Origin of the sequence: Halopseudomonas nanhaiensis (genome assembly GCF_020025155.1) — a bacterium.
Lineage (GTDB): Bacteria > Pseudomonadota > Gammaproteobacteria > Pseudomonadales > Pseudomonadaceae > Halopseudomonas > Halopseudomonas nanhaiensis.
The window spans coordinates 1,324,381-1,555,066 of sequence record NZ_CP073751.1 but is presented as its reverse complement, the minus strand read 5'-3'; the positions used below and the strand labels follow the sequence as shown (position 1 = coordinate 1,555,066).

The window sequence follows — 230,686 nt, the reverse complement described above, 5'->3', positions numbered from 1 at the left end:
AACATCGCCAAATGGACCATCGGCCGCATCAAGAGCTGGCCGGACAGCAACAACGGTTTCGCACTGCTCAGCGGCGCTGCCGAACGTGACGAGTTCATGGGTTATCAGCCATTCAGCGCCAACCCGAAGGAGATCAATCCGCGCAGCGGGCAGATTTGGAGCGCGAACAATCCTCCTGGCACCAGTAATCCGCGGAGGGTGTTGCCTGGCTACTACGCCCCTGCCGATCGCGCCGATCGCATTGCCGAGCTGCTGGATGTAGACCGGCCTTTGAATCTGCTGGATTTCAAGGCCATGCAAATGGACAACCGGCGGCCCAGGGCTCAGGCCATGGTTGCCGATGTCCTGCCGCTGCTGCGCCCGGAGCTGGTAGATGGGGCGCTTCGCCAGCCGGCTGCACGGGCTGCGGAGCTGCTGGCACAGTGGGACGGCTCATTTGACCGCAACAGCGTGGGCGCCACGATCTTCCAGCGCTGGGAGGAAAATCTGATGCGGGCGCTGTTCGCAGATGAACTCGGAGCGCAGTACGAGTTCTTCCGCAATACCAACATGGCGCAGAAGAGCCTGGCCCAGCTGTTCTGGACGCCGGCCTCGCCCTGGTGGGACAACCGCGAGCAACCTACCCGCGACGGACGCCAGGCGACCGTGGAATACGCCTGGGCTCAAACCATCGAGTCGTTGGCCGGCGAGCTGGGTAGCGAGCCCGACGACTGGCGCTGGTCCCGGGTCGCGTCGCTGCAGCACACGCATCCGCTGGACGGCAGGCTACCCTTCGCCGGCCGCTTGAGCACCGAACCGGTCGCGATAGATGGTGGTCGGGAGACGCTCAACAACATGCGCTTCCCACTGGGCGAAGGGTCCTATCAGGTAGAGACCGGCCCGTCGACTCGTCGCCTGATCGATCTGGCGGACGTCGAGGCCGGGCTGGGCATCAACCCTCTCGGACAGTCGGGCAACCCGCTGGACAGACATTACGCCGATCAGGCCGAGGCCTTCAACGAAGGACGTTATCGCGCTGAATTGTTCGATTGGCAGGCGATCGAGGCGTTACCGGATCGCCTGGAGCTGAAGCCGAGCGGGCGGCGACCGCGCTGAGCGGTCAGAGCCGCTCGATGCGCAGACCGGACTCCCCGGTTTCGCCGATTTCAACGCGTTGTCCGCGCAGGCCCAGATCACGCAGCGACTGTGCGACGGCCCCGGCGTCCTTCCCGTGCAGCACGACCCGCAGCCGCGTATCGGACCGTAGAGTGCGATTGAGCAGCTCCAGCCAGGTCCGTGACTGGGCGCTGTCCGCGTCGCTGAGGTCCAGTTCGGGAAGTAGCAGCTCTCCGTCAGTACGTAACAGCTTTATGAGTGTTGATGGCGTTGGATACAGCGGCGTCAGAACCGGCTCGGACGGCGTGAACTGATCGAGATGCAGATAGACGTGGCGATTGCCCCGGGTAATCGAATAGAGGCTGACAAATCGCTGCGGCTCGCCATCAAGCCGGATGGCCACATAGGCCTGATTGTCTTCCGGGCCGTACAACCGCGAGAAGCCGAACACCTGATTCGCCCAGAGGCTGCTACTGCCACATTCGCGCGCCTCACAGAAAAACAGCATGGTATGCGGCTGATCAAGCAATTGCTGCTTGGCATGGAGGAAGGCTTCCGATGCACTATGGCCGTCGGGAATACGCCAGGTCAGGCGCAGCAGATCACCCACGGCACGGACTTCCCGTTCAGCACGCAGCTGGTTGTTGATGCGACGGATGTTGCCGAGAACCACGCCGTGGTCGGCATCATCGAGCTTGCGTTCCTGAACCAGCTCGGCCCGCGGGAATGGCTCGATCACGGCGTCGCTGCGCTCTTCGGCGGACACGGCGGCAAGGCTTGTCAGCAGTATGCTCAGACCTGCGGCAAGTCCGGCTACTCGACTTCGGGATGGCATTGACTCTCCTTGGGGCGGACGCCGGCTTGCGGCGCCTACGCTTTATCCGACAGCCTTGCCCAGCAACCGCATCGGGTCAAGCAAGGCTTCGGTAAAAATTGTCAAGAATGGTTGCGACGTCCGCCGCCTGCTCCTCGAGATGAAGATGATGCCCACCCTCGATGTGATGTCGCTGGATGTGCTCGAAGCGCTCGATACGGTCGAGCACCTGCGGGTGCTTGTGCATCACACCCTGAGTGGCCAGGATCACGCACGCCGGGCTGCGGATAGCCTCGATGAAGGCTTCGGCATGACGGTTGGTGAAACGCAACGGTGAAGGAAGCATCAGCTGCGGGTCCGTGCGCCAGGTCCAGCCACCGTCGTGCGGCATCAGCCCACGTTCCACCAGACAACTGGCTGCCTGGTGAGACAACGAGGTATTGCCGCCCAGCATGCGCGCCCGGATCGCTTTCTCCACGTTGCTGTAGACCGGCTTGCGCTTGTTGCCGACGGAGAGGCTGGCCTCGAAGAAGCGTGCCATTTGCCGCGGCGCATCGTCCGGTTCGGAGGTGAACGGCAACAGCCCATCGATCATCGCAGCGCCGATGATCCTGTCCGGCAGGCTGCCGGTCAGAATGCCGCTGATGATCGCGCCCATCGAGTGGCCGAGTAATGCAAACCTTTTCCAGCCCAGATCTTCGGCAACCTGCAGAACGGTTGCCGCCTGCTGCCAGAGACTGTAGCCGCCTGCGGGCAGATGTCCCGAGAGCCCGTGACCGGCCAGATCCAGCGCGACCAGGTGCACCCCCTGCAGATGCGGCGCGACAAGATCAAAGGTGGCGGCGTTATCCAGCCAGCCGTGCAGGCCAATGACAGGCAGGCCATCGGGATCGCCCCAGACCTTCGCCGCCACCTCGATGGAAGGTAGCGAAAAGCGTACTTCGTGACTGTTAGAGTCCATCGTTCTCCACCTGAATCGGGCTAGTCTGCGGGGAATCTAAGGCCCGGCGGCGGAACCGACAAGCAACGAAGCGCGGCGTGAATGCACAGGCATAAGCAGCCGTCGATCATTGCACCACGATCGTTCGGCCGCTGACCGACCAGAACTCCAGCTGGTCCTGATAAGTCGCTTCGACCACGTGCCGCTTCAGTTTCAGGGTGGGCGTGAGGAATCCATCCTCGACTGTCCACGCATCGGCAATGACGACAAGGCAGGCCAGTTGCTCCTGCCGATTGAGTTCGGCGTTGAGCTTCAGGAGCGCTGCTGACAACGTCTCCTCCACCCGCACGGGATTGATCCCGGCGGTGGTCTGCTCTTCCAGTCTGACAAGCGCGATGGGTTGCGGCAGGTGCGTTCCCACCACACACGCCTGCTCGATATACGGATGGGCGAGCAGACGCTTTTCGATCGGACCCGGGGCAACATAACGGCCCTTGCTGGTCTTGAAAATGTCCTTGCGGCGCCCGGTGATACGCAGAAACCCTTCGTTGTCGATTTCACCGCAGTCACCGGTGTGGAGAAACCCGTCCTCGTCGAGCGCTTCGGCAGTCCGCGCCGGGTCCTTGTAGTAACCGAGCATGTTCGCCGGACTGCGTACCAGCAACTCGCCGTCTGCTGACAGGCGACACTCCACGCCCGGATTGGGCAGCCCGATCCAGCCACTCTTGAAGCGTTTGGGTCGGCCAAGATGGGAATAGCCGGCGTTTTCCGTCATGCCGTAGATTTCCACCAGGCTCAGACCGAGGCTGTGATACCAGAGCAGCAGCTGATCATCGATCGGTGCGGCACCGCTCACCGCATAGCGGATCTGGTCGAAGCCGAGCCTCTCCAGCACCTGCCGGGCCAGTGCGGTGCCGACCAGAGGGATGCCGACCGCCGCCTTGAGCAGCGCGCCCGGGACCCGCTGCAAGACACTCTGCTGCAGTTTCAGCCAGATCCTCGGTACGCCAAAAAATACCGTAGGTCGAGCGCGCCGATTGTCCTCGACGAACGTCTGCGCGCTATGGACGAAATAGATGGTCTGACCGGACAGCAGCGAAGCAATTTCGACAAACTGGCGTTCAGCAACATTGCTCAGCGGCAGGTAGGACAGCAGTCGGTCGTCTTCGGTGATGGTAAACAGTCGCAGTCCATTGTTGGCGGCGTAGTACATGCTGGCGAAGCTGAGCATGACACCCTTCGGGACCCCCGACGTACCGGAGGTGTAGATGATCGTTGCCACACTCTGCGGGTCCACCGCATGGTCGTCGGCCGACGGCTCGCTGGCATCGACCAGACTCTGCCAGGGCAGCAGGTGCGGGTCCTCCGGGGCCAGTGGCAGGGCGACCCATGGCAGCGCTTCGGGCAATCCCGCTCGCAGCGTCTGCCAGTTATCCAGCTTGCCCACGAATATGACACGGCAATCTGCGTGCTCCAGAACCTGACGCACTGAATCGGCAGTCAGCGTCGGATCGACCGGTACCGAAACATGCCCGGCCATCCAGATTGCCAGATCTGCGATGATCCAGTGCGCGCAGTTGCGCGACAACAGACCGATGTGGCTTCCGACAGGAAGATCGAGACTGCGCAGGTAGGCGGACATCCGTCGCGCCTGATCGCCGACGGCGGCCCAGGTGTACGACACCGCAGACCCATCAGCAAGCGGTTGGACCAGATAGACTTTCTCGGGGTGCGCACGTTCGCGCTGATAAAACGCCTCGAGCGCCGACGACACCGTCGGCCTGGCCTTCTCTGCCATGCATAACCTCTTTGATCTTATTGTTGTTAGTCAGGCCGAGCGAAAGCTCACCTGTTTGGGTGATGCGCTATCGTACCTGCAGTCCGCGCGTCCAGCCACAGGCGAAGGCGCTCAGCGGCCGACCTCGGCCGGATTGCTCATACACCGCAGGTGACTCAGACCCGCCGCGATGAAATCCGTGTCCAGACAAACAAGGCCAGCCGTAGGCATTGGATAGTGACCCCGTCGATGCCCCTCGACCAGTAGGCTTACCAGCTGGCTGACGAGCGGTTGATGACTTACCAGCAAAAGGTTGCCCTCGGTCCGCTCGGCAAGAAATCCAAGACACTGCGATGGCTCGTCGTCGGGCGTCAGCCAGGGCACCGTGGCGATTCCTCGGGCGAAGCCGATATGCGCGCAGACGATTTCAGCGGTCTGCTGCGCACGGCGGTAGGGACTGGCGAGCACGGCGTCGAGAGGCTGCTCGCGCAACAGGCTGGCCATGCGCGCCACTTCGTCCCGGCCAGTGTCGGTGAGGGAACGCTCGGCATCGGTGGTCGCGCTAGGCTCCGCCTGCCCGTGGCGCAATATCCAGATTCTCATGGCTGAGGCGGTCCGTCGGCACGGCCGGGCTCGGCTGCGGGCTTATCGGCCTGAGCCGCGACTGAGGTTGCTTCAGCTGCCGGCCATTCAATAAACGGCCACGGCTTCTGGTCGGTAATCTGGCTGACGTAGCGACCGATCTGCCGGGCGTACTGCGACAGGCTGCTGCCGAATCCGCACAGCCGCGGGTGCGCCGCTCCAGTAAACAGAAGAAATCCGAGCTGTAGCAGGGCGATTGCCAGAAGCAGCAGCTCGGTGACCTGCCAGGCGAGACCGAACAGCGCGGTGTACACCAGCCGCAGCCAGAAGTCCGGAGATGTCACGTTCCTCGCGAACGCGCTCACTGGCTCACCTCCCGGCGGCCGAGCTGCGAGAAGGCGGCGAACTCGACGTCATCTCTCTGCTCACCCGACATCAGCCGGCCGATGACCTCCTCCAGCGTGCGCTGCTCGAAAATGATCGCGTGCAGACCCGTGACCAGCGGCATGTATACGCCCTCTTCCTCTGATTTCTGCTTGAGGACCCGCAGCGTGTTGACGCCCTCGGCGACCTGCCCCAGCTGAGCCACGCTTTCCTCGAGCGTCTGCCCTTTACCCAGCGCATGGCCGACCTGATAGTTGCGTGACATCGGCGACATGCAGGTCACGATCAGATCACCGACGCCGGCCAGCCCCAGGAAAGTCATCGGGTTGGCGCCCATGTGCACCGCAAAGCGGGTCATTTCCGCCAGGGCGCGGGTGATCAGCATGCTTTTCGTGTTCTCGCCGACCCCCATGGCAGCAGCCATACCGGAAATGATCGCGTAGACGTTCTTCAGAGCGCCCCCCAGTTCCACACCGTATCGATCCTGGCTGGCATACACCCGCAGTGTCCTGCTGCCCAGTACCGCCTGCACTTCGCGACAGAGCGGTTCGTCGGCACTGGCCACTACGGTAGCCGTCAGCGCGCCCGCCGCCATTTCCTTCGCCAGATTCGGACCCGACAGAACGGCTACCCGAGCCTGGGGCGCCTCCTGCTCGACAATCTCGCTCATCATCAGGAAGGCAGGCTGCTCGATACCCTTTGTGGTGCTGACTACTGCCTTGCCGGATAAAGAGGAACCGATCTGCTGCAACACGGTGCGAAACGCTCCGCTGGGTATTGCCAGAAAGATGATCTCCGCCGAGCCCAGCGCAGCCTGCATGTCCGTGGTGATCTGCAGGCGTGGGTCGAGCTTGAAACCGGGCAGATAACGACGATTCTCCCGCTCCTCATCCATCTGCCTGGCGACCGTTTCGTCCCGCAACCACAGCGTCACCGGGATACCGTTCGTCGCCATCAAATGCGCCAGTGTCGTGCCGAAGCTGCCGCCTCCCAACACGCAGACAGCTTGCTTTTGCTCGCTCATGCACAGTTCCTTGGTCGTTCCAGATGCGGCCAGTATAAGCATCCCTCAGCTTCGCTGCGACACAAGCACTGGCAAAACGGATAGCGCTGGGTAATATGGCCGCATAATGCCAGTGCTAGGTTGCAAACTAAAAATGTACAAGCTTCAACGCGGTTTTGTTATTTCTTTTGTTTTCATGGGGATAGGTGTACCGGCGGCAGCCATGGACGAGCCGGAACTGACAGGCATGGAGCTGCCGACCGTTCTCAGCGCGACGCGCCTCAAACAGGCTCCGGCCGAGGTACCGGGGAGCATGACCGTGCTCGATCGCGATCTCATTCGTGCCAGCGGCGCGCGGGATGTGCCAGAGCTCATGCGCCTCGTGCCCGGCATGATGATTGGCTACAATTCCGGGCACCGCAGCAACGTCAACTACCACGGTCTCAATACCACTGAAGCCCGCCGCCTGCAGGTGCTGGTCGACGGCAGATCGGTGTACCGGCCCGGACTCGCCACGGTCGACTGGACCGATATCCCCCTGGCGATCGAAGACATCGAGCGCATAGAAGTGTTTCGTGGGCCAAACACTGCCGCTTACGGCGCCAATGCCCTGATGGGGGTGATCAACATCATTTCGACGCGCCCGGAATTGCGTCAGGGAACCCGACTCAAGATCACCGACGGGAATCGCGGCGTACGCGATCTGTACGCAAGCCATGGCGGCGCAGTGGGCAACACCCATGCCCGCCTGAGCCTGTTCGCCAAGGAAGACACCGGGTTCGACTTCGACGATGACGGTGAAGACTTCCGTGACAGCCGGCGGCTCAACGCGGTCAATCTGTTCGGGACTACCCAGCTCGACGCCACACAAAGCCTGCACTGGCAGGTGGGCGCCAAGGAGGGCAGCAATCAGGTCGACAACGACTACACCGTTCTGGCCCGCCCGACCGACGACGACTTTCTTTATGATCGATTGGTGGACGCTCACGATGACGTCTCCGATGTCACCGCGCGCGACTACTTCGCCCAGCTGCGCTGGAAGAACGAGCTCTCCCCTACACACAGCATCGAGCTGAAGACCTACGCGCAACACGTCGAGCGGCTCAGCGAATGGCGCGCCTGCGATTCGCCGGTGGTGTTCTCGCCGGAGCTGCGAGCCCTGTACGAAGCGGGCAACGTGTACCCCCGGCGGATCAACTACATCCTGCGCGACCGGGGCCTGTGGGGCGACCCCGAGTTCTACCGCGCTTATCTGGTAAACGAAGACGGACTGCCGCCAGAGCTGCTGCCACTGGTTGAAAGCGTCGTCGCCCAGCACGCCGCGGCGCGCAGTGGCCCGCCATCGTGCTGGGATATAAACGAAAACCTGCGTGAAACCCGCTACGAGGCAGAACTGCAGAACACCTGGCAGATGGCCGACAACCTGCGCGGCGTCGTCGGCGGCAATCTACGGTACGACCAGGCCAAATCCCAGACGTTGTTCGGCGGCAAGGTGGAAAATCACATAGGCCAGCTGTTCGGGCATCTGGAGTACCGCCCGTTCGAGCGATGGATGCTGCATTTCGGCGCCATGGCCGAGCAGGACCGGCTGAGCGGCTCGTCATTCTCGCCGCGCCTGGCTGCGCAGTACTTCATCCGCCCGACCCACGCTTTGCGCCTGGTCTACTCCGAAGCGGTGCGCTCGCCGGACATGTACGAGAACAATGCCCGCTGGACGTACACGCCGAACAACCTGAGTGGTCCCGCCGTCACGGATACCGAGTACTACGCCATCGCCGAAGCACCGGGCGGGCTTGATCAGGAACGCATCCGCTCCAGCGAAGTGGGCTATAACGGTCACTTTCACAGACTCGGGCTGTCGATCGATGTCCGCGGATTCTACGAAGACATCGACAACCTGATCAGCGAGCCGCTGCAGATCGTCAACTTCCAGCCGACCAACGAGTCTTCGGCGCGCTTCTCGGGCGCGGAGACGCAGATCGACTGGAGCGCGACCCGGCAGGACCGCCTGCGCCTGACGTACGCCTATGTCGACTTCACCGCCAGCAACCGACTCGACCAGCGGCTCACGGCGAGGAACAGCGGCTCGGTTGCCTGGCTGCGTCAGTGGCCGGCGGCAATCAACAGCAGCCTCATCTATTATGGAGCTGACCGGCTCAACGAGCGCCGCTTCGAGCGGCTCGACGGGCGACTGGCCAAGCGTTTCGCCATCGGAACCTCCAGCAGCCTGGAGCTGGCTGCGACGATGCAGTATCGCCTCGACGACGAAGGATTGACCTGGCCGGAAAATCTCTACGAAAGCCGTGACCAGTACTACCTCAGCGCGGAGCTGAGCTTCTAACGTAACCCGGCCGCAAGGACAAGGATGTCACATGCATTATCGGTTTGGATCAGGTCAGTGGCCGTGCCCGCCCTTCGTCTGATCGCGGCGGCCCTGCTGTGCCTGGCGAGCAGCAGCGGCCTGGCTGCGGACATCGCTGTGGTGCTGCCCGGCGAAACGGCGCTAACTCGAGAGTTTGTAGAGGCCTTGCGGCAGCGCCGTCCTGACGATCGCGTTGTGGTGTCGCTGCTGCAGCCGGACCAGGTCACGGCCCCTTCGGCGGATTTCCTCGTGACCATGGGCCAGCGCAGCCTGGCCTGGCGTGTGGCTCTTCCAGCGGGTGCCCCAACGGTCGCCACTTACGTCACGCCCAGCTCCCTCTCGGCGATCGAGCAACCGCTTCCGGATAGCGTTCAGGCACTGCTCGCCTCCCCCAAACCCGAGCGACAGCTCGCCCTGGCGCGTCTGCTGCTGCCGCGGCTGGGTAAGGTCGGGCTGCTGTACAGCCCGCAAGCTGCGCCGAGGATGGACGGCTGGAGCAAGGCGGCCGACGCGCAGAACCTCGAGGTGGTCTCCGGCGAGGTAGCTGACGCGGGGGATCTGGCCAAACGCGTTGCGTATGTCCTCGACGCCAGTGACGTACTGGTTGCGCCCGACGATCCGGCGATCTACAACGCCGACAACCTCAAGACCATCCTGCTGACCAGCTACGCGCGCAACAAGGTACTGATAGGGCCTTCGGCCCCGTTCATTGCCGCAGGCAGCCTGAGCACCACGTTCAGCAGCCCTGCGCAGATGGCCGATGCGGTGGATCGCTTGATCGATCAGCAATGGCAGCCCGCAGCCGTTAGCTACCCGCGGGACTTCTCAGTGTTGAGCAATCAGCAGGTGGCCAGGTCGCTGGGTCTGCCGATAGCCGAGGACGAGCAATTGGCGGAGCAGATCAGAGCGCAGGAGACCCAGCCATGAACCTTCTGCAACGGGGCACGATCAAGGGGCGGTTGATTGTCATTGCCGTGGTGCCGGCGCTTCTGTTCGCACTGCTCGCGGTGGTCTGGTTCACGGTCACGCGGATGGAAGATGTCGACCGTGAGCTACGCGACACCGGCGAACTGATTGCCAGCCAGCTTGCGCCCGCTGCCGAATACAGTGTGATCAGCGGCAATACGGCGAATCTTGGCGCGCTGCTGCAGGCGGCTCTGGAGCTGCCCCATGTGCAACGGGCGGAAGTATACGACGCACGTGGCACGCGGCTGGCCAGCCTCAGCCGACCGGAACCGATCAAGGCGCAGGAACTGCACGTGTTCACCGCCGATATCAACCGTCAGCGGGTCGCGCTGGATAACGAGCTGTACCTGCTCGACATGCCTGACAGTGACTTGCCCGCGCTGCAGCCGCGCTACCTCGGTCAGGTTCAGGTACACCTCAGCAAGCGCGCGTTCCTGGCCCGCCAGGCGGACATCCTGGTGGATACCCTGCTGCTGGCTCTCATCGTTTTACTAGCCTCTCTGGCCCTGGCAATACGCCTTGCACGGGCGCTGGCCCGGCCGATGGAGCAGATGAGCAAGGCCGTAAAGGCGCTGCAGGGCGGACAACTGGATACACGGCTCCCTGTTCAGGACCGTTACGAGATCGGCCAGCTAATGGGCAACATCAACGCTCTGGCGCAAAACCTCGAACAGGCCCGGACCAACCAGCAGCGCAGCATCGCGCAACTGGTCTCGGCGCGCGAAGACGCCGAGCAGGCCAACCGGGCGAAGTCCGAGTTTCTCGCCATGATGAGCCATGAGCTGCGTACGCCGATGAACGGGGTCATGGGCATGTTGCAGCTGCTGGAGACCACCGAGCTCAACGGCGAGCAGACAGAATACGTGCAGATCGCCGGTGACTCGACGCACCATCTGCTCAAGGTCATCAACGACATCCTCGATTTCTCGCGGATTGAAAACGGCGCTGTCGAACTCGAAGAGCTGACATTCGACCTGCCGGATCTCATCCGCCAGACTGTCGCTGCATTCGAGCACCCGGCCACGCAAAAGCAGCTGAAACTGCATACCGACCTTCACGGGCCGACCGAGCTGAGCCGCGTGGTCGGAGACCCGACACGCATCCGTCAGATACTGGTCAACCTGCTTGGCAACGCGCTGAAATTCACCGAGACCGGGGAGATCGGCGTGCGGGCGAACTGGGATGAGGACGGCCCCGGCCGCGTATGGCTGCATTGCCAGGTGTACGACACCGGGATCGGCATAGCCAGCGATCACCTGGAAACCATGTTCGAGGCGTTCCGCCAGGGCGACAGCAGCACGTCTCGCCGATTCGGCGGGACCGGACTGGGGCTGTCCATCGCACGAACCTTTGCCCGGAGAATGGGCGGTGACCTGCACGCAACCAGTCTGGAAGGCAAAGGCTCCTGCTTCACGCTGAGTATTCCGCTGCAGATCTCCGAGCAGGTGGAGGAACCGCCGATCCCGGTACAGAAAGCACCGACTGGGTCCCGTGACCCGGTGCTGCTGGTAGAGGACAACCCGGTCAACCGCATGGTCATCGAAGGCATGCTGCGGAGCCTGTCACACGAAGTCATCGTCGCCGAGACAGGCGATGAAGCTCTGGAGCATCTGGCGTCTTCGCAGCCCTTTGCCGCCATCCTCATGGACCTGCAGTTGCCGGATTGCGACGGCTTGAGCGTGTACACCACCTATCGCCGATTCGCTCAGGAACACAACCAGCCGCTGATTCCATGCATCGCACTGAGCGCGAGCGCCACCGAGGGCGATCGCAGTCGCTGCCTGGATGCCGGAATGCAGGCGTTTCTGGGCAAGCCGTTGGCGCGCCAGTCATTGCAACAGACGCTGAACAGGTGGGTAGGTGACGCAGCGGTCGATCATTGACCAGACTGATCAGGCACTATTCTGCGCCTCGTCGGCGGCAGTCCGGCATGGATTCCGCCGCAGCAAATGGCGACACTAGCGGCCATTCCCATCCGTACAGGGCCAACAACAATGAACGCCAGCGTCACCCCCGCGATCACCCTCGACACACCGTTTACCACCTTGCCGTCACTGATCGGTCTGCACGCCCGAGAGCGTGCTGATCACCCTGCTCTCGTCCAGGACGGACGCGTCATCAACTACCGCGAGCTCGACAGGCTGGTCGATCAGGTCGCCGCAGCGCTTCAGCGTGACGGTGTGCAGCCCGGCGAGTCGGTGGCCATCTGCTCGGCCAACTCCATTCCCTATGCGGTGCTGTTCCTGGGCGCACTGCGCGCAGGGGTAATCGTCGCGCCACTGGCCCCCTCCTCGACCCCGGAAAGCCTGCTCACCATGCTCAAGGATTCGGCGGCGAAGCTGTTCTTCGTCGACCAGGCGAGCGATCAGGCTCTGGAGGGTGTCAAGGAGCGCATCGCCATTGAGCTGTATTCGCTGGATGAGAGCAACGCCGAGCGCGGATTCAACCAATGGCTGGGCGAAGGATCGCCGACGCCAGTGGATATTCAGCCTGAGCAGTCCTTCAACGTGATCTACTCCTCGGGCACCACCGGCGAACCGAAGGGTATCGTTCAATCGCATGGCATGCGCTGGTCGCACATTCAGCGCGGCATCGTGTTCGGCTACGGTCCGGACTGCGTCACGCTTATTTCCACGCCCCTGTATTCCAACACGACGCTGGTGTCCTTCCTGCCCACGCTGGGCCTCGGCGGAACAGTAGTGCTGATGGCCAAGTTCGATGCAGCGAAGTATCTGAAGCTGGCCGCCGAGCACCGCGTCACGCATACCATGCTGGTGCCGGTGCAGTACCAGCGCATCATGTCCCGGGAGGACTTCGGAAACTACGACCTGTCCAGTTTCGTGATGAAGTTCAGCACCAGTGCGCCCTTCCATGCCGAGCTCAAGGCGGACATTCTGGCCCGCTGGCCGGGCGGGCTGATCGAATTCTACGGCATGACCGAGGGCGGCGGTTCCTGCATGCTCGCGGCGCATCAGTTTCCGGACAAGCTGGGCACCGTCGGCAAACCGCTGGAAAATCATGATATGCGGGTAATCGACGAAGACGGCAACGAACTGGCGCATGGCGAAATCGGCGAAGTCGTCGGCCATTCCCCGGCGATGATGACCGGCTACCTGAACAAGCCCGAGAAGACCCGCGAAGCGGAGTGGTACGACAGCGAAGGCAAGCGCTTCATCCGCACGGGCGATGTTGGCCGATTCGACGAGGACGGCTTTCTCACGCTGATGGACCGTCGCAAGGACATGATCATCAGCGGCGGCTTCAATATTTACCCCAGTGACCTGGAGGCCGAGTTACGCAAGCACCCGGATCTTCTGGAAGTAACCGTGATCGGCGTTCAGTCGCGCAGTTGGGGCGAAACGCCAGTGGGCTATGCTGTATTGAAACCGGGCGTCACCATCGCTGCCGGGGACATACTCGACTGGTTCAACCAGCGCGTTGGCAAGACGCAGAGGCTGAACAGACTGATCATTGCCGATGAGCTTCCGCGCAGTGCCATCGGCAAGGTGCTCAAGCGCGAGCTGCGCGACCAGTTCCAGGCGGAGTTCGGCGAGCTGGATTGACCTGCATCAGCGCCCCGCCGGCCTGGTTCGAAGACACTTTGTTCTGGGCTGGCTTGCGGGTATCCTCTTCGCCTGGTTTGACCGGGTGTGACTTTCACCGATGCCAGGCAGTCTGAGCTTACGCCGGCGGGTGAATCAATACCGTCCCAGCAGAACAACAGCATCCCGCCCAGTCGGGGTTCAGCAGGAGCTTTTAATGTCTAGACAGAACGCGTACAACCGGGAAGAGCTGCTCAAGTGCAGCCGCGGCGAGTTGTTCGGTCCCGGTAACGCGCAGTTGCCCGCCCCCAACATGCTGATGATCGATCGCATCACGCATATCAGCGACACCGGCGGGCGCTTCGGCAAGGGCGAGATTGTCGCCGAACTGGATATCCATCCTGACCTCTGGTTTTTTGCCTGTCATTTCGAAGGCGATCCGGTCATGCCGGGCTGCCTCGGTCTGGATGCCATGTGGCAGCTGGTGGGTTTCCACCTTGGCTGGCTCGGCTATGAAGGGCGTGGTCGCGCACTCGGATCAGGAGAGGTCAAGTTCTTCGGCCAGGTGCTCCCGACTGCTAAAAAGGTCACCTACACCATCCATATCAAGCGCACCATCAATCGCTCGCTGACCCTCGGCATTGCCGATGGCAGCATGGCCGTGGACGGCCGCGAGATCTACACCGCTGAAGGGCTGCGGGTAGGTCTGTTCACTTCAACAGACAGCTTCTGAGGACACTATTATGCGTCGCGTCGTGATTACCGGCATGGGCATCGTTTCCTGCCTCGGCCAGGATCTGGACAGCGTGGCAGCCAGCCTCAAGGCAGGCAAGCCGGGCATAACCTTCAACCCCGAATACGCCGAGATGGGCCTGCGCAGCCAGGTATCCGGCAGTGTGAAGATCGACCTTGATGCCGCGATCGACCGCAAGCTCAAGCGCTTCATGGGTGATGCCGCCGCCTTCGCTTACCTGTCCATGCAGCAGGCCGTAGCCGATGCCGGCCTCAGCCCGGAGCAGATCAGTCACGTGCGCACCGGCCTGGTCGCCGGCAGCGGCGGCGCCTCGACCCTGAACCAGATGGAGTCGGTGGATATCCTGCGCGAGAAAGGCGTGAAGAAAATCGGGCCGTATCGCGTTCCCCGCACCATGGGCAGTACGGTGTCTGCCTGCCTGGCGACCCCCTTCAAGATCAAGGGCGTGAACTATTCGATCTCTTCGGCCTGCGCCACCAGCGCACACTGCATCGGTCATGCCGCTGAGCTGATCCAGCTCGGCAAGCAGGACATCGTCTTTGCCGGCGGCGGCGAAGAAGAACACTGGTCGCAGTCGATGCTGTTCGATGCCATGGGTGCGTTGTCCACCAGCTATAACGAAACGCCCGAGAAGGCGTCGCGTGCCTACGACGCCAAGCGCGACGGTTTCGTCATTGCCGGCGGCGGCGGGATGGTCGTGGTCGAGGAACTCGAGCATGCCCTGGCGCGTGGTGCGAAGATCTACGCAGAAGTCATCGGCTACGGCGCAACGTCGGACGGTCACGACATGGTCGCTCCCAGCGGCGAAGGCGCCGTCCGCTGCATGCAGCAGGCCTTGGCAACGGTTGACGACGCTATCGAGTACCTCAACACCCACGGCACTTCCACGCCGGTCGGCGATGTCGCGGAGCTCAAGGCGATCCGGGAAGTGTTCGGCGACAAGGCACCGAAGATCAGCTCGACCAAGAGCCTCTCCGGTCACTCGCTCGGCGCAGCTGGTGTCCAGGAAGCGATCTACTGCCTGCTCATGATGCGTGACAACTTCCTCGCCGCTTCGGCCAACATCGAGGAGCTGGACGAAAACGCCGGTGACCTGCCGATCCTCCGAGAGCGGCTGGACCAGGCAGTCGATGTGGTCATGTCCAATAGCTTCGGCTTTGGCGGCACCAATGCCACGTTGATCATGAAGCGCTGGACCGGCGCCTGACGGCCAGGTGAGCGGCCTGGCGGCCGCTCACCTTCGTTTCTTACCATCCCCGTATCATTCTCGCGCACCTGACCGGCTTTCGCCCCGTTGCAGGGCATCATGCCCCGCGCAATGCCAGCAGTCCCGCAGCATCCTGATGGCACCATCCTTGCTTAGAGGTTCCTGACGTTCCCATCGCGCAAGGACACCTCATGGGCTTTTTCAACCTTTTACGCCTTTCAACGACCGACGCGGCTGCCTGCCAGCGGCTATTTACCAATCTCGACCTCAGCGTAGCGATTCCCGCGCAGCAAGGCGCGTTGACCTCGCTGCCCGAGTTTGTGGACACGCTCCACAGTCGCATCGCCAGCAGCCTGGAGGCGGCTGTCGGTATAGCCGCTCACGCCCCCCAGCTGGCTTCAATCGCCGGTGAGACGGAGCGCAACGGCGAGCAGCTGTCACAGTCATCGGAGATGATCGCCAGCGCCATCGAAGAAGTCAGCACCACCCTCGAATCCGAACTGGTGCCTGGCGCTTCTGCCATTGCACTGCTGACCGGTGAAGTCACTCACAAGCTGAAGCAGTGCGAGGCGGATAGTCGCCTGGTGCTCTGCCAGGTCGAAACCATTCAGGGCGCGGAAGGCTCTCTCGCCACGGAAATTCAACGGCTCGGCAAGCAGATCGAAGAAGTCACTCAAGTCATCGGCATGATTGCGACCATTTCACAGCAGACCAATCTGCTCGCATTGAACGCTGCCATCGAGGCCGCTCGTGCAGGTGAGCAGGGCCGTGGATTCGCCGTGGTAGCAGAGGAAGTGCGGCGATTGGCCGGGAACACAACCGAGGCGACAGACCGGGTCAGCGCCATCATCGAGGGCTTTCGGGGCGGCATGCAGCGGCTGAACGAGGCTGGCGAGAGCATGCATCGCTCCATAGCCGAGGGGCGTGACGGCATCCTGCGGGTCGATCAGCGTCTGGCCGATGCGGTGCAGGGCATGGAACAGCTCGATCAGCGCATGTCGAGTATGGCCAGCGGCACCGAACAGATTGGCGCAGCGGTTCGCTCGGTGAGTGAAGATGTGCAGAACGTCTCCGGCGTAGCCCACCAGCTACTGCGCAAGGCCGTTCAGGTCAGTCAGCACAGCGCAGCCGTGCGCAGCGAAGGCGATCACCTGCTCGATGGCCTTGGCCATTTTCAGCTCACGGTGCATCAGCAGATTCGCGACCGCGTCGAGCAATTCGCAGCAGAACCCGCTCTGCTTGAAGGCATCGCCCAGGCCGAACAGGCTATGCAGCGGTACATGGGCCGCGATCATCGCCTCGAGCTGATGTATCTGGTCGCAGCCGATGGGACTCAGGTCAGTGACAATATCTTTGCCGATGACCTGGCAGGCGTGCCAAGAGAGAGCGTGCGCGGAAGAAACTGGGCCACGCGGCCCTGGTTCAGGAGCGTGCGGGACAGCCTCAAGCCGTTCATCAGTCCGGTCTACCGCTCGACGGCCACGGACACCTTCTGCTTCACGCTATCCGCGCCGGTGTTCGGTCAGGACGGACGCCTGCGCTATGTGCTGGGCGCCGACGTGCGCCTGTCTGCCCTGTTGAACCAGTCAGGCCTGACCCGCGCCCCGGTAGCGCGTCAATCCGGCCAGCATCAGCCGGGGTTATCCGCGGCGTGGTAACGGTGTCTCGATTTGCGACAAAAGGCGGCACACATCAGCCCGACTGATAGTACTTGCCTACCGTACGTAACCTGCTAAAAACAAGGGATGACAAACAATCACGCATTGCCCACGCTTCCCGACGGCCTGATCGTCATCGTCAAACGCGCCTGTCCGACGTGCGCCCTGATCGAGCCGGTGCTGTCCGAGCTATCCGCAGCCGGAGTTCCGGTAACGGTGGTGGCCCAGGACATCGCCGATTTCAACGCCGGCGACGCCACTCAGATCGACGATCATGATCTGGCGTGGTCCTGGCAACTGGACTGCGAAATAGTCCCTACGCTCATTCGCCGGGACAACGGCAGCGAGACCGAGCGTACCTACGGCTGGTTTCGCGAAGACTGGGAGCGCATCAGCGGCTGCCAGAATCTGGGCGCAGCGTTACCGGCTTCGCGCCCCGGTTGCGGGTCGAAAACCCAGGACCCGGGGGTAGCTGATCGGCTGGCAATTCGTTTCGGTGCAGTGCGGTTCGCCTCGCGCGAAGTCGAAATCGGCGACAGCGAGGATCCCATCGAGGCGTGTTTCGATCGCGGCTGGAGTGACGGGCTGCCGGTCGTCCCGCCCACTCCCGAACGCGTCTACCGCATGCTCCAGGGCACCACACGCAAGCCTGATGACGTCCTCGGACTGATGCCGCCGGACCTGGTGCCCTGTACCGTGGAGAAGGTCGCGATAAACGCCGTCATGGCCGGCTGCAAACCGGAATACATGCCCGTCGTGCTGGCTGCAGTGGAGGCCGCACTGATCGATGAGTTCGGCATGCACGGCCTGCTCTGCACCACCATGTTCGCGGGGCCGCTGGTCCTGGTGAACGGCCCTGCCGCGCGCCAGATCGGCATGAACTCAGGCGTCAATGCCCTCGGCCAGGGCAACCGGGCCAATGCGAGTATCGGTCGCGCGCTGCAGTTGGTGGTGCGTAACGTCGGCGGTGGTCGGCCGGGCGAAATCGATCGCGCCACCCTGGGCACGCCAGGCAAATACACCTTCTGCTTTGCCGAGTCCGAAGACAGTGAGTGGGATTCCCTGGCAGTGGAGCGTGGCTTCACCAGCGAGCAATCGGTGGTAACCCTGTTCGCTGCCGAAGGGGTTCAGGGCATTCTCGATCAAAAGTCACGCACCCCGGAATCGCTCGCCAGGAGCTTTGCCCTCTCACTACGCGCGGTTGACCATTACAAACTGGCCATGCACGGCGATGCGATGCTGGTGGTCTCGCCGGAACACGCCAGAGTGTTCATCGAAGCGGGCTGGAGCAAGGCGCGGCTGCGCCAGGAACTGGACAAGCTGATGGTCATGCCCGGCAAGGATCTGATCGTTGGCGCAGGCGGCATTGCCGAAGGCATGCCGGCGAATTTCGCCGATGCCGCAATTCCCAAGTTTCGACCCGGCGGGTTGCTGATCGTACGGGCCGGTGGCCCGGCCGGTCTGTTCTCCGCCGTCATCGCTGGCTGGGCCGCTTCCGGTCCGACCGGCTCCACCCCGGTAAGCAAGGAGGTAACGGCATGAATTCGCCGACCACACTGCTCGACCCAACCGCCGAATCGTCCCCGGCTGGCCGCAGCCTGAGTGCCAGGCCGGCCAGCCTGGATGGATTGACCGTTGGATTGCTGGACATCTCCAAGTCTCGCGGCGATGTGTTTCTCAATCGCCTGGACGCCCTGCTCGCAGAGCGCGGCATCGAAGTGAAGCGTTATCGCAAGCCGACGTTCGCCCGGATCGCTCCGACCGAACTCAAGCAACGCATAGCCAGTGAATGTGACGTTCTGGTAGAAGGATTGGCTGACTGAGGTTCCTGTACGTCGTGCTGTATGCATGATATAGGCGACCTCGAAGGCCGTAGCATCCCGGGCGTCGGCATTGCTTCGAGCGAGTTTGTCGAGGCAGCGGCGCTGCAGAGCAAGGCACTGGGCATGAGTCCGGACATGGTATTCGTACCGCATCCGATTCAGGACCGTACCGACGACGAGTTGCGCGCGCTGGCTGATCAGGCGTTTGCCGACATTGTGGAGGCGCTGACCAGACAACCCACGTGACTGGCAATCTGCTGTATCCGCGCGTGTCCGCTCGACCAGGAGCAGAGCGGACACGCACGAGTACATCCGTGTAGCTCACCGATGCCATCCCTTGCATCGGACGGTCCGCCCTGCCCCTGCCCGACCGCACATCCCAGGCCATGCGTTTCATCAAATAGCTAAAGCGACGATCAGACGCATATGGAACACATAACCGACCCCCGCCGAACCCTACCCTCGGTCGATCAGCTGCTGCGCTGGCCGGTCATCAGCGCGTTCTCCGTTCAGCACGGGAAGACGCTGCTCAAGGAGATCGTCGCCGAACAGCTGTCGCACCTGCGTGCCGAAGCAGTGGCTTTCGACGCTGACGCATTCTGCGAGTCGGTACAGGCGCGCCTGACGGCTGTTTTATCTCCCTCGCTGCGCCAGGTCTTCAACCTGACCGGCACCGTGCTGCACACCAATCTCGGTCGCGCGCCGCTGCCGGAAGAGGCCATCGAGGCCATGGCGGCCGTTGCCCGCGGCGCGAGCAATCTGGAGTTTGATCTGCATACCGGCCGGCGAGGCGATAGGGATGCGCATCTGGAGAGCTGGTTGTGCAGGCTCACCGGCGCCGAAGCAGCCACCGTGGTCAACAACAACGCAGCCGCCGTGCTGTTGATGTTGAACACCCTGGCCAAGGGCAAGGAAGTACCCGTTTCCCGCGGTGAGCTGGTGGAAATCGGCGGCGCCTTCCGCATGCCGGACGTCATGCAGCGAGCCCAGTGCAGGTTGCGTGAGGTAGGTACCACCAACCGCACCCACCTGGCCGATTATGCCGATGCGATAGGACAGCGCACAGGCATACTGATGACCGTCCACACCAGCAACTACAAGGTCGTCGGTTTCACCGCCAGTGTGCCGGAACAGCGACTTGCGCACCTGGCACAGGAGCACGGCATACCCTATGCGGTCGATCTGGGGAGCGGCAGCCTGGTGGATCTGAGTCGCTGGGGCCTCCCGGCGGAACCGACGCCGATGGCCAGCCTCGGCAACGGCGTCGACCTGGTTTCGTTCAGCGGCGACAAGCTGTTGGGCGGGCCCCAGTGCGGCATCATCATTGGACGCCGCGACCTCATCGATCGACTAAAGAAGAACCCGCTCAAGCGAGCGCTGCGTTGTGACAAGTTGACGATTGCCGCGCTCGAAGCTGTGTTGCGCCTGTATGCCGATCCGGATCGCCTCGCTGAGCGGCTGCCCAGCCTGCGGGCATTGAGCCGCTCGCAGACCGATGTCGCCGCGCAATGCGCACGTCTGCTCGATATCGTCGCCACCTGGGCCGGCAGCGACTATAGCGTCTCCAGCGAGCCAGTCATGGGGCAGATCGGCAGCGGCGCGTTGCCCATCGAGCATCTGCATAGTCAGGCGCTGATCGTACGCCCTGTGGGCCCGAGCAAGGGCTCGGGCAGTCGGCTCACCGCACTGGCTGCACGGTTACGCGCGCTCCCGGTGCCGGTCATCGGACGGGTGCAGGACGCGTCGGTGATTCTCGACTGCCGTTGTCTGGAGGACGAAGCCACCTTCTGCAAGCAACTGCGGGCCGAACGGTGATCGTCGCCACGGCCGGCCACGTCGACCACGGTAAAACGTCGCTGGTCCGCGCGCTGACCGGGCAGGACACCGATCGCACCGAAGAGGAACGCCGGCGTGGCCTGAGCATCGAGCTGGGCTTCGCCTGGCTGCAAACCGCTGACGGCACCGAAGTCGATATCGTCGACGTGCCGGGACATGAGCGTTTCATGCGCACCATGATGGCCGGCGTGGGTGCCGTGGACGCGGTGATGCTCGTCGTCGCGGCCGACGAAGGCGCGATGCCGCAGACGCTTGAGCACATCGAGCTGATACACCTGCTGGCCATCGACCGCGTGGTCGTCGTGCTGACCAAGGTGTTCCGCGCGACGCTCGAGCAGCGCGAAGCGCTGGCGCAGGATGTGCGCCAGCGGCTCGCGGAGGCCGGCATCCCCTCGGTGCAGACCGTCGAAGTCGACAGCTTGACCGGGCTTGGAATCGATCGCCTGCGCCAGATACTAAGCGCCCTGGCTGCGCACTGTCCGCCCCCGCACACGGAGCTGTTGTCACGTTTCTGGATCGACCGGCATTTCCACCGTCCTGGCGCAGCCCATGTGGTAACCGGAACGCTATATCAGGGCTGCGTCACGCCCGGACAGTCGCTGAGGCTCACGCCCGGCGGCGCAGTCGTGCGTATCCGCGCGGTTCAGCGCCACGGTCGGCCGGTGCAGCGATTGATGGCTGGCGAACGCGGGGCGCTGGATCTGGCCGGGGATTTGCCCGAGCAGGGCTGTGAACGCGGCGCTCAGTTGCTCGATGAGCACGCCTGGCTGGAGACCCGGCGTCTGGACGCACGAATGGATCGGCTGACCAGCCACTCGACGCGGGGAGACCTGCAGCTGCATCTCGCGGGGAATACCGTAACGGCCCGCCACGTTCCCCTGCGCGGCATCGAAACCGACGATGGAAAAGGCTACGCGCAATGGATTCTTGCCGAGCCGTTGGCCTGCCGACACGGCGATCGTTTCATCGTCCGTAATGCCACTACCCATCGACTGGTCGCAAGCGGCGTCGTGGTCGATCCGACCGCCCCCGGACGCGGGCGACAATCCCCCGCACGCCTGCGCATTCTGCACGCACTGGATGAGGTCAATCTTCTGCGTTGCCTCCAAGCCTTGCTGGCGGTATCGGAAGATGGGCTGGACCTCGACTGGGTGCGGCGCTCGCGACACGTCAGCAGTCAGGCCATGGAAGCGACGATTGCGCCGCTGGTCGAGGACGGTCAGCTGTATCGCCGTGGAAGCTGGGTCTGCGCACGGTCGCAGCTGGGTCGTTGCGTGGATCGCTTGCTCGATAGCGTCGATGCATTCCATGGCGAGTATCCGCAGATGCGCGGGCCGAGCTTCCCCGCGTTGGCCAGACGCCTGGGAATCAGCCTGCCCAGCGCATTACTCTCACACGCGGTTCGCCAGGTGCTGGATCAGCACTGCATCGTGCAGAGCGGACCGTGCCTGCATCGACCCGGTCATCAGCCACAACCGAGTCCAGACTCTGCGGACATGTTCGGCAGGATGCTGCCGCTGTTCCACCACTGTGCTCCGCGCCCGCCGGTCATCGGTGAGCTGCTTGATACCCTTGAGCTCGAGCGTGACAGCTTGCAGACGGCGCTGGATGAGTTGAGTGCGCTGGGCTGGCTGGTGTTTGTCGGACGCAACCGCTATCTGCTGCCGGATTCGGCAGACCAGCTCTACCAATCTGCCCGGGAGCTCGCGAGCCGCAGCGCCGATGGCGGCTTCAGCGCGGCGGAGTTTCGTGATCTGACACGGATCGGCCGCAACCACAGCATTGCGGTGCTGGAGTATTTCGATCGCAGTGGCCTGACCCGGCTCAGACTTGGGCGGCGCTGGCTCGCCGGGCCTGCCGCGCCATGATGACCACAAGCACTCCGCAGGTGGCCATGACTCCGGCCATCGGCACTGCAGTGCCGTTGTGCAGCACGCCAACCAAGGCCGAGGTAATACCGGCGATCACGAACTGCATTGTTCCCATCAGCGCGGATGCCACGCCCGCCTGATGACCATGCCCGGCCATGGCACTGGCCGAAGAATTGGGAAGCACCAGCGCGATCACCGCTACGCTGCCGAACAGCGGCGGCATCATCGCCCATAGTGTCGACGGATTGCTCAACGCGACGAGCAGCAGCGTCAGGGTACACACCATGTAAATCAGCGCGGTGAGCTTGAGCACCTTCACGGGCGAGCGGCGACGCAGCAACCGGCTATTGAACTGGGCGAACAGGATGAAGCCCGCCGCATTCGCGCCAAAGAACCAGCCGAAATGCTCCGCCGGAATGCCGTACAACTCGATGAAGACAAAGGGCGAGCCCGCTATGTACGCAAACATGCCGGCCATGGCGATACCGCCAGTGAGTGCGTGGTACATGAACACGCGCTCGCGTAGCAGCCCGCCGTAGCGACCCAGAGCGCTGGACAGGGCGGCCCGGGGCACACCCTGCGGAATCGTCTCCGGCAGCCCGAAATACACGGCGAAAATGTAGATACCCGAAAATGCCGCCAGGAAAATGAAGATCAGCGGCCAGCCGCCGAGCGCCAGCAGCGCTCCGCCACCGAGCGGTGCCAGGATCGGCGCCACGCCCATCACCAGCATCAGCTGTGAAAAGGCCTTGGCCGCTTCGATCGGCGTGCACAGGTCGCGCACGACCGCCCGGTTGACCACGATCCCGGCACAGCCTCCCAGTGCCTGTGCAAAGCGTGCTGCCAGCAGCCATTCGAGCGACGGAGCCAGGGCACAGGCTACCGAAGCCAGGAAGAACAGAACGATGCCGAACAACAGCGGCTTGCGTCGACCGAAGCGATCGGCAATGGGGCCGTAGAACAGCTGACCGGATGCCAGACCGATGAAATAGGCCGACAGACTGAGCTGTATATGTTCACTGTCGGTGCCGAAGGAGGCAGCCATCGCCGGGAATGCGGGCAAATAGAGGTCGATCGCCAATGGACCGAATGCGCTGAGGCCACCCAGGATGAGCAGCAGTCGTAGAGTCATGAACCACCAGGAGCGGGCTAGCAGGCTACAATGTTTCGCCGGAGCAGCACATGATGACAGAAAGCGTGCCGACATGGCGGCAACACACTGTTGCGCTCCCTGCGCCGATCGACCGCATTGGGGAAATCTATTTTGCCTTCTGCCGATACGGTGCCAGTCTTGTGACCGAAGCCAAGAGGAACCATTCCATGCCGACGATGCTAGACGACGATACCCTCGCCTTTGCCCACAAGGTGTTCAATCACTGCCGCAACGGGGACTCTGCCGAACTGGCCACGCTGCTGGACGCCGGGCTCCCGGCCAATCTGCTTACCTCCACCGGTGACAGTCTGCTGATGCTCGCCAGCTACCACGGTCGGGTAGAGACAACGCGTTTGCTGCTCAAACATGGCGGCGATCCTTCCCTTGCCAACGACCGTGCGCAGACACCGCTCGCCGGAGCGGTGTTCAAGGGCGATCATGCAGTCGTGGAGCTGCTGCTCGAGCACGGTGCGCCGGTGGATCAGCTGCCGCCTGGCGGCAAGACAGCACTGATGTTTGCGGCGATGTTCAACCGCACCGACCTGCTGCTCAGGTTACTCGAGGCCGGCGCTGATCCGCAGCTGCGTGACAGCGAGGGCAAGACGGCGCTGCAGCTTGCCCAGGCGATGGGCGCTGCAGACGCCGCCGCGTACCTCAGGAGCGTCGAGCCGCGACGGTCCGCGCGAGGGTAAAGCCGCCTATGATCAGGACCGCCCCCACCGCGGGGATCCAGTAGCCTTCGACCTGGGGGATAGTCCGCAGAAACACGAAGGCGACTGCGGTGGGTGCCACAAAGCGCACGAGGAACTGCCACAGCCCGAACCAGCCTGCCGAGGTATTCATCTCGCGCAGCACTTCCTCACGGCTGAGTATCCAGCCAGCAAACAGCGCAATCAGCAGTCCACCCAGCGGCATGAGTATGTTGGTGATGAACTCGAGAACGTCGAACGGCGACTTGCCGAACAGCTCATGGGTGATGGTACCTTCGGACCAGCTGTTGAAGCTGAACACCGTGACGACACCGAGTGCCCAGCACAGCACCACCATCAACGCGACGGCAGCCGGGCGACCCATGGCGAACCGCTCGACCAGCCAGGCGGCTATCGGCTCGATCAGTGAAATGGCGGAGGTCAGTGCGGCACCGATCACCAGTACGAAGAAGATGCCGCCGAGAATCGATCCGCCCGGCAGCCCGGCGAAAGCGATCGGCAAGGTGACGAACATCAGTCCCGGCCCCTGCCCTGCCTCCAGTCCGCTACCGAAAACCAGTGCGAAGATCGCCAACCCGGCCATGAGCGCGATCAGCGTATCGACTGCTGCAATCCAGAACGCGGTGCGCGTCAGTGACGCTTCGCTGGACATGTAGGCGCCGTAAGCCATGATTGCGCCCATGCCCAGGCTCAGCGTGAAGAAGGATTGTCCCATCGCCTGCAGCCAACCCTCGAGACTCAAGTCCGCCAGATTGAATGTGAACAGAAAGCTGAACGCCGCAGCGGCATCGCCGACCAGCAGACCATAGCCGAGCACGATCACCAGGATCAGAAACAGCGCCGGCATCATGAAGCGCAGACCACCCTCGATGCCCTTGTGAATGCCCATGCCCACGATCAGCCCGGACACCAGTATGAACACGGTGTGATAAGTGAGGAGCAGGCCGGGCGAGGCAAGCAGCGAATCGAACGAGCCGCTGATGGTTGCAGTATCGGCGCCGGCCAGCGCCCCGGAGAACATCAGCCCCGTATAATGCACGGCCCAGCCGGCGATCACCGAATAGAAGCTGAGAATGATGAACGCAGCGGCTGCGCCCATCCAGCCGATTGCCCGCCACGCTCCACTGGCCTTGTGCGTTCGGGCCAGATGCGCCATGCCCATGATCGGACTGCGGCGGCTGTTGCGGCCAATCAGCGTCTCGGCTATCAGGATCGGAATACCGACCATGGCGATGGTCAGGGCGTAAACGAGAATGAACGCGCCGCCGCCATTTTCACCGGTCAGATAAGGGAAGCGCCAGAGGTTGCCGAGACCGACGGCAGAGCCGACCGCGGCGAGGAGAAACGTACCCTTGTGGGTCCATACTTTGCTGGAAGTCATTGAGTTTGATCCGAATTGCGTTGTCAGGCTGTGTCGGCGCGCAAGGGTACCACAAGCCGGGACACAGCCCGACCGGACCACGCAGACCCGATCGGAGCGCCTTCATCAGTTGAAGGTCTGGAAGAAATTCCAGACCTCGGTGGGAGCGAAACTCGGCCACCGATGATGGTTCGGAGCCCCCTCACTGTATTCACACCAGCGTGTTCTCTCCCCGCCGCAGGTGTATTCCACGCACCCGTTGCTACCAACCGACGCTTCGACATCACCACACATATTGGAGTCCTTCCAGTACTCCCGAAGCGCAATGCCGCCCGCGGTGTAATCGATGTACACGTCCTCCGGATCGTGGGCCAACCACGCGCCCGCAGGCCCGAGGCAACTGTTGATACTCGCCTCCGGCGGGCCCGCGCCAGCGGCGGCAAAGGCGCGGAGCACGTCGCCGCGCTCACAGCCCAGCCGCGCGCTGAAATAGCCGCCCATGCTGAAACCGGTGGCGAATACGCGCTCCTCGTGCACACACAAGCCCTGGCTCAGTTCGGTCAGCATCGCGTCGAAGAATTGAAGATCTTCGTCCCCGGTGGTCTGCCAGCTCTCACCGGTATTGTTGGCGATCTTCTCTCCGGTGGCTGTCTGGTTTTCGATGATCAGACCATTGGGGAACACCAGGATGGCGTTGTCACCCATGGTGGATTGCAGGTTGCCGTAGGACGCGTTTTGAAACTCTCCCTCTCGTCCCCGGCCATGAAAACCGAATACCACAGGATAGGGGTTGTCGGCATCGTAGCCGCTGGGGATTTGCAGTTCGTATTCCCGCTGCGTCCCGTTCACTGTGATCTGCCTGGGCCCTGCCGAGATCGGTACAGCGCCGCATCCTTGAGATGCGTACGTCGGAAGCGGACTGGAGTCGTCATCTCCCGAGCCATTTCCGGTGTCCGGGTCGGGGTCCGCTGATCCTCCACCGCCGCCAGTGTCTGGATCCCGTTCGGGCTCTGGATCTGGCTCCGGTTCGGGCTCGGGTCCCGGGGTTGGTTCCGGGTCGACTACCTCGTTCGGCTCTTCGGGCGGAGGAGCATCAGATCCTCCGCCACCTCCACCGCCGCAGCCTGCGGTCAGCACCAGTAGAGAAGCCCAACAGATCGCTTTCAGGCTCACGTATTCCTCCTCGATTTCCGTCCGCTGCGAAACCGATCGTGTCGGTAATCCGCTGCCCCAGCGACACGTATCGCCTCGCTGGCTCATCGATTCTGAAAACACACGATACAAAAAGTGCCGTGCGCGGATGTGCGGCGCGCGCGGAATCATTCATTCGCTGGACGCTCGTAACCCTTAACGTACGAAACTCGTCGAGCTTGGCAAGGAGATCACTGTGGCCCTGCGCAACGCCGTACAACTCATCTGTTATCCGAACCGGATAGGGTCGAACATCAATGACCTGGCACGCTTTCTGGAAAATCACGTCGACGATGCGATATCAGGCGTCCACCTGCTGCCGTTTTACCCGTCCAACGCTGACGGCGGTTTTTCACCTCTGACGCACAGGCAGGTCGACCCGCGTTACGGTACCTGGGAGGATGTCGAACGACTGGCCGCGCGCTACGACCTCTGCGCGGACCTCACCGTCAACCACATATCGGATGCGTCCGAGGAGTTCCGGGACTATCTCCGGCACGGAAGCAACAGCCGTTACGCAGATCTGTTCGTGGACGTCGATGCGATGGGCGAGATCACCCAGGACGATCTGCAGAAGATACATATACGCAAGGAAAAGGAGCCTTTTCGCCCGGTGGAATTTGCCGACGGCTCAACCGGCCGGGTGTGGTGTACCTTCACCGAGCGCCAGATCGACCTGAACTACCGGTCTTCGCAGACTTTCCAGTTGATGGAGCAGTACATTGCCTTTCTCACCGCCAAGGGGGTGAAGCTGCTCAGGCTTGACGCGTTCGGCTATACCACCAAACGCATCGGCACCAGCTGCTTTCTGGTCGAGCCGGATGTCTATCAGATTCTCGACTGGATCAACGAGACTGCAGCCCGCTATGGTGCCGAGTGCCTGCCGGAAGTGCATGATCATCCCAGCTTCCAATACGCCATCAGCCAACGGAACATGCACCCGTACGCGTTCGCACTGCCTCCCTTGATGCTCTATACGCTGCTCGAAGGTGACAGTCGCTATCTCAGACACTGGCTGCGCATGTGCCCCCGCAATGCGATCACGGTGCTCGATACGCATGACGGCATCTGCATCCCGGATGTCGAGGGCGTCCTGCCGGAGGACAAGATCAGGCGGCTCATAGACAATCTCGATGCACGCAGCGCGGATCCCATATTACGTCGCACCGCAGGCCGTCGAGACAGCGTCGGTGCCATCTACCAACTGACCTGCACTTTTTACGATGCATTGATGCAGAACGACGACAGCTACATCGCCGCCCGGGCGTTACAGTTCTTCACGCCGGGAATCCCGCAGGTCTATTACGTTGGATTGTTGGCCGGTTGCAACGATGAACTGCTGATGGACGCCACTGGCGAACTGCGTGATATCAACCGGCATTACTACAGCGTCAAGGAAGCAGAACAGGCGATGGACGCGCCTGTGGTTCGAAGGCTACTGACGCTGATGCGCTTTCGCTCAAGCTATCCCGCCTTCAACGGACACTTCGAGCTGCATTACTCGGACGATTCCAGCGTAGCGATGGGATGGCGACACGACGAGCATCACTGCCTGCTGACGGTAGACCTGACGCTCAAGCAGGCGCGTATCGACTATTTCGATGCCGACCATGGACGACAGCAACACATGGTCTGCTGAGTCAGGCGGTGGGTCAGACGGTGGCGCGCTTGACCAGCGCCAGCAGTCCCGCAGCACCTGCGAACAATCCGGCAAAGCTGCGGTTGACCATCTGCTGCTGCCGCTGAGAACGCAGCACTCGCAGCACCCTGGCGGCGAGACCGGTATAACCGGCCATGACAATCAGGTCGACAGCGACCATGGTCAACGCCATGAGCCCATACTGGGGCAGTAACGGCTGACTGATATCGAGAAATTGCGGAAGCACCGCAAGCATGAAGACCACGGCCTTGGGGTTGCTGGCGTTGATGACCAGCCCCCGCAGCACCAGCTGAAATGGACGGCCACCCATGACATTCTGCTCGCTCGGCTCCAGCTTCCCGACAGGCGCCTGCCATTGGCGATAGGCCAGATACAGCAGATACACCACCCCGAACCACTTGATCAGACTGAAGGCGAGAGCTGAAGTCGCCAGCACCGCTCCCACGCCGGCCGCAACAATACCGATCTGCGCGAGCAGCCCCAGCTGCAACCCGATGGCAGTCCAATAGCCCCGGGCGAAGCCGTAATTGAGCCCGCTCGCCATGGAGGCAATCGCGCCTGCCCCGGGCGAAAGACTGATGATCCAGCACGCCAGCAGAAATGCCAGCCAGGTTTCCAGAGCCAAGATGATGTCCATGACGGTACGCATATGCGCGAGGGGCCGATATTACCACTGCGGCCAGCGGCGCCATAGGCGTCGGGGACTCAAGGTGCGCCGCTCGGGATGCCCTGGTCCGACGGACTGCATCCTGACTGGCTTGTCCCCGTCCGTCTGGCGAAGCAGAATACTGGATAACCAACCAGCAAGATGATCATGCAGCTTCCCGACCTTCCCGCCGACTATTATCTGCGCAATTTCCGCACCGCCGTGGACTGGGTAGCCGTGCGCTATGCCGACCTGTTGGCCGAGGACGAAGCTGCCTTCATCGAAGCGTTCAGTGGCTTGCCCCCGGCGAGCCAGGCGCTACTGGTGCGTCTGGTCATGCGCAAGGGGCCGCACTTCAGGGTCTCGCGGCTGAGCTACCCGGAGATCGGTGACCTGCGAGCCGCGGTGAAACCACTGCTGGGCATTGGCTGGTTGGATGACGTTCATCCCCTGAGCATCAACGACATTTGCGCGCTGCTGCGCCGGGACGAGCTGCTCGCACATTTCGCTGAGCATGTGCCGCATCGCGGTATCGCGAAAGGCGAGCTGGTCGCCCGCCTCCAGTCCGCCTGTCTTCATCTCCAGTCGCTGTCGAGCTGGTGTCCAGCGCTCGACGAGACCGTACTCACGTTGACCGTCGGGGACTGTTGTGATCGCCTCAGACTGCTGTTCTTCGGCAACCTCAACCAGGATTGGTCCGAATTCGTGCTTGCCGATCTGGGCGTGTTTCGGTACGAACAGGTGCCCTTCAGCACCGCCTCGCGCGGCTTCACTTGCCGGCGCGATGTCGAGGATTACCTGCATCTGTTTCGCTGTCGCGAGGCGTTCGACAATGGCGAAGACGTCAGCGCGGTCATCGGGCGCCTGGGCTCGTTCACCACAAACAACCGTCATTTGCGCCTGCGCCATGCCAAGCTGCTCCTGCGCATGGGTCAGCATCTGGAGCGCTGCGGCGGACTGGAGGACGCGATCGATCTCTACCGAGCCAGCAGCTATCCCGGGGCACGGCAGCGTCATGTACGGGTGCTCGAGAAACTGCAGCGGTTCGATGAAGCCTGGGGCCTCGTGCAAATCGCCTTGCAGGCGCCGGAAAGTGATACCGAGCGGCAATTGATGACCCGAGCACAGGCTCGACTGGCTGGCAAGCTGGGCAAACCACGGCCCGCGCGCAGCGCTGCAGCACCGCATGGGCTACTCGAGCTGACCCTCCCACGGCCCGACGCCGGCTCGGTGGAATATGCCGTTCGCGAGCATCTGCTGCAGCCTGACGCCCCGGTGTATTACGTGGAGAACACGTTGATCAACAGTCTTTTCGGTCTGCTGTTCTGGGACGCCATCTTTGCACCGCTTCCGGGCGCTTTCTTTCACCCATTCCAGGGGGCACCGGCAGACCTGCACGACAGCGATTTCCGCCGTCGCCGCGAGACATTGCTAGCCGAGCGCTTCGCCCAGCTCGATGACGGCACCCATGCGGCGACCATTCGCCAGGCCTACGTGGACAAACACGGGCTGCAGTCGCCCTTCGTCTTCTGGGGCGCGCTGAACGAGGACTTGCTTGAACTCGCTCTGCACTGCCTGCCGGCCCATCAGCTGAAGGCCTGTTTCGAGCGGCTACTGGACGACATCAGGGCAAACCGGACCGGCATGCCTGACCTCATCCAGTTCTGGCCGGCCGAGCGGCGGTTCAGGATGATCGAGGTCAAGGGCCCGGGAGATCGACTACAGGACAACCAGCGTCGCTGGCTGGCTTTCTGCGCACTGCATGACATACCCGTGGATGTCTGTCACGTACGCTGGGCGGACGCATGAACTACCGCATCGCAGTGCGCGCACTCTGCGAGTTCACGGCCAAGGAAGGTGACCTGGACCTGCGCTTCACCCCGGCTCCCACCGCGCAGGAAGGCATAGCCGGGCACAAGACAGTGGTACTGCGCCGTGGCGCGGGTTATCTCAGCGAGGTCGCGCTGGCCGGCGAATACCCGGGTTTGCTGGTCACCGGACGCGCCGACGGATACGACGAGCAGGCCAATCGGCTGGAGGAGATCAAGACGCACCGTGGGGACGTCGCGCGGATCCCCCAGAATCACCGTCTGTTGCACTGGGCGCAGGCCAAGGTTTACGGCCATCTGCTCTGCGCTGAACAGAGCCTCGACGACATCGAGCTCGCCGTCGTTTACTTCAATGTGATCTCGCAGAAGGAAACCGTCTTTCGCGAACGTTTCGACGCCGCCACGCTGCGCACGTTCTTCGAGCTGCAGTGCTCGCGGTTCGTCGCCTGGGCACGCCAGGAGGATGCACACCGTCAGGCGCGCAATCAGAGCCTTGAGCGTCTGCAGTTTCCCTTCCCCAGCTTCCGCAAGGGCCAGCGCCAACTGGCCGAGGCGGTGTATCGTGCTGCACGCGATGGCGATGCCTTGATGACCCAGGCAACCACCGGAATCGGCAAGACACTTGCTACGCTGTTCCCACAGTTGAAGGCCTTCCCCGGGCAGAATCTCGATCGCCTGTTCTTTCTGACAGCCAAGACACCAGGCCGGCGTCTGGCGCTTGATGCGCTCGCGGCGCTGCGTGATCAGGAGGAACACATGCCGCTGAGGGTGCTGGAGCATGTCGCCCGGGACAAGGCCTGCGAATATCCCGACCGCGCCTGCCACGGTGAATCATGCCCACTTGCAACCGGGTTCTATGACCGGCTGCCCGCCGCACGCAATGAGGCGCTCGCCAGCAACTGGTTGACCCAGCAGCAGGTGCGCGAGGTGGCTATCAGGCACCAGGTGTGTCCCTATTATCTGAGCCAGGAGCTGTGCCGGTGGGTCGATGTGGTGGTCTGCGACTACAATTACTACTTCGACATGACCGCCCTGCTGTTCGGGCTGACGGTGATGAACGAATGGCGGGTGACCCTGCTGGTGGACGAGGCGCACAATCTGGTCGATCGCGGGCGCGGCATGTACTCCGCCGAGCTCGATCAGGGACGTTTCAACGCGTTGCGCAAGGTTGCGCCGGCTCCACTCAAATCGTCGCTGGACAGGGTCAACCGCCACTGGAATCAGCTGCACAAGGAACAGCAGGTCGATTACCAGATCTATCCGGCGATTGCCGATCTGTTCATTCTCAGCCTGCAGAAAGCAGTCAGCGCCATCACCGATCATCTTACCGACCAGCCGACCGGCAACGATGCTGACCTGCTGCGCTTCTATCTCGACGCCATGCTGTTCACCCGGCTGGCCGAGACGTACGGCGATCATTCACTGTTCGACATCACGCGGCATGCACGTCCCGGCCAGCGTACGCTGTCGACGTTGTGTCTGCGCAACATCGTACCTGCGCCGTATCTGGCGACGCGTTTCGCCCATGCCCACAGTGTCACTCTGTTCTCCGCCACATTGAGTCCTTCCCGCTACTACAGGGACCTGCTAGGCCTGCCGTCCGACACACGCTGGCTGGAGGTGGAGTCCCCGTTTTCCGCCGAGCAGCTGGACGTCAGCATCGCGCGCAACGTCTCCACTCGCTACCAGCACCGCGGCGGGAGCCTGGATGCGATCGGCAGCGTGCTGGCGGCGCGGTATCGCTTCATGCCCGGTAACTATCTGGCGTTCTTCAGCAGCTACGCCTACCTGCAGCAGGTCATCGATCATGTGCGTATCCATCATCCTGATGTGCCGGTCTGGGAGCAGTCGCGCAACATGAGCGAAGCCGAGCGTCAGGCGTTTCTCGACCGCTTCACCGACACCTCGCAGGGGATCGGCTTTGCGGTCCTGGGTGGCGCTTTCGGTGAAGGCATCGACCTGCCCGGCGCGCGGCTGATCGGTGCGTTCATCGCTACGCTCGGGCTACCGCAGGTCAATGCGGTGAACGAGGAAGTCCGGGCCCGCATGCAGACGATGTTCGGCAACGGCTACGACTATGCTTACCTGTATCCTGGTTTGCAGAAGGTGGTCCAGGCCGCTGGCCGGGTCATACGTACCACCTCGGACCGGGGAATGGTGATGTTGCTCGATGATCGCTTCAGCCAAGCACAGGTCCGAAGCCTGCTGCCTGGCTGGTGGCAGGTGTCCTCCTTCGCCGTGACTCAGTCGCCGCGTACTCGCAAGCCCCTTCCGCAGTTCTGAGTGCGTATCCCTGGCGGTCGGATGCCGGATGCCAGCGAACACAGACGATCAATCGGAGTCACAGGGACATGCCAGCCGCTGAGTACTGGTTGCGCTGCTCGCCCCCATAGCCGCGACGGGCGGCCCGCCGCCGTAGACTCCAGCGATCGAATTCACCGAGACGGCGCATGCGCGTCCGTCCTGTCGGAGATCTCATGTCAGATCGAGCACCAACCTGCGTTGTACTGCTGCCAGCCAGCGAGACCGTCCCGCAGCACGAACTGAGCTGCCACGAAGCCATTGGGAACACCCTGGCCCGAATGATGGGCATCCCGTTCAAGTCGATCCATAAGCTGAGCCAGGCGGAGCGCCCCTACTATATTCCTTCCGATACGCTCAACAGTCTGTCGGACGCATCCGCACTGGGCATACACAGTGAAACGGATCTGTTCGGTGGCGTGGTTTCGGTGCCGTACATGTCCGGCAAGGCGATATTCCACCCGCTGATCGCTGCACCTGCTACCAGGCCGCCGGGGTGGTCCGACGCCTTGCATGAGCTGGCGGGCGACTCGGTGCTGCCCGGCTACAGCGCCTTTTGCCTGGCCGATGCGCGCATGGCCGCAAGAGAAATGCTTGCCAGTGGGCCCATTCGACTCAAGCCCGTGCGTGCCAAGGCCGGCCGAGGGCAGGCAGTGATCCGCGATGAAAGCGAACTCGAAGCCGCGCTGAGTCAGGCAGATGAGCACGAGCTCAATACCTGGGGGCTGGTAGTGGAGCGCAACCTCAGCGACGTAGAGACCTACAGCGTCGGACAGGTCCGTGCCGGGGGTATCGTCGCCAGCTACTGCGGCACGCAAAACCTGACGCCGTACGCGACAGGTCAGATGGTATACGGCGGATCAGACCTGTACATCGTCCGCGGCGACTACGATGCGCTGATCGAGGCGGACGCCGCGAAACCGTTTCGACATGCCATCGTTCAGGCTCGCCAGTACGAATCCGCCGCACTGCAGGCCCTGCCGGGGCTCATCCTGTCCCGACGCAACTACGACGTGGCGTCCGGACTGGATCCCCACGGCGTGCGGGTTTCCGGCGTACTCGAGCAATCATGGCGTATAGGCGGCGCCAGTGGCGCTGAAGTCGCGGCGCTGGCGGCCTTCGCAGACGACCCCGCGCTGCGCTACGTCGAAGCCTCGACGATCGAGCGCTACGGTACCGGGCACGCTGCGCCAGCCGGCGCTAGCGTCGTCTACAGTGGAGATGATGGAGAGAACGGATTCATCACCAAGTACATAAGGACTCAGGCCCATGAGCGCCGTTAAGGCTCCCTTCGATCTCCTGGTAGACGGCGAACATATTGCCGCCACCTTCATGGAACCGCAGCAGAAGCTGCCAGGCGTACTGTTCGTTCACGGCTGGGGCGGCAGTCAACAACGCGATCTGGAGCGGGCGCAGGGTATTACCGGCCTCGGTTGCGTGTGCCTGACATTCGACCTGCGCGGGCACGAGCGCACCAGCGGCCAGAAGAAAACGGTGACCCGCGAGCAGAATCTGGCGGATATTCTCGCCGCCTACGATCAGCTTGCCAGCCACCCGGCGGTTGACCCCGCGTGCATCGCGGTGATCGGGACCAGTTATGGGGGCTACCTCGCAGCCATTCTCACTCAACTGCGCACGGTGTGCTGGCTCGCCCTGCGCGTCCCGGCCATGTATTGGGACGAACAGTGGCACACGCCCAAGCTGTCGCTCGATAAACCGCGTCTGTTGCAATTTCGCGAGCAACCGCTGACGCCCGATGCCAACCGTGCATTGGCCGCCTGCGCAGCGTTCCGCGGCGATGTGCTGCTGGTCGAGTCGGAATTCGACGAACATGTTCCGCACGCCACCCTCATGAACTACCGATCAGCCTTCGTTCAGGCTCACTCACTCACCCATCGCATCATCGATGGCGCCGACCACGGGTTGAGTCAGGAGCGCGATCAGAAGGCCTATACGTATTTACTGACCAACTGGATCAGCGAAATGGTGATAGGCGTGCGCACGGCCAAGTAGGTAGGCGGCCCCGGCTCTCGAAGGGGCTTTTACTGTTGGCATTGCCGTGCTGAAAACAATATGCTGGCATATCGATACCCATTGAACCAAATCGCACGGATGCCGATCAGATACGTGCTCATCGTTTGTAGTAATGAGGACAGTCAGTGGTAAACAATCTCGCTTGGCTCTGGTCGGCAGGGACGCAGGGCAGAACGTCGCGACTGCGAAGAAAGATAGCGCTGACCAATCAGGTGGCGATCTTCGGCTTCGCGATGGTGCTGCCGTACCAGCTGTTTTATTTCGTGGATGGCCTCGCGTCCTATCTCGGCGTATTTCTGGTCAACCTGTTTTTCATGCTGGTCTATCTGGTGGTGCTGTTTCTGAATCACCGCGGCAGCCACACCTCGGCGCGCAACCTGTTGATCGGTGCGGGGTGCAGTCATGCGCTGCTGGCGACGGTGTTCCTCAGTTCGGCGGCCGGTGGACACCTGTTCTACTTCGCGGTGGCCGGCTTCCTCGCACTGGTTCATGAGCGGATGCGCGCTTCGCGCTTCATCCTGCTGCCGCTCGGGGTTGGCGTGCTGTTCTGCTTCTGCCAGTTCTATCTGACGCCCGAGCGCGCACTGCTCGCGCTGTCGCCTCAACAGTTACAGCTGATGTACATATCGAGCGTGTTCGGAGTACTGACACTGTCGGCCGTGTTTTCCTATCTGTTTCACCGCGAGATCGACCTGGCCGAAAGTGAAATGACGCGCAACAACCGCGTCCTCGAAGAGCTGAGCAGCACGGACACCCTCACCTCTCTGGCCAACCGACGCCGCCTTGACGACTTTCTCGACCGCGCCTGTCAGCGGCTGCAGAGACGTTTCCAGCCGCTCTCGCTGATCATGTGCGATGTGGACCATTTCAAACCCTACAATGATCAGCTTGGCCATCCGGCGGGCGATGCCTGTCTGCAGCGTATTGCCGACGCGCTGCGCGATACCGTGTGTCGCCAGGGGGACCTGGTGGCGCGGTATGGTGGAGAGGAATTTGCGGTCGTGCTACCCAATACCGATCGCATCGGCGCGCTGCAGGTAGCCGAAGCGCTGCGCACGGCGGTGCAGGATCTGAGTCTGCCTCATATTCCCGGCAGCGATCAGCAGGTGACTATCAGCCTTGGAGTCATCAGTGTAGCGAGCCCTGCCGCCACGGTGACCCCGGCCGAGTTGATTCGCCGCGCCGATGAGGCGCTCTACCTGGCCAAGGCCAACGGGCGTAACCGCGTAGAATTTACCGACTATCAGTAACGCAGGTCTTCCAGCCATTGGCCGGCGTCCCGCGCCTCGTCCTCGTGCAGGGGTTCCCGCCAGCTTTCCTTCAAGGCCGCCTCATACCACTCGCGCATGCCCTTGAGCTCGAGCATACGCCGGGCGTAGGCGTTGGCAGGCGCGGCCGCCAGCTCGAGCCCATAGGTCTGCAAGCGAAAGACCACCGGAGCGAAGAACGCATCCACCGCGGTAAAGGCCGGGCCGGCAAGAAACTCGCCCCCGAACCGTTGCAGGCCGTCGCACCACAGGCTTTCCAGCCGATTCAATTCACCTTCGAGTCGCTCTGTCACGTGATGCAGCCTGACGCGGATGCCACAATTCATCGTGCAGACAGCGCGCATTTCAGCGAAACCCGAGTGCATTTCGGCAGTCGCGCTGCGGGCCCAGGCGCGCGCCTCGCGATCCTCTGGCCAGACTTGCGGATACGACTCGGCCAGATACTCGGTAATTGCCAACGAATCCCACACGACACAGTCGCCATCAGCCAGACAGGGGACCTTGCCGTTGGGCGAGAACGTGCTGAAGCCATGATCACTGGCTCCGGGCTTGAAAGGCATCAGCTGTTCCACGAAGGGGATATCCAGCTCCCGCATCAGCAACCAGGGCCGCAACGACCAGGACGAGTAATTCTTGTTGGCAATATAGAGTCGAGCCGCCATGTGCGCTTCCTTGATCAGCGAATGACTGATCCTGCCACAAAAGCGGCGTTTTTCAACATGCCAATACGCCTTCCTCAACAGCAGCCCTGGCGCACCCGTGCGCTATAGCGTTTCCTGCAGCCAGCCATCCTCCGCGGTCAGCGCTACCAGGCGGGAGCGCAGATCGACATAGGACTCGAACTCTGCAGTCACGACGTCTGCCGGCACCCCTTCTTTCGCGGTCAGTTGTTTCAGAAAGTCGGGGAACGACTCCGCCGCCAGGCCCTGTGAGGATCCGGTCTCGGCGCGGGAGTATCTGGCGAAATTGTCGATGCTGCTGCGCACCACACGTACGACGCCTGGCGGGACCTCCCGGCCGCTCACGTTCAGTACGAACAGGGTGTCGGAAAGAAGCAGCACTGCTCTGGCCGGGGAGAGATCGACGCGGGAAGAATGGAAGTACTTCAATACGGGATAAGCGAGGTGTTGTAGCGCGACGCTGTCTATGGTCGACGAGAGGCTGAGCAGGTAGTTCTTCAGCGAAGCCTGCGGGTCATCGAGTCTGGCATTGTCGATCACTTCCGAGACGCTGGTGCCCATGGCGAATATGCCGCTGGCCAATGCCCGCCGCTGGATCGCAGCGGAAATCACCGACAGCACGTATGACAGCGAAACAGTCAGCACGATGGTCGCCGCCAACGTGGCGAGGGTCCCAACGAAGGTCCAGGGGAAGCCGGAGGGCACCCAATCGCCGTATCCAAGGCTCGATATGGTCGTGTTGACGAAATAGAGCGTTTCGAGGTTGGTCGCCGGCGCATCGGTGGTTCCATCGATGACCGAGCCGGTGTGCGCAGCAAAGGCGAGAAATACGGCGAATCCGAACAACAGATACCAGAGCACGATACTGATCAGCAGCAGACAGGGCCCCACAAACGCGAGCACGCGGTGCATGCGCCGACGCCGATGGATCGCCAGCAGCCCCCTCCACACAAGTCGCATGCCGGACCGCGTCAGCGGCCCGGCTCCGCTGGTGCTGAACACCGTGACGAACTGGTCCCAAAGCACGACCACCGCGAGGATTACCGAGAGAAGTGTGAGCAATATTGTCATCGGGCTGATTCATTAGGCATTCCCCGCTTGGGACCATGCTGATGTCCGGACGTTCGCTGCCGGTGCCCCATCGACCAATCGCGGCTCGCCGTCTGTCCAGACAGCGGAACGAGATCGACTGACGGCAGACCAAAATGTTGCAACTCACACGCATTCGGAGCCGACATGTCGATCACCGCACTGGCAATAAACTGCACCTTGAAGCAGTCCCCTTCATCCTCGTCCTGCGAGCTTCTGCTGCGCCAGAGCCTGGGGGAACTGGAAAAGCTGGGCGTCAAGGGTGAGATGGTCCGCGCCGCCGATCACAACATCAAGCCCGGTGTCACCTCTGACGAGGGTGACGGCGACGATTGGCCCGCCATCCGCGCCCGGGTGCTCGCTGCAGACATACTCATTCTGGGTACACCGATCTGGCTGGGCCATCAATCGAGCATCTGCCAGCGGGTCCTTGAACGGCTGAATGCCTTTCTTGGGGAGATGGATGATCAGGGCCGGATGATATCGTACGGGCGCGTCGCCGGCGTGGCCGTTGTGGGCAACGAGGATGGCGCGCATCACGTGTGCGCTGAGCTATTCCAGGGGCTCAATGATTGTGGTTTCACCATTCCTGCCAACAGCTGTACGTACTGGGTTGGCGAAGCCATGCACGGGACGGACTACAAGGAACTCGAGACGACACCGGAAAAAGTCGTCCAGACCACCGCGGCCATGGCGAGAAACTGCCTGCACCTGGCGCAACTGCTCAAGGGCTCGCAATATCCCGGCGACCCCGAAAGCTAGACAGCCTAGTCGCGGACGTCCTGGCCGATGCTCGAAAACCTGCCGCGCCGTTCGAACTGCCATGGAGGGCCGGAGGGTTGCCTGATCAACCTCGGCTGGCCCATAGCAGGAAACCTTGAGTGAACGGACCGCTGCCCTGCCTGTCTATCGGGGTGTACACCCGATTTGCGGCCGGGCGTTCGCTACACCACATCGGGGCGCTTGCAGCCCTGTCCAGAACGAGGCTCGCCGAAGTAGCCCGAATGCCGCACGAGCCTAGGCAACAAAGGAGAAGCACTATGCAGACCTTGAAAATGCTTACAGCTGCACTGACATTCGCCTCACTTGGCATCGCAGCACCGGCTATGGCGGAAAGCGATTCTTCCGCAGGCAGTGCCGGAGGCCAGACCAATAGCACCACCCAAAGCACCGGCCAGGGCTCGGCCTCTGGTACGACCGGCAACATGGGCAGCGGCGGCGGAGATTCAATGAACAACCCTGGTATGGACACCAAAGACTCCGACCCAGAAGCGGCGCGCGACACCCATACCAGCCCGTATAAAAAGACCTATCCGAACGAAAAACCAGTGGGTGAAGGTGACGATTCGGAATCCGAAGAGAACCAGTAACCCGGTTGCAAAGGGCGGCCTGTCGCCGCCCTCCGACTGGGGCCCTTCAGCGCAAGGGCCTTAGCCTGGCTGCCAGCTCCCCTTGCCGGCTGACTCCCAGCTTGTCATAGATATTGCGCACCTGAGTTCGCACCGTGTTGATCGACACTCCCCTCTCTTCTGCGATCGTCTGAGGACCCTGTCCATCGGCGAGTTGCAACGCCACTTCCGCCTCCGCAGCCGTCAACTTGAAGCCGGCCCGCAGTGCCCCGACCAGTTGCTTATCGCCGTGATTCAACCCCCGCACAATGACCAGTACTTGCGGCCTGAAGCCGAAGGTGAAGGCTTTCTGCGGCAGCGAGACGATGTCGACGATCAGCGGGCCGGCAGCGGAAGCAGAGTGCACGAAGAGACTGCGCAGCAGCGGCGCTCCCGGGCGCGACAGTCCGCCTGCGGCGGCCAGAACCGCATCAGTTAATGGAGAGTTATCCTTGTCCAGTTCGGTAGAAAGCACCTGCTTGCGAAGCTTCAGGTAGTGCCCGGACAGGACCAGACGTTCCGCAGACGGCGTCATGGCGATCACATGTCCGGCGGCATTGCAGGCGAAGGCTGTGAGCGACATCGCCTCCATGGCGCCAACCAGAAGCCCTCCCGCGTCGCCTTCGAGCAACAGCTGTGTGCGTACCGCAGCACGGGCATGTGCGGCAAGCGAGGCGAACACGTTTCGCTGGGCTGAGGTGATGTGGCCGGTTTCCTGCCGTCGGCAAACCGAGATACCGATCAACATGTCAGGCCTTGCTATCAATGGGGTCAGGCAGATGTAACCGATACCGTGATGCCTGGCCCACTTGTAATGCGGATGATGCCTGGCCTGTTCGGGAGTGATGAAGTCGACTTCGGCGCGGACCGCCAGCTCGGGAATGCCGGTGCCAGCGCGCACCCGGGGGTTGAGGTCCGGGTCGCCATATCCGAGTTCTTCGAATTCCTTTGGAATGATCGGATCGACCGTCCACACATTGAACGGAACCGCTGGCTCGGCGCCGAGCCCGATCAGCTGGCCATACTCCGAACCTGTGGCTTGAGCGAGACGCTCGAGCGCGTAATACCAGCCACAGCCGGTAACCGCCGCATCGCCGAAGCAATCGACAACTTCCAGCCATTGTTCTTCGCTTCGTACCATATTCGGAGCTCTCCCCCCTGATCCTCAGTGGTGAAAACAGCCGATCGCCCTCGTCACGTTCGGCCATCCAAGCGTCATACCGTGAAATACCATTTAGCCAGTACTCAAGCAAGCGTGCATTCAAGAACGCGGTGCGAGCCGGCAAGTGTCGAATCGGATGCAGCGGGGCCACACTGGTTCGCGCCTGCGGTGCGCGCGACGCACACTGTCTTGTCAGGGTAGTCGCCCAGGCGAGCTTTGCACCGTCGGTCGGTGCGGGCTGGTCTGGATACGCCAACTGGCACAGCCACGTGGGAACAGAGCGAGCCACTCGGTGTCTCGACTTCAAGCCCCTCAAGATAGCGAGAGTCTCCCATGCCACTTCGCAATGATTACATCCAGGCCGTCCCCATAGAGCGTGGACTCTTCGCGGTGCAGCTCAGCGATGGCGGCTGGAGCGTCGCAGACGGCCCCGGGATCCAGATGGTGTCGATGGCCAATCTGCCCTCGGCAGGATTTCATGTACCAGTACGGTTCGAAACTCAGGACGAGGCGGAAAACGCGATCCGGACCGGACCCCAGCAGTATTTCAACTCAGCCAGGGATTCTGCGTGGGCGGCTCACTGCGTCGCTGTCGGCGGTACATACGAGACGAACTATGAACAGCGGCGCGGCCCCAGCAACCTCTCACACCGCTCGGGCTGAACGTGTGCTCGCGCCCATCGGGGCCGGTGCGTAGCGCCTCGGGCCGATTCATCGATGGTCCGGCGACCTCCGTCGTGAAGCACGCGCTTCTCAAGCGCGCACCCCCCCATTGGCTTCGCATATATTACAAGAACGACACATTTCGATACCGCTCGTCGGTAGCAACGGAACTTTCTTTATACCGTTCGTCGGCATAAACGCCCCTCGTATCGCTCTACTTCGTATCGGCGTGACGCACTTCACAAAATTGCATCACGAGGGTGCCACCATGCTTCGCTTGTGAAATAGCGCGGTTTCTTTTTGACGCCGGTCCTACGGCGCAGCTTTTATGATGCCCTATAGACATCATATTAATATTGCCGCTTCGCTTGCTGTTCTCACTGTTCACTGCTGAATTTCCGCTTTTTCAAGTTAAAACCCTGGGGTAGGATGCCCACGTTCTCGCAGCAAACCGAAAGGCAACTTTCCCTAAACTTCGAAAACAACAAACCCTTAAGTTCGATCCCGGGTCCCCGCACATAGGTGCGCTTGGCCACGGCTTCGTAGTGGCATAAGAAAAATATCAAAGCGGAGAAATCGCTAGCATGACATTCCAGAAAGTAGTCGGAAAATGGCTCGCACCTATTGCACTTGGCTTGTTCGTAACTACTGGTGTTGCACACGCCAAAGTTGATCTAGTCGGCATGAACGTAGCCGGCGCCGAGTTCACCGGCGGCGTGTTGCCGGGCCAACTCAACAAGCATTACTTTTTTCCAAAGAATACCTATCTCCAGTATTGGGCAGAGCGCGGAATCAAGACCATTCGGTTCCCGATCAAGTGGGAACGTCTGCAGCCTAAACTGCGTGGCGAGTTCGACCCCTTCTATGCCGCTCAGATCGACAAGTTGATGACTAACGCTGCATTGAATGACATCGACGTCATTCTCGACGTGCACAACTACGGTCGTTATCGCAAGCAGGTTGTTGGCACGAAGCAAGTTCCCCTGGGCGCCTACCAGAACCTTCTGGAGCGGATGGCCAAGCGTTGGGGCAAGCACTCTGCCCTGTACGGTTACGACATCATGAACGAACCCTACGGTCTTGCCGACAAGTACTGGCCCAAGGCAGCCCAGGCTGGCATTAACGGTGTGCGCAAGTTTGACCGCGAGAACATCATCTTCGTCGAAGGCGCTTCTTACTCCAGCGCGGCTCGCTGGCCCAAGTACGCTGACAAGTTGCTTGCATTGAAAGATCCGTCCGACAACATCGTGTTTTCTGCACACGTTTACCTGGACAAGGACGCCAGTGGCCGTTATGTCGAGTCTCCCGGTAAAAACTTCGACATGAACGTCGGTGTCAAGCGTGTTACGCCCTTCATCAACTGGCTGAAGAAAAACGGCAAGCGCGGCCACATCGGCGAAATTGGAGTTCCGCCGCATGATGCCCGCTGGTTGAAGGCCATGGACAACACGCTCAAGCACCTGCAGAAGCATTGTATTCCGGTCACCTACTTCGCTGGCGGCCCGGCATGGGGCAATCACTTCCTGTCGATGGAACCGAAGAAGGGCAAGGAAAAGCCGCAGTGGAAAGTACTCAAGAAGTACGTCGGCAAGGGCAACTGCTCGGACTTCGGTCCCAAGGCTTGACCCTCGCACAGCGGACGATATGAAAAAAGGGCAGCCACGCTGCCCTTTTTTGCGGCTACGGCTCGATATCTGTATGCATATACAGTATTATCGCGCCATTGCATTCGGCGGCACAGCACAGTCCGCCAGGTGATTCATTCAGCTTGAGGTGCCGACGTGGCCGTAGAAATCGTATACCGAAGCAGCAGAGACCCGGAGCAACTGTTCATGGACAAAGCCGAAGCCGATCGTCACGACAAGATGCTTGAGCTGGCCGAAACCCTGGCTGCGACGCTGCAGGCCGGCGTACCGGGGCTTAGCGAGCGACATGCGGAAGAGGTGAGCATTTATATGGCCCGGCATCGGGAGGTGTTCGCCAAGGCATTCAAGAGCAGTCCGGATGCGCTGGAGTCTCTTGCGCAATCGCCCGACCAATCAGAATGACGCGGCTGGAATGCTGCAGTAGCCGGGGCCGCCTAGCCCCGGCTATTCATTTCACTTCAGCCCCATGCAGTTCGCATAGAAGGTCGTAGTGGCCGGCCAATCGGAAAAGATGCCGATAACCCCAACATCACGCGCCAGCACGTCAATGACAGTCAGCATGTCGCCATCGTTGTCGATTGCTTCGTTGACCGTCTGGTAGTACCAGCCACCACCATTTGCAAGCGGACCGCTGCGCTCCATCGACCAGGCGATCAGATCGAGTCCGGCGTTACGCGCGTTTTCGGCGTATTCCGACGGGACGATATCCCCTCTCCCATTGAGCGTCAGCATCTTCCAGATGGCCGGCGCAAGCACCCGTACCCCTTGCGCTCTCAGATCATCCATGTAGGCGAGCGAGCTTGTTTCGGGCGTGATGGCCGATTCGTCAAGGAACACCGCCTGAAGGCCGAACTCGGGCGTCTCGTTGATCCAGTACAACACATCGTCAAGGCGGAACGATTGCGGCCAGACCTTGTGCGGCGCCACGCCGGCGTCCACGTATTCCTCGATCATCTGCCGGGCGTAATCTTCCTGGCTGTAATCGCCCTCATACGGCATGGGCACCACAGGCGTCTTCAGCTCAGGCGTGAACTTGACCCCCAGCGCCTGGAACAACTCGATACTTTCCCTGTGGCTGAGCAAGGTACCGCGAGCCGAATAGAGATCCGTGCGCCAATCGGCGGTCCCGCCGAGATAGGCTTCAGGCGTGGTGGCCATCGGGTCGAACGCATCCATCTTGCCCTGCAACGTCTTGAATTCCGCGAGGGTGATGTCGCTGGTACGGCACTCGGCTTGAGCGGGAATACCGTTTTCCGGGTCCGCCGGTACGAACGGCTGAGTGCACTTGGCGTTCAGCTCGGGTACGGCGACGATATTGGTCGTGGTATGAAGGTCATTCTGAGCATGACGGCAGACCAGTTGACGGTCCTTGGTGAAGGCGACGTCGCATTCCAGAATCCCGGCGCCCATGCGTGCGGCAGCGACGTACGATTCAAGCGTATGCTCGGGAAACTGCAACGGGGCGCCGCGATGGCCTATGGAAAAATCGGTGCGCCGCGCATGCTGGCTGCCGCACGCCTGCAAACGCGTCTTCAATGGGCCCTCATCCATATCGTCGACAAGCCAGAGCGGGCGAGGCCCCAGATCCACGGCAATTTTCTTGCCGCGTTGCTTGTGGCGCAACTCTTCCATCTTCGCGCGCAGGTGCTCCAGACGCTCGGACCGATCGTCCTGATCATGCCAGTTCTTTGCCAGCGCCAACGGGCTGCCAAGCAGCAGCGTGCCGGCGGTCAACGCCATGGTCGCCATCGTGCGTAACTTCATACCAGACTCCTTTTTCAGTTGAGTGGATGCAGCGCGCTCGATATTGGCTAGGGCAAATGACGCAACAGTGACGCTTGGGTTAACTTTAGCCTGCTATTCAGCGAGGATCGCACCACCGAGCTTGAAGGCGGTTTCTGCGACGTCTTCGGGCAACTGGCGGTAGCCGGTGCTCATCCAGTGCAGGGCTATATGGATGACGCCGCCCATGATGCCGGCGCGCAGTAGCTCATCAGGCTGATGATCGGGCCGCGCGACGACACGGGTGATGTTACGGCTTACTTCCTGCAACTCGCGCATAATGGCGTGATCGACGTCCGGACTGATACCTCGGATCTCGACCAGCAGCAGATTGGCTATCAGCGGCTGCGCCTTCAGCGCCCGGAAGTATGCCAACAGCATGGCCCTGCCCCGCTCCCTGCGGTCGTCGCCCACGGCTTCGGCAGCGGTGGTTATATTCTCGCGCAGCTGTGAGGCGGCCTGCTCGTAGCAGGCAATCAGCAGCTCGTCACTATGGGCAAATGACTCGTAAAAGTAGCGCTGGGTGAGGCCTGCGGCCTCACAGACCTGCTTGACGCCGGAGTGCCGATAACCGTTGCGTCCGTAGACTTCGATCGCAGCATCTATCAGCTGCTGACGACGCTGCGCCTTGCGTTCAATGGCGGCCGCTCCACGGTAGCGTCGCTGGACAGTGCTGGAAGTGGGCATCGGTGGATTTCTGACAATGGGCATTGCCAAATTGTAAGTGACAATCTAGATTGTCACCACTGCCATCGCGGATAAACATCATGAGCACACAACAAAATCAATTCCAGCCCATGCCCCTGGATGTACTGATAATCGGCGCCGGTCTGTCCGGGATCGGCGCGGCGCGAGCACTGGCTGAACAATGCCCCGACAAACGCTACACCATTCTTGAGGCGCGCCATGCCATCGGCGGCACCTGGGACCTGTTCCGCTATCCCGGCATCCGCTCCGACTCGGACATGTACACGCTGAGTTACAGCTTCAAGCCCTGGCACAACCGCAAGGCCATCGCCGATGGCGCGGACATTCGACGCTATATAGAGGAAACCGCCGAAGAAGGCGGCGTTGTGCAGAACATTCGCTATGGTCACAAGGTCAGGTCCGCTGCCTGGTCTACAGAGGAAGCCTGCTGGACCGTTACCGCAGAGGTCAGTACCGACGGAGCGCCGGTTCAGCAAAAGGTGTTCAAGGCCCGTCTGCTTTCAGTATGCGCAGGCTATTACAGCTATGACGAGGGTTACCGCCCGGACTTCCCCAATGAAAAGGCGTTCAAGGGACAGATCATCCACCCCCAGTTCTGGCCCGAACACCTCGATTACGCCGGCAAGCGCGTCGTCGTGATCGGCAGCGGCGCCACCGCGGTCACTCTGGTCCCGGCCATGGCCAAGACCGCAGCGCACGTCACCATGCTGCAAAGGTCACCGAGTTACGTGGTGTCGCGTCCGTTGCATGACGGGATCGCGAAACATCTGCAGAAGTGGCTCCCCATGCCGGCGGCGCATGCGGCGACTCGCTGGAAAAATGTCCTGGTGGGGAGTTTCTTCTACCGCATTGCGCGTACCAAACCTGATTTGTTCAAGCAGCGACTACTGCAGATGGTACAGATGCAGGTGGGGCCGGCGGTCGACATGAAGCACTTCACCCCCACCTACAAGCCATGGGACCAGCGCATCTGCGCCGTGCCCGATGGCGATCTGTTTCACGACCTGCGAAGCGGCCGCGCCTCGGTTGTCACTGATACCATCGAATCCTTCACCGACACCGGGATCAGGCTCGTTTCGGGAGAGGAGCTGCAGGCCGACATCATCATCACAGCCACCGGCCTGAAACTCAATGCGCTCGGTGACGTGCAGGTGACCGTGGACGGCGACGCCGTCAAACCCGGCGAAAGGATGGCCTACAAGGGGATGATGCTCAGCGACATCCCGAACTTCATCCTGACCTTCGGCTACACCAATTCCAGCTGGACACTCAAGGCCGAACTAACCGCCAATTACACCTGCCGTCTGCTGCGTTACATGGACCGGAAAGGTTTCAGGATCGCTACCCCCAGACGAGACTCGCAGGTGGCCGACATGCCGTTCCTCAACTTCACCTCCGGTTACGTGCAGCGGTCAGCCGATTTGCTGCCACGCCAGGGGGATCGCAGACCCTGGCAGGTCTACCAGAACTACATGCAGGACAAGCTCACCATTCAGTACGGCCGTGTTGATGACGGCGTAATGCAGTTCCAATAACAGGGAAATCGCCATGAAAATCAACGATTGCGTCGCTGTTCTGACTGGCGCAGGCAGCGGCATAGGACGTGCGCTGGCGCTGGAACTCGCGCGCCGCGGCTGCCATCTGGCCCTGGCCGACATCGCCGAGGAAGGCCTGGCCGAAACCGCACGACTGGCCAAAGCCGAGGGCGCCCGGGTCAGCGAACATGTGCTGGACGTCGCCAGCCGCGAGCAGGTCGCAGCACTACCGGCTTCGGTTCTGGCCGCTCACGGTCAGGTCGATCTGCTCATCAACAACGCTGGCGTCGCGCTGGGTGGGCACTTTCATCAGGTGTCGGAGGAGGATTTCGATTGGCTGATGGCGATCAATTTCGAAGCCGTCGTACGCATGACGCGCGGCTTCCTCCCCTTCCTGCAGGAGCGGCCTGCTGCGCGCATCGTCAACGTGTCGAGCCTGTTCGGGCTGATCACACCAGCAGGCCAGACGGCGTACTGTGCGAGTAAATTCGCCGTGCGCGGCTTTTCCAATGCCTTGCGCCTGGAACTCGAAGGCAGCAACGTTGGCGTGACGGTGGTGCATCCCGGTGGCGTTGCCACATCCATCGCCACCAGTGCGCGCGTCTCCGCGGACGTTTCGCCAGACGACATCGAGCGAAGCCGGGCACAGGCACAAAAGCTGCTGCGCATGCCGCCCCAACGGGCAGCACAGATCATCATAGCGGGCATCGAACGCGACCGTGCCAGGGTCCTGGTCGGGAATGATGCGCGGATTCTTTCCTGGCTTGAGCGCCTGATGCCGGTCCATTACTGGCGGCTGTTCCCGGCGCTTGCCAAGTCACCGGCTGCACCTAGCAACCAGCCCTAACCGCCAGTAAAGGACGCATCCCATGAATATCCTCATCGGGCTGGGCGCGATCATGCTCCTGGTCCTGGCCGGGCTCTGGCTGTTCACTGCCTTTACCGCCAAGCGAGTGGAAGCGGGCCTACCTCCTGAAGGTCGCTTTGTCGAAGTGATGGGCTCGCGCCTGCACATCATCGAGGCGGGGCGAGGCCCGGCGATTCTGCTCATCCATGGATTGGGCGGCGTCGCGCGCAACTTCAATTATCAGGTACTGGGCGAGCTAGCCAAGGATTACCGTGTCGTAGCGGTAGACCGTCCCGGCAGCGGGTACTCCACTCGCCATCGAAGGTCCTCGGCTGGGCTCGACGTGCAGGCGGACGTCATGGCAGGGCTGATACAGGTGTTGAAACTGGACCGGCCGTTGCTGGTCGGGCATTCGCTCGGCGGCGCCGTTGCGCTTGCCACTGCGCTGCGCCACCCCAGCGAGGTCTCCGGTCTGGCACTGATCGCACCCTTGACGCATACCCCACAGGACGTCCCGAAAGCTTTCGCCGGGATGACCATACGCCAGGGCTGGCTGCGCAGGTTGATCGCCTGGACAGTTGCTACGCCGCTGACCATTCTCAATCGCGACAAGGTAATGGATCTCGTCTTCGGCCCCGAATCGGTACCGGACGACTTCGGTGTACGCGGCGGAGGCTTTCTGGGCCTGCGTCCCAGTCAGTTCATCGCCTCTTCACGTGATCTCGGGGCGCTGGAAGATGTGCTGCCCTTGATGCAGCAGCGCTACGCCGACCTGCAGCTGCCGATCTCGATTCTGTATGGTCGTCAGGACCGTATTCTCGACCCCAGCGAGCAGGGACAGGCGCTCAAGGATGCCGTGTCACAGGCGCAACTGCAGCTGGTTGACGGCGGGCATATGCTGCCGGTCACCCAGCCGCAGCTGACCACCGATTTCATTCGCGATGTCCACAGTCGGGTCCGCGCTGCTCAATAGTGCTTCGCGATCAGGTCCTGAAACGGCCGACCTGCTGCTGCAAGCCGGCCGCCAGACGCGCCAGCGACTCGCTCGCGCCGCGACTTTCTTCGGAGCTCTGCGCGGCCTGATTCGACAGATCGCGAATGCCGCTGATGTTTCGGGCAATCTCTTCGGTGGTCTGGCTCTGCTCTTCACAGGCAGACGCAATCTGCGCTGCCATGTCGTTGATTCGCACTACCGACCCGGCCGTATCGCTCAGCGCACGCTCGGCACCGGCGGCCTGGTCCACGCTTTGCGCCGCCACTGCTGCGCTGCGCTGCATGACGCTGACCGCCCTGGCGCTGCCAGCCTGCAGGCTTGCGATCATCTTCTGAATGTCCTGGGTAGACGCCTGGGTGCGGCCGGCTAGCGCGCGCACCTCATCGGCCACCACAGCAAAGCCGCGGCCCTGTTCACCCGCGCGCGCTGCCTCGATGGCGGCGTTCAACGCCAGTAGATTGGTTTGCTCGGCAATGGCCTGAATGACGCTGAGAACTCCACCGATCTGATTGCTGTCCTGCTCCAGGCTGTTGATTACACCGGCGGCCTCGTCTACATCGCTGGCAAGCTTGCGGAGTGCTCCCATCGTCTGCCCCACCAGTTCCGACGCGTTGGCGCCCTGACTGTCGGCTTCCCGCGCCGCATCCGCAGTGGAATGCGCATTGCCGGATACCTCGTGGATGGCAGCGCTCATTTCGGTCGCAGCGGTACTGACCTGATCGATCGCCAGGTACTGCTCGCTGACCAGCTGCTGCTGAGTCACGGCGATGATGCTCAACTGCTGCGACGCCGCGGCCACCTGCAGAGTTGAATCAGACACCTGCTGAATCAACGCCTGCAACTGTTCAAGGAAGGTATTGACGCTCACCCCCAGCTGACCGATTTCATCCGTGGAGGTAACTTTAACGCGTCGGGTGAGGTCGCCCTCTCCGTCTGCTATATCCCGCAGCCGCGCAAGGATGGCGTGCAGCGGTTTGAGAATAAGACCTGGAAGAAAAGCGATCAGCAGCGCACAGACCAGCAGCCCGACCAGCGCCACCGTTGTGAAGATACCGGTATCCCTGACCACGGCTGCCTCTGCTGCAGTCACTTCAGCGGCAGACTGGCCGTCAACCTGCTGGGTCATCTGGTCGATGAGCGCACGTGCAGCACTGAAGCGCTCATACGAAACGCCGAAGCTCAGCTCGCGCGCCCGTTCCACGTCTGCAGACGTGGAGCTGCGTGCGAGCGAGACCACTTGCCGACTTTCAGTTTTCCAGGCCATGAAAGCCTGATTGAATCGCTCTGCGAGAGCCTTGGCCTGGGCAGAATCGGTCTTTTCAGCGAACACCGCTACGCGGTCATACGCCTGCTGCATGTTGTCGCGGTGATCAGCTTCAAGCTCGGGATGGTCGCCCGCACCGGCGAGTTGAACCAGGGTACGCTCGGCCACCAGCGCCTGATACAGGTCACGGTCGGCTTCCAGCAGATTGGTAGCCTGTGGCAAGAGCTCGGAGGAGAAGAGTTGTAGCCTGGAGGCAAGGTCGTTCACTGCGATGAACGAGACACCGCCCAATGCGCAGAAAAGGGCCACCAGCAGGCCCAGCGGCAGGGTCAGCTTCCAACGAAAACCTAGATTGCGGAACAGCTTGAACATGGTCAACTCCAGCGGTGAGTCTCTCGGGAACGCTGGAACCCTGTTGGGTAAAGTCCTTTTTTCTTGCCACCATCTCCAGTATCGGCGGATTGACCATACTCTTTAGACGGGTAAACGATGTTGACCTGCATCAAGTCGCCTTTCGGCTGACAAGTCAGATGAGGACCAACCGGTTGGGCAGTTCGTTTCGCTGATGCGAAGCCGGCACATGGGCCTTGAGCTCTGCGCCACAGGACTCGATGCAATCGAGGAATCCCTGCAGCACGTCGCCCCGCCTCACCTGCGTGGTGAAGCGCTCGACAATTGCTTCCCACACGCTGTTGTCGATCCGACTTGCGATGCCGCGGTCGACCATGATTTCCACATAACGCTCGGCTTCCGAGACGAAGATCAGCATCCCGGTTGCGCCGTCGGTATGGTGCAGATCCAGCTCGATGAACTGGCGCCGCGCCAGATTGGAGGCACGCCAGTGTCGAACCGAACGGGGTATGAGGTTGGTGCCGATCCTGGGCACCCTGAACAGCAGCGCCAGCACGACGAAGGTCACCCACTGCACTAGCAGCAGATAGCCGGCGCCCACAAGCCCGGGAATGAACAGCAGCGCCCCCGGTACGATCAGCGCGAGCAGGCTCGCCCACAGTAGCGGGATGTACCGGTAGTCGTCTGCCTGCTCGGCCAGTACCGTGACCATCTCCGCATCGGTGTCCTGCTCGATGCGGTCAATCGCCTCGGCCACCTGCCGCTGCTCTGCTTCTGTCAAAAGCGTCATCTTGAGTCGTCCCTTGAATTACCAGCCACCGGAAGCACCGCCGCCACCAAAACCACCGCCGCCTCCGCCGAATCCGCCCCCACCACCAAGGCCTCCGCCGCCGCGGCCCATCCCGCCCAGCAACGCACCGGCAAGCAACGCATTGCCGAAGCGGCCCCGCCGCCCGCCGCGACCACCCCGGCCGCCGCCCAGCATGCCAAGGACTATGAACAGCAGCAGTATGAAGATGCCGACCGGGGGTTGCTCAGGCCGTTGCCCACGCTGCGGCTGCGCCGGAGCCCGCAAAGGGTTGCCTCCGAGGACCGTGACCATTGCCTGCGCACCTTCGACAATGCCACGCTCGAACTCGCCCTCGCGGAACGCAGGCAACACGATACGATTGATGATGATCGAGGACTGGGCGTCAGTCAGGCGCCCTTCCAGGCCATAACCGACTTCAATCCTTACGCGGCGGTCATCGCGAGCGACGATCAGCAACGCACCATTGTCCTCGCCTTCCTGTCCTATACCCCAGGCGCGCCCGAGTTCAACGCCATAGTCCTCGATGCTGCGCCCCTGCAGATCCGGCAACGTAACGACTACAACCTGCTCGCTGGTCGCCTGTTCGTGCGCCGCGAGCATCTGGGTGAGCTGAGCCTCGGCCTGGGTGTCGAGCAACTCGGCCTGATCTACCACCCTGCCGGTCAGCGCCGGGAGTCCTGCCTCCCCGTCAGCCTGCTGTGCAGCCAGGCCGCTTGCCCAGAGAAGCAATACGAGGGTCAGAAGGCTGCCAAGCCTCATTCGAACTCGACCCGCGGCGCCTGCTCGGCATTCTCTGCCGTAGCTTCAAAGTTCTCGCGCATCGGCAAGTCGCTGTAAAGAATGCTGTGCCAGATGCGGCCGGGGAAGGTCCGAATCTCGGTATTGAACCGTTCCACTGCCGTTACATAATCCCGCCGGGCCACCGCAATACGGTTCTCGGTGCCTTCGAGCTGAGACTGCAGTGCGAGAAAGTTCTCATTGGAACGCAGCTCGGGATAGCGCTCCGACACGGCCATCAGCCGACTCAGTGCGCCGGTCAGCTGCGCCTGCGCCTGCTCGAACTGGCGCATCTTCTCCGGATCATCCAGATCGTCGGCGCTGATCTGGATCGATGTGGCACGGGATCGCGCTTCGGTCACCTCGCGCAGCGTTTCGCGCTCCTGGCGAGCAAAGCCTTGTACCGTTTCCACCAGATTGGGGATCAGATCAGCCCTGCGCTGATACTGGTTTTCTACCTGCGCCCAGGCCGATTTGACCTGCTCGTCGTAGCGCGGAATGTTGTTGATGCCGCATCCGGACAACAGCGTGGCAAGGAACAGTACGGCCATCAGGCCGATGGGAAATCGATAACGCGGGATAGCCATGGTCATGGGTTCTCGATGTCAGGCGGTTATCTGAGGGACCCTGGGGTCGCCTCGTTAGTTCAGCAGGACGAGCGCCTCGGCCGTGCTCAGGGGGGCAGCGCCCGCAGCAGCTCGCGCATCCGGTTCATGCCTGCTACCACCTGTTCGGGTGCGCCCTTGAGGGTCAGTTCCACTTCCCGCCGGTGCTCCGCATTGGGCAGACAGGCGAGCCGCAGATCGGGAAACTCCTGGAGCAGGGTTTCCATCATGGGGATCAGCGGCCCCTCACTGGTATCAGTCAGATGCAGCGTCTGGCTGACCTGGCGTCCGGGCGCCTGCAGATGCACATAGTCATGATCAAGCACCCACTCGACCATCGGCCAGGCCATGTCCGGGAACCCCGGCACGAAGTGGTGCCGGTTGATCGAAAAACCGGGGATGCGATTGATCGGGTTGGGGATGACGGAGCTCCCGACAGGAAACTCGCCCATGCGCAGGTGGTGGGCATTGAGTCGATCACCCACTTGCGCGCGTATCTCGGTGTCGGCTTCCGGGTGCAGTTCGAGAGCGACGCCGAGGGCGGCAGCAGCGCACTGGCGCGTCAGATCATCCGGCGTCGCCCCGATACCACCAAAGCTGAAAACGATGTCGCCGCTGTCGAACGTCTGCTTCAGCGTCTGAGTGATCAGGCCCGCATCGTCGGTAACCATGCGCACCCAGGACAGCTCCAGCCCTCGCTGGGCGAAGCGCGGAATCATGGCCGGCAGATGTGCGTCGGACTTTCGCCCGTTGAGTATCTCGTCGCCAATCAGAAGCAGGCCGAAGCGGATCAGTGAGGACTCGGTCATGGGCATCAAGGGTAGCCGACTTTTACCCGATCTGCTCCGGCGCTTCGTTCGCACGCCGCCGCCTCTTCGTTCCGCGGAACCGCATACGGCCTTGCCCGTCTACACCCTGTGAAGCACCCGCTACCCGTCCATTCCCGGAGGCACCATGCAACGCCGCACCTTCCTTTCCAATGTAGCCATCGCCGGCGCCGGCCTGGCACTCGCGCCGGCGCTGGCTCGCGCCCAGGCTTCGGCATCCACTCAATCCCCCGGCGCATTGCCGATGAACTCGGGAGACGCGCCTCGCTATAGTCCACCACACCGGGTCGGGCTGGGCGGTGCCGTGGGCCTGGGCGATATGCGCCGGGAGATGTCGGAAGAGCGCGCGCTCGAGTTGTTGCAGACTGCCTGGGATGAAGGCATCCGCTACTACGACACCTCACCGTGGTACGGCCTGGGGCTGAGCGAACGGCGTCATGCCATGCTCCTCTCCCCGCGCGAGCCGGATAGCTATCTGCTTTCGTCAAAGACCGGCCGCCTGCTCTACCCAGATCCGGGTTACTCGCACAAGAACTGGCAGGGCACCAACCGCTTCAACTACAAGTACGACTACAGCGCAGAGGCTACGCGCCGGTCCATCGAAGACAGCCTCCAGCGCATGGGCGTGCCCAGCCTGGACATGGTATTCATCCACGACCTGTCACCGGACAACGAAGACATGGGTGATGAGTGGACCGACCATTTCAAGGTGGCGGTCGAAGGCGCCATGCCCGAGCTGAGCAAGATGCGCGATGAGGGCTTGATCAAGGGCTGGGGAATGGGCGTCAATGAGCTGCCTCCGGCCCGCCGTGCGATCGAGGAATCGGACCCGGACGTCATCCTGCTCGCCACTCAATACTCACTGCTCAAGCACGCTGACGCGCTGAACAATCTCTTTCCGCTGGCAGAGCAGCGCGACGTGACATTTGTGCTCGGTGCGCCGTTGAATTCGGGTTATCTGGCAGGCAGTGACTACTACAACTACAGCCGCGACGTACCTGACGAGATGCGCCAGAAGCGCGATCGCTACCGTCAGCTGGCCAGGGACCATGAGGTGGACCTGCGCACCGCCGCCCTGCAGTTCTGCAACGCGCCGTCGGTGGTCAGTTCGGTGCTGCACGGCGCCAGTACGCCCGAGCAGGTCCGAGAGAATGTGGCGTCCATGTCAGCGAGCGTGCCGGCCGACTTCTGGAAATCAGCCAAGGAGAAAGGCTTGATGGAAGAAAACGCGCCCGTACCAGGCTGACGGAGCGCCACGCCCGGCAGGCTCATGGCGGCTCAAACGAGCCGCGGGTAATCAGCGGACCAGCCTGACCTCGATGCGCTGGTTCTGCGCGGCAATGGCATTCCAGTCGCCGGCGAGCGTTTGCTCGTCGATAGGCGGATAGGCCATCCGGGGTTCGGGCTCCGCTGCGGCTTCCACCACCATGCGCAGCCTGGTGCCGTCAAACAGCGGCTTTCGATTGGCCAGAGAGGCGAAGGCCACCGACTCCAGTTCACCGGTACGTTGCAGCCGCTCGGCCTCAAGCCCGAAATCCTGGCACTCGGTGACCGGCACATCGTCTGCCGCCATACGCATGGTTCCGTCATCGTCCGGCACCATGCAGAAACTGCCGGCATGGGCCGTTAGATGCATGACGCCCTCGAACCCGCCGGCCTGAAGCCGCGCCGCCAGCTCCTCGATGAAGCGCAGCCGTGAATCATCGAACGGTGTGGCGCCCTGTGCAAATCGGCCGTCGCGGTTGATGGCCCATTCCAGCGCCCGGAGCAACGACTCGTCGCGCTGGGGCTCGGCTGCTGCATTCAGCTGCATCGACGCCAGCGAAAGCCCGGCAGGCGGTGCTGCAGCAACCGACGAACCAAGGCTGACCGGAGCGAGTGCGGACTCGGGCGCAGCAGCATCGTTGAACATCTTCGAAGCGCCGCCGACCAGCAGCACCCCGAGCACCAGCCCCGCCGCCGCCGCTGGCCACCGCGACCTGGGAGTCTCAACTGCCGGCGCGGGCATGTTCTCGACCAGGCTCCTCAGCTCGGCCTTGAAGCTTGCCTGCAGGCGACGCGCATGGGCATCGAGATGAGGGCGCAACAAGCGAACCATGGCATCGTCGGCAGCGTCCCGCGCGAGCGATTCGAGCTCGCGCTCGGACAACTGCGCCGGGCCCGGCGCTGCTTCCAGGCCGGCGGCTACAGGCTTGCCGGAATTCTTCGGTGGGGGGGTAGAGATGATCTCATCCAGATGGTCGTCGACCGGCGGGTGCTCGAAGGGACTATCGTCCAGAAGATGAAGCGAGTGCAGAACCGCCTCGAGATCGACCGACTTGATTTCCTTGGGTAGTACGCCGACCGCACCCAATGCACGGGCCTGACCGACGTAGACCTCCCCGCCGTCCTTGGAGGTGTACATCATGATGGGAATCAGCCCGGTGGCGGGATTGCCCTTGATGATGCGCACTGCCTGCAGGCCATCCATGCCTGGCATCATGTGATCCATGAAAATGGCGTGCGGCTTGTTGTACAGCAGATACTGCAATCCGTCTTCGGCAGATTCCACCTCATCCACGGTGATGCCGTACTGAACCAACTGGCGTTTCAAGACGTGACGAGCGGAGCGCGAATCGTCGACGATCAGAACCCGTTTAGAACTCATGTCCGTAACCCTGTTCTTGCCAAGACCCGCCACGTTGCGCGGCAGACGTTTCCATGTCGCGAAGCATAGGAACATTACCCCTGGCGGGCACATCTGATGTGCCGGAAATGTGACGGGGTTGGCGCAGAGCAGGCTCTACTGTCGACAAACAGTCGCCCGAAAGCCGCGCCATCACGCGCCAGCAGCGATATTTCGGCGCTGCTTCACAGGTACGACCGAAAGTTTCGTGTCTTTTTGTAGCCGCTACGCTTGCGCTCCTGATTCGTGGTTACAATCGCCAAAAAATAACCAGGCATCCCGCCGATCTCTCCCCTACCTAACCGAATCAGCCACGGGCTGCGGCTACCCCGCGCCTGCGCTGCATGGAGTGAAACATGTACAGGAAGTTTGCAATTGCACTGCTGGCTGCGTTCGTTGGTCAGGCTCAGGCCAAGGTCGATGCCACTCAGGCCGACCGGCTGGGTCGCGATCTGACGCCCCTCGGAGCGGAAGCGGCGGGTAACCAGGCCGGGACCATTCCTGCCTGGACAGGCGGCGTCCAACCGCCGGCGTCCTATCGCGAAGGGATGCATCACCCTGATCCGTATGCGTCCGATGCTGCGCTCTATCGCATCGATGCCAGTAACCTGGAGGAGCATGGCGCACAGTTGCCGGAGGGTCTGGGTGATCTGCTGGTGCGACATCCGGATTATTTCCTGCAAGTGTTCCCCACGCGCCGCAGTGCGGCTGCTCCGCAGCGCATCTATGACGCTACCCGGGAGAACGCCGTCAATGCCGAACTGATTGCCAACGGCAATGGCATCCGCGGGGCGGCAGCCGGGATCCCCTTCCCCATCCCGCAGGACGGTATGGAAGTCATCTGGAATCACATCCTGCACTACAAGGGTGACCAGAACCATTTCATCAATAACCAGGCAGTGGTGGTCAACGGCAAGACCAGCCTGATTCGCCGCGACCGGCACCTTTACTATGTCTACAACCGTGAAGGCACCACGCTGGACAACCTCGACAACACGCTGCTGTATTACAAGTATGTCGTCACGGCCCCGGCCAAGCTCGCCGGCACCGCGCTGGTGGTCCAGGATCCGCTGGATCAGGTCCTGACCACGCGCAAGGCCTGGCGTTACAGCCCCGACAACCGCCGCGTTCGCCGCCTGCCGACGCTGGCCTATGATTCGGTGCAGCCGGACACCAGCGGCCTGGCAACCGCGGACGTGGTGGACTCGTATAACGGGGCCCCGGATCGCTACGAGTGGTCGCTGGTCGGCAAGCGCGAAATGATCGTGCCGTACAACAGCTACGCGGTGCACCAGAAGGGAATCCCGTACGAGACCATCGTCTCGCCGACTCACCTGAACCCGGAGCTGCTGCGCTATGAGCTGCACCGCGTATGGGTGGTCGATGCCACGTTGCGTACCGGTTACGGTCACCCGTATCACGCGCGCCGCTTCTATATCGACGAGGACAGCTGGCAGATCGTCGCGGTGGACCTGAGAGACAAGAACGGTGAACTGATCGGCGTCCAGGAAAGCCACCCGATCAGCTATTACGAGCTGCCGATGTTCAACAGCACGCTGGAAACGCTCTACCACCTGAAGACCGGCGATTACTTCGTCGACGGCCTGGATAACAACGAGCCGATGTACAACTTCAATGCGCAGATGTCGCCCCGCGACTTTTCTCCGCAGGCATTGCGCCGCGAAGGCAACTGATCCAGCCGCCAGCCACTTACCCCCCGGCTGGCACTTCTTTCGCTCCTCCCCCGAATGGGGGAGCGTGTATCGGCACTGCCCCTCTCCTCTAGAACCCGCAGCGCAGAGCGGTCGCACTCCGTCATAATTCCGTCGATCAAGTGTTCCGACGAACGGCAACGCCGCTTCGTTGACGCCACTACAAGGCAGGCATATACCAGCAAGGCCGAGCCGTGACTATCAGCGCGCTCGCGCTACCGGATCCGAAGTTAGTTCCGACCCGATACAAAAACAAGAAGTCTGGAGAGTTCATGAACAACAACAAGAAAGCCACCTCGGCGCTGCTCTGCGCCAGTATTTTGCTGTTCGGTGCGGCGGGCACCACTGCCGCCTACGCCAAAGGCAAGCCAGTGACCCCTACCCCGTCCCAATGGGGCGACGTGCGTGAGCAGGACTCGCGGAGTTTCACTCCTGTTGTAGCGCCTCTGCCAGCCCTGGCAGCATTTCCTGATACACAGCGGTTCACGGGTGTGCACCAGAACGCCTCCTATCAGATCGAGGTGCCGCAGAACTGGAACGGCATGCTGGTCATGTATGCCCACGGCTATCGCGGGACCGGAAGCGCGCTGACCGTTGGCCCGCCAGCGGCGCTGAGGCCATGGCTGCTGGACAATGGCTACGCCTGGGCGGCCTCGAGCTACAGCCGGAACTACTATGATGTGCGCGCCGGCGTGGAAGACACCAACGCCCTGGCCCTGGCCTTCAGCTCGATTACCGGCCAGGAGGAGCCTGGAAAGATCTACATAACCGGCCACTCCATGGGAGGGCACGTAGCCGCCGCAGCCGTTGAGGCCGAGACCCTTGCCACCGCGAACAACCCGGTGCAATACGCCGGCTCGGTGCCCATGTGTGGCGTCACCGGTGATACCTACGAGTTCGAATACCTGGCGAACTTCACCTTCGCCGCTCAACATCTGGCAGGGCTTGGGCCGACCAGTTATCCCGCGACCGACTTTCAAACGAAGTTACCGCAGATCCAGGCCAACCTGTGGACCGTGTTCCCGTTCGTCCCCAACGAGCAGGGCCTGAAACTGGAAAATATCGTACGTGACCTGAGCGGTGGCGAGCGACCGATTTTTGCGCAGGGTTTCCGGTCATTGTTGCAGTTCACCGTGATGTCTACCGGCGGCGGCGACGGCCGCATCAACGGCATCCTGGCCAAGCCGCTCACTGGCAATCAGGGCGTTCGCTACAACGTCGACGGACAGGAAGGGCAAAATCGGGAGGAACGCGAGTTCAACAAGAGCATTCTTCGCGTCATCGGACATCCGCCGGCCAACGGCATGCGTGATGACGGCCTGCGCTGGATTCCAGTGGTCAACGGCGAGTTCGACGTACCGGTCGTGAGCATCCACACCCTCGGCGACCTGTATGTGCCATTCAAGCACATGCAGATCCACCGCGAGCGCGCCGAAGCGAATGGCAGTGATGATCTGCTGGTACAACGTGCGATCCGCGCGCCGTCGCACTGCGACTTCAGCGCGCAGGAGCAGGTCCAGGCCTTCGCCGACATGCTCAATTGGGAGCAGAACGGTATCAAGCCAGCCGGTGATGAAGTCCTCGACGCCGAGGTGGTAGCCGATCCGAACTACGGCTGCGCCTTCACCACCCCTGAGCGGAGCAACCTGCCGGCGTGCTCGGCAGGGCTCTGACGACACTCGGCAGACCAGGGCGGCGCATGTCGTCCTGGTCCTCCGACGCGCCAATCGGCACACTCACCGTGTAGTACCCCGCTGTTACCCGCTACAACGCATTTCGCGGCAAGCTTTGCTCTCCCTGAATTGAAGGAGCAATGCGCGATGACCGACAAGAAGATTCTGCTGCTGGCCGGCGACTTTACCGAAGACTATGAGACCATGGTGCCGTTTCAGGCGCTGAGCATGCTCGGCTATACCGTACACGCCGTATGTCCGAACAAGCGTGCAGGCGACAGCGTGCGGACGGCGATCCACGATTTCGAAGGTGACCAGACCTACACCGAAAAGCCGGGCCACAATTTCGTACTCAACTACGATTTCGACAAGGTCGACGTAGACGCGTACGTCGGCCTGGTGGTGCCGGGCGGGCGGGCGCCCGAGTACCTGCGGCTGAACGACCAGGTGCTGGACATCGTGCGCAGTTTCGACCGGGCCGGAAAGCCGATCGCAGCGGTCTGTCACGGCGCGCAGTTGCTCGCCGCAGCCGGTATTCTGGAAGGCCGTGAATGCAGCGCCTACCCTGCCTGCGGTCCGGATGTACGCATGGCCGGCGGCAGCTTCATCGATATTCCGGCCGACCAGGCGCATGTAGAGGGTAATCTGGCTACAGCCCCAGCATGGCCTTCGCACCCCGCCTGGCTGGCAGCGTTCATCAAACTGCTGGGCGCGAAGATCACACTGTGACGTCACTGCCGCCCGAACACGGGCGGCTTTCAACGGAGAGATGACATGTGCGAGCTCTATGTAAAAGCGGACCCGATTCTCTATGAATCGCGCTCTCGGTCCCTGCGCATACGCGGCGTGGTCACCACATTGCGCCTGGAAAACCAGTTCTGGGATATTTTGCGCGACATTGCCGAGGTAGACGGCATGACTACCAATCAGCTGATCACGAAACTGTACGATGAGCTCATGGAGTATCGCGGTGAAGTGGTGAATTTTGCGTCGTTCCTCCGGGTCAGTTGCACGCGCTTTCTGGCCCAACGCGACGCCCGCACCGTGCCTCTGGCGGTGGTGCGCCAGGCCCGCTAACGACACGAAAGCAGTGCAACCCCGCGCTTGACGCGATGATACGGCCGCAGTACAACATCGCCATCGAAACAGGATTTAGCCAGCGGTCATCCGCATCGGTGTCGGTCAGTCAATGACCGGCAACGAGACGTAAAGGAATTACGGTGAATCTGTCAGCGCTCGCACCCATCCCCGGATGGCCTCGCGGAAGGCTTTTCCTCCGCCGCTTCGTGGCGATCAATCAATGATCGCGCATACCCCCAGCATCTTCGCCTCCGTTGCATGGGTCGCTGCGATCATGGCGTTCTGTCTGTTTGTCGTCGGGCGGTCCACTCAGCGTGATGGCATGCTGGTGGCCGCTGCGGGACTTCTGTCGCACGCGCTCGGCTACATGTGCTTTACCTCCTACGGCCATACACCCCTCTGGCTCAGCTACGCCGTCGGCAACACGCTACTCTCCGCTGCGCTGGCCAGTTACAGCGCAAGCATCTTCCGGATCAGCGATGTCCGCGTTCCCTGGGCCTGGCTGTTCTGTCCGACGGCGATCATGGCAGTCGGTCTGGCAGTCTTGATCGACACCCGCGAGCCACGAATGCTGGTTGCTTCGGGCGTGCTCATGTTGCAGTGCGCACTGATCATCCGGTTCGCCCTCCATCGAGCTCTGGCGGATGGGCGTGCGCACCTGTTGCTGATCACCGGTGCCGCCGTCAGTCTCGTGGGGATCGGCATCCGCGTGCTGACGCTTCTGTTTGGCACTGCTGAAGACATGCGGTACGACGTGAGCAATATCAAACAGACCATCTCGGTCAGCATTGGGACAGTGACGGTCATCATGTTATCGCTCGGTCTGATCCTGCTGTCGAAAGAGCGCATCGAGGCGCGCCTGGTGGAGTTCGCCCTGCGAGACCCGCTCACCGGAATCTGGAATCGCCGGGCGGTGCTGGAGCAGCTCGATCGAGAGATAGAGCGCAGCCGTCGCAGCGGCGCGAGTCTGGCGCTGGTCCTGATCGACCTTGACGATTTCAAACTGATCAATGACCAGCACGGGCACCAGATCGGCGACGCGGTACTGCGCCATAGCGTCGAACTGCTTGAGCAGCAGCTGCGCCAGTCCGATGCGATCGGACGCTTCGGCGGCGAGGAATTTCTGTTGATTCTCCCGGAGATAGATACCGAGGCCGCCATGCTCGCGGCCAACCGCTTGCGCACTACCTTGCTCGAATCGCCCACGCCGGTCGATGGGCTGCGTGTGCCGTGCAGCATCAGTGCCGGCGTCTGGTGCGGCGTGCCGGCGGAAAACGACTCGCCCTCCGGCCTGATAGCGCGGGCAGACGAAGCCATGTACCGGGCCAAGGCAGCAGGCCGCAATCGCGTTTGCCTGGCCGGGTTCGAGGCGCTCGAAATTGCCTAGGCCCGCGCTCGCCGGTCCTTCGCCGCGACCCTGTATGTCGACCACGAATAGAGCACCAGCGCGGCCCAGATCATCACGAAGCTGATCAGTTGAACCTGATCCAGTGGTTCATTGAATACCCATAGTGCAATGAAGAACTGAAGCGTCGGATTGATGTACATCAGAAAGCCGACCGTGGCCAGGCGCAGCCTGCGTGCGGCACCGGCAAACGCCAGCAGCGGTATCGCTGTCACAACCCCGCTCGCCATCAGAAGAAAGGTCAAGCGCGGCTCCACGGTGAAGTGCGACGCATCGATGGCAAGCATTGCTCCCAGCACCAGCAGCCCCAACGGCAGCAGAAGCAGCGTTTCGACAAAAAGGCCGGACAGACCATCGAGCTCCACCTGCTTGCGCAGCAGTCCGTAGAGACCAAAGCTCACCGCCAGCGCCAGGCTGATCCACGGCAGGCTGCCGAGCAGGACGATCTGCACCACGATGCCAAGGCCGGCCAGGAGCACGGCGACAGCCTGTGCCGGCGCCATGCGTTCGCGCAGCACCAGCATGCCCAGCGCCACGTTGATCAGCGGTGTGAGGAAATAACCGAGACTCGCCTGGAGCACGTGCCGCGTCTCCACGGCGTAGATATAGATGCCCCAGTTCAGCGCAATCAGCACAGCACAGCCGAGTACCGTGCCCAGCCGTCGAGGCTGCCCGAGCGCGGTCAACACAGGCGTCCAGCGGCGCAGAAGACTGATCACCAGAGCCAGAAACACGCAGGACCAGATGATCCGGTGGGTCAGCACCTCGAATGCCGGGACACCCTGGAACAGCGCGAAGAACAGCGGAAACGAGCCCCAGAGCGTGTAGGCACTCAGGCCGAACAACACACCTTTTGTGGCTTCCGGAATGGGACGGCTCATAGGGGCACCTGAAGACGGGTCCGCCAGTGTACTCAACTGTCAGGGGAGGCGAACGGTACAGCGAGCCGCGAACAGTCGCGTTTCAGAGCGGCTGACCGGACGCCGGATCGTGCCACTGCTCGGCCGCATCGGCACCACGCTGCTCATTCACCGGCAGCACCGTAACGATCGCCAGCACGAATAGCACCAGGCAGAACACGATCGCATCGGCCAGACCCAGCCCCCACTGGATCGCGCCCAGACCCAGCATGCCGAACACCGCGGCCAGCTTGGAGGCCATGCCCCACAGGCCGAAGAACTCGCCCTCCTTGCCTCGCGGGGTCAGGACACCAACCAGAGCACGGGTAGCCGATTGCGAGGAGCCGAGACTGGCACCGGCCAGCACACCGGCGATCAGAAACACGTACTGCGCTTCCCAATCGACACCGAAAGCGCGCTGCATCCCCAGAGTCAGCGCCGGGGTCTGCCATATGGCAAGGATCGCTGCGAGCCAAAGAACGAGCGTCATCAGGTAGGTCGTCTTCGCCCCGAGCCGGCTCTGCAGCCAGCCGAAGCCTACAGCGCCGAGTGCTGCGGTGATCTGCACGATGATGAACATCAGCACCCGAACATCCTCTTCCCAGCCAATCACCTGGGCGCCGTAAATGAACGAGAAAGCGATGATGATGTACACACCGGACATGGTGAAGAATACCGATATCAGCAAGGCGCGGAGATCACGGAAGTAATGGATTTCACGCCAGGTCGTCGCGACGCGAGACAGGCCGATGCGCATCAGTCCAGTGTTCGACGCAGCAGGCAGCGAGTCATGCCGTTCTTTCAGCCAGAGGAAGGTCGGGACCGCAGCGATCAGGAAGAAGAAACCGGCGAAGGGCCCGACCCAACGGATCGTATCGTAGTTTTCTGCCGAGACCTCGCCGAGGAACAGCAGAGCGAACACGGCCGCCACCAGCCCACCGATATAGCCCAGACCCCAGCCAAGGCCGGAGATCCAGCCCAGCGCCTTGCGCGGCCCGAGGTCAGGCAGAAAGCTCGCAATAAAGCCCTCCCCGATCGAGTAGGCGAAGTTGGACAGAATGATCAGCAATACGGCAACCGTGTGCCATCCCGGCTCAACGAAGTACAGCAGCGCTGTGGCGATGACGGTAAGCAGATAGCTGCCGAACAGAAAGCGCTTGCGGCTATGCGTGTAATCCATGACCGCGCCGCATACCGGGTTCGCTACCACCACCATCAGGTAGCTGGCGGCGAGCGCCACGCTCCAGAGCAGATTGCCGAGCCGGTAGTCCGGCGCATCGCCGACGATCACCCGGGTGAACAGGTCGCCGAAGATCACCGTAATGATCAGCAGTGTGTAACCTTGATTGGCAAAATCGAACATCGCCCAGCCGAAGATTTCCCGCTTCGGCGCCAACTGGTTCTGGCTCATGCTCGCTCCCGGCTAGCCTGCTTGGTCAACTGAGTTTCTTCTGCCAGAACATGGCCCGCCCCATGGCCGGGTCCAGTTGGTAGTTGGCAAATCCGATCTTCTGATAAGCGCGTTGTGCCACGTCGTTGCCTTCGAGCACCTCCAGCGTCAGCTTGCAGCATCCTCGCTCCCGGGCAATACGCTCGACCTCGAACAGCATTGCCTGGCTCACCCCCTGCCCGCGGTACCGCCTTGCAACCACGACGTCGTGAATATTGACCAGCGGCTGCGCCTCGAATGTCGAGAACCCCTCGAAGCAGTTGACCAGCCCCGCGGGAGCCCCGTCGACGAAACAGAGGACACTGAAGGCATGCGGCAAGGCGGCAAGGCGCTCTACCAACATGGCCTTGACCAGAGTGGGCAACGCTTCGCTGCCGCCCATCGGATCCATTGCGTAAAGGTCGAGCAGCTCGACGATCGCACGCGCGTGCGCCTCGTCATGGTAATCGGCTTGTATGACAGTGCGGTGCATGGTGCGCCCGATAAGTAAGGTAAGAGCGGCAACGATACACCGAAACCTGCCGAATCACCGAGCCTGCGGGCGCTTACCAGGGCAGCAACTCGCCATTGCTGTGCCAGAAGGAGCCGGTGTTATCGAGCGTCAACGCATCGATCCGTGCCGCAATGCCGGCTGCCGATTCCTCAGGCGTCATCTGCCCGGTATTGCCGGTCATGCGGGTCTGTACGTAGCCGGGGTGTAGCAACGCAACAGCAATGCCGCGCCCCTTCAGGTCCATCGCGAGAGACTTGCCAAAGGCGTTGAGCGCAGCTTTCGACGCACGATAACCATAGCGTCCGCCAGAATCGTTGTCCGCCATCGAGCCCATGCGGCTGGTGATGTTAGCGACCTTGGCGCCCTGCCCAAGTAGCGGCAGCAATGCTTCTGTAACGCGCAACGGAGCGTAGGCGTTAACCTCCATCTGCTGACGAATCGAGTCGAAATCGATAGTGCCGAGACGCTCGTCCCGCAGAAGCCCGGCATTGTTGATCAGCAGATCAATGCTTTCACCGTCCAGCGCCTCGACCAGCTTGCGCACGTCCTCATCGCGGGTGACGTCGACACTGCTGATGACACGCGCCGCGATCTGATCGAGCGCGGCAGAAGACTCGCGGCAGACGCCGATCACGCGCTTGCCCTGCCCGGCATACAGCCGCGCCAGTTCCAGACCTATCCCGCGGTTCGCGCCGGTGATGACTACCTGTTGCATAGGAAGGCTCCCCTGTTGAGTCGGTTGCGTTAACCAGACAAGGTAGCAGCGATCCACTGCGAGCGTATTGGAGGCTATTGGGACGCTTCCGTCGAAGGCGCAGTCGCGCGCCCGGGACGGCTTCGAAATCCGGATCGGTGGGAGCGGCGTCTTCGCCGCAACGACGCCAGCCTGGAGTCAATCGGACCAAGGTGCGCTACGACAACGGTCGTTCGCATGGCCGGACGCGGCGATCAGCGCTGCCAGACTTCGATATTGTTCTGTCGTCCTACGCGGTAGTCGCCACCAAGCGGCACGGCCTTGCCAAGGCCATAGTCCCCGAGCTTCGCCACCACCTGTTGCACCTGCCCTGTCTCCAGGCCGGGCGCGACCGCGCGCTGCAACACATACAGCAGATAGGGCTCCACCCCCACTTCGACCGGTGCGTCGTGATAGTGGGTCTTCACCAGGCCGAGCTGCCGTTGCTGCGGTTTGTCAGTGACCGGGTCGCCGTCAGCCGGCTGCACGCGGTCGACCCAGGCATCAATGAACACCAGCTTGTCAGTCAGTTCGGGAAAGATATCCGCCGCAATGTGTCGCAACACCGGCTCCAGGCTTGGAGGAATCCGGTCACCAGCGACCAACTCGGCCGCGCAACCAGCGTATTCGGTCACGTCCAGCCCCGGGGCGGTCATGCGTTCCACCCACCGATAGACTCGTGGCGCCCGGGTCTTCATGATCTGCGCCGGTACCGGGTCGCGCCCGAGGTGGGCGAACATCGAGGCGATCAGTCCGTAGTCCGCGATGCATGGCCGACCGCCAAGCAGGTACGGCCAGTGCTGGAAATGGTCTTCCAGAAGATCGAGCAGGGTTTCATAGGAACGTTCAATGTGAGCAATGCTCTGTTCGGTGACCCCCAGCCGGGGCAGGTACGACTGCATTCGCCCCATCACCTTGTCGGCGAAATCCGCGCCCGAGCCGCTGGCAAATGCGTGGTGCAGGAAGGCTTCCTGCTGCTCACGGTACGACCAGCGATAATGCATCGACTGCTTGAGCATCGCCTGGCCACCGTAATACTCGATGATGACGGCGACGGCGCGCTGAAGAGGTCCCTCCGGGTAAGCCGGATATTGCACTCCGCGCTGCTCGAAGTGATCGATGATATCGATGGTGTCCTGAATGACCTCGCCGTCAGGCGTCTCCAGCACCGGAATGATGCCCCGGCCAATCAGCGGCACGATCCGGCTGGCAAAATCAGGGTGAGAGGTGGGACGTTCGACATACTCGATACCCTGATTACGCAGATAGCAACGCGCCTTGCCGGTATACAGGGAATGGGGCACACCGTAGAGGATGTAAGGGGACGCAGTGGACATGCTGTGCTCCGGATGATCGTATTCGCGTTTGCCCAGACGGTATAACCCAGAGCGCATTCGAACAAGTCGATGCACCGCATGAATGCGCGACCATGCGGTCCATCTGTACGCTCGGGCCCCTGTTTGCTTCATCGGACCGTCGCTCGGCGCGCTGCGAGCGGCCAGCGGGCGCCGCCCGCAGCGCAGGATCAGCCGTTACCTGACCGTGACGATATGCCCGTCACGGGGATCGACTCGCCCTTCGCAGAGGTCGGCCACCAGCGACTGCGCCGCCTCGAAGCCCTCGTGCTGATTAATCTTCATCCAGGGATTGGCAGAGTCGCTCACCCGCGCGATAAAGGCCAGCTGAGCCTCGTTGAAGCGACGGGTCACTTCACCCGGGCCCCAGTCGGTGTTGCGCTTCTTGATCTGATACGGCGCGAAATACGGCTGCGGCTGTGGGCCCGGAAGGTTCTTGTCGGCCTTGTCCAGATGATCCTGCGATTGCGCCGAACCGGCGTAGCAGTCATGCACGAGCTGCTCACCGAAATGATGGTGCACGCGGGCACGCAGATCGTTGTTGCCGGCGAAGTCCACGTACAGCGTGGGCACGTTCGGGTCGAGGGACTCCAGCTCGTCGTAGGTCACGGTCTGAGCGTAGCAGCCAAGGGACTCGACGAAAGCGCGGTTACCTGCCGACGTCCAGCCCAGCAGACGAACGTCAGCGCGGTTTTCCAGGCAGAACGCGGTACCGTATGCGGTCTTGCTGGAGGCGCTTGAGAAAATGATCTGTTTGGCGCCGAAGAAGCCGTTGTCTTCGAGAAAGTCCGCCAGCATGAACGAGGTGATGAACAAGGGACGCAGCAGAGCCTGGTAGGGTTCGTTCTCCGGCCGGTAGGCAGCGTCGGTCGTGGTGCGCTGATACTGGTTGTACGCAGAAGTCAGTTCCAGGCGATGCGGCGCGCCGTCGTAGAAACCGCGCTCGCTGACCCGCACCGGCTGCATGATCAGATGTGTCGCGATGGGCCAGTAGCCATAGTAACGCTCGCCCTTCTCGACCCCTTTCACCGTGGACTCGACCACTTCGGCAAAACCCCATGCCGGCATGTGGCCCCAGCCCTCTGCATGGGTCGGAAAGAAGCTCCAGTAGCGCAGATGCGGCGTGTCGCCGAAGGCCGCGTAGGTGATGTTGTTTGTCGTCACAGCCAGATCGGTTATCTTCAACAGTGCTTCGCCAGCCTTGAGCTCCGGCAATTCGGCGCTGACGATGCGGGTGTGATGCAGGGCGGACTTGTCGGTTTGCAGCTGCGTTACAGTAGTCATTCGTTCTTCTCCGTCACTGAGGCCAGGTGTGCACCGACTGTATCGCATCGCCCGGGCTTCCGGGTTCGGTTATCGCTGAGATGCGCAAGCCGCCCACGGAAGCCAAGCTCAGGCCGCTCAAGCGGCCATCCCAGGCCCGTGCCAAGGCCACGGTGCAGGCGATATTCGACACCTTTGTTCGGATTTGGCAGCGTGACGGCTGGGAGCGCATCACAACCCGTGCGATAGCCGTCGAGTGCGGCATTGCGGTAGGCACGCTCTATGAGTATTTCCCCAGCAAGATGGCGCTGCACTCGGGCTACATCCGACATTGCATCGAAATGACCATCCGGCGGGTTGATGAAGCAGCGGTCGAGCCGGCGGGGCTCACCTGGGAGCAGCGCCTGCACGCGACGCTGCAGCTGCTATGCGGCGTCGAACGAACCGGAATGCCCTGGTTTCACCCCAAGCTGCTGGAGCTTGAACCCAGCCTGGCAGAGCATCGCCACCAACTGCGTGCCCATGAAGAATTCAAGGCGCTCTGGCATCGGGTGTTCGCCGCCTGCACTGACCTGCCTGGCCCGGTATCGCCGCAGACGGTAGAAGCATTGCATCTGGCCGTCTGGGGCGGCCGGCGCTATGCCCTGCTGCTGCAACTGGACACGCAGGCAACACGCCTCTGGGCGAACGAGATGGAACGCATATGCAAAGCTGCCATCGCCCCGCGTTGCTGAAGACGTCAGATGGCACTGCTTCACCTCCTTTCTGTAAAAACACCATCCGGCAACCGTGCAAACGGTCTTTCCCCGACCCAATAAAAAACCCCGGCCTCATACGAGGCCGGGGTCTCTAACACACTGCTATTACTGGCAGTTGCCGCGGTACTCGGAGATTCGATAGTCCGAGGTGTGGTTCGGGCCGCAGAGGAACTGCTGGTAGCGGGTGTCTTCGTCCAGATGGCGCTTCATCCAGGACACACCGAGACGGCTCAACGTCGCATTGTAGGAGTTCCCACCGTTGGCGCAGTAGTGGTTGCCGTTGTTCAGCTCGAAGAAGGCCTTGGGCAGGCCACTCGGCAGCTGATTGTAGAACGGCGACGCATGCTGGCTGACCGGGGCGACAGTGTCGGACTCACAGGCAAAGATAAGCGTCGGAGCCTGAACGTCGCGGAAGCTGGTGGTATCCCAGGGCGCGAGCGGAATCGCTGCCTTGAGACGACCCTCTTCAGCCACGCGCAGTGTGCCGCCACCGCCCATCGACCAGCCGACCACGCCGAGACGATTGACATCGATCATGCCGTTGATGGCACTGCTCGAGGTGTTGTTGCGGTCGATCATGTAGTCGAGCGCCGCGTTGATCTGGCGCGCGCGGCTGGCAGGCTGGTCATAGCCGGAGTTGGTATCGATGGTCATGACCACGAAACCGTGAGAGGCCAGCTTCGGGCCCCACCACTCGATCGACGACTCGGAGGAAACGAAGCCGGGAATGACAACGATTGCCGCCATGGTGCCGGTAGTACCGGTCGGATAGTGAATGGTACCGCCGCCGAACCCGCTCACATAGCTCGACACGTTCTCGGTACGAACGCTGTACGGACCACGCTCGGCCTCGAGATACGACACGGTCGGATTCGGGCCACGCTGGTAGCTGCCATCACCCGGATCGGTTGGCGGCGGTGGCGTGGGGTTGCTGGACATGGCTGAAGCGGAAAACAGCAGTGCACTGGCGGCAAGCAGGGACAGGGCCGACTTGTGGAAAGTTTTATTGTTCATTCTGACTCCGAGAGTTTCCATTATTGTTATTGAAACTTCACCGACCGATACTTGACGAGACGCATTCGTATACCGGACTACCGAAGTGTATGTTCAGAAACTTTACAGTCAACGCCAAAAATGCAATTTCACCCGTATGGGTTAACTGACAACCCCTTCGAAATCAGACGCTTGCAACGTTAAAACCCAAGCAAATATACCGACCATCATAACCTGTTTGGGTGATAGCTTAAGCTCTTCACAAGTGCCAGATGAAGTCGCTTGATACGAATACAAAGGCTCTACCTCGGCACTTGAGCAGTTTCAAGTTCGAGGCAACCCTGAAGGTGGTTGCCTCATACCGTGGTGCTACTGATACATCCAGAAGTTTGGATGTTGAACGACGTCGGCGTACTTGTCGGATTGCCCCGACTGACTGCGCTGAAGGAAACGCTTGATGAGCTGCATCGATGAACTCTCCTGTGTAGGTTGGGAGAGGCCATCATCAAGCGAAGCGGCCGATAGGAAAAATCGATTGTTTCTATCTTCCTGATTTAGATTTCTGGCGAGAATCCTTCCACCAACCGGGAGGCTCACCCCGCCATGCGGGACGAGCCCCGACCCCCGCTATTACGGACAGTTGCTCCGGAATTCGGAAATGCGGTAATCCGACTCGTGATTCGGTCCGCAAATGAACTGGCCGTAGCGCTGATCCTTGTCCAGGTGCAGCTTCATCCAGGAGACACCCAGGCGGCTGAGCTGATCATCGTACGAATTGTCGCCATTGGCGCAGTAATGCGAGCCGTTGTTCAACTCGGCAAACGCTTTGGGCAGACCGGCAGGCAGCTCATCGTAGAAGGGATCAGCATGCTGGCGCACCGGGGCGACGATGTCCGATTCACAGGCGAAGATCAACGTCGGTGCCTGCACATCCCGGAAGTTGGTGGTATCCCACGGTGCCAGCGGAATGGCCGCGCTGATGCGCCCCTCCTCAGCCACGCGCAGTGTCCCGCCGCCGCCCATCGACCAGCCAACCACGCCGAGACGATCTACGTCGATCATCCCGTTGATCGGGCTGCGCGAGGTGTTGTTCTCGTCAATCAGATAATCCAGCGCATTGTTGATCTGCCGAGCCCGGCTCGGCGGCTGATCGAAGCCAGTGTTGGTGTCGATCGTCATGACCACGAAGCCATGCGAAGCCAGCTTGGGGCCCCACCATTCGATCGACGACTCGGCCGAGACATATCCCGGGATGACCACGATCGCAGCCATGGTTCCGGTTGTGCCCGTGGGATAATGAATGGTGCCGCCACCGAAGCCACTGACCAGGCCAGAGACACGTTCGGTGCGCACCGAGTACGGCCCGCTGCTGGCTTCCAGCATGGCTACGGATGGATCCGGCCCGCGCTGGAATTCATCGGTTTGTTCCTCGGGTGGAATAGTCGGGTTGCCGGCCATGGCGGAAGCGGAGAACAGCAGCGCTCCGGCTGCGAGCATGGAAAGAAACGACTTCGACATGTTCTTGTTGTTCATTGAAGCTCCGATCTGTACGTCTGGTTTTTGGAATTGTTGTTTGGCCCACCTTCCGTCAGGACGGCAGGCCGGGCAACGGGTCGGAGTCTAGGGGGGTGAGATCGAGGGTCAACGCCGTTCGGGTAATTTCACCCATATGGGTTAAGGCTCAGCGTGACGCAGGTCACATGATGCTAAGCCTTTGATTCTGAAATGAAGTCTTTCCGATACCGAACTGACATTGGCGAGTCCGGTAGCCGCAGCTTTCAGTTCGGACGTTGCGAGATGAAATCGGCGATGGCTCGGTTGACCGCTTCGACAGCCTCGCTTTGCAACCAATGACCCTTGCCTGCGAGCACCTTTATGGTCAGATCCGGAATCCGTTCGCCCATCAGCCGGCTCAACTGTTCCACAGTGGCGCGCTGGGTCGCATAGTCCTTCTCTCCGGACAGAAACAGCACCGGACACTCGATCCGGGCGCTCGCCAGGGGCTGCATGATCTGCCAGTTGTGATCGATGTTGCGGTAATAGTTGAGGCCACCGGCGAAGCCGCTACGACGATACGTGCTGACGTAATAGGCAATCGCTTCGTCAGTGAGCCACGCGGGTTGTTCCAGTGGCCTGCCCAGCCGACCTATCCACCCTCCTCCCTCGGCGATGGCCTTGCCCAGCTGCGGTTGAGCCCGAGGGGTATCAGGAGAGCAGAACAGCGCGCGCAGGATACCCTCCGGATCCGCATCGAACTCGGCTTCGGCGACGCCGGGCTGCTGAAAATAGAGCTGATAGAAAAACCGATCTCCAAACAGCGCTTTCAACTCCCGGGTGGGCGGGTGCTCACCGAGTGGTTTCAACGGAACACTCATCACCACCATGCGCGAAACGGTCTGCGGATACTGCAGGGCAAACCCCCAGGCGTTGATCGCGCCCCAGTCATGACCGATCAACAGAACCCTGGAAGCACCTGCTTCGGCAACCAGATCGGATAGAAACCGGCCGGTGCGCTCAATGGTGTAGTCGGCGATGCGGGGGTAGCCCTGCGTTTCCCCGAAACCTGGCATATCCGGCGCGATGACGCGGTAGCCTGCATTCGCCAGGAGGACCATCTGGTATCGCCACGAGTACCAACACTCCGGCCAGCCATGGACGCACAGCGCCAACGGGCCTTCCCCCAGCACGGTCACGCGGGTCCGCAGACCACTGACCGTCCATTGTTGAAGCTGAATATCATCGATGCTGTACATGAAGTCTCCCGCGCCCGGCCGATACGCCAGAACACTACCGCAGTGCAGCGCTGGTTCAACCAAGTATCAATTCGGTGAATACCGCACTTGCATGGCAATTACCGGCTAACCGCGCCTACACTCTCGCGGTTAATTTCATCAACTTGTCCAACCGCGCCTGCGCCAGTCAGGCCACCCAGCGGAACAAACAGAGGGCCACATGAAAACCAGAATCACTGAACTTTTCGGCATCGAGCACCCGATCATCCAGGGCGGCATGCACCATGTCGGTTACGCAGAACTCGCCTCTGCCGTCGCCAATGCCGGCGGTCTGGGCATGATCACCGCCCTCACCCAGCCAAGCCCTGCGGCGCTGGCCGAAGAGATTCGGCGTTGCCGCGAAATGACCGACAAGCCCTTCGGTGTGAATCTGACCTTCCTGCCTTCGGTGAATCCGCCGGACTATCCCGGCTACGTCGAGGCGATCATCAAGGGCGGCGTGAAAGTCGTCGAGACCGCGGGCAACAACCCGCAAAAATATCTGCCTGCGCTCAAAGAACACGGCGTCAAGGTAATCCACAAGTGCACGGCCGTGCGCCACGCGCTGAAGGCACAGGCCATCGGCTGCGACGCAGTCAGTGTGGACGGCTTCGAATGCGGCGGCCATCCGGGTGAGGATGATGTGCCGAACTTCATCCTGCTGCCCCGCGCCGCCGACGAACTCGAGATTCCCTTCGTGGCCTCCGGCGGCATGGCCGACGGCCGCTCCCTTGCCGCCGCTCTGGCGTTGGGTGCCGAAGGCATGAACATGGGCACCCGGTTCATCGCTACCCGCGAAGCGCCCGTGCATGAAAACGTGAAACAGGCCATCGTCGCCGCCAGTGAGCTGGACACCCGGCTGGTCATGCGGCCGCTGCGCAATACCGAGCGCGTGTTGAACAACAGTGCGGTCGAGCGCCTGCTGGAAAAGGAACGCAAACTGGGCGCGGACCTGAAGTTCGCCGATATCGCCGAGGAAGTCGCAGGCGTCTACCCGCGCATCATGAAAACCGGCGAGATGGACGCAGGCGCCTGGTCCTGCGGCATGGTTGCCGGCCTGATCAACGATGTTCCGACCGTCAAGGAGCTCATCGACCGCATCATGGCCGAGGCCGAAGGTATCATGCGCGAGCGCCTTGCTGGCATGCTCAATGGCTGACAAATCAAGGAGCTACAGATGAGTTTTGATACTCCGCTACACCTTTGTGGTCCGCTGCGCGAGCCGCGCCAGATGCTTCACGAGCAGGAATACAGCGGCCACACCTCGATTCACGACGACAGCATGGCCGAGAAGCTCGGCTTCAAGGCCGGGCCGATCGAAGGACCTACGCATTTCAGTCAGTTCGTGCCGCTGCTGGCAGAAGTATTCGGACAGAGCTGGTTCGAGAGCGGTTGCTTCTCCTCCCATTTCCAGAACATGGTGGTGGAAGGCGAACAGGTTCGTGCCTTCGTCGAGCTTCCGGCTGCGGGCGCTACGCGTCTGCGTTGCTGGGCCGAAAAAGCCGATGGCACGCCGGTACTCGAGGCCAGCGCCAGCATCGGGCCCGGTGATGCGCCGACCCTGCTGGATGAGCGCATGGCCAAGCTTCGGCCACCAGAAAAGCTGGTCATTCTGTCCGACCTGCATGTCGGCATGAAGGGCGCCGAAGAGGAACGCGTACGCATGGACGCTGATCAGCACATGGGCAACCTGTACCCGTTCTCGCTGAATCAGAAGCTGGAACGCATCACGGAAAATTCCCCCTGGTACGCCAGCAGCGACAACCCATGGGGCCGCCCGATCATCCCGCTGGAGATGGTCAGCGTGCTGGCCGAGTACACCAGCAAGCAAGCGGCCTTCCCGGTCAAGCAGCCGGTGATCGGTCTGTTTGCCGACCAGGAAATCCGCATGGTGGATGGCCCGCTCTTCGTTGGTGAGGAGTACGTCATCCGCCGCGAAATCGCTGCGCTGTCCGAAAGCAAGCGCACCGAATCCTACTGGGTCCGTACGCGCATTTACGATGCACAGGGCGAGACGCTCAAGGCGGAGATGTTGCTCAACCACGCAACCCTGAAGCATTCGTACGAGAACTACGAAGCCGAAGCTTCCGCCTGAGGCCTGGGCGGCTGCTCGTTCGAGCGGCCGCCCTCCTTTCACCGAACCAATCGGGCCGATCCGGCGGGCAACAATCCCCCCGCTGTTCTATGGTTACGGCAAATCACCGTTCAGAGATGGCCAATGACCGACTCCACCGATCACATGCGCAAGTATTCTTCACAGGTTGTCGACGGTGTCGCCGCGACACCCGCCAGGGCCATGTTGCGCGCCGTCGGGTTTACCGAAGACGATTTCAGCAAGCCGCAGGTGGGTATCGCTTCCACCTGGGCCAACGTCACGCCCTGCAACATGCACATCAACAAGCTGGCAGAAGACGCCGGCCGGGGCGTTGACGCCAATGGTGGCAAGAGCGTCATCTTCAATACCATCACCATCTCCGACGGCATCGCCAACGGCACCGAAGGCATGAAGTATTCCCTGGTCTCCCGGGAAGTGATAGCCGATTCGATCGAAACCGTAGCCGGCTGCGAGGGGTTCGACGGTCTGGTGGCAATCGGCGGGTGCGACAAGAACATGCCGGGCTGCCTGATCGGCATGGCGAGGCTCAACCGCCCGTCGATCTTCGTCTACGGCGGAACGATCAAACCGGGCGCCAACCACACCGACATCATCTCGGTTTTCGAAGCCGTCGGTCAGCACGCAAAGGGCGACATCGACCTGCTGGACGTGCAACAGATCGAAGAGACGGCGATCCCCGGCCCTGGCTCCTGCGGCGGCATGTATACCGCCAATACCATGGCCTCGGCGATAGAAGCGCTTGGCATGTCCTTGCCCGGCTCCTCCGCGCAGAACGCGGTCTCGCTGGACAAGAGCGAAGATTGCATCAACGCCGGTCGGCAGGTACTGGAGCTGCTGAAGCAGGACATCAAGCCACGCGACATCATGACCCGCAAGGCGTTCGAGAACGCCATCCGTGTGGTGATTGCGCTGGCAGGCTCGACCAACGCCGTGCTGCACCTGCTGGCCATGGCCCACGCCGTGGATGTCGAGCTCACGCTGGATGACTTTACCGAGATCGGCCGAACCACTCCGGTCCTGGCCGATCTCCGGCCCAGCGGGCAATACATGATGTCGGAGCTGGTTGCCATCGGCGGCATTCAGCCGCTCATGAAGCGACTGCTGGACGCCGGGCTGTTGCACGGTGATGCTCTGACCGTGACGGGAAGGACCTTGGCGGAGAATCTGACAGCCGTGGCGGACTACCCTGCCGGTCAGGACATCATCCGTGGGTTCGACAACCCGGTGAAGCGTGACTCGCACCTGGTCATCCTGCACGGCAACCTGTCCCCCGATGGGGCCGTGGCCAAGATCACCGGCAAGGAAGGCTTGCGCTTCACGGGCACGGCCAGGGTGTATCACGGCGAGGAAGCAGCGCTTGCCGGCATCCTCGATGGGCAGGTGGTCGCCGGAGATGTGCTCGTCATACGTTACGAAGGCCCGAAGGGCGGTCCGGGCATGCGCGAAATGCTCTCTCCCACGTCGGCGATCATGGGCAAGGGGCTGGGCAAGAACGTTGCTCTGATTACCGACGGGCGCTTTTCCGGTGGGTCGCATGGGTTCGTTGTAGGGCACATAACGCCGGAAGCCTATGACGGCGGTCCGATTGCCCTGGTGGAAGACGGCGATCCGATCAGCATCGATGCCGAAACCCGACAGATCGTACTGGGCGTGAGCGACGATGTGCTCGCCCAGCGCAGACAGCGCTGGAGCCGGCCCGAGCCGAACTATACGCGCGGCGTGCTGGCCAAATATGCCAGACTGGTTTCGAGCGCATCCGAAGGTGCCGTCACCGACAAGTGATGGCAGCGGTCCCCCGGTAATCGGTGATTGGCGGCTGAACGCCACGCCGAAGCTTTCTGCCGGGTGTTGCTTACCGCTCTACCGGCGCCATTCGGCCCCTTCTCCCGCCTGCCCGGCCGACCTGCATCCAGGCAGCGCGACTTTGCGTCAGAAGATGTCATTTTGCCTCATCGATTGAACCGCCAGCGGAATTTGCAGGTCCAGCATGTAGGTCAAAGCCGGATGAAGCTGCTGCGTGCCCTCTCCGATTGACACATATCGCCAATGTTCAGGCATCCGCTGTCGGAGTACCTGTGAAGTCTCTGGATTTGCTTAGACGTTCGTTCGACCCGCTCTACGGGACCTCCGCCGCTTTCCAGGACGAGTTCGCCCTCTGGTATCACCGGACCAAGCTGCCGCAGATCCGCCTGATCGCGCTGCTGACCATGGTGTTGTATCTGCTCTACGCCTGGATGGAACAGGGCGTAGCCGATGACGCGCGCGGCGCGCGTATGCTGGTTCACGGCGTCATCATTCCGCTGGCGTTGTTGAGCGTGTTTCTGATGAGTTTCGTCGACAGGCTCCGCCAGCCGATGGTGTTCCTGCTGGCTACCGCCCCGGTCGCTTCGGCAGCGACCAACCTCTGGCTGAACAGCCATCACGGGGACTTCGTCTACTTCGCCCCGGAGCTGTATTTCATCATCATCTGGACCTTCACCATCTCCGGGCTAAGGCTGCGCCTGGCGATGCTGACTGCCTCGGCCTGCACCTTGATGACACTGGTAGCGACGCTTGCCGGGACAATCGAGCCCGGGGTCCAGCGCCTGCATCTGATCTGGCTGCTGGCCGCGTTTTCCTTCGGCTGCGTCAACGCCTACATCATGGAGCGGGCGCACAAGTTCATGTTCGTCGACCGCAACGAGCTGTCACGCTCAGCCAGCACCGATGGACTGACGGGGCTGTGGAACCGGTCGAGGATCGAACAGCTGTTTTCCGACGAGTGCCTGCGCGCCCGACGCTAGGGCACACCCTTCTCGGTGATTCTGATCGACATCGACCATTTCAAGCAGGTCAACGACACCTTCGGTCACACCGTGGGCGACACGGTCCTGCGCGAATTTGCCGCGCTGCTGCGCAATAACGTCCGGCAGGTCGATCAGGTCGGGAGACTTGGCGGCGAAGAGTTTCTCATCGTGCTGCCGGAGACCAGCCAACAGCGCGCTACGGAGGCTGCGGAGATCCTGCGTCAGCGCATCAATCACCATGAGTTCGACACCGTCGAGCACAAGTCGGCCAGCTTCGGTGTGACCCAGTTCCGAGAGGATGAAACCCTTCGCAGCATGCTTGACCGCGTCGATCAGGCGCTCTACATGGCCAAGCACAACGGGCGGGACCGGGTGGAGGTACTGTGACCGGATCAGCACTGTTGCCGATGGCCTATACTGCGGGTCTGAGCGCCTTGTCGGGTTCTGGCCCGTTCCGCTGACCATCTGGAGCATCCCATGTCCATCATCCGCACCGTCGGCTTCTCTAGCCTCTGCGCCCTCCTTGCTTCTCCAGCATTCGCCCATCACGGCTGGTCATGGGCCGAGGAGGAGCAGACCGAACTGACCGGCACCATCACCCATGTCCAGATTGCGCCGCCCCACCCTTCTCTTGATGTTGAGAACGAGGACGGCACATGGCGCATCGAGCTGGGGAATCCGCGCAACACCAAGCAGTCAGGTTTCGACGAAAACTCTGCAAGCCCCGGCGACTCGATAACGGCAATAGGCAACCGCAGCCTCGATCAGTCCGAAAAACGGATGAAAGCGGTGCAGGTCACTGTCGACGGCAAGACCTACGACATCTATCCCGAGCGCATCGAAAGCCAATAGGACATGGACCCGTTATGGACGGCGCTCTCGTCGGCACCGCCAGCCGTGTTTCTGCAGCGCAATGGCACGGCGTATCTGCTGCTTAACGCCGCCCATATCGCGTCGCTCGGGGTGCTGATCGGGGCCATCGTCACGCTGGATCTGCGCCTGCTGGGTGTCTTCCGAACAGCACCCGTGCAGGCGCTGTGGCGTCCCTTGTCACAGATGGCCGCATGCGGCCTGGGACTGGCACTTCTCACCGGACTGATGTTATTCAGCGTGAACGCTGCGCAGTACGCCAGCAATCGCGCGCTGCAGATCAAGCTCCTGCTGGTCTCGGCAGGGGTAGTCAACGCGTTCTGGCTACATCACCGTCACCGGCGCCAACCGGCCATCACACCATTCACGCGGCTGCAGGCGGCAGTCTCATTGTCGCTCTGGCTGGGCGCGGTGATCGCAGGCAGATGGATAGGCTTCTTGTAGATTCGTCCGCTATCGAGCGCAATCGACAAACTCCGTTACAGACTGCCACTCCTTTCCAGAGCGCGTTCTACCGGCCTCGTAGCGACGCTGTACGCTCCAGCGGATTCACAGCCGCTCACCGAGCAAGACAATCCCGCGCTCTTTGCTACCTTTAAAAATGGACCGGGATCAGCGAAGCACGACGGCTTTCAAGCTGTCCCGCATTACCATCGTCTCGCAGGAGCGCAAATGAGCAGTGAAAGAAAATGCCCGGTTATTCATACACCGAAGAAAGGCAGATCGAACCGTGAGTGGTGGCCTGACCAGCTCAATCTGAACATCCTTCACCAGCATTCTCCGCTCGGCAACCCGATGGGCGAGTCGTTCAATTACGCGGCAGAATTCAACAATTTGGACTTCAAGGCGCTCAAACAGGATCTTTATGATCTGATGACCGACTCGCAATCCTGGTGGCCGGCGGACTACGGTCACTATGGCCCGTTTTTTATCCGCATGGCCTGGCACAGCGCGGGCACCTATCGCATAAGCGATGGTCGCGGCGGTTCATCCACCGGTGGCCAGCGCTTCGCCCCGCTGAACAGCTGGCCCGACAATGCCAACCTCGATAAAGCTCGCCGCCTGCTGTGGCCCTTGAAGAAAAAGTACGGCGACAAGATTTCCTGGGCAGATCTGATGATTCTGACCGGCAACTGCGCGCTGGAATCGATGGGCTTCAAGACCTTCGGCTACGGCGGCGGCCGCGTGGATACCTTCGAACCTGGAGAGGACGTCTACTGGGGCACCGAAGAGGAGTGGCTCGGAGATACCCGCTATGGCGAAGGCGAAGGCCGGGCGCTGGAAAGCCCTCTGGCTGCAGTACAGATGGGCCTCATCTACGTGAACCCGGAAGGCCCCAACGGCGAGCCGAATCCCGAGGCTGCAGCGCACGACATCCGTGAAACCTTCGGCCGCATGGCGATGAATGACGAAGAAACCGTCGCGCTGATCGCCGGGGGTCATACCTTCGGAAAATGTCATGGCGCAGGCGACCCCTCCCACGTCGGGCTGGAGCCGGAAGGAGCGGATATTGCCGATCAGGGCCTTGGCTGGACCAGCCGCTTCGAAAGTGGCAGCGGGGAGCATGCGATCACCAGCGGGCTCGAAGGGGCCTGGACCCCCAACCCGATCAAATGGGACATGGGCTTCTTCGACATGCTGTTCAACTACGAGTGGGAGCTGACCAAGAGCCCTGCCGGTGCCTGGCAGTGGTCGGCAAAGGACCAGAGCGAATCGGATCTAGCCCCGGCAGCGCACAACCCCGCCAGGAAAGTCCCGACGATGATGGCCACCACCGACCTGGCGCTGAAGGTCGATCCGTCCTACGAACGCATCTGTCGTCGCTTCCATCAGAATCCCGACGAGTTTGCCGACGCCTTCGCACGCGCCTGGTTCAAGCTGACGCACCGGGACATGGGGCCCAAGGTGCGTTACCTCGGCGAGGAAGTTCCGAGCGAGGACCTGCTATGGCAGGATCCGATCCCGCCGATCGATCATCCCCTGATCGACGACCATGATGTTCGAGCTCTCAAGACGAAGATCCTCGACGCGGGCCTGGGCGTTTCCGAGCTGGTGGCTACCGCCTGGGGCGCGGCTGCCAGCTTCCGCAACTCCGACAAGCGCGGCGGAGCGAACGGCGCGCGTATCCGTCTCGCGCCGCAGAAAGACTGGGAAGTCAACGAACCTGCGCAGCTGGCCAGGGTGCTCGGCAAGCTTGAGAGCATTCAGCAGCAGTTCAACGCCACGCAACAGGATGGCAAGAAGCTGTCCATGGCCGACCTGATCGTGCTGGCCGGGTGCGCAGCAGTTGAGAAGGCAGCGAAGGACGGTGGACACCCGATCGAGGTGCCCTTCACTCCGGGGCGGACCGATGCCTCTCAGGAGCAGACCGACGCGGAATCCTTCGAGCCTCTGGAACCAGGCGCGGAAGGATTCCGCAACTATCTGGCCGAGGACCGAAAGATCCCGACCGAAGCGCTACTGGTCGACCGCGCTCAGCTGCTCACCCTGTCGGCGCCGGAGATGACCGTGCTGGTGGGCGGGCTTCGGGTGCTCGGCGCCAATCACGGCCAGACGCGGCACGGCGTCTTCACCGACCGGCCAGGTGTGCTGAGCAACGACTTCTTCGTCAACCTGCTCGACATGGGCACCGCCTGGAAGCAGGTGTCGGAGACGGCCAACCTGTTCGAGGGTCGTGATCGGGAGAGCGGCGAGCTGAAGTGGACCGGTACACGGGTCGATCTGGTATTTGGCTCCAACTCGCAGCTGCGTGCTCTGGCGGAGGTCTACGCTCAGGACGATTTCAGGGAGCGTTTCGTGCGCGACTTTGTCACGGCCTGGACCAAGGTCATGAATCTGGATCGCTTCGATCTGGTGGCCTGAGACAGCGGCTCCGGACTCCCCGTCCGGAGCCGCTGTTCCTGACGTGCACAGCCAACCACTTACCCCCCTCTTCCTGCCTCGACCGTCACGCAACTCTTGTGTCAGTAGTAGCAAACAGCTACCTTGAACAGCATAACAACACAGACAAATGATACGTCCGGAGCCAAGGCGGTGTGAGAGCCGGCCCGGGGAGGCGCCATGAGCAGCCACGACACCCGTGATGAGGGGTTCATCGCCCTCTTCCGCCGATTGCCCGTAGCCTGCATGCTGACTCAGACCAGCGACAGCACGGTGTTGGCGGTCAATCCTGCCTTCGAGCAGCTCTTCGGCTGGCGGGCGGCGGACGTGATCCGTCGCCACTCGACAGACCTGCCGATCTGGAGCTCGCCCAACCAGCGCGAATCCTTCCTGGGTCAGCTCCAGATGGTCGGCCATGTCCAGCAAAGCGAAACAGTGTTTCGATGCAGCGACGGCTCGCTAAAGCCTTGCCTGGTATACGTTGAGTTCATAGACGTTGCCGGCCGTGCATGTCGCCTGTCGATGGCTCTGGACATCAGTGACCGAGCCGCATCGGAGCAGGCACTCAAGCGCAGCGAGACAAAATTCTCGGCGCTGTTCCAGGACTCGCCCGAACCGTACCTGCTGTTCGAAAGACGCAGCGCCCGCATCACGCAGATCAACCGCAGCTTCAGCGAAGTATTCGGCTATACCCCGGACGATGTGGTCGGCAAGACCGCGATGGAGATCGGACTCTGGCAATATCCGGACAAGCGCCCTGCCGTCATCGCCAAGCTACTGCGCGACAAGCGTCTGCGCAACGAGCCGGTCGACATGATCGCCAAGGATGGCCGCGCAGTGAGTTGCGAGGTCGCCAGCAACTTCGTCCCCATCGGTGATGAGCTATGCGTGCTCACTACGCTCAAGGATGTTACCGAACGCCGGCGCGTCGAGGCGCGCATCAAGCATCAGGCCTACCACGACGGCCTGACCGATCTGCCCAATCGCCAGTTGCTCAACGACCGTATCCAGCAACATATCGCTCTGGGTGAGCGACACGGGCTCAGCTGTGCGCTGCTGTTCTTCGACCTGGATCATTTCAAACGCATCAACGACTCGCTCGGTCATGCACTGGGCGATGCGGTGCTGCGCGAGGTCGGAAGCCGGCTGCTGCAGTTGGTACGCAAGGCCGATACGGTATCGCGGCTGGGCGGCGACGAGTTCGTGGTCCTGCTGACCGGGCTGGAGGGCTCCGAAGAGGACGTCGCCCGGGAAATCCGACTGCAGGCAACGAAACTGCTCAATGCGCTGGCCGCGCCCATGAGCATTCGCGGACACACCTTGCAGCTGGGCTGCAGTATCGGCGTGGCCATGGCCCCGCTGCATGGCAACACGGCCGAGGAGCTGCTCAAGCACGCCGACACGGCGCTGTACGGCGTCAAGGCCAGCGGCCGCAACAGCATCGCTTTCTTCGAGCCGCACATGCAACTGGCAGTCAGTCAGCGGCTGCTGATGGAGGCCGAGCTGCGCCAGGCGCTGCTGGAGCAGCAATTCTGCCTGGTGTATCAGCCGCAGGTGGACGGCCGTACCCAGCGTATCGTCGGCGCCGAAGCCCTGCTGCGCTGGCGCCATCCGCAGAAGGGCCTGGTCAGCCCGAACGCCTTCATGCATGTGCTCGAAGACAGCGGCATGATTCTGCAGGTGGGCCACTGGGTGCTGCGTCACGCCTGCCGTTTCACCGCCGGACTATTGGCTCAGGGTCGGGTCAGGGCGGACCAGTTCAGCCTCAGCATCAATGTCAGTCCACGGCAGTTTCGTCAGCCCGAATTCGTCGATCGGGTGGCCGCCGCGTTGGCCGAGTGTGCCATCCCGCCCAGCTGCCTGTACCTGGAAATCACCGAGGGCATGGTGATGCAGGATGTCGGCGACACCGTGGCAAAGATGGACCTGCTACGCGACATGGGCATACGCTTCGCCATCGATGACTTCGGCACCGGTTACTCCTCGCTCTCCTACCTCAAGCGGCTACCGGTCGACCTGTTGAAGATCGACCAGTCCTTCGTCCGCGACTGCGCCAGCGACTGCAGCGATGCTGAAATCGTTCGTGCGATCATTGCCATGGCCCGCAGCCTGAAGCTCAATCTGATTGCCGAAGGGGTCGAAACCCCCGAGCAGCTGGCCTTTCTGCAGAATGAAGGCTGTCATGACTATCAGGGTTATCTGTTCAGCCGGCCCCTGGCCGACGACGCATTCTGCGACCTGCTTGCCACCTTCAAGCTGCCCGCCACGCCGGCCTGAGGCGCGGGACGGCGCTCCCTCGATCTGTCCGGTGCCACACCACGGACATCATCCGTAACAGCCCATCACGAACTCTGCTCGCCTTGCGCCGTCCCAAACCTGTCCACTCCGCGACTAACGCTCACGACGATCAAGGAGACCCTCATGTCCCGCTCCAGGCAAACGATAAACCCGGCCACCGAGGAAACGCTGGCCACCTACACGCTGATGTCTCGCGATGAAGCCAACCAGGTGATCGAACACACCCATGAAGCCTTTCTGCAGTGGCGCAAGACCTCCTTCGCAGAACGGGCCGAGCTGCTGCGCAAGGTCGCTTCGCTGATCCGCGAACGCAAGGACGACTATGCCGCACTGATGACGAAGGAAATGGGCAAGACGCTGGCTTCAGGCAAGCAGGAATGTGAACTCTGCGCCGCCATCTGCGAGTATGCAGCCGAGCACGGGGCCGACGAACTGGCCGAACAGACACGCGACCTGCGCGGCGGCCGGGCGCTGATCAGCTACCAGCCGATCGGCGTGATCTACGGAATCCAGCCGTGGAATTTCCCGCTGTATCAGGTCATTCGCTACAGCGCCGATAACCTCATGGTCGGCAATACCGTTCTGCTCAAGCACGCCGGTAATGTCTGGGGCATGGCTCTGGAAGTCGAGAAGTTGTACCGCGATGCCGGTCTGCCCGAGCACGCCTTCCGCACGCTGCTGATCGACCACGACACCTCCGATGCAGTCATTGAACACAGGCTGGTACGAGGGGTCACGCTGACAGGTAGCCCTGCGGCCGGCGCCGACATCGCACAGAAAGCAGCCAAAGTGTTGAAGAAGACCGTACTCGAGCTGGGCAGCAACGATGCCTACCTGGTACTGGGCGATGCCGATATCGAAAAGGCGGTCAAATTCTGCGTCATGGGCCGCATCAACAACACCGGCCAGACCTGCGTGGCAGCCAAGCGCTTTATCGTCGTGGACGCGGTCTATGATCAGTTCCGCAATGCCTTCGTCGAAGCGATGGGCAAGATTACCGTCGGCGACCCCACCAGCCAGGACACGGTAATGGGCCCGATGGCGCGCAAGGACCTGCGCGACAAGCTTCACGATCAGGTGCAGCGTTCCATCGAAGCCGGGGCGACCTGCGCGCTCGGCGGTGAGGTTCCGGATCGCACGGGCTACTACTATCCGGCGACCGTGCTGGAAAACGTGAAGCCCGGCCAGCCGGCCTATGACGATGAGCTGTTCGGCCCAGTCGCCGCGCTGATCCGGGTCAAGGACGAAGAAGAAGCCATGCGCGTGGCCAACGACTCCCCCTTCGGTCTGGGTGGCGGCATCTTCTCTACCGACCCCGAACGAGCCATCAAGCTGGCCCGCGACGAGTTTGATACCGGCATGGTCAACATCAACGGCTATAACCTGGCGCAACCCAACCTGCCGTTCGGTGGCGTGAAGGACAGCGGTTACGGTCGTGAACACGGCGGCTTCGGCATGCACGAGTTCGTCAACATCAAGTCGATCATGATCAACGAGAAGTAAGCGTCAAGCGGGAGCCGGGTCGTCCATGGCCCGGCTTCGCAACCTGCCATTCGTCGTGCGCAACGCTCCATAGCAGAAAGCTATTATCGGCAGACGAAGTGATGCCGTATCATTATGCCATCACCGCCTGCTTCCCTCCTCTGCCAGGCGCCTTCCGTATTCATAGATGAGCGCTCTGATGCTTGCCGGCCGCTACGACCTGTTCCTGGTCCTTATTTCCTTCGCCGTCGCGATGCTGTCTTCGTATACCGCTCTTGATCTGGCGGGGCGCATTGCTTCGGCCAGGGGCGCGGCGGTTCGTTACTGGATAAGCGGCGGCGCTCTGGCGATGGGTTTTGGCATCTGGTCGATGCACTTCATCGGCATGCTGGCCTTCAAGCTGCCCATTCCGCTTGGCTACGATCTGACGTTCACCATGGGATCACTGGTGCTGGCCATCCTCAGCTCCGGCCTCGCGTTGTGGCTGGTAAGCCAGCCGGACATGTCGTGGGGCGACACGCTGCTCGGCGCGCTAGTCATGGGTGCGGGCATCAGCAGCATGCACTACCTGGGCATGGCAGCACTGCGCATGCAACCGGGCATCATCTACGATCCCTGGCTGGTAGGAGTCTCGCTCGGCGTCGCCACCGTCGCCTCCGGCTCCGCGCTGCGCATCGCATTCGCCTTGCGTCGTCACAGCTCCCGGGTCAAGGCGCTGCGGGCGGGCGCCGCAGTGATCATGGGCTTTGCCATTGTTGGTATGCACTACATCGGCATGGCGGCAGCCGGCTTCCCGGAGGGCAGCTTCTGTGGTGCTGCGATCACCGGACTGGACACTCAGTGGCTGGCGAGCCTGGTAATCGTCATCACGCTGGCGATTCTCGCGATAACACTGCTGCTCTCTGTGCTCGATGCACGCCTGGCGGCCAAGACCGAAGTGCTCAGTTCCTCACTGGCGCGCGCCAACCGAAAGCTCATGGAGCTGGCCTTGCAGGACAGCCTGACCAGGCTACCGAACCGGGTCCTGCTTGAAGAGCGCATCAACGAAGCCATCGTCCGTGCGCGTCGCGAAGATGGCCTGTTCGCGTTGATGTTTCTCGATCTGGACGGATTCAAGCCGATCAACGACGCCTTCGGTCATCACACCGGGGATGAGCTGCTGTGTCAGGTCGCCAACCGCCTGCAACAACACATGCGTTCGAGCAATACCCTCGCCCGGGTCGGTGGCGACGAATTCGTATTGCTCGCGGAGGTTACAGGCGAGGCCGAGGCATCCGTCATCGCCCAGGAGGTCATAGGACTGGTCAGCCGCCCCTTCCCCGTCGGCGAGCACGAGCTGCGGGTGTCGACCAGCGTCGGCATCGCGCTCTACCCCCGTGACGGAGTCAAGCAGCAGGAGCTGCTGATGAATGCCGACGCCGCCATGTACCACGCCAAGCACAACGGCCGTAACGACTACAGCTTCTTCGAACCGGTGATGAACCTGGATGCGCGAGCCCAGCTCAAGCTGCTGCACGAGTTGCGCCTGGGCATCGAGCGCGAGGAGCTGGTGCTGCACTTTCAACCCAAGTTCTCGGCGCTGTCAGGCAAGCCGATCGGCGCTGAAGCACTGGTCCGCTGGCAGCATCCTGAGCTGGGCCTGTTGGCCCCGGACCGCTTCATCGGCCTGGCGGAGCAATCCGGACTGATCACGCGTATCGATGAATGGGTGCTGAACGCCGCGGCACAACAGCTGCAGACCTGGCGCGCCGAGGGCCACCTCGACTGGCAGGTGGCGGTGAACATTTCCGGCCTGCACGTGCGCCATCATGGTCTGGTCGAGCATGTGCGGGAGGCTCTCGCGCGATTCGATCTACCTGCACAGTGTCTGGCAATCGAGATCACTGAAACCATGGCAGTGCGGGACGCCGAAGCGATCGCCATGCTGGAAGAACTGGCCGGGCTGGGCGTATGCCTGTCCATCGACGACTTCGGCTCCGGCTACTCCAGCCTCTCGTACATCAAGCGCCTACCCGTACGAGAGCTGAAGATCGATCGCAGCTTCATCAGCGAAGTGTGCGCGGGAAGCATCGATGCAGCGATCGTCGCGTCGGTGGTCACGCTTGGCCGGGCGTTGAATCTGCGAGTGGTAGCCGAAGGCATCGAGGACGCCGACCAGCAGGCGCTACTGTCCGAACTCGGCTGTGACGTGTTGCAGGGTTTCTGGCTCGGCAGACCGGTTCCGCCTGGCGAGTTTCTGCTCGATACCCGCCGGGAGGAAACACCGGTTCCCGCAACCTGAGTCGATTCCCCGAGCCATCCGCCGCAGGCCACGTCAGTGGGCGCCCGGCTCCAGCTTGACGTCGCTCAGACAGGTCGCAGTCAGCACGGCTGTTGCGGCCATGATGCCCGCCCCAATCAACGCATTGGCGTGCAGCGCTTCAGCGAAGCCGCTTTGCGCAACAGCAAGTACCAGCTCTCCCAGTTCGGCTGGCAGTTGCCGCGAAACGGCCAGCGCACCGCCAATGGTATCGCCGGCTATCTCCGCCTGCTGCATCGTCAACCCCGCCGGCAGCTCGCCTGCCACATGCGTGCGGTAAACGGCCGCGCCCACACTGCCGATGACCGCGATACCCATCGCCATACCCAGCTCGGAGGCGGTCTCGGAGGTTGCGGCGGCGGCCCCGGTCTTCTCCTTCGGTGCTGCGCTCACCACCAGATCGGTGCCCAGGATCATCATCGGCATGATGCCTACACCGAGCAGTATCGTCCCGAGCACGATCAGAGCGACACCTTCCCGGCCCTGCACCAGCAGCAGGGTCAGCAGACCGATGACCGCGACGCCGAGCCCCAGACTGACGAACACCGACGGTCGCAGCCGCCGTGCGATGCGCGGCACCAGCAGGGAGCCGCCGGTCTGGATCACCGCAGCTGGAAGCATGGCGAGCCCGGCTTCCAGCGCAGTCAGTCCGCTTACACCCTGCAGGTATTGAAAGATCATCAGCCAGGAGCCGGACAACGCCAGCAGCGACAGCATCATTGCGGTGACTGACACGGTGAACGCGCGCCGACGAAACAGCGCCATGTCGAACATCGGGTCAGCCAGACGTTTCTGCCGGCGAGTGAATGCGATGCCGACGCCGATGCCTGCAACCGCCGCGCCGCAGGCCAGCAGGTTCACACCGTCCCGGGCCGTGTCCTTCAGCCCGTAGATCACCAGCAACAATGCGCCGACGCAGAGGACCGCGCTGGTGAAATCCAGCCGGCCGGCCTGCTCGTCGCGAAACTCCGGCAGCAGTATCGGACCAACGATCAACAGCAGGGCCATCACCGGCACGGCAAGCAGGAATACCGAGCCCCACCAGAAAAACTCCAGCATCAGGCCGCCAACAAGGGGCCCAATGGCGCTGCCTACGATAAAACCGGTCATCCAGATGGTGATCGCCAGGGTACGTTCGCGCTCGAGATGGAACATGTTGCGAATCAGCGACAGCGTCGACGGCATGAGCGTGGCACCGGCGATCCCGAGCAGCGCCCGGGTGGCGATCAACATGCCCGACGAGGTCGAGAAGGCGGCAGCGATCGATGCCACGCCGAAGGCGAAAGCGCCCATGAGCAACAGCCGTCTGCGGCCGATGCGGTCACCGAGCGTGCCCATGGTGATCAGGAACCCGGCAACCATGAAGCCGTAGATGTCGAGAATCCACAGGAGCTGGGAGCTGGTCGGCTGCAGATCGGCGCTCAGGTGCGGCGCAGCCAGATGCAGCACCGTCATGTCGAGGGCCAACAGAAGCGTAGGTAGAACCAGTACAGCCAGGCCCAGCCACTCTCGTCGGCCGGCAGCCGGCCAAATGGGCTCAGCGGTCAGGTCAGAAACTGTCATCATGCATCGTCCTCGGGCGATCGATTCTTATACGCCCGGGACCGGGGAGCGACAAGGTACAGTTACGAGCCGGACAACCGGCACACACTGCTGTCGAGGCTTACATCTGCGATTGCAGGTAGTTAGGCAGCCCAACCAGCTTGATCAGGCGTAGTTGCTGCTCAAGCCAGTATGCGTGGTCTTCTTCGGTATCTTTCAGCTGGATCTCGAGGATCTGCCGGGTCTGATAGTCACCATGCCGCTCGCACAGTGCGATCGCCCGGGCCAGATCATCGCGTACCTGGTACTCCAGGCGCAGATCGGCAGCCAGCATATCCGGAACGGTATAGCCCGGGTGAATATCGGCTGGACGCATGTCCGGCATGCCTTCCAGGAACAGGATGCGCTTGAGGATTGCATCGGCGTGCTGCGTCTCCTCCTCCATCTCGTGGTTGATCCGCTCGTACAGCCGGGCATACCCCATGTCTTCATACAATCGCGAATGCAGGAAATACTGGTCACGTGCGCCGAGCTCTCCGCGCAGCAGCTCGATGAGACAATCGACAACTTCCTGGTGACCTTTCATGGTGCTGATATCCCGCGGCTGATCAAAGTGCGTTCATTGTGCCGAACGCTGAACTGCATTGCCAGCCGAAACCGGAATAAATTCAATTCAGTCAATGGGTTATGCGGACTCTGATGGTAATTTTAAATTTAAGCGTTCGCATTCCCGTTCAGCCGTCCATGGTGGGTGCGCAATGGGAATCTATTGACTCGCGCAACGTTTACCTGAAGGCTGATCACGCCAAGAACAACACCACACCAAGAGAAGGAATACGAGATGTTCAGCCATGTCATGCTCGGCGCCAACGATATTCAGCAATCCAAGGCATTTTATGACGCCGTACTGGGCGTAGTCGGCTGCAAGCCCGGCGTCATCGACGAGAAGGGTCGCTGCTTCTGGTTTACCAAAACCGGAGTGTTTGCCATTACCAAACCACTCGACGGCGAGCCCGCGTCGAACGGCAACGGCAGCACCATCGGCTTCGCCATGGACAGCCCGGAACAGGCCGATGCCTGGCATGCCGCCGGCCTCGCCAATGGTGGCGTGACTTGCGAAGATCCACCGGGTGTTCGTCAGGGTAACGGCGGCCAGCTGTACCTCGCCTACCTGCGTGATCCGGCCGGTAACAAGATCTGCGCCTTGCACCGTATGGGCTAAGGTCCGCCTACGCAGGCGCGCGCCGCTGCAGGCAATCGTGCAGCAGCGGCTGCGGCGCCCCCGCGTCATAGACAACCGGATACATATTTCCCCCCGCCCCCCGCTTGCGTGCGCTCTGCCAGCAAGGTCTGATGTGACAATGCTGCGGCTTCGCCTGCGGCCAGATTCCATAACACGCTGATTTTTTTCCGCATTAGCGGTCAAAGCCGGTAACGACTGACCCATGAACGTTGTCGCTCATTGCAGAGGTTTCCATGAATACGCGCAGTCTGCTCGATCAATTGCTCACCAGCGGCAAGGATTTACTCCAGAATCAGGGCAGCAGCCCCTCGACCCAGAGAGCAGGTTCGGGATCAGGCTCCGGAATCGAGTCGGCGCTTGGCGGGCTGCTGGGCAGCGTGGGGGGTGGTGCTCTGGGTGGCGGGGCCATCAGCCTGCTCATGGGCAGCAAGAAGACCCGCAAGATGGGCGGGAAGGTCATTACCTATGGCGGGCTCGCCGCACTCGGCCTCGTTGCCTACAAGGCGTACAGCAACTGGCAAAGCCAGAAGGAAGTCCAGACCGGCATGGCGCAGCCTGACGGCCCGCTGCGCACCGTCGACCGGGTACCGCCTGCGGAGATCGAGCAGCATAGCCAGGCCATTCTGAGAGCCATCATCGGTGCCGCCAAAGCCGACGGCCATATCGATGATCGGGAACGTGAGATGATCGACGGTGAGATCAACAAGCTCACCCCGGATCCCGAGCTCAAGCGCTGGTTCGACCAGGAACTGCGCAAACCGCTCGACCCGTCCGACGTCGCCCGCTCGGCGCAAACGCCGGAAATTGCCGCCGAGATGTATGTCGCCAGCATTCTGATGGTCGATGATCAGAACTTCATGGAGCGCACTTACCTCGATGAGCTCGCTCGCCAGCTCAAGCTCGACCCGGAGCTGAAATCAGAACTGGAAACGCAGGCAGCCGAAAACCTGCAATAACCCACTCACGGCGGCCGCGCTCCGCCGCGCGGACACACCAAGACCAGCCAGCGGCCGAAGACATCAGGATGCTACGACTGTCACGCGGAAGGTGGATAATCGGCAAACCATAGGGAAGCGGACTGCACGCATGCCGGAATCAGCGTTCGACCATGAGCAGGCCATCGAGGCTTGCGCGCGTCAGGATGAACACGCCCTCCAACGTCTGTACCGGGAGGAATCGCCGCGCATGCTCAGTCTGCTTATCGGCATGCTGGGCCAGCGCGAACAGGCCGAAGATTGCCTGCATGACGCCTTCGTACAGATCTGGCAAAACGCCGGGCGCTACCGACGCGAGGTGGGCAGCGGCCGCGCCTGGCTGTACAGCATCGTTCGCTACCGCGCACTGAATGAACTACGCCGCCGCGGCCGGTGGGCAGGCACCGATGATGGCGCCGTGGATCAGCTGATCGACGGGCTGCCGGGCGTGCCGGAGCAACTCGAGCAGCGCGACGAGAACCGGCGACTGGTGAGCTGCCTGCGCAAGGTCGATGACGATCGACGCCGGCCGATCCTGCTGGCTTTCTACCGCGGACTGACGCATGCGCAGATTTCATCGCGCCTGAGCATCCCGCTCGGCACCATCAAGGGGCGGATCCGCGCTGGACTGCGCGCGTTGCAGGAGTGCCTACAAGCATGATTCCAGAGCAACCTGAAGAGCGACGGGCGCTGATTGGCGAGTACGTGCTGGGCCTGCTCGACGAAGCACAAACCGCCGAGGTAGACGAACTGATCGAACACGACCGGGACGCCCCACGCATCGCGCTGGAATGGCAGGCACACTGGCTCGCACTGAGCGATGAGTTACCGGCCGTACCGCCCTCGGCTGCGCTATGGCCGCGCATCAGGCAGAGCATCGCTGTGCGCGATTCACAACCGGAGACCATTACCCAGCGCATCTGGAACAGCCTTGGACTGTGGCGTTTGACCAGCGCCGCCCTCGCCTTCGTATTACTTCTCAGCGTGGTGCCGGCGCTTCTACCCGAGGATCCGGCCTCGCCTGCGTATACGGTAGTGCTTCAGCAACCCGGGCAGGCTGCCGATCCGGGGTGGGTCATCCGCGTCAATCAGGATGGCGACCTGCACCTCGATCCGCTGGTCAGCGACAGCATTCCTGCGAACAGATCGGTTCAGTTCTGGACACTCGTCGATCCCGCCGACGGTCCGCGCTCCCTCGGTCTGGTGCAGCCAGGCCAGCCGTACAGCCTGAGCGCTGAGCAGATCGGTCGCGTCGAGCCGGGGCAACTCTTCGAACTTACGCTCGAACCCGCAGGTGGGTCACCGCTGAGCAGGCCGACGGGCGAAGTGTTGTATATCGGCCGGGCGGTGGTGGCGTCCGCAGAATAAAAAAACCGACATTACAGACATCCAGATTGCATCTCGCGGGTAATCAGTACAGGAGCGATGACACGGGGTCATCGCCCTGCCGATTTCCAGAGGATGCCTATGAACACATTCAGCACCGCAGTCGTCGTTACATTCGGCCTGTTCGCCGGGTCGGTCTCCGCCGCAGAGCTTCTGGCCTTGGGCAGCGACGGCACACTGCACACCATCGATAGCGAAAGCCTCAAGGTCACCGGGACCACCCAGGTCATGTCGAAAGCACCGCTACGCGGCATCGACGTGCGTCCGGCCAGCGGTGAGTTATACGCACTGGCCGGCGACAACCAGCTCTATACGCTGGACCCTGAAACCGGCTCACTTTCAGCAAAAAGCAAGCTCGCTCAGGCCTTGCCCGGCAATGGTCAGGCAGTGGTCGACTTCAACCCCGTCGCTGATCGCCTGCGCCTGCTGGCGGCTGATGGAACCAACTTCCGCGTGAACGTCGATACCGGCGAGGTCGTGCTCGACGGCGAGGTTTCCTACGCAACCGACGGTCCGCATGCCGGGAAAACCGCCAATGTCATGGCTGGTGCGTACACCAACAGCTATGCCGGTACCGAATCAACGTCCCTGTACACGGTGGATCTGGCGACTGGTCAGCTGATGCTGCAAAACCCGCCCAACGATGGCGTGCAGCAGGTGGTGGGCGTGATTGCCGAGGAGCTGGGTCAGGTAGCGTTCGATATCGCCAGCGACGGCAAGGGCGACAACACCGCCTGGCTGCTGACCGGCACCACCCTGCATCGAGTCGATCTCGAGAGCGGCAAACCGACCACGCTCGGCGAGGTGGCTGACCTACCCGAAGGCGTCATCGATATGGCTGTGATGCCCTGAACCGGGGCGCGTTGCCTCGCCTGTTGGCGTGGCAACGCAACCCTGTGCGACGATCCACACAGCAACCCGAAGAGCTGCTCCACGACAGCGTTTTCGAGGTACCGCTGGGTTATCAACCGGTTGATCGGCGTAGAAGCCAATTCTTAGCCGGGCGTACTCTCCTGCCTGTATAGCTGCATCCCGCGCGCCTGGTAGTTGGCAAGCGCGCTGGGATGATCAAAGGTGCAGGTATGCACCCAGACCCGCTCCGTATCCGGCCAATCCCAGGCCGAGCCGATCGCGTGGCTCAGCAAGGGTCCGCCGAAGCCCTTCTCGATGGCCCAGGAAGCGAGGCCGAAATATCGGATCTCCACATTGGTCCCATCAGGCCGATAGAGTTCGTAGTACCCGGCAATGCTGCCTCGGTGATACGCCACCCAGGTCCGATGCAAATCGCTTTCCACCAGCGCTCGCCATTGTTCGTCCGTCCAGTCGTCAAGATCGCCCCACTCCCACTCGCTACCAACCAGTTCATAAAGGAAACGATTGAACCGAAACTGCGGCACTTCGCATTCCACAATACTGAGCGCCTCCGGCAGGGGCTTGCTGAGCAGCTGCTGCGGGCTGGTCATTTCGAGATAGAAGGTCGTGTAGGTGGAATCAGTCATCTGCATCTCCAGACGTCGAGCGATCAGACCCTGAGAATTACGAGTCAAGTAGACTCACGTGGCGAGCAACCATGATCACTTCATCGGCCGAGTACAAGCCGGTGATGGTTGCCTCGACGGTTGCGCCAAGCACGTCGGCATAGAGCTTCTGGGCATGATTGTCGGCCCGTGTCGTGACCATTACGTGTTTCACCCTGGCCTGCGACTGCTGCAGCATAGCCCGCACGCAGGGTAGCGAGCGCTCGATCAACGCCCGCCCTATACCGTTGCGCTGCCGGTCCGGCGCGACCGCGATCTGCTCCAGTTCCAGCACCACCTCAGGCCGGAACCCGCTCTTCTGGGTCCAGATGATGTAACCAACGCATTCCGAGCCATGCATCGCCACGAAGCTCATCATGCGCGGGAAGGCATTCAGGTTGCATGTCAGCCACGCCTCGGACTGCCGCTGCCGAACGAACGCAGCCGCATGCACCGTCGCAGCAGCGGCTATGTCCGTCTGCGTCATGGGTCGTAGGGTGATCTTATCGAGCACGTAATGCATGTAAGCGGTCCCTGCTTGTAAGTGTCGTAATAGTAACGAAGAAACAGTGACAGCGCTGGCGGTGCGTTTCATCGTTTTTCTGGCGTGCCTGATAACACCGACGGCGTTCCGTCTGGCCTCAACCCCTACCTTTCCCGCCTCTTGTCGATTTACGAGCTGTTCGCGCGACTTACAGCACGCAGCCATCCTGGCTGTGCCATTGAACCTGTTCGAGGAGCGCAACGATGTTTTATGTCGATGGATTTGTCGCAGCAGTGCCCACGGCCAACAAAGAGCTGTACCGCAAGCACGCCGCCGATGCGGGCCCGGTTTTTCTGGAAGCCGGAGCTCTGAGCTTCGTCGAGTGCTGGGGGGATGATGTGCCGGAGGGCAAGGTGACGTCGTTTCCCATGGCGGTGAAGTGTCAACCGGATGAGACGGTCGTGTTTTCGTGGGTAACCTGGCCTGATCGGGGGACGCGGGACAAAGGCATGCAGAAAATCATGGAGGATCCGCGGATGCAGCCCGATGTAAACCCCATGCCCTTCGACGGAAAGCGCCTTATCTACGGCGGCTTCGCCGCTATCGTTTCCATGTAAGAAGTTGCCCCCGCTCCGTGAGCGGGGGCAACTTCGGTCTCACTCCGCTTCAGGATCCTTCGGCGGCAACTCGCGTACCGGCCGCACTTCCACGCTGCCCAGACGCGCCGGTGGAATATGACTGGCCAATTGCAGCGCCTCGTTGAGATCCCGTGCCTCCAGCAGATAGAACCCGGCCAGTTGCTCCTTGGTTTCGGCAAACGGTCCGTCGAGTATGATCGTCTCGCCTTCACGCACCCGGATGCTGGTGGCGGAAGCGGTCGGCTGCAATGCCTGCCCGCCGAGATAATGCCCTTGCGCGGTCAACTTCTCGACACAGCGGACACATTCCTGATTGAGATCGTGCCATTGCTGCTGGGTCATGGCATTGATCACGCTTTCCTCGTAGTACACCAACGCGACGTATTTCATGACAATCCACCTCCCACCACAGCCGTTACGCTCACTGCCATTGCTCCACGGGAGTGAGTCCGCAATTGAACATCCAGCTGGTACCGAAACGATCCGTCAGCATCCCGAAACCCTGCGCCCAGAATGTTTTCTCAATCGGCATATGAACTGTTCCTCCATCTGCCAGTTCCTGAAAGACCTCGGTCGCCACATCCAGATTGTCGTACTGCAACTGGACGGTAGCTCCTGGCGCCTGTTGTCCGCAGCCCGGCGCCATGTCCGCGCCCATGATGACGTGACGGCCGATATGCAATTCGGCATGGGCGATCATTTGCGCCTGCTCCGGCGGGACCTGATCGGCCATCGGGGTCTCGCCAAACGTGTTGATCTCCAGCGATGCGCCGAACACCGAGGCATAGAAGTTCATCGCTTCACGGCAGCTCCCCGGAAAGGTCAGGTGTGTGCAGAGGCCGACCGGCTGCCGCTGCTGGGCCTTGCCCAGTCTGGCGTGTCGCTCAAGCGCCGGACCGGGTGCGAAGTCCTCCATTTCGTAATAACGACGCACCTCCAGGCAGGCGGCGGCGTCCGATCGGGGCCACTGCTTCGCCCAGCCCAGCGCCTCTCCCGGTGAGTCGACCTCGATGACTGTATACCCTGCAAGCAGTTCGCCGGTCTGTTCGAACGGCCCACGAATGACCTCGGGTTCACCGTCGGTGAAGCGGATCCTGAAGCCATCCGAACTGGGTCTGAGTCCGTCGCCTGTGACGAACACACCCGCGGCAAACATACGCTCGTTGTACTCGCCCATCGCCTCGAGCAGTTCGCTGGTAGGCATGATGCCCTGCTCGGTGTTTGCGTCGGCCTTGCGCATCAACATGTATCGCATATCGCACCTCTTCTGGTTGCTGTGATCATTGCAACCTTTAGTCGTGCAGGCCGTACGCAGATCGACATCAGCCCGCAACTATTTGAGTGCAGCGATACGCTGTTCGATGAATCGGCGCTCGGGCCATTGCGCAGTCAGCGCGAGCGCTTGCTCGTAGGCGCTCACGGCATCCGCGGTGTTGCCCATGCGGCGCAGCAGATCAGCGCGGGCAACATGAAAGAGGTGGTAGTTCACCAGATAACGTGAAGCGGCCAGTTCATCGAGCAATGCCAGCCCCGCCGCCGGCCCGTCGCGCATGGCGATCGCTACCGCGCGGTTCAGGGCGATCACCGGTGTGGGGCTCATGCGGTACAGCAGATCATAAAGCTCGACTATCCGTTGCCAGTCGGTGCTGGCGGCGTCAGCTGCGGTCGCATGCGCCGCGGCGATGGCAGCCTGAATGCTGTAGGCCCCGACCGGCTGATTGCTCATCGCCAGGTCCAACCAGTGCAGACCCTCGACAATAGCGGCCTGATTCCAGCGAGACCGATCCTGATCCTCCAGGGTAATAACCTGCCCATCCGGAGTCTGCCGCGCCGCGCTTCGCGAGTCCTGCAACAGCATCAGCGCGAGCAGGCCATACACCTCGGCATCCGGGAGCAGCTCGGCCATCAGTCGGCCGAGCCTGATTGCTTCCTGTGCGAGACCGGCGTTGACGACGGCGTCGCCAGCGCTGGCGGAGTAGCCTTCGTTGAACATCAGATAGATGACCCGCAAGACGCTGCCGAGTCGCTGCGGCAATTCACTGCTTTCCGGAACGGCATAGGGGATCTGGGCGTCGCGGATCTTGCGTTTGGCACGGACAATCCGCTGTGCGACGGTAGCGGACTGCTGCAGCAATCCGCGGGCAACCTGCTCGGTGGTAAGGCCGCACATTTCGCGCAGTGTCAGCACCAGCTGGGTCTCGGGCGCCAGACTCGGGTGACAGCAGGTGAAGATCAGCCTCAGCTGATCGTCCCTGATGCTGTCCTCGTCGAACCATGGCCCGGGCTCACCCTCCGCCTCCGCCTCGACAGCCAGCTGGCCTTCGGCGTAGTGCCTGGCGCTCTGCCGCCGTCGAATCTGGTCGATTCCCTTGTTTCGGGCAATGCGGATAATCCAGGCGGTCTGTTTCTCGGGGACACCTTCATCTGGCCACTGCTTGAGCGCGGCAGTAAAGGCCTCCTGCATCGATTCCTCGGCCAGCTCGAAGTCGCCGAGCAGTCGAATCAGCGTAGCGAGAATCTTGCGGGACTGGCGCCGGTACAGCGCTGCCAGCAGCGTATCGATGGGCATCCGAGAAGGTCCGTGTCAGATATCCGCACAAGCATAGCTCAGCGCGGCAGTTGCTTAGCAGCGGCGCGCGGCAAGACAAATCGGACATGCGTCTCAAAACCTCGAATTCGGCAAAACTTGATCATCAGCTTATCGTCCAACGGCCCAGCCACTGCGCTTTAACAACCCCGGTCAGCGCGTTCTGCAACCCGGCGTGTAAACAACATATGCGAGATTTCAAAGATGAAAAAGAGTGTGCTGTCGGTCATCGCGGTGTGCGCCGTGACGTTCATCGGGGCGGCTCTGTGGGTATACAGCGCACCGCCGGCTCAGGTGTCCGCCGCCTACCTCGGCGTCGAGCGGCACCTGGCCGATCTGGAGCCGCGTACGGTTGAGATTCCCGGGTTCCAGGTGGCCTACCTGGAGGGCGGCACAGGCGAGCCGCTGCTGCTCCTCCATGGCATGGGCGCCAACAAGGACGAGTGGAACCGGGTTGCGTCACATCTGACCGATCGACACCGGGTCATTGCCGTGGATCTGCCGGGCTTTGGCGAAAGCGACAAGCCGTTCGATGCCAGCTATCTCACCCCCGCTCAGGTTCGCTACGTACAGCAATTCGTCGAGGCGCTGAATCTCGACAGGCTGCACCTGGGTGGCAATTCCATGGGCGGACGTATTGCCGCAGCCTACGCGGCCGACTATCCCGAACGGGTGGAGAGCCTGTGGCTGCTGGCCCCGTCCGGCGTGATGAGCGCGCAGCAAAGCGAGCTGGTGAAAAGTCTGCAGCGCGGTAAGCAGGTGCCCATGGTGGTAGGTAACCGAGCAGAACTGGACGAATCGCTGGAATGGACGACCGAGCGGCCGCCCTATTACCCGGGCCCGGTCAAGGACGCCTTTGCCGAAACCGCGGCGCAGAATTATCGGCTGCACAGCCGGATCATGGCCGAGCTCCGGCAAGAGACCGTGGAGCAGTCCCTGGAAGATATCGTGACCGGATTATCCGTACCGACCCGCATTGTCTGGGGAGAGAAGGACAAGCTGTTCCATCACTCTTCCGCGCGGATACTCGAGCACCTCATCGACGGCAGCTCGGTGCTTCTGCTGCCGGATACGGGTCACCTTCCCATGATCGAAGCGCCTGGCAAGCTCGCCGACGATTACCGGCAATTCCGCGCTGCGCTGGAGAAGTCGTAGTCAAAACCCGACGAAGCGGGCGATCTCCTCCACCGGACGACGCTTGGACACCACGGCATTGGCAGGGAAGTCTTCATCCGGATAGCCCATCGCGACGCAGATCATGATCACCTGGTCCTCGGGAATCTCGGCATGGCGGCGGACCACAGGGGAATGCATGATTCCCTGACTGTTGACCACACAACCAAGCCCGCGCGACCACGCTGCGTTGACCAGACCATTGACCAGGGCGCCGCAGTCGAACTGGGCAATGTCTCCGTCACGCAGCACGCGGTCATAGGTAACCACGATGGAAACCGGCGCATCGAACTGGCGAAAACCGCGCAGGATCCAGTCCTGACGCTTTTCCTTGTCGTCCCGAGCGATACCCATGGCTTCGAACAACTGCACTGCAATCTCGACCTGCCGCTGCCGGTGCTCACCCTCATAGGCTCCGATGCCGCGGCTTTCCTTGTCGGGCGGCACGCCGGCGAGCATGCGCTCGGTGTTCTCCGCGCGGATACGGTCCAGCGGCTCGCCGGTCAGAACATGCAGATGCCAGGGCTGCGTATTCATCGAAGAGGGTGCACGGCTGGCCAGTGCGATGACCTCCTCGAGGACGCTACGCGGAACCGGTTTGTTCTGAAAGGCTCGGATGCTGCGACGACCCATGACCACTTGTTCGTAATTCAATGTTGCAACTCCCCTGACGCATCGTTTGGCAATCTGAAAGCCATTCTACCCGCCCTGCGTCCGTGCGGAGCTTGGATGAGTCATTCGCCGCGCTTATGCTCCAGCCGACGAGCCAGCCCCTGCAGCCGGGGGCGGATTCGCAGGAATCCACGGTAGGCGAGCTCCAGCGCCGCGAGCCCACCTGGCAACTGCCCGAGCCTCGCGAGCCAGCGCCAGCCGGGCAACCGACTCCACATCGCGACGAAGGCTGCGGCGCCATCAATGCGTGAACCATCGCCACGCTGGATGTGAAAGCGCGCCAGCAGCTTGTCCCGGTCAGCGGCGAAGGCAAAGCAATCATTGCTGCCCGAGCTGATATCGACAAAGCGCAGCGCACTGTCCTGCTGTGGCTCGGCCAGTCCCTTCACATGTGATATCTCGCGCATGCACAACGGACAGCCTCCGTCGTACAACACCGTCAACGTCTCCTGTCTTTCCGGTTCTCTCATGACAATCCTCCTCGCTGCGACGGGTACCCCGGCCGATTGGCAATAAGGCCAGCGCTCAACATGAACCGACTGAGGACGCCGATGCAAGCAGCTTCCACGCGGATAACCCGTCTTATGTATCGGGCTTTGTGCAAGATTGGCAAAATCTATTTCCGCGATAGGAAAGGGCAATCGTCGTACGGAAGCTTTTCGCACTCCATGCTTAAGGCCACATGTGATGCAGCGCGGACGCGCCATGCAGCCCAAGGGAGGTTTTTCCAAGGGAAATTACCAACTCGAGAGGTGAAACATGTTCGTCCATAACAAACGATTGCAGTATACCGTCCGTGTCGCGGGCCCCAACCCAGGTCTCGCCAATCTTCTGCTGGAACAGTTCGGCGGCCCCCAGGGTGAGCTCGCCGCCGCCATGCGCTACTTCGTTCAGGGCATCTCCGAAGATGATCCGGGCCGCAAGGACATGCTCATGGATATCTCTACCGAAGAGCTCAGCCACCTTGAAGTCATCGGCTCCATCGTCGGCATGCTCAACAAGGGTGCCAAGGGCGACCTGGCCGAGGGCGTCGAGAAGGAAGCCGAGCTGTACCGGTCGCTGACCGGAGCGGGCAACGATTCACACATTACCTCGCTGTTGTATGGCGGCGGTCCGGCATTGACCAACTCCGCCGGCGTGCCCTGGTCCGCAGCCTATGTCGACTCGATCGGTGAGCCTACTGCCGACCTGCGCTCGAACATCGCGGCGGAAGCGCGGGCCAAGATCATTTACGAGCGTCTGATCAACGTCACCGATGATCCGGGCATCAAGGACGCACTGAAGTTTCTGATGACGCGCGAAATCGCCCACCAGAAGTCCTTCGAGAAAGCGCTGCACTCAATGCAACCCAACTTCCCACAGGGCAAGCTGCCGGGCGAGCCTGAATTCGCCAACGTCTACTACAATCTGTCGCAGGGCGAAGGCGACGCGCGTGGTCCGTGGAATGAAGGACCGGAGTGGGAATTTGTCGAAGCCCCGCAACCGGCAGTCGATGGTGGTGACGGTATGGCCTCGGTTGATCTTGGCAAGGATCAGGCCAAGGTCGTCAAGCAGATGGCAACACGAACCAAGTCCGATCCCACGGTCGATCCCATGACCGGCGCCGATCTCGGCTCCGGTGGAGCCATTCGCAAAGGTAAAGGCTGACGCCTGCATGCGTGCCGATCCGCCCGGTTGGGCGAATCGGCACGCAGTACCGGCCTTTTAGCGCACCACGTGAAGAAAGTGCATGTGGCGCTCGTATTGATCCAGCACGTCGCTGATCACCTCCTCCCGATTCCAACCCATCAGGTCGTAGTTCTGGCCGCCCTCGTTCAGATATACCTCCGCACGGTAATACTCGGCCTTCCCGCCTTCTTCCGACGCCGATGTCAGGCTGGGGCGCTCATAGGGCCGCGGACGGACCTCGTAAATGAAGTCGGTCTCGCCCTGGTGAGTGATTTCGAGTCGAACGCGGGAATCCTCCCCTCGACTGACGCGGGTCTCGAAGCCCTCGGCATCGAACTCGCTGACTACCGACTCGAGTGCCGGCAGAACCACACCTGCCAGAAACTTCTCGACTTCAGGCTCGTCCGGAAAGCGCACGAGATTATGCAGACGGCGGCGCCACCCGCCTGACGTGGTCGAGGTCGCAGGCGACGTCGTTGGAGTCTGGTATCGCAGATCGCGCTTGGTTGCATCCAGCCTCAATGCCTTGAGCAAGCCCACTATGCACACCATCAGCACCAGGGTGAATGGCAAGGCACTGGCGATGGTTGCTGTCTGTAACGCCGTCAGCCCATCCGCCAGCAGCAACGCGATAGCCACCACCCCCATGGAGACCGCCCAGAACAGGCGCTGCCAGACCGGCGTCGGGCTGACCCCGCCGGATGCCAGCAGGTCGACCACCAGCGCGCCCGAGTCGGCAGAGGTGACGAAAAACACTACCACCATGAGAATCGCAATGAGCGAGAAGACCGAGGCAAACGGAAACTCTTCGAGGAAGGCAAACAGCGCCAGGGCCGAGTTCTCCTCGATCGCCAGACCGAGCTGCTCGACCTGCCCCCACAGAATCATGTGAATGGCCGTATCGCCGAACACCGTCATCCAGAACAGCGTGAAACCTGTCGGCACGAGCAGCACACCGGTGACGAACTCGCGAATCGTTCGACCGCGTGAGATGCGAGCGATAAACAGGCCGACAAAGGGCGACCATGCCAGCCACCAGCCCCAGTAGAACAGCGTCCAGCCGCCGATCCAGTCGTTCGGCTCGTAGGCATACAGGTTGAAGGTGGTGTTCACCAGATTCGACAGATAGCCACCGGTGTTCTGCACGAAGGTCTGCAGAATGAACACGGTCGGGCCTGCAATCAGGACGAAGGCCAGTAGTATCACCGCCAGGATCAGATTCAGCTCGGAAAGCCGGCGAACGCCCTTGTCCAGCCCGGTGACCACCGAGACCGTCGCCAATGCGGTTGTCGCAACAATGAGGCCGACCTGGACCGGCACAGAGATCGGCAGACCGTACAGGTGATTGAGCCCGCTGTTGATCTGGCTGACGCCCAGACCCAGCGATGTGGCCACACCCAGCAAGGTGCTGATGATGGCGAAAATATCCACGGCATGCCCGATCGGGCCATAGATTCGATCGCCTATCAGGGGATACAGGGCCGAACGGAGCGTCAACGGGAGGCGATGCCGGTAACTGAAGTACGCAAGAATCAGCGCGACGATGGCGTAGATTGCCCAGGCATGCAGCCCCCAGTGAAAGAAGGTGATGCGCATGGCATCCCGCGCAGCCGTCGCAGTACCGCCCTCCCCCGCGGGCGGATCAAGAAAGTGCATGACCGGTTCGGCCACGCCGAAGAACATCAGACCGATCCCCATGCCCGCAGAAAAGAGCATGGCGAACCAGGTCGGGCTACTGTAGTCCGGCTCGCTGTGATCCGGCCCGAGCTTGATGTCCCCGAATCGGCTCACCGCGACCAGTACAACGGTCAGCAGGATGCCTGCCACCGCCAGAATATATATCCAGCCGACATTGGCGATGATCCACGACTGCAACTCACCAAAAACGACCTGGGCCTGCTCGGGCTGCAGAACGCTGTACAACACCAGCGCGAGTATCAGGATGGCGGAGCCGTAAAACACCGGAGGGTTCAGGGTGGATGTTGATTGTTCCTGCATGTGTTCTCCCTTGATTCAGCGGCTTCGTGTCATGAAGCGCCTGGAGGAATGGTGCCAGCACAGCTTGGTGGCGCGTGAACAACCGACAGCGCATTCGGCGGGAATATCCGGAACAATGAAAACAAGGGAGGTCGTGGTGCATCCGCCGGGGGCGAGATTGCCCGGATTTACCCGGTGCTCAACTAGAAGCTGTACGCCACATAGATCGATGTGCGAACAGCATCGCTGTACAACTCGTCCGCCCAGTACTTCCCGTAGCGCCAACTGATGATGGTCTTCGACAGGCCGCGGTACTCGAGCATCAGATCCATCCCCTGGCCATACTGCGCGGTGCCAGTGTCGGCCTGATAATCGTAGAGCGTACCCATGAAGGTCAACGCTTCGGTTCCAGGCATCCTGCCGGCGATGCTTGCGGAGTAGACTTCCAGGCCGTGGCTGTCGCCCAGGCTCGGGTTGACCAGAAACAGCTCGGTGAGGCTGTTGAAGGTGTGCGATAGCGGTGTGATGAACTTGTCGGTGGGCGACTCGCCGCTCAGCTGGTTGTAGCCGAGGCGGTAGGCAATGTCGGAGACTTCAGCGCCCAGCTCGAGCACTCGGTAATCGGCCTCTACCTGATTCGGGTTGGCGCCAACATCGCGCTGAACGGCATACTCGAGTGTCGACAGCAGGTGCCAGCGGTCGATGGGCGCCCGGCCTTCGAAGCTAAGCCCGTAGGTGTCGACCGAGTTGGTCGGCTCGTCATCGTAGTCCAGCAACACGCCATAGGTCTTCAGCACGCCCACATCGTCCACCGCATACCCGACGTTATAGAAATGCGAGTCCATATCGGCCTGGCCATTGCTGGCTCGACGACCAAGCACGCGACGTACCCTGTCGAGATAACCGTACTCGATCTTCAGACCGTCCAGCGGCGCGACAGCCAACGTGAATGCATCGAACGATTGATGGTTCTGGCGCAACCCGGCGGTGCTGATGAATCGCCCGTTGTTGAGCATGATTTCCTGCCTGCCAAGGCGCAGTTGCAACGCACGATCCGGGTTGGCGTACTGGACGAAGGCCTGGTTGATCTCGGTACCACGTGGGTCGGCAATCACCGGATAGCCGGGGCGATTCTGGGAAGGGATGGTCGGAACGTTGTAGTCATCGGCAAACACCTGCTCCACCGCTTCCAGCTCGGCGAAGCCGCTCCAATGCTCACCTACGAGCGCCCTGGCCTTCAGCCCCAGGCGGATGGTCGAAGCCCTGGAAGTCTCTTCCATGTCATACCACTCGTAGCGGTAGCGCAGATCGGCACCGTATTCCATGCGTATATCGGCAAGCGCCAGCTCGGTGAAACCAAGCCCGACGATTGAAATACCCAGGGCGGCCAATGCCCGCAGCGTGTTCATTTCACTCATTGTTGTTCTTCTTTTCTGGCAGACTGGCGCGCCTGTTCCGGACGCCTTTGTGGCATTGTGGGAGCCACGGACACTGCACGCAACATACCGAACGGGACGCTCGCGGGATTGACTGTTCGGTTTTTCATACCGGTCCACCGCCCTGTCCCGCGATTTGAGCGAAGCGCATTCAAGTCGCCCAACAAAAAGCCCAGCATAAGCTGGGCTTTTTGAGTTCTTAGCACCTGGGCGCACTAGCGCGCCCAATGGCTCAGACGGTCATGATGTTCTCAGCCTGCGGGCCTTTCTGGCCCTGCGTGAGTTTGAACTCAACGCGCTGGCCTTCAGCAAGGGTCTTGAAACCCGTGCCGGTGATGGCGCTGAAATGTGCGAACACATCCGGGCCGCCAGCCTGTTCGATGAAACCAAAACCTTTAGCTTCGTTAAACCATTTTACGGTGCCAGTAGTCATAGTCGACATAATATATATCCTGAGTTTATAAATGATGGCCCATATGGACCGGAATGCTGGAGAGAGGCGATAACTTAGAAACTTCAGGACGAGGCACGACTAGCGATACAACGAAGTGGAGATCTGAACTAAATACTTTCTTCAAGCTGGGGCCCACTGTACAGCATCGCTGAGATATAGCTACAACAATCTCGGTTATTTATCAGACGGGCCATAATTCCATTTTTGAACCGCGGCACTTGAAGTATCAAAGGATGGCTGCAACGCCGCCAGCAATACCGGCAAAGAGCACCGATAGACCGATGACTATTTTCCACGGGAACACTTTCGGCGGCGGCTCCACGGCAAGCTGGGTATTCAGATAGTCTCTCAGCAGGCGGGTGTTGCGCGTATTGGCCTTGTACACCGCATCGAAGGCATCCCCAAATACAGGCACCAGGCCCACCGCAAAATCGATTCCGATATTACGCAGCATGCGCCGCTTCACGTCACCACTGGCACCGGCACGCTGTGCCTCGAGCAGAACGTAGCCCGACATCGCCAGCCCCACCAGATCGCCAATTCCCGGGATCAGACCAATAATGGCCTCGACGCCGATCTTGAACCGGGTGAAAGGCAGCCCGATGCTGCTGTCGGTGAAACGGCTGAACTTGTCGAGCCGTTTGATGATTGCACGCTGTTCGGCTTCGCTCGGTTTCTGCGTCATTCCATCTCCAATGGCTATCCCGGCTGCGGCAAGCGGCTCGCCGTGAACTCTGAAGAGTCCGCGCCGGTGCAAGAAGTTCAGAAAACCAGCGGTCCAGCATGGAAGCTCGCTGACGATTATCGTAACCTGCAGACCTGCCTAGCCAAGAGGATCTGTAAGCCGCTGATGAAAACGCCAAAACGACTCGAGCCGTTAGTCGAGGATGGGCTGATCGACGAAGTGCTGCGCCCGCTCATGAGCGGCAAGGAAGCAGCGGTGTATGTAGTGCGCTGCGGCAAGGAACTGCGCTGCGCAAAGGTATATAAGGAAGCCAACAACCGCAGCTTCCGCCAGGCCGTGAAGTATCAGGAAGGCCGCAAGGTGCGCAGTAGTCGTGATGCGCGCGCCATGGCCAAGGGCTCCAAGCACGGCCGCAAGGAGAAGGAAGAGAATTGGCAGAACGCAGAAGTCGCCGCCCTCTATCGTCTTGCCCAGGCCGGAGTGCGGGTCCCCAAACCGTACGATTTCCTGGACGGCGTGCTCCTGATGGAGATGATCACCGATCACGACGGCGACGCCGCGCCGCGGCTGAATGATGTGGATCTCGAGCCGGACGACGCCCGGGAATTTCATGCCTTCATGATCGGCGAAGTAGTGAAGATGCTGTGCGCCGGACTGGTCCACGGCGACCTCTCCGAATTCAACGTGCTGCTCGACGACCGGGGTCCGGTGATCATCGACTTGCCGCAGGCCGTCGACGCAGCCGGCAACAACCACGCGTTCGACATGCTCGAGCGGGACGTGGGCAACATGACCGCGTACTTCGGCCAGTTCGCGCCAGAACTCAAGGCCACCCGCTACGCTAAGGAAATGTGGGCGTTGTACGAAGATGGCAAGCTGACGCCTGATACCCAGCTGACCGGTCTGTTCGATGAACCGGAAGATGAAGCCGACCTTGACGGTGTGATGCGCGAGATCAAGGCGGCCCTGGCCGAGCAGGAGCGCCGCGAAGCGCTACGCAATGCTACGGACGAGCCGAACGATGAGCCGCCACCGCCGCCCTGGATGCGCGGCTGAGTCACCGTTTTCAACCCGTCCTCCGTGAAGCTCAGCGCCTGTATCTGACCCATGCAGGCGCACCTCCGACAGCGTGACCTATCTGCCGACCTTCAGTTCTGACATTCACGAGGCCGGGCCGGCACTGCGCCGCCGCCCGCCGGGACGGATAACTGCTAACCTGAGCCGCTGAGAAGCAATCGATACAAGCGAGCGACGATGTCCCAGAGTACCCACCGCCCGAACATGGTGATCACCGTGTTGTGCGGCACCCTCACCTCCCTGGTTGTGATTGGCTTTGCCCGCCTGGCCTACGGCGTGATTCTGCCGTCGATGCGTGCCGATCTCGGCTTTTCCTACCAGGAAGCGGGCATCCTGAGCACGGTCACTGCGCTGTGCTACGTCTGCTTCGTGCTGGCCGGCGGCCTGGCTGCTGCCCGCTGGGGCGCCAAGGCCTCGATCCTGTTCGGCATGTTCACCGTGGCGGCAGGGTTTCTGGGGCTGACCGTCGCTGCCAACTACTGGCTTGTTCTGCTGCTCATGGGCGTACTGGGGTTCGGCACCGCCTTCGCCTTTGCGCCCATGGTCGCCTTGTTGGCAACATGGTTTCCGGAAAAGCGTGGGCTGGTCATCGGCTGCATGACCAGTGGCGTTGGCCTTGGGGTGCTGGTGTCCGGTGTGCTGGTGCCGTTTCTGTTCGAGACGTTCGGCGAGCACGGCTGGCGGGTGAGCTGGGGCGTTTTTGCCGGTGCCGCGCTGTTCGTCGCGGCCATGATCAGTCTCTTCGTACGCAACCCGCCGCAGGCCAAAGCCAGCGATGCGGGCGGCCTGCCGTCGGATGAGAAATGGCGTATCTACCGCAACCCGCGTGTGCTGATCGTTGCCAGTACCTACGGCATCATCGGTATGGGCTATATCGTTCAGACGGTGTTCATGGTCAGCTACATGGTCGAGACCGGTCACAGTGCCTCCACCGCTGGCCGGTTCATGGCAATGATGGGGCTGATGTCCATCGCGGCGGGGCCATTGTGGGGCTGGGTGTCGGACTTCTGGGGCCGCGGCAATGCGCTGGCAATGTGCATTTTCATGGTGATCGTCGCCATGGGCTTGCCACTGATTGATCAGACGCTGATGTTTTTCTTCTTCCACTTTCTGGTCATGGGCGCCTCGATCAACGGGCTGTTCGCCATGATTCAGACCAGTGCCACGGATCAGGTGGCGCCTCGCTACATCCCCATCGCGTTCAGTTTCGCTACATTGTTCTTTGCGATTGGCCAGTTCCTCGGTCCAGCCATTGCGGGCTGGATGATCGAAACGACCGGCGGCTTTACCGCTGCATTCAGCTTCACTTTTCTGGTGCTGTCGGTGGGTTTCGGCTTGACTCTGTTGATACGCCGTTTTCCCAAGGAACTGGCCGTCGAGGAACCGAAGGCGGTGCCGACCCAATCCACCTGACAGAGCGGGCGCCATGAACACACGAATCACCCGCAGGCACAGCCTCAAGTTCATCGGTGCCACGCTGGCAGCCATGATGCTCCCATCCGCCTCCCTCTTCGCCAGCAACGGCGGACTGCGGCACAAGGCGTACGCAGGCACAGATCGCACACTGCCGGTCATCGGTATGGGCACCTGGCGCACCTTCAATGTCGGGAACGATCCCAAGTTGCTCAATGCCCGCGCCGAGGTGGTCAAGGCCTTCTTCGAACTGGGCGGGCAGCTGATCGATTCGTCGCCCATGTACGGCTCGGCGTCAGAAACGATCGGCCATGCCTTGCAGCAGCTCGGGACACCCAACAACCTGTTCGCCGCCGAGAAGGTCTGGAGCCCGGCCGGAGGCTCCACGCGCGAGCAGGTCGCGACGCAGCAGGCGCACTGGACGGTCGAGCAGCTCGATCTGGTACAGGTGCATAATCTGGCCGACTGGCGTGAACATCTTGCTGTGCTGCGCGAGCTGAAAGCCGAGGGCAAGATTCGCCATGTCGGCATCACCACGTCGCATGGGCGCCGTCACAGCGAGATGGAGCAGATCATGTCGTCAGAAGACATCGACTTCGTTCAGCTCACCTACAACATCACCCACCGCGAGGCAGAAGATCGGCTGCTGCCCCTGGCACAGGAGCGCAACATCGGTGTGATCGCCAACCGGCCCTATGACGGTGGGGGTCTGATCAAGCGACTCAAAAGACGGGACGAGCCGTTGCCCGAGTGGGCCAGAGCCGAATGCGGTTGCTTTACCTGGGCTGACTTTCTACTGAAGTTCATCGTCAGCCACCCCGCCATGACCTGCGCCATCCCCGCCACCACACAGGTCGCGCACATGCGTGAAAACATGCGCGCCGGTCACGACCCCATGCCGTCACCCGACGCCCGCAAGCGCATGGCGGCCTACATCGAATCGCTATGACCGACTGGGGCAGCTACGCACTGCAGGACTTCATCCCGTTCACGGCAGATGTCTATGTCCGGCTGCTGGAGCGGATGAGTGAAACGTTCTGGCCGCTTCATCTGCTGACGCTGACGCTGGGCACTGTTTCCATTGCCTTGGCCCTCACAGGCCGCGCACGGCTCGCCTGCCTCACACATGTACCGCATTGGGCGTTCGTGGGAGTTGCGTTTTTCATTCAACGATACGCGGAGCTGAACTGGGCCGGCGGCTATCTCGGCTATGCATTTATCGTTCAGGCTCTGTTGCTGTCAGTGATCGCGGTTACCCGGCCTGGACCGACTGCAACGCCAAGCCTGACGAACCCACCTGTTCTCATCGGCGTGGTGATCGCCGTCGCCGGTCTGGTCGGTATGCCCCTGATCGCCCCGCTGGCAGGCGACGGCTGGTATCAGGCGGAAGTTTTCGGCATCCACGCCGATCCAACGGCGGTCACCACACTGGGACTGGTGCTGATTCTGTTGCGCGGTTGGGTGCTCTGGGTAGCGGGCATCATCCCGGTGGTATGGACGCTGATTTCTGCTCTTACCCTGCAGGTGCTGGATGCGTCAGGGTTTCAGCTCCTGCTTGCCGTCGCCGGGATCGGGCTGACGGGTTTGGTCTGGAAGAGCTGCGAAACCGACTTGAGGGCCTAGCGTCGACGCGACAGACAACTCAGTCCGGCTTCCTGTACCAGCTATACACCCGCATCGGCGGAATATTCCGTAATTCCAGAGTGCAGCCAACAGGCGCACCCATGATCGGGTCGGTATAACCGGCAACGTCGCGACGGAACTGGTAGGCCACGAATCGCCCGCCGGTGGCCAGCGAACCGTTCACCGCCTGCACTACCCGCGTCGCAACGGCTGGCGGCATCTTCGAGAACGGGATGCCCGAGATCACCACATCCGGCTTCTCCATACCGTGCTGCGCCAGGATGTCTGCAAGATGTTCCGCGCTGCCCTGACAATTGATGAACCGCGGATCATCTATTTCATCCAGCAGTTCATGGAAATGAGGGCTTAGCTCGATCGAGAGCAGCCGTGCATCAGGGCCAAGATGCTGAAGAAAGGTACGCGTCGTGCCGCCGGTGCCTGGCCCGAGCTCCACCACCCGCCTGGCGGCAGACAGATCTGCCGCCTCGACGATACGCTGCTCAAGAAACCGTGAACTTGGAATGATCGAGCCGACCTGGCTCGGCTCCCGCAGGAATCCTCGAAGGAAGGCGCCTGGATTGGTTTTACGATTCGATTCGGACTTGGCCCAACCGCTCTCCTCCGCCATGTGTTCTCAACCTTTTGCCAGGAGTGTTATTCGTTGCTGGCAGCGAGCGATGCACGCGTGATTCACTGCCATGCGCAAAAAAACCGGATCCGTCATGAGCAATGCCACTTCATCAGTTCAGCAGCAGCTCCGGAAAGAACCAGCTCCTTCGGGTTGAGTCATTTGTAATGCGGTAGGTTCCCGCGAACGCGTGACACGCATGCGCTACCGGCAACCCGGCAGCGATGGCGCATCGGTTGTGCGGAAAGGAACCGCCGGGGATTCGGAGGCGTTGCGCTGTCAGGACTTGTTCACCGCACCCGGATCTACCGATGCGCCAGCGCCGAGCTCTTCGCGGACCCTGGCCAGGCGTGCGCCCTCCTTGCCGGTGATCATGAACAGCTTGGCAGGATCGCTGGTGCGCAACTGCAGCGCGCCCAGTTCCATGCCTTCGGCCACGACAATGTCGTGCTGACGAGCCGCGAGGCCATCCAGAATCGTCTGCGCGGCAGCGACCGGGTCGATGCCATTCTCGATATTTGCATCGGACCGGCCACGCGCCGCGCCGCTGCCCTCCAGCGCATTTCGGGCAATATCGGTGCGCACCGAGCCGGGAATGATGATGCTCACGCCGATGCCGTAGGCCTCTTCAACCTCGGCACGCAAGGCTTCGAAGTAGCCCACCACTGCGTGCTTGGCGCCGCAGTAACCGGTCCTCAATGCCGTGCCCACCTTCCCCGCCACCGAACTGACGACAGCCACCTGCCCGCCCCTCTGCTCCACCAGCCGCGGCAGCAGTGCCTGGGTCAACGCCAGCGGCGCCATGTAGTCCACCTCGATCAGCTGACGGTATACATCCAGGGAAGTGTCCAGCGCCAGGCTGCGCTGACTGATGCCGGCATTGTTGATCAGCAGATCGATACGTCCCTGCCAGCCCCAGGCCTGCTCGACCAGAGCCGGAAGGCGGTCGTAATCAGTCGTATCAAAGGGCAGCACCAGCGTGCGCTCCGGCGCCTGATCCGCCAGCGCCTGCAGCCCATCGGCGCGGCGACCGGACACTATCACGTGCGCCCCCTGGGCCAGCAGTGCGTTGGTCAGCGCTTCACCAATACCCGATGACGCTCCGGTAACCCAGACTACCTTCGATTCGAACGACATAGCATGATTCTCCCTGGTCCGAGGGCAACCCTGTGCCCGGCAAAGTGCTGAGGGTAGTGGTTCGCTGGGGGAGAGTCTGTCATGCGAGTGACAGTTGCTGGCCGATCGGCCCGGAGACAGGTACGGAGGCCGATCCGCCGGCCCCGATTGCGCAAGTCAGCGCGGCCCGGCGGTGAGCCGGGCCAGACCGCTGTATCAGATTCTGAAGCGCCCCATCTGCTGCTGCAGGGAGGTGCCCAGGCGAGCGAGTTCGACGGTTGACGCAGCGGTTTCTTCAGCAGCCGAGGCCGACTGATCGGCAATGTCGCGCACATTGATCACGCTGCGATTGATCTCCTCGGCCACAGCGCTCTGCTGCTCGGCTGCGGTGGCAATCTGCACGTTCATGTTCTGGATGGTCGCGACCGTCTCGGTAATCGCCTTGAGCTCAGCCCCCACCCCGCGGGCCAGCGTCACGGTCTCGCCAGCCAACGTGCTGCTGGAGTTCATGATGGTCGATGCCTCCGATGCGCCCTTCTGCAGATTGCCGATGAGCGTTTCGATCTGCGCAGTCGACTGCTGAGTGCGCTGGGCCAGGCCGCGGACCTCATCAGCGACTACCGCGAAACCGCGCCCGGCTTCCCCGGCGCGGGCAGCTTCGATAGCGGCGTTGAGCGCCAGCAGATTGGTCTGCTCGGCGATGCCATTGATCACCGTCAGCACCGTGCTGATGGCGGCTGTGTCATCGCTCAGACGCGTCATCGCGACGACCGAGCGCTCGACCTCCGCACAGAGTCTGTCGATCTGGGTCAGCGCACGCTGCACGGCCTGATTACCCTGCGCAGCCTGCCGGTCAGCCTGTTGCGCAGCGGTAGCCGCGTTCTGTGCGTTGTGCGCCACTTCCTGCACGGTGGCCGCCATCTCGTTCATGGCGGTGGCCACCTGATCAGTCTCGGTACGCTGCGTATGCACGCCCGCACTGGTCTGCTCGGTCACGGCCGAGAGCTGCTCGGCAGCCGAGGCCATTTGTGTGGTGGCGTCGCTGATCTCGCCCACAAGGTTGCGCAGACTGCGGCGGGTCTTGGCCAGCGCATCGAGCAGATGACCAAACTCGTCGCCGCGCTTCTCAATCGGCTGTTCAGTCATGTCGCCCGCGCCGATAGCTTCAGCGATGGTCAGAGCGCGACTCAGCGGCGTAGTGATCTGGCGCACTATCAACCAGCTGATGCCGATGGCCAGCAGAATCGCCAGCAAGGTAACGCCGTACAGCCCCAGCTTGCTGGAGGCCACGTCTTCGGTGCTCTTGCGGTTCTGTCCGTCAACGATGGTATTGGCGGCATTGATGATGACCTGGAAATGCCCTTCCATCTTCTCCAGCAAGGCATTTTCAGCTGCAGCAATCGGCGGATAGGTGGCGATCAGCGCCATGTACCGCTCCGAGTTGGCCTGATACTCGCGGAACGTCTCGGCCTGTGCGCCGGATAGACGCGGGCCCAGCGGTGCACCTGCGGCTTTCACCACCTCGAAATGCCGGGTGAGGATATCCAGTGCCTTGTCAGACTCGTCCATGACGTAACCGCGCACGTGATAGCGCAACAGACGGGTCTGCTTGGCCGCTTCGGCGACCATGACGGCACTCGCGGCCTCGAACTCGTCGAACGGCACAACCGGCGCATCGGCAGTGCCGTTGAGCTCCACTTCAAGCCCGGCGATCTGCTTGTCGGCGGTATCGCCCACCTCGATCCAGCTGCGGCGCGTAGCAAGCTTGTTCAAGCGTGTGGCGATGAGCTGTTGGAACGCTTGCTGGAAGGCCAGCGCTTCGCGCGCGATCATTTCGATATCGGCCACGTCCTTCGGGTCACTGAATCGCACCTTGGTCCGTTCAACGATATCGATGATCGCATCCACCGACTCGGTCACGCGCCCCTCAACGGCCGGGTCGCCATCTCGATCGAATGCCTGACTGGCGCGGCGGATCAGGTTGACCTCATCGAGCAGCTTGCCTGCGGCTATGGCCTTCTGGCTGCGGTCGGCCAGGCTGTCCACACTTTGAATACCCATCAAGGCCACGATCAGACACAGCAAAACGACGGCACCGAAGCCCAGCGCCAGCTTCAGACTGACTTTCAGATTGTTCATGGTGAATCCTGCAAAGAGAAAAGGTCCTGCGTTCAGGCTTATGCGTATATCGGCCGGACTCGATTCAGCTCGCGTACCGTTCGTCGTGCGATGGCCGGAAGGAACGAAGCGCGCGCAGGCGCAGAACGGAAGGAGCGGATCAGGATCGGCGGACGCCGGTCATCGTCGCGGTTCCGGATCGTTGCTGGCGATACGCCCCTGGCGTCATGCCGGTCCAACCGCGAAAGGCGCGAATGAAGGAGCTCTGCTCCGCATAGCCGAGCAGCAGTGCGACATCGGTCTGCGCCAGCGCCGGGTCGGCCAGATACTGCCTGGCCAGGGTGTGCCGGGTATGCGCCAGCAGACCGCGATAGCTGTACCCGGCACGACTGAGCAGACGGTAGAAGGAGCGCGTGGACATGGCCATGGCCCTGGCGACGGCTTCTGCACTGGCATCGCCGTTTTTCATCGCCTCGACGATCTGTTCCTGTACCTGCGCGAAAAAGGCCGCTGCTTCGTCGTCGACCGTCTGCGGACGCTGATGCAGCAGTGCCTGGGCCTGCTGCTCGAGAAGCCGCAGCAAATAGGAATCCTTGCTGGTTATCGGCAGCGCCAGCAAGTGCGCGGGAATGCTCAGCTCGATGGCCTCGCACCCGAAATCGACGGGGCAACCCAGGAGCACCGAATACACGCCTGCGTCCCCGGGCGCCGGAAAGGGCAAGCCGGCGCGAATGGGCTTTATCGGCCTGCCGATGAGCGCCTGGCACAACGCAACGAACGCCGCCAGGCTGTACTCGCTGGCTCTCGGCGTATTGGCCACTGCTTGGGTCCAGGCCATGTGCAGTGCGCCATTCTCCATACGCGAACGCGAGACCAGGCCGCCCTGCAACAGCGCATGAAAACGGTGATAGCGCAGCAACGCCTGCCCGAGCGTTCCGCAGGCAGAAACCATGTAACCCACCACGCCGAAATCCTGGGGCTGGCAAGCCAGACCAAGCCGTATTCCCAGCGCCGGAACCGGGTCAAGCGCCCAGAGCTGCTCCAGATACTCGCAAAAGTCCACCGCCGGCACGCTTGGCGAAGCCAGCACCAGGCGTATGGCATCGCTCAGCTCATCGGCCGGCAGCTCGCGTTCGCGCGCGTAGCTCAGCACGGGCTCCAGGAAGGCTGCGGGAAGGACATCAGGTTTGCTCATGGAGGGCACTATCGGGACGCTGGCACAAAATGTCAATCAGGCAACGATTGCCGATACGTAAATCAAGACCGGACATACCATGAGGGCTTTTGCGGTCCTTGCGCGGAGTAGATCATGGCGTATGTCGTCACCCAGAACTGTATTGGCAACAAGCACACCAGCTGCGTAGATGTGTGCCCGGTCGAGGCCTTCCGTGAAGGGCCGGACATGCTGTTCATCGACCCCGATACCTGCATCGACTGCAACGCCTGCGTGTCAGCCTGCCCGGAGGGTGCGATCTTCCCTCGCAGCATGGTCCCCGCGGAGCAGGAGTCGTTCATCGCCCTGAACGCGGAGAACGCCAGGACCCATCCGGTCATTCGCGAAAGCATCCAGGCCGGCCAGCACGCCGCCAGCCCGCTGGCTCAGTTGCCTGGCCGGTTCGCCGTCATCGGCTCGGGCCCCAGCGGCTTCTATGCCGCCGAAGCGCTGATGAAGCAGCTGCCGGCCGCGCAGGTCGACATGTTCGAGCGGCTGCCGACACCGTTCGGGCTGGTGCGCTACGGCGTTGCGCCTGATCATCCACGCATCAAGTCGGTAACCGCCAGCTTCGAGCGCATTGCCGAGTCCGAGCGCTTTCGCTTCTTCGGTAATGTGCAGGTCGGTCGCGATCTGACCAGCGCCGAACTGCGCGCGCACTACCACGGCGTCATCTACGCAACCGGTGGCTCGCAAAGCCGTCCGCTGACGCTGCCCGGCGCTGACAGCGGCAATATCTTCGGCTCCTCCAACTTCGTCGGCTGGTACAACGGCCACCCCGATCAAGCGGAGCTTGGCCCGGACCTGACCGGCTCTGCTGCCGTGATCATCGGAATCGGCAACGTCGCCCTCGACATCGCCCGCCTGCTGGTTCTGCCCCACGAGCAGCTGGCCAAGACCGATATCGCCGATCACGCTCTGAAGGCACTGGCTGCAAGCGGTATCGAAGAAGTGAGGCTGCTGGCCCGCCGCGGCCCGGCACAGGCCGCCTTCACACCGAAGGAACTGGAACAAGTGATGGCCATTCCAGGTCTGCAGCTGCTGGTGGACCCTGCGGATCTGGAACTGGACGACACCACCGCACATCAGCTGGAACAACCCGAATTCGCCGAGGCCCGGCAGAATCTGAACCTGCTGCGGGAAATCGCTGCGCGCCCGCAGGGCGACGGCAAGCGCATTCGCTTCATGTTCTATACCAGCCCCTCCTCCTTTACCGCCAGCGGCGACCGCGTCAGCACCGTGCAGGCGCAACGTACCGAACTGGTCCGCAATGATCAGGGCGAACTGGTGGCCCGCGCGGCCGACCAGACGCTGGACATTCCAGCGAGTCTGGTCGTGCACGCCATCGGCTATCAGGGCTCGGCCATAGACGGACTGCCCTTCGATCTGGGACGCGGCGTGATGCAGCATCAACGGGGCCGGATACAGGGCCACAGCGACCATCGCGATTATGCCGCCGGCTGGATCAAGCGCGGCGCCAGCGGCGTGATCGGCAGCAACCGTCAGTGCGCCACGGAAAGCGTGCAGCAGCTGATCGACGATCTTGGCCGCAGCCTGCCGGAACGTTCGGGCGATATCGCGCAGTTGCTGACAGCGCGCAACGTGGAAACCGTCAGCATGGCGGATTGGCACCTGCTGGATCAGCATGAACAGGCCCGCGGTCGGATCGAAGGCCGCACGCGGAGCAAGGTTGTCTCGGTTGCCGAGATGCTCAAGGTCATTCGTGATGCCAGGGCCCACGAGGAAGAACAGGCCAACCTGCCGGTCAAGACCCACCACCGTGCCTGCACCCTCTGCGAAGCCATGTGCGGCGTGGTGATCAAGACCCAGGGCGAGCAGATTCTGTCGATCAAGGGCGATGAGAACGACCCGCACAGCGAAGGCCACATCTGCCCCAAGGGCTATGCCCTGCAGGATCTGCACAACGACCCCGACCGCCTGCGCACCCCGCTGGAAAAAGTCAACGGAGAGTGGCTGCCGATCGATTGGGATACCGCTCTGGACAAGGTGGCCGCCAGACTCGTGGACATTCAACGCCGGCACGGCAACGACGCCATCGCCGGCTACTGGGGTAACCCGGCATCGCACAACCTGGGGCTGATGATGGCCTCCGGGACCCTGCGCAAGGCCATCGGCACGCGCAATATTTCCTCCGCCGCCTCGCTGGATCAGATGCCCCACCAGCTGGTGTCCTACCTGATGTTCGGCCACAGCCAGCTGTTCACCATCCCGGATATCGACCGCACCGGCTACATGCTCATGCTCGGAGCCAACCCGGCGGCATCCAATGGCAGCCTGATGACCGCTGGCGACATCCTCAAACGCCTTGAACGCATCCGCGAGCGCGGCGGCAAGGTGGTGCTGGTCGACCCGCGCCGTACCGAGTCGGCCCGTTATGTGGATCAGCACCTGTTCATCCGCCCCGCCACCGATGCCTTCTTCCTGCTCGGCCTGATTCGACACGTGCTCGACAAAGGTCTGACCAAGCCCCGCCGACTGCGCGAGCTGGCCGACCACTGGGAGGCACTGGAGCCCCTGTTCGAGGGCATCTCACTGGAGCAGGCGAGCGCCCGCTGTGGCGTGCCGGTCGAGGAGATCAAGCGCATAGCCGAAGACTTCGCCACCGCCGAATCCGCTGTCTGCTATGGCCGCATGGGTGTCTCCACCCAGAGCTATGGCGCGCTCAACCACTGGCTGATGCTGGTGCTCAACATCATCACCGGCAATCTCGACCGTCCCGGCGGCATGATGTTTACCACCCCGGCGTTCAACAAGGCGCAAAGCCGGCCGATGGGCAGCTTCAACAACCATCAGAGCCGCGTGCGTGGTCTGCCGGAGTTCGACAGCTACTTCCCTGCCGTTACGCTGGCGGAGGAAATGCTCACGCCGGGCGAAGGACAGGTCCGCGGCTTCATTTGCGTCGCCGGCAACCCGGTGTTGTCCACACCCAACGGCCGGTTGATGGACGAAGCGCTCGAGCAGCTCGAGTACATGGTCTCCATCGACTTCTACCTCAACGAAACCTCCCGGCATGCGGATATCATCCTGCCGCCGACCGGCCCGCTGGAACACGAGCAGTACGACATCGTCTTCAACATGCTGGCGGTGCGCAACCTGGCCCGTTTCAGCGACCCGGTGTTCGAGGCGCCCGAGGGCACTCGCTGCGATTGGGATATCGTCCAGGGCCTGGCCAAGCGGATTCAGGCGCTCAAGAATCCGGACGCCGAACCGGCCAGACCCACGCCAACGCCCGAGCAGATTCTCGACCATGGCTTGAGGACAGGCCCTTACGGCAAGGGCTTCAGCGAGTGGAATTCCGGCACGCCGGTCGAGCATGACGAGCCGCTGAGCCTCGAGGTGCTCAAGCGTTATCCCCATGGGCTGGACCTGGGGCCGATGCGTCCCTCGTTCCCGGGCTATCTGTTCACCCCCGATCAGCGCCTGCGCCTGACGCCGCCCGAGCTGGTCGCAGACCTCGGCCGCGCCCTGGCCGAGCTGCGCGGAGCAGACACCAGCGAGCTGATGCTGATCGGGCGGCGCGACCTGCGCACCAACAACTCGTGGATGCACAACAGCAAGCGTCTGGTCAAAGGCAAGGACCGCTGCGCCCTGTTGATCCACCCGATCGATGCCGAGCGCCTCGGGCTAAGCACTGGCAAGCAGGCCCGCATCATGTCGCGCACCGGCGAGCTGATGATCAAGGTAGAAGTAACCGATGACATCATGCCCGGCGTTGTCTGCCTGCCCCACGGCTGGGGTCACGACCGCGAAGGCGTGGCGTTGCGCGTAGCGCAAGGCAACCCCGGCATCAGCGTCAACGACATTACCGATGACAAGGTTGTCGACGTGCTGTCAGGCAACGCGGTGCTGAACGGGATTCCGGTGTCGGTGGTGGCGGCGTGACGAAGCGGTGGTGGGCTGCCCGACGAGCGTCGTCGAACCAAAGCGCGCGTGTCGCGCCGGGGTAGATATGACACGGCGGCCGCACCGCGAAGGGACATCAGGCCCGATATCGCCGCTCGCTCGGCCCGAGACGCGATCCGGTATCAGGCCGTCAGTCCTTCGCTGCAGACGCGGCCTGACCTTCACTCCCTTCGAGCTGGCCGGCCCACTTGCCGGCAAACTGATAGAGCGGCTCGAACGAAGCCGCCAGCTCCAGGCCCAGGGAAGTGAGCATGTACCCGCCGCCGGTTGAGTCGACGATGCCAGCGTCACGTAGCTCGTTGATTCTGGACTGCAATACCGTAGGAGATATGTTGCCCGACGCGGCTCTCAGCGCTCTGGAGCTTAGCGCCCCCTGACGTAGCTCCCACAGAATCCTCAATGTCCACTTCTGGCCCAGAAGATCCAGTAGCGCCATGATCGGCCTGCGGCCCTTGACCCTGGGTGACTTCGTTGCTTCATTGCCCACCATACTGCCCCCTTGCTTTGCTACATATTTCGTAGCATCATTGCGGCTACACATTCTGTAGCAGCGGATCCTATCATGTCCCGAATACAACCACTCACCAAACCCTATCCCCACGCGATACAGGCAGTGTTCGACAGAGTCATGGGCCCCGGCGTGCCGCCTCTGGTTCTATTCACAACCCTGGCGACCAGTGATCGGGCCTGGGGCAAGTTCCTGGGCGGGTCGCTACTGGATGGGAATGTGCTCACCTTGCGGCAGCGAGAGCTGGTCATCAACCGGGTTTGCGCTCTTGCCGGCTGCGAGTACGAATGGGGGATCCATGTGACCGTCTTCGGTGAGCGCGCTGGTCTGAGCAGGCAAGAGATCGCAGCTACCTTGAATGTGCCTTTGAGTACAGACGCATGGGCGGATGCGGACATGGCTCTGCTCGCAACGGTTGACGCTCTCCATGACCGAGCAACGCTTGGTCATGAGGAGTTCTCGAGGGTGCGAAAGTACTTCGATGATGAACAGATCATGGAGATATTCATGCTGGCCGGCTTCTACCGAACCGTAGCCTATCTCGCTAACGGTCTGGATCTGCCGCTCGAGCAGAACATGGCCCGATTCGCCGACTACCGTGGTGAGTGCTCGCAGCAGGCTTGAGCGTGGTTGGGTCCCGTGCGGCTTCATCGGCCTCCTGCTGAGCAAACGATCCGGAGTTCGACGCGACCCAGCTGCTGCCGTAGCGGGACCACAGAGCCGGCTCGCCTGCGCACTCGGCTCCGCCTCCCCCCTTATTCCTGAACCATCCTCCGCTACCAACGTCCTAAATCTCTAGAAGCCCGACATACTTCTCACATCTGGCAGTCCCAGCAGGCAGGTCTATTCAGCAGTTATCCGACCGCGTAATCGCCCGCTGCCGGTTGATGCATTCAACTGAAGGAGCTGTTCATGGTAGACAAGTCTGAAAAATTCAGCTGGCTGGTACGCTTGGGCTTTGCCGCTCGGGGGGTAGTGTATCTACTGCTCGGTTATCTGTTCCTGGCTGGCTCTGGGCAAAGCCAGGCTGATGAGGGCGCGCAAGGCGTGTTCAATTACCTGCAGGAAGTGCCCGGTGGCACCCCCATACTCTATCTGTGCGCACTGGGTCTGGTCGGCTATGGACTCTACCGCCTGTCTTCGCTGCTGTTCGACGCAGAAAATTATGGCAAGGACAAGAAAGGTATCGCGCAGCGGCTGGGTCATGGCGCCAGCGGGCTAGCGCATTTTGTCCTGGCATACACCGCGTTCCAGTTCGCCCAGGGTGAGCAGCAATCCTCCGGCGGAGGGGGCGGAGGCGGAGGCAGCGCACAGGAAGCCACCAGCACAGTTTTATCGATGGAGTTCGGGCCCATCGTGATCGGAATTCTCGGTCTGTGCTTTCTGGCCGCAGCATTGGCTCAGGCGAAAAAAGCCATTACCGGCGACTTCATGGAGCGGATATCGCCCCGCGCACCGGGCTTTACCAAGATCATCGGCCACGCTGGATTCGCTGCGCGGACAGTGGTCTTTGCAGTGATCGGCTGGTCCTTTGTCCAGTCGGCGTGGCTGGACAGCTCGTCGCAGATCAAGACACTGGGCGAGGCGGTTTCCTCCCTGAGGGATAACGGCGTGTTATTCACGCTGGTGGCAATCGGCTTGTTGCTCTTCGGCGTGTTCAGCCTGGTCATGGCGCGGTATCGCACGGTTCCGGATCTTGACCCGGACGGTGTGAAACCCGCCTATCGGACCTGAGCCCCGACGCGCACGATGACCTTGATCAGACTTCCGGTTAACCTAGCATCAGGACGCTTTCATACCGCCTCTTGAGTGCTGTTGTGACACCGGGGGTCGGTTCGATCTGAACCGTTTTGAGGAAGGAAATCACGTGCGCGAATCCGTTCAGGACTACTACGGCAAGGTACTGCAGAGCAGCGCCGACCTGAAGACATCCGCCTGTTGCGACGTATCGACTATGCCGCAGTGGCTGAAGCCACTGTTGGCGAATATCCACCCCGAGGTGACTGAAAAGTATTACGGATGCGGGCTGGTCGCGCCGCATCTGCTATCGGGTTGCCGGATCCTCGATCTGGGCAGCGGCTCTGGACGGGATTGCTACGTGCTGGCACAGCTGGCCGGTGCCGAAGGACAGGTGATCGGTGTCGATATGACCGAAGAGCAGCTGGATGTTGCGCGGCGCCACCTGGATCATCACGCCGAGCGCTTCGGCTTTGCCAACGTAAGTTTTCATCAGGGTTACATCGAACAGCTGGACAGCCTGAACCTGCCCGACAACAGCATCGATGTGATCGTCTCGAACTGCGTGATCAACCTGTCGCCTGACAAGGATGCGGTTCTACGCGAGGCCTACCGGCTGCTCAAGCCCGGTGGTGAGCTGTACTTCTCCGACATCTATGCCGATCGCCGCCTGCCCGATGCGCTGCGTCAGGACGACGTGCTATATGGAGAATGCCTGGGCGGAGCTCTGTACTGGAACGACTTCGAGAATCTTGCCCGTCGCCACGGCTTTCTCGACCCGCGTCTGGTGGAGGACCGCCCTCTGGAAATCACCGATCCGGCCATTGCCGCCAAACTCGGCACCGCGCGCTTCTTCTCCGCCACCTACCGGCTCTTCAAGCTGACCGAACTGGAACCGGCTTGTGAGGACTACGGCCAGGCGGTGGTATATCGCGGAACTATCCCCGAAGCAGTCCATAGCTTCAAGCTGGACAAGCACCATGAAATCGAGACCGGGCGCATCTTCCCGGTGTGCGGCAATACCTGGCGGATGCTCAAGGACACACGTTTCGCCCAACACTTCGATTTCATCGGCAACTTCGAGCGCCACTACGGCATCTTCCCCGGTTGTGGCGGTGCCCTGCCCTACGATGCGACCGAGGCTTCACGGGGAGGCAGCGCGTGCTGCTGAAGTCATGATTGCCCGGCCCGAGCTGGAGCAACGCGAACAGCCCGCTTCGCTTTCTCTTTCTGGTTCCCAGCGGCGGGTCATAGGCGCGGAATCGAAATGACTCCATCCGACATTGGCAAGGCATACGATCAGATCACGCAACTGTGGGCCAGCGAGCAATTCAACATGAGCAACGGCATCGAGCCACACAAACGGGCCATTGCCGTGATCGACAAACAGTATCGCGGCGCCGCGCTGGACATTGGGTGCGGATGCACTGGCCGCTTCTTCGATTTGTTGCTGAGCGAAGGCTTTGAGCCTGAAGGGATAGACGTCTCTGCGGAAATGGTCCGGCTCGCTCAACTGAAACACCCGCACGTGCCTGTCCATCAGCAGAACATTTGCGACTGGGTGCTACCCAAACGATACGACCTGATCACCGCCTGGGATAGCATCTGGCATATTCCGCTGGCGTCCCAGGAGCTGGTGATAAGCAAGATCGTCGACGCGTTGAACCCATGCGGTGTGTTCGTTTTCTCGTTCGGCGGCACTACCGAGCCTGGAGACCATTGCGACAGCTTTATGGGCCCGGAAATCTATTACTCCTCTCTTGGCACCAATGGGTTCCTGTCGCTAGTTATCAAGCTCGGCTGCCAGTGTATCCACCTGGAGTACGACCAACCGCCCTCACCACATGCGTTCATGATCGTGCGCAAGGGTGCTGCGTGAACGCCTACGTTTAGGTCAATCCAAGGTTTTCACCGACTGTTTTCGGCCCTTTGAAGCGTTCCAGTACCTGGCAGGCAAGCGCACGTCGAAGGTGGCGGTGGCGGTGGCAGTGGCGGTGGCAGGATCTTCAGAGATGTAGAACGGATGAACGCGATACTTGCCTACCCTGCCCATTTCTATCGTCTCGATGTGCTCATGGGCAAGGAAGTGTTCCCGCGCTGATACCCGAGCTGCAGGACAGCCCGCCCGCCAGGGCCTTTAGCCTGTTGAACCTAGGGTTGTCCTTCCTGGTCAACGGCCGCCTGCACCTGTCGGAAGAACGCCAGGCGCTCTTCGCCCTGGTTGCCACCCTGGCGGTCCGTGGCCTGGGGCCAGTTACCGTTGGAGGCGATTACCAGTTTCCTACTGGGATCGATAAAGATGCCCTGGCCGAAGATGCCCTGTGCGATATAGGCGCCGTCATCCAGGGTCCACCACTGGTAGCCGTAGCCCCGTCCCGGTCTGCCGATATCCGCCTGCTTGGTGGTGGCTTCTTCAATCCAGCCGTCGGGCAACACAGGCTCGCCATCGACGACACCGCCACCCAGCAGGAACAGCCCGAAGCGGGCGTAGTCCCGGGTGGCCGCCTGTACGCAGCAGCCACTGATTTCATGCCCGGTGGAGCCCAGCAGCCAGGTCGCGTCCTGCTCCATGCCGAACGTCTTCCAGACCTTTTCTGACAGATATTCGGACAGCGTCTTGCCGCTGGCCGAACTGGCCAGCACGCCGATCAGATTGGTCTCGCCGGTTTTGTAGACCCACTTGGTACCCGGCTCCGCCTCCGATTCCAGTTGGCGCATGTAGCTCACGGTGACATCCACGCCCGCCTCGGGTTCGTGTCTGCTGAATTGCGCCACGTCCGACTGCGGGTCCGCGTAGTCTTCGTTCCACTTCACGCCCGAGGTCATCGTCAGCAGCTGCTTGATGGTGACCTTGTCGTAGGCGGAGCTCTTGAGGTCAGGGATATAGTCCGATACGGGGTCTTCGATGCTCTTGATGTGCCCGTCCTTGATCGCCGCACCGACCAGTGTCGACGTGAACGATTTGGCAACGGAAAAGCTGGTCCAGCGGCCTTCCGGACCGAAATCCAGCCCGTACTTTTCCAGCCGCACCTTGCCATCCTGAACGATGATCAGAGCGGCAGCGCGCTGCGACGCCATGTAGGCGTCGACATCCACATCGATATCCAGCGGCTCGCCCTGAGGCAGCGGGTAGGCGTTGTCACCGGCGGCGATCACCCGTGCGTCTGACAGCACAGGCAGGCGGTCCATGGCGCGGAAGGCGGCGTCGCGCTCCGGAGTAGACCAGAACAGCACACTGGAATTGGTCGGGAAGTTCAGCGCCAGCCTGCGCATATCCTTGTCCGCCGTCGCCCACAGCACGCCGCTTCCCACCGCAAGCAACACCACAATCGAGATGATCCATTTCTTCATGCTGACACCCTGCTTGTTGTTGTGCGGCTATCTTATGGCAGCGCCCGGTATGGCTGCTGTTCTTTTCCGCCGAATAGACCGCGGTGATTGGTCGATATGGCAGCAGCCATCGCCTTGCAGCAGCCCGCCAACCGCCACCTCGCCGAGACGCTCCTCCCCAACTGCCCGTCCGATTCATGATCCAGGTCAAGCCCGGCACAGCTCGGGGGAACTAGGCTCTAGGGGATCGGGTAAATCACAGCCGGTGATGCCCATCCACTTCCTGGAGAGACTGCCATGGCCCAGATGATGAGAGCTGCGATCTTTATCGAGCCCGGACGAATCGAACTGGCTGACAAGCCCATCCCCGATGTCGGCCCCAACGAGGCGCTGGTGCGCATTACCACCACGACGATCTGCGGCACCGACATTCACATCCTCAAGGGTGAGTATCCTGTTGCCAAGGGTCTGACCGTGGGCCACGAGCCGGTTGGCGTCATCGAAAAACTCGGTAGCGCGGTGCAGGGCTATCGTGAGGGCCAGCGCGTGATTGCCGGAGCCATCTGCCCGAATTTCAATTCCTACGCGGCGCAGGATGGGCTCGCGTCACAGGACGGCAGCTACCTGACCGCCGAGGGCAAGTGCGGCTGCCATGGCTACAAGGCCACAGCCGGCTGGCGGTTCGGCAACATGATTGATGGCACCCAGGCCGAGTACGTGCTGGTGCCCGACGCGCAGGCCAACCTGGCGCCCATCCCGGATGGGCTGACCGACGAGCAGGTGCTGATGTGCCCGGACATCATGTCCACCGGTTTCAAGGGCGCGGAAAACGCCAACATACGCATTGGCGATACCGTGGTGATCTTTGCCCAGGGCCCCATCGGCCTGTGCGCCACCGCCGGCGCCCGGCTGCTGGGCGCCACCACCATCATCGCCGTGGACGGCAACGAGCACCGCCTGGGCATCGCCCGGCAACTGGGTGCCGACGTCACCCTCGATTATCGCCATTGCGATGTGGTGGATGAGGTCATGAAGCTCACCGGCGGGCGGGGCGCGGACGCCTCCATCGAAGCCCTCGGCACCCAGCAGACCTTTGCCCAGTCACTGCAGGTGCTCAAACCCGGCGGCACCCTATCCAGCCTGGGGGTGTACTCCGAGGATCTGGTCATTCCGCTGGGCGCGTTCGCGGCCGGGCTGGGCGACCACAAGATCGCTACCGCGCTGTGCCCCGGCGGCAAGGAGCGCATGCGACGGCTGATGAATGTGCTCGAATCGAGCCGGCTGGACCTCGCGCCACTGGTCACCCATGAATACCAGCTGGACAGGATCGTGGAAGCCTATGATGTGTTCGGCCACCAGCGTGATGGTGTATTGAAGGTGGCGATCAAACCCTGATGAGCGTCGCGCCCAGTGCTTGGCCGCATCAAGCGCAGACAGCTCGAACGCGAGACGGGAGCGCTATCGACAGCGGGCTACAGAGTGGCCGCCGCGTGGATGCATCAGCGAAGCTGGTGCAACAACTGCCGGGCACGCGGGTGGTATGGCTGATGCTCCCTGCCGGGGCCATCACCCAGACCATTGATCGAATTCTCCGACGCTGGTCGCACCGGTCAGAACTCCGACACCGGTCTTCGGTCACCTACGACACCTGGCGGCGGATTAAAACGGGGCCAACCGGCACCTGAAGCTCGCTTGAAGGCCCGGACAGGTTGTCTTTACTGAGTGGGCGCAAGCTCAGCAAAACCTTCACGGACCAGCCAGGTGCAACCGGGGCAAGCCATGGAACTGAACCGTGTTACAGCAGAACAGATAGCCAACGAACACTATGAAGTGGTGATTATCGGGTCAGGGTTCGGCTCCACGTTTTTTCTTAACGAGGCAGTCGAACGTCTTGCCGGCCGCGCGCTGGTCATTGAGTGGGGGGACTACTACCCCTGGGCGCAGCAGATTCTCAACAACCAGAATAGTGAATTCCCCCAGGAGTCGACCTATCTCAATCGCGGCGACAAACCATGGAACATGACCATCGGTTTTGGTGGCGGGATGAACTGCTGGTACGCGCTGACCCCGAGATTCCACCCCTATGATTTTCACATGAAGAGTCGATATGGGGTCAGCAACGACTGGCCCCTCGGCTACGATGCACTGGAGCGGTATTACTGTGATGCAGAGCGCATCATGTCCATCTCCGGCGATCCGGACATGGCAACTCTGTTGCCCCGGACAATGCCGTTTCCTCTGCCGCCCCACAAGGGCACCTCGGCCGATGTATTGATGAAGGCCGCAATGCCTCAGCACCATTTCATCGTGCCGACCGGTCGCGCGAGCGCCGCCAACTAACAGCGCGGCAAATGCTGTGCGAATGCCACCTGCTACCGCTGTCCGACCAATGCCAAATTCACGGCAGAAAACGGCTTCTCCCGCCTGTTCGGTCACCCCAAAGTCGATGTCTGCCTGTTATCCGAGGTGGATACGCTCGGCTATACGGGTGACGTCATCACTCACGTGGTGTTCAAGTCAGGTGGCAAGCAATACCGGGTAAACGGCGATCTGTTCGTTTTGGGCGCGAACGCCATTCAATCGCCAGCAATCCTCTTGCGTTCGGGCATCGTCCACGGCGAAACGGGATTGAACCTGCACGAGCAGATAGGGGCGAGTGTCGAGGTCTTCCTGGATGGACTCGCCTCGCTGAATGGAAGCTCGATCAGCACAGGTCTGAATTATTGCTTTTACGACGGTGAGTTTCGTCGCGAGCGGGCCGCAACCCTGACCAGCTTTGATAACCGCTGGCCGTACGGCCTGCGTACAGAACCGGGGAAATGGCATCACCTTCTGCCGCTTACCCTGGTCACCGAGGAACTGCCCAGCCTGGAGAACAAGGTAACGGTCGACGATGCCACGGGCAAAGCGGTAATCCACCACACCGGCCCATCGACGTACGCCAAGCTAGGGCTGCAATACGCGCTCGACAACCTTGATGGACTGCTCGAGCCATTGCCGGTTGAAGCGGTGCATTTCCGCGAGTGGCGAATCACCGAATCCCATGTGCAAGGTACGCTGCGTATGGGCAAGAACGGTGATGGGTCGGTCATCGACCATAGCCTGCTTCACCACCGCAAGCGCAATCTGGTCGTGGTCGGTACCTCCACCTTCCCTTCCAGTTCAGCCAGCAACCCCAGCCTGACCGCCGCTGCCCTTTCCATTCGCGCAGCCGAACTGCTGTTCGCATAGGGAGTACCCGACATGAATCGACGCCGATTTCTTGCCCTGTCTGGCGCGGCCATTGGCGCTGCTGCGATCGGTGGCACCACCGCGGTATTCAACAACCCGTATCAGTACATCCCCGCGCTGCTTCATGAATACATAGGGCGGTATACGATGGACGCGGACGAGGAAAAGCGCTTCGTTGACGCCTTTGGCGAACACTACGGCCTGGACACCATGCTGGGCTTCGTCGGGTTGCACAATCTGCGCCGCCATACATCAATGGGAACAGCCTACACCCACTTCATAACAGACCTGTACGAGCGGCGGCTGGTCGCGGATTTTCTGACCTCCACCGACTTTCTTCGCAACTACGAAATACACAGTGTGCCGGATGTGAAATTCATCGGGTTCAAGATGACATGCGCCAATCCGTTCGCCCGGTTTGCTTAGTGAACTGACGGAGCCGAATCGCTGCGTCGGCGCACAGAAGCGATCTGCGCTTTTGACAGATGGCCTCGGCGTTTGCGCTACACTGCGCCCATTCGAATAGACAGGGTGATGGCATGAGAGTGTGCGGTGTTGATATCAACAGTAACGATGTGAATGTGTGTCTGTTGTCGCTGAGCGACGATATTTTCGAGCTGCCGGATTTCCGCTCCAGAAAGCTGACCTTGCGGGATATCAACAGCACCGGTGAACTGCGGTATTTCCAGCAGACCTTCGCCAAGCTGATGGCCGATTACCAGGTAGATCAGGTGGTCATCCGCCAGCGCCCGATGAAGGGCAAGTTCGCTGGCGGCGCGGTCGGTTTCAAGCTGGAGGCCGCTATCGAACTGATCGCAGAGCTGAACGTGACGATCATGTCGACGACCGATATCAAGGAGTCGCTCAAGCGCAACCCGATCCAGATCGACTATGCCGGCACCGGCCTCAAGGCGTTTCAGGAAGTCGCGTTCAACACGGCCTATGCCTATCTGATGAAGGACAAGTACGCCGCCAGGGATGACTAGCCATGTCGGATGCGGAGCATGTCCCGTCATGCTCCAGCAAGCTGACGGTCCTTACCTGATAACCTCGATCTTCACCCGCACCAGCCCCGCCGAGGTGCTGCCGATCTCGCTGAACGCCGACTTCGACAGATCGATGATCCGCCCGCGAACGAAGGGGCCGCGGTCGTTGATGCGCACCACCACGCTCTTGCCGCTCTGAAGGTTGGTGACCCGCACCTGAGAGCCGAACGGCAGCTTCTTGTGCGCGGCAGTCTTCAGCTTGTGGCTGTAGCGCTCGCCGTTGGCCGTCTTCTGATTCTGATGGCGGTCCGCATAGAACGAGGCAAGCCCGGTTTCGGTAAAGCCAACCGGTACGCCGCCGCTGCCCTTGGGCGCTGTACTGCAGCCGACAAGAGCAACGATAAACAGGGACAACATCAGGCGAATGGCCAGTCTGGTCATGGGTGCTTCCAGTTGAGGAATTGGCGGATGGTTTGCAGTGGTCAGTCGTCCACGAATGACAGATGGTGCACGCGATTGCGGCCCATGTCCTTCGCCATGTAGAGCGCCGCGTCTGCCCGTCGCAGCAGCGACTCCGCGCTGCCGGCAGCGAGCTCTGCCGGTGCCGTCGAGACTCCGAAGCTCACGCTCAGACAGGCAGCGCCATGCTCTGGCACATGCGGCAGCTGTAACGCATTGACCGCCTGGCGCAGGCTTTCAGCAACGGCCTGAGCGCCGCGCGCGTCGGTTTCCGGCAGTATCACCGCAAACTCTTCGCCCCCGTAGCGGGCCACGAGGTCCGCCGGGCGCTCCACTGCACTGGCCAGTGCAGCGGCGACCCGTTGCAGGCAGAGATCCCCCGCCTGGTGGCCGAGCGTATCGTTGTAGAGCTTGAAATGATCCACATCGCACATGATCAACGACAGCGGTTGCGCGTTGCGCCGGGCACGGCCCCATTCGCAGATCAGCGTCTCATCGAACTTGCGCCGATTCGGCAAACCCGTGAGCGTATCGGTGCAGCTCAGCGTCTCCAGCGTGCGATTGTTCTGCATCAGCTCCCTTTCGGCGTGGTCGATCTCGCGTCGGAACATGAAGGAGAACACCGCGGAGAGCGTCAGCACCCCCAGCACGCTGCCGCCAAACATCACGTCGACGAAGGGTGAAGGCACCGGAGACAACGCGCGCTCAGCGGTAAACACGAAGTGAGCGAGGATGAACAGCACAGCGATAACGACAGATTGAAGCCAGAAGCGCACCGCGCTCATGTGCCGATAGACCAGCGCGAGAATAGCACCGACCGTGAAATAGAACAGATGCACGCCAGCCGCCGAACTGATGAAGACAGTCACCACGAACACCTGCGCGCAGGCGTTGACCAGCACCAGGTTGCGCGCCAACGCGTAGTGGCCGCGATGGTTCAGCCACACCACCAGCAGATACAGCGAGATGAACAGCACATTGAAGCTGAACACGCCCCAATACACTGACAGGCCCTGCAGGGCATAGAACAGCTGATATGGGAGCGTGGCCGCCGCGCCGAGCATGCCCACCTGGTTGCTCAGCACGATCTGCCTTCGCAAGGCAGCGGACTCGACCGCCACACCGGTGGCAGAGAAGTGAGAAAGCAGTTTGCGCACTGGAAATACCAAGGCCGTTTTTATTGTGACGCCAGAATAACGCATTGTGCGGCCGGACGGCAGAGCGCGGGCAAGCCCTCGAAATCAGCTAACCTGGACTGGCTGATCAGCCCTTCTGTTTCTCCAGCGGCTCCAGCTGCTTCCACAGCGTATCGGCCTCCTGAGTGAGCATGGAGTACGTGCGAATATCACCGTTACGCTGCGCCTGCATGGCGGCTTCCAGCTTGGCGTTGTACTGCTTGCGCAGCTTCTTTGCCGGGTCGCTCTTGAATAGGCCAAACATCATGGGTTCTCTCAGGAAGAGTGTTTGATCAGTCTACGGAATGCCCGCCAGTTCGCACGCCGGGATATGTAACGAGTCACGTTGCGGCACCCTCGCACGGCGTAAGCAGGTAAACTGGCGGCAACCTTCATTGATCGGCAACGGGCTGGGTGTTGCCGCCAAACCGGATACTTCAGATGCTTGTCTACTTTCTTGTTGCCTGTGACCGCCTGGAAGAAAAGCGGGAAAAGAAACTACGCCAGAGCCTGCCCGAATTGCAGGCAGCCTTGCAGGCGTATGCCGAGGCCAATGCCGCGAACGATGTCACCCTGATCAACGCCTGTGACAGTGAAGACTGCGCCGAGTGGGAACTGGGCATCAGCCAACCTGTGAGCAAGAACATTCACCTGAACTTCCCGGTGGACCTGTTCAATGGCCTGGCCAAGCAACACGGCATTGATTGTGAGGTGGGCCTTATCGAAAACGGTGAGCGCGAGCCGGTCAGCTACTTCGGTGCTCACGAAGGCCGGGGTGAAGCCTTTCTGATCGCTGAATATCTGGAGTTGTAACGCCAGGCGCAGCAGAGCCAGCAATACGCTGGCTCTGCAACCGATCTACTCCTTCGGCGTCAGCTTCAACAGGGTGCCGTCGCCTCCACGCCTGCCATCCTCCAACACCCAAACAGCGCCGTCCGGACCCTGCTCAACCTCGCGTACACGACGGTCCAGATCATAGCGCTCCGCCTCCCGGGCGTTTTCTCCATCAAACTCGATACGCACCAGCCCCTTGGATGAGAGGCCGCCGATAAAGCCGCTACCCTTCCATTCCGGGAACAGCTCGCCGTCGTAGATGATGAAGCCTGCCGGTGAAATCACCGGCGTCCAGGTGATGAGGGGTGCCTTGAACTCCGGCCGGGTATCGTGATCGGGGATGTCCCGGCCGTCATAATGCTCGCCATTGGATACGATCGGGTAACCGTAGTTGGCGCCTTTTTCGATCAGGTTCAGCTCATCGCCGCCCTCCGGCCCCATCTCAGCCACCCACAACCTGTCTTCATCATCAAATGCCATGCCGAGAATGTTACGGTGCCCAAGCGACCAGACCTGGGCGGCCACGTCACCCTGATCGGTAAAGGGGTTCCCGTCAGGTACGCTGCCGTCGGCGTTCAGTCTGATCATCTTGCCCAGGTTGCCGTCCATGTCCTGAGCCGGGTCGAACTTCTGGCGCTCGCCGGAGCTGATCCAGAGCATGCCTTCATCATCAAAGGCAAGGCGGTGGCTGAAATGGCCATCGCCATCCACCTTCGGCGTTTGCCGCCAGATCACCTCCAGATCCTCAAGCTCGCCGCCACCGTTGTCGTCCAATGCCAGCCGAGCCCGGGCGACCGCAGCGCCGGTACCACCGTCTCCAGCCTCGACATAGCTGATATAGATCTGCTGATTGTCCTTGTATTGCGGATGCAGGAGCACATCACCCAGGCCACCCTGCCCTTCGTGCACCACGTCGGGCACACCCTCGATGCTGCCGGTTTCGTCTTTATCGAGATCGTGCAGACGCAGGTTGCCGGCCATCTCCGTCACCAGCAGTCGACCGTCGGGCAGGAATGTCATGGCCCAGGGTTGCTCGAACCGCGTCACCTCGCTGACGGAAAACGGCGTACCGGAATCGGTTGATTCCGCCTCGTCCTGTTCCGATGCCGCCGTTGTTTGAGCAGATTCGGTATCGGCACTGTTAGACGACGCTGCCGGAGCAACCTCGGCCGAGTTGGACGGTGCAGAGGGCTGATCAGTGTCGTCTGCGGTTGCCGAATTGTCGCAGGCCGTCAACAGTCCAACGGTAGCGAGAAAGATGAGCGAATGTCTGAAGGGGACCATGAGTGCTCCTGAATGGTTGATCCATTGTTCCGCCATGGCGGCCGAAGTGTGATCGCACAGTGACTGCTACGATATTAGCGTTCGGTTCACATTGGTCCACTTTCCATACCCTGTGTATGGTTACTTTTGATGTATCAGTATGTTCGGGCCGATTAAGTGCGACCCAAAAGGGTCTATGCCAAGTACCTGGAGATCAACCTATGCGGTACATCGCCCTCCTTCTTCTCCTGTTCAGTCTCTGCGCGCAAAGCAGCGAGGATCCCATGCTGACAGACCTTTCCAGCCTGCAATGGCAAAACCGGATCATCGTGGTTCATGACGTTGGCGACGCAGAGAAGGCAGCAGCGCTGCTCGAAGACAATGCACCCGGCATTACTGATCGCGATCTCATCTGGTTGGTGTTCGATGGCTCTGAAACCAGGACCAACTACCCGGGCTCAATAGCGCCGGAACTGAAGGCCAATACGCTGGAAACCTACCGGCTCGAGCCCGGCCAGGTGATCCTGATTGGCAAGGATGGCGGCGTAAAAAATCGGCTGGAGCAGGTCGATCTGGAGGCGCTGTTCGCGGACATCGACGCCATGCCCATGCGCCGGAACGAGATGCGGGAGTAAGTCAGGGTAGAACCAGGCTGCCCTGCTCCGCACCCCGGTAGTCGCGCCAATCGATCGCTCGCTTCTTTTCGGGCACCAATCACATCGGCATACGAAAGTGGTTTGGCCTTGTACTTCGGCGATAGTAAGATTCAGTGCCCAGCAGGAACAGCACGCCCTCAGTCGCACGGATTGCGTACAACCATTCCCATCGACGTCTGCTATGCCCATCGCTCGAATACCGCGCGGTATGGCGCTGCATAGCGCGCGTGCCAGTTGGCCGGGCCTATTACAAGGCTATCGCAATAGCCATCTTAAGGAGCAGTAGGCATGAATCTAGGAAAGGTAGCAGGGCTGGCACTGGCGGTGTCGATCATGAGCGGTTGCGCCACCGGACTGAACTCGATGCAGGAGCGTGAGTATCAGGCCATGAAGTCCGAGCGAGTACTGGTCGAAGAAAAGAACCCGGGTACTGGTGCAGTGCTTGGCATTCTGCCCGGCGGCGGGTCTTTTTATGCGCGCGAGCCAGGGTATGGCGTAGTCAATCTGTTGTTCTGGCCCCTCTCGATTCTGTGGGATCCGGTCAGCGGTTATGAGGGTTCGAAAGCCATCAACTACGACATCACCAAGCACAAGCTCAAGCGCGACATGGAGAGGGAAATTGCTGATCTCGACGACAAGTTGACCACCGGCCAGATCGATAACCTGGCTTACGTGACCGAGAAGAACAAGATCGAGGGGAAGTACTCCTTCGATTGATCGGTTCGCACGGGGCTGCGCCTGGAACCCATGGGGTCGGCGCAGCTTCGCTTCAGCTCAGTGCCACTCTCGCCCGCCTCCCCTATCCAACCTCTCGCCATACCTCGCACGAACCTCTGCCTTCATAACTCCTCAGCCACACGTGTCGCTACGGACCAGCGACGGGTCCGACAGACTGGTCAGCGCGGCAGCAGACACCTTTGGTCTACGCTGACATCAGGCAAACGACCGGGAGGATCTGAATTGGCTTCGGACAAATCACGAGACGATATCTGGCAGGAGTGGAAGGCGCTGGTGAACATGGCACCGGCCGAGCTCGAACGTTGGCTGGAGACTGACGAAAGCAAATCCGTGGGCGACGCAGACAGTGGCGAGTCCACCGGGCACAAGTCGGGTAAACGCATTGTGGAGATCAAGCGAACCAACAAGGACGATCTGACTGATGACCAATGGGCGCATATGGCCAAGGTGGTGGGTTATATCAACAGGCATCTGGCGCAAGGTGGCCCGGACAAGGATGTAAAAACCAGTGCCTGGCGCTATTCCCTGATGAACTGGGGACACGATCCGCTGAAGTCATAAAGCATCGGAGCATTCACTGATGATCGAACTGCCTATCGCCGACCCGATGCTGCAGTTAACCGTATTGGCGGTCGGGGTGCTGTTGGTGCACCTGCTCTTCCAGCGGCTGAGCATCCCGGCGCTGGTCGGGCTGCTGGTGATCGGCATGCTGGTAGGCCCCGGCGGCTTTGAGCTCGTGCCCCGCGAGCCGGTGGTCGGGCTGCTCGGCACCGTCGGGCTCGTCTACATCATGTTCCTCGCCGGCATCGAGATCGATCTTGAGGTGGTCCGCCATCACAAGGCTGAAGCGATCGGGTTCGGACTGACGACATTCATCCTTTCGATGGTATCAGCGGTCGGGGTCGGCCTCGTATTCGGCAGCGGCTGGGCCGGTGCGTTGTTGATCGGGGCGGCGTTGTCGTCGCACACCTTGCTCGGCTATCCGATCATCAAACGGCAAAAGCTCATGCATCACCGCCCGATTGTGGCGACCATCGGCGGCACATTACTGACCGACACGCTCGCACTGGTGTTGCTGGTCGTCGTGCTACAGGTGGCCGGCGGCGACACGAAAGGGCCTGGCGGCTACCTGCCGCTTATACTGCTCGTCGCACTGGTTGCTGTGGCCCTGTTTGTTCTGCCACGCAGCAGTCACTGGTTTTTTGAGCGCCCGTGGGCGCACCGTGCGGATAAGGCACTCGCGGTGCTGGCAGTGTTGTTCGTGCTGTCGATGGCTGCTGAACTGATAGGCACCAAGAATATCCTGGGGGCGTTCCTTGCCGGTCTTTGCCTGAATCGGTCGTTGAAGTCACAGCCGCCGTTACTGGAGCACGTCCGCTTCGCGGGTCAGGTGCTGTTCATCCCGTTCTTCTTCCTCTCAACCGGCATGCGCCTCGAGCTCGACGTGCTGCTCGGCGGCAGCGAAGCGTGGCGGGAGGCCGGAATGCTGCTGCTCGCAATCCTGTTCGCAAAGTTTGCCGCGGCCTGGGCGACTGGCTGGTGGTTCGGCTACCGCCCGACCGCCCGAATCGTCATGGCATCGCTCGCGCTGCCACAGGCAGCCGCGACGCTCGCGGTGGCGGTCACCGCACTGCAAGCAGAGCTAATCAGTGCAACAACTGTTGACGCGATCATCATCGTCATCTTCGTAACCTGCCTTGTGGGGCCGCTGATCACGCGATTTGCCGGGAAGCGGATAGCCAATGATGCGGAGGCTGAAGCTGAGGAGAAGCAAGGCGGCGGTCAGGCGGAACCAGAAGAACCGGCCCGCTGAAGATCAAGCGAATACTCCTAGTCTTGAGCAGCATGCGCGCTCTGGGGCAAGGGGGTCGGATGAACGTTATGGATCAATTAACGCTCATCTGACCCCGTTGATGCTTAAACAGCTGAACTAGCTGCATAATCGGACTTGCTACTGAGCTCAATGCAGCTTGCAATCGACACTCGATTTCGACCGCTGTCCTTACTGATATACAAAGCTGAATCAGCTCGGGCAACGCATTCGTTGAAGCTCTCGCCAGGGACGAGATGACTGACACCAATGCTGAGGGTTACCGCAGTGTCCAGGCCGAGCCGGGACCAATCGAATTCGTCCACAGCCGCTCTGACCCGCTCGGCAATCATTCCTGCCTGACTGGAGTCGCTGTCAGGTAACACAGCCAAAAACTCCTCCCCTCCCCAGCGGCCGACATAGTCCTTCTCACGCACAGCGTCCTTGATGACACTGCTGAGTTCGCACAGGACACGATCGCCGAGATCATGCCCGAAGCGATCATTCAGCTGTTTGAAGTGATCCACGTCCATCAGCAGGATAGCCAGTTGCGGACTGTGCCGGTCGTTGCCGGAAATATCCCGGGCCGCCAGCTCGATCATGTGTCGACGGTTGAAAAGCCGTGTAAGCGGATCCGTGGTAGCCATACGACGAAGGACCCGATGCGCCTGTTTGACCGTCATCATGTAGTACACCGAGAGGTAACTGAACATGATGAACACAACAGTCAAATTGAAAAGATGCAAACCGGCGAGCGCATTCGCCGGGATCGGCTGGATAGGGTCAACCACGCGCATGGTAAAGCTGAGCGCAATATAGAACAGCCAAAGGCAGAAAACCGAAATGCCGGCCCAGCGCACGGATCGCGTGCCTGCAAAGAGGGCGGGTATGAACATTAGAAGATAGTAATGAAAGCCGCTGTGCCACCCCACCAACAAGGTGCCCAACGCCGAGTGTCCCAACACTTCCAACCAGATCAGGAGCACTGCCAATCGGTTACGCCGGCGCTTGAGCGCAAAATAGGCAACGGCATACATGGCGACGCTCGCCACGTTGACCCATGCCAGAATAGGCGAGCCCAGATAGTGGAAGATAAAGAAAAACGCGATATCCACACTGCCTGCCATGAGGCAGCAGCGCATGCTCATCAGCCAAAACTGCGAGCGGGGTCCCTCCTCCACACCTCGTGCATCCATGTACGCATCGTCCTTGAATCGAGCATCATCCTGCCATCACCGGCCATCGTATCCTTGCATGGTATGCGTCGCAACAGTGCCTGGAAGGACGCCAGTTGACGAAGCGAACGTCCGAACCGGGGATTTGAGAAATATCATCTGACCCCAATTGCTCAGTTGGACAAATGTAGACGCTGATCAGCGCATGTGGCTGTGCTAAGGTTCCGCTCCGCCGGAAGCGCTTCCAAATTGGCACGAGAACCTCACCTCATGAACGAACCGAAACAGAAGAGCTTGCTGTCCGACCTGTTGGACGTGGACCGGATCGACGAGACCCACTTCATCGGGCACCGCCTTGAGGGCGATCGCGGCCGCATCTTTGGCGGCGAAGTGCTGGCCCAGGCGCTCATGGCAGCCTCCAACACGGTGGCCCCTGACAAACAGGTGCATTCCGCCCACAACTATTTCATGCGCCCGGGCGACAGCGCCTTGCCGATACACTATGAGGTCTTCGCCGACCTGGACGGCCGCAGCTTCAGCAACCGGCGGGTGGTCGCCCGGCAGAACGACAAGCCGATCTTCAGCCTGACGGCGTCGTTCCAAGCGCCCGAGCCGGGCCTGGCCCACCAGCAACCGATGCCAGAGAAACGGGGCCCGGAGGGCTTGCCGAATGAGCGAGAGCTCGCCCAGGCGCACGCCGACCAGCTTCCTGAGAAGCTCCACCCCATGCTGAGCCGGGAGCGCCCTTTCGAGGTCCGGCCGGTTAACGGGGAGGCCAACTTCCTGACCGTCGAGCCGACCGACCAGCAGAGCATGTGGTTCCGCAGCCGTGAGTCGATAGGGAATAACGCGCCATTGCAACGAGCCACCCTGGCCTACGCGTCCGATCTGTCCCTGCTCAGTACCTGCATGCGGCCTCACGGCGTGACCTGGCGCGACCCCCAGATTCGCTCCGCCAGCATCGACCACGCCATCTGGTTTCACGCCACTGAAATCCGAACCGAGGACTGGATGCTATACGTTATGGATAGCCCCTGGTCCGGCGCCTCGCGCGGACTCAACCGAGGCAGCATCTATACGCAGGATGGCCAGCTGATCGCTTCGGTGGCGCAAGAGGGTTTGATCAGAATGGTGGAGTAAGGGCTAAAAACGACAGAACTGCCAACATGAATTGAATAGCTACACCCCAAAACACTTCAGCGCCGGTCTTCTTGAGCGCCAGTTCTTTACTCTCTAAAATAGCCACCTTTATTCAAGCTCAGGACCGCCGCATGAACGATACGAAATCGCTGCCTCCTTTACCGGACAGGCTGTCCAGCAATCCCCGTAGTCCACATTATGTCGAAGAGATTTTCGACCATAATGTCGGCATCATGCTGAACGGCAAAGAGCGTACCAACGTCGAGGAGTACTGCATCAGCGAAGGTTGGATAAAAACCCCTTCCCCCAAGGCATTGGACCGCCGCGGTCAGCCAGTGCTGATCACGCTGAAAGGCAAGGTCGAAGCATTTTATAGCTAAAGACATCTGGCGCGAGTCTGAGGACCAAAAGGGGTCGACCAAAAGGGGACAGATTTATTTTTCTCTCTTTGGCCTACCAGGACCACGGCGCTCAACACGCAGGCCCAGCGTCGCCTCGATCGCGTCCACGAACTTCCCAGAACCGGTCAGTTGGTTGCGTTGTACTGCTTGTCGGATCAGCTCGTATTCCGCGTCGGGTATCCCGCCTTCCACAAAAATGCCGTACTTTGAACGAGCCTCGGCTGCCGTAGAACCCAACGAGGTAAAGCACGGACTGCTATCCAGCCACTCCGGCTTTGCTCCAACACGCTGTTGAAAGCTGGACCACTCATAGTCACCGGCAAGAGCAACCATACGTGCTCGTACCGGGTTCAGTTCGATGTAACGGCTGCAGGCGAGGAGATACTCTTCGCTATCTACCACGCTGGACTTATACCGCCACTCCCAAAGCGTACCCGAGCGCCCTTTCAGCTTGTTCCGGTATCGTGTCGCTCGAGCGGCCAAGCCCTTCATGAAAGCGCCGAGGCCAGCCGCGGTGTCAGGGCTGACGACGAGATGCACATGGTTGGTCATCAAGCAGTAGCTGAACACCTTGATGCCGCACTGTTCCTTCAGTTCGCGGAGGTTGGAGAGGTAGTGCTCGTAATCGCTTCGCTCGGCGAAGACCAGTTGGCGGTTGTGGCCTCGCTGAACGATGTGATGCGGATAACCCGGCATGACGAGTCGGCCTGTCCTTGGCATGATCGGCTCCTTTCGCTTGAGGCGGGTAGCTTAGCCTTCGACAGCGAGCGGGGCCGTGAACTGGCGCAACGTCTGGTGCTATTAAAAGGCAGAATAAATCGGTCCGCTTTTTTCCGTCTGCTTTTTTTGAGAAGCTACAAAACCGAAAAATGACGTGGTGACTAGACGTGGTGACTAAAGGATTAAGCGTGCGCAATTTTTCGCTCGGGACCGCAAAACGCTATTTGATGTTCCTCTGGGTAGGCGCTGCGCTTGCGGTAATTGGCGGGCCGGTGGCGGGGTTATACGTAGAGGAGATCAATAAGAGCCCGGTCTTAGTGGGGCTGATGGCGATTGGGATCGTTCCGACTGGTCTCACCTACCTTGCGCTTTTCGGTGACGCTGTCAGGATGCTCAAGCATCGTCTGCTTTTTCTGCTTCCTCTTGTTTTCTTCCCGCAAGCGCTAATATTCGTGATCATGGCTGGGCCGTTCTGCTATTTAATTTACTTAACTTACTGGTACAGGAAGTTGAGAAAGGAGGCCGCTGCTAGTCTGTCCTAATAAATGCGGGTAGGAGAAAATAAATCTGTCCGTTTTATGTTAGGCCGAGGCGGGTAGCTCAGCTTTCGACAGCAAGCGGGGCCATGAACTGGCGCAAGGTTCGTGCGATTCGATCCGGAAAAATAAATCTGTCCCCTTTTTTCTATTCAAGCTCAGGACCGCCGCATGAACGATACCAAATCGCTGCCTCCTTTACCGGACAGGCTGTCCAGCAATCCCCTTAGTCCACATTATGTCGAAGAGATTTTCGACCATAATGTCGGCATCATGCTGAACGGCAAAGAGCGTACCAACGTCGAGGAGTACTGCATCAGCGAAGGTTGGATAAAAACCCCTTCCCCCAAGGCATTGGACCGCCGCGGTCAGCCAGTGCTGATCACGCTGAAAGGCAAGGTCGAAGCATTTTATAGCTAAAGACATCTGGCGCGAGTTTGAGGACCAAAAGGGGTCAGTTCAATCTGACCCCTTTTTGCTTTATACCCAGGATGGCCAGGTGATCGCTTCGGTGGCGCAAGAGGGTGTGATCAGGAATGGTGGAGTAAGCGCTACAAGCGGATTCAGATTAAGGGCGCAGATTTACTATCTACTCTGCTGGGCCTACTAGGCCCACGGCGCTCCACACGCAGGCCCAACGTCCCCTCAATGAGCCGGAAAATAAATCTGTCCCCTTTTTCCTAAAGCGCCAGACGAGTTAATGTTCATCTGACGCCAGTTTCTTTTTCACAAATCGCGGGGAAGATGAAGGCTTCCGAAACCGGTTATCCCTCATCTGAACTGACCCCAATTTTCTGTTAGCACCTTAGGACTCAATGCAAATGGGCTCTCGGGATACTCGTTCCGCAACCAGCGTAACTAATGGAAAAAGGTTTCGCCATAGGACCTCTTCAGGAAAACTAGTTCCGCTATGGAATAAAGCGTTACGTCCATCCACAACATCCTTGATAGTGCTTGCAGAAATAGGTTCAGATTTACCAAAGCTAGATAGGCTCGTGATACCTAAATCCGCCAATATTAAGACAAGCTTTTCAATTCTTGAATCCTTTGTTCTTGACAACAAACCTAATATCGCACTTTTTTTCACATTAAAATCCATGCCATTGGCAAGCGCTCTAAGTTGCTGTTCGTCGCATTCGCTGAACAGCTTTTTTGTGCCAAACATGCTTTTGTACTTCTCGCTTTTTTCCAGGAACTCTATCACTAAAAACCAGTGAAAGTACTTTGATTTCTTGTGCTCGGCTCTTAATCCATCAAAATAGAATCTCAGAATGTCATGGTAGCTGCCGACTAGAGGCAAATCATCGGAAAGCTTTACTGTTCTATTTGAAGTAATTGAAAGCGAATCCGATATACCGATTCCGTTGTTCAATGGCTGTCCGGCATCATCAACTTGAATTGCGCTGAAACCGCACCAATTAATCCTAACGTAATTGTTCCCGTAGTGTGGATTATGCTCATCAATATTAATAATGAAGGAAATAAATTCCGCTGCCTTTTCAAGATAGGCTACCTGCTCTTTGTTGGTTTTTAAACTTTCGCTTACAACGATAAAACGGTAGTCACTTCCGCCTCGAATAATTTCCAGACTGGTGCCCACTGCCAGAAAGTCTTTCCTCCTGAACGGTAACTCAGGTTCTATTTTATTGTCGCCACGGAACCCTATTTCTTGGATAACATGTGAGCTCGGAAGGTCAAATGGACAGGTTATCTTGATTGGCACAACGTCTCCTGGGCCTGCTGACGCCGACAGCACGCGCGGCTTTGTAGTGTAGGCGAAGCCGCAACGAAAAAGCCGTCGCTGTGTCTGGCATTGTTAGGGTTAGGGCTAAAGAGAAATAATGCGCACATCCTTCTCTCGTCTGCGGCTTTCACGTCTAATTTCAACACGATACAAATCCGGATCAGGCGCAGGCGGTTTTGGCTGAGGTGATCGTGGTTTTCTCGTCACTTGGTCTAAGTATCTTTCTTCTCCGTCCGCATCAGCCAAAGGTAGCGCTAATTGCTTCAGAAAAAGTGGAGCATGTTCAAGTGATATTTGAAGCTCTCTTTTAAACGCAATGGAATCATCAAGCTCGGAACCAAATATGCGCTCTGACTCTGCCATTGCCTCATCGACTGACAACTCACCTCGCTGCACTTTTACAAATAGTATCTGGAGGCGGGACAGTGACTCACCACTTCGCCTTACCTTTGGATTCGCTCTGCTTTGGAACGGTGCCCCTGCGCGTTCTCCGAGATAACCACTAACAGTGCGTACTTGGCTATGAATGACTTGTAATCCAGAAATGAAGGAGCCATATTGACCAATACCGATATAAAGGAAACCAAGAGCGGCAGCTATTTGCCCTACCGCTTTAATTGATCCCTCTTCAACCACTAGGGATAAAGAGTAATCAGGAAGTTGCAACTCTCGACCCACATAGGCTTCCCACTCATCAAATAAGTGGGCGGAGTACTCCTCAAATTGCCTCTTGGGCAGACTTCGTACCCCAATATAAATATCTGTAGAGCCTATGATCGCCATTCGGAATACTTATTCTTTACCATAACTTTTGGTGAAAGGGGCGGGCTTTAGCCCATCCCAGTGAGCGAAGCGAACGATTTGAACCATTTGTTAGAGTTTTTATCGGCGCTTTCTTTCATCCCACGTCTCCAAGACAAATAGCGCAATCGTGTGAGCGGCGTGGATTGCGAGCCTCGCATGCCTTGGCTTAAGTTTGTAGACTTTCCGACCTTCCCCGTGCGCTGAGCTTGCATGAGTTCTGAAGGCGCCAATTCCATCAACAACTGATAGCACACCAGAGAGAATCCTTTTCAGGTCGTCATCCTGTAGCAGTCCCGGTTCAAAGCCGAGATCAGAGCGCACTACCTTCCAAACATTCTGAAGATCCTGCTTTTGAGGCATCTCCAGGTTTTCATCAGTAATGTACGTTTTGAATATAGATTCCAATATATTGCAAGCAGCAGAGACTGCTTCTCTTGGCTCTGAATTAACATTGGCGAGGGCCCTTGTAAATTCAGCATCGATTGAGGGAATATCTCGACCTTTAATCAACTCGGCTAATGATCGGCTAGGTGTTGAGCTGCCATCTGAAATTATGCCGCCCGCAATATATGTAAGATTGCAACGAGACAATATTGCCTCAATTTTCCTTTTGAACTCCTTCTTAGTGTCTGCGGCGTGGATGCTATACATTGAGCGCAAGTTTTCCTCTATATCAGGAAGCTCCATGTAACACTCAATTATGCGCCCTAAAACCTCTAAGGGTCTCTCTGCTTCCTTATTGACGCGACGCAGCCATGCTTGGACTTTTATTGGTTTTGAGCCCTCGGGTGGCTCGCCCGGCGCCTCTGCATAAGAGAAAAGATTATCTAAGCTCGCGTGACTCTCTAAGTCGGGCATATTCTCTGAGAGTACAGCTATCACTGGAGCCGGAATTTCTTTTCTCATAGGTCAACTCAAAAAATATTCAAGCACTCTAACGGCCGCAGCACGGGCAGAATTGTAGGGCAGCGGAAATTCTGTCGCTGTGGCTGCGATCGTTACATGCGAACTCATGCCTAAGGCTCTGGCAGCGAACTTGCGTCGGAGGCTGGCATCATTTCCCAGGTCACCAGTACGCCGCTGGGCAGCTCTACGGCGGCACCAGACGAAATACTCTCCATAAAGGCGAGCACGGACTCTTCACGGGGGTTTCTCTCATTGAGGTCGGCTTCAGACTGGGGCACGTACCAAATTCCTCCAGCCGAATTCCAGACTGATGAGCTGACATTAACTGGGTAAAACGCGCCCAACGGATAGGCGCCATCGGATGGTCTACTGCCATACAGTCGTCGAATCGCTTCTGTGAGTGGGTAGATCACGCCTCGGATATTACGCCGAAAGCTTGGCATTGGTCTAAACGGCATCTTTAAGCCTCCCTTTTTCTATCTGGTTGGAGCGCTGTCGGGCTGGCATGTAACAGTGACTAGACCGAATTCCATCATATTACATATTCGTGGCTTCGAAATAACTCCGAACTGAGCTCACGGCCGCCATCCGAAAAAGACCGTCTTTCCAGCTACTTACGACCGCACGGAACTCCCTCGACGTAATCGCGTAACTTCCACATTTCCTGATTTCGGTACCACTGTATGTAAATACAGCTCACCCACAGGCGTCTCGCTCAGGCATCGATAGGGATTCAGAAACACTACCGCCCTGCCCTCCGCAAACGGGCATAGCGCTCATAAAAAGAGTGTCAAGACGAAGGAAGAGAACGGCTGTCCGTGCCGAAGGGCGGGTGAGTCGTGGCGTCCTTTGCCTGTTTGGAGAATATCGCACGCGAATCCGATTTCCAAAGCGATTTTGCTCATTCCCAGGCGCATCGCGGCGCCGGAGCTCCCCTCGCCCCACCCCCCCCCCATCTGCTATTATCCACCCCCTTTCTCCGTTCAACCGCAAAGGCCCCATTACGCCCATGCCCAGCACCGCCAAGCCCCGTCAGATCCTCGTTACCAGCGCCCTGCCCTACGCCAATGGCTCGATCCATCTGGGGCATATGCTGGAGTACATTCAGACGGATATCTGGGTGCGGTTTCAGAAGCTGCGCGGTAACCAGGCGGTGTATGTGTGTGCGGACGATGCGCATGGCTCGGCGATCATGCTGCGTGCGGAGAAGGAAGGCATTACGCCGGAGCAGTTGATTGCCAATGTGCAGGCCGAGCACAGCGCGGACTTTGCAGATTTTCTGGTGGCGTTCGACAACTTCCACTCCACCCATTCGGACGAGAACCGGGTGCTGTCGGAGCTGATCTACAAGCGGCTGAACGATGCCGGGCATATCGCGACCCGTTCGGTGACGCAGTACTTCGACCCCGAGAAGGGCATGTTCCTGGCGGACCGCTTCATCAAGGGCACCTGCCCCAAGTGCGCGGCGGAAGATCAGTACGGCGACAACTGCGAGAAGTGCGGGGCGACCTACGAGCCCACCGAGCTGAAGGACCCGCGCTCGGCCATTTCCGGCGCGACGCCGGTGCTGAAGGATTCCAAGCACTTCTTCTTCAAGCTGCCTGACTTTCAGGCGATGCTGCAGGAGTGGACGCGCAGCGGCACGCTGCAGGATGCCGTGGCCAACAAGATTGCCGAGTGGCTGGACAGCGGCCTGCAGGAGTGGGACATCAGCCGTGATGCGCCCTACTTCGGCTTCGAGATTCCCGGCGAGGCGGGCAAGTACTTCTATGTATGGCTGGATGCGCCGATCGGCTACATGGCCAGCTTCAAGAACCTGTGCGACCGCACACCTGAGCTGGACTTCGATGCGTTCTGGGGCAAGGACTCGACCGCCGAGCTGTATCACTTCATCGGCAAGGACATCGTCAACTTCCATACGCTGTTCTGGCCGGCGATGCTCGAGGGCGCGGGCTTCCGCAAGCCGACCGCAATCAATGTGCACGGCTACCTGACGGTGAACGGGCAGAAGATGTCCAAGTCGCGCGGCACCTTTATCAAGGCACGCACCTATCTGGATCACCTGAACCCGGAATACCTGCGCTACTACTACGCGGCCAAGCTCGGCCGTGGTGTGGAAGATCTGGACCTGAACCTGGAAGACTTCGTGCAGAAGGTCAATTCGGACCTGGTCGGCAAGGTGGTGAACATCGCCAGCCGCTGCGCGGGCTTCATTCATAAAGACAACGGCGGCGTGATGGTCGATGCCAACCCGGCGCCGGAGCTGACCGAGGCGTTCGCCGCCGCAGCCCCGAGCATTGCCGAGGCGTACGAGAAGCGCGACTTCTCCCGCGCCATGCGCGAGATCATGGCGCTGGCCGACAAGGCCAATGCGTACATTGCCGACAAGGCGCCCTGGGCGCTGAACAAGGTCGAGGGCAAGCAGGACGAAGTGCAGGCGATCTGCTCGCTGGGTATCAACCTGTTCCGCCAGCTGGTGACCATGCTCAAGCCGGTATTGCCGACGCTGGTGGCGCAGGCCGAGCAGTTCCTGAATGTCGAGCCGCTGGCCTGGACTGATCTGAACACGCTGTTGACCAATCACCAGCTCAACGCCTTCCAGCCGCTGATGACGCGCATCGAGCCGGCCAAGATCGAAGCGATGGTCGCGGCATCGAAGGAAGACCTGGCGGCATCGTCGACCGATTCCGGCACTGCCCAAGCAACCGGCAACGGCGAGCTGACCAAGGAGCCGCTGGCACCTGAGATCAACTTCGATGCGTTTTCGGCCGTCGACCTGCGTATCGCGCTGGTCGAGAAGTGCGAGTTCGTCGAGGGTGCAGACAAGCTGCTGCGCCTGACGCTGGATATCGGCGATGCCAAGCGCAACGTGTTCTCCGGAATCAAGAGCGCCTACCCGGACCCGAGCAAGCTGGAAGGCAGGCTGGTGCTGTATGTGGCCAACCTGGCGCCGCGCAAGATGAAGTTCGGCATCAGCGAAGGCATGGTACTGGCGGCCGGCCCCGGTGGCTCGGACATCTACCTGCTCAGCCCGGATAGCGGCGCCAAGCCCGGCCAGCGTGTCATGTAATCAAGCGCGTGAAGCAAACAAGGCCGCTCGGGTAACCGCGCGGCCTTTGTGCTTCGCGTGAGGGGCTCCAGACGGTATACTCCGGCGCGGCCTCGTGCCGGCCTCTTTTCCATTCTGGGTTGGGTGACATGACGGAATTTGCCCTAATTCTGATCAGTACCATTCTGGTCAACAACTTCGTGCTGGTGCAGTTTCTCGGGCTATGTCCGTTCATGGGCGTGTCCGGCAAGTTGGAGACGGCGATCGGCATGTCGATGGCGACCACCTTCGTGCTCACGCTGGCGTCCATTCTCAGTTACCTGACCTTCCAGTACCTGCTGGTGCCGTTCGGCCTGGAATTTCTGCGGACCATCTCGTTCATTCTGGTGATCGCCGTGGTGGTGCAGTTCACCGAGATGGTGGTGCACAAGACCAGCCCCCTGCTCTACCGCGTGCTGGGCATCTTCCTGCCGCTGATCACCACCAACTGCGCTGTACTCGGTGTGGCGCTGCTTAATACCAATCGCGCCGAGCAAACCTTCATGAAGTCGGCCATCTATGGCCTGGGCGCGGCGGTGGGCTTCTCGCTGATCCTGATTCTGTTCGCCGGCTTGCGCGAGCGTATCGCTATTGCCGACGTTCCCGTTCCGTTCCGTGGCGCCGCCATCGGCATGATCACTGCCGGGTTGATGTCGCTGGCGTTCATGGGCTTCACCGGCCTGATCAGGTTGTAATGCCATGAGTATTGTCGTGACCGCCATTCTGGTTGTGCTGGCCCTGGCCGTCGTGTTCGGCGCGATCCTCGGGTATGCCGCCATTCGCTTCAAGGTCGAGGGCGACCCGATCGTCGACCAGATCAACAACCTGCTGCCGCAGACCCAGTGCGGCCAGTGCGGCCACCCCGGCTGCAAGCCCTACGCCGAAGGCATCGCCAATGGCGAGCCGATCAACAAATGCCCGCCCGGTGGCGAGTCGACCATTCAGGCGCTGGCTGATCTTTTGGATGTGGAGCCGCTGCCGCTGGATGCCGAGCACGGCGAAGAGAAGCCGCGCACCGTGGCCTACATTCGCGAGGCCGAATGCATCGGCTGCACCAAGTGCATCCAGGCCTGCCCGGTGGATGCGATCCTCGGTGCGGCCAAGCAGATGCATACGGTGATCGTTGATGAGTGCACCGGTTGCGACCTGTGCGTGGAGCCCTGCCCGGTCGACTGCATCGACATGGTGCCGCTGCCGACCACACCGGCCACCTGGAAGTGGGACTACCCGCTGCCCGGCGAAACCCTGATCGCCACCGACGCCCAACGAGGTGCCGCCTGATGCAAGCCGCTCCCATCCGTATCTGGGATATTCCAGGCGGCATCCACCCGGACGAACACAAGACCGAGTCGACCCAGCGCGGACTGGAAGTCGCGCCCATGCCGAGCCGGTTGATCCTGCCGTTGCAGCAGCATATCGGCGCGCGTGCCGAGCCGGTGGTGCAGGTGGGCGATGCGGTGCTCAAGGGTCAATTGATCGCCGAAGCCAGCGGGATGGTCAGCTGTCCGCTGCATGCGCCGACTTCCGGCATTGTGACGGCGATTGGCCCGGCGCCCTACCCGCATGCATCGGGACTGGAAGAATGGGCGATCACGATCGAGCCGGACGGCAAGGATCAGTGGACCGAGCTCGACCCGGTCGCCGATTACCGTGCGCTGGAGCCGGCCACACTGACCGAGATCATCCGCGAGGCCGGTATCGCCGGGCTGGGTGGTGCGGGCTTTCCGACGGCGGCCAAGCTGCGCGCCCGGCCCGAGCAGAAGATTCATACGCTGATCATCAACGGCACCGAGTGCGAACCGTATATCACTGCTGACGACACGGCTATGCGCTACAAGGCGCCCGAGATCGTCGCCGGTATCGAGATTCTTGCGCACATTCTGCAGCCGGACACGGTGCTGATCGGCATCGAGGACAACAAGCCCGAAGCCATCGAAGCGATGCGCGCCGCCTGCGCAGGCAAGGCGATGCAGGTGGTGTCGTTCCCGACCAAATACCCCAGCGGCGGCGAGAAGCAGCTGATCCAGATTCTTACCGGCAAGGAAGTGCCCAGCGGCGGGCTGCCGGCGGATATCGGCATGGTCTGCCAGAACATCGGCACCATGATCGCGGTACACGACGCCGTGCTGCTCGGCCAGCCGCTGGTCAAGCGCATCACCACGCTGACCGGCGCCGCGCTACAACGCCCGACCAACGTCGAGGCGCTGATCGGCACGCCGATTCATGAACTGTTGGCCTTCGCCGGGTTGCAGGCGGACAAGCTGTATCGCCTCGTCATGGGCGGCCCGATGATGGGCTTCACGCTGCAAAGCATGGACGCGCCTATCGTCAAGACCACCAATTGCCTGCTTGCCGGCACGCTGGAAGAGCTGCCCCCGCCGCCAGTGGCGCAGCCGTGCATTCGCTGTGGCTTCTGCTCGGAAGTGTGCCCGGCCAATCTGCTGCCGCAGCAGCTGCACTGGTTTGCCCTGGGCAAGGAATACGAGCAGCTCAATCGGCTGAACTTGTTCGACTGCATTGAGTGCGGTGCCTGTTCCTATGTGTGCCCGAGCAGCATTCCCCTGGTGCAGTACTACCGCGCCTCCAAGGCGGAAATCCGCGCGCTGGATCTGCAGGCGCACAAGGCCGACCACTCCAAGCAGCGCTTCGAGCAGCGCCAGGCGCGTTTGCAGCGCGAGGCCGAGCAGAAGGAGCTGGAGCGCCAGCAACGCGCCGAGAAGGCTGCGCGCCTGAAAGCTGCCAAGGAAGCAGAAGCGGCCAAGAGCGCCGAAGCATCGCCCGCCTCCGCGCCGGATGTCGAGCGCGTAGAGGCGCAGAAGCCCAGCGGGCTGTCACCTGAGCAAAAGCAGCTAAAGATCGCTGCAGCCACCGCGCAGATGGCGCTGAAAAAGGCGCAGAAACAGATCGCCGCGAATCCGGACAATGTCGACCTGCAGGCGCAGATTCCGGTGCTGGAGCAGGCCTGGAAGGATGCACAGGCGGCGTTCGATGCCGCTGCCGGCGACACGTCGGTCAAGCCGACACCACCGCCTGCCGCCGCCCCGGCAGACGACGAAGCCAAGCGCTTGAAGATCGAAGCGGCCATGGCCCGCGCTGCGCTGAAGAAGGCCGAACGCGCCGCGGGCGACACGCCGACCGAAGAGCAGGAAAAGGAAATCTATGCCCTGCGTGAGCAAGTCGCTGTTGCCGAAGCGCGTTTGCCCAAGGACGAGCCCGCCAAGAAACCTGTCGATGAGAACCTGAAGAAGGCCAAGGTCGAGCTGGCCATGGCCAAGGCTGAACTGAAGAAGGCCGAAAAGGCACTGGAAGCCAACCCGGATGATGCCGAGCTGCAGCAGTCTATCGAGCCGCTGCGTCAGCGCCAGCTCGATGCCCTGCGCGCGCTGGAGCAGGCCGAGGCTAGCAGCCCGGTTCCGCCGCCTGAACGCCAGTTGGTCGACAAGAAGCCCGTCGACGAAACCCTGCGCCAGCTGAAAACCGACATGGCCACGGCCAAGGCCGCGTTCAAGAAGGCCGAGCGCGAGGTGCAGGACGCGCGCGACAACGGTGGCGACATAGATGCTGCCGAAGCCCATCTGCTTAACACCCGCGAGGCACTGGACAAGGCCGCCAAGGCTTTCGCCGAGTACATGTCTGCCAAGGAGACGCGCTGATGGCGCTGGTTCGCATCACCTCGCCACACGCGCGAGGCAATAACCGCACGCAGACCATCATGCTCTGGGTTCTCGGCGCGACGCTGCCGGGCGTGGCGGTGATGACCTGGCTGTTCGGCATCGGCACGCTGATCAACATCGTGTTGGCGAGCGTGTTCGCCCTCCTCAGCGAGGCGCTGATTCTCAAGCTGCGCAAGCGGCCGGTGAGCTTCTTTCTGAGTGACGGCAGCGCGCTGGTCACCGCCTGGCTGCTGGCACTGGCACTGCCACCCTACGTGCCGTGGTGGCTGGTGCTGGTGGCGACTGCGGTGGCGATCATCTTTGGCAAGCAGCTGTATGGCGGGCTGGGGCAGAACCCGTTCAATCCGGCAATGATCGGCTATGCGGTGGTGCTGATCTCCTTCCCGGTCGAGATGACCACCTGGCCGATCGCCCGTGGTGCCGAGGCGCTGGCGGACCTGTCCGCGACCCTGCCCTCCATCAACGAGGCACTGCAGCGGGTGTTCGGTAGCGGACAGCCGATCGATGCCTGGGCCGTGGCCACGCCGCTGGACATTCTCAAGAACAACAAAGCGCTGACCATCGCCGAGCTGGAAGCGGCGCGTCCGGTATTCGGCGCGTTTGGTGGCTTCGGCTGGGAGTGGGTCAACCTGGCGTATCTGGTCGGCGGATTGGTGCTGGTCTACAAGCGCATCATCAGCTGGCATGCACCAGCCGGCATGCTCGGCGCGCTGTTCGTCATGAGCCTGCTGTTCTGGGGCGGCTCGGGGTCGAATTCCAACGGTTCGCCGCTGTTTCATCTGTTCAGCGGTGCGGCGATGTTCGGTGCGTTCTTTATCGTCACCGACCCTGTCTCCGGGGCGACCAGCAAGCTGGGGCGTATCGTCTTCGGTGCCGGCGTCGGCATCCTGGTGTACGTGATTCGCGCCTGGGGCGGCTATCCGGATGCGGTCGCCTTCGGCGTGCTGCTGATGAACCTGGCCGCACCGACCATCGACTATTACACCACCCCGCGCACCTACGGTCACAGCAAGGCGCCGCGTGGCATGGGCAAGGCGGACTGATATGGAAAACCCGATCACAGCCGGCGGTTCAGTCCTGCGCAACAGCCTGATACTTGGTGTGTTCGCCATGGTCACGGTGGGATTGATCGCCTTCACCCAGCAGGGCACCGCCGGGCGCATCGCGGAAGAACAGCGCAAGGCGCAGATGAGCGCGTTGACCGAAATTCTGCCGCATGCCGAACATGACAATGATCTGCTGGACGACACCTTCGTGGTCGAAGACCAGGAGTATCTGCACCTGCCCCGTCCTTCCCAGGCCTATCGTGGCCGGGAGAATGGCGAGGTGGTCGCGGTAATCCTGCCGGTGGTTGCGCCGGACGGGTACAGCGGGCGTATCGATATGCTGGTAGGGATTCGTGCCAATGGTGAGGTTGCCGGTGTGCGGGTGCTCAACCACCGCGAAACACCCGGCCTGGGCGACAAGATCGAGCGCGCCAAGAACGACTGGATTCTGACCTTCAATGGCAAGAGCCTGAGCATGCCCGAGCCGGAAGGCTGGGCAGTGAAGAAGGATGGCGGTACGTTCGACTCCTTCACCGGCGCGACCATCACCCCCCGCGCTGTGGTGCAGGCGGTGTATCGTGCCCTGCAATACTTCGACGAAAACCGTGCCCAGCTGCTGCAGCTGGAACAGGAGCCGACCAGTGGCCAGTACTAAGTTCACCGACATAACCGCCGACGGCCTGTGGCATAACAACCCCGGGCTGGTGCAGCTGCTCGGCCTGTGTCCTCTGCTGGGCGTGAGCAGCACCGCGGTCAATGCGCTGGGCCTGGGCATTGCGACCATTCTGGTGCTGACCGGCTCGAACCTGGCGGTATCGCTGATTCGCAGTGCGGTGACCGATGCCGTGCGCCTGCCCGCCTTCGTGATGATCATCGCGGCGCTGACCACTTGTATCGAATTGCTGATGCAGGCCTTTACCTTCGAGCTGTATCAGATTCTGGGTATCTTCATTCCGCTGATCGTGACCAACTGCGCGATTCTCGGCCGGGCCGATGCCTATGCCTCGAAGAACCCGATCCTGCCGTCGTTGACCGATGGATTCATGATGGGACTGGGGTTCGCCCTGGTGTTGCTGGTGCTGGGCATGTTGCGCGAGCTGATCGGGTTCGGGCGGTTGTTTGGCGGGATGGAACTGCTGCTCGGGCCGATGGCGGCGAATTGGGAAGTGGTGGTGTTCCCGAACTACAAGGAAGTGCTGTTCGTGATTCTGCCGCCGGGGGCGTTCGTTTTCATGGGGTTGCTGATCGCGGTAAAGAACATGATCGATACCCATGTGAAGGAACGGGCCGCCGCCGCTGCGGCCAAGCCGGTGGGCGGGTCCAAGCGGGTGCGCGTGACCGGGACGATCAGCTGAGATCGGGCGCTGTCATCGCGGCGAGGACGCCGCTCCCACCGGACAGGATCCGCCCCGGCCCGTAGGAGCGGGCATGACCGCGAAGAAGAACGCACGAAGCCTTGCCCGATGCATCGAACACGTAGGAGCGGCGCCCTCGCCGCGATGGGGTTATCGGGGTCCGCTATCGCGCCGGGGGCGGCGCTCCTACCAGAACCCCCGGGTTCGGATTTATTGGGCGTGGGCATGACTACGAAGAAGGATGCTCGAACTTCGCTTTCGCGCCCAGGTGCGCTCCTATAAACCCCCGGTCTCGGGTGATGTAGGAGCGGGCATGACCGCGAAGAAGAACGCACGAAGCCTTGCCCGATGCATCGAACCGGTAGGAGCGGCGCCCTCGCCGCGATGGGGTTATCGGGGTCCGCTATCGCGCCGGGGGCGGCGCTCCTACCAAAACCGCCGGGTTCGGATTTATTGGGCGTGGGCATGACTACGAAGAAGGATGCTCGGACTTCGCTTTCGCGCCCAGGTGCGCTCCTACAAACCCCCGGTCTCGGGTGATGTAGGAGCGGGCATGACCGGGAAGAAGAACGCACGAGGCCTTGCCCGATGCATCGAACCGGTAGGAGCGGCGCCCTCGCCGCGATGGGGTTACCGGGGGCCGCTATCGCGCCGGGGGCGGCGCTCCTACCAGAACCCCCGGGTTCGGATTTATTGGGCGTGGGCATGACTACGAAGAAGGAAGCTCGGACTTCGCTTTCGCGCCCAGGTGCGCTCCTACAAAGCCCCGGTTTCGGGTGATGTAGGAGCGGGCATGACCGCGAAGAAGAACGCACGAAGCCTTGCCCGATGCATCGAACCGGTAGGAGCGGCGCCCTCGCCGCGATGGGTTATCGGGGTCCGCTATCGCGCCGGGGGCGGCGCTCCTACCAGAACCCCCGGGTTCGGATTTTCGTAGGAGCGGACCTGGCCGCGAAGAAGGATGCTCGGTCTCCGCTTTCGCGCCCAGGTGCGCTCCTACAAAACCCCGGTCTCGGTGATGTAGGAGCGGGCATGACCGCGAAGAAGGATGCACGAACCTCCTCGCGCCCAGGTGCGCCCCTACATCAACACGCCGGGTAATGAATGACCCTGTGGGAGCGGCGTCCTCGCCGCGATAAGATCTCGCCACCACTCGCAATCTGAATACCGATGAACAAAGACAAACGCTACGAGATCTTCCGCCGGCTGCGCGAAGACAACCCCAACCCCACCACTGAACTTGAATTCAACAGCCCGTTCGAGCTGCTGGTGGCGGTCACCCTCTCGGCGCAGGCGACCGACGTGGGCGTCAACAAGGCCACGCGCAAGCTGTTCCCGGTCGCCAATACGCCAGAGGCGATCTATGCCCTCGGGGTGGACGGCCTCTCCGAGTACATCAAGACCATCGGCCTGTACAACAGCAAGGCCCGCAACGTGATTGCGGCCTGCAAGATGCTCATCGACCTGCACGGCAGCCAGGTGCCGGAAGACCGTGCGGCGCTCGAAGCTCTGCCCGGCGTCGGCCGCAAGACCGCCAACGTGGTGCTCAACACCGCCTTCGGCCACCCCGAGATGGCGGTCGATACGCACATCTTCCGCGTGAGCAACCGCACCAATATTGCCCCCGGCAAGAACGTGGTCGAAGTGGAGCGAAAGCTGCTCAAGTTCGTGCCGAAGGAGTTCCTTGTCGACGCCCATCACTGGCTGATTCTGCATGGCCGTTACGTATGCAAGGCACGCAAGCCTCAGTGCGGCAGCTGCCGGATTGAAGACCTGTGTGAATACCGCTACAAGACCAGTGATGAAGGTCTGTGACATTTTCTATCGTCTGATTGAAAAATTTTATTTCCGCTGATTCTCGACTGCCGCTATAAGGTGCGCAAATGGCGTCTTCATTGTGGAGTTGAGTCATGGCCAAAGCAAAAACCGAGATCGAACTGGACGACGATGACTTTGTTGAAGAGGACGATGCGCCCGAAGCGGACCCGTCTCTCAACACCAAGGCCAGCCTCACCAAGCGCCGCCTCATCGATAACTACCTCGAAGAGCGTCGGCTGCAAAAGCAGCTTTCTGACTACGATTTCGACCTGTAAGTAAGCCCCCGCCTCGCGGGGGTTTTCTGTTTTACCGAGTGCGATATAGCAACCCAATCGCAGTCATTGTGCATTTCTCTTTCCTCGCTCGCGCGATCCACCCTATAGTCGACTCATCGGGAATGATTCCCATTAGCCGGATTCCAGGGTGAACGCTGTGACCAAGACCATAACCTTCGCTGTCATGCACTTTTCCATCGCTTTCGGTGTCGTATACGCGATGACCGGAAGTTTGCTGCTCGGCGGGGCTGTCGCCTTGATCGAGCCGGCAATCAACACCGTGGCGTTCTACTTCCACGAGAAAGCGTGGAAGCGCATCGAGAACCGACGGATGGCGCGCAGGAATCTGTTGCCGCCCATCTTTCAGGCATGATGGGCGGCCCGGTTGTCTTACAGGTACCCGTAAACCGCGATAACCGGTACAGGTATGTTCGTTGAAACAACAGGGATAGCCCATGAAGCGTGTTGTACTCGGTTTTAGCCTGCTGCTCGCCACCACGTGGATGCAGGCGTTGTCAGCGGACGATTTCTCCTTCCGCGAATCCAATTCCTTCATTGCCACCATTTCCGGAACACCCCAGCAACAGATGTTTCCGGTCTCCTCGGAAATCGACGTGCAGCAGGAGGTACTGTCGGTCAGGGTGATTCCCGATCGCGAGCTGCCGCCGATCGTTTCGGAATACGAGCGCCTGCATTTCCGCCTCGCCTGGCAGGACGGTCCGGCCCCGCTGATGTTCCTCATCGCCGGTACCGGCTCGGGCTTCGATACCGACCGCATGGATTACTTCAAGCGGCTCTACCATGATGCGGGCATGCATGTGATCGTGCTCTCCTCTCCGAGCAACTACGATTTCATCGCCGCCGCATCCAGCAGCGGGCTGCCGGGTCTGGGCTACCTCGACGCCCGTGACCTGCATACCGCGATGACGCGTGCGGTGGACAAGGCGCGTGAAGAACACGATATCGAAATCACCGGCTACAACCTCTCCGGCTTCAGCCTGGGCGCACTGCACGCGGCCTTCGTCGGCGAGCTGGACTCGCACCTGGGCCAGTTCAACTTCGACAAGATCGTGCTGATGAACCCGCCGGTCGACCTGTTCAACTCGGTCAAGCGCCTGGACCGCCTCGCCTATACCAAGATCGAAGGCGTTGAGGGTGGCGACAGTTTCTACGAACATATCTTCGGCAAGCTGTCGCGGTACTTCGCTGCGCGCGGCGGCATCGACGCCGGAGCCGGGCTGTTCTACGAAATCCAGGAATCGGGCGAGGCACTGACCGACGAAGAGCTGGCCCTGCTGATTGGCGCCGTGTTTCGCTTTGCCGCAGCCGACCTCAACTTCATGGCTGATCTGATTTCCGGTGGTGGTCAATACGCGCCACCGAAGGAGGAGCTCGGCGTGGGCACGTCGCTGACGCCCTATCTGCGGCGCGCGCTGTTCTGCGACTTCGGCTGCTACATGGAGACGCAGCTGTGGCCGGACTGGCAGTCGCGCAACGCGGGACTGTCGGTAGACGACATGGCCTATCGCACCAGCCTGCAGAGCATCGAGGGGTATCTGCGCGGTAACGAGGACATCGCGGTGGTCACCGCTGCGGACGACTTCATTCTGGGCCGCGAGGATTATTACTACCTGGCCGACCTGTTCGGCGAACGAGCCTATCTCTACCCACGCGGTGGGCATGGCGGCAACTTGCAGCACAAGGATGTCGTCGAGCGGATGCTGGCGTTCGTACAAGGAGAAGCCGATGAGCAATAAACAGATTCTGACCGCCCTCGCTCTGGCTTGCGTGACCGTTACCGCGACCGCCCAGGAGCGGAGCGTTCCCGACTATCGCGACCCGCTGGAAAGCCTGCCGATCGACCGCAACGACGAGACGGAATTTCAGTTCGAGCGCTCCAGCCTCAAGGCACTGGACGTGCACGACCCGATTGAAGGCTTCAATCGCTACGTCTACCGCTTCAACGCCGAGTTCGACGAGCGCGTGTACATTCCGGTGGTACGTGGTTATGTGAAGGTCACACCGCGTTTCGTGCGTAGCGGTGTATCCAACTTCTTCCGCAACATCAACGACGTGCCCAACCTGGCGAACAGCCTGGCGCAGGGCAAGGTCGAGAAAGGCATGCGTACCACCGCGCGGTTGCTGTTCAACAGCACCCTGGGTGTACTGGGGCTGTTCGATGTCGCCAAGAAGATGGGGCTGCCGCAGGAGCCGGAGGACTTCGGTCAGACCATGGGGTTCTATGGTTCGCCGGCCGGACCCTATCTGGTGCTGCCTTTCGTGGGGCCTTCGACGCTGCGTGACACCACCGGGCGTGTGGTCGACTGGGGTATTCACAGCGGCGCTGATCCGCTGCATGCCGCCGAGTTCATGGAAGAAAACCCGTGGACCTATCCGGTGTACGCCGTCGATCTGCGCTACCGCACCCCGTTCCGCTATGGCGCGCTCGATACGCCCTTCGAGTACGACCAGATCCGCTATCTGTACATCAAGTTGCGGGAGTTGCAGATCAGTCAGTGACAGCCGATCTGGAGCGGTAACGGACGCAGGATTCGATCGCGGCGGGGGCGCCGCTCCGACCCTGTAGGAGCGGGCGGGGCCGCCCAGGATGACCGCGAAGGGTTTCGGCTCAGCCTGGGCCCAGCGCCGCGATCGGGCCTGGCTTTCGCGCCCAGCTGCGCTCCCACAAAGACCCATCCGAACCTGTAGGAGCGGCGCCCTCGCCGCGATGGGGCTCGACTCCTGACCCTAAATGCGGCGGGCACGCCGCTGCCAGGACGGGCCCGCTTTTGTTCCCCCTACGCCAGTCTCGGTTCACCTTCGCGGTTACTGGCTTCCAGCCTTTAGCCTTTAGCCTTTAGCCTCCAGCCTCCCCCTCCCTGGCAAATCAGGTCCCAACACTACGCTTACAGCTTGAAGCTTGCCGCTCAAAGCTCGCAGCTCGCTCGCCCCTACCCCACCCGAAAGATGATGTGCTCTTCCCAGTCATCCTCGTCGACAGAATCCTCTGCCAACATCTTCCCCGCCTGGGAAATCCCGCTGCGATGAACATCCTGCCGGTCGCCGCTGACCAGGTGGTGCCACGGCGGGAGGTCCTCACCCTCGGCCACAAGGCGATAGCCGCAGGTGGGCGGGAGCCAGGCAAAATCTTCAGCATCCTTAGGCGTAAGCTGAATGCAATCAGGCACTTGCTGTCGCCTGTTCGCGTAGTTGCTGCACTGGCAGCTCTTGCGGTCCAGCAGCTTGCAGGCAATCCGCGTGTAGTAGATCGCCTGCGGATCGTCCTCGTCCTCCAGCTTCTGCAGACAGCACAGTCCGCAGCCGTCGCACAGCGACTCCCACTCGCCCTGATCCATCTCCGCCAGGGTCTTGCGCTTCCAGAATGCGGTGACGCGCTGCGCCATATCAGCCCTCCTCGCCCAATGCATCGCCCAGCCAGTCCATCAGCTGTGCCAGAGTGAACGGCCCGTCACGTTCTTCGCCGGTGTCTTCACGACGCAGCACCGGAATGCGCAACTGATAACGATCCAGCAGGGTCTGATCGCTGACGATGTCCACCTCGCGCACGGCTACATCGTTGCCGGCCAGCGGCTGGAGCATGTACAGCGTCTCCTCGCAGAGGTGGCAGGCCTGGGTACCGAACAGGGTCAATTGCAGCATGGTGGTCTTGGCGGTCCGCGGGGATGGGAAGGCGCGCATTCTAGCGCGGATCGATTCGCTACAGAACCGCTGTCGGCGCCGGCGCGACGCTTGGCAGCGCCGGTGGCTTCACACATACTCGACGGTCTTGACGGAGGACCGAATGGATTGGGAAACACTGCTGTGCCGCGAGCGCCTGGGCAAACTGGCCGCTACCAGCGACGAACTGGGGCGCACGCCCTTTCACAAGGATCATGACCGGGTCATCTTCTCCGGCGCCTTCCGCCGGCTGGGCAAGAAGACCCAGGTGCATCCGGTCTCCAGCAACGATCACATCCATACCCGCCTCACCCACAGCCTGGAAGTCGGCTGCGTTGGCCGATCGCTGGGCATGCGCGTCGGCGAAATGCTGCGCAGCGAGCTGCCTGAGTGGTGCCAGCCAGCCGATCTGGGCGTGATCGTTCAGGCGGCCTGCCTGGCCCATGACATCGGCAATCCGCCCTACGGCCATTCGGGTGAAGACGCCATCCGCCACTGGTTTCATCAGGCGGCTCGCCAGGGCTGGCTCGATCCGCTGACCGATGCGCAGCGCAGCGACTTTCTGAACTTCGAGGGCAACGCCCAGGGCTTCCGCGTGCTGACCGAGCTGGAGTACCACCAGTTCGAGGGCGGCATGCGTCTGACCTATGCCACCTTGGGTGCCTACCTCAAGTATCCCTGGACTTCGCGCCACGCTGACAGCCTGGGCTACAAGAAGCACAAGTTCGGCTGCTACCAGGCCGAGTACCCGCTGCTCGAGCAGATCGCCGACAAGCTCGGCCTGCCGATGCAGGACGAGCAATGCTGGGGCCGGCACCCGCTGGTGTATCTGGTCGAGGCGGCCGATGACATCTGCTACGGGCTGATCGATCTGGAAGACGGCATGGAGATGGAGCTGCTTGACTACGCCGAAGTCGAGCGCCTGTTGCTGGACCTGGTCGATGGCGACCTGCCGGAGACCTACCGCCAGCTCGGCCCGAAGGATTCAACGCGACGCAAGCTGGCGATTCTGCGTGGCAAGGCGATCGAGCATCTGGTCAACGCGGCGGCGCAGGCGTTTCTCGAGCAGCAGCCTGCCCTGCTGGCCGGCACGCTCAAGGGCGATCTGGTCGAACATATGCACGACAACGCGCGGAATTGCGTGCTGGCGGCGAAGAACATGGCACGCGAGCGCATCTTTCAGGACAAGCGCAAGACCCTGCACGAGATCGGTGCGTACAGCACGCTGGAAACGCTGCTGGACGCGTTCTGCGGCGCGGTCAATGAGCTGCACGCCGGGCAGAACCTGAGCTTCAAGCATCAGCGCATTCTCGATCTGATGGGCAACAATGCCCCACGCGCCGACTGGAATCTGTACCAGAGCTATCTGCGGGTGATCGATTTCATTGCCGGCATGACCGACCTGTATGCGGCGGACATCGCCACGCGGATCCGGGGCATTACGCCGGGTTAGGGGGTTCCAGCCGGTTCAACAGCATGTCCACCAGGGCCAGCAGCCCGGAAATGGCCTGGGTGGCGGCCCTGAAATAGACTGCCGAGTGCACGCTCTTGCCCGCAGCAGCGGCCAGCAGCTTGTCGATGAGATCCATCAGCAGATCCAGACTGCGCTCGGTATCGGTCACTGCCTGACTGACCAACGGGCGGAGCTCCGGATCGGCCTGCAGATGCGCCAGGCATTCGTACGGATGCTTGCCCAGCCGCTCGCGCAAACGGGCAAGCTCTTCGCGCTGCGATGCGGTGTTCTGCCGGCGCGCGGCGATCCCCGTTCCGATGGCCCGCGCCTGGCCGAGCAACTCCGAATGCTCCAGCAACTCGAGCCAGATGCCGGCAGGCGCAGCCGACAGCGCGCCATGGGGCACCAGACCATTGGGCTGGGCAATGCTGCGAATGGTTTCGATCAGGTGGCCGATCATGTCGTTGTGCAGCAGCAACACCTGTTCCGCGGCCGAGCTGTCCTGATGAATCTGCTGGATGTCATTCCAGCGCGCGACGACCTCTTTCCAGCTGTCGTACCAGGCGATACTGGCTTGGTATGGCTGCGCTTCGCCCAGAATATCCTCTACCTGCTGCTGGGCGGCCCACTGTTCGCCCGCAAGGATGCGTTCCCCAGACATGACCCCATAGGAAAGCCCGCGATGCCGCTGCGTATGTTCCAGCAGGCGACGCAACAGCTTGACCAGTTCCAGGGCGCGTGCGCGCTCGCGCACGGTCTCGGAGCGCTTGCGCCGACGTGCGTGAACGATCAACCCTAGAAGAATCAGCGAGACAATGGCAAACAGCCCGACATTCATGCCTTGTCCTCGCGTGAAGTTAACTGCTGGAAGCTGAACCCGACCGACCGGAAAGCAGCTCTATACGATACCCGTCCGGGTCTTCGACAAATGCCAGCACACTGGTTCCATGTTTCATCGGGCCAGGCTCTCGAACGACCTTGCCTCCGGCGGCCTTGATCTGCTCGCAGGCAAGGTAAACGTCCTTGACCTCGATGGCGATGTGGCCGTAGCCGGCGCCGAGATCGTAGTGGTCGGTGTCCCAGTTGTGGGTCAGCTCGAGCACGCTGTTCTCGGCCTCGTTACCGTAGCCAACGAAGGCCAGGGTAAAGCGACCCTCGGGGTAGTCCTTGCGGCGCAGCAGCGTCATGCCCAGGACTTCGGTGTAGAAGGCAATGGACTTCTCGAGATTGCCGACTCGCAGCATGGTGTGAAGGATGCGCATGGTGTTTCCCCCGTTTGCAGCAGACCGGTCGCCTGCCAGATAAATGCAAAATCCAGGCCCGTAGGTGCGGTCGGGGCTGCCCAGAATGACCGCGAAGAAGAACCTGCCGAACCCCTTCGCGCCCAGGTGCGCTCCTACACACACCAGTCCGCGCCAGGCACAAGCCCTGCAGGAGCGGACCTGGCCGCGAAGAAGAATCCGCGAGACCCCTTCGCGCCCAGGCGCGCTCCTACATACACCATTCCGCGCCAGGCACAAGCCATGTAGGAGCGGACCTGGCCGCGAAGAAGAATGCACCAAACCTCTTCGTGCCCAGGCCCTACACACACCAGTCCGCGCCACGCACAACCGCGTAGGAGCGGACCTGGCCGCGAAGAAGAATCCGCGAAACCCCTTCGCGCCCAGGTGCGCTCCTACAAGAACAGGCCGTGATACCGCACGGGTTGGTCTTTCAGCCTACCGCCTTCAGCGGTTTTTACCGGCTTTAGAGCAGCTTGCGACCCTTGCCTGCAGCGATACGCATACGCAAGGCGTTGAGCTTGATGAAGCCGCCAGCATCAGCCTGATCGTACGCGCCAGCATCGTCTTCGAAGGTCGCGATATTGGCATCGAACAACGAATCGTCCGACTTGCGGCCAGCAACGATGACGTTGCCCTTATAGAGCTTCAACCGCACCACACCGTTCACATTGGCCTGCGATGCATCGATCATCTGCTGCAGCATGACGCGCTCCGGGCTCCACCAGAAGCCGTTGTAGATCAGCTCGGCGTACTTGGGCATCAGGCTGTCTTTCAGGTGCGCGACTTCGCGGTCAAGACAGATCGACTCGATGGCCCGGTGACCCTTCAGCATGATGGTGCCGCCGGGGGTTTCGTAGCAGCCGCGGGACTTCATGCCGACGAAGCGGTTCTCGACGATGTCCAGACGGCCGATGCCGTTCTCGCCGCCGACCTTGTTCAGGTAGGCCAGGATTTCGGCCGGGCTCATGTCCTTGCCGTCGATGGCGACGATGTCGCCGTTGCGGTAGGAGAGCTCGATGTAGGTCGGAGTGTCGGGCGCGGCTTCCGGCGACTTGGTCCAGCGCCACATGTCCTCTTCGTGCTCGGTCCAGGTGTCTTCCAGCACGCCGCCTTCATAGGAGATGTGCAGCAGGTTGGCGTCCATCGAGTACGGCGACTTCTTCTTGCCGTGGCGCTCGATCGGAATGGCGTGCTTTTCGGAGTAGTCCATCAGTTTTTCACGCGAGAGCAGATCCCATTCGCGCCAGGGGGCGATCACCTTGACGCCGGGCTTGAGCGCGTAGGCGCCGAGCTCGAAGCGAACCTGGTCGTTGCCCTTGCCGGTGGCGCCATGGGAGATGGCGTCGGCGCCGGTCTCGTTGGCGATTTCGATCAGGCGCTTGGCGATCAGTGGGCGGGCGATGGACGTACCCAGCAGGTATTCGCCTTCATATACGGTATTGGCGCGGAACATCGGGAATACGAAGTCGCGGACGAATTCTTCGCGCAGGTCATCGATGTAGATTTCCTTGACGCCCATGGCTTTCGCCTTGGCGCGGGCCGGCTCGACTTCCTCGCCCTGCCCCAGGTCAGCCGTGAAGGTAACCACCTCGCAGTTGTGGGTGTCCTGCAGCCACTTGAGGATTACCGACGTATCCAGGCCACCGGAGTAAGCCAGGACGACTTTTTTCACATCAGACATTACGCGCTCCCTTGAAGATTCGCCCCGCCGTCGCGCACGCGCCGGCCAAAGGAGGCCATTCTAGCGTCGGGAGGCGGTGAATGACAGGGGACGGGCAGTTTGGACCCAAGCTCCAAGCCGCAAGCTGAAGCTAAAAGCTAAAAGCTAAAAGCTAAAAGCTGGAGGCTGGAAAACCGGGCTGCGTGTAGTGGGCGCGATAGCGAGGTCGGCGCATTCTTCGTCGCGGCCAGGTCCGCTCCCACATAAAAAGACAGCAGAGTGCATCTTAGGAGCGCACCTGGGCGCGGAGAGGTTCAGCGAATTCTGCTTCGCGGTCATGCCCGCTCCTACACAAACACAGGTCACGCCAGCGCTAGATGTGTTGTAGGAGGCACGACTCGCGGCGACTGGCGGGGTCGGTCAGGGCCTTTCCAGGCGCAGGGTCACCCGGCGGTTCTTGGCGCGGCCTTCGGCGGTGGCGTTGTTCGCTACCGGGTAGCGGTCACCATGGAAGCGCATGGTGATGTCTTCCTCGGGCACACCCTTTTCCGTCAGGTATGCCTTGACGCTCAGGGCGCGCTGGCGGGACAGCTCGCGATTGGTCAGGCGGTCGCCGACGTTGTCCGAGTGCGCGTCCAGCTGGATGGCCTTGAGCTCAGGATCGGCCTCGAGGTAAGCCAGCGCCGTGTCGAGGAACGATCTGGCGTCGGCGTCGAGCCTGGCTCCCCCGCTACCGAAGCTGATCGGCCTGCGGGAGATTTGGTCCAGGTTCATTGGTAGCAGGCCGCTGATGCAGTTCTGAAACTCGCTCCAGGCCTGTTTGTACCCGACGCTGGACACCACCACCCGAATCGAATCCGAGGTGCTGGCCCAGGCCGCCCGCTGGATGGTCGGCGACATGCCGTCAGCCAGCCCGGCGAGCATCTGCCCGGCCTGCTGATACGGCACCTCAAGCGGAACCGGTCCATCCTTGACGGTTGCACGCCCGAGCAGATGGGCGCGGCGATCGCTACGCCAGGCCGGCGCATCGTTATACAACTGCGCCTGGCCAGGCTGCATCAGATTGCTCCAGGCTTTCAGCTTGAACGTCGGCCTTTCACCCGCCCGTCGGACGAACACGGCCTCGCCATACCCGGTCACGGCCTGACTCAGGCGACACTCGAACTGGTCCCCGTCGACCGACCACTTGACCTCTTCCATGCGCGTCTGGAAGGTCGTGGCCTGCGCGGGCACGGCCAGCGCGAGCAGGATCAGGGACAACAATCGGGTCACAATCGGCTCCGGCGAGTGAAGTGCTATTGGAGCTTAAGTCGGCTGCAGTGGCGAAAACTTTACCCCGCCGCCGGTGTGAAAGCCGAGGCGATTCCGGTAGCATTGCCGGCATTGCAACCGTCTGGAATCCCCCCGATGACCGATCGCCTGACTCTCATCCGCCCCGATGACTGGCATATTCACCTGCGCGACGGCGACGTGCTGCGCCATACGGTGAACGATGCGGCGCGCGTGTTTTCCAGAGCGATCATCATGCCCAACCTGGTTCCGCCGGTGCGTGACGGCGATCAGGCGCAGGGCTACCGCGAGCGCATCGAAGCTGCCCGCCCGGCCGGCTCGACCTTCCAGCCTTTGATGGTGCTGTACCTGACCAATCAGACCAGCCCTGAGATCATCCGCAGCGCGTACCGGAACGGCCAGGCCATCGCAGCCAAGCTCTACCCCGCCGGCGCCACGACGAATTCGGACTCGGGCGTCACCGCGCTCGAACATATCTACCCGGCGCTGGAAGCCATGGCCGAGGTCGGCATGCCGCTACTGGTGCATGGTGAAGTGACCCACGCCGAAGTCGACATCTTCGACCGCGAGAAAGCCTTCATCGATCAGCAGCTGATCAAGCTGGTCGAGCGCTTCCCGACCCTGCGGGTAGTGTTCGAGCACATCACCACTGCCGATGCGGCCGAGTTCGTCATGGGCGCATCCGACCGGATCGGCGCGACCATCACCGCGCACCACCTGCTCTACAACCGCAATCACCTGCTCGCCGGCGGCGTGCGCCCGCATTTCTATTGCCTGCCGATCCTCAAGCGCCAGCGTCATCAACAGGCACTGTGCGACGCGGTGATCTCCGGCTCGAACAAGTTCTTCCTGGGGACCGATTCGGCGCCCCACGCGCGCCACGCAAAGGAAGCCGCCTGCGGCTGCGCCGGTTGCTACACCGCTTACGCGGCCATTGAGCTGTATGCCGAAGCCTTCGACTCGCTCGGCGTGCTGGAGAAGCTGGAAGCCTTTGCCAGCTTCAACGGGCCTGACTACTACGGTCTGCCGCGCAATACCGATACCATCACCCTGGTACGTGAAAGCTGGACCGCCCCGGATCAGCTACCCTTCGGAGACCACATGGTCATCCCGTTGCGCGCCGGGGAAACCATCAACTGGCGAGTGGTGTAACACTCGTCTGCAGCAAGGGATCGCCCGTGAGCGAATTTGACTACGATAGCGAAAACGATCAAGACGAGCTCGAGGGCGCCCCTGCGCCGTCCAGCCACAAGACGCCCATCGCCTATCGCTTCCGTGGCTTCCTGCCGGTGGTCGTGGATGTGGAATGCGGCGGTTTCAATGCCGCCACTGACGCCCTGCTGGAGATCGCTGCAACCGTCATCGCCATGGATGAAGACGGGATGGTCTATCCGGATCAGACCTACTTCTTCCGCGTCGAACCCTTCGAAGGCGCCAACATCGAGCCGGCAGCGCTGGAGTTCACCGGTATCAAGCTCGATCATCCGCTGCGCATGGCCGTGAAGGAAGAACACGCACTGACGGAGATCTTCAAGCACGTGCGCAAGGCAGTGAAGTCTGCGGGCTGCAAACGCGCGGTGCTGGTCGGCCACAATGCCTTTTTCGACCTTGGCTTTCTCAATGCCGCCGTCGAGCGCACGCAGATCAAGCGCAATCCCTTCCATCCCTTCTCCTGCTTCGATACTGCCACCCTCGGCGGCCTGGCGTACGGTCAGACGGTCCTGGCCAAGGCGTGCGCTGCCGCCGGCATCGAATTCGATGGTCGGGAAGCCCACTCGGCGCGCTATGACACCGAAAAGACCGCCGATCTGTTCTGCGCAATCGTCAATCGCTGGCGTGAAATGGGCGGTTGGCCGCCGGTCTGACACGCACTTCTTCTTCGATTTTTCATCCGTTTCAAGCACATAGCCGACATGGCAACTTGCCCTGATCGGCCGCTGCGGTTATTTTCCAAGGGCAGCGGAATCGTCCGCTACACTTTGTCTGTGATCCAGACACTTGGCCAACTCGGTCATGAACGGAAACCCGCGTCGAAACATGTCGCTGGTGGATAATCAGAAGAAGGAGTCATCCCGTCATGAAACGCAAGTCGCTTGCCCTCTTGTTCACTGCAGCCTTTGGCTGCGCCACGCTCGCTGCAACCCCGGCGGTTGCTCAGGAAAAGTTCGTCACCATCGGCACGGGCGGTCAGACCGGCGTCTATTACGTGGTCGGCCAGTCGGTGTGTCGGCTGCTCAACCGCAATACCAACGAACACAATATCCGCTGTAATGCGCCGTCCAGCGGCGGCTCCGTGGCCAACGTCAACGCCATCCGCGGCGGCGAGATGGACATGGGCGTCGTCCAGTCGGATATCCAGTACAAGGCCTACAAGGGTGTCGAGAACTTCGAGGATGCCGGTGAATTCGAAGGCATGCGTGCCCTCTTCGCCCTGCATGGCGAGCCGCTGACGGTCGTCGCCCGCCGCGATGCCAATATCAGCACGGTCAAGGATCTCAAGGGCAAGCGCGTCAACATCGGCAACCCCGGTTCCGGTCAGCGCGACACCATGGATGTGGTCATGGACGCGCTGGGCTGGACCCGTGATGACTTCGGCATGGTTTCCGAACTGGACGCTGCCGAACAGGCCGCAGCCCTGGGTGACAACAATGTCGATGCCATGGTCTACGTCGCTGGCCACCCGAACGGTTCGATCCAGGAAGCGACCACCACCGTCGATGCGGTCATGGTCTCGGTCGCGGGCGAGGAGATCGACAAGCTGATCGAGGACCGTCCTTACTACGCCAAGGCAACCATCCCCGGTGGTCTGTATCGCGGCAATGACAAGGACGTGGAGACCTTCGGCGTGCGCGCAACGCTGGTCGCTTCGACCGACGTATCCGAAGACGTGGCCTACGAAACGGTCAAGGCCGTGTTCGAGAACTTCGACCGCTTCAAGCGTCTGCACCCGGCCTTCGCTACGCTCGAGCCCGAGCAGATGATCAAGGAAGGCCTGTCTGTGCCGTTGCATGACGGTGCGGTGCGTTATTACAAGGAACGTGGCTGGATGTAATCCTGTCCCGGGCCGCCACTGGCGGCCCGAGTTTCATCTGCTACACGCCTAATCCGGACAGGCCATAATGACTAACGAACGCTCGCACGGCGTCCAGCCCACTGATGTGGAAGATCTGGTCGCCAGCGCCGATACCGGCGCACGTACTCCCTCTGGCTTCCCTGGCAAGCTGCTGGTCTCGCTCGCCGCCCTCTGGTCGCTGTTTCAACTCTGGATCGCCTCGCCGCTACCCTACATGCTCGGCTTTGGCGTCTTCAACAGTGCCGAGGCCCGCTCGATTCACCTGACCTTTGCCGTGTTCCTCGGCTTCATGGCTTTCCCGGCGTTCAAGCGCTCCCCCCGTGACCGGATCCCGGTGGCGGACTGGGTGCTCGCGTTCGCTGCCGCGTTCTGCGCAGCCTATCTGTTTCTGTTCTATTCGCAGCTGGCGACCCGTCCGGGTAATCCGACCACCTACGATGTCGTGGTAGCGGTCATCGGCTTGCTGACGCTGCTCGAAGCCACGCGACGTGCGCTCGGCCCGCCGCTGATGATCGTGGCGCTGGTTTTCATCGTCTATTCGCTGGCCGGGCCCTGGATGCCCGGCGTACTGGCGCATCGCGGCGTCAGTCTCGACGCGCTGGCCAATCACCAGTGGCTCACCAGCCAGGGCGTGTTCGGCATCGCGCTGGGTGTGTCGACCAGCTTCGTATTCCTCTTTGTGCTGTTCGGCTCGCTACTGGACAAGGCCGGGGCCGGTAACTACTTCATCAAGGTAGCCTTCTCGCTGCTCGGCCACTATCGCGGCGGCCCGGCGAAGGCGGCCGTTGTCGCATCAGGCATGACCGGGCTGATTTCGGGCTCGTCGATCGCCAACACGGTGACCACCGGCACCTTCACCATCCCCATGATGAAGCGGGTCGGCTTTTCCTCGGAGAAGGCCGGCGCGGTCGAAGTGGCTTCGTCGGTCAACGGGCAGATCATGCCGCCGGTAATGGGCGCGGCTGCGTTCCTGATGGTCGAGTACATCGGCATTTCGTACGTCGAGGTCATCAAGCATGCGTTTCTGCCGGCGGTGATCTCCTACATCGCGCTGATCTATATCGTGCATCTCGAGGCGCTGAAGGCCGGCATGGAAGGCCTGCAGAGCAGCAACCCGCCTCGCCCACTGATCCGCAAGATCATCGGCTTTCTGACCGGCCTGGTCCTGCTGATGGCGCTGTCGTTCGGCGTCTACTACGGACTGGGCTGGCTCAAGCCCCTGCTCGGCGATGCGGCCGGCTGGGTCATTTCGGCGGGTCTGGTCGTGGTGTATGTGGCCCTGCTGAAGCTTGGCTCGCGCTTCCCCGAGCTGGAGCTCGACAAGGCAGACTCGCCGATAATCAAGCTGCCGCAGACGCGGCCGACGGTCCTGTCCGGGCTGCACTACATCCTGCCGGTGGTGGTACTGGTGTGGTGCCTGATGGTCGAGCGGCTGTCGCCCGGCCTGTCGGCGTTCTGGGCCACGGTCTTCATGATCTTCATCATCCTCACCCAACGCCCCCTGCTCGGTGCCTTCCGCGGCGAGCATCGTCTGCGCAGCAATATTCAGCGCGGATTGCTGGAGTTCTGGGAAGGCCTGGTGGCTGGCGCACGCAACATGATCGGCATCGGCATCGCCACGGCGACGGCCGGCATCATCGTCGGCGCCGTTGCCCAGACCGGCGTGGGCCTGGTGCTGGCCGATCTGGTCGAAATGCTGTCGATGGGCAACCTGATGCTGATGCTCCTGCTGACCGCCGTGCTCAGCCTGATTCTCGGCATGGGCTTGCCGACCACCGCGAACTACATCGTGGTATCGGCCCTGCTTGCTCCGGTCATCGTCACCCTGGGTCAGCAGAACGGCCTGATCGTCCCGCTGATCGCCGTCCACCTGTTCGTGTTCTACTTCGGCATCATGGCCGACGTGACACCGCCGGTGGGGCTCGCCTCGTTTGCTGCGGCCGCGGTATCGGGCGGCGATCCGATACGCACCGGCTTCCAGGCGTTCTACTACAGCCTGCGCACAGCGGCGTTGCCGTTCCTGTTCATCTTCAACACCGACCTGCTGCTGATCGACGTCGATTTCGCCCATGGCGTGCTGATATTCATCGTCGCGACCGTCGCGATGCTGATCTTCGCAGCCGGTACGCAGGGCTGGCTGGTGGTGCGCAGCCGCTGGTACGAGAGCCTGCTGCTGTTGCTGGTGGCGTTCACGCTGTTCCGCCCCGGTTTCTGGATGGACATGATCCATGACCCGTACGAAGCCATCCCGGCGAGCGCGCTGGCGGAAACAATGGGTTCGGTCGAGGAAGACAGCAATCTGCGCATGCGTATTCTCGGTGAAGACGAGATCGGCAACGAACGCGAGTTCTATCTGCTGGTACCGATTCCTGAAGGGGAAACAGGGCAGGACCGCCTGGACAACCTCGGCCTGATGCTGATGGAGGACGGCGACCGCACCATTGTCGACATGGTCACCTACGGCAGCCTGGCCGCAGACCTCGGGTTCGCCTTCGATCAGGAAATCCTCGAGATCCAGGCGCCGGTCGATCGCTGGGCGAAGGAGTGGATGTGGCTCCCGGCGCTGCTGGTCTTTGCTCTGGTGGTAGGTTTGCAGTCACGGCGCCGGCGCCACGACCGTGCCGGTGCACCTGCTGGCCAGCAACCGGCTTGAACCTGATGGCGTGGTTCTTGCTTTTAGTACCGTAGCGAGCGCCGCTGCAGGCGCTCAAAACGACAACGGCGTCGTGCACGGGGGCGGTAGAATGCGCTCCAGGCACGACGCTTTTTTTCGCCTACGGTACCTGCCATGACTCGACACGATACGCCGCGCGCCGACGCCCTTGCCTGGGCAGCTGGCAGCGATGCGCCGGAAAAACCCAGCCTCAACATCGGCTTTCTGCCGCTGGCCGACTCGGCTTCGCTGATTGTCGCGGCCACGCAGGGCTTTGCGCAGCCCTATGGGCTGACGCTGAATCTGCGTCGCCAGGCGTCCTGGTCGGGTGTCCGCGATCGACTGCTCAGCGGAGAACTCGATGCCGTGCAGGGGTTGTACGGATTGATCTATGGGGTGCATCTGGGCCTCGGTGCCCCGGCGACCCCGATGGCGGTCCTCATGGGCCTGAGTCAGAACGGGCAAAGCATCAATCTTTCCAATGACATGCGCGCACTGGGTGTGACCAGCGGCGAGGCACTGGCCCGGCACGTGCACCATGGCGGTGCAAAACTGTGCCTGGCGCACACCTTTCCCACCGGCACGCACGCCATGTGGCTCAACTACTGGCTGGCATCCCATGGTGTGCACCCGATGCATGACATCGAAAGCGTAGTGGTTCCGCCGCCGATGATGGTCGATCACATCCGTGCCCGACGCATAGATGGCTTCTGTGCCGGCGAACCCTGGGGTGCGCGCGCCGTAGCGGAAGGCATGGGCATCACCGTGGCAACCAGTCAGTCGATCTGGCCAGACCACCCGGAGAAGGTGCTGGGTACCACGCAGGCGTTCGTCGACCGCTACCCCAACGCTGCACGTGCGCTGATCATGGCTGTGCTGGACGCAAGCCGTTTCCTCGACGAAAACCGCGCCAACCGCGAAAGCAGCGCGCACCTGCTGGCCGGGCCGGACTTTGTGGCGACGCCGGCGTCCGCCCTTGCTCCGCGCATGCTCGGCGATTACACCGATGGCCTCGGTCAGCACTGGCAGGACGCCCACGCGCTGCGCTTCCATGGCGCCGGCGCCGTCAACATGCCGTATCTGTCGGACGGGATGTGGTTCATGACGCAGTTCCGCCGCTGGGGTCTGCTCGAGCATGACCCGGACTACACCGCGCTTGCCCGTCAGGTCCAGCAGCTGGACATCTACCGTGAGGCAGCGTCCGCGCTGGGCATTGAGATACCCGCCTGCGCCATGCGCAGCAGCACGCTGGCCGACGGTACCCTGTGGGACGGTTCGGATCCGTTGGCCTATGCCCATGGCTTCAGCATCAATGCGCTGGCGGGCAAGCCGTCGGCACCATCGGTCACGGCCGGGTGAGGTCACCGATGCGCATTCTTCTGATCAACGACACCGCGAAAAAGGTCGGCCGGCTGAAGGAATCACTGGTCGAGGCCGGATTCGAGGTCATCGACGAGTCCGGTCTGTCGATCGACCTGCCCAAGCGGGTCCAGAGCAGCAAACCGGACGTGATTCTTATCGACAGCGATTCACCCGGACGCGACGTGCTGGAGCAGGTCGTGCTGGTCAGTCGCAACCAGCCGCGGCCAATTGTCATGTTCACCGACGAGAACGACCCCGGAATCATGCGAAAGGCGATCCAGTCCGGGGTCAGCGCCTATGTGGTCGAAGGCATTCAGAGTGCGCGGCTCAAATCGATTCTTGACGTGGCCATGGCCCGCTTCGAGAGCGACCAGCATCTGCGCGCCGAGCTGCAGGCGCGTGAGCAGCAGCTGGAGGAACGCAAGCGCATCGAGAAGGCCAAGGGTCTGTTGATGAAGATGCGCAACTGCGATGAGCCCGAAGCGCATACGCTGATGCGCAGGCAAGCAATGAGCAAGCAGCAGAAGCTGATTCAGGTCGCCGACCAGATCATCGCCATGCACGACATGTTGCAATAAAACCTCTCTCATCGCGCCCGCAGGCAGAACTCCGGCTTTTTGCGGGGAGCGTCCTCCGGGCGCGATAACGAACTGCCCAGCCATTCTTCAACCAGCTTCCATCCTTGCTTGCCCGGCGCCCACCACCCCACGCCTCGTCCTTCTGGCACACATCATGCAGCGGGATACTCGGCAGCCAACGGCGGTTGCCAACCAGACAACGACGTCATTTCCGACCGAAGCCTCATGGGCGCGGTACGGAAATGGCGTTTTTTTTTGCCGGGACGCAGTCGGCGAAAGCCTGAACCCCATATCTACCGGACCTTAGAGGGACACCAAATGAACAAGAGTTTCTGGAAAGCCGGCCACAAGCCAACGTTGTTCGCAGCCTTTCTGTACTTCGATCTGAGCTTCATGGTGTGGTACGTGCTGGGCCCGTTGGCGGTGCAGATCGCTACCGATCTGGGCCTGACTGCACAGGAGCGGGGCATGATGGTCGCCACGCCGATCCTTGCCGGGGCGATCCTCCGGCTGCTGCTCGGCTTCATGGCAGACCGACTGTCGCCGAAAACAGCCGGCATCTTCGGCCAGGTAGTGGTGCTGACGGCGCTGGCGCTGGCCTGGCTACTCGGCATCGAAAGCTATCACCAGGCCCTGCTCCTCGGCCTGGGACTGGGCTTCGCCGGGGCATCCTTCGCTGTTGCGCTGCCGCTGGCCTCGCAATGGTACCCGGCAGAACATCAGGGTACGGCCATGGGCATCGCCGGTGCCGGCAACTCGGGCACGGTGCTGGCTGCGCTCTTTGCACCTGGCCTGGCGTACCTGTTCGGATGGGAGAACGTGTTCGGTCTGGCACTGATTCCGCTGAGCATTACCCTGGCGCTGTTCATAATCTTTGCGCGCAATTCACCCCAGCGTCCCAAGCCCAAGTCCGGTCGCGATTACATGGTCGCCCTGAACGACCGGGACAGCTGGTGGTTCATGTTCTTCTACAGCGTCACGTTCGGTGGCTTCATCGGTCTGGCCAGCGCCCTGCCCGGCTACTTCAGCGACCAGTACGGGCTTGACCCGGTAGTGGCCGGCTACTACACCGCGGCCTGTGTGATGGCCGGCAGTTTCATGCGCCCACTGGGTGGCGCTCTGGCTGACCGTATCGGCGGGATCCGGGCACTGCTGTGCATGTATGGCGTGGCTTCGCTATGCATTGCACTGGTCGGCTTCCATCTGACCAGCTCGCTGGCTGCGCTGGCGCTGTTCGTCACCGCCATGCTCGGGCTCGGTGCCGGCAACGGCTCGGTGTTCCAGCTCGTGCCGCAGCGCTTCCATCGTGAGATCGGCGTCATGACCGGTCTGGTCGGCATGGCGGGTGGTGTAGGCGGATTCGTGTTGGCCGCCGGACTCGGGGCGATCAAGCAGCACACCGGCGACTACCAGCTGGGCCTGTGGATGTTTGCCGGCCTCGGTTTGCTGGCCTGGTTCGGGCTGTTCAACGTCAAGCGCCGGTGGCGTACCACCTGGGGCTCGTCTGCGATGACTGCGGCGCGGGTCTGATCGATGCCTCTGCAGCTGAGTACCGCGGAGTTCACCGCCGCGGGGCCAAGGAAGGAAAACCAGGACGCGGTGCGCATTGTTACGCCCGCACCGCGCCTGGCGGCGAGCAAGGGTCACCTGCTGGCCCTTGCCGACGGCGTCAGCCAGTGCCACGACGGTGGCCTCGCTGCCAGGGCCACGTTGCAGGCGCTTGCCCTGGATTATTACTCGACTCCGGAAACCTGGTCGGTCGTGCAGGCGCTGGAAAAGCTGCTCACCGCGCACAACCGCTGGCTGCGGGCCAACGGTGGCGGCCAGCCCCTGCTCACCACGCTCACCGCCGTGGTGCTGCGCGGCACGCGCTATACACTGGCGCATGTCGGCGACTGCCGCGCCTACCTGCTGCGCGATGGCAGACTGCGCAAGCTGACCAGTGAACATGTCTGGGAGCAGCCCGGCATGCAGCATGTGCTCAAGCGCGCGATGGGTCTGGATGAACATCTGCTGATGGATTACTGCGAGGGCGATCTGCGCCGCGGAGACCGTTTTCTCGTGTTGAGCGATGGCGTCTGGGCCAGTCTGGACGATCTCTTCGTGCATCAGCAGCTGCTGGGCGACAGCGATCCCCAGGTGATCTGCGAATCGCTGGCAGCCACGGCTCTGCAGCGAGGCAGTCAGGACAACGTCAGTGCCCTGCTGGTGGACGTCCTTGGCCTGCCGGAATCGAACCTGACCGATGTGCTCGAGCCGATCGATGAACGCGCGCTGCCACCACGATTGAAGGCCGGCCAGACCTTTGAAGGCTGGGAAGTCGCGGGGGATCTGGCCGAATCGCGACAGTCGCTGATCTACCGCGTACGTGACCCGTTGCAGCAGAACTGGCTCCTCAAGACGCTGCCGCCGCAACGGCAGGACGACGCCGACGCCTGTCGCGATCTGGTGCTGGAGGAATGGTTCATGCGTCGTGTGGCCGGGCAGCATACGCCCGAGCTGCATCCACTGCCGTCGCGTCAGCATCTGTACTACGTCATGCGCGAGCACCCCGGCATGACGCTCGAGCAGCACAAGCGCGAGCACGGTCTGCTCAGCGTCGCGCTGTGTCAGCAGATCGCCGCCAAACTGGTCCGTGGGATCGGTCTGTTGCACCGGCGCAACCTTGTGCACCGGGACATCAAGCCGGACAACCTGCTGCTCGATGACGACGGCGTGCTGCGCATTCTCGATTTCGGCCTGGCGTTCTGTCCTGGGTTATCCAGTCCGGAACGCGCCGGCACGCCAGGCACGCCGAGCTACATCGCTCCGGAGGTCTTTGCCGGGGCCGAGCCCGCCCCACCGCAGGACCTGTATAGCGCCGGCGTGGCGCTGTACTACCTGCTCACCGGGCATTATCCCTATGGTGAGATCGAAGCGTTTCAACGGCCTCGGTTTGGCCGACCGGCCCCGCCGAGCCGTTACCGGCCGGACATTCCACCGTGGCTGGACGACTGCCTGATCAAGGCGGTCGAGACCGATCCCGAGAAACGCTACGAGACCGCCGAAGAATGGCTGCTGGCGCTGGAGCAGGGAGAGCGGCGCAGCCTGAATCAGTCAGCGGTGCCTCTGCTCGAACGTGAGCCGTTGCTCGTCTGGCGCGGTATCGCCCTCGGCGCCCTTGCGCTCAATCTTGTACTGATCGCAGTCATGCTTCACTGAGTTCCCTGAGATTGCCGAGCTCCGTCCGCGGGTCTGCCAGTCACCCCCCCTGGCCGCGTCGGAAGGAGGCATTCTCAGGAACCCTTTCGGCCATCTGGTGGCCACCTTCGCACCAGCAGTGTGCGCGCTGCCATATAGCGGTGCAAATCTTCCTCAACGGTGACTCAGCGATATTACCCAAGCGCCTGTTTTTACTGGGGACAGCTTTGCTGGCACACCCTGTGCAACACATTCGGGCAAGAGATACTGGCTGCTCCTTCAAAGGCGATGGAGCGGCTGCCTGACTGATCAGGACCTGGACAAAGGCGTCCTTGCCGCGTGCGCGCGGCAGGGATGCCTTTTTTGTTTCCGCTTCCGCATTGGAGTCACCATGCAAAAGCTAAAACTGGTAATGGTTGGGAACGGCATGGCCGGCGTACGCACGCTCGAAGAGCTGATCAAGCTCGCTCCGGACCTGTACGACATCACCGTATTCGGCGCCGAGCCGCACCCGAATTACAACCGCATCCTGCTCTCTCCGGTACTGGCTGGCGAACAGACCTTCGAAGAGATCGTGCTCAACGACCTCGACTGGTACCGCGACAACGGCATCACGCTGCATGTCGGCCGCAAGGTGACCGAGATCGACCGGGTGCGTCGCCGCGTCATTGCTGACGACGGTACCGAAGCCGAGTACGACCGTCTGCTCATCGCGACCGGCTCCAACCCGTTCATCCTGCCGATCCCCGGCAATACGCTCGAGGGCGTGATCGGCTACCGCGACATCGCCGATACCCAGGCTATGATGGACACGGCCCGGACCCACAAGCATGCCGTGGTCATCGGCGGCGGTCTGCTGGGTCTGGAGGCAGCCAACGGTCTGAAGATGCGCGGCATGGACGTCACCGTGATCCATATCGGCGAATGGCTGCTCGAGCGCCAGCTGGACAGGACGGCCGGTGACCTGTTGCAGACATCGCTGGAGCAGCGCGGCCTCAAGTTCATGTTGCCGCAGTTCACCAGCGAGCTGATCGATGACGGCAAGGGCCGGGTCTGCGCAGTGAAGTTCAAGGATGGCTCGCAGATCCCTGCCGATCTGGTGGTGATGGCCGCCGGCATCCGGCCCAATACCGAGCTGGCCGAGAAGGCGGGCCTGGCCTGCAATCGCGGCATTCTGGTCAGCGATACGCTGCAGACCTTTGACCCGAAGATCTACGCCATCGGCGAGTGCGCCGCGCATCGGGGCATCGCCTACGGGTTGGTGGCACCGCTGTTCGAGCAGGCCAAGGTCTGTGCCAATCACCTGGCCATGCTCGGTTACGGCCGCTACGAGGGCTCGGTGACCTCGACCAAGCTCAAGGTCACCGGGATCGACCTGTTTTCCGCGGGTGACTTCATGGGCGACAGCGATGCCGAGGTGATCACCCTCTCCGACCCGATTGGTGGCGTCTACAAGAAGCTGGTGGTGCGCAATGACATTCTCGTCGGCGCCTGCCTGTATGGCGACACGGCCGACGGCGGCTGGTATTTCCGCATGGTCCGGGAGGGCCAGAACATCCGGGAGATCCGCGATCACCTGATGTTTGGCGAGAACGTGATCGGCGATACCGGGCATCAGGGCCAGAACAAGGCGATGAACATGCCCGATGACATGGAGGTGTGCGGTTGCAACGGCGTGTGCAAGGGCACCATCGTCAAGGCGATCCAGCAGCACGGGCTGTTCAGTGTCGATGACGTGAAGAAGCACACCAAGGCGGCGAGCTCCTGTGGCTCATGCACAGGGCTGGTCGAGCAGATCGTGCTCAACACCGTGGGCGGCGCAGCGGACGTCAAGCCCAAGAGCGAGCGCGCCATCTGCGGTTGTACCGATCTGAACCATGGCCAGGCCCGCAAGGCGATCCGCGAGCAGCACCTGCTCACCATTCCCGATGCGATGCGCTTCATGGAATGGCGCACGCCCAACGGCTGCGCCACCTGCCGGCCGGCACTCAACTATTACCTGATTTCCACCTGGCCGGGCGAGGCGAAGGACGATCCACAGTCACGCTTCATCAATGAGCGCGCCCACGCGAACATCCAGAAGGATGGCACCTATTCGGTAATTCCGCGTATGGCAGGCGGCGTGACCAATGCGGCGGAGCTTCGCCGGATTGCCGATGTGGCGGACAAGTATCAGGTGCCGATGGTGAAGGTCACCGGCGGGCAACGCATCGATCTGCTGGGCATCAGGAAGGAAGATCTGCCGAAGGTCTGGAAGGATCTGGACATGCCCTCGGGCCACGCTTACGGCAAGTCCATCCGTACCGTGAAAACCTGCGTCGGGACTGATTTCTGCCGCTTCGGAACGCAGGATTCGACGCAGATGGGTATCGATCTGGAGCTGGCGCTGAGCTACATGTGGTCGCCGCACAAGGTCAAGCTCGCTGTTTCGGGCTGCCCGCGCAACTGCGCGGAATCGGGCATCAAGGATGTCGGCGTGATCGGTGTAGATTCGGGCTGGGAGCTCTACATCGGCGGAAATGGCGGCATCAAGACCGAGGCTGGCGAGTTCTTCACCAAGGTGAAAACCTCTGAAGAGGTCATGGAATACACCATGGCGTTCCTGCAGCTGTACCGGGAAGAAGGCTTCTATCTGGAGCGCACGGTGCATTACCTGCATCGCGTGGGCATGGAACATATCAAGAAGGCGGTGCTGGAGGATGCCGAGCGACGCAAGGCGCTGCATGAGCGTCTGGTGTTCTCGTTGTCGTTCGACAAGGATCCCTGGAAGGAGCGGGTCGAGCGCGAGGAGCTTCAACAGGAATTCCAGCGCATCGCGGTCAAGGAACTGGCGGAGGCTCCCCTATGAACTGGTTCGATATCTGTGCGCTGGACGACATCCCGCAGCTGGGCTCGCGCGTGGTGACCGGCCCGAAGGGGGACATCGCAATCTTCCGTACCAGTGACGACGATGTGTTTGCCGTGGATGACCGCTGTCCGCACAGGAACGGTCCGCTGTCGCAGGGCATCGTCTTCGGCAAGAGCGTGACTTGCCCGTTGCACAACTGGGTGATCCAGCTGGAGAGCGGCGAGGCGGTAGCGCCGGATGTGGGATGTACCCATCGTTACCCGACCCGGGTCGAGGGTGGGCGGGTGCAACTGACGCTTTCTGACGTGGCGGAACCGGCGTGACTGAGCGGCCAATGTCTGAGGGTTCGACGTGGGCGCCACTGGCGGAGGCCCAGGCCGGACACGCTGTAAACCCTTCCCTGGGCGCTCGCGATTCCCATCCATGGGAATCGAATGGTCCGGCCTGGACCACCGCCAGCGTCGCTTCCAGCTCCGTGCAATGCGAGACCCTGACATGAATGACGTAATTGCTTCAACCTGCTGCTACTGCGGCGTCGGCTGTGGCGTGCTGATCGAGCACGACGGCGAGCGCATCATCGATGTGCAGGGCGATCCAAAGCATCCGGCCAATTACGGCCGACTGTGCAGCAAGGGGGCAACGCTGCACAAGACTGGCGATCTGGCCGCACGCGCGCTCTACCCCGAGTTGCGCCTGGGCAAGGGCATGGGTCGCAGCCGTGTGGATTGGGATACGGCGATGGGCCATGCGGCGCAGGTGTTCGGCGATACCATTGCCGAGCACGGCCCGGACAGCGTGGCGTTCTATATTTCCGGCCAGCTGCTGACCGAGGATTATTACGCATTCAACAAGCTGGCTCGGGCGCTGGTCGGCACCAACAATATCGACAGCAATTCGCGCCTGTGCATGTCCAGCGCGGTGGTCGGCTACAAGCGCAGCCTGGGCGCGGACGCCCCGCCCTGCTCCTACGAAGACATTGAGCTGAGCGATTGCGTGCTCATTGTCGGCAGCAACATGGCCTATGCGCACCCGGTGCTCTTTCGCCGGCTGGAGCAGGCTAAGGCGGAGCACCCCGACAAGAAGGTGATCGTCGTCGATCCCCGGCGCACCGATACCTGCGAGCTGGCCGATCTGCATCTGGCGGTTCAGCCGGGGACCGACGTAGCGCTGTTTCATGGTCTGCTGCACATTCTGATGTGGGAAGGCTGGATCGATCGCACGTTCATCGACACGCATACTCAGGGCTTCGAGGAGCTGAAGGCGCTGGTGCGGGACTACACACCATCGATGGTCAGTGGCATCTGCGGCATCGACCAGGCAGACCTGCAGGCCGCCGCGCGGATGATCGGCAGCGCGCCAAGCTTCCTGTCGCTGTGGTGCATGGGCCTGAACCAATCCACCGCTGGCAGTGCCAAGAACAGTGCACTGATCAACCTGCACCTGGCCACCGGCAAGATTGGTCGGGCGGGTAGCGGGCCGTTCTCGCTGACCGGTCAGCCCAACGCCATGGGCGGCCGCGAGACCGGCAGTCTGTCCAATCTGCTGCCAGGGCACCGCGAAGCTGCCAATGCTGACCACCGCGAGGAAGTGGCCGGTTATTGGGGTGTGGATGGGCTGCCGGCGAAGCCGGGGTTGTCAGCCATCGAGCTGTTCGCAGCGGTACGGTCCGGCAAGGTGAAAGCGCTGTGGATTGCCTGCACCAATCCGGCCCAGTCGATGCCGGACCAGACGCTGGTGAGAGAAGCGTTAAGCAATTGCCCGTTCGTGGTGGTGCAGGAGGCTTTTGCTACTACGGAAACCTGTCAGTTCGCTGATCTGCTGTTACCCGCCGCCAGCTGGGGAGAGAAGCATGGTTCGGTGACCAATTCAGAGCGGCGCATCAGCCATGTGCGGCCGGCCATTCCGGCGCCCGGGGAAGCGCGTGCCGACTGGGCAATCGTATGTGATCTCGCGCGACGACTGGAGAAGCAGCTGCGCCCGGGCTTGCCTAGCCTGTTCGACTTCAAAGCACCGGCGGAGCTGTTCGACGAGCTCAAGGGCCTCACCGCGGGGCGCGATCTCGATTACAGCGGGCTCAGCCATGCCCTGATCGATCAGATGGGCCCACAGCAATGGCCCTTCCGCGCAGTGACCCGCCACGGGACGGCACGGCTGTATGGCGATGGCATTTTCGCTACGCCGGACGGTTTCGCGCGTTTCATCAGCGAGCCCTACATACCGGCGAAGGAGCAGCGCGATGCGCGCTTCCCGCTGACGCTGAACACCGGCCGGCTGCGCGATCAGTGGCATGGCATGAGCCGTACGGGTACCGCTGCGCAGCTGTTTGGCCATGTCGAGCAGGCACAGTTGAGCCTGCATCCGGAGGAGCTGCGCAGCCGGCGGCTGGTCCCGGGGCAGCTGGTGGCGGTTCGCAGTCGTCGGGGCGAGCTCATCCTGCCGGTGGTCGCGGATGAGCAGATCCGGCCGGGACAGGCGTTCATTCCGATGCACTGGGGCGACCGGTTTCTCAAGGGTATGGGTGTGAACGTGCTGACCCAGCCCGCCTTCGATCCGATCTCAAAGCAGCCGGAGCTCAAGCAGGCGGGCATCAATGTCACGCCCGTGGCGTTGCCCTGGGAGCTGTATGTCCTGGTCGAGGGCGACGTGCAGCACCGCTTCGATGCGCTGCGGGCATTGTGTGAGGAGTTTGCCTTCGCCAGCTTTGCGCTGACCGGACGGGAGCGGCCTGCGCTGGTCATGCGGGTGGCCGACAAGAGCGCGCCTGCGGCGGAGCTCCTCGCGCGGATGGACGCGCTGCTGGGCCTGCAGGAAGGTCCGATTCTGGTCTATGACGACCCGCGCCGCGCTGTGGGCAAGCGGGTGAAGATCGAAGACGGCCGTATCACGGCGATTCGCCTGACTGGCGAAACGGCGGCGCGCGAGTGGTTGCACAGCGTCTGGCAAAGTGGCGAGACCGACGCGGCACTGCGTCGCTGGTTCCTGGCACCGCTGAGCGCGCCACCAGGCGGAGTTGCCGCGTCGGACAGGACCCTGTGCAACTGCATGAACGTCAGCGCCAGCCGCATCCGCGCTGGCATCGAGGATGGTCAGGATCTGGACGGACTCAAGCAGAATCTGGGGTGCGGTACGCAATGCGGCTCCTGCGTGCCGGAGATCAAGCGCATGCTGGCCAGCGCGGCGCAGCCGGCGTGAAAGGCGCACATGGGATGAGTGAGCAGTTCGAGCAAGTGGGGGATGAAACGATGAATGCAAAAGTTTGGCTGGTAGGTGCCGGACCCGGCGATCCGGAACTGTTGACGCTCAAGGCCGTGCGCGCCCTCAATCAGGCAGACGTGGTGATGGTAGATGATCTGGTCAACCCAGCAGTGCTCGAGCATTGCTCGCACGCTCGCATCATCCGGGTCGGCAAGCGCGGCGGCTGTCGCTCGACGCCGCAGGCGTTCATCAACCGCCTGATGCTGCGCTATGCCCGGCAGGGCAAGGTGCTGGTTCGCCTGAAGGGTGGCGATCCGTGCATATTCGGCCGTGCGGGCGAAGAAGCCGATTGGCTGGCCCAGCGCGGCGTGGAGTCGGAGATCGTCAATGGCATCACCGCTGGGCTGGCCGGCGCAACGCAATGTGGTATTCCGCTGACCCTGCGGGGTGTGAGCCGTGGCGTAACGCTAGTCACTGCGCACACCCAGGACGATAGCGAGCTGAACTGGCGGGGGCTGGCGCAGGGTGGGACGACGCTGGTGGTCTACATGGGCGTGGCGCGCCTGGCGCAGATTCAGCGCGGCTTACTGGAAGGCGGCTTGCCTGCCAGCACGCCGGTCGCGATGATCGAACGCGCCAGCGCGGCGCAACAACGGCAGAGCATCTGTCAGCTGGCCGAGCTATGTGATGAAGCCGCATCATTTCATCTGCAAAGCCCGGCGGTGCTGGTGATCGGCGACGTCGTAGCGGCATCGACCATGCTCGCCGTCAGCCCCGAGGCAGACCAGGTGGCAGAAGCCTGATCGAGAGCCCCTTCGCGGTCATGCCCGCTCCTACAAAGGCGAGGCGCCACCTATCTGAAGCGCCACCGGTTTTATCGTAGGAGCGCACCTGGGCGCGAAGCAGACTTCGCTAACCCCTTCGCGGTCATGCCCGCTCCTACGAAGGCAAGGTGCCACCGGTTCGGTTTCATTGTAGGAGCGCACCTGGGCACGAAGCGGAATCCGCCAACCCCTTCGCGGTCATGCCCGCTCCTACAAAGGCTAGGTGCCGCCGGCTCGGTTTTATTGTAGGGGCGCACCCGCGCGCGAAGCAGACTTCGCTAACCCCTTCGCGGTCATGCCCGCTCCTACGAAGGCAAGGTGCCACCGGTTCGGTTTTATTGTAGGAGCGCACCTGGGCGCGAAGCAGAATCCGCCAACCCCTTCGCGGTCATGCCCGCTCCTAGGAAGGTAAGGTGCCACCGGTTCGGTTTTATTGTAGGAGCGCACCTGGGCGCGACGCAGAATCCGCCCACTCCTTCGCGGTCATGCCCGCTCCTACAAAGGCGAGGCGCCACGGGTTCTATTGTAGGAGCGCACCTGGGCGCGAAGCAGAATCCGCCAACCCCTTCGCGATCATGTCCGCTCCTACAAATGGGTGTCAGACCTGCCCCTTGGCCTTCATCGATTCGAGCATATTGCCCATCGACTGATGAATGGCGTTGATCGCCTTGAGCGGGCGGACCATGACCTTGAAATCAACGATTCGGCCTTCGTCGTTCCACTCGATCATGTCCACGCCGTTGACGGTGACGTCGCCAATCAGCGTCTCGAACTCCAGCACGGCCACGTTCCCGTCGATGATTTCACGCTTGTAGGTGAAATGCCCCGGCGCGTTGAGCACCTGCATGGCGGCGGAGAGATACAGCTTGGTGATGCGCTTGCCGACCTGTGGGGTGTGGACGACCGGCGAATGGAACACCACGTCCTCGTCCAGCAGGTTGTCCATCAGCGATGGATCAAGGGTCTCAACGATCTTGTGCCAGGTTTCAATAACACTGCTCATAGCGATTCGCCTCCTTGGAAAGCGTTAAGTCTGCGGGGTGCCGCCACCGGGTTCAAGCGATGAAGCGGCCACTTACCCCTCCGGTGCGACATCGTCCCGCTGCTGGTCTGCCCACAGCCGCGCATAGGCTCCACCAGCTGCCAGCAGTTCAGGGTGGCTGCCCTGCTCCACCACCCTGCCCTGATCGAGCACCAGGATGCGCTCGGCATGGACAATGGTAGATAAACGATGCGCGATGGCCAGTGTGGTTCGCTTGCGCGCCACCACATTGAGTGCATCGAGAATCAGGCGTTCCGCATGCGTATCCAACGATGATGTTGCTTCATCGAGGATCAGTATCGGCGGGTCCTTGAGCAGCACACGGGCAATGGCGATGCGCTGCTTCTCGCCGCCGGACAGCTTCAGGCCACGCTCACCGACCGGGGTATCGAGGCCATCGGGAAGATCCCGTACGAACGGCTCCAGTTGCGCCATGCGCAGCACCCGCCAGATGTCGTCTTCACTCGCACCCGGGCTGCCGTAGGCGACGTTGTAGCCGATGCTGTCGTTGAACAGGACGGTATCCTGCGGGACCACGCCGATCGCGCGGCGCAGGCTGTCCTGCGTCACGCCACGGATGTCCTGACCGTCAACGCGAATAAAGCCACCGTCGACGTCATAGAAGCGAAACAGCAGCCGGGCCAGCGTCGATTTGCCGGCGCCGCTGGGCCCGACGATCGCCAGCGTATGGCCAGCCGGGATGTCGAAGGAGACCTGATGCAGAATCGGTCGCTCGGCACTGTAGGCGTGGCTGACCTGCTCGAACGAGACCGACCCGCCCTGCAGGCGCAGCGGCATGGCATCGGCCGCATCGGAGACTTTCTGCGGCTCGCCCAGCAGGCCGAACAGTCGCTCGATGTTGGTCAGCGCCTCGCGGATCTCGCGGTAGATGAAGCCGAGAAAATTGAGCGGTACGAACAGCTGGATCATGTAGGCATTGATCATCACCAGCTCACCGAGCGTCATCTCGCCGGCCGAGACCTGCGCCGCGGCCATGAACATCATCAGCGTTACCGAGCCAGCGATGATCAGGGCCTGCCCGGAGTTCAGCGCCGCGAGCGAAAGCCGGTTCTTCATCCGTGCCGCTTCCCAGCCCTCCAGATTGCGATCGTACTGTTCTGCCTCGAAGCGCTCGTTACCGAAATACTTGACCGTTTCGTAGTTCAGCAGACTGTCCACCGCACGGGTGTTGGAGCGGTTGTCCATCTTGTTGCTTTCACGCACGAAACGGTTGCGCCACTCGGTGCACCAGATCGAGAACGCGCCATAGAGAACCACCGCTCCGAGCACGGTCAGCGCGTAGGACGGGCTGAAGTTGATCAGCAGGATCGCCGCGATCAGCCCGATCTCGACCAGTGTCGGGAGAATGTTGAACACCATGAAGCGCAGCAGGAAACTGATGCCGCTGGTGCCGCGCTCGATATCGCGCGCCAGCCCGCCGGTGCGCCGCGACAGGTGAAAGCCCAGATCCAGACGATGCAGATGCTCGAAGACCCGCAGCGAGACCCTGCGCATGGCACGCTCGGCGACACGGGCGAATACCGCGTCGCGCAACTCGGAAAAAAACACCGAGGAGAACCTTAGCAACCCGTAGCCTGCCAGCAGCGCCACCGGCAGGATTGCCAACGCGTCACCGGCGCTTTCGAAATGTTCGACGATCAGCTTGAGCGCCCAGGGAATCGCGACGCCGGCAAGCTTGGCGATCAGCAGAAACGCCATTGCCAGGGCCACTCGGCCACGGAACTCGCTCAGATAGGGAATCAGGCTGGTGATGATGCGCCAGTTCACCGGCCCGCCGGCATACTGGCTGTCGCTACTCGGGCGCACGTTGTTTTCCTGTTGACTGTGAACCCGCAGTGTACGCCATGAAGGCAAAAAGCCCCGACGGTTTCCCGCCGGGGCTATGGCTTACATCATCTGCCGGGCCGTACCGCCGCGGCAGATGCAACCCGCTTAGTGGCGCGGGTGGGTTGTGGTATCAACCCGGTCATGCTCACGCACGGTAACCGGACGGTTCGACCCGACATTGGCACCTACACAGGCTGCTACAGCGCTCAGCAGCAGTACCAGGAAGGTCCACCATGCCGCAGTGGAAACGCCTTCGGCTGCAGTCTGACCGGCTTCACGGGCCGCCTGCTCGGCTTCTTCAGGGTCCATCTGTTCCATTTCCTGGCGCTGCTGCTCGATCTCTTCCTGCGGGTTGATGCCGCGTTCGCGCAGCTCGGCCATGATCTTGTCAACCGGGTTGCCTTCCGCCTGAGCCGCCGCCTCGGTTGCAGTCTGCGCCCCACCAGCCAGTGCGCTGGCGGTACCACCGATGATGCTGCCGATGCCGCTGGAAATGAGATAGAAGGTGAGGATGGTTACTACCGCCCAGGTGGTCAGGCCATGCAGCGTGCGGTCGGTGCGGTCCTGAATGATCGCCAGCGCACCAGCGGTGTAGCCGCCCGAGAACAGCGCAATCAGCGCGCTGACCACGAAGAAGATCCCGGCACCGATCCCCATGCCCGACATGGGATTGCTTTCCTCGGCCGGGTCCACGACGGTGGCACCCACCGCGATTCCCAGCACGCCGAGAAGAATGTGCATGACCAGCGCAACCGCGACGCCGGCAAGGATGGCGCCCCACGAGACGCGCTTCTGGGCATAGGCAGTTTGAAGAGATTCATTGACTGTAGGCATATTGTTATTCCTGTGAGTGATGTGCTCTGGCACGAAATCGATTGTTGATCGAGCGTGTACTGCCTGCTGCTGACCTGCGCATGCGTCAGCAGCCCGATCACGCCAACCGTCTTGCTAGGACTTCTCTTACAGTCGACTAAAGCCGTATTGCCAACCGATCCGGCGTGATGTGCAGATACCGGATATCCAAGTGAGCGCGAATATCGTCAGGCGTTCCCGCGCGCCCGATCAGCGGTGCACATTTCCACTGTATTTCAGGTAGATACGAACAATTCCTGAAAGCAGGCTGAACTGGACGGGTATGCAAGCGCTGGCGCAGAAAATCAAAAAGGCCCTCAAGAGGGCCTTTTTGAAGCGCGGAGTCGGGTTAATCCTCGTGCGGGATCGGGTCGGTATTCCGATCCCAGCCCACGAGCAGGATGGTCGTCGCCAGGCCGAACAGCAGACCGACCCACGGCTCGAAGAACGCCAGGCCCGCTCCGATCAGCACCACAGCACCGCGTGAGGTGTTGCTCTTCGGAATGGCCATGGCGATGTAGGCACAGGCGAAACCGGTCAGGACCAGCGTCAACGACAGCGCGATTCCCAGCAGCGGCCGCAGCCCGGTCAGCAGCGGCAGCAGGAAGAAGAGCACCGGGATCCCCATTAGGTAGTAGGAATGCAGCCCGCTGTGCAGACTGTTCATCGCCGTGCTGCCCTGTTTCCAGCGCTGCATGATGATCACGTGGACGCCCGTCCATAGCGCGCCCTGAGTCGGGAAGAATGGAGCGGATATTCCCATTAGCGCGTTACGGATGGCCAGTGACAGATGCGAGCGCGTCGGATTGATATCGATATGCTCGTCCTTGCGCACCACCAGGCCTTCGCGAATCACTTCGTTACCGGTCACCAGATCGCCGAACAGGATCACGTAGGTAATGATCGCCAGGGGCATGGTCTGCAGAAACAGCTCGGGCGACGGCCACCCGATGGCAAACGGCGAGACCTTCGCCCAGGCGTCAGCGACTGGAGGAATCAGGATGCCCCACTGAATGTCGTAGCTCACCTCTCCAACCAGGGGCCCGACAATCGCAGCCAACAGGAAGCCCGGGAGCAGACCCATGGCGCCGAGGATGGCGAAGAAGCGGTATTTTTCCTTGAGCCGCGCCATGGGAATGGAAAAGGCGAAGATCAGGCAGACCGCGCAGGCCAGCGCGGTGGCGATCGGTTGTTGCAGCAGAAAGCGCTCGGCGTCGTCGACGAAAACGCGCTTCAACGCGGCAATCGCGGCGCCAAGGATGATGCCGGCCTTCAGGGTATCCGGAATCCACAGCACGAATTTCTTGCCAAGCCCGGTTATGCCGAGGATGAACAGCAGTGCTGCGAAGTTCAGCGAGACCGCCGTCATCGCCTGAAAACGCGCCGTCGGATCTTCCGAGCCGCCGAGCACAAAGGCGAGAACCAGGGGCAGCGCGGGGGTGATCCAGCCCGGAGCGTAGGGTTCGCCGAAGACGATCAGGGCCGAGCCGATCAGAATCGAATGGATCATGGAGACCGCTACGGCTTCTTCGAACGTGAGGCCGAAGAAAGCGGTCATCAACGGAACGATAGCCAGGCCGGTGGCCGCTGCTATGAAGAGACCTTGCAGTGCTTCGGGCCAGTAGAAGCGCGTGTGGTAGAAAGGCAGGCGAAAGGTGAACGGGCCCCAGCGCCAGCCGGGCAGTTCGGGTTGAGACATAGAAGGCTCCATGAACTTTAGACTTATTGTTGTCGTGTGTCCGGGCCGCGCCTGGCTGCCCAAGACTCCCCAATTATGGGGCCTGGCTGAAAAAAGTACATTACCGTGAAATGTATCGATACATGCGTTCCAGAGCGCCCCAGGCGAGGTTCGGCAACGCTGTTTCAGCAGCGCCGGGCCAGAGTTGATGCGGTGTGCGGCGTGGGGCCACAGTGAGGATGGACGGCCTGCGAGCCTGCCGGGAGAAACGCAGTGGCGCTATCAAAATCATGAATGATCGAACGCAGCAGCTTCCGTAGCGCGCGTCCGGCCTAATCGGCCGGCTTGCCCTGCGGCGCAGTTGCCTGCTGCTGCGCCTCCAACTGCCGCATTACCCGCCGGGGCGAGCCCGTGTTGCGAGCCAGCAGGCTGTAGAGCACGGGGATGACGAAGAGCGTCAGGACCATCGACACGCTGACGCCCGAGACCACCACGATGCCGATCACCGAGCGCGTCTCCGCTCCGGCGCCGACCGCCAGCACCAGCGGAATCGCTCCCGCCACGGTGGTCACGCCGGTCATGAGAATCGGCCGCAGGCGCAGGGTGCTGGCTTCGAGCAACGCGTCATCGAACGGCTTGCCGGCATCGCGCAGCTGGTTGGCAAACTCGACGATGAGAATCCCATTCTTGGCGGCCAGCCCGATCAGCATCACCAGGCCAATCTGGCTGTACAGATTGAGCGTGTTGTCGGTCACCCACAGGCCAAATAGCGCCCCGCCGATGGCCAGCGGCACGCCGAGCATGATCACCAGCGGATGGATGAAGCTTTCGAACTGCGCAGCCAGCACCAGAAACACCACTACCAGTCCAAGCACGAACACGAACAGCAGCGAGCCGCCGGCCTTCTTGAGATCCAGCGACTGGCCCTTGTAATCGATAACCAGCGTTTCGGGGAGGTGCTCCCGCGCCAGCTGCTCGACATGATCCAGGGCCACACCCAGCGCTACGCCATCGTCCAGTGCGGCATCAAGGGTTATCGCGCGGTTGCGGTTGTACCGGTTGAGCGTGGTTGAGCCAGCGTATTCGCGCAGGGTGACCAGGTTTGAGAGCGGAATCAGCTGCGCGCTGGTATCCGAGCGCACGTAGATATTTTCCAGACTCGCCGCACGGCGCTTGTCGTCGCGCTCCCCTTCGAGAATGACGTCGTATTCCTCGCCCGCATCGATATAGGTCGTGGCGCGTCGCGAGCCGAGCATGGTCTCGAGGGTACGGCCGATCACGCCGACGTTGACGCCCAGATCGGCTGCTCGCTGGTAGTCGATGACGACCTCCAGCTGCGGCTGCGTTTCCTTGTAATCGCTGTCGATGTCGACCAGACCGGGATTGTCTTCGGCTATGCGCGCAAGCAGCGTGTCGCGCCATTGAGCGAGCTCCTCGTAACTGCTGGCACCGCCGAGGACCAGACGGAACGGCTGCTGCTGACCGCCGGCGAAGCCCTGACGCATGATCGGGAAGGCGCGCACCCCGGTCAGATCTGCCAGACTCGCCTGGACATCGCGCATGATTTCCCAGCCAGGCCGACGGTTGTCCCAGTCGTCCAGCACGACAATTGCCATGCCTGTGTTGAAGGTAGTCACGCCACCAAACGAGCGCGGCGCCCGGACCAGCAGACGGGTGATCTCGCCAGCTTCGACGAACGTCATCAGGCGCGCTTCGATCTCGTCCATGTAGGCGCTCATATAGTCAAAGGTGGCGCCCTCCGGACCGTTGACCACCACGAAGAAGGCACCGCGATCCTCCCGCGGCGTGTACTCGGTGGGCAGTTCGTTGAACAGCCACCCGGTAAAGGCAAACAGCCCGGCGAATATCATCAGCGCCAGCCAGCGAAAGCGCAGTACGACGCGCAGCATCCGGCCGTACAGGCGGCGGCTGGTAAGCAATGTGCTCTCGACCCAACGATGCAGCCTGTTCTCCCCCTCGTTGGCCCTGAGCAGCTTGGAGGCGAGCATTGGAGACAGGGACAATGCAACGAAGCTGGAAAACACGACGGCGGCCGCCATGGTCAGGGCGAACTCGGAGAACAGGCGTCCGACATCGCCCTGCAGGAAGGCGATAGGCACGAAGACCGCGACCAGTACAAGCGTGGTCGACACCACCGCGAAGGCAACCTGACGCGCACCGTAATACGCCGCTACCAGCGGCGTCTCGCCCTCCTCGTCTATGCGACGGCGCACGTTTTCCAGGACGATGATCGCATCATCGACCACGAGACCGATGGCGAGCACCAGTGCCAGCAACGTCAGCAGGTTCACCGTGAAGCCAAACAGCAACAGGGCGATGAATGTGGCGGTGATCGACACGGGCAACGTCACCGCGGGCACCAGAATCGCCCGAGGGCTGCCGAGGAACAGGAAGATGACCACAACGACCAGAATCAGCGCGATCACCAGTGTGCTGTACACCTCCTCTACCGCACCCTCGATGAACACCGAACTGTCGAAGCTGGGCAGGATGCGCATGCCTTCCGGTAGCGTCGGGTTGAGCTCGTCGACCAGCTCGCGTGCGGCGAGCGAGACTTCAAGGGTATTGGCGGTGGACTGGCGCACCAGGCCGAGACCCACCATCGGCACGGTATTGCCGCGAAACAGATTGCGGTCTTCTTCCGTGCCGCGCTCGACCCGAGCCACATCGCCAAGCCGTACCAGATAGGCATTGTCCTGACTGCGGCCGATAACCAGCCGGGAAAAATCCTCCGCCGTGCTGAACGCACGCGCCACCCGCACGGTGAACTGCCGACTGACCGATTCCACCGCGCCAGCGGGCAGCTCGACATTCTCGTTGCGCAGCGCCTGTTCGACATCTTCGGTCGTCAGGTTGCGCGCCGCGAGCGCTTCGCGGTCGAGCCAGACGCGCATGGCATACGGCTGTTCGCCGCCGATCCGCACGCGGGCTACTCCCTCCAGCGTGGAGAAACGATCCACCAGATAGCGATCAGCGTAATCGGTCAGCTCCGGCAGGGTCAGCCGGTCACTGGTGAGGTTCCACCAGACGATGACATCCTGATTAGCATCGAGCTTCTGCACCTCCGGCGGATCGGCTGCCGGGGGCAGATCCTCGGAGGCGCTGGAGACGCGGTCACGGATATCGTTCGCGGCTTCGTTGATATCGCGATTGACCTTGAAGCGCACGGTGATCTGCGACCGGCCGTCTTCGCTCTGCGACTCGATATAGTCAACGCCCTCGACGCCGGCAATGCGCTCTTCGATGACCTGGGTGATCTGCGAGTCGATCACCGTGGCAGCCGCGCCGATATAGTTGGTCTCGATGGTCACCACAGGGGGGTCGATGTCCGGATACTCGCGCAGCGGCAACATGCTGTAGGCGACCAGGCCGAAGATCACCAACAGCAGAGCCAGCACCGTGGCGAAGACCGGACGGACGACCGACGTATCAGACAGAACCATGGGCGCGCTCCGGGTGAACGGTCATGGCTGGTCGGCAGCGTCAGCCGCGGCGGCCTTGCGACGCGCGGACAACACCGCTTCAGCAGATTCGCCGATCCGGTGTTCGGCCTCGATGCGCACCGCCTGCCCGGACTGAACGCGGAAGTTGCCGTGGGTTATGACGCGCTCGCCGCCTTCCAGACCCTCGACGATCTCGACCTGGCCGGGTTGTCTCTGGCCTATCCGAACCTGCCGCTTCTCGGCGACCAGCCCTTCATCGGCATCGACTACCAGCATGACGAACTGCTGACTGCCCTGCGGCAGCAGTGCCTCCTCCGGAATGACCAGAGCCTGGCGCTGCGATGCGTCGACCTGCGCAGCCATGAGCATGCCCGGACGAAGCAGTCGGTCGGGATTGGGCACAATGGCGCGAACGCGGATCGACCGGGTGACCGGGTCCACTTGGTTATCGACCACCGATACTTCGCCTTCGAACTCGTTGTCCGGGTAGGCCCGGCTGCGAGCCACAACCGATTGCCCCGGCGCGATCTTCGCCAGTTGTACTTCGGGCACGCTGAAGTCGAGCTTCATGCTGCTGTCGTCATGCAGCGTCGCCACGGCGGTCCCAGGGCTGAGGAGCGTTCCGACGCTGATCTCACGCAGGCCCACCACGCTGTCGAACGGGGCGCGGATCAGCCGGTCGGCCAACCGCGATTCAACAGCGCGCAGCCGCGCATTGGCGATATCGTATTCGCGTTCGAGGTTGTCTACTTCCTGGGCAGATACGAAACGGCTGTCGACCAGTTCCCTGGCGCGCTCGAGCTGACGGCGGCTATCGTCGACCGAGGCCTGCGCTTCGGCAAGCTGCGCTTTCTGTTCGCGGCTGGTCAGCGATACGAGAAGGTCACCCTCCTCCACGCGCTGGCCATCGGTGAAATGAATGGCTGAAACGGTCTCGGTCAGATTGGCCGACAGCACTGCCGTTTCATTGGCCTGCAACGTGCCGAGGGCGTCGATCCGCTCGGCGACTGTTGCTTGCTGGGCAATCGCAACCACGACAGGCAAAGGCCCCTGTTGCGCGAGCGCCACGCTGGCACAGGCGCCTGCAAGCAATGCCAGAGCGATACGCCGACAGCTTCCGATCAGATACGACATCCCTTGTTTCCCTTGGGCGCCGGCTCGCGACGCGTGCGGTCAGATGGGCGCTGAGCACCCGCTTCAATGCGAACCGCAATGATGACCGCTGGTTAGCGCTTTGCCTACGGGAAAATGCCAACCAAATGTGAACATCGGCGCCATTGTTGACGCCGATGCGAGGCGGGCGTTTCAGTCGGCCATGGTCTCATTGAAGAACTGGCGCATGGCGCCGAATGCCCGCTCGGCGACTACAGGGTGATACTCCGCCTTGCCGGGCATGTTGGCCGTAGGGTCGGTGAAGGAATGCACCGCACCCCCGTAGCTGATCAGCGTCCAGTCGACCTCGGCCTCACGCATCTCCTTCTCGAAGGCGCGCACCTGCTCGTCAGGTACGAAGGGATCGATGGCGCCATGCAGCACCAGCACCGGGGTCTGGATGGTGCCGGCTTCGACCGGATCAGGCGTATCCAGATTGCCATGGAATGACACGACACCGTCGACATCGGTGCCCGAACGCGCGAGTTCCAGCACAGTGCCGCCGCCGAAGCAGAAGCCGATCGCTCCGATTCGATCGACGTCGAGCGGCACGCTATCGGCCTGATCGCGGAATACGTCGAGCGCCGCGTTCACCCGCTTGCGCATCATCTGCCGGTCGGAGCGCACCGTGGTCGCTGCCTTGGCCGCCTCGTCGGTATTGCTGGGCCGGATGTCCTTGCCGTACATGTCGGCGATGAACACCACATAGTCCGATCCACCGGCGCGAAATGCCTTCTTCGCCGAATTCTCGGTGACGCCCATCCAGTTGGGCACCATGAGTAGCCCGGGCCGCTTGTCCTTCACGGCGTCGTCATAGACGAGCATGCCCTCATAGGCTTCGCCGTCGATCTCATAGGCCACTTCGCGAGTGACCATCTCGGCCTGGGCTGCGCTGGCAGCGCCCACCATCATCAGGGTCGAAAGGGTTTTCTTCATCAGCATGTTCCTTGGCATGTGTGGGTCCGGGTACAGCATAGCCGCTGTTCAGAAACTGAAAAGCCTGCACGAGGCAGGCTTTTCATAGCGCATGTAACCCGATGCTTAGCGGCTCAGTTCAACCAGCAATGCATTCAGGCGACGGACGTAGGCAGCCGGGTCCTGCAGGCTTTCACCTGCTGCCAGCGCCGCCTGATCGAACAACACCCGGGTCAGATCGGCAAAGCGCTCCTCGTCCTGCTCGGCGTCGAGCTTTTCCAGCAGCGGATGCGTGGGGTTGATCTCGAGGATCGGCTTGGCATCGGGCGCCTGCTGGCCGGTGGCCTCGAGGATTTTGCGCATCTGCAGACCCATGCCGTCATCGTTGATGACCAGAACGGCCGGGGAGTCGGTCAGGCGATGCGAGACACGGACCTCTTCCAGATCGTCCTTGAGCACGTCCTGCACGCGCTTGACCAGATCGGCCTTGGACTTGGCAGCCTCTTCCTGAGCCTGTTTGTCCTCATCGCCTTCCAGCTTGCCGAGATCCAGATCACCCCGGGCGATATCGACGAACTGCTTGCCCTGGTACTCGGTGAGATGGCTCATCAGCCATTCATCGATGCGGTCGGTCATCAGCAGCACTTCGATGTTCTTCTTGCGGAAGATTTCCAGGTGCGGGCTGTTCTTGATCTGGTTGTAGCGTTCGCCAGTGAGGTAATAGATCTTCTCCTGACCTTCCTGCATCCGCTCGATGTAGGTATCCAGGCTGACCACTTCGCTGTCGTCGCTCTGGTTGGTCGAGGCGAAACGCAGCAGGCCAGCGATCTTCTCGCGGTTGGCGAAGTCCTCGGCGGGACCTTCCTTCATCACGCTACCGAAGGCCTTCCAGAAGTTCGCGTACTTCTCCGGCTCCTTCTTCGCCAGCTTATCGAGCATGTCCAGAACGCGCTTGGTCAGCGCTGACTTCATGCTGTCGATGGCCGGGTCCTTCTGCAGGATCTCGCGCGATACGTTCAACGACAGGTCGTTGGAGTCGACCACACCCTTTACGAAGCGCAGGTACAGCGGCAGGAACTGTTCGGCGTCGTCCATGATGAACACGCGCTGCACGTACAGCTTCAGGCCACGGGGAGCCTCGCGCTGGTACAGGTCGAACGGTGCACGGCCGGGTACATAGAGCAGGCTGGTGTACTCGAGCTTGCCCTCCACCTTGTTGTGACTCCAGGACAGCGGGTCCTCGAAGTCGTGGGCGACGTGCTTGTAGAACTCCTGATACTCCTCGTCCTTGATCTCGGTACGTGGGCGGGTCCACAGGGCACTGGCGCGGTTGACGCTTTCCCACTCGACTTCGGTGGGCTTGTCCTTGTCTTCACCGAAGTGCTGCTTGGGCAGTTCGATGGGCAGGGAGATATGGTCGGAGTACTTCTTGATGATGTTGCGCAGGCGCCAGCCATCGGCGAACTCGCTTTCAGCCGACTTCAGATGCAGCACGATGCGCGAGCCGCGCTCGGGTTTGACGATGGTTTCGATGGTGAACTCGCCTTCACCGGCCGACTCCCAGCGCACACCCTCCTCCGGCGCTGCGCCCGCACGGCGGGTGAACACCTCGACCTTGTCGGCAACGATGAAGGCACTGTAGAAGCCGACGCCGAACTGACCGATCAGGCTGGCGTCCTTCTTCTGGTCGCCGGTGAGCTGCTGCATGAACGCGGCGGTTCCCGACTTGGCGATAGTGCCGAGGTTCTCGATCACCTCATCGCGCGACATGCCGATGCCGTTGTCTTCGATGGTCAGCGTCTTGGCGGTTTCATCATGGCTGATGCGGATGGCGAGGTTGGGCTGGTCTTCCAGCAGCTCGGGCCGGGCGATCGCTTCGAAACGCAGTTTGTCCGAGGCATCCGAAGCGTTGGAAATGAGCTCGCGAAGGAAGATTTCCTTGTTCGAATACATCGAATGGATCATCAGATGAAGCAGCTGCTTCACCTCTGTCTGGAATCCAAGCGTTTCCTTATGAGCTTCCACGGTCATGGTCGATTGATCTCCATCAGGTCATCGGGTTGAGGCTGGCCTGGCAGGCAGGCTTGCTGATGGACCCTTGATGGGGTTGCGGCGAGGCTATTTCAAGGTCTTGTCAGCGCGGCGACTGGAAGGTTTCGAGCAGTCGAATGTCCACCGGGTGGAACTGCAGATCGACCTGGTTCGGCCCGTGGGCCTGGGCCAGCACGATGCGCCCCTCGTCGGTAACGCCCTTGAATCGCCCTTCGTGCGCACGTCCCGAAACCGTCGTAACGCGCACGGCTGCGTCGCCAACGACGCTCGGTTCGTCGAGCACGGCAAGGACGCTGATCGCCTGCCAGCGAGCGACAGGCCGCTCGCCGCTCTGCCGGGGTGCCGTCGCGGTGCGCTCGCGCACTGCGGTGGACCGACTTTGCTGCTGACGCACCTGTTCCAGCCAGGCCGGCGTTTGGTCGAGCCGCGCCTCGCCGGTAATCCAGGTCTGGTGCTGTGAAGGTAGAGTGAGGTGCAGGCGCAAGGTCGCGCCGCTGTTCGCGGCGGGCGCAAAATCGAGATTGAGGCTGTACTGTCCCGTTACCCGGCGCAGCCCTGGGGACTCGAGCGCACCGACGTGCCATTGCATGATCACCTCAGGCCAGGCACCCGGGTCGTTCGGCAGCAAGGCAATACTGGCGTCATCGAGCAGGGCTCCAGCGCCGGCAAAGCGAATCTTGAGCGAGCGCCTCACGCGCTCCGACGGGCCTTCCTCGAGGACCAGATCATCGCCGCGCCAGAAGACTCGCTCAGGCCGGAAGCGCTGGCCCATGATCTCACCGTCGATCGTCTGGGATCGGTTCTGGTCCGGCTGCCATTGGCCGGTGACGAGTTTCTCGAAGCGATGGGGATGCAGGTGAAACAACATGGCCAGACCGACCAGCAGGGTCAGACACCCTGCCGTCAATAGCAGGCGCGGCGCCCTGGCATAGCCCTGATCGCGCCGAAACAGCGTGAGAACCGGCAGCAGCGCCGCGAGGAGCAGCTTGCCGACCGGCAGTCGTAGCGAAGTGATGACCAGCCAGAGCCATCCGATGATCGCCACAACGATACCGCTGAGAATCAATAAGGCGTCCATGTTGCCCTGTCCTGCCGACTGCTAGTCGAGCTTGAAATGCGCCCGGGCTGTGGCGATCGGTTCGCTCGGATCAGTTTGCCAGGCAGTGATTGCCACATTACCCACTCGCCGGCCCTGGCGCCAGACCTGACAGCTGGCAAAGGTTTCCCGTGACAGTCCGGCACGCAGGTAGTCAACGGAAAAGTCGATGATCTTGGGGAAGTTCGAGCTGTTCATGAAGATCATCAGGTGCAGCATCGCCGCCTGCTCCATGAACCCGGCAATGACGCCGCCATGAATGGCCGGCAGCACAGGATTGCCGATGTTGTCCGGTGAAATCGGCAGACTGAACAGAACACTGTCCCCGTCGCGACGGACGCGCAGGCCGATCAGCGAGGCGTATGGAATGGCCTCGATCAGCGGCATGTAGTCGCCCGTCTGGTGCCCCTGGCTTACCAGGTTCTCGATATCAGCCATCTCGGTCATGCGGCACCTCCGTCGATGGTTGCGAGCATGCCGTTCCGGCCAGGCTTGCCCATGCGCATGAATGTACCGACGACATGCGCGATCGGCTCTTCCGGGGTGTCGTGATAGGCAACGCCCCGGGTGAAGATGATCGTCGAGGTCAACCGGTAGCACTCGGCGAAACCATAGATCGACTTGCCTGGGGTTGCCGGATGCATGTAATCGATGCGCAGATCGAGCGTCGGGCAGATTTCGAACTCAGGCAGAAAGCACACGGTGGAGATGCCGCAGCAGGTATCCATCAGCGTAGTAATCGCACCGCCGTGCACGACACCGGTTACCGGGTTGCCGACAATCGCGTCGCTGTAGGGCAGCTTGAGCGTCAGACCGCGCTCGTCAGCCCGCTCGACAGCCATGCCAAGCCGCTGACAATGCCGGAGGATGGAGAGGAAATTGTGGACTCGCTGTTCTATCGGACTCATGCGCAAACTCGTACCTTCATACATAGCGGAATGCGGTTGCGCATAGTATCAGATCGTCGGTGCGCCGCGAGCCCACCGGTGTTTTCGCGCTGATGGCACCCATGGAACTAACCAATCGAATGCCTGACCAAATACAAGACTCAATACACCTGGGAGAATCGTATGAAGAAATTCTGTGTAACAGCGGCTCTGGTCGCCAGTTTTGGTCTGCTTGCGGCCTGCGGCGGTGATGACGAGCAGGAACCTGTAGAAGCGCCACCGGCGACTGAAACCGCGCCTGCAACCGGTACTGGCACCGGCACCACCGGCACCAATGACGGCAGCGGCGGCACCATGGGTGGCACTGGCTCGGGTACCGGCACCACCGGTGGTACGGGTACCGGCGCAGGAACAGGCACTACCGGCGGCACGGGTACAGGTGCGGGCACCACTGGCACCGGCACCTCCGGCGGCATGAGCGGCGGCACCGGTGCTGAAGGCGGCATGGGCACTGGCACTGACGGTACCGGAACCGGCACCGAAGGCACCGGGACCGGCAGCACTGGCAGCACCGGCGGCCAGCAGTAACACTGCGTCGCTGTACACAACGGGCCGCCCCAAGGGGCGGCCCGTTTTCGTTCAGACCAGCGCAGGCGCCAGCAACAGTGCCAGGCAACTGCCGAATCCGATCATCCAGACCAGGCTGCGCAATGCATGCAGGTTGACCAGATAGAGCACCGTGTATAACACCCGCGCCAGCACGAACACGCCAGCCAGCACGTCCACCGTCATACCCTGCACCTGAGTGACCTGCGTCACCAGCACGCCGGCCGCGAACAGCGGAAAAGCCTCGAACATGTTCTGATGGGCCGCCAGAGCGCGAGAGCCCCACCCCCTCAGTGCCGCCTGCTGATCGCGTGGATGCCTGTTGTCATAACCGCGCCCATCGATCCGCGCCATGGCGATGGCTACGGGCATCTTGGTCAGTACCAGCATCAGAGCGGCAAGAAACAGGCACCACAGCGGAAAGCTCATTCGGACTTCTCCTGATTGGCCGCTTCAGCGAACGGCGTAGGTGTGAACATCATCGCGGCGAGGACGCGCGAATGGAATTCCCGGCGGTACAACACATACACGACGCCCGAGGTGGTCAGGACGAACAGCAGCGGGTTGATGAACCAGCTGAGCGTGGCCAGCGCGAAGTAATAGGCACGGAGACCCAGGTTGAACTCGTGGCCGGCCATCGATAGCACCTTGGCCGCCCGTTCGGCATAGGCGCGGCGTTCGGCTTCGGTAACCGTCTTCTCCCCCACCAGGGGCGCCGATCCGAGCAGCACCGACGCGAAGTTGTACTGACGCATTCCCCAGGAAAAGGTGAAGAACGCGTAAACGAAAATACCCAACATGACCAACAGCTTGAGCTCGGATACCTCACGACTGACCTGCGCGACAAACGGCAGATCGTGAAGCAGGCTCTGGGCCCGGTCCGTCGCACCCATGACCGTCAGCAGGCCGGCAAGAATGAGCAGCGTGCTGGATGCGAAAAACGCCGTGTTGCGCTCCAGATTTCCGATAACGCTGGCATCGGCGATGCGCTGCTCGCGCATCATCAGCCGCGTCATCCAGTCCTTGCGGTACAGGTGCAGGACGCTGGCCAGACATGCCGTGTCCTTGGCCTTGTGATGCGCGTAATAGGTGTAACCCACCCAGGAAACCATGAACCAGATGAAGGCGCTGAGATTGAGCCAGGTGGCTCCGGCGTCGGGTAGCGTGAGCATGCAGGTTCCTTGTCGCTCAGGTTGTCTCGGTCAGGCCAGCCTGACGCAAGCAGTATAGCCAGCCGCGAGCCTCAGCGAACAGCAGCCAGAAACGACAAAACCCTGCCGAGGCAGGGTTTTGTTCAGGCTTTGGACGGGTCCGCAGCTTACTTCATGGCCCAGCCAGTCACTTCAGCCAGCGCCTTGCCGATGTCCGCAAGCGAACGTACGGTTTTCACGCCAGCGTCTTCCAGTGCAGCGAACTTCTCGGCAGCGGTACCCTTGCCGCCGGAAATGATCGCACCGGCATGACCCATGCGCTTGCCCGCCGGAGCCGTGACACCAGCGATGTAGGACACGACAGGCTTGGTCACATTGGCCTTGATGAAGGCTGCTGCTTCTTCCTCGGCGCTACCGCCGATTTCGCCGATCATGACGATCGCTTCGGTCTTCGGGTCGTCCTGGAACATGGTCAGGATGTCGATGAAGTTCGAACCCGGGATCGGGTCGCCGCCGATACCGACGCAGGTGGACTGACCGAAGCCGGCGTCAGTGGTCTGCTTGACCGCTTCATAGGTCAGGGTGCCGGAGCGCGACACGATGCCGACCTTGCCTGGCAGGTGAATGTGACCGGGCATGATGCCGATCTTGCACTCGCCGGGGGTGATCACGCCGGGGCAGTTCGGCCCGATCAGGCGTACGCCCAGTTCGTCGCACTTGACCTTGCAGTCGAGCATGTCGAGCGTGGCGATACCTTCGGTGATGCAGACGATCAGCTTGATGCCGCCTTCGGCTGCTTCCAGGATGGAGTCCTTGCAGAACGGAGCCGGTACGTAGATGACGCTGGCTTCGGCGCCAGTCGCCTCGACCGCTTCACGCACGGTGTTGAAAACCGGCAGACCCAGGTGCGTGGTGCCACCCTTGCCCGGCGTTACACCACCAACCATCTTGGTGCCGTAGGCAATCGCCTGTTCGGAGTGGAACGTGCCCTGCGAGCCAGTGAAGCCCTGGCAGATTACCTTGGTGTCTTTATTGATCAGGATGCTCATTTATTTACCCTCCGCGGCCTTGACGACTTGCTGGGCAGCGTCGGTCAGACTGGTTGCAGCGATGATGTTCAAACCACTTTCAGCGAGGACCTTGGCGCCCAGGTCGGCATTGTTGCCTTCCAGACGAACCACGACCGGCACCTTGACGCCGACTTCCTTCACCGCGCCGATGATGCCTTCGGCAATCATGTCGCAACGAACGATACCGCCGAAGATGTTCACCAGAACCGCTTTGACGTTGCTGTCGGAGAGGATGATCTTGAAGGCTTCGGTCACGCGCTCCTTGGTCGCTCCACCGCCAACGTCGAGGAAGTTGGCCGGCTTGCCGCCGTGGTGGTTGACGATATCCATGGTGCCCATGGCCAGGCCAGCGCCGTTGACCATGCAACCGATGTTGCCGTCCAGCGCAACGTAGTTCAGCTCGAACTTGGCGGCGTGGGCTTCGCGCGGATCGTCCTGCGACGGATCATGCATCGCGCGCAGCTTGGGCTGGCGATACATGGCGTTGGCGTCGATGTTGATCTTGGCGTCCAGGCAATGCAGGTTGCCGTCTTCCTTGATAACCAGCGGGTTGACTTCCAGCAGCGCCAGATCGTAGTCGGCGAACAGCTTGCCCAGGCCTACGAAAATGTTGGTGAACTGCTTGATCTGGTCACCCTTCAGCCCCAGCTGGAATGCCAGGTCGCGGCCCTGGAAAGGCTGCGGACCGACCAGCGGATCGATGGTGGCCTTGAGGATCTTCTCGGGGGTCTCTTCTGCGACCTTCTCGATTTCAACGCCACCTTCGGTGGACGCCATGAAAACGATGCGGCGGGTCGAGCGATCGACGACGGCGCCAAGGTACAGCTCCTGGGCGATATCGGTGCAGGCTTCAACCAGGATCTTGGAGACCGGCTGGCCATCGGCGTCAGTCTGGTAGGTTACCAGGCGCTGGCCCAGCCACTTCTCGGCGAAAGCCTTGGCATCTTCCCTGGACTTGACCAGCTTTACACCACCGGCCTTGCCGCGGCCACCAGCGTGAACCTGGGCCTTGACCACCCACATGTCACCGCCGATCTTGTCGCAGGCAGCTGCCGCGTCTTCGGGAGTGTCGACAGCAAAGCCCTTGGAGACAGGAAGGCCGTACTCAGCGAACAGCTGCTTCCCCTGATATTCGTGAAGATTCATGCTTATCTACCGTTTTGATCGTGTAGGAATTACGTCTGACAGCGGCCCTTGCTCGCACCCCTGTCGCCTATGGCAGATCCGGACCATCACCTGGATGTGCCGCATCCGCATGTCACCCCCCCGGGTGATGGCCGATGAACCGACCCTTGCCAGTGAGACAGCGCTCTGAAACCGGCAGGTAAAAGTGCGACCTGCCGGTCATAGGGGCGCTATCTTAACGCTTCTTGCGGTTGGCTACATGTATCGCGTGGCCATTGACCGCAAGAGCCGCTTCCTTCAATGCTTCGGAAACAGTCGGGTGCGAGAACACCATCATGCCGATGTCCTCGGCACTGGTGCCGAATTCCATGGCGATGGCGCCCTGCTGAACCAGTTCGGCCGCGCTCGGCCCGAGCACGTGAACGCCCAGCACGCGGTCGGTCTTGGCATCTGCCACGACCTTGACCATACCGGTGGTCTCGTTGGCGGCGACGGCACGGCCGTTGGCAGCGAACGGGAAGATGCCGACGTTGACCTCGATATCCTCGGCCTTGGCCTGCTGTTCGGTCTTGCCGACCCATGCGATTTCCGGATGGGTATAGATCACAGACGGGACCAGATCATAGTTCATCGCCGTCTTGTGACCGGCAATGCGCTCGGCAACCATCACGCCCTCTTCCGAGGACTTGTGCGCAAGCATCGGGCCGCGCACGGCGTCGCCGACGGCGTAGACGCCCGGCACGCTGGTGGCGCAGTAATCGTCAACGAAGATCACGCCACGCTCGTCCAGGTCAACACCGCAATCGGAGGCCAGCAGGTTCTCCGTGTACGGACGGCGACCCACTGCAACGATCAGCTTGTCGAAGGTCAGTTGCTGCTCGCCTTCGGCATCGGTGAAGGACACGGTGACTTCCTTGCCGTTGACCTCGGTACCGGTGACGCGGGCACCCAGGCGGATGTTCAGACCCTGTTTGGTGAAGGTCTTCAGCGCTTCCTTGGCAATGATGTCGTCGGCCAGCGCGAGGAACTTGTCCAGCGCTTCGAATACCACGACCTCGGCACCCAGGCGGCGCCACACCGAACCCAGTTCCAGGCCGATAACGCCCGCACCGATAACGCCGAGGCGCTTGGGTACACTGGTGAAATCCAGGGCACCGGTCGAGTCGACAATGACGTCATCGGTCAGCGGAGCCGGCGGAATTTCGATCGGACGCGAGCCTGATGCCAGTATCACGTTCTCGGCCTGATAGGTAGTGACATTGCCATCGGGCCCGGTCACTTCCACCTGCTTGTTCGCCAGCAACTTGCCGTGGCCTTCGATGGTGGTGACACCATTGGCCTTGAACAGCGTGGCAACGCCGCCGGTGAACTGCTTGACGATCTTGTTCTTGCGCTCGACCATCTTCGGCACGTCAATGCTGACCGACTGCGCGGAGATGCCATGCAGCTCGAAGCCTTCGTGCGCCTCGTGATACTTCCAAGAGCTGTCCAGCAGCGCCTTGGAAGGTATGCAGCCGACGTTCAGGCAGGTGCCGCCCAGGGCCTGCTTGCCGTCCTTGTCCACATACTTTTCAATACAGGCGGTCTTCAGTCCCAGCTGCGCGGCGCGGATGGCCGCCACATAGCCACCGGGACCCGCGCCGATGACGATCACATCAAATTTGTCGCTCATATCCAGTCCTCTGTATGGAGCCCGTAGAAGGCTGCCCGTCACCCTTGGGGTCCGGGCAGCTTAGCGCTGGCGTGTTACAGCCGGATCAGACGTCCAGCAGCAGGCGAGCCGGATCTTCCAGCAGTTCCTTGATGGCGACCAGGAAGCTCACGGCTTCCTTGCCGTCGATCAGGCGGTGATCGTAGGACAGTGCCAGATACATCATCGGCAGGATGACCACCTGACCGTTGACCGCCATCGGGCGCTCCTGGATCTTGTGCATACCGAGGATCGCAGCCTGCGGCGGGTTGACGATCGGCGAGGACAACAGCGAGCCGAATACGCCGCCGTTGGAGATGGTGAAGGTCCCGCCAGTCATTTCTTCCATCGACAGCTTTCCGTCACGCGCCTTGCGGCCGTAATCGGCGATGGTGCCTTCGATGGTGGCCAGGCTCATGAATTCGGTGTTGCGCAGGATCGGCACGACCAGACCGCGGTCGCTGGACACGGCAACGCCGATATCCTGATAACCGTGATAGACGATGTCGTTGCCATCGATCGACGCGTTGACGGCCGGGAAGCGCTTCAACGCTTCGGTCGCTGCCTTGACGAAGAACGACATGAAGCCCAGGCGTACGCCATTGTGCTTCTTCTCGAACAGATCCTTGTACTTGCTGCGCAGGTCCATGACCGGCTTCATGTTGACCTCGTTGAAGGTGGTCAGCATGGCCATGCTCGACTGGGCGTCGACCAGACGCTCGGCAATCCGCGCACGCAGGCGGGTCATCGGAACGCGCTTCTCGACGCGATCGCCCTCGCCCAGCGATACCGACGGCGCTGCAGCAGCCGGCTTGGCTGCCGGAGCGGCGGGCTTGGCCGGCGCATTTTTCTTGGCTTCCACCGCAGCCACCACGTCTTCCTTGGTGACGCGGCCGCCCTTGCCGGTGCCGGTGATGGTAGACAGGGACAGGCCGTTTTCTTCAGCGATCTTGCGGGCGGCGGGCGACAACATCGGCTCGTCGGCAGCTTCGGAACCGTAGCTGGCAGCAGACTGTGCCTGCGCCGGTGCCGACGATGACGCTTGAGCGCTGTCAGCCGGCTTGGACTCGGATTTCGCGGCGGGCGCGGCTGCCGCGCCTTCGTTCAGGGTGCCCAGCAACTCTTCACTGAGCACGGTTTCGCCTTCACCCTTGACGATGTCACCGAGCACGCCATCGGCTTCGGCCAGTACTTCAATCACGACCTTGTCCGTTTCGATGTCGACGATCAGCTCGTCGCGCTTGACGGCATCGCCGGGTTGCTTGTGCCAGGTCGCGACGGTGCCGTCGGCAACCGATTCCGGGAAAGTCGGGGCTTTGATTTCAATAGCCATTGTCGATCCTTATCGATTCTTTGATGTCTGCCAGATGCTTCAGAGGGTGAAGGCGTCTTGCAGGAGTTTTTCCTGTTGCTCGGCGTGTGCGGACGCGTAACCCCCGGCGGGTGCGGCCGAGGCCTCCCGACCAGCGTAGTCCAGATACAGATTCTTGACCGAGTGCTGGGCGATGACCCGACGCATGTGATGCTGGCTCGGGTACCAGGCGCCCTGGTTCATCGGCTCTTCCTGACACCAGATGACCTTCTGCAGTCCGGTATACGGTGCCATCACTTCTGCCAGATCGTCTTCCGGGAACGGGTAGAGCTGCTCGATGCGGAGGATTGCAGTCGACTCGTTGCCTTCGTTGCGGCGCTTTTCCAACAGGTCGTAATACACTTTGCCGCTGCACAGGATGACGCGGTCGACCTTGTTCGGATCGATCGTGTCGATCTCGGGGATGACGGTCTGGAACGAACCGTCGGCGAGATCTTCCAGGCTCGAAGTGGCCAGTTTGTGGCGCAGCAGCGATTTGGGTGTCATGGCGATCAGAGGCTTGCGCAGCGGGCGAATCACCTGACGGCGCAGCATGTGGTAAACCTGAGCCGGCGTCGTCGGTACGCAGACCTGGATGTTGTGTTCGGCCGACAGCTGCAGGAAGCGCTCCAGGCGTGCCGAGGAGTGCTCCGGGCCCTGCCCTTCGTAGCCGTGCGGCAGCAGCATGGTCAGACCGCACAGGCGGCCCCACTTGTGCTCACCACTGGTGATGAACTGGTCGATCACGACCTGCGCGCCGTTGGCGAAGTCACCGAATTGCGCTTCCCAGATCACCAGCGCGTTGGGCGTGGTGGTGGCGTAGCCGTATTCGAAGGCCAGCACCGCCTCTTCCGAGAGCAGCGAGTCATAGATATCGAAACGCGGCTGGGTCTCCGCCAGATTCGCCAGCGGCACATAGGCGTCGCCGGTCTTCTGGTTGTGCAGCACGGCGTGACGGTGCGAGAACGTCCCGCGACCGACGTCCTGGCCCGTAATGCGGATCGGATGGCCTTCATGCAGCAGCGTGGCGTAGGCCATGGTTTCTGCAAAACCCCAGTTCATCGCCAGGGCGCCTGCGGCCATCTTGCGACGGTCTTCGACGATCTTGCCGACCTGACGCTGCAGCACCAGGCCGTCCGGCAACGTGTTCAGGCGGTTGGCGAGTTCCTGCAGGGTCTTCAGGTCGAAGCGGGTGTCGTGACGCGCGGTCCAGGTATGGCCCAGGTAAGGCGCCCAGTCGACGAACGAGCTACGATCCGGCTCTTTAACCAGGCTCTTGACCACGTGGTCGCCATTGTCCAGCGCCGTGCGGTATTCCTCGATCCGTTCCTGCACCTGGTCCGAGGTCAGCACGCCTTCCTTCACCAGCCGCTCGGCATAGATGTCGCGGGTAGTGGGATGCTTGGCGATCTTCTCGTACATCAGCGGCTGGGTGCCGGATGGCTCGTCAGCCTCGTTGTGCCCGCGACGACGGTAGCAGACCAGGTCGATCACCACGTCACGCTTGAACTGCATGCGGTAGTCGACTGCCAGCTGGGTAACGAACAGAACCGCCTCGGGATCATCGCCATTCACATGGAAGATCGGCGCCTGGATCATCTTCGCCACGTCGGTCGCGTACTCGGTGGAGCGCGCGTCATCCTGACGACTGGTGGTGAAGCCGACCTGGTTGTTGACGATGATGTGGATGGTCCCACCGGTCTTATAAGCCCGGGTCTGAGACATCTGGAAGGTTTCCATGACCACACCCTGGCCGGCGAATGCCGCGTCGCCATGGATGTTGATCGGCAGCACCTTGTCACCGCTGGCGTCTTTGCGACGATCCTGGCGCGCACGTACGGAGCCTTCCACAACCGGCGAAACGATCTCCAGGTGCGAGGGGTTGAACGCCAGCGCGAGGTGGACTTCGCCGCCGGAGGTCATCACGTTCGAGGAGAAGCCCTGGTGATATTTGACGTCACCGGAGCCCAGGTTGATCTGCTTCTTGCCTTCGAACTCGTCGAACAGGTCACGCGGGTTCTTGCCGAGGGTGTTGACCAGCACGTTCAGTCGGCCGCGGTGGGCCATGCCGAGGACCACTTCCTGCGTACCGTAGGAGCCGGAACGCTGAATGATCTCGTCAAGCATGGGGATAAGGCTTTCACCGCCTTCCACACCGAAGCGCTTGGTGCCCGGATACTTGGTACCCAGATACTTTTCCAGACCCTCGGCCGCGGTCAGACGCTCGAGCAGGTGGCGCTTGCTCTCTACCGAGTGCTGCGGCTTGCCACGTACGCTTTCCAGGCGCTGCTGAAACCAGCGGCGCTGATTGGAGTCGACGATGTGCATGTATTCGGCGCCGTAGGTCGAGCTGTAAGTCGACCTCAGCGAATCAAGAATCTCACGGAGGGTAGCTTCTTCCTTGCCGATGAACATTTCCCCGGTGCGGAACCTGGTGTCCAGATCGGCTTCGGTCAGGCCGTAGTCGGCCAGCGTCAGATCAACGATTTCTTCCCGCTTCCACAGTCCCAGCGGATCGAGTTGCGACGCCTGGTGGCCACGCATGCGGAAAGCCTGGATGAGCCGGAGCACATCGACCTGTTTCTTCTCGTGATCGCTGCTGACGGTGCCGCTGACGGCGCCCTGGGGACGGCGCAAACCCTTGCCTAATGAAAGGAAGTGCTCACGAATCGTGGAATGAGAAACGTCCGAGGCGGCGTGGCCGTTAACCTGCGGCAGTTTCTGGAAATAGCTGCGCCATTCATCGGCGATGCTATTGGGGTCGTGCAGATAGAGCTCGTAAAGCTCTTCAACATAGGACGCATTCCCACCTGATAGATGGGAGGTGCTCCACAGCTGCTGCATATCGCTGTCTGGCATGCTTGGTCACCCTCTATAAGGGGACACCACCTGGCTCCAAGACCATTAACCTGGCAAAAACACTGCCATCCGTGCAGAACATCCGGCGCTGGCCCACATCAGTGTCGCTGATGCTCCTGCCCCATCTGGCTCTGCTAAACCGGAGTATTGCCGGCCCCGACAGATAGTTCGGGTGTTACCCGATTGCCCCTGTTGGTTTTTACGTACAAACAAACCGCGGCTTTGTGGGCTGCGGCTCGATCAAAAAACTGGCCGGCTCCCGGTGAAGGAGCCAGCACAGGCCAAACGTAATGCCGAACAGAACCGATCAGGTCCCGCTCTGCAGCAGCATGTTGCGGATGTGGCCGATTGCACGGGTAGGGTTCAGACCCTTCGGGCAAACGTTCACACAGTTCATGATGCCGCGGCAGCGGAAGATGCTGAACGGATCGTCCAGCGCAGCCAGGCGGTCTTCGGTCTTGGTATCACGGCTGTCCGCCAGGAACCGGTAAGCCTTGAGCAGGCCTGCGGGACCGATGAACTTGTCCGGATTCCACCAGAACGAGGGGCAGGAAGACGAACAGCACGCGCACAGAATGCACTCGTAGAGCCCGTCCAGCTTTTCCCGTTCTTCCGGAGACTGCAGACGCTCGATAGCTGGCGCCGGGGTCTCGTTCTGCAAATACGGTTGAACCTTTTCGTATTGCTTGTAGAAGATGCTCATATCCACGACCAGGTCACGGATTACCGGCAAACCGGTCAACGGACGCAGCACCAGCTTGTTGTTCTTCACTACCGCGGACAGCGGAGTGATGCACGCCAGGCCGTTTCTGCCGTTGATGTTCATGCCGTCCGAACCACACACGCCTTCACGGCACGAGCGACGGTAGGCCATGCCGACGTCCTGCTCCTTGACCAGAGCCAGCACGTCGAGAACCATCACGTCCTTCCCGCCGGTATCGACCTGGAAGTCCTGCATGTAAGGAGCCTTGTCGGTCTCCGGGTTGTAGCGGTAGACACTCACTTGCAACATAGGGTCACCTTAGTAAGTACGCACTTTGGGTTCAAATGCCGGAACGGTCTTCGGTGCGAAATTGACGGCACGCTTCTTCAGCTCCTTGGTCGCCGGCATGTACAGGCTGTGGCACAGCCAGTTCACGTCGTCACGATCCTCGTAGTCTTCACGAGCGTGTGCACCACGGCTCTCGGTGCGAGCTTCTGCCGCGATGGCAGTTGCTTCGGCAACCTCGAGCAGGTTTTGCAGTTCCAGTGCTTCAATGCGCGCAGTGTTGAATGCCTGGCTCTTATCGTTGATCTTGACCGTGGCGATACGCTCGCGCAGGTCAGCCAATTGCCGGATGCCCTTCTGCATGAACTCGCCGGTACGGAATACACCGAAGTAGTTCTGCATGCAGTTCTGCAGTTCCTTGCGCAGCGGGGCGACGTCTTCGCCGCTGGAGCGATCGTTCAGCCCGGACAGGCGAGCCAGCGAGGCGTCGATGTCGGACTCTGATGCGCCGCGGTATTCAATGCCTTCCTTGAGCGCTGATTCCAGATGCAGGCCGGCAGCCCGGCCGAACACCACCAGATCGAGCAGCGAGTTGCCGCCGAGACGGTTGGCGCCATGAACCGATACGCAAGCGACTTCACCCACGGCAAACAGGCCGGGAATGATCTGATCAGTGCCGCTGGCATCCTGGGTGATCGCCTGACCATGAATGTTGGTGGCGATGCCGCCCATCATGTAGTGGCAGGTCGGCACAACGGGAATCGGCGCGGTGACCGGGTCGACGTGAGCGAACGTCTTGGACAGCTCGCAGATACCCGGCAGGCGGCTGTGCAGCACTTCCTCGCCGAGGTGATCGAGCTTGAGCATCACGTGATCGCCATCCGGGCCACAGCCGTTGCCGGCGAGGATTTCCTTGACCATCGAACGTGCAACCACGTCGCGACCGGCAAGATCTTTCGCGTTCGGAGCATAACGCTCCATGAAGCGCTCACCGTGCTTGTTGATCAGATAGCCACCTTCACCACGGCAACCTTCGGTTACCAGCGTACCTGCACCAGCGATACCGGTCGGGTGGAACTGCCACATCTCGATGTCCTGAACCGGAACACCCGCACGCAGCGCCATGCCGATGCCATCGCCGGTGTTGATCAGGGCATTGGTGGTCGATGCATAGATACGGCCTGCCCCGCCGGTAGCGAGCACGGTCGCCTTGGAGCGGATGTAGACGGTCTCGCCGGTTTCGATGCAGATGGCGATAACGCCGACGACGGCGCCGTCCTGGTTTTTCACCAGGTCGACTGCATACCATTCATTAAGGAAGGTAGTGTCGTGCTTGACGTTGTTTTCATAGAGCGTGTGCAGCAGCGCGTGACCGGTACGGTCGGCTGCGGCACAGGTACGGGCTGCCTGGGTCGGGTTGTCCGGACCCTTGGACTGGCCACCGAACGGACGCTGATAGATGCGGCCCTGCTCGGTACGCGAGAAAGGCAGACCCATGTGCTCGAGCTCGAATACGGCTTCGGGGCCCACGGAACACATGTACTCGATAGCGTCCTGGTCACCGATATAGTCGGAACCCTTGACGGTATCGTACATGTGCCAGCGCCAGTCATCGTTCGGATCGGCCGAAGCGATGGCACAGGTGATGCCGCCCTGGGCGGATACGGTGTGCGAGCGAGTCGGGAATACCTTGGTCACAACGGCAGTCTTGTGACCGCCCTGCGCCAGTTGCAGCGCGGCACGCATGCCTGCGCCGCCGCCACCTACAATGATGGCGTCGAAAGTCAGAGTACGGATGCTAGCCATTTAGAAACCCCACAGAATCTGAACGCCCCAGACGAACAGCACGAACATCAGCAGCCCGCATGCGACCTGGAACAGGAAACGCACGACGGTAGCAGCCTTGCCCATGGCCATCGGGGTCAGGTAATCGGTTGAAATGGTCCACATGCCTACCCAGGCGTGCACGGCAAGCGCGACGAGAGTAAGCAGGCTGAAGATGCGCATCCAATTCTGACTGAAGAGCCCGGCCCACTGCTCGTAGGTGAGGTCCGGGTTAGCCAGAAAATAGCCGAGCAGGAAAAGCGTGTAGGCAGCCAGCAGCACGGCGGAAACCCGCTGTGCCATCCAGTCATACAAACCGCTACGAGACAGGTTGGTGACGCTGGTTACCATATCCATACCCCCAGAAGAACGATCAGAACGGCCGACAGCACCAGAACCACCTTGGCTCCAAGAATGCCGCCTTCCAGGCTTTCACCCAGACCTGCGTCCATCAGCAGGTGGCGGATACCCGCGACCAGGTGATACAGCAGCGCAGACAGGATGACCCAGAGGATCAGCTTGGCCAGCGGATGCTGCATGATTGCCCCGACTTGCTCGAAGCCGCTTTCGGAACTGAGCGACCGGTCCAGCATCCAAAGCAGGGCAGCAATGGCGATGAACAGGATGACGCCCGAAATACGGTGAGCAATAGACGAATAGGCTGTGACAGGAAGTCTGATTGTCCTGAGATCTAGGTTGACAGGTCTTTTGCTTTTCACGGCTATATTCACACTCATGGCCCTGTGGTCAGGGCTGGATTATAGGAAGGTGCACTTGTACTACGTGGGTACCTCAATGACCCCGTGGTGCGCTTCCAGGGGAAGCCGGATGGGTCACTTTGCCGGTCATGGAGTATAGAGAGTTACCCCCTTGATTACAACGCAAACGCCGGCTTCGATACACCCGCCGAGCCGCGTAGTTGCGCGGCTGTCGCCCCTATTTAGGGCGTCTATAAAAGTCATTTATGGCGGTGATATCCATTCACTATCAGTAGAATTGACAAACGGGATTATCACCTTATAGTGATGCGGGCCCTGCGTGGGGGGTCACACTTTCGATACAGCAAAACAGGAGGCCATTCATGGCTGACAAAAAGGCGCAGTTGATCATCGAGGGCGCTGCCCCCATTGACCTGCCAGTCTATTCTGGCACCCTTGGTCCGGATGTAGTAGATGTACGCGGCCTGACCTCCGAGGGTATCTTCACCTTTGACCCCGGCTTCATGGCTACCTCTTCGTGCGAATCCAAGATCACCTTTATTGATGGTGAGAAAGGCGTCCTGCTCCACCGCGGTTACCCGATCGAACAGCTCGCCGAAAAGGCCGATTTCCTCGAAACCTGCTACCTGCTGCTCAAGGGCGAACTGCCCAGCGACGAAGAGAAGAAGACATTCGACAGCACCATCAAGAACCACACAATGGTGCACGAACAGCTCAAGACGTTCTTCAACGGTTTCCGCCGTGACGCGCACCCGATGGCTATCATGTGCGGCGTAGTCGGCGCCCTCTCTGCCTTCTACCACGACTCCCTGGACATCAACGATCCGCACCATCGCGAGATTTCCGCGGTGCGCCTGATCGCCAAGATGCCGACTCTCGCCGCCATGGTGTACAAGTACTCCATGGGTCAGCCGATGATGTACCCGCGCAACGATCTCTCGTATTCCGAGAACTTCCTGCACATGATGTTCAACACGCCATGTGACGAGAAGAAGGTCAACCCGGTACTGGCCAAGGCCATGGATCGCATCTTCGTTCTGCATGCCGACCACGAGCAGAACGCGTCCACCTCCACCGTTCGCCTGGCCGGCTCTTCCGGCGCGAACCCGTTCGCCTGTATCGCAGCCGGCATCGCCGCCCTGTGGGGACCGGCGCACGGTGGTGCAAACGAAGCCGTTCTGCGCATGCTCGACGAAATCGGTGATGTATCGAACATCGAGAAATTCGTCGCCAAGGCCAAGGACAAGGACGATCCGTTCAAGCTGATGGGCTTCGGCCACCGCGTCTACAAGAACTTCGATCCGCGCGCCAAGGTCATGAAGCAGACCTGTGACGAAGTACTGAGCGAGCTGGGTATCAACGACCCGCAGCTGGAACTGGCAATGAAGCTGGAAGAAATTGCCCGGACCGACCCCTACTTCATCGAGCGCAACCTGTACCCGAACGTCGACTTCTACTCGGGCATCATCCTCAAGGCGATTGGTATTCCCACCGAAATGTTCACGGTGATCTTCGCCACCGGCCGTACGCCGGGCTGGATTGCCCACTGGAATGAGATGATCAGCGGCCCGTACAAGATCGGTCGCCCGCGTCAGCTGTACACCGGCGCCACTCAGCGCGATTACCCCACCAAGTAATCATGCTGAACGAAAAACCCCGCATCGCGGGGTTTTTTATTGTCTGCGATTCCTCAGGCCACGCGCGTGTGCCACCGGCAGTCGGCCGTTGCTCCGGCCCCTCAGGCGGTTTCTGCCTCCAGCCACCGCAGGATGGCGAGCGCTTCCAGCGGGCCCTCTCCGCAGATTGCAGCATCGGCCTGAAATGCCGCACACACCGCAGGCCGTTCAGGTGACTCGAAGATGGCACAGCGCTTGTCCGCAAGCAGATGAATGCACGGGACACCCGCGGGCTTGCCGGCCGGCATGCCCGGCATGGCTGACGAAATGGATGGCGCGATGCAGCATGCACCGCAGCCCGGTCGGCAGCTTATGCTCACGACTGGCTAACCCTCTTGGCGAAAATCCGGCTTGAGCCTATGCTCGCGCCACCATGATCCGGAGGTGGCGTCGAATGTCTTTACCCGTCTGGGCGCAGACCGCCCTGTTGCTGACCCTGTCCAACGTATTCATGACGTTTGCCTGGTACGGGCACCTGAAGGCACTGAACAGCAAGCCGTGGATCATAGCGGCACTGGTCAGCTGGGGCATAGCCCTGTTCGAGTATCTGCTCATGGTGCCAGCCAACCGCATCGGCTATACGGAGCTGAACGTGGCGCAGCTGAAGATCATGCAGGAGGTCATCACGCTATGCGTGTTCGTACCGTTCGCGGTCTACTTTCTGCAACAGCCTTTGAAGCTCGACTATCTATGGGCCGGCCTGTGTTTGCTCGGCGCGGTGTATTTCATCTTCCGCGGGTAAGGCGGGTGATCAGACTGGAAGTATCCCAGCGCCCGCCGCCGGCAGCCTGCACGTCGGCATAGAACTGATCGACCAGAGCAGTGACCGGAAGCTGCGACCCGTTGCGCCTGGCCTCATCCAGCACGATCGACAGGTCCTTGCGCATCCAGTCGACGGCGAAACCAAAATCGAATTCCCCCGCCAGCATGGTCTTGTGGCGGTTATCCAGCTGCCAGGACTGGGCGGCGCCCTTGCCAATGACCGCCATCGCCGACTCGCCGTCCAGCCCGGCATTCTGCGCGAAGTGCAATGCCTCGGAGAGACCCTGAACCAACCCGGCGATACAGATCTGATTGACCATCTTGGTCAGCTGCCCGCAGCCCACTTGGCCCATGTGGCGGGTCATCTTCGCATAGGCGTTGAGGACCGGGCGCACCAGGTCATAGACCGATTCATCGCCGCCCACCATGATGGTCAGCTGACCGCTCACCGCACCGGCTTCGCCACCGGAAACAGGCGCATCGAGAAAGCCGATGCCCTTCTCCTGACACAAGGCTGCGAGCTCACGTGCAACCGTCGCAGACGATGTGGTGTGATCGACGATCACTGCGCCCTTGCGAGCGCCGGCAAGCACGCCGTCGGGGCCGGCGACCACCTCGCGCAGATCGTCATCGTTGCCCACACACAGCATGATCATGTCCTGCTCGGTCGCGGCCAGCGCAGGCGTCTCGCGTGATTCGCCACCGTGCTGCTCAGTCCACAGCGCGGCCTTCGCCGTGGTGCGGTTGTAGACCGTTACCTCGTGCCCGGCACGCTTGAGGTGGCCGGCCATGGGAAAGCCCATAACGCCTAATCCGATGAATGCGATGCTCGCCATGTCTTCCCCGTTATGCTTCGCTCTGGCCCCGTCGAGGATCGATCATAACAGAGTGCCCCGTAAGGCCTTCATAGCTCCGATATCTCGGGACGGATCTGATTGATGATATGCCGCCCTTCTGACACGTCGTAGTCGATCTCGACCCGCTGACCATTCTCGAGGTCTGCGTAGCCGCCCAGTTCCATGTCGAAATCGGTGTTTTCTACCACGTGAAACTCGATTCCTTCGACAACAATCGTCCCTTCCCGGGCATCAAGCTCCTGGACGACGCCGACCAGCTCGGCCGCATGCAGCGCACCACACCACGCCGCCGCTGCCAGCCCGAGTCCCAGGACAGATCTGATCTGTTTCATGGTTGTTCTCCGCTGTGACTGTCCAGCGAGTATAGAAGAAGAAGCGACGCGCGCCCGGTCAGCATTACCCAGCACGCGGTGATTGCCGAGCCGATAGGCCGCTCGGCATAATGGCGCCCCTCTTCCCGTCAGTCCCCAGGAGTTGTCGATGTTCAAGGTCAATGAGTATTTCGAAGGCAAGGTCGCTTCCATCGCTCTGCAGCAGCCGGAAGGCGCCGCAACCATCGGCGTGATGGCTCCAGGCGAGTACGAGTTCGGCACCAGCCAGCTGGAAATCATGCATGTGGTGACCGGCAAGCTGACCGTCAAGCTACCGGGGAGTGACGAGTGGAATGACTACGCCGGCGGATCGCAATTCACCGTGCCGGCCAACAGCAAGTTTCAGCTCAAGGTCGAGCAGGACACCGCCTACCTCTGCGAGTATCGTTAAGCCTGCCCCGCGGGTCGCAGCGGGTCACGCCTTCCAGCGTCCTGCTCCGGATGGAGGGAGCGACGACTCGGCGCGATCCGCTCCGGCCGGCCGATCACTCGGCCGTTGCGTCAGCGCTTATCGCCTTGCCGTACCCTTCGATGAAGATTGGCGGCATGCGTTTTGGTCTGCCGGTACTCAGTTCTATACAGGCGAAGGTGGTGCGGGCCCGCAGCAGGGTGGCGCCGTCGCTTTTCCGGCATAACTGAAAATGCCGGGTCATCCGCAGCTTCTTGTCCCAATGCACGATCCATGTGGCCATGGTCAGTTCATCGCCCTCGTACCCGGCAGCGAGGTAATCGATCTGGTGATGAACAATCGCCATGGCGCGGTCCAGCTCGCGGTACTCGTCCAGTCCCAGCCCCAGCGACTTTGAATGCTGCCACGCACAGCGCTCCAGCCAGCGAACGTAGATTGCGTTGTTCGCATGCCCGAGCTCGTCGATATCGTCGGCTTGCACAGTAATGTCGTAAGTATGCGGATTATCAAAATCCCAATTCACGGGTGTACTCCCTTATCGAACGTCGGCGGGCTTGTGGTGCTGGGCGGGCAGGATAACACCGTCCCCCGGCACGAGGAATGAAGTGCCGCGCGCAGCCCGCTGGGCTAGTCTTGCAACAGGCTCACCAGGAACGAGGCTCCATGTTCAAGCATTTGCATTTCCCGATACTTGTCATCAACCCGCATATTGGCAAGAACGATGTTGCCGGCACCCAGCTGGCAGACCTGTTCAAGGCATTGAAGCAGGAGGGCCTGGAGGTCCTGGCCACCGCGTCCATCGACGAAGGACGGCTGATCGCCGAAGCGCATCGCGGCCTCTCCTGCATTCTGTTTACGGCAGACGCTGCCGACGATCTGGAGCCGATCAGGGCGCTGTTCGAAGCCGCCCACTCGCGCTCGCCCGAACTGCCGATCATGGCCCTGACCACCCGGCAGAACCTCGACAACGCCCAGCTCGCCGAGCTGCGTGAGCTGCATCAGCTGCGCGGCATCATCTATCTGTTCGAGGATACCCTGCCCTTCATCGCCGGCCAGATCGCCCGGACCGCCCGCTCGTATCTGGCCAATCTGCTACCGCCGTTTTTCAAGGCCCTGCTCGACTATACCGGCCGGGCCAGCTACTCCTGGCATTCCCCCGGGCACGGCGGTGGCGTGGCGTTTCGCAAGAGCCCTGTCGGTCGGGCATTCCACGACTTCTTTGGGGAAAACACGCTGCGCTCGGACCTCTCGGTCTCGGTGCCAGGGCTGGGGTCGCTACTCGACCACAACGGCCCCATCGCCGCTGCGGAGGCCAACACCGCGCGGACCTTCGGCGCCGACCACAGTTTCTATGTGGTCAACGGCACCTCAACGGCGAACAAGGTTATCTGGCATGCCTACGTCACCCGGGATGACGTGGTGCTGGTCGACCGCAACTGCCACAAGTCGATCCTGCACGCGATCATCATGACCGGAGCGATCCCCGTGTACCTCACCGGCTCGCGCAATGACTACGGCATCATCGGCCCGATCAGCCTGGAGTCGTTCTCCCCGGCACGCATCCGCGAGCGGGTCGCCGCGCATCCGCTGCTGCAGGGCCGCGAACCGCGCATTCGCCTCGCCGTGCTGACCAATTCGACCTACGACGGCCTCTGCTACAACGCCGAGCTGATCAAGGATGAGCTTGAGGATGCCGTGGATGTGCTGCATTTCGATGAAGCCTGGTACGGCTACGCAGCGTTTCACGAGTTCTACGCCGGGCGCCACGGCATGGGCCGCAAGCGCGGCTTCCCCCGTGCCAGGCATCCCATGGTGTTTGCCACACAGTCGCCACACAAGGTACTCGCGGCGCTGTCGCAGGCCTCGATCATTCTTGCCGAAAACAGTGACGAGCAGCAGCTGGACGAGGAACGCTTCAACGAGGCTTTCATGATGCACGCCTCCACGTCACCGCATTACGGCATCATCGCCTCGATCGACGTGACCACCGGCATGATGGCCGGCGCACCGGGTCGCTCGCTGGTGCAGGAGACGCTCGACGAGGCCCTGTCTTTCCGCCGTGCGATGCAGCAGACCGCCGAGCGTCTGGACGAAGACGAATGGTGGTTCGACGTCTGGGAGCCCGAAGCGTCGCTGGCAGCGGACGAACTGGCGCCATCCGACTGGACGCTGGATGACCGAGCAGAGTGGCACGGCTTCGGCGAGATGGCCGAAGACTACGCCCTGCTCGACCCGATCAAGGTCACCCTCCTCACCCCGGGCGTGGAAGAACACGGCCGTCTGGCCAAAAGCGGCATCCCGGCAGCGATCGTCACGCGCTTTCTCGCCGAGCGAGGCCTGGTCGTGGAAAAGACCGGTCTGTATTCCTTCCTGATCCTGTTCTCGCTGGGCATCACCAAGGGCAAGTGGAGCACGCTGGTATCGGAGCTGCAGGAGTTCAAGCGCCTGTACGACAGCAACGCACCACTGGAGATGACCCTGCCGAGTGTCGCCGGTTTCCAGGCCTACCGCGACATGGGGCTGCAGGACCTGTGTCAGCACATGCATCGCTTCTACAAGGAACAACGCATGGTCCGCACGCTACGCCAGATCTATACCGAGCTGCCGGAGATCGTCGTGCGCCCGGCCGATGCCTACCAGCAGATGGTTCGCGGACAGGTCGAGATGGTGCCGGTCGAGGCGCTGGCCGGCCGGATCGCCGCCGTGATGGTCGTGCCCTACCCGCCTGGTATCCCGGTGATCATGCCGGGCGAGCGCTTTCCGGGCGACAGCACCGCCATCGCAGACTATCTGCGCATCGCAGCCGAACAGGACGAGCGCTTCCCCGGCTTCGAAAGCGACATACACGGCGCGCGATCCATCACCAGTGAGAGCGGTGATCGCCGTTACTACGTGGACTGCCTGATCTGACCGCACCAGTCATCGCTTTTCCGGGGGACGTCACACACCTGTCACACTCTCCGCCGAGCATGAGTAACAAGGACGCAGGGCGTCCTCCGCCAAGGCCGGGGAGCGCGACCTGGATCACGAGGTAGGGAAGATTTTGGAACCATGCGCCGGACCGTCGCTCAAAAGGGTGTCGATTCATACGAAGGCACTGTCGCTCGCCACGGAAGCGCAGCGCGGTCAGGACACGGAGTAGCTTATGCAGTACAGAACCTTGAACGATCTATCGGCGCTGGTAAACCAATGCGGTAGCCAGATGCCCCGAGACATCGAACTCATCGTCGGAGTCACCCGCGGCGGCATGTTGCTCGGCAGCATGTTATCGCTGAAGAGCAACCTTCCACTGACCGACCTCCGCTCATTCCAGCGTAACGAAGACCTCGACCCGGTCACGCCCCGCCAGGGAAAGCCAAGCCCAAGCAAGCCACATCAAGCACGCAAGGTTCTGCTGGTTGATTCCAGCATCGCTACCGGCAAGACCATGGCCAGTGCTCGGGAGGCGGTGGCGTCCTGCTTCGACGGCGACGTGGTCACACTGGCCGGCTTCGTCAACCCCGAAAACGTCTCCAAGGTGGACATCTGCCTCGAGGCGCTACCGCTGCCGCGCTTTTTCGAGTGGAGCATCATGCACCACGAGATCATCGGGCATGCGTGTCTGGATATCGACGGGGTGCTGTGTGTTGACCCGACGCACGAGCAGAATGACGACGGTGAGCGCTACATCGACTTCCTGAAGAACGCAGCGCCGCTGCATATCCCCACGACGCAGGCTCTGCATCTGGTGACCAGCCGTCTCGAGAAGTATCGCAAGGAGACGGAGGAATGGCTGGAGCGCAACGGCGTGCAATACGGCAAGCTGCATATGCTCAACATGGCCTCGGCAGAGGAACGGCGCCGCGCCAATGCGCACCACGTGTTGAAGGCAGAAGTCTACAAGAACGACCCCAATGCGCTGCTGTTCATCGAAAGCGAGCCACGGCAGGCGGTGGAGATACTGCGGATCTCAGGCAAACCGGTGTTCTGCGTCGACACCAACCAGATGTACCTGCCGGAGATGCTCGAAGAACTGCTCAGCCAGCAACGCCGCCAATCGGGTTTCGGCATCAAGCGTCGGATTGCTGCAGGTCTGCGCTTGCTGACCTCTCGCCCGCGGCCGGGCCCGGTAGCGGCCTGAAGGGAAATCAAGGACGAAAAAAAGCCGACATGACTGTCGGCTTTTTTATTGGTGGAGCTAAGCGGGATCGAACCGCTGACCTCCTGCATGCCATGCAGGCGCTCTCCCAGCTGAGCTATAGCCCCGTGGTCTTGCGACCCCGGCACGTCCCTGTACCGGTTACTGATAATGGCGTCCCCTAGGGGACTCGAACCCCTGTTACCGCCGTGAAAGGGCGGTGTCCTAGGCCACTAGACGAAGGGGACGCAAACCCTTCTATGCGTCGAAGCTAGGCGCTCCGGGCATCGTGGAAAACAGGTCAGCGCCGAAGCACTGACCTAAAAAACTTGGTGGAGCTAAGCGGGATCGAACCGCTGACCTCCTGCATGCCATGCAGGCGCTCTCCCAGCTGAGCTATAGCCCCGTCGTGATGACGGGGCGCATATTAGGTCTGCAGCCCAACACTGTCAACAGAATTTTCAGTAAAACAGCGACTTAAAGGCGGCGACAGCCACCAGCGGCAAGCCATAGTCGCAAGCTACAAGCTACAAGCTACAAGCCGGGTCGAAGCCGCTTCACTGCCGGGCGTGGGCCTTGGCTGCGTTTTTGCTTGAGGCTTGTAGCTAGCAGCTCACTGCCCGCGGTGAGCTGCTCAGATCTCCGCGAGAAGCTTTTCCCAGGCCTTGGCTTCCTTCTTCGACGTGCCGCCCAGTAATTCGAGCGCCTGGCGCAGGCGAAAGCGCGACAGGTCCGGGCCCAGATGGGCCATCGCATCGAGCACCGACACGGAACTGCCCTGCCCGGTAATGGCGGCAAAGAGCAGCGGCATCAAGTCACGTAGCTTGAGCTCCTGGCTTTCTGCGACACGCTGGATGGTGGCGGTAATGCTGTCCTTGTCCCAGTTACGCAGCGCCTCGAGCTTCCACAGCAGCAGCTGCATGGTCTTGCGCACGTCATCGGCAGACAGCTTCTTGTGCTCGAATAGCGCCGGGTCCGGGTTCACCTTACCGGTCAGGAAGAAGCCGGCCAGCGGCAGCAGATCGCTGAAGGTTTCCACCCGCGCCTGCACCAAGGGCACCAGCGGTTTCAGGTAGTCGCCGTTCAGTGCCCACTTCTGTGCGGCCTCGACGAAATCCTGTTCGGACAGCTCGCGGATCCACATGCCGTTGAGCCAGGCGAGCTTCTCCACATCGAAAATCGGCCCGCCGAGCGACACACGCTGGATGTCGAAATGCTCGACCATTTCTGCCAGGGTGAATTTCTCGCGCTCATCCGGCATCGACCAGCCCATGCGCCCGAGATAATTGAGCAGCGCCTGGGGCAGATAGCCCATACGCTCGTAGAAGGTGATGCTGGTCGGATTCTTGCGCTTGGACAGCTTGCTCTTGTCCGGATTGCGCAGCAGCGGCATATGGCACAGCTCGGGCATGTCCCAGCCGAAGTACTGATACAGCAGCATGTGTTTGGGCGCCGAGTTGATCCACTCCTCTCCGCGCAGTACATGGGTGATGCCCATCAAGTGGTCATCCACCACATTCGCCATGTGATAGGTCGGCAGGCCATCGGCCTTCATCAGCACCTGCATGTCGACCTGCTCCCAGGGAATCTCGATGTCCCCGCGCAGCATGTCCTTGACCATGCACACGCCTTCGGTTGGCACTTTCATGCGCACGACGTGGGGCTCGCCTGCGGCAACCCGCTGCTCGACCTCGGAGTCGGCGAGCGTCAGGCAGTGGCCGTCGTACCCGGGCGTCTGCTTGTTGGCCATCTGTTCGGCGCGCAGGGCGTCGAGCCGCTCCGGCGTACAGAAGCAGCGAAAACCGTGTCCGTTGCGAATCAGCTGCTCGCTGTGTTCGACATAGATGGCGCTGCGCTCGCTCTGACGGTACGGCCCATGCGGACCACCGACATCCGGACCCTCGTCCCATTCCAGCCCCAGCCAGCGCAGGGAATCGAGGATCTGTTTCTCGGACTCGGCGCTGGAACGCACCTGATCGGTATCTTCGATGCGCAGGATGAACTGCCCGCCGTGCTGGCGGGCAAAGCACTGGTTGAACAGGGCGATGTAGGCAGTGCCTACGTGCGGGTCGCCGGTTGGCGACGGAGCGATACGGGTACGAACGGTCATGGATGGTCTCATCGGTTGCGCCCGGCAGACACCGGGCCCGGCTTGCTATGAAGCCGTCGATGTTACCAGCGTAGCCCCTTGCGGCTCCACTTCCGGATTCAGGCGTGATTCCAGACGCTCGATCATGAAATCGATGAACGCCTTGACCTTCATCGCCTGGAAGCGCCTCGACGGATAGAGCGCGTACAGCTCCGCCGACGGCAGCGTCACCCCCGGCAACACCCGCAGCAGCGTGCCTTCCTCGACGCACGGCTCGGCGATGAACGACGGCACATTAATGATGCCTGCTCCGGCGATCGCCGCTTCGCGAGCGAAGGTGATGTTGTTGACCGTCAGCACCGACTGGATCTGCACGCTGACCTGCGGATCAACGAAGTGCCACTTGCGACCGGTATCCATGGTGTTGATGCAGCGATGCGAGGACAGGTCCTCCGGCCGCTGCGGCATGCCATGCTGGGCCACATAACCCGGGCTGGCGAACAGCTGACAGGGGCTGGTGATCATGGGCCGGGCCACCAGGCTGGAGTCGTGCGGACGGCCACGGTGAATGACCACGTCCACACCCTCCTCGACCGGATCGATGATGCGCGTGGTCAGCTCCACCTCGACCTGAATGGCCGGGTAACGCCGCATGAAATCGCCCACCACGCCGCCCAGGAACAGCTGCCCGAACTCGATCGGCGAGCTGACACGCAGCAAGCCGGTGGGCTCGCGCTGCAGCTGCATGATCGCTTGTTCTGCCTCGGCAAATTCCTGCATGATCTGGCGGCAGCGCTCGTAATACGCCTGACCCACTTCCGTCAGACGCAGCTTGCGCGTGGTGCGATTTAGCAGCCGCACGCCGAGCCGATCCTCGAGCTGGGCGATACGGCGGCTGACGGTGGATTTCTGCATGCCCAGCGTGAGTGCCGCACTGGTGAAGCTGTGGCACTCGACCACGCGGGTAAAAATCAAAGCGTCATCCAAACCCATGGCGTTACTGTTCCTGTGGTGCAACAAAGTGTCCAGATTCTACCCCCTCTTGAGCTGAGGGGAACAGTGGTAGAGTGCTTTCAATAACAAAATCGAGAAGAGCTTCATGTCCTCCCGCGTTCGTACCCGCCTGTTCATCTTTCTATTTCTGGTTGCCATCGTCGGCGCCGCGTTCTTCGCCCACTGGTGGTTGATCGGTCGCCACTACGAAAGCACCAACAACGCCTACGTTCAGGGGGAGATCACGCGCATCAGCAGCCAGCTCAGCGCCCAGGTGACCGAGGTGCTGGTGACCGACAACCAGCTGGTCGAAGCCGGTGACGTACTGGTCCGCCTGGATAGCCGCGACTACGACATCGCCCTGCAGCGCGCCCGCGCCAACCTGGCCATGCGCGAGGCGGAACGCTTCGAGGCGCAATCGCGTCTGGCCCAGCAGGACAGCCTGATCGAAGCGGCACTGGCCGACGTCGCCGCACGTGAAGCCGAGCAGCGCCGGGTGGAAGCTGACATCAAGCGGATCGAACCGCTCCGCAAATCCGGCTACGCCTCCGAAGAACAACTCAGCAATTTCCGCGCCCAGCTCGACGTGACCAAGGCACAGGTCCGCCGTGCGCAGGCAGACGTACAGACCCAGCGTCTGACCAAGGAGACACTCCAGGCCGACATCGAGCGCTTCGCCGCACTGATCGATGCGTCCCAGGCCGAGATCGCCAAGGCCGAGCTTGATCTGGCGCGCACCGAGATCATCGCGCCGGCCGGCGGCCGCATCGGCCAGCGCAGCGTTCGCACCGGCCTGAATGTGCAGCCCGGCGCGCATCTTATGGCGCTGGTGCCGCAGACCGAGCTCTGGGTACAGGCGAATTTCAAGGAAACGCAGATTCAGCGCATGCACGATGATCAGCCCACCACGCTGCTGTTCGACGCCTTCCCCGGCGAAGAAGTACCGGGGCGGATCGATAGCCTGTTCCCTGCGTCAGGTGCACAGTTCAGTCTGCTCCCGCCGGAGAACGCGACTGGCAACTTCACCAAGGTCGTGCAGCGCATTCCGGTGAAGGTGATGGTCGATCCGGACCACCCGCTTGCCGGAAAGATACGCCCGGGGATGTCAGTCACGGTGAAGGTCGACCTGCGTGGCTGAAGGCATCGCCACCGGCTCGCGCGAAGAGGTTATCCCACCACCGAGCCGACGTGACTGGATTGCCATTCTCAGCGCCATCCTCGGCGCCTTCATGGCGATCCTGGATATCCAGATCATCAACTCGTCGCTCAAGGACATTCAGGGCGCGCTGTCGGCGACCATCGAAGAAGGCTCCTGGATATCCACCTCCTATCTGGTCGCCGAGATCATCATCATTCCGCTGGCAGCCTGGCTGACCGTGGTCATGTCGCCGCGACGCTTCGCCGTGGTGATCTCCAGCATCTTCGTCATCGCCTCGCTGCTCTGTTCCATGGCCTGGAGCCTGGAGAGCATGATCATCTTCCGCGTGCTGCAGGGCCTGGCCGGCGGCGCGCTGATCCCGTTCGCCTTCACTCTGGTATTGACCAAACTGCCGCCCGCCTCGCGCCCCAAGGGCATGGCGCTGTTCGCGATCACCGCGACCTTCGCGCCGTCCATCGGGCCCACCATCGGTGGCTGGCTGACCGAAAGCTTTGGCTGGGAATACATCTTCTACATCAACATCTTCCCCGGCCTGCTGATGATCGCCGGCCTGCTCTACGGCCTGGACAAGGCGCCGCCGCAGTGGCACATGCTGAAGAAAGGCGACTATGCCGGCATCGTCACCATGGCGATCGGTTTGGGTACGCTGCAGGTCTTTCTGGAAGAAGGCCACCGCGAGGACTGGCTGGAGTCCGACCTCATGGTCACCCTCGCGGTAACCGCCTTCGTCAGCCTGACCATGTTCGTGATCCTGCAGCTTTCGCGTGACAACCACCTGATCAACCTGCGGCTGTTCAAGGAACGCAACTTCCTGCTGGGGAGCCTCGCCAATATCGGCCTGGGTGTCGGGCTGTACGGAACGGTGTTCGTCCTGCCGGTGTACCTGGCGCAGATCCAGAACTACAACGCCCTGCAGATCGGCCAGGTGATCATGTGGATGGGGATTCCGCAGCTGGCGGTCATCCCGCTGGTGCCGGTGATCATGCGTTTCATCGACGCCCGCCTCATCTGCGCCACCGGGTTCGCGCTGTTCGGCTTCGCCAGTTTTTACAGTGGCACGCTCAATCTGGACTTTGCCGGAGACCAGTTCATCGGCATTCAGATCTTCCGCGCTTTGGGCCAGCCGATGGTGCTGGTGCCGCTGTCGATTCTCGCCACGGCGATGATCCCGCCGTCGCAGGCCGGCTCGGCCTCCAGCCTGTACAACATCCTGCGCAATCTCGGTGGCGCGATCGGCATTGCCGCGCTGGCCACCATTCTGGACAGCCGCGCCAAGCACTACTTCGATTACCTGCGCATTCATGTCAGCCCGGACAACCCGGCGGTACAGGACCGGCTCGATGCGCTGACGCAGCAGTTCGGCAACGCCGATGCGGCCCTGATGGCGCTCAACCAGCAGGTTCATCAGCAGGCGGCGATCATGGCGTACAACGATGCCTTCCACCTGATCGGCGTGATGCTCGCCTTTTCCATGGTCTGCATCCTGCTGGTTCGCCCACTGCCCAAACCTGCGGCGTAACGTAGCTTTTATTGATCACTGGCTGGCAAACAGTGCTCAAGCAGGTTAGCATCGGCCCCATATGTAAAATATATTCAACATAGGGTGCATGATGACCTACACAGAGCATACCGGTTCGTACTACGCCGCCTCGGCCAACCCCTCTCCCGAGCGGCCGCCATTGCAGGGCAGCCACGAGACGGATGTCTGCATCATCGGCGCCGGCTACACCGGCATTTCCACCGCGCTGTTCCTGGCTGAGCACGGGTTCAAGGTCACCGTGCTGGAAGCGGCCAAAGTGGGCTTTGGCGCATCCGGCCGCAACGGCGGGCAGATCGTCAACAGCTATAGCCGCGACATCGACGTGATCGAAAAGACGCTGGGCAACGATCAGGCGCGCATGCTGGGCGACATGGCCTTCGAGGGTGGGCGCATCATCCGCGACCGGGTCAAGCGCTACAACATCAAGTGTGATCTGAAGGACGGTGGCGTGTTCGCCGCGTTCAACCAGAAGCAGATGGACCACCTGCAGGCACAGAAGAAGCTGTGGGAGCGCTACGGGCATACCGAACTGCAGATGCTCGATACCGCCGGCATCCGTGACGTGGTCAATACCGATCTGTACGTGGGTGGCATGCTCGACATGAGCGGCGGACACATCCACCCGCTCAACCTGGTCCTCGGCGAAGCGGCAGCTGTCGAATCGCTCGGCGGCATCATTCACGAGCAGAGCCGCGTGATGCGCGTCGAGCAGGGCGAACGCCCGGTGGTGCACACCGAGCACGGGCAGGTGAAAGCCCGGTTCGTCGTCGTGGCGGGCAACGCCTACCTGGGCGATCTGATTCCGCAGCTCGCGGCCAAGTCCATGCCCTGCGGGACCCAGGTGGTCGCCACCGAGCCATTGAGCCCCGAGGTCGCCTATTCCCTGCTGCCGCAGGACTACTGCGTCGAAGACTGCAGCTACCTGCTCGACTACTACCGGCTGACCGGCGATCGCCGGCTCATCTTCGGCGGCGGCGTAGTCTACGGCGCGCGGGACCCGGCGGATGTGGTCTCGCTGGTACGCCCGAACCTGGTCAGAACCTTCCCGCAGCTCAAGGACGTGAAGATCGACTACGCCTGGACCGGCAACTTCCTCCTCACGCTCTCGCGCCTGCCACAGATGGGCCGGATCGGCAGCAACATCTATTACTCGCAAGGCTGCAGCGGCCATGGCGTGACCTTTACCCATGTCGCCGGCAAGGTGCTGGCAGAAGCCCTGCGCGGCCAGGCTGAACGTTTTGACGCCTTCGCGGCACTACCGCACTACCCGTTCCCGGGTGGCCGACTGTTCCGTGTGCCGTTCACCGCGATGGGTGCGTGGTACTACCAGATGCGCGACAAACTGGGCATCTGAGAAGCATTTGGCAAAACACCTCAGAATGCCATCACAGCGGAACCGAAGCGGCGTACACTCGGTCAATTGCGATGCCCCGGCGATCGCAACTGGGAAGCCCAAGATCAATAATCAGGAGTACGCATCATGACCCTCACGCGCACCGCAAGACGTTATCTGTCCGCCTTCATGACCGCACTGTTCATGCTCACCAGCATGGCCAGCTTGCAGGCCCAGGCCGCCATGATCGGTACCCACGAGGTGGTGGCCGAGCAGCAGCTGAGCATGGACCGCCAGGCACTGAAGGATCTGCTCGCCGATCAGGACGTGCAGAACAAGATGACTGACATGGGCGTATCGGCAGCCGACGTCGAACAGCGTATCGACAGCCTGACCGCTGAAGAACTGGCTCAGTTCAACAGCCAGCTCGAAGACGGCGCAGCCGGCGGCAGCGTGGTCGGTGTGATCGTACTGTTCCTGCTGATCTTCGTGGTCACCGACATCCTGTGCCTGACCGACATCTACAGCGTCGTCAATTGCTCTCGCTGAGATCACTCCGCACGACCGTCCTGATCGGGCTGGCAGCACTGCTGTCAGCCTGCGCAGGCAAGGCTCCAACCCTCCCCACGCCAGACCAGCTCGGCCACCTGCCCCGCCAGGTACTGATCGATGTGCCCTTTCACGCGCAGGATGAATTCCAATGCGGCCCGGCCGCACTGGCGATGGTGTTCAATCATCATCTGATCCCCGCGGAACCGGACGACCTCACCACCCGCGTCTACATCCCCGCCCGTGAGGGCAGCCTGCAGATCGAAATGGTCGCCGCTGCGCGCGAGCAGAACCTGCTGGCCTACCCGCTCAAGGGCAACATCGAGGCACTGCTTACCGAGCTCGCAGCCGGCAACCCGGTGCTGGTCATGCAGAACCTGCGCTTTGGTTGGTACCCCCAGTGGCACTACGCCGTCGCCATCGGCTACGACCTGAACCGCGATGTGCTGATTCTGCATAGCGGGCTGGAGCAAGCCAAACACCAGTCGCTCACCGTCTTTGCCCGCACCTGGGACCGCGCCGACCGCTGGGCGCGCGTGATGCTCAGGCCGACCCAGCTCCCGGCCACCGCCGAACCTCTGGCGTACCTGAAAGCAGCCGCAGACCTGGAACAGACCGGGCGGCTGGACCCGGCAGAACAGGCTTATCGCACAGCATTGAGCGAATGGCCGGATCCGCCCACGGCGCGGTTTGGTTTGGGCAATGTGTTGTGGGCGAAGGGTGAACGGGAGGACGCGGTGGGAGAGTTTCGGGTGCTGACTGAAGAGCATCCAGAATTTATGCCCGGCTGGAACAATCTCATCGAAGGACTCAAGCAGCTTGGCTACCGCAGCGAAGCAGAGGCCGCAAGGCGGAAAGCTGGTGTCGAGCCCCTATAAAGCTGCCTATCCGCCTACGGTAATACAGCTCGACGACAAGTTTGATCATGCGGCGTTGGTCATTGTCAGCAACCGATAATACAACCGAGGTCAGTCAGTTGCGGCACCGACCTTGTCCTGAGTGACAAGCTGATCGGCTTTGAGTTGAGCAAGCACCTCTACTCGTCGATCAAGTGCGCCCACCCGCCCCCGCTGCGGGTTCGAATAACCATGGGCTGCGACAGCCATTTTGTCCGAGCTGACACCGTACTGCTCCAGGAGTGTCTTGCGTAGCGCCTGAGCCCTCGCCCCGGACAGTAGCAGATTGCGCAAGAGAGTCCCTCTCTGATCAGCATGGCCTACCAGCACGAACTTCTCTTCATCCGGCGAGCGGCGGATGCGTTCGGCCAGGCTGGCGAGATGTTTGCGAGCGGAATTCGGAACCACTGAAGAACCGCTGGAAAACTCGAAGCTGGCGACATCGCTGCTCGATACGCCATGCTCAGGTTGGTCAACCAGGATATGGTCGACGAGGATCCGCGTCTGCCCACCCACCTCCTTGGCGTAAACACCGACGAACGAGGCATCGCCAGCCTTGGCCGCGAGATAATATTGAGCGTCGCTAGACGCGCGCATCAGTGGGGACAAATACAACGCCCACGCATCCGGTTTACCGCAGGCATCTCTTGCGCATTCGAACATGATATCGAAGCCGGACGACTTCAGTGAGTCACGCACCATGACGAACACTCCCCTGGAGCGTATCTGGGCCGGCAGATCATATATTTCACGGGTCAGATTCCCTTCAAGTTGGCGGCTACTGGACGGGCGATAGCCTTTGGAGTACTGCTCGTCTGCTTCCGCCTGGTAGATGATCGACCCCAACGGGAACTCGAAGCGCCCTCCTACATCCTCGCTGTGGTGTACGCGCCCCTTTTCGATCAGCGGCAGATCCACGGCACCCAGCGCTAGAGCAGGACATGACAGGCCACCAACGACCAACGCCAGGATTTTCACCATCAAAGTTGATTTCATAGTATCCCTCCTTCGTTATGGGAGATTGTTGTCGTGAAGAACAATCTCGCTCTGCATCCGTACGATTGCCTGGCCAGTGACAGCGAGATAGAACGCATTTCCGTCGGCCGCGCCCACCAGATCGCAGGCCCTCTGCTCTGGCGAGGCGAGTAGTCCCGATACGATCCCGTTGACTATTCGATCCAGTACCGGTGTTTTCAAGCGATAGCACCAGTAGGTGCTGATCTTGAGCAGGTTCGCGTCCTGGATATTCAGTTCGACGGATTCGCCTCCCGCCTCGAGCGTCTTGTTCGCCGGATTGCGATACCGCAAATTGTCATTCGGGATCACGCGGCGGTCGCGCATGAAATCGTCGCCGGGTATTCTCATCCGCCGAGTTTCTCCGAAGGCATTCATGGCGGAGCGAGGCGGACTGAGAACGGTCACCGGGTCCCGTACTGCGCGGAGGGCCGCGGCCATGATATTCGCGCGGGCGACTGCAGACGCATGACCCGTTAGCGAACCGTCGCCTGCCATGAGGTGTGGCGCCATGCCTTCGGCGAGTTTCTGCCGCATGGGATTCAGCAGCGCATGCTGCAGCGAGCCGGTTCGCGCCGCATGGAAGCTGGCCACGTTGAGTGTGTAGCGCATACGAAACACGAATGCCGCTTCGGCGATGGCAAAGGTCAGCACGAAGAACAGCGGTAACACGTAGATCAACTCTACGGTGGTCGCACCACGTTGACCTGCCCTCGGTCGGATTCGCTTGACCAGCACGTCACGGCCTCGACACGAGTTTCGCCGCAAGCGTATCGCGCAGCAGCAGTAGCGCCTCGCGCTCGGCGCTTTGCACTGGCGAAGCTTCCAGCCCGGACTCAACAACATCCGAGGCCTGCTGCATACGAGTCAGCGCCAGGTTATGCCAGGCTAGCCCGTTGCGCGGGTCATGACGCAATGCCTGCTCATAGGCATGCACGGCGGCATCGTAGCGCCCGGTTCGATAGAATACGTTACCCAGTCGAAGCCAGGCTGGCGCAGCCGTCGGGTGGGATTGGGTTATTTCATGCAGGTATCGCTCTGCGTCGCCCATGCGCCCTTCATGGTAGGCAAGCTGAGCGCGCTCCATCATATCCTCGAGCCCCGTCTGCTGCGGCGACCGCTCTGCCGAGGCGCACGCTATCAGCGCAAGACACATGGTCGTCGTCGCCAATCGCTTCAACATATGTCGAATCTCCGTCCTTTGATGATTCCCAGCCGACGGGCGAAGCCGGCCGGCATTTCCAATGTATGCACCCCATGCCAACACCAGCCGACACGCCACGGCCTCAGCCCGTGAATGACCTCCACCACTTGATCGCAACGGTCCAGGAATATGACGTCCAGCGGTACCCGCATCCCGAACATGTGAATCATGCTGCAGTCGCGAAACAACATCGGCGGATGATCATTGGAATACACCCCGAGCAGCCCTCGGGCACGCTCGATGAATGACTCCGGCAAGAGCACCACCGGCACCAGCAGATCCTTGGTCGCAGAACAAACCAGCCGCCTAGAGTTCATACATAAACTTCATGGCGATCGGGAAGCCGAGAATGATGAAGGTGGTTGGGAAGATGAATGCGACAAGCGGAAAGATCAGCTTGACCGGCGCTTCGAGCGCCTGCTTTTCTGCTCGCTGAAAACGCTCCACCCGTCGCTGTTCCGCCTGTATCCGCAGACTCTTTCCTACACTGGCCCCGGTTTTCTCCGCCTGCAGCAATGCCGAAACCAGCGTTGTGATCTCGCGCAACCGCAGTCGCTCGGCAAAGGACCGCAGCGCATCCGAGCGATTCATGCCGGCCTTGATATCACGCAGCACCCGATGCAGCTCGAGCTTGAGCGCGCCGTCCGGACCCTTCTCGACAGCCTGAAGCAGCGCGCCGTTGAGGTTCAGACCGGCTTCCACTGCCATGGTGATGAAATCTAGATAGATGCTGAGAGCTCGCACGATCTCCTTCTCCCGCTTCAAGCGCCGGTCACGGATGGAGAGGAACGGGAAAAGAAATCCGAGTAAGCCAATAGCCATGGAGAGCGCGAACGAGGACGCGTCCATCGCCGTGAGCAGGACATGCGACACTGCAAAGAAGAACCCCACGCTGATCACCTGCAGACCAAACAGCTGCTCTGGAGTGAGCAGGTAAGACAGTCCGGATCTGTTCAAGCTGCTGCGTACCTTCTCCAGCCATTCCACCGGCAACCGCTCACCAATATGTATGGCGATGAAATCTACCGCAGGCCAGATGATGCGCAACGGCAGAGGGAGTGGGTCCATGTACCGCCGGTCCGTCTCAGGCATCTCCTCCATCAACGTCATGAAGGCGTAGACGAACAAAACCGCGGACAGCATGGCGATCCCGGTGATAGTCCAGGGTATGAGCTGGTCAGACATCGATGTTCACTATCTTGCGAATGAAAACGTATCCAAAACAGATCAGCACGGTCGTCACGGCTAGGACCGCCCAGCCTATGGGCTCGTTGAAGAGTCTGGACATATGCGTAGGCTCCATATGGTAGAGAACGACTCCGAGCAATATCGGCAAGCCGGTCATTACGATGCCTTGGAGCTTGCCCTGTGCAGTCAGGGCGCGGATCTTGCCTTCCATTTCACGCTTGCGGCGAATGGTACTGGCCACGCCTTCCAG

At 61.4% G+C, this 230,686-nt stretch carries 209 protein-coding genes, 3 tRNA genes and 2 pseudogenes (2 of these 214 running past the window's edge); 113 read left to right on the top strand and 101 right to left on the bottom strand.

Translation table 11 applies throughout. The annotated features are described in order from the left end of the window. Nucleotides 1–1,095 carry the final stretch of a penicillin acylase family protein gene (locus tag KEM63_RS07025; RefSeq protein ID WP_223655476.1) on the top strand. Its footprint begins 1,338 nt before the window's first position, so only the last 1,095 of its 2,433 coding nucleotides appear in the window; its start codon lies off the left edge, out of view; it ends in the stop codon at nucleotides 1,093–1,095. A 4-nt stretch (nucleotides 1,096–1,099) separates the two neighbouring features. Here the strand turns inward: KEM63_RS07025 and KEM63_RS07020 are convergent, their stop codons facing one another. From KEM63_RS07020 to KEM63_RS06995, 6 genes are all read right to left on the bottom strand, one after another. Further along, the gene (locus KEM63_RS07020) at nucleotides 1,100–1,930 is read right to left on the bottom strand and encodes a DUF4892 domain-containing protein (RefSeq protein WP_223655475.1); all 831 of its coding nucleotides are present in this window, start codon (nucleotides 1,928–1,930) and stop codon (nucleotides 1,100–1,102) included. Nucleotides 1,931–2,006: 76 nt separating this feature from the next. Then, the gene (locus tag KEM63_RS07015) at nucleotides 2,007–2,870 is read right to left on the bottom strand and encodes an alpha/beta hydrolase (protein WP_223655474.1); all 864 of its coding nucleotides are present in this window, start codon (nucleotides 2,868–2,870) and stop codon (nucleotides 2,007–2,009) included. A 106-nt stretch (nucleotides 2,871–2,976) separates the two neighbouring features. Further along, on the bottom strand, nucleotides 2,977–4,647 hold the full coding sequence (locus KEM63_RS07010; protein WP_223655473.1) for an AMP-binding protein: 1,671 nt from the start codon (nucleotides 4,645–4,647) through the stop codon (nucleotides 2,977–2,979). A 111-nt stretch (nucleotides 4,648–4,758) separates the two neighbouring features. After that, complete coding sequence (gene sixA, locus KEM63_RS07005) at nucleotides 4,759–5,229, bottom strand: phosphohistidine phosphatase SixA (protein WP_223655472.1); 471 nt, start codon at nucleotides 5,227–5,229, stop codon at nucleotides 4,759–4,761. After that, complete coding sequence (locus tag KEM63_RS07000; protein ID WP_223655471.1) at nucleotides 5,226–5,573, bottom strand: DUF4389 domain-containing protein; 348 nt, start codon at nucleotides 5,571–5,573, stop codon at nucleotides 5,226–5,228. The genes sixA and KEM63_RS07000 overlap by 4 nt, the downstream gene beginning before the upstream one ends. Next, nucleotides 5,570–6,616 carry an NAD(P)H-dependent glycerol-3-phosphate dehydrogenase gene (locus KEM63_RS06995; protein WP_223655470.1) on the bottom strand — a complete coding sequence of 349 codons (1,047 nt, stop codon included), beginning with the start codon at nucleotides 6,614–6,616 and terminating at the stop codon, nucleotides 5,570–5,572. Before KEM63_RS06995 ends, KEM63_RS07000 begins: the two co-directional genes overlap by 4 nt. Nucleotides 6,617–6,818: 202 nt before the next feature. Here KEM63_RS06995 and KEM63_RS06990 point away from each other — a divergent pair, with 202 nt between their 5' ends. The 11 genes from KEM63_RS06990 to selB all read left to right on the top strand — a co-directional run bounded on the left by KEM63_RS06990 (nucleotide 6,819) and on the right by selB (nucleotide 22,611). After that, nucleotides 6,819–8,936: a TonB-dependent receptor plug domain-containing protein gene (locus KEM63_RS06990; protein ID WP_223655469.1), complete on the top strand. Its 2,118-nt coding sequence runs from the start codon at nucleotides 6,819–6,821 to the stop codon at nucleotides 8,934–8,936. Between the two features lie 63 nt (nucleotides 8,937–8,999). Continuing rightward, on the top strand, nucleotides 9,000–9,884 hold the full coding sequence (locus tag KEM63_RS06985; RefSeq protein WP_223655468.1) for a hypothetical protein: 885 nt from the start codon (nucleotides 9,000–9,002) through the stop codon (nucleotides 9,882–9,884). Beyond that, entirely contained in the window at nucleotides 9,881–11,806 is a 1,926-nt protein-coding gene (locus KEM63_RS06980) for an ATP-binding protein (RefSeq protein WP_223655467.1), read from the top strand. Before KEM63_RS06985 ends, KEM63_RS06980 begins: the two co-directional genes overlap by 4 nt. A gap of 111 nt (nucleotides 11,807–11,917) precedes the next feature. After that, on the top strand, nucleotides 11,918–13,486 hold the full coding sequence (locus KEM63_RS06975; protein ID WP_223655466.1) for a class I adenylate-forming enzyme family protein: 1,569 nt from the start codon (nucleotides 11,918–11,920) through the stop codon (nucleotides 13,484–13,486). Nucleotides 13,487–13,682: 196 nt separating this feature from the next. Continuing rightward, nucleotides 13,683–14,198: a 3-hydroxyacyl-[acyl-carrier-protein] dehydratase FabA gene (gene fabA / locus KEM63_RS06970; RefSeq protein ID WP_223655465.1), complete on the top strand. Its 516-nt coding sequence runs from the start codon at nucleotides 13,683–13,685 to the stop codon at nucleotides 14,196–14,198. Nucleotides 14,199–14,208: 10 nt separating this feature from the next. Further along, on the top strand, nucleotides 14,209–15,426 hold the full coding sequence (gene fabB / locus KEM63_RS06965; protein WP_223655464.1) for a beta-ketoacyl-ACP synthase I: 1,218 nt from the start codon (nucleotides 14,209–14,211) through the stop codon (nucleotides 15,424–15,426). Between the two features lie 191 nt (nucleotides 15,427–15,617). After that, nucleotides 15,618–17,084, top strand: coding sequence for a methyl-accepting chemotaxis protein (locus KEM63_RS06960; protein WP_223655463.1), 1,467 nt, complete (start codon nucleotides 15,618–15,620; stop codon nucleotides 17,082–17,084). 87 nt (nucleotides 17,085–17,171) lie between these two features. Then, nucleotides 17,172–18,626, top strand: coding sequence for a hypothetical protein (locus KEM63_RS06955; protein ID WP_223655462.1), 1,455 nt, complete (start codon nucleotides 17,172–17,174; stop codon nucleotides 18,624–18,626). Beyond that, on the top strand, nucleotides 18,623–19,153 hold the full coding sequence (locus KEM63_RS16955) for a UGSC family (seleno)protein (RefSeq protein WP_279346941.1): 531 nt from the start codon (nucleotides 18,623–18,625) through the stop codon (nucleotides 19,151–19,153). The genes KEM63_RS06955 and KEM63_RS16955 overlap by 4 nt, the downstream gene beginning before the upstream one ends. 180 nt (nucleotides 19,154–19,333) lie before the next feature. Beyond that, nucleotides 19,334–20,722, top strand: a complete 1,389-nt coding sequence (selA, locus tag KEM63_RS06940; protein ID WP_223655459.1) for an L-seryl-tRNA(Sec) selenium transferase — start codon at nucleotides 19,334–19,336, stop codon at nucleotides 20,720–20,722. After that, nucleotides 20,719–22,611 (top strand): selenocysteine-specific translation elongation factor, encoded by a 1,893-nt coding sequence (gene selB / locus KEM63_RS06935; RefSeq protein ID WP_223655458.1) that lies wholly within the window; start codon nucleotides 20,719–20,721, stop codon nucleotides 22,609–22,611. The genes selA and selB overlap by 4 nt, the downstream gene beginning before the upstream one ends. On the opposite strand, the gene KEM63_RS06930 is transcribed toward selB, so the two are convergent. Next, nucleotides 22,568–23,746, bottom strand: coding sequence for a multidrug effflux MFS transporter (locus KEM63_RS06930; protein ID WP_223655457.1), 1,179 nt, complete (start codon nucleotides 23,744–23,746; stop codon nucleotides 22,568–22,570). The two genes, selB and KEM63_RS06930, sit on opposite strands and share 44 nt — an antisense overlap. Nucleotides 23,747–23,934: 188 nt before the next feature. Between KEM63_RS06930 and KEM63_RS06925 the strand changes: the two genes are divergently transcribed. After that, nucleotides 23,935–24,459: an ankyrin repeat domain-containing protein gene (locus tag KEM63_RS06925; protein ID WP_223655456.1), complete on the top strand. Its 525-nt coding sequence runs from the start codon at nucleotides 23,935–23,937 to the stop codon at nucleotides 24,457–24,459. On the opposite strand, the gene KEM63_RS06920 is transcribed toward KEM63_RS06925, so the two are convergent. Together KEM63_RS06920 and KEM63_RS06915 are read right to left on the bottom strand one after the other, a co-directional pair. Continuing rightward, entirely contained in the window at nucleotides 24,422–25,858 is a 1,437-nt protein-coding gene (locus KEM63_RS06920; protein ID WP_223655455.1) for a sodium-dependent transporter, read from the bottom strand. The genes KEM63_RS06925 and KEM63_RS06920 overlap by 38 nt on opposite strands. A 105-nt stretch (nucleotides 25,859–25,963) precedes the next feature. Continuing rightward, nucleotides 25,964–26,686, bottom strand: coding sequence for a CE1 family esterase (locus KEM63_RS06915; RefSeq protein ID WP_223655454.1), 723 nt, complete (start codon nucleotides 26,684–26,686; stop codon nucleotides 25,964–25,966). A gap of 538 nt (nucleotides 26,687–27,224) precedes the next feature. On the opposite strand from KEM63_RS06915, the gene gtfA reads away from it, so the two are divergent. Then, nucleotides 27,225–28,667 carry a sucrose phosphorylase gene (gene gtfA, locus KEM63_RS06910; RefSeq protein ID WP_223655453.1) on the top strand — a complete coding sequence of 481 codons (1,443 nt, stop codon included), beginning with the start codon at nucleotides 27,225–27,227 and terminating at the stop codon, nucleotides 28,665–28,667. 13 nt (nucleotides 28,668–28,680) lie between these two features. Here the strand turns inward: gtfA and KEM63_RS06905 are convergent, their stop codons facing one another. Continuing rightward, the gene (locus KEM63_RS06905; protein WP_423747838.1) at nucleotides 28,681–29,325 is read right to left on the bottom strand and encodes a LysE family transporter; all 645 of its coding nucleotides are present in this window, start codon (nucleotides 29,323–29,325) and stop codon (nucleotides 28,681–28,683) included. A gap of 177 nt (nucleotides 29,326–29,502) precedes the next feature. On the opposite strand from KEM63_RS06905, the gene KEM63_RS06900 reads away from it, so the two are divergent. From KEM63_RS06900 to KEM63_RS06880, 5 genes are all read left to right on the top strand, one after another. Continuing rightward, complete coding sequence (locus tag KEM63_RS06900) at nucleotides 29,503–31,143, top strand: VRR-NUC domain-containing protein (RefSeq protein ID WP_223655452.1); 1,641 nt, start codon at nucleotides 29,503–29,505, stop codon at nucleotides 31,141–31,143. After that, on the top strand, nucleotides 31,140–33,446 hold the full coding sequence (locus KEM63_RS06895; protein ID WP_223655451.1) for an ATP-dependent DNA helicase: 2,307 nt from the start codon (nucleotides 31,140–31,142) through the stop codon (nucleotides 33,444–33,446). Before KEM63_RS06900 ends, KEM63_RS06895 begins: the two co-directional genes overlap by 4 nt. 194 nt (nucleotides 33,447–33,640) lie before the next feature. Continuing rightward, complete coding sequence (locus tag KEM63_RS06890) at nucleotides 33,641–34,747, top strand: DUF3182 family protein (RefSeq protein WP_223655450.1); 1,107 nt, start codon at nucleotides 33,641–33,643, stop codon at nucleotides 34,745–34,747. Continuing rightward, on the top strand, nucleotides 34,734–35,477 hold the full coding sequence (locus tag KEM63_RS06885; protein ID WP_223655449.1) for an alpha/beta hydrolase family protein: 744 nt from the start codon (nucleotides 34,734–34,736) through the stop codon (nucleotides 35,475–35,477). Before KEM63_RS06890 ends, KEM63_RS06885 begins: the two co-directional genes overlap by 14 nt. Before the next feature lie 146 nt (nucleotides 35,478–35,623). Further along, nucleotides 35,624–36,748 (top strand): GGDEF domain-containing protein, encoded by a 1,125-nt coding sequence (locus KEM63_RS06880; protein WP_223655448.1) that lies wholly within the window; start codon nucleotides 35,624–35,626, stop codon nucleotides 36,746–36,748. On the opposite strand, the gene KEM63_RS06875 is transcribed toward KEM63_RS06880, so the two are convergent. Further along, on the bottom strand, nucleotides 36,742–37,428 hold the full coding sequence (locus tag KEM63_RS06875) for a glutathione S-transferase family protein (protein ID WP_223655447.1): 687 nt from the start codon (nucleotides 37,426–37,428) through the stop codon (nucleotides 36,742–36,744). The two genes, KEM63_RS06880 and KEM63_RS06875, sit on opposite strands and share 7 nt — an antisense overlap. A gap of 102 nt (nucleotides 37,429–37,530) precedes the next feature. Continuing rightward, on the bottom strand, nucleotides 37,531–38,517 hold the full coding sequence (locus KEM63_RS06870; RefSeq protein WP_223655446.1) for a hypothetical protein: 987 nt from the start codon (nucleotides 38,515–38,517) through the stop codon (nucleotides 37,531–37,533). A gap of 165 nt (nucleotides 38,518–38,682) precedes the next feature. Between KEM63_RS06870 and KEM63_RS06865 the strand changes: the two genes are divergently transcribed. After that, nucleotides 38,683–39,297: a flavodoxin family protein gene (locus KEM63_RS06865; protein WP_223655445.1), complete on the top strand. Its 615-nt coding sequence runs from the start codon at nucleotides 38,683–38,685 to the stop codon at nucleotides 39,295–39,297. A gap of 278 nt (nucleotides 39,298–39,575) precedes the next feature. Next, a complete protein-coding gene (locus KEM63_RS06860) occupies nucleotides 39,576–39,905 on the top strand; it encodes a hypothetical protein (protein ID WP_223655444.1) in 330 nt (109 codons plus the stop codon). Nucleotides 39,906–39,951: 46 nt separating this feature from the next. On the opposite strand, the gene KEM63_RS06855 is transcribed toward KEM63_RS06860, so the two are convergent. Further along, nucleotides 39,952–41,064: a helix-turn-helix transcriptional regulator gene (locus KEM63_RS06855; RefSeq protein ID WP_223655443.1), complete on the bottom strand. Its 1,113-nt coding sequence runs from the start codon at nucleotides 41,062–41,064 to the stop codon at nucleotides 39,952–39,954. Nucleotides 41,065–41,418: 354 nt separating this feature from the next. On the opposite strand from KEM63_RS06855, the gene KEM63_RS06850 reads away from it, so the two are divergent. From KEM63_RS06850 to KEM63_RS06840, 3 genes are all read left to right on the top strand, one after another. Continuing rightward, a complete protein-coding gene (locus tag KEM63_RS06850) occupies nucleotides 41,419–41,748 on the top strand; it encodes a DUF2460 domain-containing protein (protein WP_223655442.1) in 330 nt (109 codons plus the stop codon). Between the two features lie 584 nt (nucleotides 41,749–42,332). Further along, complete coding sequence (locus tag KEM63_RS06845; RefSeq protein WP_223655441.1) at nucleotides 42,333–43,373, top strand: glycoside hydrolase family 5 protein; 1,041 nt, start codon at nucleotides 42,333–42,335, stop codon at nucleotides 43,371–43,373. A 156-nt stretch (nucleotides 43,374–43,529) separates the two neighbouring features. Further along, nucleotides 43,530–43,796, top strand: coding sequence for a YebG family protein (locus tag KEM63_RS06840; protein ID WP_223655440.1), 267 nt, complete (start codon nucleotides 43,530–43,532; stop codon nucleotides 43,794–43,796). A 51-nt stretch (nucleotides 43,797–43,847) separates the two neighbouring features. Here KEM63_RS06840 and KEM63_RS06835 read toward each other — a convergent pair whose 3' ends face one another. Both KEM63_RS06835 and KEM63_RS06830 read right to left on the bottom strand, forming a co-directional pair. Continuing rightward, on the bottom strand, nucleotides 43,848–45,158 hold the full coding sequence (locus tag KEM63_RS06835) for a glycerophosphodiester phosphodiesterase family protein (RefSeq protein WP_223655439.1): 1,311 nt from the start codon (nucleotides 45,156–45,158) through the stop codon (nucleotides 43,848–43,850). Nucleotides 45,159–45,251: 93 nt separating this feature from the next. Then, nucleotides 45,252–45,863 carry a TetR/AcrR family transcriptional regulator gene (locus KEM63_RS06830; protein ID WP_223655438.1) on the bottom strand — a complete coding sequence of 204 codons (612 nt, stop codon included), beginning with the start codon at nucleotides 45,861–45,863 and terminating at the stop codon, nucleotides 45,252–45,254. 80 nt (nucleotides 45,864–45,943) lie between these two features. Here KEM63_RS06830 and KEM63_RS06825 point away from each other — a divergent pair, with 80 nt between their 5' ends. From KEM63_RS06825 to KEM63_RS06815, 3 genes are read left to right on the top strand one after another with little or no spacing between them, the layout of a single operon-like run. Then, nucleotides 45,944–47,419 (top strand): flavin-containing monooxygenase, encoded by a 1,476-nt coding sequence (locus tag KEM63_RS06825; RefSeq protein ID WP_423747837.1) that lies wholly within the window; start codon nucleotides 45,944–45,946, stop codon nucleotides 47,417–47,419. A 13-nt stretch (nucleotides 47,420–47,432) separates the two neighbouring features. Further along, complete coding sequence (locus KEM63_RS06820) at nucleotides 47,433–48,266, top strand: SDR family NAD(P)-dependent oxidoreductase (protein WP_223655437.1); 834 nt, start codon at nucleotides 47,433–47,435, stop codon at nucleotides 48,264–48,266. A gap of 22 nt (nucleotides 48,267–48,288) precedes the next feature. Continuing rightward, nucleotides 48,289–49,239, top strand: coding sequence for an alpha/beta fold hydrolase (locus KEM63_RS06815; protein ID WP_223655436.1), 951 nt, complete (start codon nucleotides 48,289–48,291; stop codon nucleotides 49,237–49,239). Between the two features lie 10 nt (nucleotides 49,240–49,249). Here the strand turns inward: KEM63_RS06815 and KEM63_RS06810 are convergent, their stop codons facing one another. From KEM63_RS06810 to KEM63_RS06790, 5 genes are all read right to left on the bottom strand, one after another. After that, nucleotides 49,250–50,896, bottom strand: coding sequence for a methyl-accepting chemotaxis protein (locus KEM63_RS06810; protein WP_223655435.1), 1,647 nt, complete (start codon nucleotides 50,894–50,896; stop codon nucleotides 49,250–49,252). Between the two features lie 154 nt (nucleotides 50,897–51,050). Beyond that, entirely contained in the window at nucleotides 51,051–51,665 is a 615-nt protein-coding gene (locus KEM63_RS06805) for a TPM domain-containing protein (protein WP_223655434.1), read from the bottom strand. Between the two features lie 18 nt (nucleotides 51,666–51,683). Then, nucleotides 51,684–52,445, bottom strand: coding sequence for a TPM domain-containing protein (locus tag KEM63_RS06800; protein ID WP_223655433.1), 762 nt, complete (start codon nucleotides 52,443–52,445; stop codon nucleotides 51,684–51,686). Continuing rightward, on the bottom strand, nucleotides 52,442–53,050 hold the full coding sequence (locus KEM63_RS06795) for a LemA family protein (protein WP_223655837.1): 609 nt from the start codon (nucleotides 53,048–53,050) through the stop codon (nucleotides 52,442–52,444). Before KEM63_RS06795 ends, KEM63_RS06800 begins: the two co-directional genes overlap by 4 nt. An 86-nt stretch (nucleotides 53,051–53,136) precedes the next feature. Further along, nucleotides 53,137–53,877 (bottom strand): competence/damage-inducible protein A, encoded by a 741-nt coding sequence (locus KEM63_RS06790; RefSeq protein WP_223655432.1) that lies wholly within the window; start codon nucleotides 53,875–53,877, stop codon nucleotides 53,137–53,139. A gap of 145 nt (nucleotides 53,878–54,022) precedes the next feature. Between KEM63_RS06790 and KEM63_RS06785 the strand changes: the two genes are divergently transcribed. Beyond that, nucleotides 54,023–55,141, top strand: coding sequence for an aldo/keto reductase (locus KEM63_RS06785; protein WP_223655431.1), 1,119 nt, complete (start codon nucleotides 54,023–54,025; stop codon nucleotides 55,139–55,141). Between the two features lie 51 nt (nucleotides 55,142–55,192). Here the strand turns inward: KEM63_RS06785 and KEM63_RS06780 are convergent, their stop codons facing one another. Continuing rightward, the gene (locus KEM63_RS06780) at nucleotides 55,193–56,542 is read right to left on the bottom strand and encodes a response regulator (RefSeq protein WP_223655430.1); all 1,350 of its coding nucleotides are present in this window, start codon (nucleotides 56,540–56,542) and stop codon (nucleotides 55,193–55,195) included. A 374-nt stretch (nucleotides 56,543–56,916) separates the two neighbouring features. Between KEM63_RS06780 and KEM63_RS06775 the strand changes: the two genes are divergently transcribed. From KEM63_RS06775 to KEM63_RS06755, 5 genes are all read left to right on the top strand, one after another. Then, complete coding sequence (locus KEM63_RS06775; protein WP_223655429.1) at nucleotides 56,917–58,254, top strand: DUF1329 domain-containing protein; 1,338 nt, start codon at nucleotides 56,917–56,919, stop codon at nucleotides 58,252–58,254. 290 nt (nucleotides 58,255–58,544) lie between these two features. Continuing rightward, entirely contained in the window at nucleotides 58,545–59,945 is a 1,401-nt protein-coding gene (locus KEM63_RS06770; protein WP_223655428.1) for an alpha/beta hydrolase, read from the top strand. Nucleotides 59,946–60,092: 147 nt separating this feature from the next. Beyond that, on the top strand, nucleotides 60,093–60,674 hold the full coding sequence (locus KEM63_RS06765; RefSeq protein WP_223655427.1) for a DJ-1/PfpI family protein: 582 nt from the start codon (nucleotides 60,093–60,095) through the stop codon (nucleotides 60,672–60,674). 45 nt (nucleotides 60,675–60,719) lie between these two features. Then, the gene (locus KEM63_RS06760; protein ID WP_223655426.1) at nucleotides 60,720–61,022 is read left to right on the top strand and encodes a ribbon-helix-helix domain-containing protein; all 303 of its coding nucleotides are present in this window, start codon (nucleotides 60,720–60,722) and stop codon (nucleotides 61,020–61,022) included. 223 nt (nucleotides 61,023–61,245) lie between these two features. After that, nucleotides 61,246–62,412 (top strand): GGDEF domain-containing protein, encoded by a 1,167-nt coding sequence (locus KEM63_RS06755; protein ID WP_223655425.1) that lies wholly within the window; start codon nucleotides 61,246–61,248, stop codon nucleotides 62,410–62,412. Here KEM63_RS06755 and rarD read toward each other — a convergent pair. The 6 genes from rarD to KEM63_RS06725 all read right to left on the bottom strand — a co-directional run bounded on the left by rarD (nucleotide 62,409) and on the right by KEM63_RS06725 (nucleotide 68,644). After that, the gene (gene rarD, locus KEM63_RS06750) at nucleotides 62,409–63,311 is read right to left on the bottom strand and encodes an EamA family transporter RarD (protein WP_223655424.1); all 903 of its coding nucleotides are present in this window, start codon (nucleotides 63,309–63,311) and stop codon (nucleotides 62,409–62,411) included. The two genes, KEM63_RS06755 and rarD, sit on opposite strands and share 4 nt — an antisense overlap. Before the next feature lie 82 nt (nucleotides 63,312–63,393). Continuing rightward, on the bottom strand, nucleotides 63,394–64,740 hold the full coding sequence (locus tag KEM63_RS06745; RefSeq protein ID WP_223655423.1) for an MFS transporter: 1,347 nt from the start codon (nucleotides 64,738–64,740) through the stop codon (nucleotides 63,394–63,396). Nucleotides 64,741–64,765: 25 nt separating this feature from the next. After that, on the bottom strand, nucleotides 64,766–65,251 hold the full coding sequence (locus KEM63_RS06740) for a GNAT family N-acetyltransferase (protein WP_223655422.1): 486 nt from the start codon (nucleotides 65,249–65,251) through the stop codon (nucleotides 64,766–64,768). A gap of 73 nt (nucleotides 65,252–65,324) precedes the next feature. Next, the gene (locus KEM63_RS06735; RefSeq protein WP_223655421.1) at nucleotides 65,325–65,987 is read right to left on the bottom strand and encodes an SDR family oxidoreductase; all 663 of its coding nucleotides are present in this window, start codon (nucleotides 65,985–65,987) and stop codon (nucleotides 65,325–65,327) included. A gap of 233 nt (nucleotides 65,988–66,220) precedes the next feature. Then, a complete protein-coding gene (locus KEM63_RS06730) occupies nucleotides 66,221–67,342 on the bottom strand; it encodes a glutathione S-transferase family protein (protein ID WP_223655420.1) in 1,122 nt (373 codons plus the stop codon). Between the two features lie 195 nt (nucleotides 67,343–67,537). Continuing rightward, on the bottom strand, nucleotides 67,538–68,644 hold the full coding sequence (locus KEM63_RS06725; protein ID WP_223655419.1) for a DUF2855 family protein: 1,107 nt from the start codon (nucleotides 68,642–68,644) through the stop codon (nucleotides 67,538–67,540). 80 nt (nucleotides 68,645–68,724) lie between these two features. Between KEM63_RS06725 and KEM63_RS06720 the strand changes: the two genes are divergently transcribed. Then, the gene (locus KEM63_RS06720; protein ID WP_223655418.1) at nucleotides 68,725–69,357 is read left to right on the top strand and encodes a TetR/AcrR family transcriptional regulator; all 633 of its coding nucleotides are present in this window, start codon (nucleotides 68,725–68,727) and stop codon (nucleotides 69,355–69,357) included. 129 nt (nucleotides 69,358–69,486) lie between these two features. Here the strand turns inward: KEM63_RS06720 and KEM63_RS06715 are convergent, their stop codons facing one another. The 3 genes from KEM63_RS06715 to KEM63_RS06705 all read right to left on the bottom strand — a co-directional run bounded on the left by KEM63_RS06715 (nucleotide 69,487) and on the right by KEM63_RS06705 (nucleotide 73,127). Continuing rightward, a complete protein-coding gene (locus KEM63_RS06715) occupies nucleotides 69,487–70,395 on the bottom strand; it encodes an alpha/beta hydrolase family protein (protein ID WP_223655417.1) in 909 nt (302 codons plus the stop codon). Between the two features lie 609 nt (nucleotides 70,396–71,004). Then, nucleotides 71,005–71,907, bottom strand: a complete 903-nt coding sequence (locus tag KEM63_RS06710; RefSeq protein WP_223655416.1) for an alpha/beta hydrolase family protein — start codon at nucleotides 71,905–71,907, stop codon at nucleotides 71,005–71,007. Between the two features lie 245 nt (nucleotides 71,908–72,152). Next, on the bottom strand, nucleotides 72,153–73,127 hold the full coding sequence (locus KEM63_RS06705) for an alpha/beta fold hydrolase (RefSeq protein WP_223655415.1): 975 nt from the start codon (nucleotides 73,125–73,127) through the stop codon (nucleotides 72,153–72,155). A gap of 199 nt (nucleotides 73,128–73,326) precedes the next feature. Between KEM63_RS06705 and KEM63_RS06700 the strand changes: the two genes are divergently transcribed. From KEM63_RS06700 to KEM63_RS06650, 11 genes are all read left to right on the top strand, one after another. Continuing rightward, a complete protein-coding gene (locus tag KEM63_RS06700; RefSeq protein WP_223655414.1) occupies nucleotides 73,327–74,304 on the top strand; it encodes an NAD(P)H-dependent flavin oxidoreductase in 978 nt (325 codons plus the stop codon). Between the two features lie 18 nt (nucleotides 74,305–74,322). Continuing rightward, nucleotides 74,323–75,240, top strand: a complete 918-nt coding sequence (locus KEM63_RS06695; RefSeq protein WP_223655413.1) for a hypothetical protein — start codon at nucleotides 74,323–74,325, stop codon at nucleotides 75,238–75,240. 123 nt (nucleotides 75,241–75,363) lie between these two features. Beyond that, nucleotides 75,364–77,043, top strand: a complete 1,680-nt coding sequence (ilvD, locus tag KEM63_RS06690; RefSeq protein WP_223655412.1) for a dihydroxy-acid dehydratase — start codon at nucleotides 75,364–75,366, stop codon at nucleotides 77,041–77,043. A gap of 293 nt (nucleotides 77,044–77,336) precedes the next feature. Then, on the top strand, nucleotides 77,337–78,044 hold the full coding sequence (locus KEM63_RS06685) for a hypothetical protein (protein WP_223655411.1): 708 nt from the start codon (nucleotides 77,337–77,339) through the stop codon (nucleotides 78,042–78,044). Nucleotides 78,045–78,059: 15 nt separating this feature from the next. After that, nucleotides 78,060–78,434, top strand: a complete 375-nt coding sequence (locus KEM63_RS06680) for a GGDEF domain-containing protein (RefSeq protein WP_223655410.1) — start codon at nucleotides 78,060–78,062, stop codon at nucleotides 78,432–78,434. A gap of 90 nt (nucleotides 78,435–78,524) precedes the next feature. Next, nucleotides 78,525–78,899, top strand: a complete 375-nt coding sequence (locus KEM63_RS06675; RefSeq protein WP_223655409.1) for a DUF6152 family protein — start codon at nucleotides 78,525–78,527, stop codon at nucleotides 78,897–78,899. Nucleotides 78,900–78,902: 3 nt separating this feature from the next. Next, nucleotides 78,903–79,361 (top strand): DUF6644 family protein, encoded by a 459-nt coding sequence (locus KEM63_RS06670; RefSeq protein WP_223655408.1) that lies wholly within the window; start codon nucleotides 78,903–78,905, stop codon nucleotides 79,359–79,361. A 228-nt stretch (nucleotides 79,362–79,589) separates the two neighbouring features. Continuing rightward, complete coding sequence (gene katG, locus KEM63_RS06665; RefSeq protein WP_223655407.1) at nucleotides 79,590–81,779, top strand: catalase/peroxidase HPI; 2,190 nt, start codon at nucleotides 79,590–79,592, stop codon at nucleotides 81,777–81,779. Nucleotides 81,780–81,977: 198 nt separating this feature from the next. Next, nucleotides 81,978–84,074 (top strand): putative bifunctional diguanylate cyclase/phosphodiesterase, encoded by a 2,097-nt coding sequence (locus KEM63_RS06660; RefSeq protein ID WP_223655406.1) that lies wholly within the window; start codon nucleotides 81,978–81,980, stop codon nucleotides 84,072–84,074. Between the two features lie 144 nt (nucleotides 84,075–84,218). Continuing rightward, entirely contained in the window at nucleotides 84,219–85,598 is a 1,380-nt protein-coding gene (locus KEM63_RS06655) for an NAD-dependent succinate-semialdehyde dehydrogenase (RefSeq protein ID WP_223655405.1), read from the top strand. A gap of 178 nt (nucleotides 85,599–85,776) precedes the next feature. Beyond that, complete coding sequence (locus tag KEM63_RS06650) at nucleotides 85,777–87,858, top strand: putative bifunctional diguanylate cyclase/phosphodiesterase (RefSeq protein ID WP_223655836.1); 2,082 nt, start codon at nucleotides 85,777–85,779, stop codon at nucleotides 87,856–87,858. A gap of 33 nt (nucleotides 87,859–87,891) precedes the next feature. Here the strand turns inward: KEM63_RS06650 and KEM63_RS06645 are convergent, their stop codons facing one another. Next, nucleotides 87,892–89,439, bottom strand: coding sequence for an MFS transporter (locus KEM63_RS06645; protein WP_423747853.1), 1,548 nt, complete (start codon nucleotides 89,437–89,439; stop codon nucleotides 87,892–87,894). 100 nt (nucleotides 89,440–89,539) lie between these two features. After that, nucleotides 89,540–90,004, bottom strand: coding sequence for a bacterioferritin (bfr, locus tag KEM63_RS06640; protein WP_223655403.1), 465 nt, complete (start codon nucleotides 90,002–90,004; stop codon nucleotides 89,540–89,542). Between the two features lie 255 nt (nucleotides 90,005–90,259). Between bfr and KEM63_RS06635 the strand changes: the two genes are divergently transcribed. The 5 genes from KEM63_RS06635 to KEM63_RS06615 all read left to right on the top strand — a co-directional run bounded on the left by KEM63_RS06635 (nucleotide 90,260) and on the right by KEM63_RS06615 (nucleotide 93,873). Then, complete coding sequence (locus tag KEM63_RS06635) at nucleotides 90,260–90,640, top strand: VOC family protein (protein WP_223655402.1); 381 nt, start codon at nucleotides 90,260–90,262, stop codon at nucleotides 90,638–90,640. Between the two features lie 254 nt (nucleotides 90,641–90,894). Next, entirely contained in the window at nucleotides 90,895–91,617 is a 723-nt protein-coding gene (locus KEM63_RS06630) for a tellurite resistance TerB family protein (RefSeq protein WP_223655401.1), read from the top strand. Between the two features lie 130 nt (nucleotides 91,618–91,747). Next, a complete protein-coding gene (locus KEM63_RS06625; RefSeq protein ID WP_223655400.1) occupies nucleotides 91,748–92,296 on the top strand; it encodes a sigma-70 family RNA polymerase sigma factor in 549 nt (182 codons plus the stop codon). Then, nucleotides 92,293–93,003, top strand: a complete 711-nt coding sequence (locus tag KEM63_RS06620) for an anti-sigma factor (protein WP_223655399.1) — start codon at nucleotides 92,293–92,295, stop codon at nucleotides 93,001–93,003. The genes KEM63_RS06625 and KEM63_RS06620 overlap by 4 nt, the downstream gene beginning before the upstream one ends. A gap of 99 nt (nucleotides 93,004–93,102) precedes the next feature. After that, nucleotides 93,103–93,873, top strand: a complete 771-nt coding sequence (locus KEM63_RS06615) for a DUF4394 domain-containing protein (protein ID WP_223655398.1) — start codon at nucleotides 93,103–93,105, stop codon at nucleotides 93,871–93,873. A 143-nt stretch (nucleotides 93,874–94,016) separates the two neighbouring features. On the opposite strand, the gene KEM63_RS06610 is transcribed toward KEM63_RS06615, so the two are convergent. Both KEM63_RS06610 and KEM63_RS06605 read right to left on the bottom strand, forming a co-directional pair. Next, nucleotides 94,017–94,520 carry a GNAT family N-acetyltransferase gene (locus tag KEM63_RS06610; protein ID WP_223655397.1) on the bottom strand — a complete coding sequence of 168 codons (504 nt, stop codon included), beginning with the start codon at nucleotides 94,518–94,520 and terminating at the stop codon, nucleotides 94,017–94,019. 37 nt (nucleotides 94,521–94,557) lie between these two features. Further along, a complete protein-coding gene (locus tag KEM63_RS06605; RefSeq protein ID WP_223655396.1) occupies nucleotides 94,558–95,061 on the bottom strand; it encodes a GNAT family N-acetyltransferase in 504 nt (167 codons plus the stop codon). A gap of 224 nt (nucleotides 95,062–95,285) precedes the next feature. Here KEM63_RS06605 and KEM63_RS06600 point away from each other — a divergent pair, with 224 nt between their 5' ends. Beyond that, nucleotides 95,286–95,639, top strand: coding sequence for a DUF1428 domain-containing protein (locus tag KEM63_RS06600; RefSeq protein ID WP_223655395.1), 354 nt, complete (start codon nucleotides 95,286–95,288; stop codon nucleotides 95,637–95,639). Between the two features lie 39 nt (nucleotides 95,640–95,678). Here the strand turns inward: KEM63_RS06600 and KEM63_RS06595 are convergent, their stop codons facing one another. From KEM63_RS06595 to KEM63_RS06585, 3 genes are all read right to left on the bottom strand, one after another. After that, the gene (locus tag KEM63_RS06595) at nucleotides 95,679–96,050 is read right to left on the bottom strand and encodes a YciI family protein (protein ID WP_223655394.1); all 372 of its coding nucleotides are present in this window, start codon (nucleotides 96,048–96,050) and stop codon (nucleotides 95,679–95,681) included. A 31-nt stretch (nucleotides 96,051–96,081) separates the two neighbouring features. After that, nucleotides 96,082–96,915 carry a YciI family protein gene (locus KEM63_RS06590; RefSeq protein WP_223655393.1) on the bottom strand — a complete coding sequence of 278 codons (834 nt, stop codon included), beginning with the start codon at nucleotides 96,913–96,915 and terminating at the stop codon, nucleotides 96,082–96,084. Nucleotides 96,916–96,993: 78 nt separating this feature from the next. Beyond that, nucleotides 96,994–98,229 (bottom strand): RNA polymerase sigma factor, encoded by a 1,236-nt coding sequence (locus tag KEM63_RS06585; protein ID WP_423747836.1) that lies wholly within the window; start codon nucleotides 98,227–98,229, stop codon nucleotides 96,994–96,996. Between the two features lie 222 nt (nucleotides 98,230–98,451). Between KEM63_RS06585 and KEM63_RS06580 the strand changes: the two genes are divergently transcribed. Then, a complete protein-coding gene (locus KEM63_RS06580) occupies nucleotides 98,452–99,402 on the top strand; it encodes an alpha/beta fold hydrolase (RefSeq protein ID WP_223655392.1) in 951 nt (316 codons plus the stop codon). On the opposite strand, the gene KEM63_RS06575 is transcribed toward KEM63_RS06580, so the two are convergent. Together KEM63_RS06575 and KEM63_RS06570 are read right to left on the bottom strand one after the other, a co-directional pair. Continuing rightward, nucleotides 99,403–100,074 (bottom strand): nitroreductase, encoded by a 672-nt coding sequence (locus KEM63_RS06575; protein ID WP_223655391.1) that lies wholly within the window; start codon nucleotides 100,072–100,074, stop codon nucleotides 99,403–99,405. Between the two features lie 80 nt (nucleotides 100,075–100,154). Then, nucleotides 100,155–100,562 (bottom strand): thiol-disulfide oxidoreductase DCC family protein, encoded by a 408-nt coding sequence (locus KEM63_RS06570; protein ID WP_223655390.1) that lies wholly within the window; start codon nucleotides 100,560–100,562, stop codon nucleotides 100,155–100,157. Nucleotides 100,563–100,851: 289 nt separating this feature from the next. Here KEM63_RS06570 and KEM63_RS06565 point away from each other — a divergent pair, with 289 nt between their 5' ends. Then, nucleotides 100,852–101,739, top strand: a complete 888-nt coding sequence (locus KEM63_RS06565; protein WP_223655389.1) for a manganese catalase family protein — start codon at nucleotides 100,852–100,854, stop codon at nucleotides 101,737–101,739. 57 nt (nucleotides 101,740–101,796) lie between these two features. Here the strand turns inward: KEM63_RS06565 and KEM63_RS06560 are convergent, their stop codons facing one another. From KEM63_RS06560 to KEM63_RS06545, 4 genes are all read right to left on the bottom strand, one after another. After that, complete coding sequence (locus tag KEM63_RS06560) at nucleotides 101,797–103,758, bottom strand: BCCT family transporter (RefSeq protein ID WP_223655388.1); 1,962 nt, start codon at nucleotides 103,756–103,758, stop codon at nucleotides 101,797–101,799. A 182-nt stretch (nucleotides 103,759–103,940) separates the two neighbouring features. After that, on the bottom strand, nucleotides 103,941–105,155 hold the full coding sequence (locus tag KEM63_RS06555; protein WP_223655387.1) for an alginate export family protein: 1,215 nt from the start codon (nucleotides 105,153–105,155) through the stop codon (nucleotides 103,941–103,943). Nucleotides 105,156–105,405: 250 nt separating this feature from the next. Beyond that, nucleotides 105,406–105,615: a cold-shock protein gene (locus KEM63_RS06550; RefSeq protein ID WP_279346940.1), complete on the bottom strand. Its 210-nt coding sequence runs from the start codon at nucleotides 105,613–105,615 to the stop codon at nucleotides 105,406–105,408. Nucleotides 105,616–105,853: 238 nt separating this feature from the next. Then, nucleotides 105,854–106,312, bottom strand: coding sequence for a DUF4112 domain-containing protein (locus tag KEM63_RS06545; RefSeq protein ID WP_223655386.1), 459 nt, complete (start codon nucleotides 106,310–106,312; stop codon nucleotides 105,854–105,856). Nucleotides 106,313–106,477: 165 nt separating this feature from the next. Here KEM63_RS06545 and KEM63_RS06540 point away from each other — a divergent pair, with 165 nt between their 5' ends. From KEM63_RS06540 to KEM63_RS06525, 4 genes are all read left to right on the top strand, one after another. Next, nucleotides 106,478–107,368, top strand: coding sequence for a PA4780 family RIO1-like protein kinase (locus KEM63_RS06540; protein ID WP_223655385.1), 891 nt, complete (start codon nucleotides 106,478–106,480; stop codon nucleotides 107,366–107,368). Between the two features lie 198 nt (nucleotides 107,369–107,566). Continuing rightward, nucleotides 107,567–108,802 carry an MFS transporter gene (locus KEM63_RS06535; RefSeq protein ID WP_223655384.1) on the top strand — a complete coding sequence of 412 codons (1,236 nt, stop codon included), beginning with the start codon at nucleotides 107,567–107,569 and terminating at the stop codon, nucleotides 108,800–108,802. A 13-nt stretch (nucleotides 108,803–108,815) separates the two neighbouring features. After that, entirely contained in the window at nucleotides 108,816–109,751 is a 936-nt protein-coding gene (locus KEM63_RS06530) for an aldo/keto reductase (protein WP_223655383.1), read from the top strand. Continuing rightward, nucleotides 109,748–110,425, top strand: a complete 678-nt coding sequence (locus tag KEM63_RS06525) for a hypothetical protein (RefSeq protein WP_223655382.1) — start codon at nucleotides 109,748–109,750, stop codon at nucleotides 110,423–110,425. Before KEM63_RS06530 ends, KEM63_RS06525 begins: the two co-directional genes overlap by 4 nt. A 19-nt stretch (nucleotides 110,426–110,444) precedes the next feature. Here the strand turns inward: KEM63_RS06525 and KEM63_RS06520 are convergent, their stop codons facing one another. The 4 genes from KEM63_RS06520 to KEM63_RS06505 form a co-directional block, all read right to left on the bottom strand. Further along, complete coding sequence (locus tag KEM63_RS06520) at nucleotides 110,445–111,053, bottom strand: class I SAM-dependent methyltransferase (protein WP_223655381.1); 609 nt, start codon at nucleotides 111,051–111,053, stop codon at nucleotides 110,445–110,447. Between the two features lie 279 nt (nucleotides 111,054–111,332). Further along, nucleotides 111,333–112,190 carry an SDR family NAD(P)-dependent oxidoreductase gene (locus KEM63_RS06515; RefSeq protein WP_223655380.1) on the bottom strand — a complete coding sequence of 286 codons (858 nt, stop codon included), beginning with the start codon at nucleotides 112,188–112,190 and terminating at the stop codon, nucleotides 111,333–111,335. Nucleotides 112,191–112,385: 195 nt separating this feature from the next. After that, nucleotides 112,386–114,308 carry a methyl-accepting chemotaxis protein gene (locus tag KEM63_RS06510; protein ID WP_223655379.1) on the bottom strand — a complete coding sequence of 641 codons (1,923 nt, stop codon included), beginning with the start codon at nucleotides 114,306–114,308 and terminating at the stop codon, nucleotides 112,386–112,388. 139 nt (nucleotides 114,309–114,447) lie between these two features. Continuing rightward, nucleotides 114,448–115,482, bottom strand: a complete 1,035-nt coding sequence (locus KEM63_RS06505; RefSeq protein WP_223655378.1) for an AraC family transcriptional regulator — start codon at nucleotides 115,480–115,482, stop codon at nucleotides 114,448–114,450. Nucleotides 115,483–115,596: 114 nt separating this feature from the next. Between KEM63_RS06505 and KEM63_RS16975 the strand changes: the two are divergent. Both KEM63_RS16975 and KEM63_RS06495 read left to right on the top strand, forming a co-directional pair. After that, nucleotides 115,597–116,358: pseudogene (locus tag KEM63_RS16975) on the top strand (4Fe-4S binding protein); the annotation flags it as partial. A gap of 900 nt (nucleotides 116,359–117,258) precedes the next feature. Then, entirely contained in the window at nucleotides 117,259–119,403 is a 2,145-nt protein-coding gene (locus tag KEM63_RS06495; protein ID WP_267461157.1) for a molybdopterin oxidoreductase family protein, read from the top strand. Between the two features lie 151 nt (nucleotides 119,404–119,554). On the opposite strand, the gene KEM63_RS06490 is transcribed toward KEM63_RS06495, so the two are convergent. Next, complete coding sequence (locus KEM63_RS06490; RefSeq protein ID WP_223655377.1) at nucleotides 119,555–119,914, bottom strand: winged helix-turn-helix transcriptional regulator; 360 nt, start codon at nucleotides 119,912–119,914, stop codon at nucleotides 119,555–119,557. Between the two features lie 72 nt (nucleotides 119,915–119,986). Here KEM63_RS06490 and KEM63_RS06485 point away from each other — a divergent pair, with 72 nt between their 5' ends. The 4 genes from KEM63_RS06485 (at nucleotide 119,987) to KEM63_RS06470 (ending at nucleotide 123,548) form a co-directional block, all read left to right on the top strand. Further along, nucleotides 119,987–120,556, top strand: a complete 570-nt coding sequence (locus tag KEM63_RS06485; protein ID WP_223655376.1) for a carboxymuconolactone decarboxylase family protein — start codon at nucleotides 119,987–119,989, stop codon at nucleotides 120,554–120,556. A 288-nt stretch (nucleotides 120,557–120,844) separates the two neighbouring features. Further along, nucleotides 120,845–121,666, top strand: coding sequence for a DUF1206 domain-containing protein (locus KEM63_RS06480; protein ID WP_223655375.1), 822 nt, complete (start codon nucleotides 120,845–120,847; stop codon nucleotides 121,664–121,666). Nucleotides 121,667–121,799: 133 nt separating this feature from the next. Further along, nucleotides 121,800–122,840 carry a methyltransferase domain-containing protein gene (locus KEM63_RS06475; RefSeq protein ID WP_223655374.1) on the top strand — a complete coding sequence of 347 codons (1,041 nt, stop codon included), beginning with the start codon at nucleotides 121,800–121,802 and terminating at the stop codon, nucleotides 122,838–122,840. 96 nt (nucleotides 122,841–122,936) lie between these two features. Continuing rightward, nucleotides 122,937–123,548, top strand: a complete 612-nt coding sequence (locus KEM63_RS06470) for a class I SAM-dependent DNA methyltransferase (RefSeq protein ID WP_223655373.1) — start codon at nucleotides 122,937–122,939, stop codon at nucleotides 123,546–123,548. A 272-nt stretch (nucleotides 123,549–123,820) separates the two neighbouring features. Here the strand turns inward: KEM63_RS06470 and KEM63_RS06465 are convergent, their stop codons facing one another. Next, nucleotides 123,821–125,020, bottom strand: coding sequence for a serine hydrolase domain-containing protein (locus tag KEM63_RS06465; RefSeq protein ID WP_223655372.1), 1,200 nt, complete (start codon nucleotides 125,018–125,020; stop codon nucleotides 123,821–123,823). A gap of 276 nt (nucleotides 125,021–125,296) precedes the next feature. On the opposite strand from KEM63_RS06465, the gene KEM63_RS06460 reads away from it, so the two are divergent. From KEM63_RS06460 to KEM63_RS06440, 5 genes are all read left to right on the top strand, one after another. Further along, on the top strand, nucleotides 125,297–126,394 hold the full coding sequence (locus tag KEM63_RS06460) for an NAD(P)-dependent alcohol dehydrogenase (protein ID WP_223655371.1): 1,098 nt from the start codon (nucleotides 125,297–125,299) through the stop codon (nucleotides 126,392–126,394). A gap of 384 nt (nucleotides 126,395–126,778) precedes the next feature. Next, on the top strand, nucleotides 126,779–127,339 hold the full coding sequence (locus KEM63_RS06455) for a GMC family oxidoreductase (protein ID WP_223655370.1): 561 nt from the start codon (nucleotides 126,779–126,781) through the stop codon (nucleotides 127,337–127,339). 126 nt (nucleotides 127,340–127,465) lie between these two features. After that, entirely contained in the window at nucleotides 127,466–128,230 is a 765-nt protein-coding gene (locus KEM63_RS06450) for a GMC oxidoreductase (protein WP_223655369.1), read from the top strand. A gap of 12 nt (nucleotides 128,231–128,242) precedes the next feature. Then, on the top strand, nucleotides 128,243–128,656 hold the full coding sequence (locus KEM63_RS06445) for a twin-arginine translocation signal domain-containing protein (RefSeq protein ID WP_223655368.1): 414 nt from the start codon (nucleotides 128,243–128,245) through the stop codon (nucleotides 128,654–128,656). 113 nt (nucleotides 128,657–128,769) lie between these two features. After that, nucleotides 128,770–129,216: a DUF3010 family protein gene (locus KEM63_RS06440; protein WP_223655367.1), complete on the top strand. Its 447-nt coding sequence runs from the start codon at nucleotides 128,770–128,772 to the stop codon at nucleotides 129,214–129,216. 51 nt (nucleotides 129,217–129,267) lie between these two features. Here KEM63_RS06440 and KEM63_RS06435 read toward each other — a convergent pair whose 3' ends face one another. The 3 genes from KEM63_RS06435 to KEM63_RS06425 form a co-directional block, all read right to left on the bottom strand. Further along, nucleotides 129,268–129,657 (bottom strand): septal ring lytic transglycosylase RlpA family protein, encoded by a 390-nt coding sequence (locus KEM63_RS06435; protein ID WP_223655366.1) that lies wholly within the window; start codon nucleotides 129,655–129,657, stop codon nucleotides 129,268–129,270. Between the two features lie 41 nt (nucleotides 129,658–129,698). Further along, entirely contained in the window at nucleotides 129,699–130,832 is a 1,134-nt protein-coding gene (locus KEM63_RS06430) for a GGDEF domain-containing protein (protein ID WP_223655365.1), read from the bottom strand. Nucleotides 130,833–130,938: 106 nt separating this feature from the next. Beyond that, complete coding sequence (locus KEM63_RS06425) at nucleotides 130,939–131,118, bottom strand: DUF6435 family protein (protein ID WP_223655364.1); 180 nt, start codon at nucleotides 131,116–131,118, stop codon at nucleotides 130,939–130,941. A gap of 173 nt (nucleotides 131,119–131,291) precedes the next feature. On the opposite strand from KEM63_RS06425, the gene KEM63_RS06420 reads away from it, so the two are divergent. Then, a complete protein-coding gene (locus tag KEM63_RS06420; protein ID WP_223655363.1) occupies nucleotides 131,292–131,663 on the top strand; it encodes a hypothetical protein in 372 nt (123 codons plus the stop codon). 45 nt (nucleotides 131,664–131,708) lie between these two features. On the opposite strand, the gene KEM63_RS06415 is transcribed toward KEM63_RS06420, so the two are convergent. Beyond that, nucleotides 131,709–132,968, bottom strand: a complete 1,260-nt coding sequence (locus tag KEM63_RS06415) for a PQQ-dependent sugar dehydrogenase (protein ID WP_223655362.1) — start codon at nucleotides 132,966–132,968, stop codon at nucleotides 131,709–131,711. A gap of 263 nt (nucleotides 132,969–133,231) precedes the next feature. Here KEM63_RS06415 and KEM63_RS06410 point away from each other — a divergent pair, with 263 nt between their 5' ends. The 4 genes from KEM63_RS06410 to KEM63_RS06395 all read left to right on the top strand — a co-directional run bounded on the left by KEM63_RS06410 (nucleotide 133,232) and on the right by KEM63_RS06395 (nucleotide 136,154). Next, a complete protein-coding gene (locus tag KEM63_RS06410; RefSeq protein WP_223655361.1) occupies nucleotides 133,232–133,582 on the top strand; it encodes a DUF4174 domain-containing protein in 351 nt (116 codons plus the stop codon). 309 nt (nucleotides 133,583–133,891) lie between these two features. Continuing rightward, on the top strand, nucleotides 133,892–134,320 hold the full coding sequence (locus KEM63_RS06405) for a hypothetical protein (protein ID WP_223655360.1): 429 nt from the start codon (nucleotides 133,892–133,894) through the stop codon (nucleotides 134,318–134,320). 243 nt (nucleotides 134,321–134,563) lie between these two features. Next, on the top strand, nucleotides 134,564–134,902 hold the full coding sequence (locus KEM63_RS06400; RefSeq protein ID WP_223655359.1) for a DUF3140 domain-containing protein: 339 nt from the start codon (nucleotides 134,564–134,566) through the stop codon (nucleotides 134,900–134,902). A gap of 19 nt (nucleotides 134,903–134,921) precedes the next feature. Then, nucleotides 134,922–136,154: a cation:proton antiporter gene (locus KEM63_RS06395; protein ID WP_223655358.1), complete on the top strand. Its 1,233-nt coding sequence runs from the start codon at nucleotides 134,922–134,924 to the stop codon at nucleotides 136,152–136,154. 104 nt (nucleotides 136,155–136,258) lie between these two features. Here the strand turns inward: KEM63_RS06395 and KEM63_RS06390 are convergent, their stop codons facing one another. Then, nucleotides 136,259–137,347: a GGDEF domain-containing protein gene (locus KEM63_RS06390; RefSeq protein WP_223655357.1), complete on the bottom strand. Its 1,089-nt coding sequence runs from the start codon at nucleotides 137,345–137,347 to the stop codon at nucleotides 136,259–136,261. A gap of 249 nt (nucleotides 137,348–137,596) precedes the next feature. Between KEM63_RS06390 and KEM63_RS06385 the strand changes: the two genes are divergently transcribed. Together KEM63_RS06385 and KEM63_RS06380 are read left to right on the top strand one after the other, a co-directional pair. Beyond that, nucleotides 137,597–138,466 (top strand): acyl-CoA thioesterase, encoded by an 870-nt coding sequence (locus KEM63_RS06385; RefSeq protein WP_223655356.1) that lies wholly within the window; start codon nucleotides 137,597–137,599, stop codon nucleotides 138,464–138,466. 131 nt (nucleotides 138,467–138,597) lie between these two features. Beyond that, nucleotides 138,598–138,846 carry a DUF3297 family protein gene (locus KEM63_RS06380; RefSeq protein ID WP_223655355.1) on the top strand — a complete coding sequence of 83 codons (249 nt, stop codon included), beginning with the start codon at nucleotides 138,598–138,600 and terminating at the stop codon, nucleotides 138,844–138,846. Nucleotides 138,847–138,900: 54 nt separating this feature from the next. Here the strand turns inward: KEM63_RS06380 and KEM63_RS06375 are convergent, their stop codons facing one another. Further along, complete coding sequence (locus KEM63_RS06375; protein ID WP_223655354.1) at nucleotides 138,901–139,587, bottom strand: transposase; 687 nt, start codon at nucleotides 139,585–139,587, stop codon at nucleotides 138,901–138,903. Nucleotides 139,588–139,775: 188 nt separating this feature from the next. Between KEM63_RS06375 and KEM63_RS06370 the strand changes: the two genes are divergently transcribed. Together KEM63_RS06370 and KEM63_RS06365 are read left to right on the top strand one after the other, a co-directional pair. Beyond that, nucleotides 139,776–140,129, top strand: a complete 354-nt coding sequence (locus KEM63_RS06370; RefSeq protein ID WP_223655353.1) for a hypothetical protein — start codon at nucleotides 139,776–139,778, stop codon at nucleotides 140,127–140,129. A gap of 165 nt (nucleotides 140,130–140,294) precedes the next feature. Beyond that, nucleotides 140,295–140,543 (top strand): DUF3297 family protein, encoded by a 249-nt coding sequence (locus KEM63_RS06365; protein ID WP_223655352.1) that lies wholly within the window; start codon nucleotides 140,295–140,297, stop codon nucleotides 140,541–140,543. Nucleotides 140,544–140,928: 385 nt separating this feature from the next. On the opposite strand, the gene KEM63_RS06360 is transcribed toward KEM63_RS06365, so the two are convergent. From KEM63_RS06360 to KEM63_RS06350, 3 genes are all read right to left on the bottom strand, one after another. After that, nucleotides 140,929–141,846, bottom strand: coding sequence for a hypothetical protein (locus KEM63_RS06360; RefSeq protein ID WP_223655351.1), 918 nt, complete (start codon nucleotides 141,844–141,846; stop codon nucleotides 140,929–140,931). Between the two features lie 105 nt (nucleotides 141,847–141,951). Beyond that, on the bottom strand, nucleotides 141,952–142,650 hold the full coding sequence (locus KEM63_RS06355) for a hypothetical protein (RefSeq protein ID WP_223655350.1): 699 nt from the start codon (nucleotides 142,648–142,650) through the stop codon (nucleotides 141,952–141,954). Nucleotides 142,651–142,749: 99 nt separating this feature from the next. Beyond that, nucleotides 142,750–143,577 carry an abortive infection family protein gene (locus tag KEM63_RS06350; RefSeq protein ID WP_223655349.1) on the bottom strand — a complete coding sequence of 276 codons (828 nt, stop codon included), beginning with the start codon at nucleotides 143,575–143,577 and terminating at the stop codon, nucleotides 142,750–142,752. Between the two features lie 1,009 nt (nucleotides 143,578–144,586). On the opposite strand from KEM63_RS06350, the gene metG reads away from it, so the two are divergent. The 12 genes from metG to KEM63_RS06290 all read left to right on the top strand — a co-directional run bounded on the left by metG (nucleotide 144,587) and on the right by KEM63_RS06290 (nucleotide 157,353). Beyond that, nucleotides 144,587–146,647: a methionine--tRNA ligase gene (gene metG / locus KEM63_RS06345; protein ID WP_223655348.1), complete on the top strand. Its 2,061-nt coding sequence runs from the start codon at nucleotides 144,587–144,589 to the stop codon at nucleotides 146,645–146,647. Between the two features lie 128 nt (nucleotides 146,648–146,775). Continuing rightward, nucleotides 146,776–147,360, top strand: coding sequence for an electron transport complex subunit RsxA (gene rsxA / locus KEM63_RS06340; protein WP_093391966.1), 585 nt, complete (start codon nucleotides 146,776–146,778; stop codon nucleotides 147,358–147,360). A gap of 4 nt (nucleotides 147,361–147,364) precedes the next feature. Further along, a complete protein-coding gene (gene rsxB / locus KEM63_RS06335) occupies nucleotides 147,365–147,946 on the top strand; it encodes an electron transport complex subunit RsxB (protein ID WP_223655347.1) in 582 nt (193 codons plus the stop codon). Beyond that, nucleotides 147,946–150,318: an electron transport complex subunit RsxC gene (gene rsxC / locus KEM63_RS06330; RefSeq protein ID WP_223655346.1), complete on the top strand. Its 2,373-nt coding sequence runs from the start codon at nucleotides 147,946–147,948 to the stop codon at nucleotides 150,316–150,318. The genes rsxB and rsxC overlap by 1 nt, the downstream gene beginning before the upstream one ends. Further along, complete coding sequence (rsxD, locus tag KEM63_RS06325) at nucleotides 150,318–151,382, top strand: electron transport complex subunit RsxD (RefSeq protein ID WP_223655345.1); 1,065 nt, start codon at nucleotides 150,318–150,320, stop codon at nucleotides 151,380–151,382. Before rsxC ends, rsxD begins: the two co-directional genes overlap by 1 nt. A 1-nt stretch (nucleotide 151,383) precedes the next feature. Beyond that, complete coding sequence (gene rsxG, locus KEM63_RS06320; RefSeq protein ID WP_223655344.1) at nucleotides 151,384–152,040, top strand: electron transport complex subunit RsxG; 657 nt, start codon at nucleotides 151,384–151,386, stop codon at nucleotides 152,038–152,040. Beyond that, nucleotides 152,027–152,740, top strand: a complete 714-nt coding sequence (locus KEM63_RS06315) for an electron transport complex subunit E (RefSeq protein ID WP_223655343.1) — start codon at nucleotides 152,027–152,029, stop codon at nucleotides 152,738–152,740. The genes rsxG and KEM63_RS06315 overlap by 14 nt, the downstream gene beginning before the upstream one ends. A gap of 1,170 nt (nucleotides 152,741–153,910) precedes the next feature. Beyond that, the gene (gene nth, locus KEM63_RS06310) at nucleotides 153,911–154,555 is read left to right on the top strand and encodes an endonuclease III (RefSeq protein WP_223655342.1); all 645 of its coding nucleotides are present in this window, start codon (nucleotides 153,911–153,913) and stop codon (nucleotides 154,553–154,555) included. Between the two features lie 95 nt (nucleotides 154,556–154,650). Continuing rightward, nucleotides 154,651–154,833 (top strand): PA3496 family putative envelope integrity protein, encoded by a 183-nt coding sequence (locus tag KEM63_RS06305; RefSeq protein WP_223655341.1) that lies wholly within the window; start codon nucleotides 154,651–154,653, stop codon nucleotides 154,831–154,833. A gap of 157 nt (nucleotides 154,834–154,990) precedes the next feature. Continuing rightward, a complete protein-coding gene (locus tag KEM63_RS06300) occupies nucleotides 154,991–155,206 on the top strand; it encodes a DUF2061 domain-containing protein (protein WP_223655340.1) in 216 nt (71 codons plus the stop codon). Between the two features lie 82 nt (nucleotides 155,207–155,288). Beyond that, nucleotides 155,289–156,590, top strand: a complete 1,302-nt coding sequence (locus KEM63_RS06295; RefSeq protein ID WP_223655339.1) for a serine/threonine protein kinase — start codon at nucleotides 155,289–155,291, stop codon at nucleotides 156,588–156,590. Beyond that, nucleotides 156,580–157,353 carry an MlaA family lipoprotein gene (locus KEM63_RS06290; protein WP_223655338.1) on the top strand — a complete coding sequence of 258 codons (774 nt, stop codon included), beginning with the start codon at nucleotides 156,580–156,582 and terminating at the stop codon, nucleotides 157,351–157,353. The genes KEM63_RS06295 and KEM63_RS06290 overlap by 11 nt, the downstream gene beginning before the upstream one ends. Before the next feature lie 431 nt (nucleotides 157,354–157,784). On the opposite strand, the gene KEM63_RS06285 is transcribed toward KEM63_RS06290, so the two are convergent. Together KEM63_RS06285 and KEM63_RS06280 are read right to left on the bottom strand one after the other, a co-directional pair. After that, entirely contained in the window at nucleotides 157,785–158,237 is a 453-nt protein-coding gene (locus tag KEM63_RS06285) for a YcgN family cysteine cluster protein (RefSeq protein WP_223655337.1), read from the bottom strand. A 1-nt stretch (nucleotide 158,238) separates the two neighbouring features. Continuing rightward, nucleotides 158,239–158,493 carry a glutaredoxin family protein gene (locus KEM63_RS06280; RefSeq protein WP_223655336.1) on the bottom strand — a complete coding sequence of 85 codons (255 nt, stop codon included), beginning with the start codon at nucleotides 158,491–158,493 and terminating at the stop codon, nucleotides 158,239–158,241. Nucleotides 158,494–158,635: 142 nt separating this feature from the next. Here KEM63_RS06280 and KEM63_RS06275 point away from each other — a divergent pair, with 142 nt between their 5' ends. Further along, nucleotides 158,636–159,964, top strand: a complete 1,329-nt coding sequence (locus KEM63_RS06275) for a deoxyguanosinetriphosphate triphosphohydrolase (RefSeq protein ID WP_223655335.1) — start codon at nucleotides 158,636–158,638, stop codon at nucleotides 159,962–159,964. On the opposite strand, the gene KEM63_RS06270 is transcribed toward KEM63_RS06275, so the two are convergent. From KEM63_RS06270 to KEM63_RS06255, 4 genes and pseudogenes are all read right to left on the bottom strand, one after another. Continuing rightward, a complete protein-coding gene (locus KEM63_RS06270) occupies nucleotides 159,951–160,802 on the bottom strand; it encodes a nitrate- and nitrite sensing domain-containing protein (protein WP_223655334.1) in 852 nt (283 codons plus the stop codon). The genes KEM63_RS06275 and KEM63_RS06270 overlap by 14 nt on opposite strands. A 19-nt stretch (nucleotides 160,803–160,821) precedes the next feature. Beyond that, the gene (gene gloA / locus KEM63_RS06265) at nucleotides 160,822–161,226 is read right to left on the bottom strand and encodes a lactoylglutathione lyase (protein ID WP_223655333.1); all 405 of its coding nucleotides are present in this window, start codon (nucleotides 161,224–161,226) and stop codon (nucleotides 160,822–160,824) included. A 484-nt stretch (nucleotides 161,227–161,710) separates the two neighbouring features. Then, nucleotides 161,711–162,937 (bottom strand): annotated as a pseudogene (locus tag KEM63_RS06260) (argininosuccinate synthase); the annotation flags it as partial. A gap of 390 nt (nucleotides 162,938–163,327) precedes the next feature. Next, on the bottom strand, nucleotides 163,328–164,179 hold the full coding sequence (locus KEM63_RS06255) for a flagellar protein MotY (RefSeq protein WP_223655331.1): 852 nt from the start codon (nucleotides 164,177–164,179) through the stop codon (nucleotides 163,328–163,330). A gap of 135 nt (nucleotides 164,180–164,314) precedes the next feature. Here KEM63_RS06255 and pyrC point away from each other — a divergent pair, with 135 nt between their 5' ends. From pyrC to cobA, 12 genes are all read left to right on the top strand, one after another. Beyond that, entirely contained in the window at nucleotides 164,315–165,349 is a 1,035-nt protein-coding gene (gene pyrC, locus KEM63_RS06250) for a dihydroorotase (RefSeq protein ID WP_223655330.1), read from the top strand. A gap of 26 nt (nucleotides 165,350–165,375) precedes the next feature. Then, on the top strand, nucleotides 165,376–166,062 hold the full coding sequence (gene rnt, locus KEM63_RS06245) for a ribonuclease T (protein WP_223655329.1): 687 nt from the start codon (nucleotides 165,376–165,378) through the stop codon (nucleotides 166,060–166,062). Nucleotides 166,063–166,274: 212 nt separating this feature from the next. Beyond that, a complete protein-coding gene (locus KEM63_RS06240; RefSeq protein WP_223655328.1) occupies nucleotides 166,275–167,249 on the top strand; it encodes a TAXI family TRAP transporter solute-binding subunit in 975 nt (324 codons plus the stop codon). 67 nt (nucleotides 167,250–167,316) lie between these two features. Then, nucleotides 167,317–169,923, top strand: a complete 2,607-nt coding sequence (locus tag KEM63_RS06235) for a TRAP transporter permease (RefSeq protein ID WP_223655327.1) — start codon at nucleotides 167,317–167,319, stop codon at nucleotides 169,921–169,923. Between the two features lie 135 nt (nucleotides 169,924–170,058). Continuing rightward, nucleotides 170,059–171,282, top strand: a complete 1,224-nt coding sequence (locus tag KEM63_RS06230; RefSeq protein WP_223655326.1) for a CmpA/NrtA family ABC transporter substrate-binding protein — start codon at nucleotides 170,059–170,061, stop codon at nucleotides 171,280–171,282. A gap of 8 nt (nucleotides 171,283–171,290) precedes the next feature. Next, nucleotides 171,291–171,863 (top strand): ANTAR domain-containing response regulator, encoded by a 573-nt coding sequence (locus KEM63_RS06225; protein ID WP_223655325.1) that lies wholly within the window; start codon nucleotides 171,291–171,293, stop codon nucleotides 171,861–171,863. A gap of 318 nt (nucleotides 171,864–172,181) precedes the next feature. Then, entirely contained in the window at nucleotides 172,182–173,393 is a 1,212-nt protein-coding gene (locus KEM63_RS06220; RefSeq protein ID WP_223655324.1) for a nitrate/nitrite transporter, read from the top strand. A gap of 3 nt (nucleotides 173,394–173,396) precedes the next feature. Then, nucleotides 173,397–175,064 carry a bifunctional protein-serine/threonine kinase/phosphatase gene (locus KEM63_RS06215; RefSeq protein ID WP_223655323.1) on the top strand — a complete coding sequence of 556 codons (1,668 nt, stop codon included), beginning with the start codon at nucleotides 173,397–173,399 and terminating at the stop codon, nucleotides 175,062–175,064. 370 nt (nucleotides 175,065–175,434) lie between these two features. Continuing rightward, the gene (nirB, locus tag KEM63_RS06210) at nucleotides 175,435–177,891 is read left to right on the top strand and encodes a nitrite reductase large subunit NirB (protein WP_223655322.1); all 2,457 of its coding nucleotides are present in this window, start codon (nucleotides 175,435–175,437) and stop codon (nucleotides 177,889–177,891) included. Further along, nucleotides 177,888–178,214 carry a nitrite reductase small subunit NirD gene (gene nirD / locus KEM63_RS06205; protein WP_223655321.1) on the top strand — a complete coding sequence of 109 codons (327 nt, stop codon included), beginning with the start codon at nucleotides 177,888–177,890 and terminating at the stop codon, nucleotides 178,212–178,214. Before nirB ends, nirD begins: the two co-directional genes overlap by 4 nt. 172 nt (nucleotides 178,215–178,386) lie before the next feature. Beyond that, on the top strand, nucleotides 178,387–181,083 hold the full coding sequence (locus KEM63_RS06200; protein WP_223655320.1) for a nitrate reductase: 2,697 nt from the start codon (nucleotides 178,387–178,389) through the stop codon (nucleotides 181,081–181,083). Between the two features lie 50 nt (nucleotides 181,084–181,133). Continuing rightward, on the top strand, nucleotides 181,134–181,889 hold the full coding sequence (gene cobA / locus KEM63_RS06195; protein ID WP_223655319.1) for a uroporphyrinogen-III C-methyltransferase: 756 nt from the start codon (nucleotides 181,134–181,136) through the stop codon (nucleotides 181,887–181,889). A gap of 619 nt (nucleotides 181,890–182,508) precedes the next feature. Here cobA and KEM63_RS06190 read toward each other — a convergent pair. From KEM63_RS06190 to KEM63_RS06140, 11 genes are all read right to left on the bottom strand, one after another. Then, nucleotides 182,509–182,913, bottom strand: a complete 405-nt coding sequence (locus KEM63_RS06190) for a nuclear transport factor 2 family protein (RefSeq protein WP_223655318.1) — start codon at nucleotides 182,911–182,913, stop codon at nucleotides 182,509–182,511. Nucleotides 182,914–182,985: 72 nt separating this feature from the next. Further along, nucleotides 182,986–184,779 carry an ABCB family ABC transporter ATP-binding protein/permease gene (locus KEM63_RS06185; protein WP_223655317.1) on the bottom strand — a complete coding sequence of 598 codons (1,794 nt, stop codon included), beginning with the start codon at nucleotides 184,777–184,779 and terminating at the stop codon, nucleotides 182,986–182,988. A gap of 126 nt (nucleotides 184,780–184,905) precedes the next feature. After that, nucleotides 184,906–185,634: a hypothetical protein gene (locus tag KEM63_RS06180; protein ID WP_223655316.1), complete on the bottom strand. Its 729-nt coding sequence runs from the start codon at nucleotides 185,632–185,634 to the stop codon at nucleotides 184,906–184,908. A gap of 367 nt (nucleotides 185,635–186,001) precedes the next feature. Continuing rightward, nucleotides 186,002–187,351, bottom strand: a complete 1,350-nt coding sequence (locus KEM63_RS06175) for a hypothetical protein (protein ID WP_223655315.1) — start codon at nucleotides 187,349–187,351, stop codon at nucleotides 186,002–186,004. Between the two features lie 311 nt (nucleotides 187,352–187,662). Next, the gene (locus KEM63_RS06170) at nucleotides 187,663–190,794 is read right to left on the bottom strand and encodes an efflux RND transporter permease subunit (RefSeq protein ID WP_223655314.1); all 3,132 of its coding nucleotides are present in this window, start codon (nucleotides 190,792–190,794) and stop codon (nucleotides 187,663–187,665) included. 21 nt (nucleotides 190,795–190,815) lie between these two features. Next, the gene (locus tag KEM63_RS06165) at nucleotides 190,816–191,928 is read right to left on the bottom strand and encodes an efflux RND transporter periplasmic adaptor subunit (protein WP_223655313.1); all 1,113 of its coding nucleotides are present in this window, start codon (nucleotides 191,926–191,928) and stop codon (nucleotides 190,816–190,818) included. 171 nt (nucleotides 191,929–192,099) lie between these two features. Continuing rightward, the gene (locus tag KEM63_RS06160) at nucleotides 192,100–192,882 is read right to left on the bottom strand and encodes a dienelactone hydrolase family protein (RefSeq protein ID WP_223655312.1); all 783 of its coding nucleotides are present in this window, start codon (nucleotides 192,880–192,882) and stop codon (nucleotides 192,100–192,102) included. Nucleotides 192,883–192,987: 105 nt separating this feature from the next. Continuing rightward, on the bottom strand, nucleotides 192,988–194,892 hold the full coding sequence (htpG, locus tag KEM63_RS06155) for a molecular chaperone HtpG (protein WP_223655311.1): 1,905 nt from the start codon (nucleotides 194,890–194,892) through the stop codon (nucleotides 192,988–192,990). Nucleotides 194,893–194,995: 103 nt separating this feature from the next. Further along, nucleotides 194,996–195,991: a hypothetical protein gene (locus KEM63_RS06150; RefSeq protein ID WP_223655310.1), complete on the bottom strand. Its 996-nt coding sequence runs from the start codon at nucleotides 195,989–195,991 to the stop codon at nucleotides 194,996–194,998. A 21-nt stretch (nucleotides 195,992–196,012) separates the two neighbouring features. After that, nucleotides 196,013–196,456, bottom strand: coding sequence for a PaaI family thioesterase (locus KEM63_RS06145; RefSeq protein ID WP_223655309.1), 444 nt, complete (start codon nucleotides 196,454–196,456; stop codon nucleotides 196,013–196,015). Next, on the bottom strand, nucleotides 196,453–196,923 hold the full coding sequence (locus KEM63_RS06140) for a PaaI family thioesterase (RefSeq protein ID WP_223655832.1): 471 nt from the start codon (nucleotides 196,921–196,923) through the stop codon (nucleotides 196,453–196,455). The genes KEM63_RS06145 and KEM63_RS06140 overlap by 4 nt, the downstream gene beginning before the upstream one ends. Before the next feature lie 156 nt (nucleotides 196,924–197,079). Here KEM63_RS06140 and KEM63_RS06135 point away from each other — a divergent pair, with 156 nt between their 5' ends. Beyond that, on the top strand, nucleotides 197,080–197,484 hold the full coding sequence (locus tag KEM63_RS06135; RefSeq protein WP_223655308.1) for a hypothetical protein: 405 nt from the start codon (nucleotides 197,080–197,082) through the stop codon (nucleotides 197,482–197,484). A 51-nt stretch (nucleotides 197,485–197,535) separates the two neighbouring features. Here the strand turns inward: KEM63_RS06135 and KEM63_RS06130 are convergent, their stop codons facing one another. The 11 genes from KEM63_RS06130 to sdhC form a co-directional block, all read right to left on the bottom strand. Next, nucleotides 197,536–197,931, bottom strand: a complete 396-nt coding sequence (locus KEM63_RS06130) for an MAPEG family protein (RefSeq protein ID WP_223655307.1) — start codon at nucleotides 197,929–197,931, stop codon at nucleotides 197,536–197,538. Then, a complete protein-coding gene (locus KEM63_RS06125; RefSeq protein ID WP_223655306.1) occupies nucleotides 197,928–198,674 on the bottom strand; it encodes a DUF599 domain-containing protein in 747 nt (248 codons plus the stop codon). Before KEM63_RS06125 ends, KEM63_RS06130 begins: the two co-directional genes overlap by 4 nt. 146 nt (nucleotides 198,675–198,820) lie before the next feature. Next, nucleotides 198,821–199,702 carry a succinate--CoA ligase subunit alpha gene (gene sucD / locus KEM63_RS06120; RefSeq protein WP_223655305.1) on the bottom strand — a complete coding sequence of 294 codons (882 nt, stop codon included), beginning with the start codon at nucleotides 199,700–199,702 and terminating at the stop codon, nucleotides 198,821–198,823. Continuing rightward, nucleotides 199,703–200,869, bottom strand: coding sequence for an ADP-forming succinate--CoA ligase subunit beta (sucC, locus tag KEM63_RS06115; protein WP_223655304.1), 1,167 nt, complete (start codon nucleotides 200,867–200,869; stop codon nucleotides 199,703–199,705). Nucleotides 200,870–201,083: 214 nt separating this feature from the next. Next, on the bottom strand, nucleotides 201,084–202,520 hold the full coding sequence (lpdA, locus tag KEM63_RS06110; protein WP_223655303.1) for a dihydrolipoyl dehydrogenase: 1,437 nt from the start codon (nucleotides 202,518–202,520) through the stop codon (nucleotides 201,084–201,086). An 85-nt stretch (nucleotides 202,521–202,605) separates the two neighbouring features. After that, a complete protein-coding gene (odhB, locus tag KEM63_RS06105; protein ID WP_223655302.1) occupies nucleotides 202,606–203,871 on the bottom strand; it encodes a 2-oxoglutarate dehydrogenase complex dihydrolipoyllysine-residue succinyltransferase in 1,266 nt (421 codons plus the stop codon). 39 nt (nucleotides 203,872–203,910) lie between these two features. Beyond that, a complete protein-coding gene (locus KEM63_RS06100; RefSeq protein WP_223655301.1) occupies nucleotides 203,911–206,748 on the bottom strand; it encodes a 2-oxoglutarate dehydrogenase E1 component in 2,838 nt (945 codons plus the stop codon). 307 nt (nucleotides 206,749–207,055) lie between these two features. After that, complete coding sequence (locus KEM63_RS06095; RefSeq protein ID WP_223655300.1) at nucleotides 207,056–207,760, bottom strand: succinate dehydrogenase iron-sulfur subunit; 705 nt, start codon at nucleotides 207,758–207,760, stop codon at nucleotides 207,056–207,058. 9 nt (nucleotides 207,761–207,769) lie between these two features. Further along, nucleotides 207,770–209,542 (bottom strand): succinate dehydrogenase flavoprotein subunit, encoded by a 1,773-nt coding sequence (sdhA, locus tag KEM63_RS06090; RefSeq protein ID WP_223655299.1) that lies wholly within the window; start codon nucleotides 209,540–209,542, stop codon nucleotides 207,770–207,772. After that, complete coding sequence (sdhD, locus tag KEM63_RS06085) at nucleotides 209,543–209,911, bottom strand: succinate dehydrogenase, hydrophobic membrane anchor protein (protein ID WP_223655298.1); 369 nt, start codon at nucleotides 209,909–209,911, stop codon at nucleotides 209,543–209,545. It abuts the gene before it with no gap. Further along, nucleotides 209,905–210,279, bottom strand: a complete 375-nt coding sequence (gene sdhC / locus KEM63_RS06080) for a succinate dehydrogenase, cytochrome b556 subunit (RefSeq protein WP_223655831.1) — start codon at nucleotides 210,277–210,279, stop codon at nucleotides 209,905–209,907. The genes sdhD and sdhC overlap by 7 nt, the downstream gene beginning before the upstream one ends. Nucleotides 210,280–210,641: 362 nt before the next feature. On the opposite strand from sdhC, the gene gltA reads away from it, so the two are divergent. Next, nucleotides 210,642–211,916, top strand: coding sequence for a citrate synthase (gene gltA, locus KEM63_RS06075; RefSeq protein ID WP_223655297.1), 1,275 nt, complete (start codon nucleotides 210,642–210,644; stop codon nucleotides 211,914–211,916). A 101-nt stretch (nucleotides 211,917–212,017) separates the two neighbouring features. Here gltA and KEM63_RS06070 read toward each other — a convergent pair whose 3' ends face one another. Then, nucleotides 212,018–212,269: a YkgJ family cysteine cluster protein gene (locus KEM63_RS06070; protein WP_223655830.1), complete on the bottom strand. Its 252-nt coding sequence runs from the start codon at nucleotides 212,267–212,269 to the stop codon at nucleotides 212,018–212,020. An 80-nt stretch (nucleotides 212,270–212,349) separates the two neighbouring features. Between KEM63_RS06070 and KEM63_RS06065 the strand changes: the two genes are divergently transcribed. Continuing rightward, nucleotides 212,350–212,697: a DMT family protein gene (locus tag KEM63_RS06065; protein ID WP_093391911.1), complete on the top strand. Its 348-nt coding sequence runs from the start codon at nucleotides 212,350–212,352 to the stop codon at nucleotides 212,695–212,697. Here KEM63_RS06065 and KEM63_RS06060 read toward each other — a convergent pair. Together KEM63_RS06060 and KEM63_RS06055 are read right to left on the bottom strand one after the other, a co-directional pair. Then, nucleotides 212,681–213,553 (bottom strand): NAD(P)-dependent oxidoreductase, encoded by an 873-nt coding sequence (locus KEM63_RS06060; protein ID WP_223655296.1) that lies wholly within the window; start codon nucleotides 213,551–213,553, stop codon nucleotides 212,681–212,683. The genes KEM63_RS06065 and KEM63_RS06060 overlap by 17 nt on opposite strands. A gap of 68 nt (nucleotides 213,554–213,621) precedes the next feature. Then, complete coding sequence (locus KEM63_RS06055; protein ID WP_223655295.1) at nucleotides 213,622–213,906, bottom strand: DUF5666 domain-containing protein; 285 nt, start codon at nucleotides 213,904–213,906, stop codon at nucleotides 213,622–213,624. A gap of 148 nt (nucleotides 213,907–214,054) precedes the next feature. Here KEM63_RS06055 and ppnP point away from each other — a divergent pair, with 148 nt between their 5' ends. Beyond that, the gene (ppnP, locus tag KEM63_RS06050; protein WP_223655294.1) at nucleotides 214,055–214,336 is read left to right on the top strand and encodes a pyrimidine/purine nucleoside phosphorylase; all 282 of its coding nucleotides are present in this window, start codon (nucleotides 214,055–214,057) and stop codon (nucleotides 214,334–214,336) included. Between the two features lie 94 nt (nucleotides 214,337–214,430). Here the strand turns inward: ppnP and KEM63_RS06045 are convergent, their stop codons facing one another. Beyond that, nucleotides 214,431–214,877, bottom strand: a complete 447-nt coding sequence (locus KEM63_RS06045; RefSeq protein ID WP_223655293.1) for an acyl-CoA thioesterase — start codon at nucleotides 214,875–214,877, stop codon at nucleotides 214,431–214,433. Nucleotides 214,878–215,017: 140 nt separating this feature from the next. Between KEM63_RS06045 and KEM63_RS06040 the strand changes: the two genes are divergently transcribed. Beyond that, nucleotides 215,018–217,264, top strand: a complete 2,247-nt coding sequence (locus tag KEM63_RS06040) for an Orn/Lys/Arg family decarboxylase (RefSeq protein ID WP_223655292.1) — start codon at nucleotides 215,018–215,020, stop codon at nucleotides 217,262–217,264. A 235-nt stretch (nucleotides 217,265–217,499) separates the two neighbouring features. Further along, nucleotides 217,500–218,474, top strand: coding sequence for a phosphoribosyltransferase family protein (locus KEM63_RS06035; protein WP_223655291.1), 975 nt, complete (start codon nucleotides 217,500–217,502; stop codon nucleotides 218,472–218,474). Between the two features lie 49 nt (nucleotides 218,475–218,523). Here the strand turns inward: KEM63_RS06035 and KEM63_RS06030 are convergent. From KEM63_RS06030 to KEM63_RS06010, 5 genes are all read right to left on the bottom strand, one after another. After that, nucleotides 218,524–218,599 (bottom strand) — tRNA-Ala (locus tag KEM63_RS06030). A 44-nt stretch (nucleotides 218,600–218,643) separates the two neighbouring features. Then, nucleotides 218,644–218,719: transfer RNA gene (locus KEM63_RS06025), tRNA-Glu, on the bottom strand. Between the two features lie 82 nt (nucleotides 218,720–218,801). Further along, nucleotides 218,802–218,877, bottom strand: a tRNA-Ala gene (locus tag KEM63_RS06020). Nucleotides 218,878–219,105: 228 nt separating this feature from the next. Further along, the gene (gltX, locus tag KEM63_RS06015) at nucleotides 219,106–220,581 is read right to left on the bottom strand and encodes a glutamate--tRNA ligase (protein WP_223655290.1); all 1,476 of its coding nucleotides are present in this window, start codon (nucleotides 220,579–220,581) and stop codon (nucleotides 219,106–219,108) included. Between the two features lie 45 nt (nucleotides 220,582–220,626). Beyond that, nucleotides 220,627–221,553: a LysR family transcriptional regulator gene (locus KEM63_RS06010; RefSeq protein ID WP_223655289.1), complete on the bottom strand. Its 927-nt coding sequence runs from the start codon at nucleotides 221,551–221,553 to the stop codon at nucleotides 220,627–220,629. Nucleotides 221,554–221,659: 106 nt separating this feature from the next. Between KEM63_RS06010 and KEM63_RS06005 the strand changes: the two genes are divergently transcribed. From KEM63_RS06005 to KEM63_RS05985, 5 genes are all read left to right on the top strand, one after another. After that, complete coding sequence (locus KEM63_RS06005) at nucleotides 221,660–222,691, top strand: HlyD family secretion protein (protein WP_223655288.1); 1,032 nt, start codon at nucleotides 221,660–221,662, stop codon at nucleotides 222,689–222,691. Then, nucleotides 222,684–224,231 (top strand): DHA2 family efflux MFS transporter permease subunit, encoded by a 1,548-nt coding sequence (locus KEM63_RS06000; RefSeq protein WP_223655287.1) that lies wholly within the window; start codon nucleotides 222,684–222,686, stop codon nucleotides 224,229–224,231. The genes KEM63_RS06005 and KEM63_RS06000 overlap by 8 nt, the downstream gene beginning before the upstream one ends. Before the next feature lie 91 nt (nucleotides 224,232–224,322). Next, nucleotides 224,323–225,606, top strand: coding sequence for an NAD(P)/FAD-dependent oxidoreductase (locus tag KEM63_RS05995; RefSeq protein ID WP_223655829.1), 1,284 nt, complete (start codon nucleotides 224,323–224,325; stop codon nucleotides 225,604–225,606). A gap of 126 nt (nucleotides 225,607–225,732) precedes the next feature. Then, on the top strand, nucleotides 225,733–226,134 hold the full coding sequence (locus tag KEM63_RS05990) for a PA2779 family protein (protein WP_423747835.1): 402 nt from the start codon (nucleotides 225,733–225,735) through the stop codon (nucleotides 226,132–226,134). Next, complete coding sequence (locus KEM63_RS05985) at nucleotides 226,092–227,012, top strand: PA2778 family cysteine peptidase (RefSeq protein ID WP_223655286.1); 921 nt, start codon at nucleotides 226,092–226,094, stop codon at nucleotides 227,010–227,012. Before KEM63_RS05990 ends, KEM63_RS05985 begins: the two co-directional genes overlap by 43 nt. Before the next feature lie 90 nt (nucleotides 227,013–227,102). On the opposite strand, the gene KEM63_RS05980 is transcribed toward KEM63_RS05985, so the two are convergent. The 6 genes in view from KEM63_RS05980 to KEM63_RS05955 are tightly spaced (at most 15 nt apart) and all read right to left on the bottom strand, a layout consistent with a single transcriptional unit that may run on beyond the window. Then, nucleotides 227,103–228,026, bottom strand: coding sequence for an OmpA family protein (locus KEM63_RS05980; protein ID WP_223655285.1), 924 nt, complete (start codon nucleotides 228,024–228,026; stop codon nucleotides 227,103–227,105). Between the two features lie 15 nt (nucleotides 228,027–228,041). Then, nucleotides 228,042–228,782, bottom strand: coding sequence for a TadE family protein (locus KEM63_RS05975; protein ID WP_223655284.1), 741 nt, complete (start codon nucleotides 228,780–228,782; stop codon nucleotides 228,042–228,044). 1 nt (nucleotide 228,783) lies between these two features. After that, a complete protein-coding gene (locus KEM63_RS05970) occupies nucleotides 228,784–229,227 on the bottom strand; it encodes a tetratricopeptide repeat protein (protein WP_223655283.1) in 444 nt (147 codons plus the stop codon). Next, nucleotides 229,221–229,565 carry a DUF192 domain-containing protein gene (locus KEM63_RS05965; RefSeq protein ID WP_223655282.1) on the bottom strand — a complete coding sequence of 115 codons (345 nt, stop codon included), beginning with the start codon at nucleotides 229,563–229,565 and terminating at the stop codon, nucleotides 229,221–229,223. Before KEM63_RS05965 ends, KEM63_RS05970 begins: the two co-directional genes overlap by 7 nt. Continuing rightward, nucleotides 229,555–230,433, bottom strand: a complete 879-nt coding sequence (locus KEM63_RS05960; protein WP_223655281.1) for a type II secretion system F family protein — start codon at nucleotides 230,431–230,433, stop codon at nucleotides 229,555–229,557. Before KEM63_RS05960 ends, KEM63_RS05965 begins: the two co-directional genes overlap by 11 nt. After that, a protein-coding gene (locus tag KEM63_RS05955; protein ID WP_223655280.1) for a type II secretion system F family protein crosses the window boundary here: on the bottom strand, nucleotides 230,426–230,686 show its 3' portion. It continues 582 nt past the right edge of the window; the window shows 261 of its 843 coding nt (coding positions 583–843); the start codon falls outside the window, past its right edge; it ends in the stop codon at nucleotides 230,426–230,428. Before KEM63_RS05955 ends, KEM63_RS05960 begins: the two co-directional genes overlap by 8 nt.

Coding starts and splice junctions, on each gene's coding strand:
- KEM63_RS06745 (WP_223655423.1), bottom strand. CDS start 64,740: ATGAGCCAGAACCAGTTGGCGCCGAAGCGGGAAATCTTCGGCTGGGCG.
- rarD (WP_223655424.1), bottom strand. CDS start 63,311: ATGAGCCGTCCCATTCCGGAAGCCACAAAAGGTGTGTTGTTCGGCCTG.
- KEM63_RS06540 (WP_223655385.1), top strand. CDS start 106,478: ATGAAAACGCCAAAACGACTCGAGCCGTTAGTCGAGGATGGGCTGATC.
- KEM63_RS06355 (WP_223655350.1), bottom strand. CDS start 142,650: ATGGCGATCATAGGCTCTACAGATATTTATATTGGGGTACGAAGTCTG.
- KEM63_RS06055 (WP_223655295.1), bottom strand. CDS start 213,906: ATGAAACAGATCAGATCTGTCCTGGGACTCGGGCTGGCAGCGGCGGCG.
- rsxG (WP_223655344.1), top strand. CDS start 151,384: ATGGAAAACCCGATCACAGCCGGCGGTTCAGTCCTGCGCAACAGCCTG.
- KEM63_RS06650 (WP_223655836.1), top strand. CDS start 85,777: ATGCTTGCCGGCCGCTACGACCTGTTCCTGGTCCTTATTTCCTTCGCC.
- KEM63_RS06590 (WP_223655393.1), bottom strand. CDS start 96,915: ATGCGATACATGTTGATGCGCAAGGCCGACGCAAACACCGAGCAGGGC.
- KEM63_RS07020 (WP_223655475.1), bottom strand. CDS start 1,930: ATGCCATCCCGAAGTCGAGTAGCCGGACTTGCCGCAGGTCTGAGCATA.
- KEM63_RS06730 (WP_223655420.1), bottom strand. CDS start 67,342: ATGTCCACTGCGTCCCCTTACATCCTCTACGGTGTGCCCCATTCCCTG.
- rsxC (WP_223655346.1), top strand. CDS start 147,946: ATGCAAGCCGCTCCCATCCGTATCTGGGATATTCCAGGCGGCATCCAC.
- KEM63_RS06530 (WP_223655383.1), top strand. CDS start 108,816: ATGAACACACGAATCACCCGCAGGCACAGCCTCAAGTTCATCGGTGCC.
- KEM63_RS06810 (WP_223655435.1), bottom strand. CDS start 50,896: ATGTTCAAGCTGTTCCGCAATCTAGGTTTTCGTTGGAAGCTGACCCTG.
- KEM63_RS06425 (WP_223655364.1), bottom strand. CDS start 131,118: ATGATGTTTGGCCTATTCAAGAGCGACCCGGCAAAGAAGCTGCGCAAG.
- KEM63_RS06860 (WP_223655444.1), top strand. CDS start 39,576: ATGCAGACCTTGAAAATGCTTACAGCTGCACTGACATTCGCCTCACTT.
- KEM63_RS06160 (WP_223655312.1), bottom strand. CDS start 192,882: ATGAAGAAAACCCTTTCGACCCTGATGATGGTGGGCGCTGCCAGCGCA.
- KEM63_RS06605 (WP_223655396.1), bottom strand. CDS start 95,061: ATGCATTACGTGCTCGATAAGATCACCCTACGACCCATGACGCAGACG.
- KEM63_RS06065 (WP_093391911.1), top strand. CDS start 212,350: ATGTCTTTACCCGTCTGGGCGCAGACCGCCCTGTTGCTGACCCTGTCC.
- KEM63_RS06895 (WP_223655451.1), top strand. CDS start 31,140: ATGAACTACCGCATCGCAGTGCGCGCACTCTGCGAGTTCACGGCCAAG.
- ppnP (WP_223655294.1), top strand. CDS start 214,055: ATGTTCAAGGTCAATGAGTATTTCGAAGGCAAGGTCGCTTCCATCGCT.
- KEM63_RS05980 (WP_223655285.1), bottom strand. CDS start 228,026: ATGAAATCAACTTTGATGGTGAAAATCCTGGCGTTGGTCGTTGGTGGC.
- sdhD (WP_223655298.1), bottom strand. CDS start 209,911: ATGGTAACCAGCGTCACCAACCTGTCTCGTAGCGGTTTGTATGACTGG.
- KEM63_RS06180 (WP_223655316.1), bottom strand. CDS start 185,634: ATGCCTACAGTCAATGAATCTCTTCAAACTGCCTATGCCCAGAAGCGC.
- KEM63_RS06520 (WP_223655381.1), bottom strand. CDS start 111,053: ATGGCGGAGGAGAGCGGTTGGGCCAAGTCCGAATCGAATCGTAAAACC.
- KEM63_RS06635 (WP_223655402.1), top strand. CDS start 90,260: ATGTTCAGCCATGTCATGCTCGGCGCCAACGATATTCAGCAATCCAAG.
- KEM63_RS06710 (WP_223655416.1), bottom strand. CDS start 71,907: ATGAACAACAAGAACATGTCGAAGTCGTTTCTTTCCATGCTCGCAGCC.
- KEM63_RS06715 (WP_223655417.1), bottom strand. CDS start 70,395: ATGAACAATAAAACTTTCCACAAGTCGGCCCTGTCCCTGCTTGCCGCC.
- KEM63_RS06490 (WP_223655377.1), bottom strand. CDS start 119,914: ATGGTGGGCAATGAAGCAACGAAGTCACCCAGGGTCAAGGGCCGCAGG.
- fabB (WP_223655464.1), top strand. CDS start 14,209: ATGCGTCGCGTCGTGATTACCGGCATGGGCATCGTTTCCTGCCTCGGC.
- KEM63_RS06800 (WP_223655433.1), bottom strand. CDS start 52,445: ATGAGGCTTGGCAGCCTTCTGACCCTCGTATTGCTTCTCTGGGCAAGC.
- KEM63_RS06230 (WP_223655326.1), top strand. CDS start 170,059: ATGACTCGACACGATACGCCGCGCGCCGACGCCCTTGCCTGGGCAGCT.
- KEM63_RS05960 (WP_223655281.1), bottom strand. CDS start 230,433: ATGTCTGACCAGCTCATACCCTGGACTATCACCGGGATCGCCATGCTG.
- KEM63_RS06780 (WP_223655430.1), bottom strand. CDS start 56,542: ATGAGTTCTAAACGGGTTCTGATCGTCGACGATTCGCGCTCCGCTCGT.
- KEM63_RS06505 (WP_223655378.1), bottom strand. CDS start 115,482: ATGAGCAAACCTGATGTCCTTCCCGCAGCCTTCCTGGAGCCCGTGCTG.
- gltX (WP_223655290.1), bottom strand. CDS start 220,581: ATGACCGTTCGTACCCGTATCGCTCCGTCGCCAACCGGCGACCCGCAC.
- KEM63_RS06465 (WP_223655372.1), bottom strand. CDS start 125,020: ATGAAGAAATGGATCATCTCGATTGTGGTGTTGCTTGCGGTGGGAAGC.
- nirD (WP_223655321.1), top strand. CDS start 177,888: ATGAACTGGTTCGATATCTGTGCGCTGGACGACATCCCGCAGCTGGGC.
- KEM63_RS06845 (WP_223655441.1), top strand. CDS start 42,333: ATGACATTCCAGAAAGTAGTCGGAAAATGGCTCGCACCTATTGCACTT.
- KEM63_RS06905 (WP_423747838.1), bottom strand. CDS start 29,325: ATGGACATCATCTTGGCTCTGGAAACCTGGCTGGCATTTCTGCTGGCG.
- metG (WP_223655348.1), top strand. CDS start 144,587: ATGCCCAGCACCGCCAAGCCCCGTCAGATCCTCGTTACCAGCGCCCTG.
- KEM63_RS06445 (WP_223655368.1), top strand. CDS start 128,243: ATGAATCGACGCCGATTTCTTGCCCTGTCTGGCGCGGCCATTGGCGCT.
- KEM63_RS06900 (WP_223655452.1), top strand. CDS start 29,503: ATGCAGCTTCCCGACCTTCCCGCCGACTATTATCTGCGCAATTTCCGC.
- KEM63_RS06875 (WP_223655447.1), bottom strand. CDS start 37,428: ATGGCGGCTCGACTCTATATTGCCAACAAGAATTACTCGTCCTGGTCG.
- KEM63_RS06350 (WP_223655349.1), bottom strand. CDS start 143,577: ATGAGAAAAGAAATTCCGGCTCCAGTGATAGCTGTACTCTCAGAGAAT.
- KEM63_RS06380 (WP_223655355.1), top strand. CDS start 138,598: ATGAACGATACGAAATCGCTGCCTCCTTTACCGGACAGGCTGTCCAGC.
- fabA (WP_223655465.1), top strand. CDS start 13,683: ATGTCTAGACAGAACGCGTACAACCGGGAAGAGCTGCTCAAGTGCAGC.
- KEM63_RS06170 (WP_223655314.1), bottom strand. CDS start 190,794: ATGGTTCTGTCTGATACGTCGGTCGTCCGTCCGGTCTTCGCCACGGTG.
- KEM63_RS06200 (WP_223655320.1), top strand. CDS start 178,387: ATGAATGACGTAATTGCTTCAACCTGCTGCTACTGCGGCGTCGGCTGT.
- KEM63_RS06565 (WP_223655389.1), top strand. CDS start 100,852: ATGTTCGTCCATAACAAACGATTGCAGTATACCGTCCGTGTCGCGGGC.
- KEM63_RS06100 (WP_223655301.1), bottom strand. CDS start 206,748: ATGCCAGACAGCGATATGCAGCAGCTGTGGAGCACCTCCCATCTATCA.
- KEM63_RS06735 (WP_223655421.1), bottom strand. CDS start 65,987: ATGCAACAGGTAGTCATCACCGGCGCGAACCGCGGGATAGGTCTGGAA.
- KEM63_RS06550 (WP_279346940.1), bottom strand. CDS start 105,615: ATGTCGACTATGACTACTGGCACCGTAAAATGGTTTAACGAAGCTAAA.
- KEM63_RS06660 (WP_223655406.1), top strand. CDS start 81,978: ATGAGCAGCCACGACACCCGTGATGAGGGGTTCATCGCCCTCTTCCGC.
- rsxB (WP_223655347.1), top strand. CDS start 147,365: ATGAGTATTGTCGTGACCGCCATTCTGGTTGTGCTGGCCCTGGCCGTC.
- KEM63_RS06990 (WP_223655469.1), top strand. CDS start 6,819: ATGGACGAGCCGGAACTGACAGGCATGGAGCTGCCGACCGTTCTCAGC.
- KEM63_RS06925 (WP_223655456.1), top strand. CDS start 23,935: ATGCCGACGATGCTAGACGACGATACCCTCGCCTTTGCCCACAAGGTG.
- KEM63_RS06770 (WP_223655428.1), top strand. CDS start 58,545: ATGAACAACAACAAGAAAGCCACCTCGGCGCTGCTCTGCGCCAGTATT.
- KEM63_RS06150 (WP_223655310.1), bottom strand. CDS start 195,991: ATGGACGCCTTATTGATTCTCAGCGGTATCGTTGTGGCGATCATCGGA.
- KEM63_RS06190 (WP_223655318.1), bottom strand. CDS start 182,913: ATGAGCAGTGTTATTGAAACCTGGCACAAGATCGTTGAGACCCTTGAT.
- KEM63_RS06215 (WP_223655323.1), top strand. CDS start 173,397: ATGCCTCTGCAGCTGAGTACCGCGGAGTTCACCGCCGCGGGGCCAAGG.
- KEM63_RS06795 (WP_223655837.1), bottom strand. CDS start 53,050: ATGGCTATCCCGCGTTATCGATTTCCCATCGGCCTGATGGCCGTACTG.
- KEM63_RS06235 (WP_223655327.1), top strand. CDS start 167,317: ATGACTAACGAACGCTCGCACGGCGTCCAGCCCACTGATGTGGAAGAT.
- KEM63_RS06625 (WP_223655400.1), top strand. CDS start 91,748: ATGCCGGAATCAGCGTTCGACCATGAGCAGGCCATCGAGGCTTGCGCG.
- nth (WP_223655342.1), top strand. CDS start 153,911: ATGAACAAAGACAAACGCTACGAGATCTTCCGCCGGCTGCGCGAAGAC.
- KEM63_RS06695 (WP_223655413.1), top strand. CDS start 74,323: ATGAGTTTTGATACTCCGCTACACCTTTGTGGTCCGCTGCGCGAGCCG.
- KEM63_RS06395 (WP_223655358.1), top strand. CDS start 134,922: ATGATCGAACTGCCTATCGCCGACCCGATGCTGCAGTTAACCGTATTG.
- KEM63_RS06995 (WP_223655470.1), bottom strand. CDS start 6,616: ATGAGCGAGCAAAAGCAAGCTGTCTGCGTGTTGGGAGGCGGCAGCTTC.
- KEM63_RS06775 (WP_223655429.1), top strand. CDS start 56,917: ATGTACAGGAAGTTTGCAATTGCACTGCTGGCTGCGTTCGTTGGTCAG.
- sucD (WP_223655305.1), bottom strand. CDS start 199,702: ATGAGCATCCTGATCAATAAAGACACCAAGGTAATCTGCCAGGGCTTC.
- gloA (WP_223655333.1), bottom strand. CDS start 161,226: ATGCGCATCCTTCACACCATGCTGCGAGTCGGCAATCTCGAGAAGTCC.
- KEM63_RS06790 (WP_223655432.1), bottom strand. CDS start 53,877: ATGACCGAGTCCTCACTGATCCGCTTCGGCCTGCTTCTGATTGGCGAC.
- KEM63_RS06870 (WP_223655446.1), bottom strand. CDS start 38,517: ATGACAATATTGCTCACACTTCTCTCGGTAATCCTCGCGGTGGTCGTG.
- KEM63_RS06830 (WP_223655438.1), bottom strand. CDS start 45,863: ATGCCCACTTCCAGCACTGTCCAGCGACGCTACCGTGGAGCGGCCGCC.
- KEM63_RS06225 (WP_223655325.1), top strand. CDS start 171,291: ATGCGCATTCTTCTGATCAACGACACCGCGAAAAAGGTCGGCCGGCTG.
- KEM63_RS07015 (WP_223655474.1), bottom strand. CDS start 2,870: ATGGACTCTAACAGTCACGAAGTACGCTTTTCGCTACCTTCCATCGAG.
- KEM63_RS06820 (WP_223655437.1), top strand. CDS start 47,433: ATGAAAATCAACGATTGCGTCGCTGTTCTGACTGGCGCAGGCAGCGGC.
- KEM63_RS06655 (WP_223655405.1), top strand. CDS start 84,219: ATGTCCCGCTCCAGGCAAACGATAAACCCGGCCACCGAGGAAACGCTG.
- KEM63_RS06365 (WP_223655352.1), top strand. CDS start 140,295: ATGAACGATACCAAATCGCTGCCTCCTTTACCGGACAGGCTGTCCAGC.
- sixA (WP_223655472.1), bottom strand. CDS start 5,229: ATGAGAATCTGGATATTGCGCCACGGGCAGGCGGAGCCTAGCGCGACC.
- KEM63_RS06595 (WP_223655394.1), bottom strand. CDS start 96,050: ATGAAATACGTCGCGTTGGTGTACTACGAGGAAAGCGTGATCAATGCC.
- KEM63_RS06165 (WP_223655313.1), bottom strand. CDS start 191,928: ATGTCGTATCTGATCGGAAGCTGTCGGCGTATCGCTCTGGCATTGCTT.
- KEM63_RS06975 (WP_223655466.1), top strand. CDS start 11,918: ATGAACGCCAGCGTCACCCCCGCGATCACCCTCGACACACCGTTTACC.
- KEM63_RS06440 (WP_223655367.1), top strand. CDS start 128,770: ATGAGAGTGTGCGGTGTTGATATCAACAGTAACGATGTGAATGTGTGT.
- KEM63_RS06275 (WP_223655335.1), top strand. CDS start 158,636: ATGGATTGGGAAACACTGCTGTGCCGCGAGCGCCTGGGCAAACTGGCC.
- KEM63_RS06885 (WP_223655449.1), top strand. CDS start 34,734: ATGAGCGCCGTTAAGGCTCCCTTCGATCTCCTGGTAGACGGCGAACAT.
- KEM63_RS06130 (WP_223655307.1), bottom strand. CDS start 197,931: ATGAGCTTTCCGCTGTGGTGCCTGTTTCTTGCCGCTCTGATGCTGGTA.
- KEM63_RS06585 (WP_423747836.1), bottom strand. CDS start 98,229: ATGCCCATCGATACGCTGCTGGCAGCGCTGTACCGGCGCCAGTCCCGC.
- KEM63_RS06535 (WP_223655384.1), top strand. CDS start 107,567: ATGTCCCAGAGTACCCACCGCCCGAACATGGTGATCACCGTGTTGTGC.
- KEM63_RS06560 (WP_223655388.1), bottom strand. CDS start 103,758: ATGCAGGAACAATCAACATCCACCCTGAACCCTCCGGTGTTTTACGGC.
- KEM63_RS06580 (WP_223655392.1), top strand. CDS start 98,452: ATGAAAAAGAGTGTGCTGTCGGTCATCGCGGTGTGCGCCGTGACGTTC.
- KEM63_RS06620 (WP_223655399.1), top strand. CDS start 92,293: ATGATTCCAGAGCAACCTGAAGAGCGACGGGCGCTGATTGGCGAGTAC.
- KEM63_RS06740 (WP_223655422.1), bottom strand. CDS start 65,251: ATGCACCGCACTGTCATACAAGCCGATTACCATGACGAGGCGCACGCG.
- KEM63_RS06035 (WP_223655291.1), top strand. CDS start 217,500: ATGCAGTACAGAACCTTGAACGATCTATCGGCGCTGGTAAACCAATGC.
- KEM63_RS06290 (WP_223655338.1), top strand. CDS start 156,580: ATGAGCAATAAACAGATTCTGACCGCCCTCGCTCTGGCTTGCGTGACC.
- bfr (WP_223655403.1), bottom strand. CDS start 90,004: ATGAAAGGTCACCAGGAAGTTGTCGATTGTCTCATCGAGCTGCTGCGC.
- KEM63_RS07010 (WP_223655473.1), bottom strand. CDS start 4,647: ATGGCAGAGAAGGCCAGGCCGACGGTGTCGTCGGCGCTCGAGGCGTTT.
- KEM63_RS06220 (WP_223655324.1), top strand. CDS start 172,182: ATGAACAAGAGTTTCTGGAAAGCCGGCCACAAGCCAACGTTGTTCGCA.
- KEM63_RS06825 (WP_423747837.1), top strand. CDS start 45,944: ATGAGCACACAACAAAATCAATTCCAGCCCATGCCCCTGGATGTACTG.
- KEM63_RS06600 (WP_223655395.1), top strand. CDS start 95,286: ATGTTTTATGTCGATGGATTTGTCGCAGCAGTGCCCACGGCCAACAAA.
- KEM63_RS06980 (WP_223655467.1), top strand. CDS start 9,881: ATGAACCTTCTGCAACGGGGCACGATCAAGGGGCGGTTGATTGTCATT.
- KEM63_RS06125 (WP_223655306.1), bottom strand. CDS start 198,674: ATGCTCACGCTACCCGACGCCGGAGCCACCTGGCTCAATCTCAGCGCC.
- KEM63_RS06280 (WP_223655336.1), bottom strand. CDS start 158,493: ATGCTGCAATTGACCCTGTTCGGTACCCAGGCCTGCCACCTCTGCGAG.
- KEM63_RS06005 (WP_223655288.1), top strand. CDS start 221,660: ATGTCCTCCCGCGTTCGTACCCGCCTGTTCATCTTTCTATTTCTGGTT.
- KEM63_RS06785 (WP_223655431.1), top strand. CDS start 54,023: ATGCAACGCCGCACCTTCCTTTCCAATGTAGCCATCGCCGGCGCCGGC.
- KEM63_RS06420 (WP_223655363.1), top strand. CDS start 131,292: ATGCTTGTCTACTTTCTTGTTGCCTGTGACCGCCTGGAAGAAAAGCGG.
- KEM63_RS06285 (WP_223655337.1), bottom strand. CDS start 158,237: ATGGCGCAGCGCGTCACCGCATTCTGGAAGCGCAAGACCCTGGCGGAG.
- KEM63_RS06545 (WP_223655386.1), bottom strand. CDS start 106,312: ATGACGCAGAAACCGAGCGAAGCCGAACAGCGTGCAATCATCAAACGG.
- KEM63_RS06525 (WP_223655382.1), top strand. CDS start 109,748: ATGACCGACTGGGGCAGCTACGCACTGCAGGACTTCATCCCGTTCACG.
- KEM63_RS06480 (WP_223655375.1), top strand. CDS start 120,845: ATGGTAGACAAGTCTGAAAAATTCAGCTGGCTGGTACGCTTGGGCTTT.
- KEM63_RS05995 (WP_223655829.1), top strand. CDS start 224,323: ATGACCTACACAGAGCATACCGGTTCGTACTACGCCGCCTCGGCCAAC.
- lpdA (WP_223655303.1), bottom strand. CDS start 202,520: ATGAGCGACAAATTTGATGTGATCGTCATCGGCGCGGGTCCCGGTGGC.
- KEM63_RS06555 (WP_223655387.1), bottom strand. CDS start 105,155: ATGAGTGAAATGAACACGCTGCGGGCATTGGCCGCCCTGGGTATTTCA.
- selA (WP_223655459.1), top strand. CDS start 19,334: ATGGAACACATAACCGACCCCCGCCGAACCCTACCCTCGGTCGATCAG.
- KEM63_RS06805 (WP_223655434.1), bottom strand. CDS start 51,665: ATGACGCTTTTGACAGAAGCAGAGCAGCGGCAGGTGGCCGAGGCGATT.
- KEM63_RS06295 (WP_223655339.1), top strand. CDS start 155,289: ATGAAGCGTGTTGTACTCGGTTTTAGCCTGCTGCTCGCCACCACGTGG.
- KEM63_RS06630 (WP_223655401.1), top strand. CDS start 90,895: ATGAATACGCGCAGTCTGCTCGATCAATTGCTCACCAGCGGCAAGGAT.
- KEM63_RS06835 (WP_223655439.1), bottom strand. CDS start 45,158: ATGAAGTTACGCACGATGGCGACCATGGCGTTGACCGCCGGCACGCTG.
- KEM63_RS06435 (WP_223655366.1), bottom strand. CDS start 129,657: ATGACCAGACTGGCCATTCGCCTGATGTTGTCCCTGTTTATCGTTGCT.
- KEM63_RS06725 (WP_223655419.1), bottom strand. CDS start 68,644: ATGACTACTGTAACGCAGCTGCAAACCGACAAGTCCGCCCTGCATCAC.
- KEM63_RS06675 (WP_223655409.1), top strand. CDS start 78,525: ATGTCCATCATCCGCACCGTCGGCTTCTCTAGCCTCTGCGCCCTCCTT.
- KEM63_RS06470 (WP_223655373.1), top strand. CDS start 122,937: ATGACTCCATCCGACATTGGCAAGGCATACGATCAGATCACGCAACTG.
- KEM63_RS06920 (WP_223655455.1), bottom strand. CDS start 25,858: ATGACTTCCAGCAAAGTATGGACCCACAAGGGTACGTTTCTCCTCGCC.
- KEM63_RS06410 (WP_223655361.1), top strand. CDS start 133,232: ATGCTGACAGACCTTTCCAGCCTGCAATGGCAAAACCGGATCATCGTG.
- KEM63_RS06815 (WP_223655436.1), top strand. CDS start 48,289: ATGAATATCCTCATCGGGCTGGGCGCGATCATGCTCCTGGTCCTGGCC.
- KEM63_RS06145 (WP_223655309.1), bottom strand. CDS start 196,456: ATGACCGAGATGGCTGATATCGAGAACCTGGTAAGCCAGGGGCACCAG.
- KEM63_RS06135 (WP_223655308.1), top strand. CDS start 197,080: ATGAAGAAATTCTGTGTAACAGCGGCTCTGGTCGCCAGTTTTGGTCTG.
- KEM63_RS06760 (WP_223655426.1), top strand. CDS start 60,720: ATGTGCGAGCTCTATGTAAAAGCGGACCCGATTCTCTATGAATCGCGC.
- sucC (WP_223655304.1), bottom strand. CDS start 200,869: ATGAATCTTCACGAATATCAGGGGAAGCAGCTGTTCGCTGAGTACGGC.
- KEM63_RS06610 (WP_223655397.1), bottom strand. CDS start 94,520: ATGACTGATTCCACCTACACGACCTTCTATCTCGAAATGACCAGCCCG.
- KEM63_RS06765 (WP_223655427.1), top strand. CDS start 60,093: ATGACCGACAAGAAGATTCTGCTGCTGGCCGGCGACTTTACCGAAGAC.
- KEM63_RS06460 (WP_223655371.1), top strand. CDS start 125,297: ATGGCCCAGATGATGAGAGCTGCGATCTTTATCGAGCCCGGACGAATC.
- pyrC (WP_223655330.1), top strand. CDS start 164,315: ATGACCGATCGCCTGACTCTCATCCGCCCCGATGACTGGCATATTCAC.
- KEM63_RS06415 (WP_223655362.1), bottom strand. CDS start 132,968: ATGGTCCCCTTCAGACATTCGCTCATCTTTCTCGCTACCGTTGGACTG.
- gltA (WP_223655297.1), top strand. CDS start 210,642: ATGGCTGACAAAAAGGCGCAGTTGATCATCGAGGGCGCTGCCCCCATT.
- KEM63_RS06375 (WP_223655354.1), bottom strand. CDS start 139,587: ATGCCAAGGACAGGCCGACTCGTCATGCCGGGTTATCCGCATCACATC.
- KEM63_RS06720 (WP_223655418.1), top strand. CDS start 68,725: ATGCGCAAGCCGCCCACGGAAGCCAAGCTCAGGCCGCTCAAGCGGCCA.
- KEM63_RS06240 (WP_223655328.1), top strand. CDS start 166,275: ATGAAACGCAAGTCGCTTGCCCTCTTGTTCACTGCAGCCTTTGGCTGC.
- KEM63_RS05970 (WP_223655283.1), bottom strand. CDS start 229,227: ATGTTGAAGCGATTGGCGACGACGACCATGTGTCTTGCGCTGATAGCG.
- katG (WP_223655407.1), top strand. CDS start 79,590: ATGAGCAGTGAAAGAAAATGCCCGGTTATTCATACACCGAAGAAAGGC.
- KEM63_RS06095 (WP_223655300.1), bottom strand. CDS start 207,760: ATGTTGCAAGTGAGTGTCTACCGCTACAACCCGGAGACCGACAAGGCT.
- KEM63_RS06700 (WP_223655414.1), top strand. CDS start 73,327: ATGAAAACCAGAATCACTGAACTTTTCGGCATCGAGCACCCGATCATC.
- KEM63_RS06705 (WP_223655415.1), bottom strand. CDS start 73,127: ATGTACAGCATCGATGATATTCAGCTTCAACAATGGACGGTCAGTGGT.
- ilvD (WP_223655412.1), top strand. CDS start 75,364: ATGACCGACTCCACCGATCACATGCGCAAGTATTCTTCACAGGTTGTC.
- KEM63_RS05965 (WP_223655282.1), bottom strand. CDS start 229,565: ATGAACTCTAGGCGGCTGGTTTGTTCTGCGACCAAGGATCTGCTGGTG.
- htpG (WP_223655311.1), bottom strand. CDS start 194,892: ATGACCGTGGAAGCTCATAAGGAAACGCTTGGATTCCAGACAGAGGTG.
- nirB (WP_223655322.1), top strand. CDS start 175,435: ATGCAAAAGCTAAAACTGGTAATGGTTGGGAACGGCATGGCCGGCGTA.
- KEM63_RS06060 (WP_223655296.1), bottom strand. CDS start 213,553: ATGGCGAGCATCGCATTCATCGGATTAGGCGTTATGGGCTTTCCCATG.
- KEM63_RS06930 (WP_223655457.1), bottom strand. CDS start 23,746: ATGACTCTACGACTGCTGCTCATCCTGGGTGGCCTCAGCGCATTCGGT.
- KEM63_RS06385 (WP_223655356.1), top strand. CDS start 137,597: ATGAACGAACCGAAACAGAAGAGCTTGCTGTCCGACCTGTTGGACGTG.
- KEM63_RS06510 (WP_223655379.1), bottom strand. CDS start 114,308: ATGAACAATCTGAAAGTCAGTCTGAAGCTGGCGCTGGGCTTCGGTGCC.
- KEM63_RS06850 (WP_223655442.1), top strand. CDS start 41,419: ATGCCACTTCGCAATGATTACATCCAGGCCGTCCCCATAGAGCGTGGA.
- KEM63_RS06960 (WP_223655463.1), top strand. CDS start 15,618: ATGGGCTTTTTCAACCTTTTACGCCTTTCAACGACCGACGCGGCTGCC.
- rsxA (WP_093391966.1), top strand. CDS start 146,776: ATGACGGAATTTGCCCTAATTCTGATCAGTACCATTCTGGTCAACAAC.
- cobA (WP_223655319.1), top strand. CDS start 181,134: ATGAATGCAAAAGTTTGGCTGGTAGGTGCCGGACCCGGCGATCCGGAA.
- KEM63_RS06890 (WP_223655450.1), top strand. CDS start 33,641: ATGTCAGATCGAGCACCAACCTGCGTTGTACTGCTGCCAGCCAGCGAG.
- KEM63_RS06670 (WP_223655408.1), top strand. CDS start 78,903: ATGGACCCGTTATGGACGGCGCTCTCGTCGGCACCGCCAGCCGTGTTT.
- KEM63_RS06755 (WP_223655425.1), top strand. CDS start 61,246: ATGATCGCGCATACCCCCAGCATCTTCGCCTCCGTTGCATGGGTCGCT.
- KEM63_RS06390 (WP_223655357.1), bottom strand. CDS start 137,347: ATGGATGCACGAGGTGTGGAGGAGGGACCCCGCTCGCAGTTTTGGCTG.
- KEM63_RS06645 (WP_423747853.1), bottom strand. CDS start 89,439: ATGACAGTTTCTGACCTGACCGCTGAGCCCATTTGGCCGGCTGCCGGC.
- KEM63_RS06955 (WP_223655462.1), top strand. CDS start 17,172: ATGACAAACAATCACGCATTGCCCACGCTTCCCGACGGCCTGATCGTC.
- sdhA (WP_223655299.1), bottom strand. CDS start 209,542: ATGGCTAGCATCCGTACTCTGACTTTCGACGCCATCATTGTAGGTGGC.
- KEM63_RS06865 (WP_223655445.1), top strand. CDS start 38,683: ATGTCGATCACCGCACTGGCAATAAACTGCACCTTGAAGCAGTCCCCT.
- odhB (WP_223655302.1), bottom strand. CDS start 203,871: ATGGCTATTGAAATCAAAGCCCCGACTTTCCCGGAATCGGTTGCCGAC.
- KEM63_RS06040 (WP_223655292.1), top strand. CDS start 215,018: ATGTTCAAGCATTTGCATTTCCCGATACTTGTCATCAACCCGCATATT.
- KEM63_RS06405 (WP_223655360.1), top strand. CDS start 133,892: ATGAATCTAGGAAAGGTAGCAGGGCTGGCACTGGCGGTGTCGATCATG.
- KEM63_RS06270 (WP_223655334.1), bottom strand. CDS start 160,802: ATGAATGTCGGGCTGTTTGCCATTGTCTCGCTGATTCTTCTAGGGTTG.
- KEM63_RS06570 (WP_223655390.1), bottom strand. CDS start 100,562: ATGAGAGAACCGGAAAGACAGGAGACGTTGACGGTGTTGTACGACGGA.
- KEM63_RS06485 (WP_223655376.1), top strand. CDS start 119,987: ATGTCCCGAATACAACCACTCACCAAACCCTATCCCCACGCGATACAG.
- rsxD (WP_223655345.1), top strand. CDS start 150,318: ATGGCGCTGGTTCGCATCACCTCGCCACACGCGCGAGGCAATAACCGC.
- KEM63_RS06010 (WP_223655289.1), bottom strand. CDS start 221,553: ATGGGTTTGGATGACGCTTTGATTTTTACCCGCGTGGTCGAGTGCCAC.
- KEM63_RS06455 (WP_223655370.1), top strand. CDS start 126,779: ATGGAACTGAACCGTGTTACAGCAGAACAGATAGCCAACGAACACTAT.
- KEM63_RS05990 (WP_423747835.1), top strand. CDS start 225,733: ATGACCCTCACGCGCACCGCAAGACGTTATCTGTCCGCCTTCATGACC.
- KEM63_RS06615 (WP_223655398.1), top strand. CDS start 93,103: ATGAACACATTCAGCACCGCAGTCGTCGTTACATTCGGCCTGTTCGCC.
- KEM63_RS06515 (WP_223655380.1), bottom strand. CDS start 112,190: ATGTCGTTCGAATCGAAGGTAGTCTGGGTTACCGGAGCGTCATCGGGT.
- KEM63_RS06175 (WP_223655315.1), bottom strand. CDS start 187,351: ATGTCTCAACCCGAACTGCCCGGCTGGCGCTGGGGCCCGTTCACCTTT.
- KEM63_RS06305 (WP_223655341.1), top strand. CDS start 154,651: ATGGCCAAAGCAAAAACCGAGATCGAACTGGACGACGATGACTTTGTT.
- KEM63_RS06855 (WP_223655443.1), bottom strand. CDS start 41,064: ATGGTACGAAGCGAAGAACAATGGCTGGAAGTTGTCGATTGCTTCGGC.